The sequence below is a fragment of the Streptococcus sp. ALY_208 genome, assembly GCF_058314295.1.
This window is the reverse complement of record NZ_JBZFUI010000002.1, coordinates 1-230,686: the sequence shown is the minus strand read 5'-3', so window position 1 is coordinate 230,686 and position 230,686 is coordinate 1. Positions and strand designations below refer to the sequence as shown.

Sequence of the window (230,686 nt, the reverse complement as noted above, 5' to 3'; positions counted from 1 at the left end):
TGATATTGAGTTGCTCTCCAAGATCGCTCGCCCCAAAATAGGGCTTGTGACCTTGATTGGAGAAGCGCATCTAGAGTTTTTTGGCAGCCGTGATAAGATTGCCCAAGGGAAAATGCAGATCACAGCGGGTATGCCGACAGATGGTGTTTTGATTGCACCTGCAGATCCGATTATTAATCCCTATCTTCCAGATAATCAACGGATCGTCCGTTTCGGTCCAGATGAGGATATTTACTTATCTGAGCTTGATGAGGGTAAGAATAGTTTGAGTTTTACGCTTAATTTCATGGATGGGAAGATAAAGCTGCCTGTCACTGGTAAGTATAATGCGACCAATGCTATGCTGGCAGCCTATGTCGGCAGGCTAGAAGGAGTAGAGGATCGAGCGATCATAACAGCACTGGAGCATCTCGTCTTGACCAAGAATCGGACAGAGTGGAAAAAAGCTCAAAATGGTGCTGATATCCTAGCTGATGTCTATAACGCCAATCCAACAGCCATGCGCTTGATTTTAGAGACCTTCTTGTCCATTCCCGCCAATACTGGCGGCAAGAAGATAGCCGTCCTAGCTGACATGAAAGAGCTTGGTCCTGACTCGGTCAAGATGCACACAGATATGATCATGGCTATGAATCCTGATCAACTGGATTATCTCATTTGTTATGGAGAAGACATTGAAGAATTGAGTCAACTAGCCAGCCAAATGTTCCCTCTTGGCCATGTCTATTTCTTCAAAAAAACAACCAAGGAAGACCAATTTGCTCCAATGCTTGATAAGATCAAGGACCTCCTCAAACCTGAAGATCAAATCCTGCTTAAAGGCTCAAATTCCATGCACTTGGACAAGGTTGTCGATGGTTTGCTTGGCTAAAGGAGGGAAAGAAATATGCAAGAATTTCTAACGACCCACAAAACTCAGCCCCCTACCATTCCTATCTGGGTTTACCTGCTCATTTTAGCCGGCCTGGTCTTCAGTTTAGTGATCACCTATAGATACCACAGTAAAAAGTGGTTTTTGCAGCTTTTTAAAGCCGTTCAGCTTTTACAATTACTAGGGCTCTATGGCTGGTATCTAGTCTTTACTATTCCGGTATCCGACAGTTTGCCGCTTTACCACTGTCGCCTAGCTATGCTAGGCCTCGTCTTTCTTCCTGATAGTTGGAAATTGAAGCGCTATCTAGCTTATTTAGGCTTCGCTGGGGCTATCTTTGCCCTAGGCTATCCTGTCTTAGATCCCTACGATTTTCCTCATATTACAGGAGTCTCCTTTATTCTTGGACATTTTGCCCTTTTGATCAATAGTTTTGCCTATCTGCTCAATTACCGTAGCAAGGAGTCCCTGTCAATTGCGGGATTAGTGGCTAGGACTTTTCTACTAGATCTGATTTTACTTGGAGTTAATCATATCACAGGTGGAAATTATGGTATCATGCGATTCACCCCGATTATCAATAGCACCAATGTCTGGATCAATTATCTAGCGGTCTCCAGTGTTTATAGCCTAGCCTTGATTATTTGCTTGTGGGCGTTTCAATCTTATAAGAAAGCCTGATCAAGGCTTTTTTTACTACTTGAAAACCTGACTAAGCTCAGCAATTTGTGCTATAATACTAGAGACTGTAAATCGACTTAGTAACCTTCACCCTTGAGAGTAATCAGTGGGCAGGAGGACCTTAAGGACCGTTGGTAACCCGCAGTGATGAGCTGTAGGTATAATGGAGGATGTCCTCTGATAATCAAGTAATAAAAAATATATGGAGAAATAATCATGAGCAGTGATATTAAAATCATCGCCTTGGGCGGTGTCCGTGAAAACGGAAAAAACTTCTACATCGTAGAGGTTAACGATGCTATCTTTATCTTGGATGCTGGTCTTAAATATCCAGATAATGACCAACTCGGTGTTGACGTTGTAGTACCCAATATGGACTACCTGGTAGACAATAAAGACCGTGTACAAGGAGTTTTCCTGACTCATGGTCATGCGGATGCTATTGGAGCCCTTCCCTACCTTTTACAAGATGTGCCAGTACCAGTATTTGGTTCAGAATTGACTATAGAGTTGGCTAAATTAGTCGTTAAAAATAACTCTCAAGTTAAGAAGTTCAATAACTTTCACATCGTTGATGCACAGACGGAAATTGAATTCCAAAATGCTGTGGTATCCTTCTTTAGCACAACTCACTCGATTCCTGAGAGTCTTGGTATTGTCTTGAAGACTGACCGTGGTAATATCGTCTATACTGGTGATTTCAAGTTTGACCAAGCAGCCAGCAGTGGTTACCAGACCGACTTTGCTCGTCTAGCTGAGATTGGACGAGAAGGTGTTTTAGCCCTCCTTGCTGATTCTGCTAATGCAGATAGCAATGAGCAGATTGCCAGTGAGGCTGAGGTCGGCCTAGAGATGGACGAGGTGATAGGCGATGCCCAAGGACGTATTATCGTAGCGGCCGTTGCCAGCAACCTCTCTCGTATCCAGCAGGTCTTTGATGCTGCTGCCGAGCATGGCCGCCGTGTAGTTCTTACAGGTTTCGACGCTGAAAATATCGTTCGTACAGCCATTCGGCTCAATAAACTCAGTATTATTGACGAGAAGTTGATGATCAAGCCAAAAGAGATGGCTAAGTTTGAAGATGACGAATTGATCATTCTAGAAACAGGTCGCATGGGTGAGCCTCTTGAAGGATTACGAAAGATGTCTATCGGTCGTCATCGCTATGTTGAGATCAAGGATGGCGATTTAGTCTATATCGTCACAACGCCGAGTGTGGCTAAGGAAGCTGTCGTTGCCCGTGTAGAAAATATGATTTATATGGCTGGTGGTAGTGTCAAGCTGATCACACAAAACTTGCGTGTATCTGGTCATGCTAATGGTCGTGACCTGCAGCTCTTGATCAATTTGCTGCGTCCGCAATACCTCTTCCCTATTCAAGGGGAGTACCGTGAGTTGCAAGCTCATGCTGATCGTGCAGAAGAAGTTGGCATGCTGCCTGAAAATATCTACATAATGAAGCGTGGAGATATTATGACTTATAGCGATCAAGGCTTCTTACATGAAGGTGGTGTTTCAGCAAGTGATGTTATGATTGATGGGAATGCTATTGGCGATGTGGGTAACATTGTCCTGCGTGACCGTCGCATTTTATCTGAAGATGGTATTTTTATCGTTGTCATCACAGTCAATAAAAAGAAAAAGACCATTGTCTCCAAGGCTAAAGTCCATACTCGAGGTTTTGTCTATGTTCGCAAGAGCCGTGATATTCTGCGTGAAAGTGCGGACTTGGTAAATAAAACTGTCGAAAATTACTTAGCGACAGAAGGATTTGACTGGGGCGAGCTAAAAGGTCAAGTCCGTGATGAACTCAATAAATTCTTATTTGATCAGACTAAACGCCGGCCAGCTATCCTTCCGGTGATTATGGAAGTTAGATGAGATGGACTAATAATACAAAAAAGGTGGGGCAACCTGCCTTTTCAATTGAGTTTTTTTATCAGGACTGATATACTAAATGTCATTTAGTTTTGATAGATTGCGAGGTGATGATCAGATGATCTATATGGTTCGATTATTGTGGCGATTATTTAGAGCTGCATTGAGCTTTGTTTTACGCTTTTTCTTTGGTATGGTTAAGGCAGCCTTAGTGATAGCAGCCATTCTTGTCGGCTTATTTTTCTATTCTCAACACGCAAGCTCACCCTTTGCACGCTCTCTTCAAACTACCTTTGATACTGTGACCAGCCGGATCTCTATGGATGAAGATTTAGATCGTAATCTTCAAGAGCTCGGTCTACAAAATTTAACGACAGATGAGCACGATGCGAATCATTTTCACGGTTCACGCTGGGCTACCAATAAGGCTTCGGTCTACATCGTTTCAACAGACCAAACGATTGTCAATGCTTATGAGCAAGCCTTGCAATCTTGGAATTCTACGGGTGCCTTTACCTTTACTTTAGCAGCTAGTAAGGATCAAGCCGATATTGTTCTTATGGATAAGTCTGACCCTAGCAGTCAAGCAGCCGGAGAAGCTCAGTCGACCTCAGATGCTAGGACTAACCTCATCAAACATGTTGATGTCTATTTAAATAGCTACTATTTACTAAATCCTAGCTATGGTTATAGTAATGAACGAATCATCAATACAGCCAAGCATGAATTGGGACATGCCATTGGACTTGACCATAATGATGCTGAAATTTCGGTGATGCAGTCATCCGGTTCCTATTACGGCATCCAAAAACGTGATATTAAGGCCACAAAGGAACTTTATGAAAGAGACTAGGAGGTGATTATCTTGTTGAGGACGATCTTCAGACGCTATCCCTTGCAACTGTTTCTTCTTGGTTATAATACAGGTGTTTTCATCTGGCTAAAAGTGACCGGACTAGCGATTAGGAGTAAGCTCGGTCTAGCTTTAGGAAATCCTCCTATCCCAGATTGGCTAGAATCCCTGACTCAAGGTAATCTTAGCAATCTTCAAGGCTTTTTTACCCAGTTACCTTGGTTCTGGTTAGGATTATCAATGATAGCCCTGGTCATCTGGCAGCTGATCAAAGGGATCTTAAAAATTGTGATTTTCATAGCCATTTTATTACTAGGGATTTACCTAATCTACCGTCACCAGTCGCTCTTAAGCCAGCTACCTGGTTGATTGAACTGTAAGGAGCCGTGCAATCTTTCTTCATATTGAAGAGTGATTTCTCCAAGGCTCCTTTTTATTTTTGATATAATAAAGTTATGATTATTTTACAAGGAAATAAAATTGAGCGCTCTTTCTCAGGAGATGTGCTTTTTGATAACATTAATATTCAAGTAGATGAGCGTGACCGTATTGCCCTAGTGGGAAGAAATGGTGCTGGTAAATCTACCTTGCTTAAAATATTAGTCGGTGAAGAAGCCCCAACTACAGGTCAAATAAATACCAAACGTGATCTGCGCTTATCCTATCTAGCACAAGATAGTCGGTTTGAATCAGATGACACCATTTACGATGGCATGCGTCGTGTTTTTGAGGATTTAATCCAGCAGGAGAAGGTCCTTCGTCGTATGGAGCAAAGGATGTCGGAGGTGACAGGACAGGAACTGGATAAGCTCATGCGAGATTACGACCAGCTCTCCGAGGACTTTAGAGCTAGAGGTGGTTTTACCTACGAATCTGATATAAAGGCTATCTTAAATGGCTTCAAATTTGATGAATCTAGCTGGCAAACTCCGATTTCAGACCTATCAGGTGGTCAAAATACACGTTTAGCCCTCGCAAGAATGCTGTTAGAAAAACCTGAGCTTTTAGTGCTAGACGAGCCGACCAATCACTTGGATATCGAAACAATTGCCTGGCTTGAAAACTACTTGGTCAATTATCAGGGGGCTCTTATCATTGTTAGTCATGACCGTTATTTTTTGGACAAGGTTGCAACGATCACCTATGATCTGACGCCGCATGCGCTGGATCGCTATATGGGGAACTACTCTTTCTTTATGGATGCCAAGGCAGAGAAGCTAGCTTCCGAGGCCAAGGCTTTTGAAAAGCAGGCCAAGGAGATCGCTAAGCTAGAAGACTTTGTCCAGCGTAATATCGTGCGCGCTTCCACAACTAAGCGTGCTCAAGCTAGACGTAAGCAGTTGGAAAAAATTGAGCGTCTCGATAAGCCCCAAGCAGGTCAAAAATCTGCTAATATGACCTTTCATGCTGATAAGCCGTCTGGCAATGTTGTTTTAAGCCTAAGTGATGCAGCAGTGGGATACGGCAACCATATCTTATCTGAGCCTATTAATCTGGAAATTAAAAAATTTGATGCCATCGCCATTGTCGGTCCAAACGGTATCGGAAAATCTACCTTGGTCAAGTCCATCGTCAATCAAACCCCTTTTATCAAAGGAAAGGCGCAATTCGGAGCTAATGTTGATACTGGTTACTATGACCAAAATCAAAGTAACCTAACCAATACCAATACAGTCTTAGATGAATTATGGAATGATTTTAGTACCACTCCAGAAGTTGACATTAGAAATCGGCTAGGAGCCTTTCTATTTTCAGGAGACGATGTCAAGAAATCCGTTAGCATGCTATCGGGTGGAGAGCGTGCTCGACTGTTGTTGGCCAAGCTTTCTATGGAAAATAATAACTTCCTTATCCTAGATGAACCAACCAACCATCTGGACATTGATAGTAAAGAAGTCTTAGAAAATGCCCTGATTGATTTTGATGGAACCCTGCTCTTTGTCAGTCACGATCGTTATTTTATCAACCGTGTTGCTACCAAAGTCCTAGAAATATCTGAAGCTGGCTCAACCCTTTATTTGGGAGATTATGATTATTACTTGGAGAAAAAAGCAGAGTTAGAAGAGCTGGCCAAATTAGCTGAAACCAAAGTCGATTCTCTTACGCAAGAGAAAAAAGCACAGGTATCATCCTCTCCTCAGGACTACCAAGCACAAAAAGCCAATCAAAAGGAACTCCGAAAACTCAACCGTCGTATTGAGCAGATAGAGGCTGATCTAGAGTCTATAGAGAAAGAGATGGCATTGATCTCTCAGAATATGGGCCAAACAAATGATGCTCAATCGCTGATGGAACTTCAAGCAGATTGGGATAGCTTAGAAACAAAGCAGGACAGTCTCATGCAAGAGTGGGAGGAATTAAGTCAAAACCTGGAAGATATGTCCTAGAAAATGCAACCTCGTATGCAGGTTGTTTTTTTCTAAAAAAGGATAGAAAACACCACGTAAAAAAACATTGTGAAAACATTATCAAAAACCTGTATAAAAACCTTTTCATCCTTGAAATATCAAGGGTATTTTTGGTTGCAGTTTGTGAAATTTTCGGATAGAATAGATTTATAAAAGATTATGGGGAGGTTCTTATGGCACAACTATCCAAAGAGCAGCTATTAGAGTTATATTTAAAGATGGAGCGTATTCGTGAGTTTGATATGCGCATTAATAAATTAGTTCGTCGTGGCTTTGTCCAAGGTATGACGCATTTTTCAGTAGGTGAGGAAGCGGCCAGTGTAGGTGCCATTGCTCATCTGACTTACGATGATATTATCTTTTCAAATCATCGTGGTCACGGTCAGTCTATTGCTAAGGATATGGATCTCAATGCCATGATGGCTGAGTTGGCTGGCAAGGCTACCGGTGTTTCAAAAGGACGCGGTGGGTCTATGCACTTGGCTGATTTTGAAAAAGGAAACTACGGAACCAATGGTATCGTTGGTGGTGGCTACGCCCTCGCAGTTGGTGCCGCCCTCACTCAACAGTACAATGAGACTAAGAATATCGTCGTCGCCTTTTCTGGTGATGGAGCGACTAACGAGGGCTCTTTTCATGAGTCTGTCAATATGGCAGCAACATGGAAACTTCCAGTTATCTTCTTCATCATCAATAATCGCTACGGTATCTCGATGGATATTAACGAGGCGACCAACACCCCCCATCTCTACACAAGGGCAGAAGCTTACGGTATTCCTGGCTTTTATGTTGAAGACGGTAATGATGTTCTGGCAGTTTATGATAAGATGCAAGAGGTAGTGGACTATGTGCGTGCTGGCAATGGTCCAGCTATTATTGAAGTGGAGTCCTACCGCTGGTTCGGTCACTCGACAGCTGATGCTGGTAAGTACCGTAGCAAAGAAGAAGTGGATAGCTGGAAAGCTAAAGATCCTCTTCTTAAATTCCGAGATTTCGCAGCCAGCCAGACTGATATTACGGTAAAAGAGCTGGATACTATCCATGAGCAAGTCGTCAAAGAAATTGATGATGCCTATGAGTTTGCACAAAATAGTCCAGATCCAGATATTTCAGTTGCTTTTGAAGACATTTGGGTTGATTAATTATAATTATTTTTGAATGAATGCACAGATCAATGGAGAGCACAATGACAGAAACAAAAAAGATGGCCTTGCGTGAAGCCGTAAACCTCGCAATGACCGAGGAAATGCGTAAAGATGAAAAGATTTTCTTAATGGGAGAAGACGTCGGTGTGTATGGAGGAGATTTCGGTACCTCTGTTGGAATGTACGAGGAGTTTGGTCCCAAACGCATCAAAGATACGCCAATCTCAGAAGCCGCTATCGCTGGATCAGCTATCGGTGCTGCTATCACAGGCCTGCGTCCAATTGTCGATATTACCTTTATGGATTTCTTAACGATCGCCCTTGACGCTATCGTTAATAACGGTGCTAAAAATAACTATATGTTTGGAGGCGGTCTCAAGACGCCTGTTACTTTTCGTGTGGCATCGGGTTCTGGTATCGGGTCAGCAGCCCAGCACTCGCAATCTCTGGAGGCTTGGTTGACCCACATTCCAGGCATTAAGGTGGTTGCCCCTGGAAATGCCAACGAAGCCAAGGGTCTCCTCAAGTCAGCCATTCAAGACAATAACATTGTTGTCTTCATGGAACCCAAAGCCCTCTATGGTAAAAAAGAAGAGGTTGATCTCGATCCTGACTTTTATATTCCGCTAGGTAAGGGAGAGATCAAGCGCCAAGGAACTGACCTAACTGTTGTGACCTACGGTCGCATGCTTGAGAGAGTCCTTCAGGCTGCTGACGAAGTAGCAGCACAAGGTATCAATGTTGAAGTTGTTGACCCTCGCACTCTCGTGCCGCTTGATAAAGAACTGATTATTCATTCGGTTAAGAAAACGGGTAAGGTTATGCTGGTCAATGATGCCTACAAGACAGGCGGTTTTATCGGTGAAATTGCAGCTATGATTACTGAGAGTGAAGCCTTTGATTACCTTGATCATCCAATCGTACGTTTGGCCAGCGAAGATGTGCCAGTTCCTTATGCGCGTGTCCTAGAACAAGCGGTGCTTCCTGATGTTGAAAAAATAAAAACAGCTATTATTAAAATGGCCAATAAGGGTAACTAGAATGAAATAGATGGCGAGCAGATAACTTTCGCTTATTACAATATACAAAAGTCTTTGTTTGCCAGATTAGATCAATTCCTAAAGTGATTTTAGGAAAAAGAGAGCTGATTACTTCAAATAAAGGAGATGACCTTGTATACTATTGTCAGATCTCTTGTTGCTTACGGAGAATTTTGCAAAGTAAGCAGCTCTCTTATCTTTTAACAGAAAGGATAGAATAAGTGCAAAAGCCTGAATTATTGAGGCTTTTATCTGCTTATTTGTGATAAATTATGGCAGTTGAAATTATTATGCCCAAGCTCGGTGTTGATATGGCTGAAGGTGAAATCATCGAGTGGAAGAAACAAGAGGGTGATACAGTCTCTGAAGGGGACATCCTTCTTGAAATTATGTCGGATAAAACGAACATGGAAATCGAGGCAGAGGATTCAGGTGTTCTCCTTAAAATCACTCGATCAGCAGGAGATGTTGTGCCCGTAACTGAGGTGATCGGCTATATTGGTCAGGCCGGTGAAGTTGTCGAAGATGCTGGAAGTCAAACCCCATCATCGCAGGCCAAAGAGCCTACAAAAAGTTCCTCACTGGCTCCTAGCACTCAACCGCTAGTAGCAGCAGAAGGAAAAGATGAAAAGGTACGTGCGACACCAGCTGCTCGTAAGCTAGCATCAGAACAGGGAGTGGATTTACAACTGGTGCCTGGTACAGGACCTAATGGCCGTATCCACAAAGACGATGTCGAAAACTTTGATGGAAACCAGCCTAAGGTAACACCGCTGGCACGTAAGATTGCTGAGGATCTTAATGTAGACCTAACAGCAGTTTCAGGAACAGGTGTCTTTGGTAAGATCACCAAGAAAGATATCCTAGCAGCTAGTCAATCACCGGCTCAAGAAGCACAACCGGCTCCAACCTCTAACCCAGAACCAGTCCAAGCACAAAAATCAGCTGATCTAGCAGAAGGTGTTGAAATTAAACCAATGTCAGCGATGCGTAAAGCTATTGCAAAAGGTATGACAAATTCTTACCTGACAGCTCCAACCTTTACGCTTAATTATGATATTGATATGACTAATTTGATGGCCCTTCGTAAACAAGTCCTAGATCCAATCATGAACAAGACTGATCAAAAGGTAACCTTTACAGATTTAATTGGTTTGGCTGTTGTGCGTACCCTGATGAAGCCCGAGCATGAATATTTAAATGCTTCTCTCATCAATGATGCCAAGGATATCGAACTGCATCGATTTGTTAATTTAGGTATTGCTGTTGGCTTGGATGAAGGGCTCGTTGTTCCTGTCGTTCACGGTGCTGATAAGATGAGCCTATCTGATTTTGTAGTAGCATCTAAAGATGTGATCAAGAAGGCCCAGTCCGGTAAGCTAAAAGCGGCTGAAATGTCTGGTTCAACCTTCTCCATTACTAACCTTGGAATGTTTGGAACCAAGTCCTTTAATCCTATTATCAATCAACCCAACTCAGCTATCCTAGGAGTAGCAGCGACAGTACAGACACCAGTCGTCGTTGACGGTGAGATCCTTATTCGACCAATTATGCAACTGTGCTTGACTATTGACCACCGCATTGTCGATGGTATGAATGGTGCCAAATTCATGGTTGACCTCAAGCACATCCTTGAAAATCCGATGGAATTGTTGATTTGATGACGAAATAACAAGAGAAGTTATCAAGTAGTAAACCCTTTAAGCAAAATCAAAATAAAGAAAGGATATAGAGCAAGAGAAAGAGAAAACTGAAGCCGAGCACAATGCTTGGAGAAAGACAAATCGTTTAGAAATTAAAGATTTCCCATGATTTCCTAGACTCAGCCCCTTTCTTTTTGCTCTTGGTATCTTAAATATGGCAGTTGAAGTCATTATGCCAAAACTCGGCGTCGATATGGCCGAAGGCGAAATTATTGAATGGAAAAAGCAAGAAGGAGACCCCGTATCTGAAGGGGACATCCTGCTTGAGATCATGTCTGACAAGACCAATATGGAAATCGAGGCAGAAGATTCAGGCTATCTCCTCAAAATCGTCCATCCAGCTGGCGATACAGTACCGGTTACAGAGGTCATTGCCTATATAGGTGAGCAAGGGGAAGCTCTTGCGACTGAAGAGAGTCAAGATCAAGTCAAGGCGGCTACAGAAAACCTAGAAGCAGCAGGAATGCAGGTTCCAAAAACCTCACCGGCTGAAGTATCCTCAGAACCAAAAGAAGCTCTAGCAGAGGATGAATACGATCTTGTTGTATTAGGAGGCGGTCCTGCTGGCTATTATGCAGCTATTCGTGCAGCTCAGCTAGGTGCCAAGGTAGCCATTGTCGAAAAGACAGAATTTGGTGGAACCTGCTTGAATATCGGATGTATCCCAACCAAAACCTATCTTAAGAATGCTGAAATCCTTGATAACTTAAAGATAGCTGCTAATCGTGGTATTAATCTTGCATCGACCGACTATACCATTGATATGGATCAAACAGTTGCCTTTAAAAATTCCGTTGTTAAAACTCTGACTAGCGGAGTACGTGGCCTTCTTCGTGCCAATAAAGTAACTATTTTCAATGGTTTCGGTACAGCCTACCCTGATAAGACAGTGACCATCAACGATGAGACCATTAGAGGACATAAAATAATCCTAGCAACCGGTTCAAAAGTCTTTCGTCTAAATGTTCCTGGTATCGATTCTGACCTTGTACTAACCTCAGATGATATCTTGGATCTGCGTGAAATTCCGAAATCACTCGTTGTCATGGGAGGCGGAGTTGTCGGTGTCGAGCTAGGTCTAGTTTGGGCATCGTATGGAGTGGATGTGACTGTCGTTGAAATGGCTGATCGCATTATCCCAGCTATGGATCGCGAAGTTTCCCTTGAACTTCAAAAACTCCTTGAAAAGAAAGGCATGACCTTCAAAACATCTGTTGGGGTCAGCGAAATTATTGAGAACAATAACCAATTAACTCTCAAACTTAACAATGGTGAAGACTTGGTGGCTGATAAAGCCCTTCTTGCTATTGGCCGTGTACCGCAGATGAAAGGGCTAGAAAATCTAGATCTAGAACTAGATGATCGTGGACGTATTCTAGTCAATGAATTCCAAGAAACATCAATCCCCGGTATTTATGCCCCAGGAGACTTGAACGGAACCAAGATGCTGGCCCATTCAGCCTTCCGTATGGGTGAGGTAGCAGCTGATAATGCTATCAAGGGTAATCACCGCACAGCCCACCTAGAATTCACACCAGCAGCTGTTTATACTCATCCTGAGGTTGCCATGGTTGGGATCACAGAAGAAGCAGCACGTGAGAAGTATGGAGAGGTTCTTGTTGGTAAATCAAGCTTTACTGGGAATGGCCGTGCCATCGCTTCAAATGAAGCCCACGGCTTTGTCAAAGTCATCGCAGATGCTAAATATCACGAAATCCTTGGTGTTCACATTATCGGACCAGCAGCTGCTGAATTAATAAATGAAGCGGCTACTATCATGGAAAATGAATTGACAGTTGATGAATTGCTACAATCAATCCATGGACACCCAACCTTCTCAGAAAACATGTATGAAGCCTTTGCAGATGTCCTAGGAGAAGCCATTCATAACCCACCCAAGCGCAAATAGTCAATAGTTCTAGCAGTACTTGGGACTTAGGATAAGCGACTATTTATCGAATAATTTTTATCGCAAAGCAAATAACTAGAGGCAGGAGTCGATCCTAGCCTCTTTTGTAAATGATAATAGAGAAATTTTTTCTCTAAATCTAAAGTATCAGTTTGTTATAATGTGACTAGTAAGTCATAATAAGGAGAAATCTAGTGAAATATATCGTAAATAAATCTAATAATCCTGCTTATAATGTTGCTCTAGAGGCTTATGCCTTTCGTGAACTAGTGGATGAAGATGAACTCTTTATCCTCTGGATTAACGAGCCTGCCATCATTATTGGTAAGCATCAAAATGCCATTCAAGAAATCAATAAAGAATATACAGATACACATGGCATCCATGTTGTCCGCAGGCTGTCTGGTGGTGGTGCTGTTTATCATGATCTCAATAATCTTAACTACACCATCATCTCAAATAAATCTGATGAAGGAGCTTTCGACTTCAAAACTTTTTCAGAGCCTGTGATCAGTACCCTAGCCGATCTTGGTGCTAAGGCTGAGTTCTCAGGCCGTAATGACCTCGAAATCAATGGCAAAAAAATTTGTGGCAATGCTCAAGCCTATTACAAAGGGCGTATGATGCACCATGGCTGTCTGCTATTTGATGTTGATATGACAGTTCTTGGTGATGCCTTAAAAGTCAGCAAGGATAAAATTGAGTCTAAAGGCGTCAAGTCTGTCCGTTCTCGTGTTACGAATATTCTTAGCGAATTACCTGAAAAAATTACTGTCCAAGAGTTTTCAGATAAAATTTTAGATAAGATGAAGGAAATGTACCCAGATATGACGGAGTATGTCCTGAGTCAGGAGGAGTTGGACAAGATCCAAGAGTCCTATGACAATCAATTTAACACATGGGAATGGACATATGGCCAGTCACCAGAATATACAATAGAACGCAATGTTCGCTATCCTGCTGGAAAAATTAACACCTTTGCTAATGTTGAAAATTCTCTCATCAAGGGAATTAAGATCTATGGTGATTTCTTTGGAGTCCTAGATGTCGATGACATCGAAGAAATATTATTAGGGTGTCGCTATGAATTCAAAGATGTGTTGGAACGCTTGAGCCAGGTAGATATATCGCGTTACTTTTCTGGAATGTCTGCTGAGGACATCGCAAAAGCCATCGTTTCATAATGCAGAAAAATTACTCCAGATATACAAATGTTACAAAAATATTTTAAAATAATTAACGTTTATATAAAAAATAACTTAAAAAGCTTTACGGTTTGATTTTAGGTAACTTAAATGTTACTATCATTACATAGCAAATAACGTTATATTTTAATTTTCGATTAATATATAACGATGCTTAAAATTATAATTGTAGAGAAGGGTTATAACAATGGGGAAGAAAAAACTCACTCAATACTCACTTCTTAGTGGATTAGTTTTGACTACGCTCGCTGCTAGCCAAACTGTATTTGCCGAAGAAGCTACTAATGTAGCACCAACAACTGACAATCAATCTTCAGAAGTCGCAACTTCTGGACCACAAGTCAAGGTTATCTCTCAAACAACTGAAGGAAATAAAACAACAACAGTATCTTCAGTAACATCACCAGAATTGACTGAAGCTGTTAATAATGTTAATACTTTTAACAAATCAACATCACCAGCTTCAGCAAATTCAACATCAGATGCACAAGGTACAACTGCACCTGCAACATCATCTGTTGTTGTTCCTGAAGTTAAAGTAACTGAAGGCGAAACTAAGGTTTATAACACCGTTGAGGAAGCTGATGCTGCTAACAAAGCGCAAGCACAATCAATCAATGCTACCTTAGCAAACTACCAAAATGATGTAGACAACTATAAGACTGCCTTGGCTAATTACAGCCAAGAGCAAGAGGCTTACAACAAAGCAAAAGCAGCTTACGATCAAAGAGTTGCTGAAAAGAACGAAGTTCAAAATGTTGTAAACAATTTGGACAAACCAGAAGTTATTGAACAAGTTAAAGGTTTGCTTTATGTCAACGAACCAAACGCTGTAGTTTCAATTGATGGTGTTAATCAATACATTACCAAGGAAGCTCAAGGACGTCACGTCCAAGAAGAAATCCTTCAACAATTCAACACGGATAAATATCCAGCGTCAGAATTGACATCAGAAAATCCATATGCAGCTAATGAAGATGCTTGGTTCAAGATGAATGTTGGTGACACTGTTACAGCAACATACACTAATCTTGAAAATTCAGACTACCTTGGAACTAAAGTTTCTAAGATCGTAACAAGCTACACCTTGACTGGTACTACAAGCAATGACAATACTGCTATTGCTAAACTCTACCATGATCCAACTAAATCAATCTTCATCGGTGCTCAAACATCAGATGATCTATCCAAGTCAGTGGACATGGATATCCAAGTGAAGTTGTACGATGAAAATGGTCAAGAGATTAATCTTGCTGAAAATAATGCAGTTATGACTTTGGCAACATTGAACCACTGGACAACTGAATACGGAAACCACGTTGAAAAAGTTAAAAATATCGGCTCAAATAAATTTGTAGCCTTTGACAACTCAACTATTCGTCTTAATGAAGATGGAGACATCTATTCACCAACAGAAAACCAATACGTAGCTAATGGTTCAGCTCTTAACGGTGATGGTGAAGATGGTTGGGATAAGATCAACAAAGATGGTGAAGTTCGTACAGCATCTTCAATTCATGGTGCAGGTGCGATGACCTACAATGGTGATCCTATTACAGTATCTGTATCAGGTAACGATGCTGAAGTACCAACTGCTATCTGGTTTGCTTTCAATACTGTTGCTGCTCAAGAGCCAAATGAAGAACCAAAAGCTCCTGAAATGCCAACATTGGATAGTGTTGAAGTAAGATATGATGCTGCTGTAGTTGTTGCGCAAAACGAGATTCCAGCCCCTCAAACACCAGAGGAGCCAGGAGAACTAACACCTCCTACACCACCAACACCAGGGAAGCCAGGAGAACCAACACCACCAGCTCCAACAGCTGCTAAAACACCTGCTTCTGTATCTCAAGAGCAAGGACAAGGGCAAACACAACAAGCTCAAGCCTTACCAGAAACTGGTGACTCAAATGCTTATGGTATTGCAGCATTTGGTACTGGGGTAGTAGCCTTCTCAGCTTTGACACTTCTTGGTTCATTAAAACGTAAAGAAGACTAATAATTTATAAAATTCTCTCTAGAAATAGAGAGGATTTTTTGATTGTAAATTTTTATAAATAAGTTGAATTGTAGATGAACATAAGGTGCAATCTAATTGTAAATCATAACCCATTAGATGTTAGTAATAATTGACTTGAAATATTACCAAACGATTGGTAGTTATTTACAGAATTAAGGCATTATGCTATCATTGTTAGTGAGTTGGTTTTATGCCAAGCATAAGCCCATCCTAACATAGCTTAATATCTCAGGAGGATTAATGAGATGATTTCAAAGACATCAAAAACGGTAAAGAGTGCATTGGTAGGAAGTTTATTCTTCGCTAGTGTCCTTGCAACCACTACAACTTTTGCTGATGAAAACCAAGCAACTCCTGCCTCAGCAGGAGCTGTTGAAACGGCTACTCCACAAGTGCAAGAAACAGCTGAGCAGACATCTGCTGCAGAGGCGACAGCGGTACCTGAAACAGAAACACCTGCTACAGCTTCATCGGAGCCAGCAGCAAGCCAGTCTCCAAAAGAAGAATCTGCAGCAGTAGCTGAACTTCCTTCAGAGACTGCAGCAGATGACGTGACTAGTCCAGCAACAGCAGCAAGCACAGCTGAAGAAACGACTAGTGAAAATAATAGTGAACAGTCTGCAACAGAAGTAGAAAACTCTGGGATTGAACCACAAGAAGTTAAAGTCCAACCCAACGAAGTAATTGCTAGTGAAGATGACTTTATTAGAAAGGCATTTGGAGAAGGAGAACTACCTGATGGCGCTACTGCCTCTGTAGAGGATGACAAGGTGTCGTTCCCATTCACCCCTACTGAAGATACTACTGTTCATGTGGTAATCACTTACAAAGATAATTCTAAAAAAGATGTATTTGTTCCAGTTAAGTTGGAATCCATGCCAAATATGGAACCGCAAAATTCAGAGACTGGCTCATCTGAAGTAGATCCTAACACTCAAATTCCATCAAATCCAGGATCTGAAACCCCAGCTCCAAATCCAGGATCTGGGTCTGAATCTCCTGCTCCAGGAGAAGGTCCATCTACTTCAGAAACCCCAGCTCCAAATCCAGGACCTGGATCTGAATCTCCTGCTCCAGGAACTCCAGCTCCAAATCCAGGTTCTGAAGCACCATCAGGATCAGGAGATGAGCCTAAACCGAGTCAAAACAATGACCAGCCATCAACCAAGCCTTCTGTCGAGGATTCAAAACCAGATGACTCTATGCCAACAAGTCCATCTGCTATTGAAGGGAAATCTGCGACTGAGGGACGTGCAAGACGTCAAGACGATGTAGAGAAATCATTGCCACAAAGTCCAACAGCTCCATCATCAACTCGTGTTCAGGATGAAAAAGATGCGAAAGGTAGCTCATCATCAAGCAGTTCTTCTGAAAAACCCATTGCTTCTGGTAAGCAAAATGGAGAATCAGAAGTAGGTGTCAAAAAGAACTCTAACATTTTTGCTTATCTTCTTTCTGGTGCTGTTATTCTAGCTATTATTGCCTTCGTTGCTGGTAAATACTCCAAAAAAGAAGAAAAATAATCAGATTTAAGAAGCCAAAAAGAGACCCATCGGGTCTCTTTTTTTGAAAAATAAAAGCCCGATGAATTGGACTTTTGAAACTAGGCTGTAAAGTCTGCCTTGGATTTGATGTCAGCATATTCCTCTGGAATCTCTTGGCTGAGGATTTCATCATAACTGGCTAATGGAATCTCTTGCCCATATTTATTACGCAAGGCAGTCGTAACTAGGCGGTAAGCCAGATTAGCGTTTCGAGAAAGGATAGGACCGTGGAAATAGCTACCAAAGACATTCTTATAGTGGACGCCTTCGGTTGCGTCTTCTTTATTATTCCCACTGCCATAGACACAGACTCCTAGAGGCTTTTCATCCTCTGATAAAAAGGTACGACCTTGATGGTTTTCAAAACCATAATAGGTTTCATCAAATTCCTCATTGTGAATTTTGATATCACCGATATAGCGATTATCCTTTTGATTGAGTGTATAATGCCCCATCACACCAATACCATCGATACGTTGCCCATTGGCTTGGATATAGTATTGACCCAAGAGCTGAAATCCTCCGCAGATAGCGAGAAGGACACCGTTATTCTCAATATAGCGACCGATCGAGTCTTTGATCAGAGGAAGATTTTTGGCGACGATGCTTTGCTCATAATCCTGCCCTCCACCGAAAAAGACAAGATTGTAATGATTGTCATCAAAGTCATCCTCCAAAGAAACGATATCAACGGTCACACTAGCACCGAGCTTTTCTGCGACATACTTGAGCATAAGGATGTTGCCATTATCACCATAGGTATTCATAAGGTTACCGTAGAGATGAGCAATATTGAGTTGATAAGAGTAATCTTTATTTTGTGGGGATTGTAATGAAGTATAGACCATTAGTGCATCTCCTTTTCTACAGCTCGTCGATTGGCTAACAGTTCACGAAATTCCAGCATAGCCGTGTAAGTGGCTAAGATATAGGCATGATCAGCCTCCTGAGACTCAATCGCTGCCATAATGGCTTCTAGATTGTCATGCTGGGTAATCTTATCTTCAGGATAGCCTGTGACACGCAGGCGGCGTGCAATTTCAGAATGACGGACACCACCAGCATTTATTTCAGTGATAGGCATATGAGTGATAGCTTCAAAATCAGCATCCCATATCCAGCTAGTATCAATGCCATCGGCATATTTAGCATTGAGCAGGACCGACAGGCTAAAATCATAAGGTGCTAGTTTTATCATTTCCAAGGCTTGACTGGCGCCCACTGGATTTTTAATCAAGACCAAAGTGCATGATTTATCTCCGATGGCGAAGGTTTCTTGTCGCCCAAATACGGCCCGGCTCTTATTAAAGCCTTCTTTGATCTTGCTTGGGTCAATTCCGAAATGTTCAGCAACAGCAACAGCGGCTAGAGCGTTGTAAATATTGTATAAACCACCGACATTAATTTTATAATCTTGTCCGTCAATAACAAAAGATGATGAGGTATTGGTGATATCAGTTAACTCAGTTAATTGATAGTCTAACTCAGGACGCTTGAAATCGCAGTTTGGACAAGCATAATCACCGAGATTAGCATAAGTGTTTAGCCTATACTCTAAGATATGCTGACAGTTGGGACAGAGGATTCCTTCGGTATTATAGTGGGCTTGTTTGGCTGGAGTTTTCTCAGTATTAAAGCCATAGAATTTCCTAGGATTTTTAACCTCGCCAGAGTTAAAAATTGGGCTGTCTCCATTGGCTAAAATCGTAGCTTCTGGAGTCTTACTAGCTCCATCTAAAATAAATTGGTAGGTAGTGTAAATCTCTCCATAGCGATCCATTTGATCCCGGAAGATATTGGTGAAGACAAATAGACTAGGTTTGAGATAATCAGTAACCCGAGGTAGGCTGGCTTCGTCAATCTCTAGGACAGCGATCTTTTTACCAGATTTGCTCTTTTTTGCTGTCAAAAAGGTTGAGGCGATTCCTGAGATCATATTGGCTCCGCTAGGGTTAGTAACGATGGGGCCAAAGGCTTCCTCTAAAATCCCAACGATGAGAGCTGTCGTCAGTGTCTTGCCATTGGTACCGGTCACAACGACGATTTCATAATCCTTAGCTAATTTATCCAAAATAGTAGGATCAAATTTTAAGGCTAACTGTCCAGGGAGGGTCGATCCCCGCCCCATTTTACTCAAAACAGTGTGAGCGGTTTTGCCCGCTGTGATTCCTAATAATGTACGTAAATTCATACCACTATTCTATCACAAAAATAAGGGAGAAGGATAGCGAAAAAGATGGCAAAACATGCTATAATAGTAAGGATGATTTCACCAGTTTATTCTAATAAGAGAGGGAGTTATGAATAGTCTCATTAATGTTGATCCAGAGTTCTGGCAATCGGTCTTTTCCAGTCCATGGGCTCTAGTGGTCAATATCTTAGATGTTGCCATTGTTGCCTATTTGATTTATAAGTTTATCAATGCTTTAGCTGGAACCAAGGTCATGTCTTTAGTCCAGGGAGTTATCCTATTTGTCTTACTGCGCTTTCTGGCACAAGCGATTGGGCTGACAACTGTTAGTTACTTGATGAATCAAGTTATTACTTATGGAGTTATTGCAGCAGTAGTTATTTTCACTCCCGAGATCCGTACGGGGTTGGAAAAGTTTGGGCGTGCTCCTCAGACCTTTATCCAAACCTCTAATTTGACTGAGGAAGAACAGGTCATCGATGCCTTGATGAAGGCTGTTGCCTACATGAGTCCACGTAAGATCGGAGCCTTGATCGCTATTGAGGGAACTCAAACATTGCAGGAGTATATCTCAACGGGGATTCAATTGGATGCAGATATATCCAGCCAGCTCTTAATTAATATTTTTATTCCCAATACACCGTTACACGATGGAGCTGTGATTATTAGAGGCAATAAGATTGCGACAGCTTGCTCTTACCTACCATTGACAGAGTCAGCTAGCATCTCTAAAGAGTTTGGAACGCGCCATCGTGCCGCTATTGGCTTGTCGGAGAACTCAGATTCATTAACCTTGGTTGTTTCCGAAGAGACAGGTGGTCTTTCTGTGACCTACCGTGGAGAGTTCCTACATGATTTGTCTAAAGAAGAGCTTGAAAGCTTTTTACGTGACAATCTCATACAATCACAACCTCAACGTCCTTCTCTTCTTAAGCGTCTGAGAGGAGGGCACTCAGGTGATAAGTAAATGGTTTAAACATTACTCTCTCAGAAGAAAAATAAGAAGACGTTTGGTTACCGCTCTTTTTTCAGTATTTCTAGCTACGCTTGTCTTTTTAACGGTAACAACCGGCGAAGGAAATACAAGAGGAATCACAAATGGCAGTCGTTCCTCTACTTACAGTCATACCTTAAAAAATATTCCTATTAGCTTTGAATATGATAGTAAAAAATACTATATTTCTGGTTATGCTAGCAATGTTAGCGTGCAATTATCATCTTCAAACAGGATTAATTTAACCACTGAATTGGATGCTTCGACTAGAAATATTCAAGTGGTAGCCGATCTCAGCAATGTTGCAGAAGGGACTTCAAATGTAGAGCTGGATGTTCACAACCTACCTTCTGGTATGACAGCTAAGGTTATTCCAAGAACAGTGAATGTCACCATAGGTAAGCGCAAAACTAAGAATTTTAATGTTCAAGCTGATATTGAAACAAAACAGTTACAAAAGGGCTATAGCCTAGGATCTGCCACTGTGTCACTGGATAAGGTAGCAGTGACCAGTAACGAGGATACAATCACACGCATTGACCACATCAGAGCTAGTTTACCTGACGATATTTCCCCTTTAACGAAAGATTATCAAGGGGAGGTTAATTTAGAAGCTGTTGATAAAAAAGGCAATGTCCTGCCTGCAACGATTGAGAAACAAACAGCCAACCTTAAAGTGAACGTTACCTCATCAACTAAGAAGGTTCCAGTCAAGATCAAGTTCACTGGTCAGATGGATCCGTCTGTAGCTTCTATCGACTATAGTCTAGGTACCTCAAAGGTCACCCTTAGAGGAAAGAAGAAAGATCTGGATAAGATTAAGTCGGTGACGGCTACAATAGATATTGCACAAATTACTAAAAATACGACAAAAACAGTTTCACTATCTTCAGGTGATAATCTTGTCACTCCAGGTAGAGTAAAGGTCACCTTTAAAGTAAAAAAACATTAGTAGTATTTTGATAGAAGAATGGAGGAAAGTGCCCAGCACTAAGACTATTATGGGAAAATATTTTGGAACAGACGGCGTTCGTGGAGAAGCAAATGTAGAACTGACACCAGAATTGGCCTTTAAACTGGGGCGATTTGGCGGCTATGTCCTTAGCCAGCATGAGATAGAACGTCCTCGAGTATTTGTAGCCAGGGATACCCGTATTTCTGGTGAGATGCTGGAATTTGCTTTAGTAGCAGGCTTGCTCTCAGTAGGTATCGAAGTTTACAATCTTGGTGTCTTAGCAACTCCTGGCGTTTCTTACTTGGTTCGCACTGAAAAAGCTAGTGCGGGTGTCATGATTTCAGCTAGCCATAATCCTGCTCAGGATAATGGGATTAAGTTCTTTGGAAGTGATGGCTTTAAACTAGATGATGCGCGTGAAGAAGAGATAGAAGCTCTTTTGGAAGCTCCGGAAGATACCCTGCCACGTCCGTCAGCCCAAGGGATTGGGACTGTTGTTGATTATCCCGAAGGACTGCGCAAGTACGAGAAATTTTTAGTAGAGACTGGCACAGATCTTGAAGGAATGAAAATTGCTTTGGATACTGCTAATGGGGCTGCCTCCGTCTCAGCCAGAGATGTTTTTCTCGACTTGAACGCAGATATCACAGTGATCGGTGAAAGTCCCAATGGTCTCAACATTAATGATGGCTGTGGCTCTACCCATCCTGAGCAACTACAAGAGACGGTCAAAGAGGTTGGTGCCGATCTTGGTTTAGCTTTTGATGGTGATAGTGACCGTCTGATTGCTGTTGATGAAAATGGTGCTATCGTTGATGGTGATCGTATTATGTTTATCATTGGTAAGTATTTATCTGAGCAAGGGAAACTCGCCCACAATACAATCGTGACCACTGTCATGTCTAACTTGGCCTTCCATAAGGCTCTCGATCAGCAAAATATTAATAAAGTAGTGACAGCTGTTGGGGATCGCTACGTTGTTGAAGAAATGAGAAAGAACGGCTATAATTTGGGAGGAGAGCAGTCAGGACATGTAGTCATCATGGATTACAATACGACAGGTGACGGTCAGTTGACTGGAGTACAGCTTGCTAAAATACTTAAGGAAACTGGTAAAACCTTGTCAGAACTAGCATCTGAAGTGACTATCTACCCTCAAAAACTAGTTAATATCCGTGTGGATAACACTATGAAGTCTAAAGCTATGGATGTCCCTGAAATCGCTGCAATTATTGAAAAGATGGAAAAGGAAATGGCTGGTAACGGTCGTATCTTGGTTCGTCCAAGTGGAACAGAGCCCTTGCTTCGTGTAATGGCAGAGGCGCCTACCCAAGAATTGGTTGATTATTATGTGGACACTATTGCAGAAGTTGTCCGTCAAAAAATCGGTATAGAGCCATAAGTCGTCAAGAGAGTATATCCCAAAATAAGGATATCCAACCCCTGCGCCTAGTCAGTAAAATTGTCTAAATAAATAAGGCTGAGAACTTTTGTCTCAGCCTCTTTTATAAGCAAAAGATTCAAAAAGCTAGACCCCTATCTACAAAGAGTGACAGCTCTCAAAAAAAGGTCAAGTAATCCAGTCATATGACTACGATTGAAAGGAAATAGACGAAGGGATGATGACATGACAAACAAGCTATTCGAATTTCTCCTGTTTTTAAATATACTTCTCTACTTTCTAAAAATCTGCACCCCATACTCTATCTAGGTAAGTCTTGCGCATTCCCCTTAATCATGGTAATATAAGTTATAATATCACTAATTGAGAGGAAGAGATTATGGCATTTGGAGATAATGGGCCACGTAAGAAGACAGGTTTTGAACGTTTGACACGCTTAGTTGTACTGATCATGGTAATTATTACGATTTCAGCAGGAGTTCTCACTGCACTTTCTGCCATCTTCAATTAAGTCAAAAAGCGCTTTCGAGAGCGTTTTTTTAGAGTTTTAAAAGGAATTAATCATAATGAGTATGTTTTTGGATACAGCTAAGATCAGCGTCAAAGCTGGTCGTGGCGGAGATGGTATGGTGGCCTTTCGCCGTGAGAAATATGTCCCTAATGGTGGACCATGGGGCGGTGATGGCGGCAAGGGTGGCTCAGTCATCTTCAAGGTCGATGAGGGCTTGCGCACTCTGATGGATTTTCGTTATAATCGTAAGTTCAAGGCTAAAAATGGTGAGAAGGGGATGACTAAGGGCATGCACGGACGTGGGGCCGAAGACCTGATTGTCGCTATTCCACCCGGTACAACAGTGCGAGATGCTGAAACTGGCAAGATTCTAACTGATTTAGTTGAGAATGGTCAAGAATTCGTGGTCGCTAAAGGCGGTCGCGGTGGCCGTGGGAATATTCGCTTTGCAACACCACGCAATCCGGCACCGGAAATCTCTGAAAATGGGGAACCAGGCGAAGAACGTGAGTTGCAGTTAGAGCTGAAGATTTTAGCAGATGTAGGACTGGTTGGCTTCCCGTCAGTCGGGAAATCTACCTTGCTTAGTGTCGTAACCGCAGCTAAGCCCAAAATAGGAGCTTATCACTTTACAACCATTGTACCCAATCTTGGGATGGTACGTACCAAATCGGGTGAGAGCTTTGCTATGGCGGATCTGCCTGGTCTTATTGAGGGGGCCAGTCAAGGTGTTGGGCTTGGAACTCAGTTCCTCCGTCACATTGAGCGCACCCGTGTTATCCTGCATGTGATCGATATGTCTGCTTCTGAAGGACGTGATCCTTATGAAGATTACCTTTCTATCAATAATGAATTGGAAACCTATAATCTTCGTCTCATGGAGCGTCCGCAGATTATTGTGGCAAACAAGATGGATATGCCTGAGGCGCAGGACAATCTCAAGAGTTTTAAGGAAAAACTCGCCGCTAATTATGATGAATTTGAAGAGCTACCGATGATCTTCCCAATCTCAAGCTTGGCGCATCAGGGCTTGGAAAATTTATTAGAAGCGACGGCAGAGCTACTCGATCAAACGGATGAGTTCTTGCTCTACAGCGAAGAAGATATGGAACAAGAGGAAGCCTACTATGGCTTTGATGCTGACGAACAGCCATTTGAAATCTCACGTGACGATGATGCAACCTGGGTCTTGTCTGGGGCTAAACTGGAAAAACTCTTTGTCATGACTAACTTAGAGCGTGACGAATCTCTGATGAAATTCGCTCGCCAACTGCGGGGAATGGGAGTTGACCAGGCCCTACGTGATCGTGGTGCTAAAGATGGTGACCTCGTCCGTATTGGAAATTTTGAATTTGAGTTTGTAGATTAAACTTTTAATGATAGAGGTATGCTATGGGAGATAAACCAATATCCTTTAAAGACAAAGATGGTAACTTTGTGTCAGCAGCCGATGTTTGGAATGCTGAAAAGTTAGAAGAGCTTTTCAATACCCTCAATCCTAAGCGTAAAGAGCGTTTAGAAAGAGAGAAAAAGGAAGCTCAAGAAGCGACAAAAAATTGAGAGTGAGACGCAATCAGTAAATCGTGATGAAATCACGGTTTACTGATTTTTTTTGCTCTTTTATCTTTCTAGGCGATATCCCTGAAACACTCTGGTGGACTGTTTCAGGTACTTGTTAATCTAGTAAACCTACATAATACCAACGAAACTGGATTTTTGTATCAGATTCGTTTCTCATTGGCTAAAAAAATACCCTCGCTAACAACAAGTTAACGGAAGGGTATAGAAATGAGATTAGGCATTCAACACCTTGTCTAAAAATTCTTTAAGGCGGGGATGCTGAGGATTATCAAAGATTTGCTCTGGCGTCCCGTCTTCGAGGAACTGCCCACCATCGGTAAAGATAACTCGGTTGGCTACCTGACGGGCAAAGCCCATTTCGTGAGTAACGATCAACATGGTCATTCCCTGTTGAGCGAGATCCTTCATAACGTTGAGAACATCACCGACCATTTCAGGATCCAATGCTGATGTGGGTTCATCAAAGAGCATGATGTCAGGGTTCATAGCGAGGCTGCGAGCAATCGCAACACGCTGCTTTTGACCACCGGAGAGACTTTCAGGACTAACATCACGCTTGTCCGCTAACCCAACTTTCTCCAGCAGATCCATGCCTACTTGCTCTGCCTTTGATTTATCCATCTTACCTAACTCGATAGGTGCGAAGGTAATATTGTCTAGAACAGACATGTGTGGGAAAAGGTTGAAGTGCTGAAATACCATTCCGATATTTTCTCGTGCCTTATCCACATTGGTTTTAGGATCCGAAAGCTCATAGCCATCGACAATAACACGTCCACTCGTGATAGTTTCTAAGAGGTTCAGGGTGCGAAGGAAAGTTGATTTACCAGAGCCTGAAGGACCAATAATACAAATAACATCCCCTTCGTGAAATTGAGCGTCGATGCCTTTTAGGACTTCATTGTCACCGTAGGACTTATGAAGATCCTGAACATCAATTTTTAATTCTGCCATTATTTCAACTTCCTTTCTAAGCGCTTAGCCAAACGTGTTAATAGGGTGATAATCACTAGATAGATAATACCAAGAATGGCGTACATACGGAAGGATTGGTAGTTGCGGGCAATAATAATCTTACCAGTTTGGAAGAGTTCAACCAAGCCGATCGCAGAAACGATGGTTGTATCCTTAAGTGAAATGACAAATTGATTGATAAAGTTTGGCAACATCAGACGGATAGCCTGTGGAAGAATAACCCGACGCATAGACGTTCCATAGGAGATTCCCAAGCTTCGACTAGCCTCCATCTGTCCCTTAGGAACAGCTTCGATACCGCCCCGCACAATCTCAGCAATATAGGCACCACCATTGAGCGAGAGGGCGATAGTAGCTGCTAAGAAATCATTGATAGGTGATTGCTTACCGGTAATGGATTCAATCAGGTTAGGAATTCCCCAGTAGATGAAAGCTGCTACAATCATCAAAGGAATACCACGGACAACATCAACGAAGATTTGAGAGATTAATCTGAGAGTCTTACTTGGAGCAACTGCCATCATACCAAAGATAACCCCGATGACCATAGCAATAGCAAAGGAAAGTAGGGTCAGGGCAATAGTAATCCAGAGCCCTTGCAGTAATTGCTCGTGGTTGTTTTTGATCAGCCCCCAAATGCTTGTCTCATCTGCAGCATCAGTGTTGGCAGTCTTATTAGACCCTAAGTATTTGTTGATGATCTTGTCGTATTCACCAGTTTTGACCAAATGAGCAAGACCATTGTTGAACATTTGGATTAATTCAGGGTTGGAACCACGCTTAACAGCAAATCCAAGATCCCCAGATTTTTCACCTGCAATAGGTGTTTTAAATTTACGCCCCTGAGAGATGGCATATTTTAGGACTGCTTCATCATCCATAATAGCGTCCACAGTACCGCTGTTAAGGCTATCATACAGGGTAGAACCATCATCGAAAGCACGGACCTTAAAGCCGTATTTGTCGTCGTTAGCGCTCAACCATTCATAAGAAGAGGTTCCCTTCTTAGCACCGACAGTTTTATTCTTGAGGTCTTCATATTTGCTGACCTGAGAATTTGATGCAACAGCGACAATAATCTTTGAGGTGTAGTAAGCATCCGAAAAATCGAATTGCTTTTTACGTTCATCCGTTATGGACATACCAGCAATCATAGCATCTGCTTGACTGGTTTGAACAGCATTAAGTGCAGCATCAAAGCCAGGATATTGTAATTTAACCTTAAAGCCTTGTTGTTTAGCAATAGCTTGAATGAGTTCGACATCTATACCAGTGTAAGCATCATTGCCTTTTTGAAACTCAAACGGTGCAAAAGACGAATCTAATACGATAGTATAGGTATCTTTAACAGACTTAGCCTTGGCATCAGCCTTTCCGGTCAATTTTAGCTGGGCAGAAGGGGTTGTTGAATTTTCATTGACAGAATCTCCCAGCCATTTCTTCATGATCTTATCGTAAGTACCGTCTTTTTTCATAGCGGCTAGAGCCTTATTGAAATCATCGACTAAGTATTCTTTATCACTGCCTTTTTTGACCCCAAAGGCAAAGCTACCAACAGCTTCACCCTCCATATTCATTTCATAATTTTTACCTTGCTTGATAGCGTATTGGACGACAGGTTTATCATCCATAGCAGCATAGACATTACCCTGATCAAGGCTATTGTTCATCAAATCGCTGGTATCAAAGGTTTTGACGGTGTAACCGTATTCAGAAGCATGTTCGTTTAGCCAAGCCTGTGCGGCCGTTCCATTTTTGACCCCAACAGTCTTTCCTTTCAGCTGCTGATAATCACTGACACTGTCTTCTCCTTTTTTTGTATAGATGACGACAGCTGTGTCATAGTAGGTATCTGAGAAGGTCAATTCTTTTTTTCGAGCTTCTGTGACGGTCGTTCCTGCCATTAGACCGTCAGATTGCCCAGATAAGACCGCATTCATAGCAGCATCAAAGCCAGGGTAGGTTTGCTTATAGTCCCAGCCAGATCGCTTAGCAACTTCGGTGATAATATCGACATCAATCCCCTTATATTTGTGGTCAGTGTCCATAAATTCAAATGGGGCATAAGCGGTATCCGATACGATCGAAATCTTATCAGCTGCTTCAACCTTACCACTGAAAATAAAGAAGACTGATAAGACACTCGCTGTAAGTGCCAGCAGTTTGTTCTTCATATTTTTCTCCTTATAATAATGTAAGATATGACCCTATTTTACCAAAAAAAGGTAGCAGGTTCAAATTTTTTAGAGATCTATGTAAGAAAATATAACATGGACTTCTAAAAAATAATGTTGCAAGTAGAATGTGATGACAAACGAAGCATTTGAATTGTGATAAAATAGATAAAAGGAACAGTGGGAGAATGTGATGACAATAAGATATAGCTTATGGAAGACCCTAACGGTCATAGTGTTATGTGGACCATTCGGCCTTTTCTGGTTAATGCTGTTTTTAAGCGGGTTCTTTTTGCCTGATTTTGATTGGTTAGAAAGACTGATTTATCTAGTATTTAATGGCGTTTTTGCTCTCGTAGCACTTTTACCTGCTATTCACTTCGGGATTGGTCTCTTTCAAGGACGAATTGTATTTCGTTTCGATGAGACGGCAGTCACCCGTTATTATGGTCTGTTTAGGAATAAGCGCTTGGTGATACCTTATGACCTGATTGAAACGATCGGTCGACGAAATAAGACACTATCTCAAGAGTTCAGCGAAGGGTATGGAAACAGTGCCAACCGGATTTTCAAAAATACCCTAAAGGTGGCACAAGTGGTAGATAATGAGTCACACTTATCTGCAGGCAGTGTGATGGAAAGTACCTATGCATATTTTTACCTTGTATTCAAGGAAGGAAATCAGGCAGTTTCTTATGCCAAACAATTTGGTTACAGGGGTAAGGGAAAGTTGGAAACAATCCAAAATACACGTATTGTGGATTTTAGGATCATTTTTGTAACCAAGTTTTCTACAGTTGAAATTATAGATTATATGAAAAAAATAAGGAGTAAAGATGATTGAGCGTGTAACAGATAATCAATTTAAATTAGTCTCTAAGTATGAACCATCAGGAGACCAACCGCAAGCTATTGAACAATTAGTCGATAACATTGAGGGTGGTGAGAAGGCTCAAATCTTGCTAGGTGCAACAGGGACAGGTAAGACCTATACCATGAGCCAAGTCATCAGCAAGGTCAACAAGCCGACACTGGTCATCGCTCATAACAAGACCTTAGCGGGTCAGCTCTATGGAGAATTTAAGGAGTTTTTCCCTGACAATGCTGTCGAGTACTTCGTCTCATATTATGATTACTATCAGCCAGAAGCCTATGTCCCTTCGTCTGATACCTATATCGAGAAGGATAGCTCGGTCAATGATGAAATTGATAAGCTTCGTCACTCAGCGACTTCAGCACTGTTGGAGCGCAACGATGTTATCGTTGTAGCCTCTGTCAGCTGTATCTACGGTTTGGGGTCGCCAAAAGAATATTCGGATAGTGTGGTTAGCCTGCGTCCCGGTCAAGAAATCTCCCGTGACCAGCTTCTCAACGATTTAGTTGATATTCAATTTGAACGCAATGACATCGATTTCCAACGGGGGCGCTTCCGGGTTCGAGGTGACGTGGTTGAGGTCTTTCCAGCCAGCCGTGACCAGCACGCCTTCAGAATTGAATTTTTTGGAGATGAGATCGACCGTATCCGTGAGATTGATGCCCTAACAGGTCATCATTTAGGTGAAGTGGATCATCTGGCAATTTTCCCAGCGACCCACTTTATGACCAATGAAGAACACATGGAAGTGGCTATCAGTAAAATTCAAGCTGAGCTTGAAGACCAGCTGCAGCTCTTTGAATCCGAAGGCAAGCTTCTGGAAGCTCAGCGTCTCAAACAGCGGACAGACTATGATATTGAGATGCTGCGTGAGATGGGTTACACCAATGGTGTCGAAAACTATTCCCGTCACATGGATGGGCGCAGTGAAGGGGAGCCGCCTTATACCTTGCTGGATTTCTTTCCGGAAGATTTTCTCATCATGATTGATGAAAGCCACATGACTATGGGACAGATCAAGGGAATGTACAATGGTGACCGCTCCCGCAAGGAGATGCTGGTTAATTATGGTTTCCGACTGCCTAGTGCATTGGACAATCGTCCCTTACGTCGTGAAGAGTTTGAAAGCCATGTCCATCAGATTGTCTACGTGTCTGCCACTCCAGGTGACTATGAGATGGAGCAGACTGACACAGTAATTGAGCAGATTATTCGTCCGACCGGCTTGCTTGATCCAGAAGTCGAAGTGCGTCCTACTATGGGGCAGATGGATGATTTGTTAGGTGAAATCAATGACCGTGTCGAAAAGGGCGAGCGCACTTTCATCACAACTCTCACAAAGAAAATGGCAGAGGACTTGACCGACTATCTTAAAGAGATGGGAATTAAGGTTAAGTATATGCACAGCGACATTAAGACTCTGGAGCGAACGGAGATTATTCGTGATTTGCGCCTAGGAGTCTTTGATGTGCTCATTGGGATCAATCTCCTGCGTGAAGGAATCGATGTGCCTGAGGTCAGTTTGATTGCTATTTTGGACGCTGACAAGGAAGGCTTCTTGCGCAATGAACGCGGCCTCATCCAGACCATCGGTCGTGCTGCCCGTAATAGCCAGGGTCATGTTATCATGTATGCCGATACGGTGACAGAGTCTATGCAAAAAGCAATGGATGAAACCGCCCGTCGCCGACAAATTCAAATGGCCTACAATGAAGAGCACGGTATTGTTCCGCAAACGATCAAAAAGGAAATTAGGGACCTTATTGCTATTACTAAGACCAATGAAGAAACACAAGTAGCAGATGAGATGGATGTATCGACCATGTCCAAGAAAGAACGTCAAGAGGCCATCAAGAAGCTCCAAAAAGAGATGCAAGAAGCTGCTGAGCTGCTTGACTTTGAACTGGCCGCTCAGATTCGTGATATGGTGTTAGAGCTGAAGGCCATGGATTAAGTAAGGAGATTGTCTGCTTTCCTATTGTCTATCTTTAAAAAGTAAAAAAACAGGGCTAATGCATAAGGCTAGCTCTGTTTTTTCTGGCAAATAAAACCGATATAAGATGGGGTATCTTTGACCGTAATTTCGGAAAAGCCCTGTTGGTTTAGTAGAGCAACAAAATCGTTTGGATCACTGTATGCGGGTAAATGATAATTGATTTTGTCCTTTTCGCTGCTGATAAGGAGTTGCCCGTCTTTTCTTAAAACGCGTGCGCATTCTGCCAGACCTTCGGCGAGTTCATCCCAATAGATGTGGGTTTGTGTTGCCACAATGAGATCAAAACTTTGATCTGAAAAAGGGAGTTGAGCGACATCTGCTAGGCTGAGGTGGACCTGTCCATTTTGGATGAGTTGGCGATTCAGTTTGCTCGCTTGTTTATAGGCTTCATTAGACACATCAATACCATAAATATAGGCCTCTTTAGCTATCGATACAAGGGACTTGATATTACTCCCACCGCCAAAGCCGATATCAAGAATTCTAGCGCTTTGTGGTATAGTCGTTAAGTTCAGTGTCCAAAGACTCAGCTTTTGAAAATAAGTTGACCAGATTTTAGTGAGGAGACGACCGACCAGACCACTTGGCTGTTTCGACTGCCTAATCAAATAGGTGATAAGATAATTCATATAACTATTATATACTAAAATAATACCTCTTTCGCTAATTCAATGTAGCCAACATGTTAAATAATGAGAAAGATAGCTATCCAACTAAATTTTTTGCATGACCTATGTGTTATAATAAAGCCTAAATAGATCACTGTGATGGAAAGGAAGCACTCTACCATGCCTCGTGCGTCTCAAGTTATTTTAACCAATATGTGTCTGATTGAAGATGAGCATGACAATATTGTTATGCAAATTCGTGATCCCAAGCGTTATGCTTGGTCAGGAGCAGCATTACCGGGCGGCCATATTGAAACAGGTGAAGCGCTGAATGATGCTGTCATTCGGGAAGTTTTAGAAGAAACTGGGCTCACTATCCATCGACCAAAACTAGTAGGAATGAAGGATTGGCACACAGATGAAGGGATGCGCTATCTCGTCTTTTTGTATAAAGCGCGTGGGTATGAAGGTGAGCTCAGATCCTCCCAAGAAGGAGAAGTCCTTTGGGTTAATCGAAAGGACCTCACTCGTATGACCCTAGCCTATGATATGCTAGAGCTCCTTCGAGTCTTTGATGACGAAGAACTTTCTGAGTATTTTTACGACGAGAAAGTCAATGGTGAGTGGAAGAGTAAGTTCTTTTACTGAGGGATGAAAACTTGACAGGTGTATTTTTATAAGCTAAAATAGTATAAAAATAAAGGATAGGCCAGCTAAACAGCTTAATGGTGGATAACAATGTCTTTAAGAAAAAATTTTATAGTGCTAGTCGCTCTTGCCGTTTTACTGATCCTGGGTGCCTACGGTGTCTTTAATGGGTCTGATAAGAAAGCTGATAACTCTTTGAAGGATGTTCAATCTCGAGGGACCCTCATTATAGCAACTAGCCCAGATTTTGCTCCCTTTGAATACAAACAGCTGGTGGATGGCAAGGATCAAATTGCTGGTATCGATGTTGAAATTTCCAAAGAAATTGCTAAAGAACTTGGTGTTAAGCCCCATTTTCTCGGGGTCTCTTTCTCAAATGTACTGGGTAGTGTTGCTATCGGCAAAGCGGATTACGGCATTTCAGGTATTTCAATTACAGAAGATCGTAAAGACTCGTTTGAGTTTACAGAACCTTATTTTGAATCCAAAAATGTAGTAGTGGTTAGAAAAGCTGATCTTGGAAAATATACATCTGTAGATTCATTTGATGGGGTATCTGTTTCAGCCCAAAAAGGAACCATTCAAGAGGGCGTCCTTCAAGACCAGATCCCAAAAGCCTCTGCGGTATCATTGACACAAAATAGTGAAGGAATCAATGAGCTTGAGCATGGTCAGATCGAAGGGATCGTTATGGAGAACGCTATCGCAGAAGGATACGTTGCTAAGCACCCCGATTTAGCTGTTGCTAATATCACCTTGAAAAAAGTAGATGGCAGCTCTTATGCCATTGCGCTACCAAAGGGGTCTATTGCCTTACGTGATCGCATCAACACCATTATTACAAAATTGAAAAAAGACGGTAAGATTGATTACTTTGTCCAAAAAGTGAATGAAGAATCAGAAAAATAACCGTCGGATAGCTGAAAAAAGCAGCCTCAATCAACTACTAATCAGTGCTGTATCAAGCACTGAAACTCTCTGTAGTATATAAGGGCTACTAAGATTTCCTAGCAAATAAGTCTAGCTTTCACCCTTTACCATTTTGAAATTATCGAACAATACTAACGAGACTGGACATTTGTCACGATTCTTTTTAGCAACAATAGTCAAAAATGGTTGACAAGCAAATGAAAATTAGCTATTCTAGTCTAGAACGTATTATCGTTACATTGATCTTGAGGAGGTGAAATCCATGTCTAAAACAGTTGTACGTAAGAACGAATCACTTGACGATGCTCTTCGTCGTTTCAAACGTTCGGTTACTAAAGCGGGTACTCTTCAAGAAGCTCGTAAACGTGAACACTATGAAAAGCCTTCTGTAAAGCGTAAACGCAAATCAGAAGCAGCTCGTAAACGTAAAAAATTCTAATGCAGATTAAAAAAGACCTAGGCAACGGACCTAGGTCTTTTGATTGATGACACGTTTTTGTATAATAAAAAGCAGTTGGGAGAAAGCCCAACTGCTTTTATCAGAATAAGAATTATTTTTTAGCCAAAAGATCACGGATCTCAGCAAGCAGGTCTTCCTGAGTAGGAGCAGCTTCTTCATTAGCCGCTGCTTCAGCCTCGGCCTTCTTGGAAGCAGCCATGGCTTTTTCGGCAGCTTTTACAACAAAGAAGAGAGTGATACCAACGATCAAGAAGTTGATGACAGCGCTCAAGAAACTACCATAAGCAACACCGTTCCATGACAGAGCAGCCAAGTTTTCAACATTAGCCGCTTCAACAACCGGATTAAGGACTAGTGGTGTAATCACGTCAGAAACGAGTGAGGTAATGATGGCATTAAAAGCGGCCCCCATTACAACGGCAACAGCAAGATCAAGGACGTTACCCTTGAACAAAAAATCTTTAAGTTCTTTAATCACGATAAAATGATTCCTTTCAAAATAATACCAGTCTAGTATAACGAAACATAAATGACAAGGTCAAGCTAATTGCTCACAAATCTGAATACATTTAGCCGGATTAGAAAAATCAGTTAGAAAACGAGAAATGAGTCTTTAATTTCAAGAGTAAAATAATGAACAAAATAAGCGTTGCCAAACCTCCTTTTACAAGGGTTATAATTGACTCTTCCAAGGGTGAAATGCTATAATAAGAGGTAAAACTTTAAAAGATTTTCAAGGTCTGGAGGTGATAGTGTGGCACTTAGTAAAGAGCAAATTGCTGAAATCAAGTCTAGCGTGAACATCGTAGACATTGTCGGTGAGGTTGTTAGTTTGACTAAGGCTGGTCGTAACTATTTGGGCTTGTGTCCTTTCCACAAGGAAAGCACACCATCTTTTAATGTTATTGAGGATAGACAGTTTTTTCACTGCTTTGGTTGTGGTAGATCAGGTGATGTTTTCAAGTTCTTAGAGGAGTATCGCCAGATCACTTTTATAGAGAGTGTCCGAATTTTGGCTGAGCGTATCGGTATGGCGATTGCAGTGGATGCCCCAAGCCAATCCAAGATTCAGCACCCTCAGCAAAAGATTTTTACGATCAATCAAGATGCTAGTAAGTTTTATCAGGCTGTCTTAAAGACGACAAGAGTCGGTGAGCAGGCTAAACACTACCTGCATGAGCGAGGATTGACAGATGAGGTGATTGAGTATTTCGGCATCGGTTTGGCGCCAGAAGAGACCAATTACCTTTATCAGCGTCTGTCATCTCAATACGACGAAGAGACTGTTATCAATTCAGGACTTTTCAATCTATCAGAATCCGGTGAGATTTACGATGCCTTCCGCAATCGTATTATGTTCCCTTTGACAGATGATCAAGGCCATGTGATTGGTTTTTCTGGAAGGATTTGGACAGAGCAAGACGAATTAGCCAAGCAAGCCAAGTATAAGAACACTAGAGCGACTGCTGCTTTCAATAAATCTTATGAACTTTACCATCTGGACCAAGCCAGACCTGTAATTCAAAAAAGCCATGAAGTCTACCTCATGGAGGGCTTTATGGACGTGATTGCAGCCTATCGAGCTGGTATTGAAAATGCTGTTGCTTCTATGGGAACGTCACTGACTAAAGAGCACGTGACACACCTGAAAAAGTATACAAAAAAAGTGGTTTTAACCTATGACGGTGATAGTGCTGGCCAAAGCGCTATAGCCAAGTCCTTGGAGATCTTGGATGATCTGACGATTGAGATCGTTCGCCTACCGAATCAGATGGACCCGGATGAATACATAAAAGCTAATTCTGAGCAAGCTCTAGCTGACCTATTGACTAAATCAAGGATTTCGAGCACAGAATTTTGGATCCATTATCTTAAGCCAGAAAATATTGATAATCTTCAAGCTGAAATTTCTTATGTTGAGCAAATCGCTAAGATTATCGCCAGAGTGCAGTCGATCACGGCTCAAAATACCTATATCAATATGGTTGCTGAGGAGATGCCCCATTTTGACTATATGCAGGTGGAGCAATCTGTCAATAACGAGCGTCTAAATCTTAGGGCCAGCCGCAGTGACACTGCCGCTAAGCAGGAAATTATGAGCCGGCCACCAGTGATCACTGAGGTCTTGACGACCAAGTCCTTAACGGCATTTCAAAGGGCTGAAAACCAACTGTTCCACAGAATCATGCACCATGACTATATCTTTAATGATTTTCGAAATAGAGAGGACTTTACCTTTGAATCGCCCCAGCTCAAAGGCCTCTATGAACTGCTTTGTCAGCACGGTGAAATAAGTGATCTTGACCTAGCTGAGATGCCTGATGATTGGCGCCAGGCCTATTACCAGGTTTTGGAGGAGCCTCTCCCAGACACTGTGGGTGAAAACGAAATTGCTTTGCTAGAAGAGAGAATCGAAAAGCTTCACCAAGAGCAGATAATGAGAGAACGGGGAAAACTGATCCGTGAATCAAGTAACCATGGGGATACAGACCTTGCAATGATGGAATTTCAGGCCCTCATTGCCCAAAAAAGAAATATGGAATAGAGGCAAATATGGCAACAAAAAAAACAAATGCAACATTTAATGTTCAAGTCGCTGATTTTATCCGCAATCACAAAAAAGAAGGAACAGCGATTGATGATGAAGTAACTGAAAAATTGGTTGTTCCATTTACTTTGGATGCTGATCAAATTGATGATTTGCTTGAGCGTCTGACAGATGGTGGGATTTCTATTACAGATAAGGAAGGAAATCCCTCATCGAAATATGTAGTGGAAGCTCCACAGCCGGAAGATTTGACAGATGAAGAACTGATAGGAAGTAATTCAGCCAAGGTCAATGACCCTGTTCGTATGTATTTAAAAGAAATCGGTGTTGTTCCGCTCTTGAATTCTGAAGAGGAAAAAGAACTAGCTATTGCAGCAGCCCAAGGTGACCTCCAAGCTAAGCAACGTTTGGCAGAAGCTAACCTACGTCTGGTTGTTTCTATTGCCAAACGCTATGTTGGTCGTGGCATGCAGTTCCTTGACCTTATTCAAGAGGGAAACATGGGACTGATGAAAGCAGTTGATAAATTTGACTACTCAAAAGGATTCAAATTTTCGACTTATGCGACGTGGTGGATTCGCCAAGCCATTACACGTGCGATTGCTGACCAAGCACGCACCATACGTATTCCGGTCCATATGGTTGAGACGATCAATAAATTGGTTCGTGAACAGCGCAATCTTTTGCAGGAGCTAGGACAAGATCCGACACCGGAACAAATTGCTGAGCGTATGGATATGACACCTGATAAGGTTAGGGAAATTCTTAAAATTGCTCAAGAACCAGTATCTTTGGAAACACCTATCGGTGAAGAAGATGACAGTCATTTAGGTGACTTTATTGAGGATGAAGTAATTGAAAATCCTGTAGACTATACAACACGTATTGTCTTACGTGAGCAGCTCAACGATGTCCTGGATACCTTAACAGATCGCGAAGAAAATGTCCTGCGTCTGCGTTTTGGACTAGATGATGGTAAGATGCGCACCTTAGAAGATGTTGGTAAGGTCTTTAATGTTACTCGTGAACGTATTCGCCAAATTGAAGCCAAAGCCTTGCGTAAACTTCGCCACCCAAGTCGCAGCAAACAACTCAAAGACTTTATGGAGGATTAAAAACCTCCAGTGGAGGTTTTTAACCGTTGCTGAGAAATTAAAGAGCGACGCAGATCCAGTGGATCAAATCAATCACCGCCTAAAAATGAGAAAGTAGCGCAAGTCCAGTAGAATAGGTCAAACCGTTATCTAGAAACAAAGTGGGTTACATCATCTATCGAAAGATCAAGAGATAGAAGGTTAGCTAAGCGTCTGAGAGATGAAGGATCCCACATCTAGATGATAATCACGTAAAGAATCAAAATGAGTCAAGGAGGAACTGCAATGGCAGAACAAAAGTATACCGCTCAGGAAGTGGAGAAGATTAAAGATCATATACTTGAAGTGTTAGAGATGGTTATTGATCCCGAGTTGGGGATCGATATCGTCAACCTAGGCTTGGTATATGCTATCCGTTTTCAAGATGATGGCTATACAGAAATTGATATGACATTGACAACCATGGGTTGTCCCTTGGCAGACTTACTGACTGATCAGATTTATGACGTGATTAAAGAAGTAAAGGAAGTGACTAAAGTTGAGGTTAAATTAGTCTGGACACCAGCTTGGACGATTGAGCGCATGAGTCGCTATGCTCGTATAGCGCTGGGAATTCGATAAGGAGTAGAGCAAAAGATGAAGCAACTTAGTATTGTCGTACCTTGTTACAACGAAGAAGCGACTATTCAACCGTTTTTGGTAGAGACCAAAAAAGTTGAAGAGAAGATGTCTCAGGAAGTCGCTTTCACCTATATCTTTGTCAATGATGGCTCAAAGGATAAGACGCTATCAGTTCTTAGAGAAGTGTCTCAGCAATATGATAATGTCCACTACCTGTCATTTTCTCGTAATTTTGGCAAGGAGGCTGCTCTGCTGGCTGGGCTTGAAGCTGCGCAAGGGGATTTTATCACCGTCATGGATGCTGACCTGCAGGACCCACCAGAGCTGCTGATTGAGATGTACCAAAAAATTCAAGAAGGCTTTGATGTCGTCGGAACACGCCGTGCCGATCGAAAAGGAGAGCCTTTCTTACGCTCTATGTTTGCTCGCCTGTTTTATTGGCTGGTTAATAAAATTTCGGATACAGAAATGGTTGATGGTGCACGAGATTTCCGACTGATGACCCGTCAGGTGGTTGACAGCATTTTGGAACTAAACGAGGTCAACCGCTTTTCAAAAGGCTTATTCTCATGGGTAGGTTACGATGTCACCTATCTTCCATATGAAAATCGAGAGCGTGTAGCGGGTGACACATCATGGAATTTCTGGTCACTGCTTAAATACTCTATCGATGGATTTATCAATTTCTCAGAAGCACCTCTTAATCTGGCAACTTGGATTGGATTATTGAGTTTTCTTGTGGCGGGCTGCTCTATTATCTTTGTTGTTGTCCGCAACCTTCTCTTTGGTAATCCAGTAGTAGGGTGGGCATCGACAGTATCTGTCATCATGTTCTTTGGTGGTTTACAGTTGCTGGCACTTGGTATTATTGGGAAATATATTGCAAAAATTTTCCTTGAGACTAAAAAACGCCCCGTCTACATTGTAAAAGAAAAAGGATAGCCCATTTTTTAGAAGGCTTATGGAACAATTCTAGGAGACAATTATGATTTTAATTACAGGTGCAAATGGACAGCTTGGTACAGAACTCCATTACTTACTTGATGAGCGTGACGAAGAATATGTAGCTGTAGATGTGGCAGAAATGGATATCACAGATAAAGAGGCCGTTCAGCGTGTCTTTGATCAAGTGAAGCCAAGTTTAGTCTATCACTGTGCTGCTTATACAGCAGTAGATGCTGCAGAAGAAGAGGGCAAAGAACTAGATTATGCCATTAATGTAACTGGTACTGAGAATATTGCTGAAGCTGCAAAAGCTTTTGGTGCCACTCTGGTTTATATTTCTACTGACTATGTATTTGATGGAGAAAAACCGATTGGCCAAGAATGGGTAGAAACAGATCTCCCCTCTCCTCAAACTGAATATGGCCGGACCAAACGTCTAGGAGAAGAGGCTGTGGAAAGAATTCTGGATAATTTCTACATCATTCGGACAGCCTGGGTTTTTGGAAATTATGGCAAGAACTTCGTTTTTACCATGCAAAGTTTAGCAGATAAGCACCCTCGCTTGACAGTTGTCAATGACCAACACGGTCGCCCGACTTGGACACGTACTCTGGCAGAATTTATGACGTATTTGACAGAAAATCAAAAAGATTTTGGATATTACCACCTCTCAAATGATGCTCATGAAGATACGACATGGTATGATTTTGCTAAAGAGATTCTAAAGGATCGTGATGTGGAAGTGGTTCCAGTAGATTCGAGCCAGTTTCCTGCCAAGGCTAAACGTCCCAAAAACTCAACACTTAGTCTAGACAAAGCCAAGGCTACAGGGTTTGTCATTCCCACCTGGCAGGATGCTCTTAAAGAATTTTATCGCCAGGGTACTAAATTATAAAATAATTAGTACTTAGTTGCAGAAATAGAACCAAGCATTGGTGCTTCACTGTAATGAGGATTGGTACTTGATAACCATGAAAGAGTGAGGATCAAATTGATAGTCGATTTAGTCTGACTGTCAGCTGCTATCTTAATTTGACAAATTTAGATGATGACAAAAGGGGTCGGGAATGTGATAGCTTCCCAGCCTCTTTTTTGGTTTCAGTCAGTCATTTTTAGGGATAAAGCGCATAAGACAGCCTAAAATATGCTATAATAAAGTGATTGTATGGTTAAAATGGAGGTCTTCTACATGCAGCACGTTTTTATCATTGGAAGCAGAGGTTTACCTGCTCAATACGGCGGCTTTGAAACCTTTGTGGAAGAGTTGGTAAAACACCGCCAATCAGCTCAAATAACCTACCATGTTGCTTGCTTGAGCGATGAGGTAACTGGCCGACATTTTGACTATTTAGGAGTGGATTGTTTTACAATAAATCCACCCAAATTGGGACCGGCACGTGTCATTGCCTATGATTGGCAGGCTATCACTTATGCGCTCAAATGGATCAGAGAGCAGCAGATTAAAAAGCCTATTTTCTACATTTTAGGTAACACAGTTGGTGCCTTCATTGCCCCCCTAGCTCGAAAGATTCATAGACTGGAAGGACAGCTCTATGTTAATCCAGACGGTTTAGAGTGGAAACGTTCCAAGTGGTCACGACCCGTTCAGTCTTATCTCAAGTACGCTGAAAAGATCATGACCAAAAAAGCAGACTTAGTAATCTCAGACAATCTGGGGATAGAATCCTATATCAAATCATCCTATCCCTGGGCAAAAACGCAGTTCATCGCTTATGGCACCGACTTATCTCCCTCACCCCTAAGGCAGGAATCAAAAGAAGTTAGGGAATTCTACCAAAAATGGCAGACTCAAGAAAAGGACTATTATCTGATTGTGGGGCGCTTTGTCCCAGAGAATAACTATGAAACAGCTATTCGAGAGTTTATGGCCAGTCAGACTCAACGTGATCTTATCATTATTTGTAATCATGAAGGCAGTGCTTACTTTAAAGAACTCCAGCAAAAGACACATTTTGACCAAGATCACCGTGTGAAATTTGTAGGGACTGTCTATAATCGTGACCTTTTGACCTATATCCGCCAAGCTGCCTTTGCTTATATTCATGGACACGAGGTCGGTGGGACTAATCCGGGTCTTTTAGAGGCCTTGGCCCATACAGATTTAAACCTGGTTTTAGACGTAGCTTTTAATAAAAGTGTCGCCCAAGATACTGCTGTATTTTGGAGCAAGGAAAAGGGGAGTCTGAGTCAATTAATCAATCGCTATGATGCTAAGAAAGACTACACTTCGCTAGGGCAAAAAGCAAGAGCGCATATGGCTGAGCATTATTCTTGGGAAAAAATCGTTAGAGAGTATGAGGAGCTGTTTTTACATGAAGGTTAATATCTTACTATCAACCTACAATGGTGAGCGCTTTTTAGCCGAACAGATCGATAGTATCTTAGATCAAACCTATCAAGATTGGACGCTTTTAATACGTGATGATGGCTCTAGCGATAGTACTCCAGATATCATTTCCAGCTACGTTAATCGAGATTCTCGTATCCAGTTTATCAATGCTGATCATCGGGAAAATATGGGGGTAATAGAAAGCTTCTATACCTTGGTTAAGGAAGAGATTGCAGATTTTTACTTTTTTTGCGACCAAGACGATGTGTGGTTACCTGAAAAGCTTGAGCGCTGTCTAAAAGAAGGGAAGACCTTTTCAAAAGACCTCCCCCTGCTAGTTTATACAGACTTAAAAGTAGTCGATCAAAATCTAGCAATTATCCATGAGAGTATGATCAAAGTCCAATCTGATCATGCCAACACCAGTCTTTTACAGGAATTGACAGAAAATACAGTAACAGGTGGAACGACTATGATCAATCGTAGTCTGGCAGATCTCTGGCTAGCTAGGAGCTTAGAGCATGTCGTGATGCATGACTGGTTTTTAGCCTTGATTGCAGCAAGCAAAGGTAAGTTGATCTATCTGGATCTCCCAACCCAGCTCTACCGCCAACATGATGCTAATGTCCTCGGGGCCAGAACCTTATCCAAACGTCTCAGGAATTGGTTGCGTCCCCACAAGCTCTTAGCTAAGTATTGGTGGCTGATCGATTCTAGTCAAGAGCAAGCTCAGCAGCTCTTGCAATTGGATCTAAGTCCAGAACAAAGACAGTTAATTGAGGATTACCTATCCCTGACAGAAGTTTCTTTTAAGGAGAGAAGGCGCCTGCTCAAAGATCGGTGTTTTAGAAAAAATAGAGCCTTTCATACCTTAGTTTTTAGAACCCTTATCTTAACAAAATTGGGCTATAAAACCTATAAGACTCATGGCTATACCCCTTAGAGATTGAATAGATCCTCGCTTTCTATATTTTGAACAGAGAATTAAGAAAGTAGGCTACCATCTCAAATTATACCCTGCCTATGCTTTTAGCGCTCGTATGAATAATAGTGATACTATTTTCTAGCGCTATAAAAAGTTTTTCACCATTTCTTATGCAAGCCTGGATATAAGGGCTCTGGATCTTTAACAAAATTTTCGCTAGGGCGAATGATTCTTTTCATCTTAGTTTAGGAGTTTATTATGAATCTGTTTAGTAAGAAAAATCGTATTTTACTAAAAGAACTGATTAAAACGGATTTTAAATTGCGCTATCAAGGGAGTGTGGTTGGCTATCTCTGGTCAATTTTGAAACCCTTGATGCTATTTCTAATCATGTATACCGTCTTTATTCGCTTCTTGCGTTTAGGAGGCGATGTGCCACATTTTGCGGTTGCCCTCCTCTTGGCCAATGTGATTTGGTCTTTCTTTACAGAGGCGACGAGCATGGGGATGGTTTCCATTGTAACGCGAGGCGATCTTCTTAGAAAGCTGAACTTTTCTAAGTCTATCATAGTTCTGTCGTCAGTTTGCGGCGCCTTGATCAACTTTATCATCAACTTGTTAGTAGTCCTCGTCTTTGCCTTGATTAATGGTGTTCAGCTCGGTTGGCAAGTGATTTTTGCCCTTCCCCTCTTTTTAGAACTCTTCATTATGGCTTGGGGTGTGGCCTTGTTGTTAGCGACACTGTATGTCAAGTTCCGTGATATTGGGCAGATCTGGGATGTCGTCCTGCAGGCGGGGATGTATGCCACTCCTATCATCTATCCCCTAACCTTTATTACCAACCAAGGTCCAAAGGGCATATTAGCAGGTAAGATAATGATGATGAATCCTCTGGCTCAGATGATTCAGGATTTTCGCTATATCTTGATTGACAAGGCTAATCTAACGATTTGGAACTTAATCAATCACTGGTATTATTATGCGATTCCCTACCTTTTGCCCCTGATCATTTTTGCCATCGGTTTTGCTATATTCACCAAAAGTTCTAAGAGATTTGCGGAGATTCTATAATGACAAATGATAATAATATTGCTGTTAAAGTAGATCATGTTAGTAAATTTTTCAAACTGCCTGTAGAGTCCTCTAACAGCTTAAGGACAACCATGGTCAACCGGTTTAAGGGAATCAAGGGCTATAAGGAGCAGCATGTCCTTAAGGATATTAATTTTGAAGTCAACAAGGGAGACTTTTTTGGAATTGTGGGCCGCAATGGCTCAGGTAAGTCAACCTTGCTCAAGATCATCTCTCAAATTTACGTGCCAGAACAAGGTACTGTTACGATTGATGGCAAGCTAGTTTCCTTTATCGAGCTCGGTGTTGGCTTTAATCCAGAATTGACAGGACGGGAAAACGTCTATATGAATGGCGCTCTTCTCGGATTTTCAACCGAGGAAGTCGATGCCATGTACGACGATATCGTAGCCTTTGCAGAGCTTGAAGAGTTTATGAACCAAAAACTAAAAAACTATTCCAGCGGTATGCAGGTGCGTCTAGCCTTCTCAGTGGCTATCAAGGCTCAGGGAGATATCCTTATTCTGGATGAGGTGTTAGCAGTAGGTGATGAAGCTTTTCAGCGTAAATGTAATGACTATTTCATGGAACGTAAAGAAAGCGGTAAGACCACTATTCTTGTGACCCATGATATGGCTGCGGTGAAGAAGTATTGTAACCGAGCAGTACTGATTGAAGATGGCTTGGTTAAGGCCTATGGAGAGCCTTTTAATGTGGCCAATCAATACAGCTTTGACAATACTGAAGCTCTGCCAGAAGATGATACCGTGCAAGAGCAGATAGATCCAGATGCTATAGTAGACCAGCTCAAGGTCAAACTCCTATCACCAAATCCGACCACTCCTAAAGAAAAAATCACTTTTGAAATCTCCTATGTGGTCCGCCAAGACCAACCGACCTATATTGCGCTATCCTTAACAGATGTGGATCGCAACATATGGGTTTACAATGATAATTCAATGGATCATCAGACATCGGGGAGTGGTCCTAAGCGCGTGATCTATGAGTGTGATCTGGCTCACCTAAATGATATCAAGCTAAAATTAGAAGTGACCGTGCGTGATCGTGATGGTCAAATGCTAGCCTATGCTGATTCTAGTCGTACACCAGTGATTGCCCTCCACCGTGATGACTTAAAGGCTGAGGACCGCTCAGGATTGGATTCGGCAACAGGACTCTACCAAAGAAATGGTCGCTGGACTTTTAAGTAAAAGATGAGAAAAGATCGGATGAAAGAAGGCTATGAAAGTTTCTGTTATTTGTACCAATTATAATAAGGGGGAATGGCTCAGCGACGCTATCGATAGTTTTTTAGCCCAAGAAACTGATTTCCCTTTTGAGATTATTCTGGTTGATGACTGCTCAAGTGATCAGTCGCCTCGTATCATAGCGCAGTATGCCGAGAAGTATCCAGACATCATTCGCCCCTTTTATCACCAGACCAACCTAGGTATCACCAAGACTTGGATTGAAATTTGTCAGGAAGCCAGAGGTGATTATATTGCCAGATGTGATGGCGACGACTACTGGATTGATCCTAAGAAATTACAAAAACAGGTAGCTCTTTTAGAAAGCCGATCAGACTCTTCTTGGTCCAATACTGATTTTAATATGGTCGAAGCAGATGGAAGACTGATTCATGAGCATGTCTTAGCCAATCGTGTTATTCCCTTCATGGATTCCTATGAGAAACTTTTAGCACTGAAAGGCATGACCATGGCATCGACCTGGCTGGTTGAGACTTCTTTGATGTTGGAGGTTAATCAGACGATCGATACTGAAGCCATCGATGACACCTTCAACATTCAGCTAGAACTCTTTAAGCGGACCAATTTGGCCTTTTTGGATGAAGCTACGACGGTCTATCGAATGGATGCAGAATCTGACTCAAGGACCAAGAATGCCAAAAAAATAGCCCATCGCTTTGATCGCTTGCTGCAAACACAACTGGACTATCTAGAAAAATATCCAGATAGTGATTTTAAGCAAGTACTTGCCTATCTCCTGCCTGAACATACTGCTTTTGAAAAGAATCTAGCCCTGGTCAATGCTTCTAAATGGGACGATCAGATGGTCAGTATCTACTTTAGCCGACAGACTCCCTTATCCTTCAGTGAAGAGGACAAGGTGGAGTTTTCCTTTCAGCTGTCCGATCGTATCCAGTTGGAGCTAGATAGTGATGTGACAGGGATTCGTGTCGATCTCTCTGAATTACCAAGTTTTTATCAGTTTGTTAAATTGATCAATACTGCTTCACAGGAGGCGGTTCTACCAGCTTGGACCAATGGTCAGATAATTGATGGAGAATTTTATTTTTTACAGCCAGATCCCCAGATTATCTATGATTTGACAGAAAAATCCTCAGCTTCCTTTGAGCTGACCTATCAGCATTACAAGCAAGATAGCTCGCAAGACCAAGATGACATAGCAGCCCATCTGGTGGATAAGATAGCTGACCTAAACCAACGCTATCAGGCTGTAACCCAGTCACACCGCTGGCGACTGACAACGAAATTAATCAATGCCTTTAGGAGAAACTAATAATGAAGCGCCTGCTTTTATATGTTCACTTTAATAAATACGATCAGTTGAGTTCCCATGTGATCTATCAACTGGAAAAAATGAATCCCCTTTTTGACAAGGTGGTAGTCATTTCAAATAGTCAATTAGACTCAGAAAATCTCAGCTTCCTCAAAGAAAAAGGGCTTTTAGACCAGTTTATCCAGCGTGAAAACAAGGGCTTTGATTTTGCAGCCTGGAAGGACGGCATGGCTGCAGTAGGATGGGAATCTCTTAACATGTATGATTCCATTACCCTGATGAATGATACCTGCTTTGGCCCTATCTGGGATATGGCCCCTATCTATGAAAAGTTTGAGGAAGATGCAGAAGTAGACTTTTGGGGCTTGACCAACCATCGCCCTTACCGTGGCCTATCAGAGCATCTTCAGAGCTACTATTTGAGCTTTAAAAAGCCAGTTTTGGCGTCCAGTGCTTTTCAGGAATTCTGGCAGGGGATTCAAAGTTTCTCAGATGTTCAAGAAGTCATTGATAACTACGAAACCCAAGTTACAACCAGCCTTCAAAAAGCAGGATTTAAGTATGGTGTTGTTTTTGATACGGTAACAGCTGAGACAGGACTCATGCTCCATCCAGATTTTACCTATTATAATATCGCTGAAATCTTGCGTCGCAAGATCCCCTTTGTCAAGATCAAACCCCTTCAAGGCAACCAAGACACCTCGGCTTTTATTATTAAAGAAATTGCAGAGACAACTGACTACCCTATTGAGCTGATCATCGAGCATCTGTCCAAAATTTATTCCTCCACTCAAAATTACCTCCTGCCCTTTAAGTATCTAGCCGATCAAGAGCAGGATTTATCTCACTTATCCAAGACGGTTGCTATCCATCTGCATGCCTACTATATTGATCTTCTACCTGATTTTTTCCAGATCTTTGTAGACTATCCCTTTAAGTTTGATCTCTTTATCACGACAGACAAGGACTCCAAGCGTCCAGAGATCCAGCAAGCCTTAAAAGATTTTGACCTAGAGGCTCAAGTTTTTGTGACAGGCAATATCGGTCGTGATGTCCTGCCCATGCTGAAGCTCAAAGAGCAGCTGTCCGCTTATGATTACATTGGGCATTTCCATACCAAAAAATCAAAAGAAGCAGAGTTTTGGGCCGGTGAAAGCTGGCGACGTGAACTGATTGAGATGTTAGTCAAGCCAGCCCATAAAATTCTCAGCAATTTTGAAGCCCAGCCAGATCTTGGTATCGTCATTGCAGATGTTCCGACTTATTTCAGATTTGTCCGCATGGATCCATGGCATGAACTTGGCTTGACCAAATATATGGAAGATCTTTGGGACAAGCTTGATGTTCCTAAAGACCCCAATTTTTATGAGGCTGATACCTACGTGATGAGTTACGGAACCTATGCCTGGTTTAAATATGATGCCCTTAAGCCCTTATTTGACGTTGGTCTAACAGATAAGGATGTGCCAGGAGAACCTCTGCCTCAAGGAACCATTCTTCATGCGATTGAACGTATGTTGGTTTATATCGCTTGGGCTCAAGGCTACGACTTTAGGATTTCGCAAAATCCTTGGCCAGTTCCTCCCTTCTTGGACAACCGTATCTTGAACCGACGTCGCTTAGAGCAGTTTAGCCCATATTCTTACATTGATTTTACCTATTTTGGAGGTATCAAGGGGGCCTTCAAATATATGAGAGTGTCCTTTATCAATTCTTGGAAATACATTCTAAGACGGGTCACGCGCAAAGTTAAAAGAAAGTAGAAGGAACTTATCATGACACGTATAAAATCATTTTTGGGGAAATATCCCTATACGCTGACATTATTGAAATATGCCTTCTCAATTATGATTACCCTGCTGACGTATGTTTCAATGAAAAATAAATTCATTGTCATCGTTGGTCTTTTAGAATTAGCGGCTATTGCCTTGATTTCTAATTACTTGGTTTCAACCAAGACAAATATAGGTCGTATCTTCAACAGCATTGCCCTACTTTTTTACAATATCCAAGTCCTGGTCCTGTTTTTTGGAGGTAACTTTCTAACCTTGGTTATGATCCTAAACTTAGGCAGTCTGGATGCACTCAGAGGAAATTTTGTAAGCTATGCCATCGGGATAGTGTCCCTGCTGATTTTCACCTTCCTACCGATTGCACCGATACGCTTTAAAAGAGTCAGCAATGCCGGCCTTTTATCAGTCGTCCTGATGCTCGAGCTGGGACTGACTATGCTGATTTCAGGAGCCTATTCGCCTAGCTTTGCCTATGTCAGTCTCATCAGCCAAGCCAAGGACTACTATGAAACTAGTAAGGAAGTAGCTGTTGATAAGAAACTTTTTTACAAAAAAGATATTCCTAATTATATCGACAAACCTAGCACCTTGACCAAACAACCCAATGTCGTTGTCATTTTTACAGAAGGACTGTCGCAAAACATTGTCGATGATTCAAGACAGATCATGCCTAATGTTAAAAAGTATCAGGACAAATCACTCAGCTTTTCAAACTATTATAACCACACCTTTGCCACTTACAGCGGGATCGTTGGGCAACTTTATTCTGGCTACAATCAGGATATCGGAGATAGCAATGCGCTAATTTCCCTACAAAGCATCCTGAAGGACCAAGGCTATCAGACGTCGATGATTAATACAGAGCCGTCCAATAAAGAGTTTACCAAATACCTGACCAACATGAAGTTTGACCAAGTCCTCGGTAAGCCAAGTGCCAGCTATGAAGGATCTGATCACACCATGACAGATGGTCAAGCCTATGATTACCTCTATAAGACCATCAAAAAAGAGCATGCGACTGGCAAACCCTTCTTCACCAGTATCTATACCTTTGGGACCCATATGTCCTTAGATACGACGGATAAGGTTTATAAGAATAGCAATGATGCTATGATCAATAAATTCTATAATGCAGATGCGCATTTTGGTGAGTTTATGAGTCGCTTTGAAAAGAGCGATATGGCCAAGGATACGATCATTGTCTTTACGACCGATCACTCGACCTTCGCCGACTCTGCCTTCAAAAAGACCTATGCCGATCACTCTAGAGCAAATCCTGATCTCGATAAGATTCCTCTCTTTATCTACCATAAGGGTGTTCAAGCTCAAACTATTGATGTCGGTGGCCGCAATAGCTTGGGAATGGCACCGGGACTTCTGGACTACCTTGATATCAGTGCCCCAAACTATTTCTTAGGAACCTCACTCTTTGCGCCTAAGGAAAAGGCGACTCAGCTTGATACAACCTTTTATGATGTGGTCTACTTAGCCAATACAGGTAACAATAGCGTAGAAACCTACGATGATGCAACGGCTCAGGGCTTGACCAAGCAAATACAGCAGTACTTATCTGCTAAAAAATAAAGACAGACGCAGCACAAATCTAGTGAATTTAAAACGATAAAAGTTTGGGTACTAGCCCAGACTTTTTTACTAGAAATATAGCTTGATCAGATAGATGGACAGTCTAATTGCGGTATAATGAAAATAAGACTAAGAAGGAGGGTTGGTTATGAAGATTTTAGTGGCACCGGATTCTTTCAAGGAAAGCTTGTCAGCTAAAGAGGTTGCAGCTAGCATGGCTCAGGGTTTAAACGATAGTCGTCTCGACTGTCAAATCGATCAATTACCTATCGGTGACGGTGGTGAGGGGACTGTTGCAGCCCTAGTAGCTAGCTTAAAAATGAGCTACCAAGAGATGAGCGTAACAGGTCCTTTTGGACAAGCAGTCAGTCTTCGCTATGCCCAAAAGGATCGGCAAGCTGTCGTTGAGATGGCGGAGTTAGTTGGTCTCGCTAAGATTCCCCAAGAACAGAGAGATCCTTTAGAAATCAGTACAGTTGGGCTAGGAGAGCTGATAGCCAGACTAGCTGAGCAAGGCGTCAAAGATTTCTTCATAGGTGTCGGTGGTTCTGCCAGTCAAGATGGAGGGATCGGCATGGCAGCTGGACTAGGCTATCGTTTCTATGATAAGGAAGGACGGGAGCTAGAACCTTTGGGGATCAATCTTGGCAAGGTCGCACGTGTTTGCGATGCCGATGTACCTGAACGATTAAAGGACATCTCTGTCACAGTTCTAACAGATGTCACTAATCCCTTATGTGGACCCAAGGGAGCAACCTATGTCTTTGCCAAGCAAAAAGGTCTCCCAGATCAAAAGTTAGCAGCAGCAGATCAAGATATGCACGCTTTTTACCAATTAGTGGATCCCACTCTGCTGGAGCTTCCGGGTGCAGGGGCTGGTGGAGCTATGGCTGCAGGCTTAGTAGCTTTTGCCCAGGGCCGGCTGGTCTCTGGTATTGATACCATCTTGGATTTGGTCAGTTTCGATCATCGCATTGAAGCCTATGATCTAGTAATAGTAGGTGAAGGACGCATGGATCGACAATCGCTGGAGGGAGGAAAAGCACCGGTGGGTATTGCTAGACGGACGCCTAGTCAAGTGCCTGTCATAGCCATTTGTGGCAGTTTATCTGAGGATTTACCTGCCTTTCCCACAGCTGGTATCCAGGCAGCTTTTGCAAGTATTCCACGATTAGCCAGTCTAGAAGAAACTCTGAGCCAAGCCAAAACCAACCTTTATCTGACAGCAAGACAGATCGGCAATCTTCTAGCCATAAAACAACACTAGCAACCTTGGATAAAGGACTCTAGCTAGTCATCACAAAAAAGTCTAGATCTTCCACGCTCTGAATCCCCCTTACTAGGACCTGATGAGAAAAACACTTCTATGAAGCCGATTTGCTGTGTCGAATAGGAGATTAGTTTGTTGTCGAATTCTAGTTTCATTATAAAATGTAATGCAGTTTTTGGTAGTATGCAAGCTAATTTTGTCTCTAAAGAATAAGTATTTTGACTATATTAAAACACTCCTGTTTTTAGTTTACTAAATTTCAACAGAAGTGTTTTTCTTATGTCTCAATTGTAGAGTACAGTACACAGCGATATATGTAGTTTTTAGTACAGCTTAAATAGAATAATAATTAGATGCAATAAAAATTTATTGTTTTGGTTTTTAACACAATTCTATTAGTTGTCTATTTTATTTTGCTCTTGTGTAATAAATTCCTTAAAGTATTTTTTAAAGCACTTTATCGCTTCTGAATCTTTTCTATGCATTAAATATGTAAATGATACAGGTGTTGTAATATGTTCAGATATTCTATAACTAATTTTATTATTGAAGCTAGTTCTTAAGTAAATAGGTAGATAAGAGATACCTTGTTCCATTTCAATTAGTTTTTCTGTAACAGTAATATCTTGTATAGCAGTGAACTGTGATTCAGGAACAATATTTGATACTTCTTTTTTGACCAAGTCCCAGTAAACAGGATGGTTATCAGATAAGATTTTATAATTTTGATAAAGTGCAATCTCTGATAAATTGTCGTCTTTTTTAGGATAAAATAAAGCAATCTTTCCTTCGCAAATTTTTTCAGAAATAATTCTATTACTATAAGGTTTTTCACGATCAATGCCAATATCAAAGTGATTGTTTTCAACGTTATTTGCAATGTGACTTTGCAATACAGAAATAGAAACATTTATAGTTGGATTATCTAAAAAGAAAGAAGGTAAAAATTTAGGGAGTAAATAAGTGGCGATGTAGGGAGATACAGCTACACTTAGGTGAGTCTCTAGCTGTTTATCTTTTAGTTGAATATCTTCAATACTTTCTTCATAAGTTGATATTATTCTTTTTGCCATGGGAATAAATTCACGACCAGCTGGAGTTAAAGTTAAATTTCGCCCCACAGTTTCAAATAGTTTTACTTGAATATGCTTTTCTAGTTTTTTGATTTGCTGATGTAGGGTGGGTTCGGTTAGAAAAAGTTCTTCACTGGCCTTATGATAATTAAGATGCTTAGCCAAAATCAAAAATGTATAATACCAATCTAGGTTCATCTTTGTATCTCCATTCTATAAATAAAAAGTTAATAAATTATAAATTTTTTCCAAATTCAAAAATTCAGCCAAGTAGTATATTATAAAGCGTAAGAATAATTATTCTAATTTTATGAAAGGGGAAATGTATTTAATTATGATTTATTTTCAAGATAACACTATTCGAGATGGAATGCAACAAAGAGCAATTCCTAAGAGTTTCATGGTAAAGAAACAAGTAGTCGAAGAGATTAGTAAAACTAAAATAGAGTCTGTGGAAATTGGAATGTGTGATACTTACCAGGATTTGATGATTTTATCAGAATATATGGAGATTTTGCGCAAAGATCAAAGAGGGGTTGTGTTAACAAGACTAATAGAAAATAGTATTGATCTAGGAGCGATTCTTTTTAATAGATTCCCTAATACTGTGTTGAAACTTTTGGTACCAATATCAAAAATGCATATTGAGGAAAAGTTAAAGACAGAGTATTCAGTTTATATAAAAAGAATTGAGCGAATACTGGATTATGCTCAAAATAAAGAATTAAAAATTGATATTGTCTTAGAAGATGCAACACGGGCAAGCGAAAAGTATCTAATGGGTGCTTTAAAAGTAATATCTAAATTTAATGTAGGTTATGTTACGCTGGCTGATACTGTGGGATGTGCAACTCCTACAGAATATGGAGCGCTTTTTCATAGAGTAAAGGAGATGTTTCCTAATTTAGAATTATCAGCTCACTGTCATGATGACTTAGGTCTCGCTACAGCAAATACTGTAGAAGCTGTTTACAGAGGTGCTACTCAAGTTGAAACTACGTTTTTAGGTATTGGTGAACGAGCAGGAAATACATCAATTGAAGAAGTTGTTGCAGTCTTGAAGAAGAAAAAAATTGGAGATACTGAATTGATCTTACCATCAATATTTAAAACTAGTAAACGAATTCGTGAAATTTTAAGTTACGATGTTTCCCCAAATCAACCAATAGTTGGCGATAATATTTTTGTACACGAATCTGGGATACATCAAGATGGTACCATGAAAAATATTGAAATGTACCAGTATTTATTACCAAGCGAATTAGGAATTCCTAATTCCACTAACTATACAATTAGTGGAATTAGGAATTCCTAATTCCACTAACTATACAATTAGTGGAATATCTAGCAAGAAAGTTCTTTATCAACATTTTAAGAATATTGCTAGCGAAGATGAAGATATTGAGCGTTTAATTAAGTTCTATCGGACAATTAGCAAAGTAACGGATAATCTTACTCCTGAAGATTGTTTAGAGTTATACCGGTTAAGAGAAAGGGAAAAAAATGGAAATATTGAAAGCAAATAAAGAAAATTATTCTTTACTGGAAAACACATTGAGATCAGGTAACCCTATTATTGTCCCTACGGACACTAATTATAATTTCTGTTGTTTACCAAATGATAAGGAAGCAATTGATAAAATTTTTGAATATAAAATTAGACCCAAAAATAAACCGTTATCTATATTTATTTCTAAGCCAAACTACTGGAGAAAATTCGGCAAGACTAAACATGAAAATTTAATGGAATTACTCATACAAGCATTTTGGCCTGGAGCTTTGAATATTGTTATAGATAATAAGTCAACTTTTGATTATGCTCTAAATGGGAGTGATACCATATCACTTGGTTGTGTCAGTAATAAAGTGTTTAAAGAATTTGTAGAATACATGGGAGGCGTAGTAGCCATTACCTCTGCGAATATTTCAGGAACTGCTGATGATATGCTTATTACTGAAGAAGTAGCTGAAAAGCAGATGGGGAGTAAGGTTAAGTATTTATTGCAAACTCGAGATGCAATTACCAATACTAAGTCAAGTACAATTGTAAAGATTAATAGGAGTGGGAAAGTATCAATTCTACGTGAAGGTGATTTAAGTCGTGAAGAACTTGATAAAACTCTTAAGAAGGGAGGATATAGTATTGAAGATTAAATTAGGTATTTCTCTATATAGAATATTTTCAAGAGCATATTTTTATTTACCATTTTTGCTTATTTATCTTTATGAGCTTGGTTATTCAATTATTGAACTTGAATATTTAATGGCATGCTATGGAATAGGATCATTTATTACTAATAAGTTCATTAAAAATAGATTAAGATTTCTTTCTTCTAAAAAATTGATAATAATTAGTGAGATTTTAAAGATAATTGGATTATTGTCACTAGCAATTTCTAGTTCTACAGTGCTTATAGTTTTTGCACAACTGATTTTAGGTGCAAGTTATGCTATTGGTGCTGGTGAGGATACTCAACTTATTAATCAATTAATTCATGAAAATTCATCTAATTTTCAAAATCAGTCAAATAGTTACATGTTCTTATCATTATTAGTGTCTGGTATTATTGGAGGATTTCTATATAATTTGAATAATTTATTGCCTATTTTATTAACGGCAACAGCATCTTTCTTTGGTCTTATCTTAGTAATGATTTTGGTACCGGATGTAATTGATAAGCAAAAAATGTCTGTTGTAGAGACAAGTAGTAGATATAAATTTTCATCACAGGAGAAAATGTGGATAGTTCATTATTCATTGATGAGAGGTATTATTCTTAGTATATTTACTGGATTTTTGCCTTATTATTTTTTTACTGAACTGGGTATCTCAACACAAAAATTTATTTTTATTTTAGCAGCATATACACTGACCGGGACAATTGCTTCCAAACGATTAGTGAATCTATCTAATTTAACATCTTCTTTAACTTTATTAGTATCTATTAGTTTGTTATTATACCGTAATATTATTTTGATTATCATAGCTATGATATTCTTAGGTCTATCTTCAGGTCTTACAAGACCTCAGACAATTAATTACTTAAAGAAAGGGGGAGGTTTAGTTCAAGGATTAAATAAAGCAGAATTGGTTTATTCTATAATTAATTTTATTTTCTTAATAATTGGTGGTTATGTTTACCAGTATATAAAATTTAAGGGAATATTACTAATGGCATTTATATTATTATGCATTTACTATATTATTCAATTATACTTAAGGAGAAAAAATAATGAAAATTCAATTACCGTTTGACAATAATATACTTCCAAAATATTTTGGGAAAGAAGCTGATATACAGGATATTAAGCAAGAAAATCCCGTACGTTCATTTCCGTTTGAAATTCAAGATATACCGGAGGGGACACGATTCCTAGCATTTTCATTAATTGATTATGATGCAGTACCGGTTTGTTCATTTCCATGGATCCATTGGTTAGTTACGGATATTAATGTTAATGGTAACTCAATTAGTATTCCTGATAACTTTAGCTTAGATAATAAGGAATCAATTGTACAGGGAAAAAATAGTTTTTCAAGTCCATTATTAGGTGGAGATTTCTCAGAAATAGAGACTATGTTTGTCGGACCAACACCACCTGATAAAAATCATAGATATACATTGAGAATTTATGCACTTTCAGATAAAACAAATTTAGAAAATGGTTTTTTCTATAATGAATTTCTAGATGCTATCAATCCTTTTATTTTAGATGAAGAAAAGATTGATGTCATTGGACTATATTAATACAAATATTTGACCATATTAAAACACTCCTGTTGAAATTTAGTAAACTAAAAACAGGAGTGTTTTTCTTGTATCTCAATTTTTGGAAAGGCAAGTCTCTTTATACTTCTAAACTTTTTTGTGCTTGATACTATAGAGACTATGATGTGATTTTCATAGCTAAAATTTTAGCTTCATCTGGCGTAACCCGAAGGGTCTTTTGACCGGTATAGGTAACAAAACCAGGTTTAGCGCCTGTTGGTTTATGAAGTTTTTTATTATCAATCATATCGACCTGTACCAGATTAGATAGACGAGCTTTGGAGTAGTAGGCAGCTAGTTCGGCAGCATCTGTCTTAACCTCATCACTTGGGTCAAGATTATCCTTGATAATCACATGACTACCAGGAATATCTTTGGCGTGGAACCAGAGCTCCCCCTTTTTAGCCAGTTTAAAGGTGAGTTCTTCATTTTGTAGATTATTGCGCCCAACCATGATAATCGTCTTACCATCGCTAGCCAGATATTGCTCAGGTTTTTTACGCTTTTGACGCTTATCGGTTGAACGGCGTCTCATAAAGCCAGTTTCGACCAGCTCTTCACGGATCTCTGCTACTTCATCTAATGAAGCCTGAGACAGAGCCAGCTCAACACTTTCAAAGTAGGCAATAGTTTGCTTGGTGTCTTCAATCAGGCCATTGAGATGTTTGACAGCCTCTTTTAATTTTTGATATTTCTTAAAGTAGCGCTGTGCATTCTGGCTAGGCGTTAGACTGACATCCAAGCTGATAGTCAGTGGATCACCAGTGTAATAATTATCTAGCGTGACACTGGGCTGGTTATTTGGCACCATGCTGAGATAGGTCGTGAGGAGTTCACCTTTCTGCCGAAAATCTTCCGCCTTTTCAGTAGCCGCCAATTCCTTTTCTTGCTTAACCAGCTTTTTTTTATTTTTTTCCAGTTCATTTTGCACACGGTGGATCAAGTCACTGGCTTGCTGAGCCACCCTATCACGCTCCGCCTTGTCTTGAAAATAGTGATCGAGAAGTTCAGACAGACTAGCAAAACTCTGGTGACTGTCTGAAAAACCGACGGCTGAAAAGCTCTTTTGAGTCAAGCTGGGTGCTGTCTTCTGGGCAAAGAAATGCCGAAAATTTTTAAACCGTTCATCACCCAGTTGCTTGAGCAATTCTTGAGCCGTATCACGCCCTAACCCTTGAAAGAGCCCTTGAAAAGTCTTTACCTCAAGCTCTTGAGTCTGTAAGATATCAAAGAGTTTCTCATCAGCGATGGTAAAGGGATCCTGAGCCTGAGTCTTAGGTGGACTGACATAAGTGGAGCCAGGGAGGATAGTCCGATAGCTATTTTGTGAAAAACCGACATGCTTGATCGATTCGATAATCCGTGATTCATTCTTATCGATCAGGATGATATTGCTATGTTTCCCCATGATTTCAATGATGAGGGCAACCTTGATATGATCTCCTATTTCATTTTTATTAGAAATGGTCATCTCCAGAATGCGGTCATTTTCAACCTGCTGAATGTCTTCAATAACAGCTCCTTGTAGATACTTCCGCATGATCATGGTATAGGTATTAGGGTTTTGCGGATTGACAAAGTTTGCTTGTGTCACCTGAATGCGACCAAAAACAGGGTGGGCAGATAGCAACAGCTTGTAGCTCTGCCGGTTATTACGAATGGTCAAGACAAGCTCGTGTTCAAAAGGTTGGTTGACCTTTTGAATGCGGCCATAAAGCACCTGATCACGGAGCTCTTGAGTCAAATGGTGTAGGAAAAAGCCATCGAATGACATGATATCCCCTTTCTAATCGAGAGAGAGATCCAATCAGTCAATCCTGTTAAAACACGATTGTGATTGGTTATCCCGCTCCCCACAGTTGATTGGCGATCCTTATTATATCACACTATAAGACGATAAGTGGGGAATGATGAATGAAAAGTCAGCGGATTATAGCAGTTGGTTAAGTTACAAACTAACAAAATCGTGCTATACTATAATAAAAGTCAGCAAATGAGGAGTCTTATGAAATTATTACACACTGCGGATTGGCACATAGGCAGTCAGCTCAATCAAAATGGTAGCAGTCTGATCCAGGATCAAGCCCATATCCTAGCTGAGATGATGACCCTAGCCAAGCACCAAGAAGTAGATGGGATCATCATTGCAGGAGACCTCTATGATCGTGGTCTTCCACCTGTTGAAGCGGTCAAGCTCTTTGACGAGACCATCAGTCATCTGCTCTTTGACTTAGATATTCCTGTCTATGCTATCACAGGAAATCATGACAGCGCTAAGCGTATGACCTTTGGTCAGAGTTTCTTTAAGCGTCAGGGATTTCACCTGGTCTCCCAGCTCCAAGATGCCTTTATACCTGTAGAAACACCGGAAGCCCAGATCTTTCTGCTTCCCTTTATAGATCCGATCGATGCAAGACTCTACTATCAAGATGCTGAGATTAGAGAGATTGATCAGGCGGTGAAGCGAGTGATCGAGGATATGAAGTCACACTTTGATCCTGACAAGGCCCATGTCCTGGTTAGTCATTTTGCAGTGGCAAAAGGTGAAAGCGACGAGGATCAAGAAGCCTTACGCCAGCAGATGCTCTCTGAGACGACGAGAACTGTTGGCGGACTTGCGACGCTGACGAGTGACCTATTTCATGATTTTGACTATGTCGCTCTGGGGCATATTCATACCCGCCTTGCCAGTCCTAGTGAGACTGTCGTTTACAGTGGCAGTCCTTTGATCTTTAATAGAGATGAGGCTAAGCATCAAGATATCAAGGGAGTTTATCTCCTTGATATTGAGGGGCACCAAGTGACCAAGACCTTTTATCCACTGAAACCCTACAAGGAATTTTATGTTCTTGAAGGCAGTTTCGAGCAGCTCACAGATAAGAGCTTCTATCAAGCCTACCCCTGCCACCAAGCTCGCTTTGCATTTGAGATCCAAATCGAGGATAGAAAAGCCTTAGAAGGTGTCAACATCCGTGCCCAACTTGAGGAGATCTATGGCAGGGAGATTGTTGACTTACGGATCGTAGAGACCAAGCCGCATCGGCGCTTGACCAGAAGCAAGATAGATTCTAGAGGACTGGGCAAGCGACCTTCTGACGAGGACATGCTGGCCCAGTTTTATAAGGATATGACAGGTGGTCAGTCCCTGTCTGCCTATCAAGAACAAGTGGTCACCGATATCTTTGCTAGCTTGAAGGAGGATTAAGATGAGACCCCTTAAAATAGAAATGACCAATTTTGGCCCCTTTCGTAAGGAAGTGGTAGATTTTAGGGCTTTTGATGACAGCTCCCTTTTTCTGATCAGTGGTCGGACTGGTGCTGGAAAATCGATTATCTTCGATGCCATGACCTACGCTCTTTTTAATACCACATCGGGTGAGCGTGATGTCAGTGAGCTGCGCTCGACCTTCGCTAGTCTTAAGGATTCTAGGACGCGCGTGGTCTTCTACTTTGAACACCACAACAATACCTACCGTGTAGAGCGTGAACTGGACCTCAAGCCCCGTAAAGGGATGGATAGGGGACCAGGGATTGGGACCAAAGAAGCTAGTTTAACAGTTGTAGATGATGTCGATGGTCTAGAGCTAGACAAGTTGGCCACGAAATCAAAACCGACAACCCAAGCAGTAGAAGACCTCCTCCAGCTCAATGGTGATCAGTTCAAGCAGATTATCCTGCTCCCCCAGTATCAGTTCAGCAAGTTTCTCAAGGCACCGACCAATGATAAGATTCCCATGCTCAGACAGATCTTTGGTACTCAGATTTTTGAGCGTTTTGAAAAAGCTCTCAATCAAACCTGGTCTAAAGCCAATCAAGAGCAAGGTCAGCTGACAGATCAACTGGACAGCCTTTACAAGAGTCAGATTTGGAGCCAAGAGGAGCGCTCCAGTTTTGAAGGACAGTCGGCTCAAGAGCGCTGGCGTTTAGCCCAAGACTACCTCAAGCTAGCCTCTGAGCGATTAAAAAGCAGCCAAGACCATCAGCAAGTCCAAGCCCAGTTGGTCCAACAAGCCCAAGACCACCTGGCTAGCGCCCAAACCTTATCGAATAAATTTGACGAATTGACGCAAAAACAGGCTCAATACCAAACAGATATTATCGATCAAGAGGATCTCTATCAGTCTCATCGCTCCTACAAAACCCAGCTAGATTTTGCAGCTGGCCTGGCAGACCTCCTTCAGGCAGAAACTCAAAAAAAACGAAGCCTGACAAACTTAGACCAGGATATCACCTGCCTTAACCACCAGATCCAGCAAAAAGAAGCGGCTTTGCTACCGCTGGAGCAAGACCTAGCTCAGCTAAACGAGCAAAAAGAGAGCAAAGAAGCAGCTCAAGACTCCCTTAACACCCTTCATCAAGCCCTCATCAATGCCAGAGAGCTAGCCAATCAAAAAGCGCTCCTAGATGATCTCAAAAAGCAAGAAAAAGAAGTCCGAGAACGTCTCAATCTGCTCTCAAAGCATGAGGAGGATCTCCTTGTCGAGCAGCAAAAGCAAGAAGCCAATCAGATCCAGCCTGAAAGCCTTGAGCTAGCCAGAGAGCACGTGGACTGGGTCACTAAGCACCAAGCCCAGCAGCTAAGTCCTAGACTAGATCAGCAGGCGCAATTACAAGAAGAAGCCCAGTCCCTAACTCAGCAACAAGAAAACCTCGAAACGACCATCAGCACTTTGACTGAGGAGCGAGATCAGCTGAGCATCAGCCTGACAGAAAAGCGCAAAGATCAGACCCAGCTGATGATTGCCCAGTTGCAGAGTCAGTTGGCTGACGGTCAGCCCTGTCCTGTCTGTGGGGCCTTGGATCATCCAGCTGTCCACACTCCTACGGACACTAGCCATCTCCTGACCCTTATGACAGAAGTGCAGGCTCTTGAGCAATCTTATCAGCAAGTGACCCAGCGCCTGCAAGCCCAAGAAATACAGCTGGAGCAAATCCAATCATCTCTGACCAAGAATCAAAAGCAACAGAAACAAGTCCTATCAGCCCTGACTCAAGCCCAGCAAGACCTAGAGGACTATCTCTCTGCCAATCAGATCGACTGGACTTCACCAGACATCTACAGCAAAGAAGAGGGTCAAGCCTTGCTAGAGATACTCTCCAAGGTCTACCAAGCCCTGCTGACCCAGCAGGAACAGCACAATAAAGAACAGAACACGCTCACGAAAAAACTCCAAGACCTCTCAAGCGATAAGCAAGCCATCAGTTTGGAATTATCAGGCATTCACGGTCAAGTAGAACTGGCAGCAACTGCCGTCCAGACGCTGACCGAGACCTACCCTGAGCTTAAAGCCCCTGATGTTTATGATCAGGAAATCAAGACCATCCAGGCTGATTATCAAGCCTTTCGTCAACAGCTAGACAGCAAGCAAACAGCCCTTAGTCAAGGTAAGGAGGAGCTATCAGCCCTGCAGGGACGTTTGGCTAGTCAGCAGGAGTATCAACAGACTGAGACAGACTCCCTCAAGAGCTTGATGGATCAGATTGATCAGGCGCTTTCACAGCCCCAAGCCCAAACAGATGACCGTGAGACGCTGAATCAATGGCTCCAGGCTATTCAACAAGGGCAGCTAGACCAGATCAATCACTGGCTAACAGCCTATCAAGAAAAAGCCCAGCTCCTCAAATCTAATATCGACCAGCTTCAAGTCCAGTTGGCTGATAAAGAAAGACCGGACCTGACCGACTACCAAGAAGCCCTTGAGCAAGCCCAAGCCCAGCTCCATCAGTCCCTAGAAGACTTGACTAATGCCAGACGGCAGCAAGAACAGCTCCATGACCTGCTCACTGCTATAGAAAGCCTCATGGCAAAGACGGACCAAAAACAAGAGCAGTTCAATCAGCTGACCAGCCTTAAAAATATCATCAGCGGGGGTGAGAAGGGCCAGCAGCGTCTCAAGCTAGAGACCTATATCATCCAAGAGCACTTAGAGGAGATACTAGACTATGCCAATGCCCACTACATTGGTCTCCTCAGTGATCAGCAATTTGAGTTTGTCCTCTCTGACCGTCAGATTGGTAACAGTCAGTCTGGTCTTGACATCAATATCTACAACCGCCTGACCAATAAGGAGATCCCTGCCAACTCCCTATCTGGTGGGGAGACCTTCATCGCCTCTCTAGCCATCGCCCTATCCCTGTCAGAAGTGGTACAAAATGCCAGCAATGGTGCTTTGATAGAAGCGCTCTTTATTGACGAAGGCTTTGGTTCACTGGATGAAGAAACGCTGGATAAAGCGATTGCAGTACTGGAGCAAATCGGTCAAAATCGTATGGTCGGTGTCATCAGCCATGTCAAGGAAATGAAAGATACCATCCAACAAAAGCTCCTCATCACCAAACACAGCGACGCCAGCAGCCATATCGAAATTGAGGTGTGATAGAAAAATATAAACAATTGAGACAAAAATCTCTTGCTTAAGAAAAATATAAGCGTTAGAATAAGAGTGTTTAAGTCGTATAACAGCTTTGATATGGAGATGTTATCCTCAGACTCAGTCTGGACAAAGCGATGATTTTTTAAGAAGAGTTGGTATAGATCAGATGAATAAGTCTCAGTTTAAAAGATGGAATCGCTTACTACTTTATTTATTCCTAGCATTTTTAGCTGCTAAGTCTCTATGGGATAAGAATAGAGTACTTGCATTGATATTCTCTATTAGTCTTGCAGCTGGCAACCTTTATCAATTTTTTACGACAAAAGATGATAAAGAGTAGTAAGGAAGATAGCCTGATAACATGAAGGAGGAGCGATTGTTACGAACAATAGTTGATTGTATAACTAGGTGCTATCTTTGCACTACTTGGCTATTTCCTAAAAAATCCGAAAGCAAAGATACTTTTTTCATCTCTCACCCTATTATTACTCCTATATCTATTAGTATACACGCTATACTTAGTGTTTTATCACTAGAAATAGATTTATCTCTATAAATTAGATCAGGCTGGGAACTATTTCTCAGCCTTTTTGAGTGACCAGATTTCTTAGCCTACTCTAATCAAAAGTTGGGGTAGTTTAAAGAATAAAATTCTAATATTTAACGTAAATTTCCAGAATCTTTTTTTTTTTTTGAATTTTCGCATCAAACCTGTTAAATAATATTAAGTTAGCCTAAATCCCCTTGCTTAAGAAGACCTTAAGCGTTAGAATAAGAACGTAAATTTTCATAAAGTTTTTCAAGTCGTGGCCACGCTGTAAAAATAGGATGAAGGTTTATTACGAAACTATCACAAGATGAAACGTAATTTAGGAGGAATTCTTATGAATACAATGACTTTAGATTCAATGGCTTTTGATAATTTTGAAGTAGCAAGCAATGACTATCTTTCACATGTCGAAGGTGAAGGATGGGGAGGAGCACTCATTGGTGCAGCAGGAGGTGCAGCAACAGGGCTTGTCACGGGAGCTGGCTCTATCGGCTCGCTGGGCGCTACTATTGGTGCAGTAGGTGGGCCAGAAGGAGCAGCGGCTGGTGCTATAGTTGGTGGCGTTATTGGAGGAACAGTTGGAGCTTTTGGAGGAGCAATAACTGGTGGGATTGTTGGATATAACGCGCTACCATTCTAATTTTGAAAGAGTAACAGGTAAATCTAAAATGGAAGATACTAGGGAAAAACTTAACATTTCTAAAATATCTATAACATTGAGCTATATTTACTTAATAAGTATTTTCGTGATTTTAATACTATCAATGTTCTCATTAAATCCAACGATGAAAGAACTAATCTCCTTATATTTTTTGATAATTAGTATTATTATTCCTCTAATAATCTGGAAGGATATACGAAAAATTATTAAAATTTATTTTGAATTAATATTCCATAAAAAATAAAGATTTAAGTATCTAAACCTTTATTTCTAACAGATCAATGAGAGAAAATGATGTATGTCTATATCCCCTGCCACTACTCTGATGCAGGGGATTTTTACTGAAAAATTTATCCATGAAAGTGAGACTATGAACCAAGCTATTTTTATTATTGCGATTGTCATAGGGGTTAATATCCTGCTGGAGCTCATCAAGCGTTTGAGTCGCTCGGGTGGGGGCTCCCAGTCCAATCAAGGAGCGCCCCCTCTCTTTTGGCGTCGGCGCTACAAGCTGGTCCCTCAGGTCGACACCAGGGACTGCGGCCCAGCGGCTCTAGCCTCGGTCGCTAGGCACTATGGCTCCGATTATTCCCTAGCTCACCTGCGTGAGCTCTCCCAGACTGATAAGCAGGGAACAACCGCCCTAGGGCTTGTCGAAGCAGCCAAGAAGATGGGCTTTGAGACCCGCTCTATCAAGGCAGACATGACCCTCTTTGACTATGATGACCTGACCTATCCCTTTATCGTCCATGTCGTCAAGGGTAAGCGTCTCCAGCACTACTATGTCGTCTATGCCGCAGAGAAAGACCACCTCATCATCGGAGATCCAGACCCTAGTGTCAAGGTCACCCGTATGACTAAGGCAGACTTCCAGCAGCAGTGGACAGGGCTAGCCATCTTTCTAGCACCCCAGCCTAGCTACAAGCCCCAAAAAGACAAGAAAACAGGTCTATCCAGTTTTTTCCCACTGATCTTCAAGCAGCGGATCCTGGTGACCTATATCGTCCTTGCCAGTTTTCTCGTGACGCTGATCGATATCGTAGGTTCTTACTACCTGCAAGGGATCCTGGATACCTATATCCCGGATCAGCTTATCTCGACCCTGGGTATCATCACCATAGGTCTCGTCATCACCTATATCATCCAACAGATGATGAACTTTGCTAAGGAGTACCTCCTAGCAGTGCTGAGTATCCGTCTGGTGATTGATGTTATCCTGTCCTATATCAAGCACATTTTTACCTTGCCCATGTCCTTTTTTGCGACTAGACGGACCGGTGAGATTACTTCCCGCTTCTCGGATGCCAATCAGATCATCGATGCGGTCGCATCGACTATTTTTTCAGTCATCTTGGATTTGACCATGATTATTATCGTAGGAGCGGTTTTACTCCTGCAAAACCCCAATCTCTTTTACCTCAATCTGGTATCTATTCCTGTCTATGCGGTCATCATCTTTGCTTTCTTGAAACCCTTTGAAAAGATGAACCACGAAATGATGGAAAGCAACGCTGTTGTCAATTCCTCCATCATCGAAGACATTAATGGGATGGAGACCATCAAGTCTCTAACCAGTGAGAAAGCTCGCTATAATAGTGTGGACGGTGAGTTTGTGGACTATCTGGAAAAGAGCTTCAAGCTCCACAAATACACCGCCATTCAAAACGCTCTGAGAGCAGGCTCCAAGCTGATTTTAAACGTCCTCATCCTCTGGTATGGTGCTATTTTGGTCATGGATGGTAAGATTTCTGTCGGTCAGCTGATCACCTTTAATGCCCTTTTGTCTTACTTTTCTAGCCCGATTGAGCGCATTATCGGCTTACAGACCAAGCTGCAATCAGCCCGAGTAGCCAATACCCGTCTCAATGAGGTCTACCTGGTCAATTCAGAGTTTGAAGGAGACGGTGATCTAAGCGATCCTTCCTTCCTCGATGGGGATATTAGCTTTGAAAATCTTTATTACAAATATGGCTTTGGCCGTGACACCCTTTCCAACGTCAACCTGACTATTAAAAAGGGAGACAAGGTCAGTCTAGTAGGTCCTAGTGGTTCTGGTAAGACCACATTAGCCAAGATGATCGTCAACTTTTATGAACCCAATCGAGGGATCGTCCGTGTCAATGGTAATGACCTCAAGGTCATCAATAAGACAGCCCTGCGTCGTCATATCAACTACTTGCCTCAGCAGGCCTATATCTTTAGTGGTACAGTCATGGAAAATCTGACTCTAGGGATCAAGGAGGGTACCAGCCAAGAAGCTATCATCCGTGCTTGTGAGATCGCAGAGATTCGCTCAGACATTGAGCAGATGCCTCTAGGCTACCAGACTGAGCTATCTGATGGTGCCGGTGTCTCAGGTGGTCAAAAGCAGCGGATAGCCCTAGCTAGAGCACTTTTGACAGATGCCCCAGTCCTCATCCTAGATGAGGCTACTAGCGGTCTAGACGTGGTCACTGAGCGCAAGATTATGGATAATCTCTTACAGATGACAGACAAGACGATTATTTTTGTCGCCCATCGCCTCAGTATCTCTAAACGAACCAACAAGGTTATCGTCATGGATCAAGGAAAGGTCGTCCAAGAGGGCTCTCCTAGAGAACTTTTGAACAAAGACGGCCTCTATGCTGAGCTATTTAACGACTGAGATGAGGTGATGTCATGTATACAGAATTATTAAAAAGTGCAGAGTTTTATAAGAGGCGCTACCACAATTTTGCAACGGTCCTGATTATTCCCTTCGTCCTTTTAGTCCTATTTATCGCCGTATTTTTGACCTTTGCCAAAAAGGAGATAACAGTTAAGACAACAGGAGAAGTAGCACCGACCAGAGTGGTGGCGACCGTCCAATCGATTAGCGACAGTCCCGTGACAAAGAATAACTTGAAAAATAATCAAGCTGTTCATGAGGGAGATGTGCTCCTCCAGTATCAAGCAGATACGGATAATCTTCAAAAGGAAGCTCAAAGAAAAATCGTCGATAAAAGAGACAAAGAAAAGGATAAAAAAGATAAGGAAAAAGACGGCAAGGATAAGAAAAAGTCTGATAAAAAGGACAAGGAAAAATCAGATAAGGATTCCGATAAAGATAAGAAAGACAAGAAAAAATCATCAGATGATAAGGAAAAAAATGATGATGATATCAATAAGGTCACAGCTTTCGCCCCTGAAGATGGAGTCATCAGCATGAATCCTAAATATGAGTCGACCAATCTTATCCCCCAATGGCAGGAAGTCGCTCAGATCTATCCTAGCATTGAGAAGAAACGTCATATCCTGATCTCCTACTATGTTTCATCTGATGATGTTTCCCTGATGAAAAAAGGCAAGGAAACCCGCTTTTCTTTGGAGAAGAAGGGAAATGAAAAGGTCATGATCAAAGGAAAAATTGATCAAATCGCCTCAGCAGCTACCGCGACAAAAAAGGGCAACCTCTTTAAAGTAACAGCCAAGGTCAAACTTTCCAAAGCTAATAGTAAATGGATCAAATACGGGATGACTGGCAATGTCGTAACAGTAGTCGATAAGAAAACTTACTTTGAATTTTACAGAGATAAGTTACTCAACCATCTATCAAAATAGCTAAAATATCCTTTAGCTAATGGGATGAACTTTATTATATAAAAAGGAGTCAATGATGTATCCACAACCAAAGAAATCTGTAGCCCCAATGGTTCTAGGAATCCTATCACTATTTTTTGCTATTTTTCCACCTATTTTAGGGCTTATACTAGGTGTTATTGGACTAGCTATTGGTGCGAGTAAAAATAGCAATGAACCCAACAATAACTATAAATTGCCTATCATTTTAAGCAGTATAGGGATCATAGCCTCCCTGATCAATATGGTGGCGGGTGTCATTATTAATCTTAAATAATAGGATCTACCAGCCATAGCAGGTGATAAGCCAAAGTTATATAACGTCTAAACCATCAGTGTGAACTGGTGGTTATTTTAGGTCAATTAGTCAAAATATTTGACTAATTGAATCTGCTAGTATAAACTAATCTAAAAATAGTTATCCAGAAAGAGGTGAGCTGATGAAAGCTGTTCAAGTTAGGAAGCCAGGAGGACCAGAGGTTCTAGAACTGATAGATTTACCCAAGCCCGAGATCAAACCAGGCTGGTCTTTGATTAAGGTCAAGGGGTTTGGCATTAATCGTTCTGAGATTTTTACACGTCAGGGTCACTCCCCAAGTGTGAGCTTTCCAAGAATTTTAGGCATTGAGTGCGTAGGAGTTATCCATGAGACGACAGATCAATCAAGATTACCAGTCGGACAAACAGTGCTCTCAACGATGGGAGAGATGGGACGTGCTTTTGATGGATCTTATGCCCAGTATGTCCTAGTTCCCAACCATCAGATTTTTCCAGTCAGCACTAACTTATCCTGGGAAGAGTTTGCGGCAGTTCCAGAGACTTATTATACAGCCTACGGATCGCTCAAGCAGCTTCAAATCAAGGATGGTGAAAGAGTACTGGTTCGTGCGGCATCGTCAGGTGTTGGCCTAGCCTTTGCTAGACTGGCAAAAGCAGCCTATCCACATATTCAGCTCTACGGCTCTATCCGTCGTCTAACTCAGTCAGACCAACTGAGGCATGAAGGATTTGATCAGATTATTTTGGATCAGGAGGGGACACTGGAGACTAATGAGCGTTTTGATAAAATTCTTGAGCTTGTCGGTCCAAAAACGATCAAAGATAGCCTATCTCATATCCGTCCTCAAGGGATCATTGCAAGTACTGGTCTACTGGGAGGTCAGTGGTTTCTGGAAAATTTTGATCCGACTTATGATCTACGCCAAAATGCTTATTTGACAACCTTCTACTCAGGCAATGTCTCTGAGAGAGAGTGGCAGGAGCTCTTTGACTTTATTGAGCGATACCAGGTAGCAGTAGCTCCACAAGCCATTTTTAGTCTAGAGCAAATCCAAGACGCCCACCGCTATTTGGATAATCCCCAAACTTATGGCAAGGTCATTGTAAAAGTGGAGGATGAGAGTTATGCAGGCCACTAAACAGTTCAACCGTGCCTTTGATGAGCTCATGTCCATTAATGAGAACTATGCTAGAAAGCATGGCCTCAATGGCAAGGCCCTCCTCATTCTTCTCTGGCTCTACCGAGTACCGACAGGTCTGACCCAACGTTTTTTGGCTGATCGTACCCAGTCGACCAAGCAGGTGGTACATGCCCTGATTAAAAATTGGCGAGAAAAGGGTTATGTCATACTTGCTGAAAACACAGAAGACAAGCGCCACAAGCTGGTCTTGCTAAGCGATCAAGGTCTCTCTTATGCTGCAGGGATTATCGATCCCTTAGATGCAGCAGAAAAGCGGGCTATGGCAAGCCTAACGCAGGAAGAGCAAGCCAGCTTATCCAGACTGACTGCCAAGTACAGTCAATCCCTCTATAAAGAATTGGAGCACTTATGATTAGATTTGATAAAGTCACCAAGACCTTTGGTGATAAGACCGTGCTGAGAGAGCAGAGCTTTGAAGTTAAAAAGGGAGAGTTCTTAGTCTTGGTCGGTCCGTCTGGCTCTGGTAAGACTACCCTGCTTAAGATGATCAATCGTCTGATTGAGCCAACTGCCGGTCAGATTGAGATTGATGGGCAAGCACAAGACGGACTGGATCTCAGGGAGATGCGCCTATCTATGGGCTATGTCCTCCAGCAGATTGCCCTCTTTCCTAACCTCACCGTCTTAGAGAATGTCCTACTTATCCCTGAGATGAAGCAGTGGCCCAAGGACAAGGCCCGAGAAAAAGCGCAAGAACTGCTGGATAAGGTTGGCTTGCCAGCTAGTGAGTATGGCAACCGCTATCCTAAGGATCTCTCTGGCGGTGAGCAGCAGCGAGTCGGCATCATCCGTGCTATAGTCGCTGATCCCAATATTCTTTTGATGGATGAACCCTTCTCTGCCCTGGATGCCATCTCACGCAAGCAGCTACAAGACCTGACCAAGGACTTGCATCATGAGTTTGGTATAACCGTCGTCTTTGTCACCCATGATACAGATGAGGCACTGAAATTGGCTGATCGTATTGCTGTGCTGCACGAGGGAGAGATCATCCAGATAGGTGCGCCTAAGGAGATCTTAGAGCAGCCAGCAAGTGACTTTGTAGCAGATTTATTCGGAGGTGACCGCTATGACCGAACTCATTAATACCTTTCAGGAGCGCTACAGTGACTGGGTGAGTGCCCTAATCGAGCACTTACAATTATCCCTCTTATCCCTCTTAATTGCTATCTTGATCGCGCTACCTCTGGGCATGATACTCTGCCGTAAGGATAGGGCCAGTGAGCTAGCCCTCCAGGGAACAGGTGTTCTACAGACTATTCCGTCCTTAGCCTTGCTGGGACTCTTGATTCCCTTGGTTGGGATCGGGACGCTTCCTGCCATCATTGCCCTAGTACTCTATGCCGTTTTTCCTATTTTGCAAGCGACTATTACAGGACTTCGTGGTGTCGATCCTAGCTTGATTGAGGCTGGGACAGCCTTTGGGATGACCCGCTGGGAGCGCCTCAAAATCTTTGAGCTGTCGCTAGCCATGCCAGTAATCGTCTCTGGTATTAGGACATCTGCTGTCATGATCATCGGGACAGCAACCCTAGCTGCCCTCATTGGTGCAGGCGGTCTTGGAACCTTTATCACTCTGGGGATTGACCGCAGCAATAGTGCCCTTATTCTGATTGGAGCGATCTCAGCTGCCCTCTTGGCTATTGCTTTCAATATTGGTCTCAAGCTCTTGGAGCGCTCCAAGATCAAGACGGTACTCATCAGCCTAGCTGTACTTTTTCTAGGTGCCTTTATCCCTAGCGTCTGGCCTATGTCGAGCCAGCAGGATACCATCGTCATTGCTGGAAAGCTGGGAGCAGAACCAGATATTCTCATTCACATGTACCAAGAGCTCATCGAGCAAGATACAGACATGTCTGTGGAGCTCAAGTCCAATTTTGGTAAGACAGATTTCCTTTATCAGGCGCTGAAATCTGGTAATATTGACATCTATCCTGAATTTACGGGAACAGTGACCTCAAGTCTGCTGCAATCGCCACCTTCATCATCGACAGATGCTAAGAAGGTTTACCAGCAAGCCCGAGATGGAATCAAGCAGCAAGATGGCCTCGATTACCTCAAGCCGATGGCCTATCAAAACACCTATGCGCTAGCGGTCCGCAAGGACTTTGCCAAGGAGCAACACCTCAGTCAGATCTCTGATTTAGCCAAGGTTCAAAATCAGCTGACTGCCGGATTTTCACCAGAATTTACTGACCGTAGTGACGGCTATCCTGGGCTTGAAAAGCTCTATCAACTCTCTTTTAATTACAAGAGTATGGAGCCTAGCTTACGCTATCAGGCGATCAAGCATAAGGAAGTAAATCTCATCGATGTGTATTCAACCGACAGCCAGATCAAACAGTATAGGCTAAAAGTCTTAGAGGACGACAAGCACCTCTTTCCTCCCTATCAGGGAGCACCGCTTCTGAGAAAGGGCTTATTAAAAGAACACCCTGAGCTAAAGCCGACCCTCAATAAACTCTCTGGTAAAATCACAGCTGAAGAGATGACAGAGATGAACTATCAGGTTGATGTCAAGGGCAAGTCAGCCAAGGCTGTCGCCCACGACTACCTGATAAAAGAAGGATTAATAAAGGAGAAAGATTAGTATGACAACCCTAGCTATAACAGGTGTAACAGGCTATCTCGGTGGCCGTCTTGCTCAAAAATTGGCCCATAACCATATTCCCGCTCGATTGCTAGCTCGCTCCCCCGAGCGGGCACCGCAGTTAGCAGGGATGACCGTCCATGAAGCCTACTATGATCAAAGTCCAGCTACCCTAGCGGCACTGGATGGTGTCGATGTCCTCTTTATGGTATCAGCCAGAGAGGACAAAAATCGTATTCAGGTTCATAAAGGATTGATCGATGCTGCTAAGAATGCTGGCGTTAAGCATATCATCTATACCAGCTTTTTAGAAGCCAGTGAAGATGCTACCTTCACCTATGCTCGTGACCATGCTTGGACGGAGGACTATATCAAAGACCTAGGTTTCACCTATACCTTTATTCGGGATAATTTTTACATGGACTTTTTCGTGGAACTCTGCCAAGAGTACGGAGAAATCAAAGGGCCTGCTGGGCAAGGTCGTGTCTCAGCAGTCGTACGTGAGGACGTGGTAGCTGTCCTAGCTAAGGTCTTAGAAGAGCCAGCAGCCTACCACAATCAAATCTTGGATATGACAGGCCCAGAAAGTCTGAGCATGGCAGAGATCGCTGCCATAGTTGGTAAGGAGCTGGATAAACCCGTCTCCTACATGGAAGAAACGATTGAGGAAGCCTATGCCTCTCGTAAGGCTTGGCCAGCGCAGGACTGGGAATACGATGGCTGGGTCAGCACCTATACCGCCATTGCCAATGGCGAGCTAGCGGCCATAAGCCCAGACATCCAGCGTGTGCTAGGCAGACCAGCAACCAGCTTGAAAGACTATTTAGATAAAAAATAAGCTCATGAAAATAAAAAGGACTGAAACGGTATTATAGACATTCAGTCCTTTATTAATACTCTTTACTAGTGATAAGCCTTGATCGTATATAGCCACGGGTAAAGGCATAATTGAGCTGAGCAATAATTTAGAAGGATCTATGTTGTAGAATCCCAACTTGTTGTATTGGTGGAGAATATGGTTATTCAGTTTTAGGTGATAGTATTAATAATCACTATTGTTCCGCAAAAGGCTAAATGTTATTCCGCAAATAGACCTAGTGTTCCGAAAATGCTACAATTTAGATTATGTTGTTATACGTTATCTTACATATACACTATAGCATATCAAAAATCATGAGATCTTATTATTATCGCTTCTATACCTTAAATAACTGACACGATGTTGAAATGTTACCTTTGTAAAGTTCAGATAGAATAGGTTTAATTTATTCTGAATTTTTAAATTTTACAAAATTCCTGTTGACTCTTCTTTTAATTTGTGTATAATAATGTCAACAGAAATAGTAAGCTGTACTTGCTTTCAGGGAGCCTGTGGGGACTGTGAACAGGTAGTGGGGCAGCTGAAGATTGGGCTGTTTGGCTTCACAGACGTGAGCTAGAGATTGAGGATAAGACATAGTCCTTCAGGTTTAGCAGACCTTACCCTGCTTGATCGTTGTTAGACGATCATGAGATGGAAAACTTGAGATTGGTTTTCTAATTGAGGTGGCACCGCGTGGACTAGACGCCCTCACATTCCTAAGTGAATGTGAGGGCTTTTATAGTGATTAAAGACCTATCATTGTCTGACTCTGGATTAGCCCAATACTTTCTTGTTAGCAATTTATGTGTGGAGGTTTTCTATGAAAAACAAGCGCTTATGGGGTGTTCTGACCCTTTTGATTCTCTTTACTATAGCCTTGGTAGTCCATGACGAGACCGGTCTTGGCCGTCCTAGCCAAAAAGACAAGGTTGTCAAGGTCGGTATCCTACAGCTGGTGACTCACGATGCTTTGGATCAGATCAATAAAGGGATCGTAGATGAGCTAAAAAAAGAGGGCTATTCTGGTGACAAGATCAAGATCCAATACCTCAATGCAGAAGGCGATCAGTCCAAAATCTCTACCATGAGTAAGCAGCTGGCAGACAATGATAACGATGTCCTCGTTGGGATTGCAACTCCCGCAGCCCAAGGTCTAGCCAATGCTAGCAAGGATACACCAGTCGTCATGGCAGGTATCAGCGATCCACTCGGTGCCAAGTTGGTCTCAGATATGAAACACCCCGGTGGCAACGTCTCAGGGACGTCCAACCAAATCCCTGTCAAAGATACCGTTGATCTGATTAAAACCTTGACACCCGAGGTCAAAACGATCGGTGTCCTCTATGCCAGTGGTGAGGATAATTCTGTCTCTCAAGTCAAGGGATTTGAACAAACAGCTAAATCTGCTGGCTATCGTATCAAAAAGTATGCGGTACCCTCTACCAATGAAATCACGACGACTATGAATGTCATGGCCAAGGAAGTCGATGCCCTCTGGATTCCTCAAGATAATACTATTGCCAGTGCTTTTACAACGGTTGTCTCCATCGCAGATAGCCATAAACTGCCGATTTATCCAAGTGTTGATACCATGCTAGAGCAAGGAGGACTTGGCTCTATCTATCAAAGCCAGTACGATATCGGTGTCGAGACTGGTAAGATGACCGCTCAAGTCCTAAAGGGGAAAACAATCGGTGACCTACCTGTCAAAGTCATTGACACCGGCAGCCCCTCCATCAACCTCAAAACGGCTAAAAAGCTCAACATCACTGTCCCAGATAAAACACTTAAAGAAGCAGAAAAATCAGGCGTAGTGATTAAATAACAAGATACAAAGCCGTTAAGCGATGCCAAGAAAAATAGGGAGCCGCCTGATAAAACCTGAGATTTGAGGAAGGCGATTCTTTTTTCCCAGCATCGTAGGCGTGTTCAATTCTAACAAGATACAAAGCCGTTAAGCGATGCCAGGAAAAATAGGGAGCTGCCTGCAAATAGGGCAGTTCCCATCTAGGTATGACAGATAACAACATCAATAAAATGAGTATCAGGAGATAATATTATGATAGCTGTAATTTCTCAAGGCCTGCTATGGGCTGTGTTGGGAATAGGGATTTATCTGACGTTTAGGATCCTAGATTTCCCAGATATGACGACAGAAGGGAGCTTTCCACTGGGGGGAGCTGTCGCTGTGACCCTTATGGTCAATGGCGTGAACCCCCTCCTTGCAACGCTGGCAGCCGTTTTGGCTGGGTGCCTAGCAGGGTTAGCAACAGGGCTCCTCTATACACGTGGTAAGATTCCGACCTTGTTAGCAGGGATCTTGGTCATGACCTCTTGTAATTCGATCATGCTCATGATCATGAAGCGCTCCAATATCGGTCTGCTCAATCATAAGCGTCTGCAAGATGCTCTCCCTTTTAGCAGTAATCTTAACCTCCTTGTCATGGGAGTCCTAGTAGTGGTTTTCGTGATTGCAGCTAGTATCTTTTTCCTCAATACCCGCCTCGGTCAAGCCTATATCGCCACTGGGGATAACCGTGAGATGGCTCGCTCCTTTGGCATCCATACGGACAATATGGAACTGATGGGCTTGGTTGTCTCAAACGGTATTATCGCCCTCGCCGGTGCCTTAGTCAGCCAGCAGGACGGCTATGCTGATGTTTCCAAAGGGATCGGTGTTATCGTCATTGGGCTTGCCAGCATCATCATCGGTGAAGTCATGTTTAGCAACCTGACCATGCTAGAGCGTATGGTAGCCATTGTCATTGGCTCCATTTTCTATCAAATTTTGATCTGGGCGGTTGTGGCACTGGGCTTCAATACCAACTACCTCAAGCTCTTTAGCGCAGTCATCTTGGCAGTCTTTCTCATGGTGCCAAGACTCAAGGAAAAGTTCTTTAAGGGGGTGAGCTTATCACGATGACAAAAGTAGTAGAATTAAAGCATGCCACTGTGGCAATTAATAACGGCTATGATGAGGAAAAAATCATCTTAGATGATGTCAGTCTCACAATCTATGAGCATGATTTCTTGACCATCCTTGGTGGCAATGGAGCTGGGAAATCGACCCTTTTCAATGTTATTGCTGGTACCTTACCCTTGAGCAAAGGCAGTATTGAGATTATGGGAGAGGACGTCACCCACCTTCCTGCCCAAAAACGGGCCAAGTATGTCGCTCGTGTCTTCCAGGATCCAAAGATGGGAACAGCACCACGTATGACCGTGGCTGAGAACCTCCTCGTTGCCAAGTACCGTGGGGAAAGCCGAGGTCTAGTGCCACGAAAGATTCAGGCTCACAAGGCTGAGTTTCAAACCCTAATCGAGCAGATCGGTAATGGTCTTGAAAAGCACTTAGAAACACCGACAGGCTCGCTCTCAGGCGGACAGCGCCAAGCTCTGAGCTTGCTCATGGCTACTGTCAAGCGTCCAGACCTCTTACTTTTAGACGAGCACACAGCTGCCCTTGATCCCAAGACCAGTCAGGCTCTTATGACCCTGACAGATAAGATGATGACCAAGGACCAGCTGACAGGCCTCATGATCACCCACCATATGGAGGATGCTCTCAAATACGGTAACCGCCTCATTGTCATGAAGGAGGGCAAGATCATCCAAGACCTCAATAAAGACGAAAAAGAAGGCATGACCCTAGCCGATTATTATGCTGTGTTTGAGTAAATAGGATCACTCAGCTGTAACGGATATAAAAAGAAAGGTCTGATTTGAACCGCACTCCAAAAGTTAGCCAAAAAATCTAACGATTGGGGTGTTTTTGATACTATCTTGCGTCCTCTACGTGATCGTTGTAGAATAGGGGGCAGAGTGATCTTAGCGATACCCCGTATAGGTTTTAAATGGATCATAAGTTGGAATATCTTGTTTGTTGTAAATGATTGAAGAAAATTCATACAGACTAAATATAGTTGTAAAAATTTTATAAATGAATAGTGAGGATCGAGATATGAATAGACGACGTATAGCCGCTATACTCCTAATATTATTTTTTGCATTAGGCATAATTGATGATATTATGCAAAAATCAGCAAATAACATGATGCAAACAGTTGGCCAGGTCATTTCAATTATAAGGATTGTTATCGTATTGTGTGCCCTATATTTCTTTATAGACAAGCATAAAAATCATAAGCATTAAGTAGAAAGTAGGATGAGTGATTATGAAAAGAAATAACTTAAAGACTATTAAGGCCATGTCTCCCCTTGCCTTGATTTTAGGCTTCTCGCTTGCTTATTAATCTTAGAGAGAATCTTTGGCATTCTCTCTTTTTTGCTTGATTGAGATAGACAATATATTATAATGGAAACCATAATATGGAATATAAAGCAGCCAAAATTTAGGATGTTTTGATACGCTCCTCTAATATTTAGTTTTATGGGGTTAGTATCTTGGCAAAAGGAGATTGATATGATTGAATTTCAGCATGTATCAAAAGTATACGGCGATAAGGAAGCTTTGAAGGATTTGAATGTAACTATAGAAGATGGTGAAATTTTTGGACTGATCGGCCATAATGGTGCAGGAAAAACGACAACCATTAGTATTTTAACCTCTATCATTGAAGCCAGTCAGGGAGATGTATTAGTAGATGGTGATCTTTTGTCGCAAAATCGTGACGCTATCAAGCGTAAAATAGCCTATGTCCCAGATTCGCCAGATATCTTTCTCAACCTTTCTGCAAAGGAATATTGGCATTTTTTAGGCAAGATCTATGGATTGACCCCTGCTCAGATAGAGGATCGGATTGCGGAATTAGCGCAGTTATTTGATTTGACTGAGCAACAAGATGATATTATCGACAGCTTTTCACATGGGATGCGTCAGAAGGTCATTGTTATAGGAGCGCTGGTTGTTCGTCCAGATATTTGGATTTTGGACGAACCTCTGACGGGGCTTGATCCCCAAGCTTCCTTTGACCTTAAGGAGATGATGAAAAAGCATGCTGCTAGCGGTAAAACAGTACTTTTTTCAACGCATGTACTCCAAGTCGCTGAGCAGCTGTGCGACCGCATCGGTATTCTTAAACAAGGCGAGCTGATCTTTGTAGGGACCCTAGCAGAGCTTAGAGCGAATTATCCAAATAAGGATCTAGAGACTATTTATCTAGAAATAGCTGGTCGTCATATGGAAGAGGAGGAGTAGATGATGTCTTGGTCAACGATATGGGAATTGACGAAAATCAATATTCTCTATTCTAATCCGCAGTCGATGACACAGATCAAAAAGAGGCGAGAAAAGCGTCCAGATAAGAGCTATACGTCTTATAAGCTGATGCTTAGGCAGCAGTTGCTTTTGATCGGTGGCTTTACACTTATTTTCCTTCTCAATTTTTCCAGAGTCAACTTTCAGAGGTACCCAGGAGTTTTTAACCAATACCTAGCCTCTTTCTTTATCATGGCTCTTTTCTATGTTTTTTCGGCCATGTATTCTATTTTTTATGACAGTAGGGATTTGGCTCTTTATGCGCCCCTACCTATTAAGCAGTCAGAAATTTATATGGCTAAGGTCATCTCATCATTGGGAATGGGCAGCATGTTTTTAGTGCCCGTGCTGGCTTTGCTCAGCATTGCCTACTGGGAAATAATAGGTCCCTTAGGGCTGATTCTAGCCTTGCTGAATTTTTCGCTCATATTTGTTAGTTGTATTACCCTTGCTTTGGTTCTCAACCATCTCATAGGGAGTCTAGCTGTTAGAAGTTCTCGCCGCAAGTTGTTTTCGAGCCTCCTGATGATTATTACAACAGTCGGTTGGCTGGCGGTCTGGTTCTTTTTAAATTTTAAATCAAGCGACTATCAGGAAAATGCTGTCAGTGACAGCCCTCTCTTACCCTATTTTAGAGGCTTTTATGATATTGCCGTGCAACCGTTTGGCCTCAACAGTCTTTTACATTTCTATCTTCCTCTTTTGACAGTCTTATTATTGCTGATCTGCCTTGTGAAGGCAATGGTCCCAAGGTTCTATCAAGAAACCATATATAGTGGGACTGCTCAGGCTTCCAGACGCAAGAAAAAAACCTATCAGGATAGTACACTCACCAAACTGATGATTCGTCATCATGTAGCGACCTTGCAAAATGGTACCTTGATCATCCAGACCTACTTGTCCCCCTTGCTCTATCCTCTTTTGATATTAGTTCCATCCTTGACTAGTGGAAAAGGAGGATTAGATCGTATTCCTTTGGTATATTTTGGTATAGTTTGGCTGATTGGGATCATCGTAGGCTTGATGGCAGCAATGCCGACAAGCTTTATAGGGGTTGCTCTCTCCTTGGAAAAGGAAGACTATCCAATGCTTAAGGCCCTGCCTATTAATTTCAAGGCCTTTCTGAGACAAAAATATTTAGTCTTGGCACTGGCTCAGTTTTGCTTGCCAGCTCTTGTCCTTTTAGCTGTTGGTTTGTTGGCTGGTCTATCACTGGGCTTATCACTCAGTTTCCTTGTGGCCTATCTTTTGACCTCTTTTGTGGTCGGGCAAATTTATTACAGCCGTGATTATAGACTGTTAGTGCTTAACTGGCAAGATGTTACCCAGCTTTTCAATCGTGGAGGTGGCCAGTGGTTAGTGGCTGGAATCATTTTTGGAGATATACTGATTGGTGCTATGCTAGTTCTTCTTGCATTTCTATTGTCAGAGTTCATCAATCCTTTAGCTGTCAGTTTGATTTTGGTCATTCTCAGCTTACTAGCATTAGCTCTACTTCAAACAATGATTTACCGTAAATTCTGGAAAAAACTAAACTGATTGATGATCAGGAAGTTATATAAGGCAGGGATAGAATCCCTGCCTTTTGTTGTTAGATTGACCAGATCGGTTATTAGCTATTAGCAAGGACGACTTAGCCTCACTACTTCATAGTTAAATGACCTATTTCTGGTAATTTTTGAGCAGAATAATGCTTACCTTAAAAGCATGTCTCCCCTATAACTACTAGCCATGCTAATCGTTAAGTCAGTAAACCTATCTTGCTTTGCTCTCCAGCGATAAAGGCTGTGAACTGTTCTGTGTTATAATAATAGCAATGATACAAGAGAAAGTAGGCTTTGTATGAGACTTGTCTATACAGATATTCGTCAACGCTTGACTGATCAGTTGGCAGATATGGCGCGTGACTATGCTTTAGCGGGAAAGCGTGTCTTTTATATTGCGCCCAACTCCTTATCCTTTGAAAAGGAGCGCAGGGTTTTATCTCGTCTGCCTGAAGGCGCATCCTTTGCGATCACCATTACCCGCTTTGCCCAGCTGGCACGCTATTTTGTCCTCAATCGAACCGACAGTAAAAAGCCCATCACTGACACCGGACTCAGTATGCTTTTTTATCGACTGCTGTCACAGCTGGACGATGGTCAACTCAAGATCTACGGCAGTCTCAAAAAGGACAGCAGCTTTATGGCGCAGCTAGTCGATCTTTACAAGGAACTGCAGCGCTCAAATCTGACCATCATGGATTTAGAAGGGCTATCTTCTAACCTTAAATATCAAGATCTCTTGACCATTTTTACTGCCCTCTATGAGATCTTAAACCAAGAAGGTTTCGAGTCGCAGACCAAACTAGCCCAATTTCTCACGCATGTAGAGGCAGGGGATCTCGATGGAGAAGTGAGCAACTTAGTTCTAGTCATCGATGGTTTCAGTCGCTTTTCAGCAGAAGAAGAAGCCCTGATCACCGCCCTACACGAGCGTGGTGCTGAGGTGATTATTGGGACCTATGCCAGCCAAAAAGCCTATCGCTCAAATTTTTTAAATGGAAATCTCTATCAAGCTAATGTTGAGTTTTTGCTGGAGCTGCAAGCTAAATTTGGGATAAGAGCCCACTATCTAGGACAGCCCGAAAATGACAACCTAGCCCATCTCTCCCAAGCATTGGAAGCCAGATATGATTTTTCAGCTGAGCAGCCATCGCTGAGCAAGGAGGATAAGTCTGCCATCACCATTTGGGATACTGTCAGCCAAAAAGAGGAAATTGAGCAGGTAGCTAGAAATATTCGCCAGAAACTCAATCAAGGGGTGCGTTATAAGGATATTTTAGTACTGCTAGGAGATGTGGAATCCTACCAACTCCAGATTGAAAAAGTCTTTGACCAGTATGAGATTCCCTACTATCTAGGCCAGTCAGAACCGATGAACCATCACCCCTTAGTCTTGTTTGTAGAAAGCTTGGAACGTCTCAAACGCTATAACTTTCGTGCCGAAGACCTGATCAATTTGCTCAAGAGCGGTCTCTATCAGGATCTTTCCGACTATGAGATCGATAAGTTTGAGCAGTATATCACTTATGCTGACATCAAGGGCTTGACTCAGTTCAGCACCCCCTTTAGCGCTAACAGCCAGTATGGTGCAAGTGAGGATGGGACTCCCCTCTATAAGTATGACCTTGAGCATCTCAATGCCCTGCGTCAAGCTATCATCACACCGCTCAGCCAACTCTTTAAAACTCGCCAGCAGCAAGGAAAAAATCTGCTCAGCCATAAGTTTATCCCCTTTTTAGAAGAGATTCATCTGCCAGCCAACATGGCTAAACTCGCTCAAGGAAAATCAGAGGCTGAGCTTGAAAAAGAGAACCAGGTTTGGAAGACCTTCAGCGACCTATTGGAGGAATTCCATGATATTTTTGCAAAGACCAGCCTAAAACTAGATGACTTCCTAGCCATTCTTCAATCAGGTATGCAGGCCAGCCACTATCGCACAGTTCCCGCCACTGTAGATGTCGTCACGATCAAGGACTATGAGCTGATTGAACCTCATACAGCTCCCTATGTCTATGCTATTGGTCTAACAGCAGGGAATTTCCCTAGGCTATCCCGTGCTCAAAGTCTGATTACAGATGAGGAGCGTCTGGAGCTCAATGAGAAATTAAAGACCAGCTCGGGGAGACTAGAGCAGCCCAGTCAAGACAATGTCAAGAAAAACCATTCTGTCATGATCTCCCTGCTAAATGCAGCGACTGAGCATCTGGTATTATCAGCTCCGCAGATCTTTAAGGAAGCAAAAGACCAATTCTCTCCTTATTTGCAGGATCTGATCAACCTAGGAATCGAGCCTCAAGTCAAAAAGAGTATCAGATTCACAGATACTCCAGAGGATCTCGGCTCCTACAAGGCCCTCTTATCTCAAGTCATCGAAGCTAATCAGCTCTATCAGGGTGAGGATATCGACAAAGCTAGCCAGACCTTCTGGTCCGTCATGGTCCGTCGTCTGCGCAAGCGCCTAGCTGAAAAAGATATGATTATCCCTAGTATCACAAATAGCTTGAAGGTTGAGCCGATTTCTCCGCAAGCCCTCGAGGTTCTCTACCCAGAGGACCAGCCCCTATCCCTCTCGGCTTCTAGCTTGACAACTTTTTATAATAACCAGTACGCTTATTTTCTCCGACACGTCTTACGACTCGAGGAGGAGGAGTCTATTCATCCAGACTTCCGACATCATGGCGTTTACCTCCACAAGATTTTTGAGAAGGCTATGGCCAAGGCCAGCGACTCCGAGCATTTTGATCAAGGCTTAGAAGAGGCCATTCAACAGGTCAATCAAGAAGAGGTCTACCAGCAGCTCTATGCTAGTGACCAGGAAGGGCGCTTTAGTCAAGCGATTCTGCTGGATATTGCCCGCAGTATGAGTCAGATTTTGGCTAAAAACGAAGCTGTCCAAGTCTTAGATAAAAAGACAGCCAAGCATTATCTAGGAGATCACGATTGGCAAGAGACACCAGACTATCTCAAGGCGCTGGAGCTTAATTTCCACTATCAGTTACCCATAGATGATAAGCATCATATTTTGATCAAGGGACAGATTGACCGTGTAGACCAGCTGCGTTTTGCAGATGGCATTGGAATCGTGGACTACAAATCTGGAGATAAGACCTTTAACTTAGTCGATTTTTACAATGGCTTAACGCCTCAGCTTTTGACCTATATTCTAGCTTTAAAGGACCAAATGCCAGCTGATTTCCAACAGGAGGTCTTCGGTGCTATGTACCTTCATATGCAAGATCCAGAGCTCAAGTGGTCGGCTATCAACCAGATTGATGAGACGCTAGAGATCTGGGATCGATCATTTAAGTATCAGGGGATTTTTGAAGCCGCAGCCACCGATCATTTAGGGAAATATTACAATACCAAGCAAAAGGATAAAAAATTCACCCCAGATGAGATGATTGCCCTGCTCAATCATACCAAACAGCTCTACCGAGAGGCTGCCAAAACCATCCTCTCCGGTCGCTTTGCCATCAATCCTTATACCACAGATGGTCGCAGCGTCCAAGGTGAGCAGCTCAACAACATTACCGGCTTTGAGGCTGATCGCCACCTGTCCTATGCCCGCCATCTATGGACAGGTAAGCGTGATGAGACGATGGCTAAACTATCTCACGAGAAAGGAGACAACCGTCATGACTGAGTCCCTGATGACTGACTTTTTGAGCGACCAAGAGATCGCCCACCTAAAGACCAGTGAGGAGAAGCTAGCCAAGGACCAAGGGCGCCTGCCTAGAACCCCTGAGCAGATCGATGCCATCTATCGCAATGGCACCAATATCCTGGTATCGGCATCGGCTGGTTCAGGAAAGACCTTTGTCATGGTCGAGCGCATTATCGACATGATCAAGCGTGGTGTAGGGATCAATCAGCTTTTCATCTCGACCTTTACCGTCAAAGCAGCTGGTGAACTAAGAGACCGCCTAGAAGAAAAGCTGACAGCAGAGCTGACTGAAACCAAGAGTCAGGCTCTCAAACAGCACCTGTCCCAACAGCTCAATGATCTGCCTAATGCTGATATCGGAACCATGGATGCCTTCACCCAGCGTCTGGTTGCGACCTATGGCTATGTCCTCGGCATCTCGCCTAAATTTCGTATCATGACCGATCCAAGTGAGCAGGCAAGCCTCAAAGAAGAGGTCTATCAAGATCTCTTTGCCAGCTATATGCAAGGAGCCGATGCTCAATTATTCCAGCAAACAGTACGCAACTTTACTGGCAACCGCAAAGATTCCTCAGGCTTTCGTGAGGTAGTCTATGCCTTGTACAGCTTTAGCCAATCGACGGCTCATCCGCAAAAATGGCTCCAAGAAACCATGCTGTCCAGCTATCATCATGATTTCGACCAGCAGGTCCAAGACTTTTTAGTCCCGCATTTTAAAGAGCAAGACCTGAATCGTCTCGTGGAGGATGCGATCCAGTTTTTCCGTGAGCATCTCACGACGGTTAGACAGGAGTTCCAAAAGACCTATAAATATCTGGACAAGGTTGATAATCTGGTCGACCTGCTAGAGGGCATTGATCTCACCGCAGATCTTTCTCAGCTGAGCAAGCAGCTAAACCCTATATCAGAACTCAGTTCTCACGTGACCATGCGCATCGGTGCTAACAAGGATCCCCTGCTAAAAGAGTTTGCCTCAGCCTATAATAGTGAGCGAAAAAAACATCTAGAGCCTCTCTTGAGCCTAGCCTCAGATCTAAGAACGGTTGCCCTCTTGAAGACCTACCAAGCTCAAGCTCTACCGATCTTAGAGGTTCTCCAGCAATTCCTACTGGACTTCTCTGAGCAATACTTGGAGCGTAAGAAGCAAGAGAGTGCTTTTGAGTTTACAGACATTGCCCATCTAGCTATTGAAATCTTGGAGGGAGATGCACAGATCCGTCAGCTCTATGTGTCTAGATACCATGAGGTCATGGTCGATGAATACCAGGATAACAACCAGATGCAAGAGCGTCTGCTGGATCTTCTATCCAATGGTCACAATCGCTTTATGGTAGGTGATATCAAGCAGTCGATCTATCGCTTCCGCCAGGCTGATCCTATGATCTTTAGAGGCAAGCTTGAAGCCTTCGATCAGGTAGCGACCTTTGATCCTGAAAAATCTCAGGGCCTTCTGATTTTGCTCAAGGAGAATTTTCGCAGTCATATCGAAGTTTTAGAGGCTACTAATGCGGTCTTTACCCGCCTCATGGATCGAGAGATGGGGGAGATCGACTATGATGAAATACATCTATTGCTGGCTGGTAACGCCCAAAAACGTCAGCCCCAGCCTGACAATCGCATGCAGGTCTGGCTCTATGATGAGGACAGCCAAGCAGACTTAGAAGAGGGGGATCAAGCCGATCTTAGTGCAGGCGAGGTACTAATTGTCGTCAAGGAAATACTGAGACTGCACAAAGAAGAAGGAGTGCCCTTTGATGAGATGACCTTGCTTGTCGAGACACGGACCCGAAATGACATTATCTTGGATGCTTTTGCCAAGTACGGGATTCCTATTGCAACAGAGGACACCCAAGGGCACTATCTCAAGTCTTTAGAGATTATGATTATGATGGATACCTTACGAGCCATCAATAATCCCCTTCGTGATGAATCCTTGATTGCACTGATGAAATCTCCCATGTTTCATTTTGGCGAAGATGCTCTGACCAGGATTTCCCTCCAGCAGCAGCATGGAAATTTTTATGATAAGCTGCTCTTAGCCCTAGAGGGCTCTGGTCAACACCCAGAGCTGATAACAACTGAGCTCCACCAGAGTCTGACCAGTTTCCAGACCTTTCTGAACAACTGGCGCACCATGGCAAAGACCAGCAGTCTCCATGATCTGATCTGGCAGATCTATCGTGATCGCTTTTACTATGACTATGCTGGCAGCCTGATCAATGGTCAGCAGCGTCAGGCCAATCTCTACGCTCTTACCCTTCGGGCGCATCAGTTTGAACAGACAGGCTTTAAGGGCTTACCACGTTTTATCCGTATGATCGACCGTATGATCGCTACCGATAATGATCTAGCTGATGTTGATGTCACCCTACCTAAGGATGCCGTCCAGCTCATGACCATCCACCAGAGTAAGGGACTAGAGTTCCCCTATGTCTTTATTCTTAATCTGGACAAGACTTTTAACAAGGCTGATGAATCTGCTCGTCTAATCCTAGACCGCCAGTCCGGTATCGGTATCAAATACACAGCCGATGTGGCTGATCGCTTTCCTCAGGCTGACCTCCCTCACGTCAGACTCAGTATGGATACCCTCCCCTATCTCATCAATAAGCGTCGCCTCCACCGAGCGGCCCTTTCTGAGGAGATGCGCCTCCTCTACGTAGCCATGACCAGGGCTGAGACCAAGCTGTATCTGATCGGCAAAGGCAGTCAAGTAAGCCTAACAGACAAATATAAAGGCAATCGTAGTCAAGAGCGATTGGCGACAGCAGGACGGGAAAGCTGGACTAGCTTCCAAGATTGGATTTTAGCCCTGTCTCAAAACTTCCCAGAAGATGACCTAGCCTTTGATGTCACCTTTATCAGTGCAACCGAGCTGACAGATCTAGGAGAAGTGAGCGAGACACTTGCTATTCAGGCTGATGTCCTTGAGGACAATCGCCAGTCCGATCGTATCAGTCAAGCCCTCGCAGCCCTAGAAGCAGTTGAGACTCTCAACCAGAGCTATCAAGCAGCCATTACATTGCCAACCGTTCGGACACCCAGCCAGATCAAAAAATTTCACCAGCCCATTTTAGAGGACGATGGCTTGGATATTATGGAGAAGCGAGTGACCCAGACAGATTTTGCCCTGCCTAGCTTTGAGAAGGCAGATAAGGTTTCAGCCTCCGCCATAGGATCAGCCACCCATGAGCTCATGCAACGCCTGCCCTTGAGAGAAGACCTTGATCTCTCAGATCTAGAGCAAGCTCTGGATCAGGTCGATGCTGATCCAAGTGTGAAAGCCAAGATCGATCTGCCAAAGATCCTGAGCTTCTTTGCCGATCAGGCGCTGGGACGAGAGATGATCAGTCAGGCTGACCAGCTTGTCAGAGAGGCACCCTTTGCTATGCTGTATACGGATCCAGAGTCCGGTGAGCAGACGGTCATCCGGGGGATTGTTGATGGTTTCATTCTTTACCAAGATCGTATTGTCCTTTTTGACTACAAGACTGATCGCTACCAAGACCCCCAAGATCTCCTCAATCGCTATCAAGATCAAATGGCGCTTTACGCGAAAGCGCTCCAGCAATCCTATGCCATCACAAAAATTGATAAGTACCTGATTTTACTAGGACAGACGGACGTTAGAGTAGTGCAAGTCCCATAAGGAAAATAAATAAGTCCGAAGATGATTAGTCTTCGGACTTATTTTTATAAACTAGCCTAAAATGAGTGCATCATCATTGAGTACTTGTCCACTATTTTTATGGAAGAGATCGAGAAGTTCTTGGACAGTGAGATTTTTCTTGTCTTCCCCTTTAATATCGACAACGATCTTCCCTTGATAGAGCATGACGAGACGATTGCCGTACTGGATGGCATGCTCCATATTGTGGGTGATCATGAGGGTGGTGAGTTGATGCTCTTCGACGATTTTACGGGTCAGGGTCATGACCATATCACTGGTTTTAGGATCCAGAGCCGCCGTGTGCTCATCCAGCAGCAGAACCTTAGGTCTCACCAAAGTCGCCATGGCAAGGGTGAGTGCTTGACGTTGCCCCCCTGAGAGAAAGTTAGCATCGGTCTTCATTCGCTCCTCTAATCCTAATCCCAGATCCTTGAGAGCCTCTGTAAAAATCTGCCGTTCACTCTCAGTGATAGAGGGTTTGAAGAAGCTACGCTTTTTACCACGGCGGTAGGCAACAGCCATATTTTCCTCGATGCTAAGGTTGGTCGCTGTTCCCATACGAGGATCCTGAAAGACGCGGCTGATATGCTTAGCCCGTTCATCGACAGACTGCTTCTTGATGGATTGTCCCTCGAGGAGAATGTCTCCTTCATCGACACTGAGGACACCAGCGATAGAGTTCATGAGCGTTGATTTACCTGCTCCATTACCCCCGATGACAGAGATAAAGTCTCCCTGATCGATAGCCAAGTCCAGCCCCTTGAGGACATGATTTTCATTGACGGTACCTTTTTCAAAGGTCTTATGAATGCCTTGTAGACTAAGTAGAGCCATTAGTGTTTACCTCCTGTCAATGTTTTATTAGGTTTGATAGCTAATTTTGAGCGGATTTCTGGGACATACAGAATCACGGCTAGGAAGATAGCAGAAGCTAGCTTCAATAGCTGGGCATCGACATTCATAGCTAAAATGATAACCAAGACCAAGCGATAGATAATAGAACCAGCGATAATAGAGCCCAAACGCTTACCAAGTGGCAAGTATTTGACGATCACCTCAGCCAGAATAATGGCAGCCAGACCATTGACGATAGTACCAGTCCCCATATTCATATCAGCATAGCCATTGTTTTGAGCAAGTAGAGATCCTGAAAGGGCAATGAGTCCGTTAGAAATCATATAACCCAAGATCTTCATACGATCGACCTTGATACCATTAGCTTCCCCCATAGCTAGGTTGTCACCCGTAGCACGCAGGGCCAGTCCGATCTGCGTATTCATCATGACGACTAAGAGTCCGATAACTAAAGCGACAAAGATCAAGCCCAGTAAGATGACACCAACCACCTTAGACAGACCAAGACCAGTCACCATAGTGACTAAGGTCGTTTTACCAGAAAGAGAGAGGTTGGCAGTACCACCCAACACCAGGAGATTGATCGAGTAAAGCCCCGTCAGGGTGATAATTCCAGCTAGCAAGGCAGGAATCTTCATCTTCGTATGGAGGAAACCAGATACAGCTCCAGCAACCATCCCTGCTATGAAACCACCTAGTGTTGCAAGGAAAGGATCAGCACCTTTAACGATGAGAATAGCCGTAGCAGCAGCACCAAGAGGGAAAGACCCTTCTGCTGTCAAGTCAGCAATATCAAGGATGCGGAAGGTAATGAAGACCCCAATAGCCATGATAGCCCAGAGGAGTCCTTGAGCCATAGCAGAAAGGATAACATTGCTCAGGCCATTGCTTCCTGATTTTTGCTTAGATGCTGGTGCCTTTAAGGCTGTCTTACCAGCTTTTTTATGCTGGGCGATGATTTTATCAGATGCTGACTTCCCTTGCTTGCTAGCCTGGTTTTCAATAGCGGATAGATCAATATCCAATGTTTTTGCCATATCCTTGTTGACAACAACATCTAGGGTTTCTGGATACTCAGCTGCAACGCCAGAGACCTTTTCCCCTTGTAAGATGCGGATAGCCTGCTTAGCTGTTTGCTGACCGAGTGCTTGGTAGTTAGCCCCATAGGTGAAGAGCACACCTTTATCAACAATATCAGCAGATCCTCCAACCACTGGAACGCCCGTTTCTTTTGAAAGATCCGTTACTAGGGAAATGGAGCTGACGATAGTATTATCGGTTGGAATAAAGACCGCCTCAGTCTGACTCATCAGGCTCTTAGTCGTATCTTGGACATCATTTGTTGAGGAGATACCCTTGACGACCGTCTGGATACCTTCTCTTTTGAAGACTTTCTTAGCCTGATCGACTTGAACTTCTGAGTTACGCTCATTGGTTGTATACATGATACCGACTTTTTTGACGTCGGGCATGACCTTTTTGAGGAGCTTGACTTGTTCATCGATCGGCGATAGATCGCTAGTCCCTGTAGCGATGCCCCCCACCTTGTCCATGGACTTGACTAGCTTGGCTGAGACAGGATCAGTCACCGCTGTAAAGAGGATCGGTGTGTCCTTAGAGGTATTGGCTAGTGATTGGGCAGCTGGTGTCGCAATCCCAAGGACAATATCATTATCATCAATCAGCGATTGCGATAAAGTCTGTAGATTGGATTGATCGCCCTGAGCATTTTCAAAATCAATGACATAGTCCCTACCTTCACGATAGCCTTGATCTTTGAGCTCTTTGACAAATCCCTTACGGGTAGCACTCAAAGATGGGTGCTCGACATACTGCAGGATCCCGATATGGACCGCTTCCTTAGATTTATCCTGCTTGCCACAGGCAGCCAGTGTTAGCAAACCAAGTGCGAGGATAAACATGATAGCACTGAATTTCTTCATGTGAGACTCCTTTTAAGATGTTGATGGACTTAGTTGATCCCTCTCCTAAATCAAGTAAACAAAAAACCAGTTAGACAAGCTCATCTAACTGGCTCTTTTTATCAGCTTTCCCCTTAGGTATCAGCCTCCAACAGCGAAGTTAGATAAGTGTTATCTACTCAGCTGTTCGACAGAAAAAACCTCTAGCTTCATAGATACAAACATGTGTCAGGACGTTTGCATCTCAAGAGCTACAAACGTCTATCTAAAGAAACTAAAGTAATAAAAGTTATGCACTCTATGATTCCCAAAAGACGTATGGATCATGTCTTCTCTGTCCCCCTTCGTTTACATTACCCTTATTCTATGTTTATTTGTCTCATTTGTCAAGCTATTTTCAGAAAATTCAGGTAAGCTATGCGGCTTACTCACCAAAAGACAATCACAAAGATAAATTTCAAATAGTTTTATAAAAGAGGTGAGAACTTATCTCAACCCCTAGACTTCCTCTCCATTAAAAGTGAAGTGGATCTGTGCGTAATCCTTATCGATCGACTTACCTTCCATAAAGGCTTGGGCCTCTTTTTTGATCTGCACTAGATCGATCCCTTGAGCCTTGGCAGCAAAGACACAGCCACAGTAGCATTGTCGGTAGATATCGTATTCCTTGCACATCTCTACAGAGCGTTGGTAGCCCTGGTTTTTCTTGAAATCGCTTGGAAGATACTGGGTATCATAAATCTTTTGCACATCAAGTCCAACAGCGTTGATGGTTTGGGAGTTCTTGTGAGGGCTGATGGTTAGGGCACTGCCAAAATAATCAAACCCCAGCTCCACAGCCTTTTCAGCCGTTTTATCCAAACGGTAGTCGTAGCAGACGCGGCAGCGATCTCCGCCTTCGGGCTCATTTTCTAACCCGTGAACAGTCCGGAAAAACTCATTAGGAACATAGGGAGCCCCCAGAAATTGGACAGCCTGCCCAGTGTTTTCGTTGAAATCATGAATAAATTTCTCAACCACATATTGGCGCCTTTGGTATTCTGCCTTGGGATGAATATTGGAATTGGCAAAATAAACCGTGATGTCTGCCCATTGGCTCAGATACTCCAAGGTATAGGTGCTGCAAGGAGCGCAGCAGACGTGCATGAGTATCTTTGGCCTCAATCCTTGATCCTGCCAGTTGGTAACCATTTTTTGCATAACACGATCATAATTGATTTTTTGATTGGGATTCATTTTTGCTAAGATGTCTTGACTATCAATCATAAGGTAATCCTCAGCCTTTCTTGCTTACAGTTTATCATAAATTGCTAGAGACGACTAGTCTAGGAGAGCGAGCTAGCCAATCGCAAATATCCTAATTTTTCTCTTGAAAGCTCTAAAACTAAAGCGAGCTAGGTAAGAAAAATAACGGGCAAATAGCTTCTCTCTGACAACTCCTTTAATTTGCTAGTTGGTCCTAGCCCTTAAGGTCGTTTTTATGGTATGATGAGAAGTGGAAAATTGGGTCATCTCTAGACAGATTGGGCTCAATGATTAGAAAAACAACACACTAGAAAGAAAGAACCATGACAGTTTATAATATCAATTTGGGACTGGGTTGGGCCTCCAGTGGGGTAGAGTATGCTCAGGCTTATCGTTCCCGTGTATTCAGAAATCTTGGGATTCACTCCAAGTTTATCTTTGTGGACTTCTTCAGTCAGGATAATATCATTGATATGGCCAGAAATATTGGCTTTGATGATGATCAGATTATTTGGCTCTACATGGCTTTCACAGACCAAAAGCCCTCACCGACAACCTTTACGGTAGATGACTTAAAAGCTCAGTTTACTCGAGACATCACCAATATCGATTACGAAGAGCGCTTGATTCGTTTTTATTTTAGCGACCGTGACTTTGCGACTGCCTATTACTGCCGTTATGACAGAGGGCATATCCACCGTATTGAGTTTGTCTCAAATGGTAATCTAGTTCGCAAAGACTTCTACAATAATGGCAAAACACTGACCTTTACAGAGTTCTATGCGCCTAAGGATAATGCGGCTAAGCTCTACAAGAGAACCTTTTATAATAGTGATGGCAGTGTTGCCTATGACGAGATCACTGATGGCGACCAGCCCTTTTATCGCTTTCCGCACAAGATTCTCTTTTCTAGAGAAGAGCTGATCGGCTATTATATGGAATTGCTGGCGCTCAAAGAAGAAGATGTCGTTATTCTGGACCGCTCGACCGGTGTGGGGCCAGCAGTCTTTCGCCATGTCAAGCCAGCCAAGTTAGCCGTGGTTGTCCATGCTGAGCACTTCAGCGCCAACAGCACCACAGCTCAAAATATCCTCTGGAATAACTACTATGATTTCCAATTTACCAATGCTGATAGCGTAGATGCCTTTATCGTTGCGACAGATACACAGAGAAATATCTTAGCTGAACAGTTTATGACCTACAAGCATATTCAGCCCCGCATTGTGACTATCCCGGTGGGGAGCCTAGACACCTTGAAAAGGCCCATGAGCAATCGGATTCCCTTCTCTGTCATGACAGCTTCCCGCCTGGCAACTGAAAAGCACGTCGATTGGTTGGTACAGGCTGTTGTAGAAGCCCGCAAAGAAATTCCACAGCTCAACTTTGACATCTATGGGTCTGGTAGCGAAGAAGAAAAAATCAGAGCATTGATCGATGAGCAGGGTGCTTCTGGCTATATCCAACTGCTGGGCCACCAGGATCTGACAGATACTTACATGCACCACCAAGTCTATCTCTCAGCCTCTAAAAGTGAGGGCTTTGGCCTGACACTTATGGAAGCAGTAGGATCTGGTCTGCCCCTGATAGGATTTGATGTCCGCTACGGCAATCAAAACTTTATCCATGATGGAGAAAACGGCTACCTTGTCTCCCTCAATGATTTTGATACTGACCAGGATATCGTCAAGCATTTGAGTCAGAAGATTGTCCAAATTTTCTCCAGTGATGACTTAGAGAGCATGCATCGAAGCTCCTATAGCATTGCAGAGAATTATTTAGCGGAAAATGTTGAGGACAGATGGCGGCAGTTGATTAAGGAGTTGCGCAATGATTAATTTATTTGACAATTACACGCAAGATAGCTGGGATTTGCACTATTCGCTCATCTTATCAGGCTATCAAAATGTTACGATTTCTATCAATGATGACGGTTTTTTACCAGATGATGTTACCTCTCCCTTCCTCTTTTTCACAGGATTTATCCAAGTGCAGGGCAAGCCGCTTCACTTCAATGAAGTGCCCATTCCCAAATTTTGGGAAATCAAAGGAAGCAACAGTAACGCTGAGATCTTTGACCTTGATAAAAAGCGAGCAACCATTCACTACGCCAAAAATAAGCATAACCGCTTTGTCCAGACTGTTGATTGGCTAGATAATCAAGGCAAGGTACGCAGTACAGATCACTATAATAAATATGGCTATCGCTTTGCACAAACGATATTTGATGCCCAGGAACATCCTGTGCAAAAATCCTACTATAACAAAGAAGGTAGGGAAGTCTTGGTTGAGAATTATGTGACGGGTGATCTGGTCTTAGACCATGACGGACGGATTTACATTTTCAAATCTAGGGCTGATTTTGTGGCTTACTATATTCAGGCTTCAGGCTACGATTTGGATCGTATCTTGTTCAACTCTTTGGGGCTAGCTTTTCAGGTCAAGCGTCAGCTCAGTTTACCAGGAAGCGATGTACTCTTTTGGCAGGAACCAATCGGTGATCAGATCCCTGATAATATGCGCTTGCTCCTTGAGGAAGAAGGCCTTCGCCCAACTAAAATTATCGTGCAAAATCGTCAAACCTATAAGCGTATCGTCAGCTTGATAGAGCCACAATATCGTGATCTCTTTAGCTATGTAGGACTCTTATATCCATTCCGCAAGGAAAATCAATCCCATAAGGAAGCCTTGATTTTGACCAATTCGGATCAGCTATCTTATGTGGAAAATATCATTGAAGATTTTCCTGAGATGACCCTACATATCGCAGCTATTACAGAGATGTCCAGCAAATTGACCAGTCTTGGACGTTACGAAAATGTCCACCTCTATCCAAATGTAACCAACCAGACGGTTCTACAGCTCTATGGCCGTTGTGATATTTACTTGGATATCAATCAAGGCAATGAAATCCTCAATGCTATCCGCACAGCTTTTGAGAGTCGTCAGCTAATCTTAGGGTTTAAAGAACGCATGCACAATCCTCGCTACTGTGCACCAGAGCATTTCTTTGACCTGAAAGATTACGCAGGACTACATGATAAGCTCAAGAATGTCCTGGGTAATCCAGCAGCGACAACCCTAGATTTAACTGCTCAAGATAAGGCTGCCAATCTAGCGCAAGCTATAGATTATCAAAGAGAATTGGGCTAAAAGCTAAGGAAGAGGAATAAAATCGCTTACTCTTTTACTTTATGTAGGATCAAGCTAGGAAACAGTTGTGATAGCAGAGCTTATTTAAATGTAAATTGAAAAGACCTGAAAATTATGTTATCCTAAAAGAAATCTTAATTATTGAGGAGATTTATTATGTTTAGTGCCTATAAAGATTATTGGCAAAACTTTTCTAATTTTAAAGGAAAATCAGATCGAAAGCAGTACTGGTATGTCATCATGTTTAACGCCTTGGTTTGGGTATCCTGGCTCTTTTTGATCCAGTTGGTCAAGGTGATGTCAGCCATGTCAGGTGATGCTGGGGGCAGTGACTTTTCTATCACCATCTTTAGCCGTATTGTCTTATTGATCTGGGTTCTGGTGAACTTCTGGCCTTATTTTGCCTTAACCGCTAGACGTTTGCGCGATGCCCATCTGGAGTGGGGATTGATTGTGATCACCGCTATGCCGACTTTGCTGCTCATTATTTACAATATTTTTGGGATTGTCCTAGCCGTCTCCACTAGCAAGCTGGCACCTTTTGATGGGACGGAAATCGGTATCCAGACAGGGATCTTTCGTTTCTCGCTGTGGTTCTTTGCCTTTCTGACGAATCTCATCATGATCATTCTTTGCTGCCAACCTTCAAAGGATGAAGACGGTAATTTGATTAATCCGCCTCAACCTGTTATCCCACCTTATGCTCAAGGAATGTATGGGCCAGGCCCTTATCCGGGAGGCTATCCAGCCGGTCCAGCCCCACAAATGCCTTATCCTAATCAAGCAGGTGCGCCAGTACCGCCAGAAGCACAAGGACAAGCAGGCTTTACCAATCCAGGGCAACCTCAACAGCAAGTCTATCCTGATCAAGGAAGGACTCAGCCACCATATCCACCGTTTAATCAGGGAATGCCTCAGTCCTACCCACCTCAGCAAGGGCAACAGCCAGCTCCGACTCAAATGCCTGGTGCACAAGGACAAGGCGCCCCTGTTCCCCCATCTCAGCCACCGCAAGCATAATAGTGCTTAGCCCTTACCTTGGCTGATCGCTCTTATATTAATAATAATTTGACAAAGGAATTTTAAAATGATCGAAGCTTATAAAAAATTTTGGAGAAACTATGCTGACTTCACAGGACGTTCAAGCCGCTCGGATTACTGGTGGGTTGTACTTGCTAATGTTATTATCCACATTCTATTCGTTGTGTTAATATTTATACCTGGTTTATTGTTTTCTGGACTGGGATCAGAGTCTGGACTAGGTTCACCTAGTACCACTGCATTATCTTGGATGTTGATTACTGGTCTTTTATACCTCATTTACATATTTGCCACTTTTATTCCAAATATTGCTATCCAAGTTCGTCGCCTTCGTGATGCTGGTTATCACTGGGCATTCATATTCTTGGAAGTTATTCCATATGTGAATTACATTGGATCTATAGTCCTTTTGGTCTTATACTGTATGCCATCAAAGTATCCAACCTATGGTCAGTACCCAGGCTATCCTTATCCAGGAGCGCCTATGCCAGGTCAACCTGGTGTTGCTCCAGGGCAAGCACCGCAGCAAGGATTTGCTAATCCAGGACAGCCCCAGCAGCCAGTTTACTCTAATCCAGCTCAGGCAACAAATGTTTCACAAGCCTCACCTGAACCAGCCTCACAAGCTCCAGAATTTTCGGAGACTCCTTGGCAATAATATTAGTGGGACTCAATCAGTAAACCGTGAGAAAATCACGGTTTTGATTTACCTCGCTTTTCTATTTTTAAGTGGAATGCTTTGGCAATCTATCCGCAGACTGCCAAAGATCCAGTGGTTCATTGGTGCTAAAGCACCTAATAACTGTGCAGGGGCAAGACTAAGCCGGAAAGCCAGCGAGTTTTACTCCCAACCACTGCGTTAATCTGGTAAATTTAGAATAATATTCACAAGTCTGGACTTTTGTCCAGGCTCTTTTTATCTGATAAGAAAACAATTAGAAAAATAGAATGATCAGGAGAGTCTCCTTTATAGGCTATTTTACGCTTCCTATTAACAAATCTTAATTTTGTTATCAAGTAGGGGAACTTTGCTTCCCTTTTCCCTTAAACTCCATCTGTGAAAGTGCTATAATAATCCTATGTCAAACAAACCAACATCTGCCTATGTGCACATTCCTTTTTGCACACAAATTTGCTATTATTGCGATTTTTCCAAGGTCTTCATCAAGAATCAACCTGTCGACGATTACCTGGCTAGCTTGATCGAAGAGTATAAGAGCTATGACATCCATAACCTTCGGACCTTATATATCGGCGGTGGTACTCCGACTGCCATCGCAGCTGACCAGCTGGATTATCTCCTGACTCATTTGGAAAATGAGCTCGATTTAGAGCAGCTCGAGGAGTTTACCATCGAAGCCAACCCGGGTGATTTGACACCTGATAAGATTGCTGTTCTTGAAAAGTCAGCGGTCAATCGAGTTTCCCTCGGTGTACAGACCTTTGATGATAAAGAGCTCAAGCGTATCGGCCGCAGTCATAATGAAGCGCAGATCTACACGACTATACGTGATCTCAAGGCTGCAGGCTTCGACAATATCTCAATCGATCTGATCTATGCCCTGCCCGGTCAGACCATGGAGCAGGTCAAAACGAATGTAGAAAAAGCCCTATCTTTAGAGATTCCCCATATGAGCCTCTATAGTCTCATTTTGGAAAACCACACAGTCTTTATGAACAAGATGCGTCGTGGCCGTCTCAATCTTCCGACGGAGGATTTGGAGGCAGATATGTTCCACTACATTATCGATGAGTTGGAGAAAAATGGATTTGAGCATTATGAGATTTCTAACTTCTCCAAGCCTGGCTATGAGAGTCGCCACAATCTTGTCTACTGGGATAACGTGGAGTATTACGGTGTCGGTGCAGGAGCATCGGGGTATTTAAACGGCGTTCGCTATCGCAACCGCGGGCCTATCCAGCATTACCTCAAGGCTATCGCAGAAGAAGGACATTCTCGTTTGCACGAGGAGATTCTAAGCAAAGCCGAAATGATGGAGGAGGAGTTTTTTCTGGGCCTGCGCAAAAAATCTGGTCTATCCATCTCAAGATTTGAAGAGAAATTTCAGGAAAATTTCCAGAAGCGCTACGGACAGATTGTAGAAGACTTGATTAGAGATGGCCTTTTGCAAGTGACTGGAGATCGCTTACGCATGACCAAGAGAGGCCTCTTTTTAGGAGATACTGTCGCAGAAGCCTTTATACTAGATGATGAATGAGTGAGCATTATGGGAAAAAAATTTAAAGTAGATTATCAAATTCCATTTTTTGAAAGTGATGTCAACCATCAGGTTAAATTGCCCCACCTGCTGTCCTATGCCTTACAGGTTTCTGGCTTGCAGTCCGAAAGCTTGGGTAATACAGATGATTGGCTACTGGAACAATTCAACCTGGTTTGGGTTATTACAGATTACCAGCTAGATATTGAGCGTCTGCCTCGCTATGCGGAGACTATCACAGTAGAGACAGAAGCCATCGCCTATAACAAACTCTTTTGCTACCGAAATTTTTATATCTATGGAGAAGATGGCCAGAAGATCATCGAGATTGCATCGACCTTTGTTCTAATGGATTACGATACTCGCAAGGTCGTATCGGTCAAAGATGAGATCGTTGCACCCTATGGTTCACAGAAGATTAAAAAGATCATCCGTGGTCCCAAGTACAGTAAGCTAGATCAAGCAGATGAGACCCTTTTTCATGTGCGCTACCTAGACTTAGACATGAATGGCCATGTCAACAACAGCAAGTACTTAGAGTGGATGTACGAAGCGCTGGATGTGGACTTTCTTAAACACCATGTCCCTAAAGCTGTCCATCTTAAGTATGTCAAAGAAATCCATTACGGCAGCGATATTTTATCAGCAGTCGAGCAGACAGACCTAAAGACCAAACACGAAATCCGTACCAGTGACGGTCTGCATGCTCAAGCTGTGATTGAATGGCGAGAGAAAGACTAAAAAGAAAGGTGAGACAATGACCTACCAAGGCTATTTGATTGATTTAGATGGGACTATTTACCGTGGCAAGGAGCGTATCCCTGCTGGAGAGCGCTTTATTGCTAGGCTGCAAAAAGAGCAAATTCCCTACATGCTGGTGACCAATAATACCATGCGAACACCTGAGATGGTACAGGATATGCTGGCGCAGCAGTTTCATGTAGAAACACCGCTAGAGACGATTTATACAGCTACCCTAGCGACAGTGGATTATATGAATGATATGGCGCGTGGTAAGACGGCCTATGTCATCGGGGAAGTCGGTCTGAAGTCAGCCATCACTCAAGCGGGTTATAGGGAAGACACGGAAAATCCTGCCTATGTTGTTGTTGGTTTAGACCGTGAAATCACTTATGAAAAATTAACCATCGCTACCCTAGCTATTCAGCGTGGAGCCCTTTTTATTGGGACTAATCCTGATCTAAATATCCCTACAGAGCGTGGTCAGCTACCAGGAGCGGGCTCTCTATTAGCACTGATTGAAGCAGCGACAAGGGTCAAACCGGTCATCATCGGTAAGCCAGAAGCTGTTATTATCAATAAGGCCTTAGAGCGTTTAGGTGTTGCCCGAAATCAAGCTGTTATGGTCGGTGACAACTATATGACCGATATCATGGCAGGGATAAAAAATGATCTAGCAACCATCTTAGTAACCACAGGCTTTACCAAGGCTGAAGAAGTGGCTGATCTGCCTGTACAGCCCAGCCATGTCTTATCGAGCTTAGATGAGTGGAAAGTTTGATGAAAGCAAAAGTAGAACCCATTATCACAGTTTTTTGGCTGCTTAGCCTTGCTATTTTGGAAACGATTTACCTAGCTTGGGCGATCTACCCATTAGAGAATCACTGGCTGGGTCTTGCAGATACGGTCTACATGAGCGATAAAACGCTCTATTACAATATCAATCACCTCATGAAGTATTTGACCCTGCCTTGGATGACCGAGCTTAGGATGCCAGATTTCCCTTCCTCTAAAGATGCTCTAGCCCATTTTAGAGATGTCAAGCACCTCTTTCATTTAGCCCAAGCCATCTTCCTACTAGGGCTCTGGCCGGCTGTCCATTTTCTAAGACAGCAGTGGCGTTCTCGTTCCCTCTGGCTTTTTAAACGCCTTTGGCTGATCTTGATTGCTCTGCCTCTTGTACTTGGAGCTCTAGGTTACCTGATAGGATTCCAAGCCTTTTTTACTCTCTTTCATCAGTTACTTTTTCCTGGTGCTAGCAACTGGCTCTTTAATCCCTATACGGATCCCGTTATCTGGGTCCTACCAGAAGCCTTTTTTCTGCATGCCTTCATCATCTTCTTTGTGAGTTATGAAGGGATCATGCTATCCTTACTAGCCCTATCCAGATTAAGCTACAAGCGCTATCAAAAAGAGAGATCATCTGATCAAAATCGTGCTTTCTTCTTAGAATAACCTGTTATTAAGCTCATTTGGGAAATAGACAGAGCTTTTATCTATACCTCTTTAGATTTGGCTTCCTTTCTTTAGTTGGGACTAAGTCCCTTAATTACTTAAAAAAAGATGAAATCAGTTAGGAAAAGGGACTGCTATTTTCTGAAAAGATTGCTATAATGAAAGAAAGATTTTTAAAGAGGAGATTATCATGGAAGAAACATTTTTTATCTTAAAGCCGGATGCCCTTAGGCGTGGACTGGTTGGTGAAGTCTTGCACCGCATTGAGCGTCGTGGTTTTCGTATCACACGCTTAGAGCATCGTCTGATTGATCCTGAGATCTTAAAGCAGCACTATTCAGCCTTGGTCGACAAGCCTTTCTTTGCTTCCATTTCGGATTTTATGATGAGCGGCCCTGTCATCGTAGGAACCCTGACTGGTGTTGGGGCTATTCAGGCTTGGCGTGATATGCTTGGAGCTACAGATCCTGCTAAAGCCCTTCCCGGTACGATTCGTGGTGATTTTGCTCTTGGTGCTGAGCCCGATCAGGCAATTCAAAATATTGCCCACGGCTCAGACTCTCCAGAGTCTGCCCAACGAGAAATCAGAATCTGGTTCCCTCAGGGATAATTTTTAATACGAAATTCAGATAGATGATTAGGCTCTAAGTTTATAATATTCTTTATACAAACGAATATGTATGAAAAGTTAATATTTCTTTTGTCCGACCTTTGGTAGGGCAAAATATCTAGATTTCTTTTTTATCATCAAAACCCCTGCATCATTGCTATAAAGTATGGAGAGCAATGTTGCAGGGGTTTAGCTATTTGTTAACTATTACATGAACCATCTAGTTGGAGTCATTTATCTATGATGAGCCTTTAATATTTGTTGGAAAATATCAAAATATACTTGTTTTTGTTCGTCACTTAAGCCTTCAAATTCTAATTCAAGTTTGCTGAAAAAATGAGTGTGTGAGTGCTCTTCCTCAATTTCACTAAAAAATTCAGATGGTAAAAGATTAAGTCCATTTAAAATTTTTTCCAGAGTATTTATTTTAATATTGGAACGCTCACCACGTTCGATTTTTGCATAAGAAGAAACATCTAGCTCAGAATATTCAGCTAGCTCTTCTTGGGTCATTCCTAAATCTCTGCGAATTTGAGAAATTTTCTTTGCAATTTTTTGATCTAAATCCATTTATTACACTCCAAAAGATACTACGTAGTAGGATATAGATTCAAAAGAAAAGTTAACAGTCTATAAAAGGATAGATTGACTGGACAAAAATTCCGTATATGATAAAATGAAAATAATAGCTTATACGGTGTAACTACTGATAACATAAAGGTTTATAACATTAGATAAGCTATACGTAAGAGAAATTGTTAAGTTAATAGGAGAATTAATATGTCAGAGATAAAAAGTGTCCTGTCCTTGGCTCAAGAACACGCAACAGCTTTTGCTCAGTTTTCCTCAGGGCGTTTAGGAACTCCCGGTCTGGATGAACAGACGACAGTCGCTGGAAATGAAAAAGGCCATCAGGTCGTCGAAAAAGCTATTGCCTCTATTGATGACCTGACACAAATGATCACACAGATGAGTGGCAATATCCATAGTGTAGCGTCAGATTTTGAAGCCTTCGATCAGGGAGCTGCAAGAGCTGTGACATCAATGATGGAGGGCTTATGAGATCGTTTGAACAGGTTGATTATTCATCGGGTATGAGACTGCCAACTAAGGAAGAGATGGATCGCTGGAACCAGGCTATGTTGAAAGCCTTTGATGAGCAGGATAGGCGAATGGCAGTTCGAGCTAGGCAGCAGAGACAGCCTGACGCCAATCAGAATAGTCGTCCTTCAGATAAAGCGAAGCGCAGTTTTCAAGAGATCAAAAAAGAGGAAGCAGCCCTCGATGACGCTGCTTATAACCTCTCTGCTCAGAAGATCAGATTAGAGGCTCAAGAGGAAGCCTGTTTTGATTATCATCGGCATTTAGGTGGTTTGTTAGACAATAGTGATAGTCATTACCGCTTTTTTCAGCTCAATTTGGAAGATTATAGTCAGAAAAAATTTAGACTTTATGATAGGCTAGAGTCAGATAAACAAGCCTATTACGAGGAAGGATACCGTCTTGATCGCAAGCGTGACCAGTTAGACAAAGAGAAAAGAGAAGCCTTATAGGAGGAGATAGGTGAGTATTGATATGTATTTAGGAGCGTCCCGGGCACAGGCTGCCAGTGTGGCTAGTATGGTAGAGCAGGGCTTGCAGTCTTTGGATCAGCTGGAGCGTGCTGCCAATGCTTTTATAGACAGCGGTAGTGATCTCAAGGGCAAGGCTTATGATTCTGCCCGTGAGTTTGTTTCTTCAGTTGTGATGCCTTTGAAAAGTTTGGCGAGGCAATATCTAGAGCAGGTCAAGGAAAAGATGCAGGCATTTCCTGATGCTTATGAGGCAGAGGTGGCTTCAGAGGATCTCAAGCAGTCGGAGCTAGAGGAGGAGATCGCCCAATTTGATGCGGTTATTGCAGAGGGTGAAGCGATTGTCTCTGAGATGAGGGCTCATCCTGTGGGTAAGAGCCATGCCGAGCGGCTGTCTTTGATGATGGATAGTCTGGCGACGGCTAGGGAGGGGCGAGCGCAACTGCAGGACAAGCTGGATAGGCTGCTAGCCTTTAATGCTCGGTCTCCTCAGATTTTTGACGGGCTGGACGAGTTGGCGTCTGCCTTAGAGCAGGGCTTTAAGGAGGCCAACAGCTCCTGGGACAGCAAGACTGGTATCTTTATCATTCCTAAGAACAGGGACTGGATGCAGCTGGTCAGCACCTCTGTGGACAATGCCTCAGCCAAGCTGACACTGTCGGCAGAGGAAAAGCAGTTTGTCGAGAACCTCAAAGCACAGTATGGCTTTGACGACACGACAGCCCGCCAGATTATCCAAGTCAGAAGAGGACTGGAGGAGAAGTTTCCTGATAAAAGTCAGGAAGAGATTGACTATCTGTTTCTCAGGATTCTTGGAGGAACTAGATATAGTGGTGTAACTTGGGAGGCTACAGCGGGATCGTTAAAGGGCGATTTTGGAACAACAGATATTATTGAAATTTTGAGTCAATTAGGATTAAATAAACAAGAAGCTAAACAGCTGAATTATAATATCCGATTGCAGCATGAGATGTCTGGTGATGATGGAAATGGAAATCCTGATAAGAGAGAATATGAGTTTGATAATTTAACTGAAGAATCAAAAAAAGATTATAGAGAAGCTTATAATGAAGCTAATGGTACAAATCTATCAGAAAGTGAGTTCGAGAAAGTTTGGAAAGAGAAATATAATTCCTTTACAGACAATCAAAAATACACCAATGCCGACTTTGCCCATCAATCTATCACTATGGCTTCTATCATTAACAATCCTAATAAAACTATTCAGCAAAATGCGGGGTGGCGAGGAGATGCAACTAAAGATGCTTTTAGAGCCCCCTCACTAGGAAATGATGATTACAGAGCAGATCTTGATGCGGTGAATACAGCTCAAAGAATGAAAGACTCTGGGAAAAGTTATATGGAGGTCAGCAATGACTACTATAGCGACATTGATTCTGGTAAGACTAATCGTGCTGAGGAATTTAAGGACAATGAAAGTATGAAGATGGTTGAAGACACCATTTATGAATCTCTTGTCCCAGGTGAAACCATGATACCTAGTGATGGAAATAGCGCTCCCAAAACCGTTGAATGGACCGATGAAGAGAAAGCTAGATATCTTCGTGAAAACTACTCTGATTCTTATAATTTTAATGAAAGTGTTAAAAATGGGGACAATAACTTAAGGGACTATGCTAACGATAAAGACTATAAGTCTGATAAGGAGAAGTAGAAGATGAGAAAGATTTTTAGGATAATCTTCCCCTTTCTGTTTGTTATTACGTTTATTGGTATGACGGTTTATGTTAATTTAGATGCTTCACAGCGTATTGATTTGAGGCATTATGACAATGTCTTTGATGAGATGTCTCAAGGGTTAAGGAAAAATACAAATTCTAAATTTGCTAAGAATATTGGAGGGGAAGATATTTCTAATCAATTTTATACTATGCAGGATAAACCGGATGATGAGTATTTTTATGTATCAGATAATAAAAATGGAGAGAATAAGAAAATTCCAAGAAAGATTAATAATTTAGGAGTAAGAATAAGTAAAGTATCCAAAAAAGAGCCAATATTTATCTATTACTATTACCAGCTAACCGACAAATTGGAAACAAAGATTATTTTTGAGTATTTCAAAAATACTAAAACCTTATCACAGACTCTTACGATAATGGATGGTGGTACAAAGAGCGACTTTCAACAAGCACTTACAGACAAAGGACTGACAGTAAAAGACTTTCAAAGGCAGACTGGAGATATTCTAGGGCGTACGGTTATCCGATCATGGATAGGTGCAAAAGACAGTAAAAGTCATTTTTCGGAAAAAAACTGGGGTGATGTTAAGATTAGCTCCATGACCGTGAAAGAAGATTGAGCTTTTTAGCAGACAGTCCACAGGCAGTTGTTTAATTTTATCTGTTATCATAGGCGTATTATTCATGATTGATTCTCGGTATCCCTATAGTGTAGTAGCTTTTGTTACTTGAAATCCACTTTGGTGATAGGTGGATTTTTTGCTATAATAGTCTTACTAAGAATCTGATTTAAAGGAAAAACTATGGACATTCAAGAACTAAAAAGACGCCAAGAGAAAATTCGTAACTTCTCCATCATTGCCCATATTGATCACGGGAAGTCAACTTTGGCTGACCGTATCTTAGAAAAAACCGAAACAGTGTCAGACCGTGAGATGCAGGCTCAGCTTCTTGATAGCATGGATCTAGAGCGAGAGCGTGGGATTACTATCAAGCTCAATGCTGTTCAGCTCAATTACACGGCAAAAGACGGAGAGACTTACATCTTTCACCTGATCGATACACCAGGGCATGTAGACTTCACCTATGAAGTGTCCCGTTCTCTGGCTGCTTGCGAAGGGGCAGTCTTAGTGGTCGATGCAGCTCAAGGGATCGAAGCGCAGACCTTAGCCAATGTTTACTTGGCTCTGGATAACGATTTGGAAATCCTCCCCGTCATCAATAAGATTGACTTACCTGCGGCAGACCCAGAGCGTGTTCGCCAGGAAATCGAAGATGTCATTGGGCTAGATGCTAGTGAGGCTGTGCTGGCCTCTGCCAAGGCTGGTATCGGTATTGAAGAGATTCTTGAGCAAGTTGTTGAGCAGGTTCCTGCTCCGACAGGAGATGTTGAAGCCCCCCTACAAGCCCTCATTTTTGATTCCGTTTACGATGCCTACCGTGGTGTCATCCTCCAGATCCGTATTCAAAATGGAATCGTTAAACCAGGTGATAAGATACAGCTCATGAGTAATGGCAAGACCTTTGATGTGACCGAGGTTGGTATTTTCACCCCTAAGGCTGTCAGTCGTGACTACCTTGCGACTGGCGATGTAGGCTACATCGCAGCCTCGATTAAGACGGTAGCAGATACACGGGTCGGTGATACTATTACTCTGGCGGATAATCCAGCTGCTGAGCCGCTCCACGGCTACAAGCAGATGAATCCTATGGTCTTTGCGGGGCTCTACCCTATTGAGTCAAACAAGTACAACGATCTACGTGAAGCACTTGAAAAGCTTCAGCTCAACGATGCTAGCCTTCAGTTTGAACCTGAGACCTCTCAGGCCCTTGGTTTTGGCTTTCGCTGTGGCTTCTTAGGACTTCTTCACATGGATGTTATCCAGGAGCGACTGGAGCGAGAATTTAATATTGATTTGATCATGACGGCGCCATCGGTCGTTTACCATGTCAATATGACAGATGGAGAACTATTAGAAGTTTCCAACCCATCAGAATTTCCTGAGCCTACTCGTGTTGACAGTATTGAAGAGCCTTTTGTTAAGGCACAGATTATGGTGCCACAGGAGTTTGTTGGCTCAGTCATGGAACTTTGCCAGCGCAAGCGTGGTGATTTTGTGACGATGGAATATATTGATAATAACCGTGTCAATGTCATCTACCAAATCCCTCTAGCTGAAATTGTCTTTGATTTCTTTGATAAGTTAAAATCCTCTACCCGTGGCTATGCCAGCTTTGACTATGAAATCTCTGAGTACCGCAATTCCAAGCTGGTTAAGATGGATATCCTCCTTAATGGTGAGAAAGTTGATGCGCTCAGCTTCATTGTTCACAGTGAATTTGCCTATGAGCGTGGAAAACTTATCGTTGAAAAACTCAAGAAAATCATCCCACGTCAACAATTTGAAGTGCCTATTCAGGCAGCCATTGGCCAAAAGATCGTAGCACGGTCTGATATTAAAGCCTTACGCAAAAACGTCCTTGCCAAATGTTATGGTGGTGACGTTTCTCGGAAACGCAAACTCTTAGAAAAACAAAAGGCTGGTAAGAAACGCATGAAAGCCATCGGATCAGTAGAGGTGCCACAAGAGGCCTTCCTTTCAGTCCTATCCATGGACGAAGATGAGAAAAAATAAGTCTACAAGGCTAGGAAAATCAAATGCCTAATAGACAGTGACAATAAAAAATAGAAAATTCCTTAGAATTTTCTATTTTTTTACGGATAAATAGGTGTAGGACGTTTGATTTTGTCTATTTTCGGGCAGTATGATAAACTAATCCTAATTTTAATCTACAATACTGAGGAAAGGTATATAATGATGAGAAAACGAATGTACAAGGCGAAGAAACACTGGATTGTTGCAAGTGCAGTCTCGGTCGCTATTTTAGGGGCGGGCACAAGGGTTCAAGCTCAAGAACAACCAAGTAGCCAGACAGAAGGCCAGATAGTAGAGGTTGCACAAAGAGATCAAGCAAGCACTCCTGAGTTAGATCCTGCTGCTAGTCAGACCACTCCAGATGAGCCTTCTTCTAGCTCATCTGTTCCCCAAAATCCTCAATCTAGTCAAGTAGTAGAGGAAGGGGCGACAGTAGAGGCGGAAACTACTCCTAAAACACAGTCAGCTCCCCAATCTACTGAACATAAGGCAACACAGAGTACCTTTTCTCTTCCAGAGACCAATCTTTCTCATCCTGCTAGCACGAGCAAGATTGTAACAGCTCCAAAGCCTGCCAGTGTAGCGACTATCGCTAAGGCAAAAGATAAATCAAGCTTTACTGATGTTTCTCTAAACAATCAAAAGCTAGTCCTTCGATACAAGAAAAAGATCAGCAAAGGTGAATTGATTAAATTTGCCCTCTGGTCAGATAGAAAAGGTCAGGACGACCTGGTCTGGTACCAAGCTGATAAGACCGGTGCTGCTTATATTGATCTAAGTAAGCATAAGGATTCTGGGAAATATCATATCCACACATATTCTCTAATCAAGGGGAAAATGCTTGGCCGACAGGCGCAAACTATCAGCGTATCGTTGCCAAAAGATACTGGACAAACTAAAGCGACTAAACCAACAGCAAAGACTACAGTCAAGCTGGGCAGTAAAGGTATCGAAATAGCCTCACAAACTAAGGGAATTAAAGAGCTGAAGCAATTACGTTATGCCGTTTGGTCTGAGACCAAGGGACAAGATGACATCAAATGGTACTCAGCTGACCAAAATGGAAAAGCCATAGCTCCTTATAAAGAACACTCCGGATATGGAAAATATAATGTCCACACTTATTTAGAGCAAGCAGGTAAAATGATAGGTCTGGGAAAAACCAGCCTAACGATAGCTAAACCCAATGTTAAAGCTAAAGCAACTCGCAAGTCCGATTTTAGTTATATGGTAACCCTCACTAGCCTCCCAGCTTATATCACAGCTGTTAAGATCCCTGTTTGGACTAAGAAAAATGGGCAAGATGAGTTGACCTACTATACAGCCAAGAAGGATAGCAAAGGGAATTATTCAGCAGAAGTTTTACTTAAAAATCACAAGTTTGAAAAGGGACAATATATCGCCCACATTTATGGAAATTCTGCTTTAGACAATGGAAAGTCAAAGCTGATTGGTAGCACAGGCTTTACGGTTAGCAAAGCACCAAAACCAACCAAGCCCTCTGTAAAAGTGACCCAGCATAATCCAAAAGCTGGTACTCTCGTTGTTGCGATCAAAGAGACATCAAGCTCCAAAAAGCTAGCCAAGCTAGAAGTAGCCGCTTGGTCTCAAAAAAATCAAGCCAATCTCAAATGGTATCAGGCATCGGTAGTCAATGGCAAGGCAAGTCTCACTATCGATCAAAAGTTACATGACTTTATCAAGGGAAATTATCATGTTCATGCTTATCTAACAGATGTAGATGGAGTCAAAACGGGTTACAATCTAGGCCAATACCAGCTCACTAGTGAGAAAAAAATAGGCTATTTTGTTGATATTAGCAGTCACAATGGGGATATTTCTGTTGCCGATTTCAATAAACTAAAAGGTCAAGGTATCACAGGTGTTGTGGTCAAATTAACAGAAGGAACAGGCTATATTAATCCTTATGCAAGTAGCCAAATACAAAATGCCAAGGCAGCTGGCATGAAGGTGTCAGCCTATCATTTCTCACGGTATTCTAATCCTGATCAGGCTAGGGCGGAGGCAAGTTATTTTGCGAACACAGCTCGCTCATTAGGCCTGGGGACAGATGTGCTCATGGTTAATGACATGGAAAGCAACGATATGCTAACAGATGTTAATGGCAATACGCAAGTGTGGACTCAAACCCTAAAGTCTTTGGGGTTCAATAATCTAGCCTATTACACTATGGCCAGCTGGTTGGATAGCCGTGGCGGTAGTCTGAACACCTCTGCATTAGGTCTGCAAAATCTTTGGATAGCCCACTATGTAAATGGCTATACCTATTTATCCCAAAAAGAGGCTCAAGAGTATAGTTACTATTCCGATGCTGCAGCTTGGCAGTATACGAGTGTGTCTACTAAACTAGGGAATTATCTAGACGAAAATATTGATTATACTGGTCGATTTAGTTAAAGCAATAGGCTAGAGACAGCCCGAAAATAAGCTATAAACAGATAGTAAGACAGAAAAAAGTGAAATTATTTAAGATTCCTGCTCCTGGCTCTCTGATCTCCTTAAGGCTTGGGAAATATGATACTGCTAGAGTACCTAATGAGTTGTACAAGGCTACTAGGTAAGTTTAGCTACTGTCTCTCATTTCCCACCACAAGGTGGTCCATAACATTGATGAAATACAAAAGGCTGAGAACGTTTATCTCAGTCTTTTGTATCTAGAAATTTCTCACTCAGGTAGGATTTGTCATGGGAAAAAGTATAGGATTGTGGTAAAATAATTTAGAATGGAGGAGGCCTATGATTAAGTTATTTGGAAAGGTTCGCTACCATTGGCAGCCGGAGTTAACCTGGTCCATCATTTATTGGTCCATCACCTTTATCCCAGTGTTTATTGCCATGTCAATGTTCTATGAGCGTCTTAATGTATCCATATCTGGACTATTGATGCTTGCCATTTTTATCATGACTTTAGTTGGTTTGGGATTTCATCGCTATTTTGTCATCAGTGAGAATCATAAGTTGTGGATTAATTCTTTCAATTTTTTTAGCCCATTTGAGGTTGATATCGCAGATATTGCCCGTGTCGAAGTGACGAAAGGGTCATTGACATTAGTTTTTGAGAATGATTCCCAAAAAAGATTTTATATGAGAAAGTGGCCTAAAAAATATTTTTTGGACAATTTAGTGTTAGATGAAGCTTTTAGAGGTGAAGTAGAACTTTTAGACCACTCAGACACTCTAGATTATTTTGAGCTCTATCAAAATGATAAAAAAGAAAAGCCCTCGCTTAGGAATCAATCCTGAGAGCTTTAGTTGGACAAGACTTGACAGCGAGCCTATTGTCCTGAGAGTCATCTAAATCAGCAGTCAGTGCATCCGTTTGACTAAACTTGACGATACCGTCATCGTGATAATCAAAGCTGTCAGAATAGGTTTGACACAGACCGCAAGCAATACACTTTTCTGGAATAATTGAAATTTTCATAGTATTATTTTAGTACGGATTTATATATTTTACAAGGGAGGAACATATGTCAAAAAAGCCATGGGAAACACGTATCAATGAGGTTGATGAGCAGGATCTTGATGATGAAGAAATTGTAGAAGAAACAGATCAAGATGACGATACGGATGAAACACGATCTAGTAAGTCATCTAAAAAGCAGAAAAGTCATAGACAGAAGAAAGATCGAATGGCCAGCACTCCTATTTTAACCATTCTCTTGAGCATTTTCTTCTTTATCGTAGTGACGATCCTATTTTTTGTATTTTGGACCTCAAATGGGGGAGGAGCACAGACTTCCAAGAGCGGTCAGTTTTATCAGGCAGCCAAGTCCAGCTCTTCCTCAAGCCAGAAGTCATCAAAAAAATCATCTAGTCAAACTAAAGAAAGTGCCGAGTCTTCTTCAAAACCTTCTTCTACTAGTAAAAGTAGTTCCTCATCTTCAAGTTCATCATCGTCTTCAACGTCATCGTCAGAAGCAGCTGGTGAAACCATCACGGTTCAAGAAGGTGAAGGTGAAGCATCCATTGCTGCCCGGGCAGGGATTTCAGTTGAGGAATTGCGTGCTCTAAATCCAGACCATGTTCAAAATGGTACTTGGTTTGCCTTGCCAGGAGATGAGGTAGTCGTTAAATAAGATGAAACAGATTAAAATTGCTATCGATGGCCCAGCTTCTAGTGGTAAAAGTACGGTTGCAAAAATTATTGCTAAAAATTTAGGCTACACCTACCTTGATACAGGAGCTATGTACCGTTGTGCTACTTACTTAGCCATGACTCACGATCTTTCTGAGGATCAGGTGGATGACCTACTAGCTTTGATTACTCGCCACCCAATTTCATTTGGTGTTGCAGCTGATGGCAGTCAAACAGTATTGCTAGGCGATGAGGATGTGACGTTAGCCATCCGTCAAAATGATGTGACCAATCACGTTTCAGCTATCTCAGCCCTTCCTGAGGTGCGTGAAAGATTAGTTGACGAGCAGCGCAGAATTGCTGCAAAAGGTGGGATTATCATGGATGGACGTGATATTGGTACGGTAGTCCTTCCGAATGCTGAGCTCAAAATTTTCCTAATTGCTTCTGTCGAAGAACGTGCAGAACGTCGCTACAAGGAAAATCAGGAAAAAGGGATTCCCACTGATTTTGAACAGCTAAAAAAAGAAATTGCAGAACGTGACTACAAAGATAGTCATCGTAAGGTATCACCTCTCAAGGCGGCAGAAGATGCCATTACCTTTGATACGACTGGTATAAGTATTGATGGGGTGGTCGATTTTATTACAGAAAAAGCAAAGAAATTAATTGACATGAACTGATAGTTATGATAGACTATCATCAATGAGAAAAGCAGAAGTGAGAGCTTCTCGCCTTGCGACTAACGTTGTCTGGCTCTACATGTCAAAGTTCAAAAAGATGAACTATTATGTAGTGCGGGCTTGGTTTGTCAAGTCCGCTTTCGTTTTTCTCAAAAAATGAAGAGGTGAAAATCATCGCAAAAAAAGATTTATTCATAAATGATGAAATTCGCGTTCGGGAAGTTCGCCTTGTGGGACTCGATGGGGAGCAGTTAGGCATCAAGCCTCTGTCTGAAGCACAGGCAGCAGCTGACGAAGCTAATGTTGACCTTGTCTTGATTCAACCACAAGCAACTCCACCAGTTGCAAAAATTATGGACTATGGCAAGTTCAAATTTGAGTATCAAAAGAAACAAAAGGAGCAGCGCAAAAAGCAAAGCACTGTTACTATTAAAGAAGTGCGTCTCAGTCCGGTTATTGATAAGGGTGATTTTGAGACTAAACTTCGCAATGGCCGTAAATTTCTTGAAAAAGGCAACAAGGTCAAAGTTTCTATCCGCTTCCGCGGTCGTATGATTACTCACAAGGACATCGGAGCTAAGGTTTTAGCCGACTTTGCTGAAGCGACTCAAGATATCGCTATCATTGAGCAACGTGCTAAGATGGATGGTCGTCAGATGTTTATGCAATTGGCGCCAATCCCTGATAAGAAAAAGTAAGGGATACCAAGAAAACGACATAAGGAGAATTTAAAATGCCAAAACAAAAAACACATCGTGCATCAGCTAAACGTTTTAAACGTACAGGTTCAGGCGGTTTGAAACGCTTCCGTGCCTACACATCTCACCGTTTCCACGGTAAAACTAAAAAACAACGTCGTCATCTTCGTAAAGCATCTATGGTGCATTCAGGAGACTTCAAACGTATTAAATCAATGCTGACACGCATGAAATAAGCGTTAGCATACAGGAACTTAAGAAATTCGGAGGAAATATTAAATGGCTCGTGTTAAAGGTGGCGTTGTTTCACGTAAACGCCGTAAACGTGTACTGAAATTAGCTAAAGGTTACTATGGTGCTAAACACATCTTGTTCCGTACTGCAAAAGAACAAGTGATGAACTCTTACTACTATGCTTACCGTGACCGTCGTCAACGTAAGCGTGATTTCCGCAAATTGTGGATCACTCGTATTAATGCAGCTGCACGTATGAACGGTTTGTCATATTCACAGCTTATGCATGGCTTGAAGTTAGCTGAAATCGAAGTGAACCGCAAGATGCTTGCTGACTTGGCTGTCAATGATTCTGCAGCATTTACAGCATTGGCTGATGCGGCAAAAGCAAAACTGGGTAAATAAGATTCAAGATTTAAAAAAACAAGTTCAATGTGAGCTTGTTTTTTAGTATCTGAAACTATTGAAAAAGCCAACAGCTGCTGTGCTAAGTTAGTGAAAATAGATAAGAATAAAGTAAGATACATGTTGTCTGATATGCGGATAAATTATTTTGGCCCCGCTTGATAATAGCTATAGGAAATACAGAGAGGGACAGTAAGTAGATGATTTAAACAAGTTCTTGATACATCAATGTTTTTCCTCTATAATAAAGGTGATTGAGTTAAAGGGGAATATCGTGAAAAAATATATCTACTTTCTGTATGCTGCTATTTTTGTCTCAGCTGCTCTGCTAGGCTTGCTCATCTACCAGCATGCTGTCGTCCAAGATGATCTACATGCAGTAACAAAAATGGAGATCAATAAAAGCCGTCAAAATGGTCCGATTAGAGTGATTAGAGAAGGGACGACCTATTACCATTTCCCAGCTGATTCTGATGGTAAGATTAATGGTCCACTAAAGAAAGAGATAAAACAATTAGGGACTAAGCGCTCTGAGGGCAGCTATCGCTTTATTGGATTGTCTTACTCCCAAGTCCAGCTCAGCGGTATCCGTCAGGCAGACATTTATATGGATACCTATCAGTCCAAGGATAAAAAGCTAAGACGCCAGAAGACTAAAATCTTACAATCGATTATCGTCAATTCTGATAATTCACGTGTTACCTTGGCAGACTTTTTATCTCGCTCACCCAAGGCCAAAGATGACCTGAAGCCTCTAGTGGAAAATAGCTTGAAATCTATCGCTCTTAGCAATAAAGATAGAAAGCAACTGATGGCCACCTTCCAAAAAACAAGCCTAAAATCACAAGACTATGATTATCGTAATGGGGAGCTAAGACTGTTGATCCAAGACAAGTCCATCCCATTAGAGATAGACCAGCTCTACTCTATTTTAAACCCTATTTATTTAAAAAATGAAGACCTGAAGGCCTATCAAACCTACAAACATAGTAGCAATGCCTACCATCAAAAGATGTCTGGTCGTTATGTTGCTTTGACTTTTGATGACGGACCAGATGCAACAACGACGCCTCAAGTGCTGGAAATTCTCAAAAAATACCGTGCAAAGGCCACCTTCTTTGTGGTTGGCCAAAATATTGAGGGAAATGAGTCTATCATGAAAGATCTCGTGGATGACGGCCAAGAAATTGGGAATCACTCATGGAGCCATTCCATGCTAAGCAGTTTGCCGATGGACGCCTTAGATATTGAAATAAATCAAACAAGTAAGGCGATTCAAGATGCCACTGGCCTACCACCAGCTGTTCTGAGACCACCTTACGGTCAAACAAATGAAACAGTCCGCAATGCATCAAACCTTTATGAAGTTCTCTGGGATGTTGATACTCTTGATTGGCAGAGCAAGGATCCAGATGCTATTCTTGAACAGGTTAAGCAACAGACCAAGGAGGGGAGTGTGATCTTGATGCATGATATTCATCCAACAACAGTTCAAGCCCTTCCAAAAGTTCTCGACTACCTTAAGTCTCAAGGCTACACCTTTGTGACGGCTAGTCAACTCTACGGCTATGCTTGATAGCCACAAGAGAGCAAGACAAGGGACAGGGGGCAACCGTTGTACTTGTCTGATAAATCTATAACAATGCTTAAAAGTCTGGACTTTGCCTCCAGGCTTTTTAGTTAGTGAGAAGACATAAAATAGTGATTCGACTTAAAATCATCCAAAAGTCCCAAAGAATTTTCGGATCAGCTCTGAATATTTGAAGGCTTTGTGGTAAAATATTGATAATCATTTGCATATTGGAGCCTATTTATGAAACTTGAAACAGCTGTTGATCACCTGCGTGGTCACCTACGTATTCCTGGGGATAAATCAATTAGTCATCGTTCTATCATGTTCGGTAGCCTAGCTAAGGGCGTGACGACGGTACATGATATCTTGAGAGGAGAGGATGTCCTCTCAACTATACAGGCTTTTCGTGATATGGGAGTCACTATCGAAGATGATGGCAAGCTAGTGAAAATTCACGGTGTAGGTTTTGATGGTCTCAAGGCACCAGAGCAAGCATTAGATATGGGGAATTCGGGTACCTCTATTCGGTTGCTTTCAGGTCTTCTTTCAGGTCAAGACTTTGCTGTTGAGATGGTGGGAGATGACTCCTTATCTAAGCGTCCTATGGACCGTGTATCAATTCCCTTGAGAAAGATGGGCGTAGAGATAGCCGGTCGCACTGATCGTGATTTACCCCCCCTTAAAATGCATGGCTCCAAATCCCTCGCGCCTATCCATTATGAGCTTCCCGTTGCATCTGCTCAGGTTAAATCCGCTCTTATTTTTGCAGCCTTGCAAGCTGATGGGGAATCTATCATCATTGAAAAAGAGAAAACACGTAATCATACGGAAGATATGATCACTCAATTTGGGGGTCACTTAGAAATTGAAGGCAAGGAAATTCGTGTACGGGGTTCTCAAACCTTCACAGCTCAGGATATCCATGTACCTGGGGATATCTCCAGTGCAGCATTCTGGTTGGTCGCAGGTCTCGTACTACCAGATAGTAAGATTGTGCTCGAAAACGTTGGGATCAATGAAACACGAACGGGTATTCTGGACGTCATTAAATCGATGGGAGGTAAACTGGCTCTAAGTGAGATCGATCCAGTCGCTAAGTCAGCAACGATTACAGTGGAAACATCAGAGCTCCACGGTACAGAAATATCAGGAGAGATTATCCCCCGTTTGATTGATGAACTGCCTATTATTGCGCTCTTAGCTACTCAGGCTAAGGGGCAGACAGTTATCCGTGATGCTCAAGAACTCAAGGTAAAGGAAACGGATCGTATTCAGGTTGTAGCCGATGCCTTAAATAGTATGGGGGCAGAGATTCATCCGACTGCTGATGGTATGATTATTAATGGAAGAACCCTCCTGCATGGAGCTCATATCAATACCCAAGGGGATCATCGCATTGGAATGATGGTAGCTATTGCTGCCCTTTTAGTCAAGACTGGTGAGGTTGAGCTTGATCGAGCAGAAGCGATTAATACCAGCTACCCAACATTCTTTGACCACTTGAAAGAGTTGATCAATGGCTAAGATTTTAATTGGCTTCATGGGATCAGGTAAATCCTCTGTAGCATCTTTGGTAGATCCTGATTTTATTGATATGGATCAGGTGATAGCAGACAAGATTGGAATGACTATTGCTGATTTTTTTGAGCAGCACGGAGAAGCAGCCTTTCGTCAACTTGAAAGACAGACCCTTTCTGATTTGTCAGAAAGTCACCACCTTATCTCAACAGGAGGCGGAGTAGTTTTGAGCCCAGAAAGTCGCCAGCTCCTAGCGGCTAATGGACAGACTATTTATCTACAGGCTGATTTTGATACCTTATATGATCGTATCCAAGCTGATAAAGCCAATATTAGGCCCCTCTTCGTCCATAATGACAAGGACAACTTTAAGGCTATCTTTGATAGCCGTCAGAAGCTTTATCAAGCCTCAGCCAACTATACTATTGATGTGACAGACAAATCACCAGAAGCGATTGCGGAGATAATTAAATGTTTGTAGGTTATTTGGGCCCTAGTGGGTCTTTTACACATAATGCAGCCTTGAGGATCTTTGCTGATGCTGAGCTTAAGCCTTATAAAACGATAACAGAAGTTATCAAGGCCTATGAGAAGCAGGAAGTGGATTATGCCATCGTTCCTGTTGAAAATTCTATTGAAGGCTCAGTTCATGAGAGCCTAGATTATCTCTTTCACCGTGCAGAGATCAGGGCTACGGCTGAGATTGTTCAGCCCATTAAACAGCAGTTAATGGCAAGCCGGACAGACAGAGCTATTGCTAAGATTTTTTCCCATCCTCAAGCTATTGCTCAAGCCAAACAATATCTCCAAGATCACTTTGCACATGTGGCCATAGAGCCTACAGCTAGTACCGCCTATGCAGCACGCTTTGTGGCTGATCATCCTGATAAGCCCTATGCAGCGATTGCTCCTACAGTAGCGGCTGAAGAGTACGGTTTAACCATCATTGGAAGAGATATCCAAGAAATAGATGAGAATTTTACACGATTCTGGCTCTTAGGTCACGATAAGCCTCAAATCGATCTGAAAGCATCAGCCCATAAGTTAAGTTTAGCCCTGACCTTACCAGACAATCTGCCGGGCGCTTTATACAAAGCCCTATCGGTATTTGCCTGGCGTGGCATTGATTTGACTAAAATTGAAAGCCGCCCCCTAAGAACAGTCCTGGGAGAATATTTCTTTATTTTGGATATCGATAACCAAGATCCAGAGCGGGTCGGCTTTGCTTTAGAAGAGCTGGCTAGCCTAGAAATTACCTATAAAATACTGGGAGACTACTCGGTCTTCACGATATAAGTAAAAGGAACGACAATATGGCAAACCCTAGATTGACTCATCATGAGGAATTACGCTATAACTATTTGATGAGTAACTTCCACTATCTAACACCCAAAGAGATGGCGGAGTACGACTACTTAAGGCAAAAAGTGGCTGGATCCAATCCAGAGCTTACTGAGGGTCGTTTTGCAGAGCAGATACAAGAAAATCCAGAGGTTCGTTTAGAGGATTACTCTGAAGAAAACGCTGACTTAACACCACAGGGGCTTCCTTTATATCCGGAAGGAAAAGCTAGGACGAGCAGACAACGTTCTAATAAGGACAAGCGCAAGCGCCGGGACAAGAAGTCGTCTGCACCTAAGGCTTATAAACCTTGGGGACGTCGTCTTAAGCGAGTCTTCTGGGTGGCTGTTATGGCTCTCCTTTTAGTAGGTGGTTTGATGGGCTACCGCTTTTACAAAGGAATCCATGATCTCTCTAATGATCCTAATTATCACGCAGCCTTAGTTGAAGAATTCAACGGTGAAGATACATCTGACGGCACTAATATTTTGATTCTAGGAAGTGACAAACGTGTCACTCAGAACGATACAGATGCCAGGACTGATACCATTATGGTAGCCAATGTGGGAAATTCCGATAAAAAGGTAAAGACTGTCAGTTTTATGAGGGATACACTGGTTAATATCTCAGGGGTCAGTGCTTATGAGGGAGCTAAGGATCAAAAGCTCAATGTTGCCTTCAATTTAGGTGAGCAAGATGACCACCACGGTGCTGAGTATATGCGGCAGGTTCTAAAGGATAATTTTGACATCAAGATAAAATATTATGCCATGCTGGATTTTGAAACCTTTGCCAAAGCTGTTGATACCCTATTTCCAGATGGTGTTGAAATTGATGCCCAGTTTGCCACTATAGATGGTGAAGATGTGACTGAAGTTGAGGTGCCAGACGACCTTAATGCTAAAAATGGTGTGACACCAGAACAGACCATCAAAGAAGGTAAACAAAAAATGGATGGGCGAACCTTACTCAATTACGCACGTTTTCGTAAGGATGATGAAGGCGATTACGGTCGCACCAAGCGTCAGCAACAAGTGATGTCAGAAGTCATTAGTCAGACTAAAAATATCTCCAAGCTCTTATCAGGATCAGAGGCGGCAGGAAAAATCTTTGGCATGACATCGACCAATATTCCTTATACCTTTCTTCTTCAAAATAGTGTGGGCTTAATGTCAGACATGTCTAGGGGGGTTGAGCAGCGAACCATGCCTGAGCATAGCGACTGGACTGATGCGACAGATATGTATGGAGGCTCAGGCTTGTCTATTGACTTTGATTATTATCAAAACGAACTCTCAGAAATGGGACTACGCTAGGCTGTAATCAAGTATGATATAATGAGACTGAGACAAAAGTTCTCAGCCTTATTTATTTAGTCAATTTCACTGACTAGGCGCAGTGGTTGGGAGTAAGACTTGTTGGCTATGCCAACTTTAATCTTACCCCTGCACAGTTCATTAAGTGCTTTAGTACCAATGAACCACTGCTGATTGACGGTCCTTATCTTGGGGCGCATTCTTATTTTCAGGCACCCCCTTAAACAGTCCACTGGACTGTTTAACTACCATGCAAGCGATAGCTCCAACAGTTTGGGGAACTGTTGGAGGTTATCTAATCTCATGAACTTACTGTTCATTTCATTTTCAACTTCAAAAGATCTCCCAGACCTTTTGAGCTATGCGGAGGTGGGTTAAAAAGCTCTAGTAGAGCTTTTTAATCGGGAAATAGAGCTTGTAAAGCAAGTGTCAAAATGCTCCAGTGGACTTTGGCAGTCTGGGAATAGCCTGTCAAAGCCTGCCACCTAAAAATAAGAAAGTGGCAGAACTCCGAGTCTAAAAATGGGAAAGCGAGGTAAATCAAAACCGTGATTTTTTCACGGTTTACTGATTGAGTCCAACATTCTTTTGTAGTCTGAGTTTGAATCGACAGTCAATCAGGGCGCCAGGAAGAGATCCAATACTAGTAAACGAGAAATGAGAGAGTATGTTAGAAAAAAATACTATCATAGATGTAACGATTATAGACTTGACCCACGAGGGAGCAGGTGTAGCTAAGGTCGACGGCCTTGTCTTTTTTGTGGACAATGCCTTGCCGGGTGAGCGTATTTCGATGCGGGTCTTAAAAGTCAAAAAGAAAATCGGCTATGGCAAAGTCGAGGAGTACTTGGAGTTTTCCCCTTTTCGTAACCAGGATCTAGATGCTACCTATCTGCGGACAGGAATAGCTGATCTAGGACATCTGGATTATGCTGAGCAGCTCAAATTTAAGCGCCAGCAAGTCATTACTAATCTAGCGAAGACAGCCGGAATTACTGACATTGAGGTGGCTGAAACCATTGGCATGGATGAACCTTATGCCTACCGTAATAAGGCGCAAGTTCCTGTACGTCGGGTCAAGGGACAACTAGAAACTGGTTTTTTCAGAAAGAACTCTCATGATTTGCTTCCTATAGAGGATTTTTACATTCAAGACAAGGAAATCGACCGCTTGATTGCTTACACTAGGGATTTATTGCGTCGCTATGACCTTAAGCCTTATGATGAGGACAATCAGACAGGTCTCATTCGCAATCTAGTCGTTCGTCGAGGGCATTACACGGGGCAGATGATGCTGGTGATTGTTAGCACACGTCTGAAACTATTTCGTATTGACCAGTTGATAAACGAACTGACGCAAGCCTTTCCGAACCTGGTTTCTATCATCCAAAATGTCAATGATCAAAATACCAATGTGATTTTTGGAAAGTCGTTTCGGACCCTTTACGGTAAAACAACGATCGAGGATCAGATGTTGGGAAATCGCTATGACATCTCAGCTCAATCCTTCTATCAAGTCAATACAGTTATGGCAGAAAAGCTTTATCAGACAGCTATTGATTTTTCTGATCTAGGACCCGATGATGTAGTTATTGATGCCTATTCTGGTATCGGAACGATTGGCCTCTCTTTTGCCAAGCAGGTTAAGGCAGTATATGGAGTCGAAGTGGTGGAAGCAGCTGTAGAAGATGCCAAGGCGAATGCACGAAAAAATGGGATCACCAATGCCCACTATGTGGCTTCTAGTGCAGAAGCAGCTATGGATCAATGGATAAAAGAGGGCATCAAACCAAGCCTTATCCTAGTGGATCCCCCTCGTAAAGGCCTGACGGAAAGCTTCATCACAGCAAGTGCTGCCATGTCACCACACAAAATCACCTACATTTCATGTAACCCAGCCACTATGGCACGTGACATCAAACGCTACCAAGAGCTGGGCTACCAACTAAAGAAAGTCCAGCCGGTGGACCTTTTCCCAAACACACATCACATCGAATGTGTCGCTTTACTCGAACAATGCAATTAGATTGTCCGCCTTGCTTACTATTTTAAGGCAAGGCGCTCAAAAGATTCACTGAATCTTTTGACTTCGACAGACGCATCATGTGGAGGTGGTTGCACTGCTTGTACGAGCGAAGTAAAATATAAGATAGCTGTCGAAGAATCAAGTGATGCGGTAAAACTGAACCTCTGAGGGCGTGCTTATTTTTAGGGAGATTAATTTATGGAATGTGATAACTCTTTTAAAAAATCTGAAAGAAACTTTTGGGGAAGTTACCATAGAACTTGTAAAAATGGTTGATGGTGAAACGACAAGGAATCTATCCATTTAAAAATGGCTGCCAGTCACAAAAATATTTAGAGGAACTTTTCATGCATACGGCGTGGCTATATTGAGTTTTTAGTTGAATGATACATTAACTATATGCTACAATGTAAATACATATAGTATATACAAGAGGTGCTTCATATGGCTACTACACAACCTGTTAATTTTCGTGCAGATTCTGCTTTTTATCAACAAACTAAGGACATTTTAGCAGATGAGCAAATCAGTCTTACAGATGTTTTTAATGCCGCATTAAGGAAGATTGCGACTGGCGCTGTCGATGCCAAAGAATTTGTTTCGAGTGACTTGCCAGAGTCACAGTATCAAATTGCTTTTGAAGATTTAAAGAAAGAGATTTTGCTAGGCCATCAAGATATTGCTCAAGGTAAGGTCACAGTGCTTGCAGACGTCAGAAAGGAATTTGGTCTTGACTAATCGTAAACCTTACATCGTTTCCTTATCTGATGCGGCTAAGCAGGATTTGAAAGCTATTCATGAGTACATTGTTCTCAACTTTTATAGCCAACAATCTGCCGATAGTAAAATTGATTTAATTTTATCTGCCTTAGAAACTTTAGAAATCTTCCCTGAAGCTTGTCCCCGTGTGGCGAGCCGAGGTTATGGTGAATTAACTGATGATGGCAAAAGCTACCGCTACATGCCTATTGAGAATTATTTAGCTTTTTATTATATTGAGGAGTACAATGTCTATATTTCTCGTATCATGAATGCAAAGCAAAACTGGGCAAAATTATTTAATAAGTAATTAGGAAATAGTTTTGGAAACTGTGTAGGAAAACGTTATGTTAAAAAGATCAAATAAGTCCATTTGAAGAAAATAATCTTCCTACTTATTTTAAAAAGGACGATTCAAGCTTAGACAATTTAAGAGATGGTTAGGTATTAGTTTTTTAGAAAATGAAGAACATAAAGTTCTCCTTGAATGGATAGGAAATGGAATGATAAAGAAAAAAGAACTGTCATTACAGTAAAATACACTGTAGTAACAGTCTTTTTGTATTTTCGCAGTATAATAAATAGTATAGTGAAAAATTAGCTGAACATCTTGTTGATGAAGTCAGCAAGCAGGAATAGCATTTGCTAATTAGGGAAGCTTGAGAAGGGTAGAAGTCCCACGAATAACAGAAATGGAGAGAACCCATGAAAATAGTAGAAGATGGAGAACAAAACAAGGATATTATCATACTGCCTCATGGTGGTGGACTTTCTTGGTGGAATTACTTTATGAAATGCTTCCTAGAAGTTATTTAGAAATCAAGGACAACCTGTATCATGGAGAGTATTCTATCAATCACTCAGATATATATGCTAAAGAAATCCTAGAAATGTTTATGTAATAATAACCTCTCCATATTGAAGTCACGCTCACCATCACAAAAGCTCTTCCACAAGACACTTGACAGGTTTGCTTAAAGCTAGACCTTCTTTCCATTTCATGTTAGGATGGTACAAGTGTTATAGTTAGTGTTAAGGAATGCCAAAAATGATGAGAGTTTCTTAATGACGATGTATGGAGGGAGGAAGCCATGATGCCAACAAAAAAGAAGCCCAGGGATGCTAATATTGAACTGCTAAGAGTGGTCGCTCTGTTTCTGATCATCATGTATCATATCGTGCGCCATTGTGTCAAAGTCCAGCTGGTTGATCCAGAAAGCTTGGGACGTGAGGTTGTTGATGCCTTCAATCATCCTGTCTTTTATCCTCGCTTGTTGATATTAAATATTATCATGACTTTCGGCAGTATTGGCAATGCGATTTTTATCCTTATATCAGGCTATTTCATGGCCAATAGGGAGGCAAAAGCTATTAAGATCGGCCATATTTCTAAGAAGTTGATCAGCCAGCTTGTCTTTGTGGCGGTAGTTTTGACTTGCTTGCCCCCTTTTATTCAACAGTGGCGACCAGATTTTGCGCTGACTCTGCAGCGCTTCATGCGGATCAACGATGAATTCTGGTTTGTGGGTTATTATTTTGCCGTTATTCTCTTTGCCAAGTTTTATTTAAATCAATTTTTACAAAAGCTGGATCAAAAAGGCTATACCAACTTTCTCTTGATCCTTTTTGCTCTTTTGACCTTCTCTTGGACCAATCATATGTTTCGGTCTCTAGCTAGCGGCTTAGATATCTTGGTGACAGGCATTTTTCTCTATTCACTAGCGGGCTTTATCCGCCGTTTTGATGTTTTCGAAAAGATTCGCCTAACCACCTTTATAGGAGTCGCTGGTTTAAGCTACGTCCTGATCTATATATCTGGCATTAATCAGGTCAACACCAATATTAGAAATTATATGATCAGCGACGAGAAGGAAGAGTTTCTGCAAAGAGTGCCTGATTTTAATAATAGCAGCCTAGTTATTATTATCATTGCTGTCTGCCTATTTGAGATTTTTAGGCGCTTATGCTTGCCCAATAGCCGTGTTTTATCATTCTTAGGCCAATCGACCTTCATGGTTTATTTGATTCATGATAATAGCTTCTTTTACAGTTTGTGGAATTTGAGAGATTGGGTAACAACCTTGGAACGAAGTCCCCAGCTTTTTCTAATGCAGATAGTCAAGTGGTCTCTCTATACGTTTGCAGCAGGCGTTGCCGTTTATGCGGCTTATCTCTTAGTCAGATGGCTGTTGAGATACAACAAGTGGCTGTTTGTGAAAACTGATCCAGATCCTAATGGATAGCTCCATGATAAAAGGCGACGATGATACCAGTAAAATCAAGCGGCTCGCCTTGAAGGCCAAGGGGAGCCGTTTTTAGTATCCTTAATCAAAAGATGAGATCAAAGAGATAACAAATCACTGACAATCTTATGACAAACAAGCCCCAAGGCTAGCAGGCAATAGGTGAAAATGATATAATACCAAAGATTTTGACCGAGGACGGGACAAGGATTGATATAATCGCAGAAATGTGACAGTTCAATGTTCCCAGACCTTTTCAAAGGAGATTGTTATGACAGAGATTTTTATTTCACTAACCATTATTACCTTTATATCAGCAGTAACCCCCTTAGTAGCTAGACTAATTCCCAGACAGGTCGTTCCTGAGCCAGTCCTCTTGATTGCAGCGGGAGCCCTTCTTGGACCTCATAGTTTAAATATGATTCATGCGCATAGTGAAGCCTTGGAACTGCTATCAGAGTTAGGCTGTGCCTTCTTATTCTTACTGGCAGGGTATGAAATTGACCCTAAAGTCATTGTCGGAAAAGAAGGAAAGAAAGGGTTTTGGACTTGGGGTGTAACCTTTGTGATTGGTCTAGCAGTCGCAGTCATCATGCCCAATATTGCCTCAGGTAGCCAAGGGGTGATTGCAACCGCCCTACTCTTTACCACAACAGCTCTGGGAACTCTTATGCCCATCCTTGAAGAAAGAGGGCTCATTGGAACAAAAATGGGTGATACCATACTAGCCTACGGGACCTGGGGAGAGGTATCGACAGTCATTGCCATGGCTATCTTATTATCAGCTCGATCTACCTGGCAAACAGCAACGATCTTGGGCTTGCTGCTGATTCTTTGTATTTGGCTGGGATTTTTGGGAAATAAAGCGGTTCAAGGTGGAGGGAGTCTCTACAATTTCTTGAAAGCAAAGGCAGATACCAATTCTCAGATGACCGTTCGTATCACTATTTTATTGATGATTGTCTTGGTTGCCTTTTCATCGCTATTTAAGTTGGATATTGTCCTAGGAGCCTTTGCGGCAGGATTTGTTCTTCGCTTTGTCATGCCAGAAAACTCTCACCTCTTGGAGAAAAAGCTCAATGGATTGGCTCATGGTTTTTTGATTCCCCTCTTCTTTGTTATGTCTGGATCTAGTATCAACATGAGTGCTGTTGGTAAACGCCCAGGCTTATTGCTAGCCTTTATCGCAGCCTTGATTATGATTCGTGCCATTCCTATTGTGATTTCCCTTTCGTTAGAGAAAAATCCCAAAGAACGTCTCAGTCTCCACAATCGTTTTTCCGTTGCTTTTTATTGCAGTACAGCCCTTCCTTTGATTGTTGGTATTACAGGAATAGCAGTGAAGGACAATTTTATGTCCAGTGACATTGCTTCGACTTTAATTGCAGCAGGAGCGATTACAATCTTTTTGATGCCCTACCTTGGAGCTCTGACTTACACCGTAGTAGATGCTGATCCTATCACAGCTGTCAGGGAGTTCATTCATTCTCCTAAGGAACTCACTACCATTATCAATCGCCACAGGGAGTTGGAGCGCTCAAGAATTCACGATTATCAGGACTATGCCGCTAAGAAAGTTGCCTGGGGACTAAACCAAATCAAAAACCAAGATGAGCAAGAAGAGTTACGAGTCCTCTTGAGGCAAAATAAGTCAGAGATCGATCGTTTCCATCACCAACAATTAGAAAAACGAAAAGAACTCTATGATAAGCACAGAGAATCTTTGACAGAGCTCTATCGTAAATATCATAATGGTGAAGTGCCGAGTGACCATTTCTTGCGCATTTTAGAAAATAAAGAACTAGACCGAAACTATGACTAAGCAAGAACGAGAGTGGGACTCAGTCAGTAAACCGTGAGAAAATCACCGTTTTGATTTACCTCGCTTTCCTATTTTTAGGTAGAATGCTTTGGCAGTCTATCCCCAGACTGCCAAAGCCCATTGGAGCTTTTGACCATTGCTTTGCAGGCTTTATTTCCCGATTAAAAAGTTCTACATAGCTCAAAAGGTCTCCCAGACCTTTTGAGGTTGAAAATGAGATGAACAGTAAGTTCATGAGATTAGGTGGCTTCCAACAGTTCCCCAAACCGTTGGAGTTATCACTTGCATGGTCGTTAAACAGTCCAGTGGCCTGTTTAAGGGAGCGCCTGAAAATAAGAATGGCCCCAAGATAAGGACTGCCAATCAGCAGTGGTTCATTGGTACTAAAGCACCTAATGAACTGTGCAGGGGTAAGACTAAGCCGGCAAGTCAGCGAGTCTTGCTCCCAACCACTGCGCAAATCTAATAAATAATGCTACGAGTCTGGGCTTTTGTCCCAGACTCGTTCTTTGGTAAAGTGCCAGTAAGGGCGATCCTACTTACAGGGCATATGTCTATTTAGTTGCCTTGGAGTTAACTCCAAGGTGTATAATGACGGCATGAATAAAGGAGGAATAAGTGATGTTAGAAAAGATTCAATCACCTGCTGATTTAAAAAATCTATCGGCAACCCAACTCCAAGAAGTTGTAGATGATGCCCGTCAAGCTCTTTTAGAAAAATTGAGTCACCATGGTGGTCATAACGGGCCCAACCTTGGTGTGGTTGAGATGACAGTAGCTATGCATTATGTCTTCCAATCGCCTATCGATAAGTTTATCTTTGATGTATCGCATCAGACCTACATCCATAAAATGCTAACTGGCCGTGCCCAAGCCTTCACAGATCCAGCTCATTATGATGATGTGTCTGGCTACACCAACCCTAGAGAAAGCGAGCACGACCAATTCATTGCTGGTCACACCTCCACCTCTTTGTCCTTGGCATCAGGTGTAGCGCGTGCGCGTGATTTAAAGGGAGAATCTTACAATGTTGTGGCTCTAATTGGAGATGGCTCTCTATCAGGGGGGATGGCTTTTGAAGGCCTGAATCAGATTGCGACATCAGGGACTAATACCATAGTGATCGTCAATGATAATGACCAGTCAATTGCTCCTAATCCACAAGGGGGGCTTTACACAGCTCTGCGTACCTTGCGTGAAAGTAAGGGAGAAGCGGCAAATAATCTTTTCAAGGCACTTGGCTTTGATTATCGTTATCTAGAAGAGGGCAATGACCTTCAGTCCTTGATCCAACTTTTTGAAGATGTCAAAGACAGCGATCATCCTGTCATTTTACACATTCATACGATCAAGGGTAAGGGATTTAAACCAGCCGAAGATAATCGTAACAATTTCCATGCTGGTGGACCATTTAGTCTAGAGACAGGGCAGTATCTAGATCAAGGAAATAGTCAAGAAACCTACAACAGTCTGACGACAGAATTAATCGTCAACAAGATTAAGCAAGATCCAACCGTTATTGTTCTCAATGCTGGTACACCTGGGATTATTCTATCTATGGATCAACGGCAAGAGGCAGGACGACAATTTGTAGATGTGGGGATTGCTGAAGAGCAAGCAGCTACTATGGCAACAGGACTAGCACAAAATGGTGCTAAGCCAGTCTGGGCAGTGACAGCAACCTTTATGCAGAGGGCTTATGACCAGCTATCACATGATATGGCTCTCAATAAAGAACCAGCAACTGTCTTAGTTTACGGAGCTTCCAGCCAAGCCATGAATGTGGAGAGCCACCTGGGCATTTTTGACATGACCTATGCTTCTCATATTCCTAATATAGTCTACCTAGCACCGACCAGCAAGGAAGAACATTTGGCCATGGTGGATTGGGCTGTTGATCAAACAGACTATCCAGTTATTATTCGTGTCCCATTTGGAGAAGTTAAGGAAACTGGTCAGGCTGTACCAGCTGATTTTTCAGCTATCAATAAAAATTTGGTGACACAAGAAGGTAAAGGCGTAGCCCTCTTTGGTCTCGGCAACTTCTACCACCTCGCCAAGGAAGTTGCAGATGTCTTAGCAAAAGACCATGCTATAACAGCTACCTTGGTCAATCCTCGGTTTGCTTCTGGATTGGATAAAGAATTATTGGACTCTCTTGAACCTAACCATGAAGTTGTAGTGACCCTTGAGGATGGCCAGCTCGATGGTGGTTATGGACAGACAGTAGCTAGCTACTTGGGTGATACAAACTTGAAAGTTCAAAATTATGGTATCAGCAAAGCCTTCCACGATCGATACGACCGCTCTGAACTCTTACAAGCCAATGGATTGACAGTTGAAAACATTGTAGCTAAGGTGTTGGCTAGTTTAGAAAAGTAGTCTTGATAAAAGAAAAGAGGAAAAATCATGAAAACTTATGATATTGTTAACGGCCCTAAAAATGTTGCAGCCATCGTCCAAGGTTGTATGCGTATGACAGATTTATCAAATGGGGAAGCAGCAGACGTTATCAGAGCTGCCTATGAATCAGGAATTACTTTTTTTGATCATGCCACTAGTTATGGTAACGGAGCAGCTGAGAGCCGTTTTGGCCAAGCCTTCAAGCTGACCGATATTAAGCGTGAAGATATTTTTATTCAAACCAAACTCGGCTTACGCTTTGAACGTCACGAGTTTGATTGGACCAAAGAAAATATTTTGACCAGTGTCGATGAAAGTTTGGAACGCTTGCAAACCAATTATATTGACTCACTCTTGCTCCATCGCCCTGATGTTTTATTCGATCCAGCAGAAGTTGCAGAAGCTTTTGATGAATTAGAAAAAAGTGGTAAGGTCCGCTATTTTGGAGTCAGCAACCTTATGCCCTTACAAATTGAGCTGCTTAAGAAATATGTTAAGCAACCTCTAGTATTTAACCAGCTTCAGCTTTCTATGGAGCAGTCCCAACTGATTGACCAACCGCTGTACATGAATAACAAGGAGACAGATATGTCAATCAATCGTGATGGTGATACACTGGATTATTGTCGTCTTAATGACATCACCATTCAAGCCTGGTCTCCTCTACAATATGGCTTCTTCCAAGGAACTTTTGTCGATAACCCAGATTTTCCAGAGCTAAATGCCGCTCTTGATAAATTTGCCAAACGTGAAGGAGTTACCAAAGCAGCCATTGCCTTGGCTTGGATTTTACGCCATCCAGCTCATATGCAAGTGATTATCGGAAGCATGAATCCACAGCACATTAGAGAAGCGGCTCAAGCTAGCAAAGTAAGCCTGTCACACCATGACTGGTATGAACTCTACCTAGCATCCGGCAAATACCTTCCTTAAAAATCAGAAGAAAAGTCAATTTTATACAGACAAATCAGCCCTTCTAGGACTGATTTTTTCTATGCTAGGGTTTATGGAAATTTTAGAATTTAACCTGTATAATTGACATAAAAACTCGATGAGCTATTGGGTAAATAATGTTAGGAAAGGAATCTGCCGGAAAGCTAATATCCAGCAGAAATTGTGAGAATTATGGCCATTATGGTTTTAGGTGGAGCAGGTTATATTGGATCTCATATGGTTGATCGTTTGGTCGAAAAAGGAGAAGAAGTAGTTGTTGTCGATAATCTTACAACAGGGCACCGTGCTGCGGTCCATCCAGACGCTCATTTTTACCAAGGCGATTTAGCAGATCAGGAATTTATGCGCAAAGTCTTTGCAGAAAACCCTACAGTAGATGCCGTTATTCACTTTGCTGCCTATTCTCTGGTGGCAGAGTCAATGGAAAAGCCACTCAAGTATTTTGATAACAATACAGTCGGCATGGTTAAACTTCTGGAAGTTATGTACGAGTGCCAGATCAAGTACATTGTCTTTTCCTCAACAGCAGCCACTTATGGTGTTCCAAAAGAAGTTCCAATCAAGGAAACGACGCCTCAACACCCCATCAATCCCTATGGTGAAAGTAAGCTGATGATGGAAACTATCATGAAATGGGCTGATCAGGCTTACGGTATTAAATTTGTTCCTTTACGCTATTTTAATGTTGCTGGCGCAAAACCAGATGGCTCAATCGGTGAAGACCACGGACCTGAAACCCATCTCTTACCCATCATCCTACAAGTGGCTCAAGGAGTTAGAGAAAAAATTATGATCTTTGGAGATGATTATGATACGCTGGATGGCACAAATGTCCGTGATTACGTGCATCCTTTTGACTTGGCAGATGCCCATCTTCTAGCTCTTAACTATCTTCGTCAAGGAAATCCCTCAACTGCCTTTAACCTTGGATCTGCTACTGGATTTTCAAATCTTCAAATTCTAGAAGCCGCTCGTAGGGTGACAGGTCAAGAGATCCCAGCCGAAAAAGCTGATCGCCGCCCAGGAGATCCTGATATTTTGATTGCAGATTCCCAGAAAGCTCGCAGTATCCTTGGCTGGACACCAGAATTTGATGATATTGAAACCATTATCGAAACGGCTTGGTCTTGGCATTCAAAACATCCAAATGGTTATGGAGATAAGAAATAATAGAAAAGTTTTCAAGGATAGATCCAGAAGGCTAATAATGGTTCGGCATTGCTCAAGCTAAAAGAGTCTGTTATAATGACACTTAAGAATAAATGGAGGAAACTATGAATCAACAAGAATGGATTGAATATTTCACACTGGTTTACGGACGAAAGCCTAGTATCCCAGAAATGGCACAGGCCGCTAAAAACGGTGAATTTACCATGGTTGCAAAATCTGAACCGTCTCAGACGCAACAACCTTTATCACAAGATAAGACGATAGAGCAGCCCCAAGTTCAGCCTGAGCCTATAGAGAAGCAAGATCCTGTAGTTGAGCCTGTTAGTCCAGTACAAGCTGAAGCAAACTCAGTGGCAAATGAGCCTCCAGCAACACCTGCGCAGCCGCTATCGGAGACTACATCTATGCCAGCTGATCATTTATCAGAGAGCAGTGTGGAAGAGACAATGCCTGCACAAGAGCAGGAAGCTGTTTTTGAAGAGTCACCAGTAGCTCCGCAAGTGAGCCAAGATTCCTCAGCAGAAGTTGCCTATGCTGATGTGACAGAAGCTTACCAGCCTCAGCCATCAGCTGAAGCTTTCCAACCTAGTCAACCTCAGCCAGAGCGGGTTGCTCAAAGCTTTGCTCAACCTGTATCAGCTGAGCCTTCTCAAGCTGCTACCAATACCTTCCAAACACCAGCACAAGCAACCACCTCTCAGCCTGAGGAAACGGGATCCGGGCAGACGTTGGCATCGACAATCGCAATGATGGTGCTAGCCTATATTCCAATCTTTTTCTTAACATGGTATGAGATCGGTCTAGTCTTTCCAACACTCAATTTATTGATACAAGGTATCTTAGTGTTCTTCCTTGCGATCATTAGTTCAGTCGTCTACTTCCTACCGACAATTCTAAGTACCGCCAAAAATAAGTGGACCCTGTTTATTGTCAATTTCCTCACAGCTTGGTCCTTGATTGGTTGGATTGTTCTACTAGTGTTAGCTATTAGGAATAATAATCCTCAACCAGCCCAGCCAGTTTCTGCTAAGACTGCACCTGGCTATACCCAGGAAAGCCCATCAGCTGCCTTAAATATTAGCCAAGCAGCTGTTGACGCCACCAATTCGGTTGCTCAAGAATTGATGAAATTGCAAGCGCTCAAAAACCAGGGTGTCTTGACAGAAGAAGAATTTCAAGCACAAAAAGCTAAAATTCTAGGAAATTAGAGATATAATCTTGATAAAAAATAAGACAAAAGGCTGAGAGCTTTGCTCTCAGCCTTTTTACGTGGCAAGATAATAATAATATAGTCAAAAAATGAATTCTAATCCCCCTAAAGAAGATTAGGAAAATAAGCGTCTCCAAAAGGATTTCTTTGGCTTATCATCTGAGTACTGTTGTTCGGTTAGTAAAGAAGCATAGAGTTGACGAATATCAGTTTCATCAAGATCAACAGCCTTATCGGTATGAATCAAGAGATCAAAAGGTTTCTCCCCACTATCTTCAGTGATATTCGTAAAGCTGATACCTGCTTCTTGTGCTAACTTCATATAATACAGTTGGTTGCTTTGAGATAAGTTAGGGCAGGTTTTAACTTTTAAATGCTCATAATGCTGAGCCAAATCCTCTAAAATTTTCGGAAAGGCTGCCTTGATATCTGGTTGGTTACCCTCCCCCTTATTAATCGTGAGAACGACCCGTTCCCGATAGGTGCCTAGGTAACGTCGCATTTCATCAGGTTTAAGCCGTGTCTCACCAGAAGCCTTGCTAAGAATTTGTTTATCTAAATCTGTCATATATCATACCTCTCTTTTACCATTGTATCATAACTTGCAAGGAGTTATTTATAAGGAAACAGTCTAGCGCAAGAGCAGGAGTTCTACAGCGACTGTGAGAAAAACTCAGAGTAATTACAGCCTTTGTTTGATTATTAACAGGGTTTGTGATATGATGAAACTGTAAAAAAATTAACTCATAAGGAGAGTATTGTAATGTCAATTATTACTGATGTTTACGCACGCGAAGTCCTTGACTCACGCGGTAACCCAACACTTGAAGTCGAAGTTTATACTGAGTCAGGTGCATTCGGTCGTGGTATGGTTCCTTCAGGAGCTTCTACTGGTGAACACGAAGCAGTTGAACTTCGTGACGGCGACAAATCTCGCTACAACGGACTTGGAACTCAAAAAGCTGTTGACAATGTAAACAAAGTTATCGCAGAAGCTATCATCGGTTTCGATGTACGCGACCAACAAGCAATCGACCGTGCTATGATCGCTCTTGATGGTACTCCAAACAAAGGTAAATTGGGTGCAAACGCAATTCTTGGTGTGTCTATCGCTGTAGCTCGTGCTGCTGCTGACTACCTTGAAGTGCCACTTTACAGCTACCTTGGTGGTTTCAACACTAAAGTATTGCCAACTCCAATGATGAACATCATCAACGGTGGTTCTCACTCAGACGCTCCGATCGCTTTCCAAGAATTCATGATCATGCCTGTTGGTGCGCCAACATTCAAAGAAGGTCTTCGTTGGGGTTCTGAAGTATTCCACGCTTTGAAGAAAATCCTTAAAGAACGTGGTCTTGAAACAGCTGTTGGTGACGAAGGTGGATTTGCTCCTCGTTTCGACGGCATCGAAGATGGTGTAGAAACTATCCTTAAAGCTATCGAAGCTGCTGGTTATGAAGCTGGTGAAAATGGAATCATGCTTGGTTTGGACTGTGCTTCTTCAGAATTCTACGAAGATGGCGTTTATGACTACACTAAATTCGAAGGTGAAACTGGTGCAAAACGTACTTCAGCTGAACAAATCGACTACATCGAAAGCTTGGTAAACAAATACCCAATCATCACTGTCGAAGATGGTATGGATGAAAACGACTGGGACGGTTGGAAAGCTCTTACTGAACGTCTTGGTAACAAAGTTCAATTGGTTGGTGACGACTTCTTCGTTACAAACACTGACTACCTTGCACGTGGTATTAAAGAAGGTGCTGCTAACTCAATCCTTATCAAGGTTAACCAAATCGGTACTTTGACTGAAACATTCGAAGCTATCGAAATGGCTAAAGAAGCTGGATATACAGCAGTAGTTTCTCACCGTTCAGGTGAAACTGAAGACTCAACAATCGCTGACATCGCAGTTGCAACAAATGCTGGTCAAATCAAGACAGGTTCATTGTCACGTACTGACCGTATGGCTAAATACAACCAATTACTTCGTATCGAAGATCAATTGGGTGAAGTTGCACAATACAAAGGACTTCAATCATTCTACAACCTTAAAAAATAATCGAATCACTTGGTAGTAGATGAATACCTATGAAAACACTCTAGTTGATCTAGAGTGTTTTTTTGAATCAAAGACCGATAATGAAGTTGCTTCAAGTTCCCTTATATTTTTATAGTTTTTCTAGGTTCTTTCTGCTATAATAGCGAGAGTAAGGAGCTAAATATGAGATTTATTTTTGATCTGGATGGCACACTCACATTTGATGGGAAATCTATTGATAATGATATCAAGGCTATTCTGCTAAAAGCCAAAGACCATGGGCACGATATCGGCTTTGTTACGGCTCGTGCTTACCGGGCAACTGTCAAGTTATTAGGGGATGTTTTATCTAAAGAGCTAGTCATTGGATTAAATGGTGGTATGGCTTACAATCAAGGTAATCTAGTTCTTCAACACAAACTTGATCGTAAAGCTTATGAGGAAGTTCTGAAATATGCTGAAACCTATAACCTTCCTTATTTCGTGGATAATTATATTAACTATGCCACAGCTAATGAAGAGCACCTCGGTTTTATTGATTTAGTAGATCCACTTCATATTGGAAAGAAACTACCAGCCAAAAATCTCGAGGACCCCTTAAAGATGGTTTGCTATATGGGCAATCACGAGGATATCTTAGCGGATATTTCTTACCAGCTAACTAGTATTGACGATGTTGATGTTTTTTATAATGATCAGACAAAATATCTGCATATCGGACCAAGTGATGTTTCTAAAGTATCGACTCTAGAAGAGCTGAGTGAGGAGCCTTATATCGCATTTGGCGATGATAAGAGTGATATTGCTGTCTTCAAAGAGGCGATTTATAGTGTCCAAGTTGGGCAATATCGGTATTTAACGACTTATTCAGATGAGCAAATCCCTGCACAAGCTGAAGCGGTCGCTCAAAAAATTAAAGAACTGTTTGAGACTTTTAAAGGTAAATAGCTATAACTAAGGCGGGCTTCAAATAGGGCATGAAAATGAAAGATAAAGGAAGGTGATTGATATGACAACATTCCGTGGAGAACCTGTTACCCTTGAAGAAGGTAAGCAACTACAGGTTGGCGATAGAGCTCTAGAATTTACTCTGATCGCTTCAGACCTGACCCGCAAGAGTCTGTCCGATTACAATGGGAAAAAGGTGATTAGCATAGTGCCTTCTATTGATACCGGCTTGTGTTCAACGCAGACCAGGACCTTTAACCAGGAACTGTCCAATATGGATGATACAGTTGTGCTGACTATTTCAGCAGATCTGCCTTTTGCCCAGCAGAAGTGGTGCGGTGCAGAAGGTTTAGAAAATGCCATTATGCTATCGGATTACTTTGATAATAGCTTTGGAAAGAGCTATGGCGTTTTGATGAAGGAGTGGCATTTATTAGCAAGGGCTGTTTTGGTCTTGGATGAAAATAATACAGTGACCTATACAGAGTACTTGGAAAATGTAAATTCAGAGCCTGATTATCAAGCAGCTATTGCAGCTGTTAAGAGTCTCTAGAAATAAGATATTGAAAGCTAGGAAAGACTGAAAATCCTTCCTAGCTTTTTTCATGAAGTTAAGACTTTCGATAAGATAGACTCAGAACAGGTAGTAAATTATTTTGATTTTTATAGGAAAATAGGGTATGATAAGCGGGTACATTCGTTAATCGTTCTAGAATCAAAAGGAGAGGGAGTGATCCATAGTGATGATAGAAGACTATCTTGAAACAGCTGTCCCCAAGATTCCTCTGGGGCATATGGCCAGAGCATTTAAAGGAAAGGCTGTATCAAGTAAAGCTGAGCCGGGAGAAATCAGCTACGTTAGTTTAGCAAATATATCGGAATTTGGTATTGATTATCCTAATCTTAAGACATTTCAAGCGATACCTGAAAAAATTTCAAAATACCTTTTAGAAACGGGGGATGTCCTTGTCGCATCTAAGGGGACAGTAAAAAAAGTGGCAGTATTTGAAGATCAGGGGCGTCCAATTGTCGCATCTGCCAACATTACTGTACTAAGAGCCGGAGAGCAGCTAAATGGCCATTATTTGAAATTATTTTTAGAATCCGAGCTAGGCATGGCCTATCTAGCAAGAGCTGACCATGGTAAGTCGGTTCTCAATATTTCAACAGAAGAATTACTTGAAATTCCAATCCCTCAGATTCCTTTAGTTAAGCAAGACTATCTCGTCCAGTATGCATCTACAGGATTGGCGGATTACCACCGTAAGCTACAGCGTGCACAAAAAGAATGGCAACGCATTAAAGAAGAAGTTGAGAAAAATTTATTTTAAAGAAAAATCTAGATCTAGATGGATCTAGATTTTTTTGATGGAAATATCAGAAAAAGATGTGATATTTTTTCTGAAAAATAGATGGATTTTGCATGCAAAATCCATCTCAAAAAATGTCATCTAAATGAAATCAACAATAAAACTAAATGACATCTTAAATATTGAATTGACGTCATAAAAATGTTAAGATACTTGCAAGTTAGGGAACTTTAAGTATTCCTAACTAAAAAATACACTTCATTAAGGAGCGTCATAATGGAAAGAAAATTACGCTACAAACTGCACAAAGTTAAAAAGCAATGGGTAACCATTGCAGTAGCTAGTGCAGGTTTGTTAACAGTTGTAGGTGGAGCTACAACTCAAGCCAATCAGGTTTCAGCAGAAGAGGTAGCAGTAACAACACAGCAAGATGCTGCTGATCCATCTGGTCAAGCACAAGATGAACAGTCTTCTGCTGCAACTGAGGCTAATCAGACATCTGAACAAGCTCAGACAGATGACACTGCAAATAATCAAACTACTACTAATGATGCTGGTGCGGCTGCTACAACAACCCCTGCACCAGAAGCTGTAGAACAACAACCTGCAAATGATGTACAAGAAGTACAAACACCTGCAGCAGAGCCTACAGAACAAGAAACTAAAGCAGCTCTATCACTGGATAATATTAAGAAAGTTGATGGAAAATATTACTATGTTCAAGAAGATGGTAGTTACAAGAAAAACTTTGCAGTTACTGTTGATGGGCAAATCTTATACTTTAATGGAGAAACTGGTGAGTTAAGCAGTACCTCTACTCACTCTTACTCAGTTGGTTTAACGCCTATTGTGGATGAGTTTTCTGTCAACAACCGTGCTTACGACTCAACTCAAGATAGCTTTGAGCTTGTAGATGGTTATTTGACAGCTAATAGCTGGTATCGTCCAGCCAAAATTCTCCGCAATGGCCAAACATGGGAAAATTCAAAACAAGACGATTATCGTCCAGTCTTGATGGGATGGTGGCCTGATAAGGATACTCAAGTTGCCTACCTAAATTACATGTCTAAAGTGTTTGGAGGATCTGACCAATCATTCACAACAGAGACTTCTCAGGTTGCCTTGAATGCTGCAGCTCAACAAATTCAGACGAAGATTGAGCAACGTATCACAGCTGAAAATAATACACAATGGTTGCGTGAAACAATGGCGTCCTTCGTGACAACACGTTCAAGATGGAATGTTGATTCTGAAAATCTCAATCGCAAGGATCACCTACAACATGGAGCGCTTCTCTATGAAAATAGTGAGTTGACACCTTGGGCTAATTCCGACTATCGTTTGATTAACCGCACACCAACTACGCAAACAGGTGAGCAACGTTACTTTGCTGATAGTAATCCTATCGGTGGTTATGAACTCTTGCTATCAAATGATGTGGATAATTCTAACCCAGTTGTTCAAGCAGAGATGCTCAACCAACTGCACTATCTCATGAACTGGGGTTCGATCGTCATGGGAGATGATGAGGCTAATTTTGATGGTGTGCGTGTTGATGCGGTAGATAACGTCAATGCCGATCTCCTTCAAATTTACACTAATTATTTCGAACAGTATTATGGTGTCAATAAATCAGAAGCAGATGCCCTAGCTCATCTTTCAATCTTGGAAGCTTGGAGCTTCAACGATAATTACTATAACGTTGATACCAACGGTGCAGCCATTTCTATTGATAACTATTCTCGTTTGGCAGCGCTTGGGACCCTAGCACGTCCTTTGGAACAGCGTCAAGGACTGTCTCACCTCATAGATGATTCTTACAACAAAGAACGTCGCAATAACTATGCTTATGGCGACACTATTCCAACCTACTCCTTTGTTCGTGCCCATGACTCTGAAGTTCAAACAATCATTGCGCAAATCATTGCAGAAAAAATTGATAGCACGACAGATGGTTTCACCTTCACCCTTGATCAGTTGAAACAAGCTTTCGATATCTATAATGAGGATATGAACAAGGTTGAAAAAACTTATACACACTATAATATTCCTGCTGCGTACGCTCTCTTACTGACAAACATGGAATCTATTCCACGTGTCTACTATGGAGATTTGTATACAGATAACGGGCAATATATGGCTGTGAAATCTCCATATTTCGATGCGATCGATACCATGATGCGAGGTCGCATTGCCTATGTTGCTGGTGGTCAGCAAATGAATGTGGCTAAGACTGAGTCTGGTGCAGAAGTAATGACTTCTGTCCGTTTCGGTCAAGACATCATGAGACCAGATGACACTCAAGGAACAGACCTGAGCCATACGTCTGGTATGGCTGTCTTGGTTAGTAACGATCCTAATCTCAAATTAGCAGCAGATGATAGCTTCACTGTTAATATGGGTGCAGTACATGCTAACCAAGCTTATCGCCCAATGCTCCTTGGTACCAAAGATGGAGTTAAATCTTACCTTAAAGATAGCGATACTAACCTAGTTAAATATACAGATGCAGAGGGAAATCTGACCTTCACAGCTGAAGATGTTCAAGGCTATTCAACCGTTGATATGAGCGGTTATGTAGCCGTTTGGGTACCAGTTGGAGCCAAAGATGGTCAAGATATTCGTGTTGAAGCTAGCAAGTCTACGACTGGTGATTTGACTTATAACACATCAGCTGCTTATGATTCGCAATTAATCTATGAAGGCTTCTCGAACTTCCAAGATTTTGTAGAAAATGATTCTCAATACACCAACAAAGTAATTGCTGAAAATGTTGATCTTTTCAAGGATTGGGGAATTACTTCCTTTGAGATGGCACCACAGTATGTTTCTACAAATGATGGTACCTTTATCGACTCTATTATCGAAAACGGTTATGCCTTCGATGACCGTTACGATCTTGCAATGAGTAAGAACAATAAATACGGTTCTAAGGAAGATTTGGCCAATGCTCTTAAAGCACTTCACTCAGCAGGAATTCAAGCCATTGCTGACTGGGTTCCAGATCAAGTCTACGATCTTCCTGGTGAAGAAGTTGTAACAGCGACTCGTGTGAACAACTACGGTAATCCAACGCCAGATGCCTTTATTGATAAGAGCCTCTACGCAGCCAATACTCGCGGTAGTGGTCAAGATTATCAAGCTGTCTATGGCGGAGAGTTTCTGGATGAACTCAAGGCAAAATACCCAAGTATGTTTGATGTTGAAATGATTTCTAATGGTCAAAAATTAGATACCTCAACTAAAATTAAGGCTTGGGAAGCTAAGTACCTCAATGGGACAAATATCCTTAAGAAAGGTGCTGATTACGTATTGAGCGATGATGCAACAGGACGTTACTTTACAGTAGCATCTGATGGTACTTTCTTGCCAGCTGCTTTAACAGGAGATACCAAGGCTAATACTGGTTTCTATCATGATGGTAAGGGAATGACTTATTATTCTACATCTGGTGAAAAGGCAGTATCACAAGCCATATTTGAAGGTGGAAACTATTACTTCTTTGATGAAAATGGCTATCTAGCAACAGGTAGTTACAAGGTTGATGGTAAGGAGTACTACTCATTGCCAAATGGTGTCCAACTCCGAGATGCTATTCGTGAAGACCAAAACGGTAACCGCTATTACTACGGTAAAACTGGTGTGAAATTCACTGGACCAAACTGGTATCAGTTTGTTTCACCAACAGATCCAAACACATTGTTGGCACGGTACTTTGATGCCGATGGTGTCATGGCATCGGGACTTGAGACAATTGATGGAGTAACTTATTACTTTGATAAAGATGGTTATCAAGTCAAGGGTCAATTAGTAACTGTTGATGGTGCTACACGCTTCTTTGCTAAAGATGCTGGAAATATGATCAAAGACGCTTACCAAGAAATTGAAGAAGGTAAATGGGCATACTTTGATGCCAATGGTCGTATGCTCAAAGGAGAGCAAACAGTCTATGGTCAAAAAGTTTACTTTGATGAAAATACAGGTATCCAACTCAAAGGCTTCCGTCAAGATGCACAAGGAAATAATATTGCCTTTTATGATTTGAATTCTGGTGCTAAGATTGTAAACGACTACTTCACAGATAATGGTGATGACTGGTATTTATCTGATCGTGATGGTAATGTTGTTCGTGGTTTCTATCTAGAAGATGGTAACTGGCGCTACTTTGATGCTAAGACTGGTAAACAAGCCAAAGGACAGGTCGTAGTAGATGGTACAACTTATTACTTCCATCCTGATTCTGGTATTCAAGCTAAAGGCGATTTTGTTACTGTAGATGGCCAAACACGCTATTATGATGCACAATCTGGTGCACTTAAGACAGGTTTCTTCACTACTGGTGACAATAATTGGTACTATGCTGACCAAAATGGCTACTTAGCCAAGGGAAGTTTAACGGTTAATAATCAAACGCTTTACTTTGATCCAGAAACCGGTAAACAAGCTAAAGGTATTAGTGTTACTATTGATGGTCAACGCCATTTCTACGATGCTAACTCTGGAGACATGATTACTGGTCGTTTCGTAGAAGAGCCAGCAGGATCCAATGAATGGTATTACTATGATGCAACAGGTGCTGCTGTTAAAGGATTGCAAGTCATTGATGGTAAGACAATGTACTTTGATCCAGAAACCGGACGTCAATTCAAGGGACAAATGGCTTTTGTAGATGGTCGTCGTTACTATTTCGATGAAAATAGCGGTGCTAGCGTAACTGGACGCTATGTCGTTGAAAATGGTCAAGTCATCTATATCTAAGAAGATTTGAAGTTTTCAATTTTGCTGATATCTTTTACAGGGTATTGGTATTACCAGTATCAATAGTCAGCTAGCCTAAGAGTCAGAGCAATTTGCTCTGGCTTTTTTTAGTTATTTGAGCGTCTTTGTTTGCTGCCAATCAACAAGGTTAAGAGTAGCTGAAAGTAAATGAAGTGAGAGGGTCTTTCTAAATTCTGGGTTGAAAGTCTGAAATATTTAGCCTATCATAAGATAATGACTGATAACAAATTATCAGTTATTATTCATACGGCAGCTAAATAGCTGCCATAAAAACTATTTAGGAGATATCTATGACAAACATCCATCAATCAACCAAAGTACTTAGGAATACCTATGGGACTGGACAACTAGCTGACTCTACTAAGAAGACTCCCAAGCGTTTTCTTAAAAGCTCAATATTAGCTAGTTTACTCTTGGGAGGAGCAATACTTAATGGTTATGCTTGGGCCGATGAGGCTGCTCCGTCACCCTCAAGTACATCAGCAGTAACCATCTCAGGGCAAGAAAGTCAACTGACTATTGATGAAGTCACAACGACACCTGAAAATTTGACAGATAAAGCAACTGTGCTCCATCCAGATGATCTGTCTCAACCAATCCAGACTAAAGAAGAAGCAGGCGTAAACTCACCGAAGTCCTCAGTGACTTATATAGCTTCTAATGCAGGTACTGAATCAGACCAGGGACCTAAGACTATATCAAGCACGAATAGTTCAACACCCTCTAAGGAGGCTCTCGATGCTATTATGAGTCCTGAACTTAAGCAACCACTTTTTATTAATTTAAAACGTTACAGTTTACCAGATCCAGCAGATACGACAAAGACTGATGCCCAAAAATATATTCCAATCGTCAGTCCCCTAGTTGTGCAACAAGGCACTAAGCTAACGGCTGCAGCCATCGAGAAGCGTGTCTTCAATCTCTACGCACCCAAAGAAACAACCTACAAACTAGAAAATGCCAAAGCCATTCCAAAGACAAATACTATTGGAGTGCTGCCATTGGTACCTGTTATAGTCACCTACCCTGATGGAACTAAAGACCGTGTAGGTGTCAGAATAAAAGTAGTAGAACCCGTAAAGAAATCATCAAAGACAACAAAGAAATCTTCAACTAAAAAGTCCTGATACCACTAAGATTTTTTAGCTCAATACTAATTGTCACATCATAAGACTGGTGTGACATTAGCTACTGTGAGAGGAACATAAAGAACAGCCTGAGTAATTCTCAGGCTGTTTTGATAATACCCAGTTTTAGACAATGACCCAGAAAATAGGGTGTTATAGATAAGACATTTAATAGAATGATTAAAAAGTTTTTTGACTAAAATAGCAAGAAATGATATCAAAATAGCGAAAAAACTCCTGATGATATCTAGTGTCAGTGCGTTTCATCCCTATAAAAGTTTGCCGATATTACAAATAGGTATCATTCATTAATAAAAGCTTTTATTTTAGTTATTTAATGTTAGAATAATTAAGATAATTAAATCTTAAACTGGGAGTTATAATTATCGAATAAATATCAAGTCATAAGGAGAATCTTGACAATGGAAAAACAAACACGCTATAAGCTGCACAAGGTAAAGAAAAAGTGGGTAGCCATTAGTGTTGCGTCGTTTATCGTTGCACTTGCCGGAGGGCCAGCAGTCTATGCTGAAGATACGGCTGCTATAGCTAATGGAGATGCAGTGGTATCTGATCAAAATAGTCTTGCTAATGTATCTGATCAAGTGCAAGTAGCTACCCAACCTCAAGCGATAGCTGATACTGCTCGAGCAACAGACACTGCAGACCAAGCTGCAACAGGAAATCCGGCAGATGCTCAAGCACTGGATCAATCTGCTGATCAACCTGCGCAATTACAAACAGTAGATGATAAGACTTACTATGTAGATCCTAATGGCGAGCGCTTGAAAAACTACGCTGCTGTTATTGATGGAAAAACTTACTATTTTGATGAAGAAACTGGAGAAGCCCAAACTGAGCTCCCAGCAACTACTCAAATCAATACAAATCCAAATAATCAAGTAGCTGATTCATTTGTTGCCAATAATCAGGCTTATTCCAATGAGGCAGCCAACTTTGAAGCGGTTGATGGCTATTTGACAGCTGATTCTTGGTATCGTCCACGTAAAATCTTAAAAGAAGGGACAACTTGGACAGCTGCTACATCAGAAGATCTGCGTCCAATTTTGATGACGTGGTGGCCAGATACTGCTACAAAGCAAGCTTATGTTGATTTCTGGGTCAATGAAGGTCTGATTCAAAATGCAAGAAATCTTGATACAGCAGTTCAGGAGATCCAGACAGGCATTGAGCGTCGTATCAGCAGTGAGGGGAATACAACATGGCTGCGCAACAAGATGAGCGAGTTTGTCAAAAGCCAATCACAATGGAATATAGAGTCTGAAGACTATACAAGTTATGGAAATCAGGACCATCTCCAGGGAGGTGCTCTCCTTTATACCAATAGTGATGCGACACCGCATGCCAATTCAGACTACCGCTTGATCAATCGCAACCCAACCTTCCAAACAGGACGTCAAAAATACTTTAAATCTAGTTATGCTGGATATGAATTGCTTCTGGCTAATGATGTGGATAATTCTAATCCAATCGTCCAAGCAGAGGATCTTAATCATTTCCATTACCTCATGAATTGGGGGGAGATTGTTATGGGTGATGCCGATGCTAATTTTGATGGTGTTCGTGTGGATGCTGTTGATAATGTTGATGCTGACCTCTTGCAAATCCAAGAACAATATTACAAGGCTAAATACGGTGTCCATCAATCAGAGAAAAATGCTATTGATCATCTATCCATTCTTGAAGCTTGGTCTGGCAACGACAATGATTATGTCAGAGATAATAACAACTTTTCATTATCTATTGACAATGACCAACGCACACAATTACTGGCTGCCTTAACAGCACCGGCTAATTCACGCTCCAATATCTTAGGATTGGCTACTGCAGGTCTCAAAAATCGTAATTCATCGTCGACTGCCGATCCAATTCCTAACTATGTCTTCATCCGTGCACATGACTCAGAAGTACAAACACGTATCGCCCGTATTATTCGTGAGCGCTTAGGGAAGTCAGATACAGATGGCTTGACCAATATCACCTTAGAAGATCTCAATAAGGCCTTTGAAATCTATAACGATGATATGTACGCCACTGATAAGCAATACTACACCAACAACCTTCCAATGGCTTATGCATGGATGTTACAAAATAAAGATACCGTGACCCGTGTCTACTATGGCGATATGTATACTGATGATGGTCAGTATATGGCTACAAAAACACCCTTCCATGATGCTATAGCAACCATGCTCAAAGGCCGTATCAAATATGTAGCGGGTGGTCAATCTATTCAAACGAGCCAACTTAGAAATGGGAATATTTTAGCCTCTGTTCGTTTTGGTAAAGGGGCAGATAGCCTTAATGATGCAGGGACAGCTGAAACTCGTACATCAGGGATGGCTCTACTGATGAACAACAATCCCAACTTCCGTTCAACATCTGGTCTGACATTAAACATGGGAGCAGCTCACCGTAATCAAGCCTATCGTCCATTATTATTATCAAATTCAACTGGTATTGCAACTTACCTCAATGATAGTGATGTGTCGTCGAATCAGTATAAATATACCGATAGCCAAGGACGTTTGAGCTTTAGCAGTTCTGAGCTTAATAGCTATGCCAATGTCCAAGTATCGGGGATGCTCCAAGTCTGGGTACCAGTAGGCGCAGCAGATAATCAGGATGTTCGCACAGCACCAAGTACGGCTCAAAATAATACGACTAATATCTACACACAATCAGACGCTCTCGATTCCCAAGTTATCTACGAAGGATTTTCAAACTTCCAAGCTTTTGTCCAAACACCGGAACAATATACAAATAAGGTCATTGCACAAAATGGTGATCTCTTCAAATCATGGGGAATCACACACTTTGAAATGGCTCCGCAATACGTATCGACCGAAGATGGGAGCTTCCTTGATTCTATAGTATTGAATGGTTACGCCTTCAAAGACCGTTATGATATGGCCATGAGTAAAGATAACAAGTATGGATCAAAAGAAGATCTAGCAGCAGCCATCAAAGGATTGCATGCGGCTGGTATTAAGGTTTTGTCTGACTGGGTGCCAGACCAAATTTATGATCTTCCAGGTCAAGAAGTTGTTACCGCTACACGTGTAGACCAATATGGTAATACCCGCAGAAATGCTCAGATCAACCGGACACCTTATGTCGTTAATACGCGTTCTTATGGTGACTACCAAGAGCAATATGGCGGTGAGTTTTTAGATGAGCTGCAAAGCCTGTATCCAGAACTCTTTACTACCCGTCAAATTTCGACAGGAAAGCCAATCGATGCTTCTGTCAAACTTAAAAATTGGTCAGCTAAATACATGAATGGTACCAACATCCTAGGACGTGGTGCTAAGTATGTCTTGAGTGACAATAGCCGTTACTTCAATCTTGAGACAGATAAATTCTACTTGCCAAGTGCTTTAAATAATACGAATGGTAGTCCTGAGACAAGCGGCTTGATCAACAAAGATGGGGCGGTTTACTTCCAAGATGCTGATGGAACTACCCTTAAAAACCAATTTAAAGAGCTCAATGGTAGTTGGTATTATTTTGGTGAGGATGGTAAGATGGCAGTCGGTCAAACCCGCATTGGCAACGATACCTATCTCTTTATGCCAAATGGTAAGCAACTACGCAACGGCGTATGGTCTGAAAACGGCAAGTCCTACTACTACGATAACAGTGGTAAACGGGTCAACCAAACTGGTTTTGTCGCTTACAATGCAGCTGGTCAAACTAAATATCGTTACTATAATAGCGATGCCTCTCTAGCTATTGGTCTTGTGAGCATCAATGGACGTACCCTCTACTTTGATGCCTATGGCTTCCAAGCCAAAGGAACTAGTATTATTCTTGATGGAAAAAGATACTACTTTGATGCACGAAGTGGTGATCTGATTGATAGTCCTGATGTGAGCGGTAGTTGGGAAGTTCTTGGCAATAATCAATATGGTTACCGCCTATCTGATGGTACCTTGCTAACCGGTTTACAAACCGTTGAAGGATACCAAGTTTACTTCCAATCTGATGGTGTTCAGCTAAAAGGAGGAGTCGCTAAAGACAATAACGGTCGCTTGCATTTCTTTGAGCGCGATAAAGGTCGCATGGTGACTCGTTCTGGCTGGTACTCAACATCTCAGGATAAATGGGTATATGTTGAAAATGACGGTAATGTCGCTGTTGGTTTCAAGACTATAGGTGAGCAGACAGTTTATTTTGATCAAAATGGTATTCAAGCTAAAGGTAGCCTCGTAACAATTGATGGCAAACAGTATTATTTTGATCCCAACTCTGGAAGCATGCTAGTATCTAGTGAGCTGGTCATCGATGGTAAAAACTATAAGTTCAACGATCAAGGTGTAGCGACTGAGACAGTAGTATCAGGTTTCACCAGAGATAATACAGGTCTTCATTATTATTTTGATAATGGCAGTCTAGCTAAAAGCACCTATATTCAGGATCAGTCAAACCATAACTGGTATTATTTCAATAATAGCGGTGTGGCTGTAACTGGATGGCAAACCATTAATAATATCCGTCAGTATTTCTTTGAGGATGGTCATCAAGCCAAAGGTGAGTTTGCCACAATTAATAATCGTCTGTATTACTTTACGACCAACTGGGGTCAGCTCGTTACTAACCGATATGTTCAAAATAAGCAGACTGGTAACTGGTACTACATGGGCCGTGACGGTGCTGCCGTAACTGGATGGCAAACTATTAATCGTGTCCGTCAATATTTCCACGCAGACGGCCGTCAGGCTAAGGGAGAGTTTGTCACGATCAATAGACGTGTTTACTACTTTGATGCTAATGGTAAAATGGCGACCTATCAAACCATTCGTTACGGAGGCCGTAATGTTTGGGTAGGTGGCAACGGTATTGTAGCTTACGCTTAATCCCCACATCTGCCGTCTGTCCTAAATAAATTAAAACTTAGCGATTTCTGAGATCTTATCATTAGATATCCCCCACCTAATTAAGTTACAATCAGACCCCCTTGGACACTTTAAATGAGAGTCTAAGGGGTGTTTGATTGAAATTTGTCAGAAAAATTTTAAGAGCATAAGTTTATAATAGGAGAGACAGCACCCAATACAGTGATAAGGTATCAGCAGCAGTTCTCATTCCCTCTGGAGATGTCCAAAAAGGGAGTGAGAGCTGTTTTTTAATCTCTAAAATAACTTTTAATATCTTTCTATTATTAAAGAACTACTCATTGATTTGAAATAATTCTATAAATAGTGGCAATAATTGTCATTTAATGTTAAGATAAGAATAGCCGTTAAAAAAGTCTTAATTGGGAGATTATTTTAACTGTGAGTATCATAAGGAGAGAATGATTTTCATGGAGAGAAAATTACATTACAAATTGCACAAAGTTAAAAAGCAATGGGTAACCATTGCTGTAGCTTCAGCAGGTTTAGCCAGCGCAGTGGGTGGCGCAGCAGCTACTCAAAGCGTATCGGCTGACCAGGTGACCCCTGATGATCAAGCGGCAGCAAATCATCAAGTGGCTCAAAACAGAGTTAGCAAACCTGCTGCTGAAGTTAAGCCGACATCAACGACTGAAGGTGCTAAATCAGTAGTGCCAGCCCCTAGACAGGCTGAAACAGCCGAAACCAACCAGTCCGTGGCTAGCCAAAGTTCTGCACAGCCACAAAAGGTTAGTCAAACAGGGACACAAACGCCACAAACGAAGGCCAAAACTTTAGCAACTAGTGAAACTGAAGCAGCACCATCTAGCCAGCAGGCAACAGCGCCTGGATTGTCTAGTCAGGAGAAAGCAGCAGCCTTATCGTTGGAACAAATCAAGCAAGTGGATGGCAAATATTACTATGTCCTTGAAGACGGTAGCTATAAGAAGAATTTTGCTATTACAGTTGACGGACAAATGCTTTACTTTGACGGTGAGACAGGTGCCCTAAGCAGCACCTCGACTTTCTCATTTAGCCAAGGATTGACACCTATTGTCAGTGACTTCACTGTCAATAATAAGGCCTATGATTCTTCGGAAAGTAGCTTTGAATTAGTCGATGGCTATCTAACAGCAGATTCTTGGTACCGCCCTGCTAAAATCCTTGAAAATGGTAAAAAATGGGTTAATTCTCAAGCATCTGATCTTCGTCCAGTTTTGATGTCTTGGTGGCCAAACAAGGACATGCAAGTTGCCTATCTCAATTTCATGGCAGACTATCTTGGAGCCAATCAACAAGAATTTACAACTGAAACATCACAAGTTGCTTTGAATACCGCAGCAGAGTTGATCCAGCGTCAAATTGAGCAACGTATCACAGCTCAACAAAGTACAGCTTGGTTGCGTGAAGCTATGGCCGCTTTTGTCTCTAAGCAATCACAGTGGAATAGTGAGAGTGAAGACTACAATAAAAAAGACCATCTTCAAGGTGGAGCTCTCCTTTATACTAATAACAAATTGACTAAGTGGGCAGATTCTCGCTACCGCTTACTCAATCGCACCCCAACCTATCAAACTGGTCAAACCAAGTATTTCCGTGCAGACACTTACGGAGGCTATGAGTTCCTACTCGCTAACGATGTAGATACCTCGAATCCAGTTGTTCAAGCAGAGATGCTAAACCAGATTCATTACTTGATGAACTGGGGAAGTATTGTTATGGGAGATGATCAGGCTAACTTTGACGGTATTCGTGTAGATGCAGTGGATAACGTCAACGCTGACTTGCTCCAGCTCTATACCAATTATTTCAATTCCGTCTACGGTGTCAATGAAAGTGAAGCCAAGGCCCTAGCCCATATTTCTATTCTGGAAGCTTGGTCCTATAATGACAATTACTATAACCAAGATACCAAGGGAGCTGCGCTTGCCATGGACAACGGCTTGCGCCTATCCTTACTCTACAGCCTGACACGTCCCCTAAATGAACGTTCTGGCGGAATGGATAACCTGCTCAAGTCAGAATTCGGTTTAACTGACCGAACTAAGAATGACACCTATGGAGACACCCAAGCTTCTTATGTTTTTGTGCGTGCCCATGACTCAGAAGTTCAAACAGTCATTGCCAAAATCATACAAGAACGCATTGATTCGACAACTGATGGCTTTACCTTTACCTTAGATCAACTGTCTCAAGCCTTTGATATCTATAACAAAGATATGAATAGTGTTGATAAGGTTTATACGCACTATAATATTCCTGCAGCCTACGCCTTGATGTTGTCTAATATGGAATCTGTAACACGTGTCTATTACGGTGACCTTTATACAGATGATGGGCAGTATATGGAAACCAAGTCGCCTTACTATGATGCTATTGATACTCTCATGCGGGCTCGTATTCGCTATGCGACTGGTGGACAGACAATGGATCTGAAGTCCTATAAGGCCGCAGCAGAGATGAAGACTGATCAGACTAATGATGTGCTCAATAGTACGCAAGTCTTAGCTTCTGTGCGCTATGGTCAAGATGTCATGTCAGCAGATGATATGACTGGCGGTAAATTGGCAAAAACTTCAGGTATGGTGACACTGGTTTCTAACAATCCTGAGTTGCAGCTTGATGCTAATGAAACCATTCGGGTTAATGTCGGTAAAATCCATGCTGGTCAAGCCTATCGTCCTTTGTTGCTAACAACCGATAAGGGACTAGAAAAGTATCTTAACGATACAGATACTAACCTGACAAAAATTGCTGATAAGGATGGTTTTCTCACCTTTACAGGTAGTGAAATTAAAGGCTATAAACAAGTTGAAGTCAATGGATATCTAGCTGTATGGGTGCCAGTTGGTGCTGATGCTACTCAAGATATTCGCGTTCAAGCTTCAACAAAAGCCTATGGAGCAGATGACCAGACATTCCAAGCGACTCAAGCCTTAGAATCGCAACTGATCTATGAAGGCTTCTCAAACTTCCAAGACTTTGTCAAAACAGATAGTCAATATACTAATAAGCTGATTGCACAGAATGCTAATCTCTTCAAAGAGTGGGGAGTAACGTCGTTTGAAATGGCCCCTCAATATGTTTCAGCAGATGATGGAACGTTCTTGGATTCCATCATTGAAAATGGTTATGCCTTCAAGGATCGTTACGACCTTGCTATGAGCAAGAATAATAAATATGGTTCTAAGGAAGACTTGGCTAATGCGCTTAAAGCTCTGCATGCCGTAGGCATTCAAGCTATTGCTGACTGGGTGCCAGATCAGATTTATCAATTACCTGGAAAAGAGGTAGTGACCGCTACTCGTGTGGATAATTATGGACGCGCCAAGTCTGACCAAGCTCTATTTAAAAAACTTTATGTTGCCAATACTAAGAGCAGTGGTAAGGACTTCCAAGCTCAATACGGTGGTGAATTCCTCCAAGAATTGCGAGCTAAGTATCCTGAAATGTTTGACGTTGCTATGATCTCAACTGGTAAGCCAATCGATGATAGTGTGAAACTCAAGCAGTGGTCAGCTCAATACTTCAATGGAACTAATGTTTTGGGACGGGGTTCGGACTATGTTCTTAGTGATAATGGTACTGGTCAGTACTTTACTGTCAACCAGACAGGGAACTTTTTACCAGCTGCCCTGACTGGTGATCGTCAGGCTAAGACAGGCTTCTACAAAGAAGCTAAAGGCATGACCTACTACACGACATCCGGAAAACGTGCTAAGCTATCCTTTGTTTCAGAGGGAGGCCATCTCTATTACTTTGATAGAGATGGTTATATGGTAGCAGGAAGGAAGTTCTATCTTGATGGGAAGACCTATCAAGCCTTAGACAATGGAATTGTCCTCCAAGATACCATCGTTGAAGAAGATGGGAAATCATACTACTACGGTAAAACAGGCGTTATGTATGACGGTGATCGTTGGTTTGAAGTAACTGATGCATCTGGTAAGACTCGCTACCGCTATGTTGACCGTAAGGGCGTCCTCGCTATTGGATTGACTCAAGTTCACGGAATGACACAATACTACGACGAAAATGGTTTCCAAGTTAAAGGTGATTTTGTGACAGATAGTAAGGGACAGACCCGTTACTTCGATGAGAACAATGGTAGTCTTGTAGCTGATCAATTCTTCCTAGTTGGAGGTTCTTGGTACTATGCTGATAATCAAGGAATTCTAGCCAAGGGAGAAGTCAAAATCCAGGATCAAATCCTCCTCTTTGATGAAAAAACGGGACAACAGATCAAGGGACGTTTTGTCACGAATAAATCGGGACAAATGAGCTATTATGATGCGCATACAGGTGCTAAGCAAGTGTCTCGTTTCTTCACCCTGGGAAATAATACTTGGTATTACGCTGATGATCAAGGCCATCTTGCAACAGGGGAACAGACTATCAATGGTCAGAAACTCTATTTTGATCCTAAAACTGCTCAACAAGTCAAAGGGCACTTTGTCATAGATCAAAAAGGTAGACGTTACTACGATGCTGATACTGGTGAGTTAGTGACTAATGCTTTTGTCGCAAAGGATGCTACTAATAATGAGTGGTACTACTTGGGCAGTGACGGCTATGCTGTCAAAGGAAGTCAAACCATCAACAAGCAGCACTATTACTTTGATGAAAAGACTGGCCTGCAAAGCAAAGGTATTATAGTTGCTAATGCCTCAGGTAAGAAGTCCTTCTATGATCTTGATACAGGTGAAAAGGTCAGCAAGCGCTTTGTTATGGTCGGTAGTGACTGGTATTACTTTGGCCGCAATGGTTTGGCACTTACTGGATTCCATGATATCAATGGTCAGCAACTCTATTTCCATCCAGATGGACGTCAAGCCAAGGGTGAGACAGTCAAAATTGGTCGTCACACCTATACCTTCGATAAGGATTCTGGAGAAATTCTATCAGTTATTTATGGCTAATCCTTAATTTCAAATAGACTAAAACGAATGTGTATCTTATATAGAACACATTCGTTTTTTGTACAGGTTTACCTTTTCTGAAACTATTTCACTTGGAATGCGCCCAAGGTAAGAACTGCCAATCAGCAGGGTTCATTGGTATTAAAGCACCTAATGAGCTGTTCAGGGGTAAGACTGCTTGGCAGAGCCAACAGTCTCACTCTCAACCACTGCGCCTAACAAATAAATAAGTCTGAGAACTTTTGTCTCAGCCTCACTATGGTATAATAATTGGTATGATTTCAGGAATTATCAATCTAAAAAAAGAAGCTGGAATGACCAGCCACGATGCTGTTGCTCGGTTACGTAAGATCCTACAGGAAAAGAAAATAGGCCACGCAGGAACGCTGGATCCAGATGTCATCGGGGTTTTACCGATTGCAGTTGGTAAGGCAACTCGGATCATCGAATATATGACTGAGTCAGGTAAGGTCTATGAAGGAGAAGTTACCCTAGGCTATAGCACAATGACAGAAGATGCAAGCGGTGAAGTCTTAGAAAAGACTCCTGTTCCAGATAATCTCACGGCAGATGAGATTGATTTAGCTATGGCGGAATTTCTTGGTCAGATCACCCAGGTGCCTCCTATGTATTCAGCGGTCAAGGTTAATGGCCGCAGGCTATATGAATATGCGCGTGCTGGCGAGACGGTGGTCCGTCCCGAACGTAAGGTTTGGATCAAGAGCTTCGAGCGAACATCAGAGCCAATCTTTGAAGAAGGTATCTGCCGTTTTCGCTTTCGAGTGGCCTGCAGTAAGGGTACCTATGTACGCACCTTGTCTGTAGACTTAGGAGCGAAGCTAGGTCTGGCGAGTCATATGTCAGATCTTAGCCGTACCGCTTCAGCAGGATTATCTTTGGATCAGGCCTTAACACTAGAGGAAGTTGCGGCATGTGTCGCCCAAAATGACTACAGCTTTCTGCTCCCTATAGAATATGGCGTCAGTGACCTTCCTAAAGTGACGCTGAGTGATGTCCAGTATCAGGATGTGACGGCAGGTCGTTTTATTGAGCTAGACAGCCAAGAACCTCTTCTAGCAGCTTTTTATAAAGACAAACTAGCAGCTATTCTAGAGCCACGAGGGGATGCCTATAAGCCTCGAAAGGTATTAATGAAAAACCATGAAAATCACACACATAACAAGAGCTAACGATATCAAGCAAACGGCGGACACCGTTTTAGTTTTAGGCTATTTTGATGGTCTTCACAAGGGGCATCAGGTTTTATTTGAAGAAGCCAAGGCGATCGCAGATAGAGATGGTCTGAAAATAGCAGTACTCACCTTTAATGAAAGTCCCAAATTAGTCTTTGCCCGCTTTGAGCCAGATCTACTCAATCATATCACCTACCCTGAGAAGCGTTACCAGCGTTTTCAGGAGTTTGGAGTTGATGAACTGTACCTTATTGATTTTACAGCAAGTTTTGCCAAGCTAGATGCAGACAGCTTCCTTACCAGCTATATTAATCATTTACGAGCCAAAGCAGTCGTCGTTGGCTTTGACTATAAATTTGGGAATGATCGCAAAGATGCCAGCTACTTGGTTGAGAAGTTTAACGGTCAGGTCCTCAGTGTTCCAGAAGTTAGGCAGGCCGGATCAAAAATTTCTTCAACGCGTATCCGTCGGCTCATCGCCCAAGGAGCTGTGGCAGAAGCTAATCAGCTATTAGGCTTTTCTTTTTCTACTAGAGGAATGGTCGTACATGGTGATGCCAGAGGTCGGACTATAGGGTTTCCAACGGCCAATTTAGCTCCGATTGATCGAACCTATCTACCAGCAGATGGTGTCTATGTTACTGATGTATTAGTCGGTTCAAAAACCTACAGGGCAATGACCAGTATTGGAAAAAATGTGACATTCGGTGGCAGTGACCTACGTTTAGAAGCAAATATTTTTGAGTTTGACCAAGAGATCTATGGAGAAACAGTAGAGGTTTTTTGGCTGGCCAAGATACGTGATATGGTAAAATTTAGTGGGGTAGACGAACTGGTGGATCAGCTCCATAAAGATCGAAAACAGGCCCTCAGCTGGCTTCCAGATTCCTAATCTCTTTAGGGGGACCGTATAGAACAATCCCTAGAAATGTCTAGCAATTTCTAGGGAATTTTTGTATAATGTCAAAATGAAAGGGGTAAGACTGATAATTTTATGATTACATTATTTTTATCACCAAGCTGTACGAGCTGTCGTAAGGCACGTGCATGGTTGGCAGACCATGAGGTCGAGTTTCAAGAACATAATATCATTACCAGTCCCTTGTCACCCGAGGAGTTGAAGGCTATTTTAGCGCTAACAGAAAACGGAACCGAAGATATTATTTCAACCCGATCAAAAGTCTTTCAAAAATTAGACCTTGATGTTGAAGAGTTGTCTATTTCAGAATTGATTGATTTGATTGCCCAAAATCCTAGTCTCTTGCGCAGACCGATTATATTGGATGATAAGCGCATGCAAATCGGATTCAATGAAGATGAAATTCGTGCCTTCTTACCAAGGCACTATAGGCAGCAAGAGCTCCGCCAAGCAACTATTCGAGCAGAATTAGAGGGAAAACATGAATAAAAACTATAACTATCCTCTCGATTCCAGTTGGAGCACTGATGAAATCTCTTCAGTGCTTTATTTTTTGAATCAAGTCGAGGATGCCTATGAGGCAAAAGTAGATGTCCAAAAATTCTTGCAATCCTATCAGGAGTTTAAGAAAGTAGTCCCAAGTAAGATGCAAGAAAAACAGATTGATCGTGCCTTTGAAAAAACTAGTGGCTATTCGACTTATAAAGCTGTTCAAGCTGCAAAGGAACAGGAGAAAGGATGGCTCACTCTTGAAGGCTAGATTTGAACTGGCAAAAGCAATGATTTATGAAGCTGGGACCTTCATCAAATCGCATATGTCTGACAACCTGATAATCGAGGAAAAATCAAGCGCTGACGATTTGGTGACTAATCTTGATAAAGAAACCCAGGATCTCCTAGTGAATCGGATCAAAGCCGCCTATCCAGGGGATGCCATCTTTGGCGAGGAAAACGATCTTTATCATGATATAAAAGATGGTCATGTCTGGGTTTTGGATCCGATTGATGGTACGGTGAATTTTATCGCACAAGGGCGTGATTTTGCGGTAATGATTGCCTATTATGAGCATGGTGTTGGTCAGTTTGGTTTGATCTACGATGTTATGGAGGACCGCTTGTACAGCGGTGGAGGCGAGTTTCCAGTAACCTGCAATGGTAGGGAACTTTCTCCTTATCAACCTAAACCGCTCAAGCGTCAACTATTAGCTGCAAATGGTAGTATGTATGCCCACAATTACTTTGGTCTTGCTGATTTGGCTAAATCACTCTTAGGAATCCGTGTTTTAGGGAGCGCTGGCATTAGCATGAGCCGCGTTTTAGAAGGGCAGTTACTGGGCTATGCCTCAGCTATCTCACCTTGGGACTATGCAGCAGCTAGTATCATGGGAAAGTCTCTGGGTTATACTGTCCATACCCTAACGGGTGATAGATTAGATTATCAGACGAGACAGGCGGTGATCTTTCTTCCGGATACGGAGGCAAAGACCCTCAAAGGATTGCTAAGATTGGACTGAGTGAAGGACTGCTCACGCCAGTCTTTTTTTGTTATAATGGCAATATGAATCTACCAAAAGAATTTATTGATAAATATAAACAGCTTCTCGGACCCGAGAGTCAAGATTTTTTGGACAGTTTTGAGCAGCCGCCGCAATCTGCTTATCGTACGAACCCTTTAAAGAAGGTTCAGCAGAGTTTTGATCAAGCTATCCCTAACACCAACTGGGGGCACTATGGCAAGGTATCAGGAAAATCTGTGCCCCATACAACTGGTCTTGTCTATTCACAGGAACCGGCTGCTCAAATGGTGGCTCAAGTTGCTGCTCCCCAAAAAGGCATGCGGGTTCTTGACTTAGCAGCTGCCCCGGGTGGCAAGACAACTCATCTTCTCAGTTACTTAGATAACACAGGTGTTTTAGTCTCCAATGAAATTTCTAAGAAGCGAAGCAAGATTTTAACTGAAAATGTTGAACGCTTCGGGGCTAGAAATGTCATCGTGACAAATGAAACTCCTCAAGGCTTGGCTAGGGTATTTACAGATTATTTTGATGTCATTGTATTGGACGCCCCTTGTTCAGGAGAAGGAATGTTCCGTAAAGACCCTGATGCTATCCAATATTGGTCTGCAGACTATCCAAAAGAGTGTGCTAAACTACAAAAAGAAATTCTTGAAGAAGCCATTAAGATGTTACGACCAGGCGGTCGTCTGATCTACTCTACCTGCACTTGGTCCCCTGAGGAAAATGAAGATATTATCAGATGGCTCTTGGAGGAATTTCCACACTTTTCTCTACTGCCTATAGACCTAGTCAATGGCATGCTGCCAGGGATCCACATGCCGGAGGCTGCAAGGATGTACCCCCACCATTTCAAGGGGGAGGGACAGTTTGTAGCCCAACTCCTAGATAAGCGTCCTCCTCTCCCAGCAAGGACTAGAAAAAAAGGATACAAAGGTAAACATCATCCGCACACGAATTTATCCAGAGAACAGATTGATTTGTGGCAATCCTTTGCAGAAGAGCAGCTCTCTACCAGTTTATCAGGGATCTTGCAGGCTTTTGGAACGGAGCTTTATCTGTTGCCAGAGGACCTTCCAAATCTTGAGAAAATCAGGATTGCAAGGAATGGACTTCATCTAGGAACCTTTAAAAAAAGGCGTTTTGAACCATCTTTTGCTCTCGGTCTCGCCCTCACTAGTGATGAGACCAAGCAGACATTAGAGCTAACCGAGGAGCAGTACTGGACTTATGTTTCTGGTAATACGGTAGCCTTACCAACTAGCCTCCCCAACGGCTGGTACCATCTACTCGTTCAGGGAAACGGTCTAGGATTTGCCAAAGTTGTGGGGCAAACACTTAAGAATTTTTACCCCAAGGGACTGCGTTTTAATAGGTAATTTTTGTATAAGAATTCTAAAAAATAGCTATTCAAAAAAAGACCGATGTGTTATTATTAGAAGTGGAGGCTATTGGCTTTCAAATACACTTTTTGCAAGCAGTTATTACAGTAAAAAACGGGATTAAAAAATGAAAAAATTGAATAAGAAACGCTTGGTATTTCTTGCTTTTATGGGAATTGCTCTACTGACCTTGTCAGCATGTGCTTCTTGGATTGATCGTGGAGAAAATATCACAAGCGTTGGCTCAACCGCACTTCAGCCCTTAGTAGAAGGGGCAGCAGATGGTTTCCAAGAAAAAAACAGCGATAAGATTATCAATGTTCAAGGTGGTGGATCAGGAACAGGTCTATCCCAAGTCCAATCTGGAGCTGTTCAGATTGGTAATAGTGATGTCTTCGCTGAGGAAAAGAGTGGTATAGATGCTAGTAAGCTAGTCGATCACCAAGTAGCTGTTGCCGGTATCGCCGTTATTGTCAATAAGAAAGTTGGCATGAAGAGCATTACAAGTGATCAGCTCCAAAAGATTTTCACAGGTGAATACACCAACTGGAAACAGTTAGGTGGCAAAAATATGGAAATCACTATAGTCAATCGTGCGACTGGTTCAGGAACGCGGGCGACATTTGACAGTGTCATTATGAAGGATAAGCCCAGTAAGCAGAGTCAAGAGCAAGACTCAAACGGAATGGTTCGCTCCATTGTCTCACAGACACCGGGTGCTATATCCTACTTAGCCTTCCCATATGTCGATGATACAGTTGATACGATTCAGATCAATGGCTATGAGCCGACGACTGAAAATGTTGCTACTAATAAATGGACACTATGGTCGTACGAACACATGTATACCAAGGGTAAAGCCACTGGTCTGACCAAGGAATTTTTGGACTATGTCCTCAGTGATGAGGTCCAAGAGGGCGTCGTCAAAGAGATGGGATACATCTCTATCAATGACATGAAAGTGGTCAAAGATGCCCAAGGTAAGGTAAGGGAAAAATAAGAGGAGCATTCATGAAACAACAAGATTTGGCGAAAAAATTAACATCGCCATCAAAAAATTCTCGTCTTGAAAAATTTGGTCGGACACTGACCTTTATGTGTTTAGTCTTGATTGCCTTCATTGTGGCCATGATCTTAATCTTTGTGGCACAAAAAGGACTATCGACATTCTTTGTAGATGGAATCAATATTTTTGATTTTCTATTTGGGAGAGTGTGGAAGCCTTCTGTCAAGGACGCCAATGGTTTACCGATCATGGGTGCGCTTCCTATGATTACAGGTTCATTTATCGTAACCATTTTATCCGCCCTCATTGCAACACCATTCGCTATTGGGGCAGCTATCTTTATGACAGAGATTTCTCCAAAGCGTGGAGCTAAACTACTGCAGCCAGCTATTGAATTGTTGACAGGGATCCCGTCTGTTGTCTATGGTTTTATTGGTCTTCAGGTTGTTGTTCCCGTCGTACGTACTATTTTTGGTGGTACTGGTTTTGGTATTTTATCGGGAGTTTTTGTCCTTTTTGTTATGATTTTACCGACTGTTACCTTTATGACAGTAGACAGCCTGCGTTCAGTACCAAGACACTATCGTGAAGCCAGTTTGGCGATGGGAGCCACACGTTGGCAAACCATTTGGCGCGTCATCCTCAATTCCGCTAAACCTGGAATTTTTACAGCAGTCATTTTCGGAATGGCTCGTGCCTTTGGTGAAGCTCTGGCGATTCAGATGGTTGTTGGGAACTCTCCAGTTATGCCGGAGTCATTGACTACACCTGCCTCAACACTGACCTCAGTATTGACTATGGGAATTGGAAATACCGTCATGGGAACAGTCCAAAACAACGTTCTTTGGTCATTGGCCTTGGTACTCTTAATCATGAGTTTGGCCTTCAATATGTTGATGCGATTCATTACTAGGGAGCAAAAGGTAAATTATGAACGCTAAGAAATTTGATAAATTGATGACTGCGATTCTCTACACTATCGCAGGGATTATTGTAACCATTTTGGCCTCCTTGATTCTATACATCCTATTGAGGGGCTTACCACATGTTAGCTGGCAGTTCTTAACAGGAAAATCTTCAGCCTATAAGGCTGGAGGCGGTATCGGAATTCAACTTTATAATTCCCTCTTTCTTCTGGTAGTAACATTGATTATCTCAGTCCCTCTATCAATGGGAGCAGGAATATATCTATCAGAATACGCTAAAAAAGGTCGTTTGACCGACTTTATTCGTATCTGTATTGAAATCTTATCTTCCTTACCATCAGTTGTTGTTGGTCTATTCGGTTATTTGATTTTTGTAGTACAGTTCCAGTATGGCTTTTCAATCCTGTCCGGTGCTTTAGCCCTAACTGTATTCAACCTACCGCAGATGACTCGCACTGTAGAAGACAGTTTGCGAAATGTTCATCACACCCAGCGTGAGGCAGGTCTTGCTTTGGGGATTTCTCGCTGGGAGACAGTCCTTCATGTCGTGATTCCTGAGGCGATTCCTAGTATTGTTACTGGTATTGTTCTCGCTTCAGGACGTATCTTTGGAGAAGCAGCTGCCTTGATTTATACAGCGGGGCAATCAGCGCCAGCCCTCAACTGGAGCAATTGGAATCCCTTAAGTGTAACCAGTCCAATCTCTATTTTCCGCCAATCAGAAACATTAGCGGTGCATATTTGGAAGGTTAACAGCGAAGGAACTATTCCAGACGCAACAATGGTATCGGCAGGAAGTGCCGCCATTCTCTTGATTTTCATTTTGATTTTCAATCTCTCTGCACGCTTTATCGGTAAGAAATTGCATGCACGATTGACATCAGCAAAATAAGGAATAACTATGGCAGAATATAATTGGAATGAACGTCATATCATGACCTTTGATAACAAGGAAGAATTGGCCCTCGAGACCAAGGATCTCCATGTTTATTACGGGCAAAATGAAGCCATCAAAGGCATTGACATGCAGTTCGAAAAGAATAAAATTACGGCGTTTATTGGACCGTCTGGATGTGGGAAGTCGACATTTTTACGCAGCCTTAACCGCATGAATGATACGATCGATATTGCAAAAGTAACTGGAGAAATCTGGTATGAAGGCATCGATATTAATCGTCCAGAGATCAATGTCTTTGAAATGCGAAAGCAAATCGGAATGGTCTTTCAAAGACCCAATCCATTTGCCAAGTCTATCTACAAAAATATTACGTTTGCGCATGAGCGTGCAGGCATCAAAGATAAAAAGGTACTTGATGAGATTGTCGAAACTTCACTAAAGCAAGCAGCACTTTGGGATCAAGTCAAAGACGATCTTCATAAGTCAGCTTTCACCTTGTCAGGTGGTCAGCAGCAGCGCTTATGTATCGCACGTGCGATCTCAGTCAAGCCTGATATTTTATTGATGGACGAGCCTGCCTCAGCCCTGGATCCTATTGCTACTATGCAACTAGAAGAGACAATGGCAGATTTGAAGGAAGACTACTCCATCATCATTGTAACTCACAATATGCAACAAGCAGCACGTGTGAGTGATTATACAGCATTCTTTTACCTTGGTGACTTGATCGAATATGATAAAACGGCAAAAGTCTTTCAGAATGCCGCTTGTCAATCTACCAGTGATTATGTATCCGGTCGCTTTGGCTAGAGAGGAGTTCTATGTCTAAACCAATCTTACAGGTCAATGATCTGTCTGTTTATTATAATAAAAAGAAGGCCCTAAACAGCATTACGATGGATTTTATGCCCAATGAGATTACAACCCTCATTGGACCGTCAGGGTCTGGGAAATCGACTCTATTACGTGCTATCAATCGTATGGGAGACCTCAATCCTGAAGTGACCTTGACAGGATCAATTACCTATAATGATCATAATATCTATGGACCTAGAACAGATACTGTTGAGCTTCGTAAGGAGATTGGAATGGTTTTTCAACAGCCTAATCCATTTCCTATGAGTATTTATGAAAATGTCGTCTATGGTCTTCGTATCAAGGGAATCAAGGATAAGTCAGTTCTCGATGAGGCTGTTGAAAAATCTTTGACGGGAGCTTCCATATGGGATGAAGTAAAAGATCGTCTTCATGATTCAGCCCTTGGCTTATCAGGTGGTCAGCAACAACGGGTTTGTGTGGCACGGGTTCTTGCAACCAGTCCCAAGATTATTTTGATGGATGAGCCAACATCAGCTCTGGATCCTATATCATCTGGTAAAATTGAAGAGACGCTGTACAATTTAAAAGATCAGTATACGATGCTGATTGTGACGAGGTCCATGCAGCAAGCCTCCCGTATTTCAGACAAGACAGGGTTTTTCTTGGATGGTAATTTAGTAGAATTTAATGCAACTAAAGACATGTTCCTAAACCCAGCTAATAAAGAAACTGAAGATTATATTACAGGTAAATTTGGATAGTATAATCTATTCCATAGACAGGAAGTAAAATGATGTTACGTACACAATTTGAAGAAGAATTAGAAAAACTACATAATCAGTTTTATGCGATGGGAACTGAAGTCAGCTCCCAAATCAGTAAAACAGTTCGTGCTTTCGTCAGTCATGATCGTGAGCTGGCAAAAGAAGTGGTCGATGCTGATATCGTAGTGAATAATTATGAAACTAAGCTTGAGAAAAAATCTCTTGAAATCATTGCGCTCCAACAACCGGTATCAGCTGACCTTCGTACAGTGATCACCGTACTCAAGGCGTCAAGTGATGTTGAAAGAATGGGAGACCATGCTACAGCTATCGCTAAGGCTACCTTGCGTATGAAGGGAGAAGAACGCATTATTGCCGTTGAAGAAGCCATTAGCAAGATGGGACGTCAGGTCAGAGATATGGTTGAGGATGCTTTGACGGTATATATCAAGGCGGATGAAGACAGTGCTTACGAAGTAGCTGCACGTGATGAAATCATCGACAACCTTTTTGTCGATATTCAAAATATGACGGTGGAAGCGATTCGTGAAAAGCCAGAAGCTGCCTTTGCCGCCAAAGAGTATTTCCAAGTATTGATGTATTTGGAGCGTATCGGTGACTATGCCTGCAACCTCTGTGAGTGGGTGGTTTACCTCAAAACTGGAAAAATCATCGAACTTTAAGGCAGCTTATGTTATAATTGGCTAGACACTTGTGCTCTAGCTTTTTTGCGTATTTGGCTAGAGTCTAACCTATGTAAAGAGTGAAGGAGTTTTATGAATTCTGTAGAACACTTGATTGAAAAATTTGTCCCTGAAAATTATAATCTTTTCCTTGATATCAATCGTAAGGATAAGGTCTTTTCGGGTAATGTTGCCATATCTGGAGAAGCACTCAGTAGTGAGATTGCACTCCATCAAAAAGGATTAGCTATTAATTCAGTTTTATTGGATAATCAACCGGTTGCTTACACGATGGATGATGAGCACGAAGCTGTCCGCCTAAGTCTACCTGACTATGGTAGCATGACCATTGTGGTTGAGTTCTCAGGTAAGATTACAGATAACATGACCGGTATGTATCCTTCCTACTACACCGTAGATGGTATCCAAAAAGAAGTGATTGCGACACAGTTTGAAAGTCACTTTGCCCGTGAAGTCTTTCCCTCTATTGATGAGCCTGAAGCTAAGGCGACATTTGATTTAGCAATTAAATTTGACCAGATGGATGGTGAAATTGTCCTGTCAAATATGCCTGAGATCAATCAGGAGCTCCGTCAGGAAACAGGAGTTTGGATTTTCGATACCACCCCTCGTATGTCATCTTATTTGCTGGCCTTTGCCCTAGGTGATTTACAAGGAAAGACAGCTGAAACTAAAAATGGCACTCAGGTCGGTGTCTATTCTACCAAGGCACATCAATTATCATCCTTGGATTTTGCCTTAGACGTGGCCGTCCGTGTCATCGACTTCTATGAAGATTACTATGGTGTTGCTTATCCAATTCCTCATTCTTACCATATCGCTTTGCCAGATTTTTCGGCGGGCGCAATGGAAAATTGGGGACTAGTTACCTACCGTGAAGTCTATCTTGTTGTTGATGAGAATTCAACTGCTAGCAGCCGTCAGCAAGTGGCGCTGGTCGTAGCTCACGAGCTCGCCCACCAATGGTTTGGAAATTTAGTGACTATGAAATGGTGGGAAGATTTATGGCTCAATGAATCGTTTGCCAATATGATGGAATATGTTTCCATTGATACTATTGAGCCTAGCTGGAACATATTTGAGGATTTTCAAACAACAGGTGTCCCACTGGCCCTCAAGCGCGATGCTACTGATGGTGTTCAGTCAGTCCATGTAGATGTCAATCATCCAGATGAGATCAATACTTTGTTTGATCCAGCTATTGTCTATGCCAAGGGTAGCCGTCTGATGCACATGCTACGCCGTTGGCTAGGTGATGAGGCTTTCCGAGCAGGTCTTAAGATCTATTTTGAAAAGCATCAGTATGGCAATACTGTTGGACGGGATTTGTGGAATGCCCTTGCTCAAGCCTCAGACAAAGATGTAGCAAGCTTTATGAACGGTTGGCTGGAACAACCGGGCTATCCAGTGGTCGATCTTCAAGTTCAAAACGACCAATTAATCATCAGTCAAAAGCAATTTTTCATCGGTGAGCATGAAGATCAAAACCGTCTATGGACAATTCCACTCAATGCCAACTGGACTGGTCTGCCTGATACACTCTCAGAACAATGTCTTATCATTCCAAATTTTTCAGAGTTGGCGGCTGCTAATGCTCAACCTTTGCGTTTGAATACAGATAACACCGCCCATTATATCAGCCATTATCATGGTGAACTCTGGGATAATCTGCTCACAAAGTTTTCAAGCCAGGACAAGACAACCAAGCTCCAACTGTTACAAGAGCGTCGCTTGCTGGCTGAAAGTGGCGAGATTTCCTACGCTGATTTAGTCCCTCTATTAGATAAGCTTCCTGAAGAATCCTCCTTTATGCTAGCAGCAGCAGGAGAGCAAATACTTTCAGGATTGGAGCGTTTTATTGATGAAGGTAGCCCAGCAGAACGAGCTCTTAAAGCCTTAATAAAGACTGTTGCAGGTCAAAATTTCTTGCACCTTGGTTTTGACAAGAAAGCTGGCGAAAGTGATGAAGATGAAATGCTTCGCCAGTCTGCCATCGCTCTCATGCTCAAGGCTGATGACGATGAGGCTATCGCTAAGGCTCACGATATTTATCTCTCTTTCAAAGATCATTTAGAACAAATACCTGCTGGCATCAGAGGCTCTGTCCTCGCTAGTGAGATGAAGCATGCCGAGACAGATGAATTAGTTGATCAGTATTTAGAAGCCTATCAAAATACTACTGATGGTAATTTCAAACGCCAATTAGCCAATGCTTTATCCAATACTAAAAATAGCACCACACTCAAGTACCTGCTTAATCAATGGAAAGATAAGACGGTTGTTAAACCACAAGACCTAGCCAGTTGGTATGCTGCCTTTTTAGCTAAGCCATTTACGCAAGAAATCGTGTGGAAATGGGCCAAAGAAAACTGGGACTGGATAAAAGCTACCTTGGGTGGTGATATGAGCTTTGATCGCTTTGTCATTTATCCCGCTAACCATTTTAAAACCCAAAAACTATTGAATGATTACCGCAAATTCTTTGAACCACAGCTTGATGATAAAGCCATCTCTCGCAATATCTCCATGGGTATTAAAGAAATCACAGCTAGAATTGAATTATTAGATCGTGATAAATCTGCTGTTGAAAAGGCACTGCGAGAAGCTGCTGGTCAGATGATTTAGCAACCATAGTTTTCCAATTACCTAGTGTTCAAACTCTAGGTAATTTTTCTTAAAAAGTTTAAGGTTTTTAGCGTCCAATTAGTAATTCCTTACCCTTTTTTAAGGTTTCTTTGCTAGAATGTATGACATAGCTAAGACAAGATATTAAGTCAAGTCATGACAAGCTAGCTCTAATAAGAATCTTTAAACATGATAGTGATAGAGCTTATGACGATCTTACTTGTCATAGGATAGGGATGCTTGAATTCCCATATAGTTAGAGTGATCACAAGGGCGGTTGATCTTGCCCAAATTCTTTGCTTAAGAGGAGTCGGTTATGAAAAAAACAAACCTAATAAAAATATTGTTAGTTGAGGATGATCTAAGCTTATCAAATTCAGTTTATGACTTCCTGGATGACTTTGCAGAAGTAACGCAGGTCTTTGATGGAGGAGAAGGGCTTTTTGAAGCTGAAACTGGTGTATACGACTTGATCATCCTGGACCTTATGTTACCTGAAAAAGATGGCTTGTCAGTCTTGAAAGAAATGCGTGAAAAGGGAGTCAAAACACCTGTTTTGATTACAACAGCCAAAGATTCCTTGGATGATAAGGGACATGGTTTTGACTTGGGTGCAGATGACTACTTGACAAAGCCATTCTATCTCGAAGAGTTGAAAATGCGTATTCAAGCACTCTTGAAACGTTCGGGCAAGTTAAATGAGAATATTCTCACCTACGGAGACCTTACTTGTGATACATCTACAAAAGCTGTCACAGTCAATGGTAGAGAAGTTGAACTGCTTGGAAAAGAATTTGACCTCTTAGTCTACTTCCTACAAAACCAGAATGTTATCTTGCCAAAAAATCAAATCTTCGATCGTATCTGGGGATTTGATAGTGATACCACAGTATCAGTCGTTGAAGTGTATATCTCTAAAGTACGTAAGAAATTAAAGGGCACTGATTTCGAAAGACAATTACATACACTACGCAGTGTGGGGTATATTCTAAAGGATGCTGCCTAATCTCAAAAAACACTTAGCTTCTGAGGGATTCAAAACCTTTTTACAGTATTCATCTGTATTCACAGTTATTTTCTTGGTTATGGCCCTGTTGATTTTGCAGATTATGCAAATTGGTATTTATTCATCGGTTGATGATAATATTAATAAAGCTGCAAACAGGATCGAAGCCTATGTTTATCGTACTATGTATCGGGCTAACTTCTTTTCAACCATTGAAGGAAGTGATGACTCCGATATTTCTGTATTTACGGATGGTAATGATTTTCTAGGATCAAAAACCTTGTTTGACAATGACGGTCAGACAGATGATGAAGACAATACAAATAGTCTATATGTTGCCCCTAGTTCGATTGTAGACATTATTGTGTATGACAAGAATGGTAAAATCCTTAATAGCAAGGACATCTTTACGGGACTGAATCAGTTAAAATTAGATAAGAACCACCTCAATGAATATCGAGCCATCAGTGTTGCAGGAAACTTTAATGATGTTGAGCACTATCGCTACAAGACCATTTCTGTATCAGATGACCGTTTTCCAGATGCAGCCTATGCAACCATAGCAATCAGTGTTAATCAGTTAGATGGTTTAAAATCTCAATATCAATTTATTATTATCACGGTGATGGTGATCTTTTGGTTGCTCTCTGTTTTTGCCAGTCTTTACTTGGCTTATACATCACGTAAACCCATTCTAGAAAGTTACGAGCGTCAGAAAAACTTTGTAGAAGATGCTAGCCATGAGTTACGGACACCTTTGGCTGTACTTCAAAATCGCTTGGAAACGCTCTTTAGAAAACCCGATGAAACAATTCTCGATAATTTTGAGACCATTGCCTCTAGTTTAGATGAAGTACGCAATATGCGGATTCTCACTACCAATCTCCTAAATCTTGCTCGCCGTGATGAAAGTTTCACTCCAGAGATCAGTCAGATTCAACCCACATTTTTTGATAAGATCTTTGAAAATTACAGCATGATCGCAGAAGAAAATGGAAAGCAATTTACCTTTACTAATCAAGTGAATCGCCCTATCAATTCAGATGCAACCTTGATCAAGCAATTAATGACAATCTTTTTTGATAATGCTGTTAAATATACAGAAGAAGATGGTGCCATTGATGTCATGGTAAGCACTAGTGATCGCCGATTGACGATCAGAGTAGCAGATAATGGCTCTGGGATTAGTGATGAGGATAAGATAAAAATCTTTGATCGTTTCTATCGTATCGACAAGGCAAGAACTCGTCAAACAGGTGGATTCGGACTGGGACTTTCTTTAGCCCAACAAATTGTAACTGCTCTTGATGGGACAATTACTGTCAGTGATAATACACCCGTTGGGACTGTCTTTGAGATTAAGATGACAGCTTAAAATGATGGATAATCATCATAGGCGCTAGACGAACAGATCTTTATGAGCACTTAAAGATAAGCATATGCCCATAAAGTTCTTTTAACGATAGTAGTTCATTGGTGGACTATCATAATAACTCTGCCCTAAATCACTGTGCTTAATAGGTAAAATTGACTAAATAAAAAAGGCTGAGAACTTTTGTCTCAGCCTTTTTTACTCCTCAAATCAACATCGGTCCAACAAATAAAAAAACCTCCAGATTATGGAGGTGACAAGACTTAGCCAAGTTTAGTCGCAAGACGAGCTTTATCGCGGCTAGCTTTATTTTTATGAATCAATCCCTTGCTTGCAGCTTTATCGATGCTTGAAGAAGCAGCACGGTAGAGCTCTTCAGAAGGGTCAGCTTCAAAAGCTTTGATAGCAGTACGCAAAGCTGATTTTTGCGCTGAATTTTTTTCATTTTGCTTAACGTTCTTTTCAGCACGTTTGATAGCAGATTTAATATTTGCCAAAGTTTTCACCTCCATTTTTACTAACCACTCCATTATATAGGAAATAGCAGGGTTTGACAAGTCCTATTCACTTTTTCAAATAAATTTTATCGATGTTATGATGACTAGATTTGTGAAGAATCAATTCTGCTCGATTTCTCGTAGGCTTGATATAATCCTGTAAGTTGATCAGATTGATAGATTGCCAAGTTTCTTTGGCGATAGCGATAGCTTCCTCTATAGGCATTTGCGATAGATAGTGATAATAATTATCAGGATCAGTTTTTGCCAGTTCAAGCAGGCTCCTAAAACGCTCTAGGTACCAAGTTTCGATCTGATCAGCCTCAGCATCGATATAGATAGAAAAATCATAGTAATCATTGATGTAGAGATGATGATTCTGCTGGTTTTGAAAGACATTAATCCCCTCGACAATGAGAAAATCAGGAGACTGTATAGACTGAACCTCTCCGGGAATGATATCATAACTGGAATGTGAATAGACTGGAATATCCATGTCTTGACCATTTTTCATAGCATCCAAAAAGGTAACCAAAAGCTCCATATCATAACTCTCAGGGAAGCCCTTGCGATTTAGCAGCTGATGTTCGATCAAAACTTCATTAGGATAAAGAAAGCCATCTGTGGTCACAAGATCAACCTTGCTGTTCTTAAATTTCCGAGTCAGCAATAATTGCAACAGTCGACTGGTAGTAGATTTACCGACAGCGACAGACCCAGAGATGCCGATGATAAAAGGACCTTGGCTGACATTCTTTTTTAAAAAGATCCCCTTGGAAAAGCGGAGATTTTCTTGAGCGTTTTTGTAAATTTGAATAAGACTGATCAAGGGAAGGTAGACATCACGAACATCCTGGATATCAATCTTATCATTTAGACTTTTAATAGAGTCAAGCTCTTCTTGCGTCAACTCCAACTGTTCATTTTGGTGCAAGGATTGCCAGAGAGAGCGATCGATCTTTTCAAAATTTTTTAATTCTTGAGACATGGCTCTATTGTAGCATAAAATATGATAAAATAACGGCAGGAATAGCCCCTCAAAAAGATCTTGCAAGAAGCAGATTTTAAGAGAGCCAAGCACTTATGCAATGAGAATAGAAAGAAATCAACAATGGCAAAAATGTACTACGCAGAAAATCCAGATGCAGCACATGACATTCATGACTTATCGGTTCGCCTGCTGGGAGAGACCTTTCACTTTTATACAGATGCTGGTGTCTTTTCAAAGAAAAGAATCGACTATGGCAGCGAAGTTCTGTTGAAACAGCTAAATTTCCAGCAAGGTGAGCGTTTACTGGACTTAGGTTGTGGTTACGGCCCTCTAGGAATTAGTTTGGCTAAAGTACAGGGTTTAGAAGTGACCATGATTGATATCAATAACCGAGCGATTGACCTAGCTAAGAAAAATGCTGAGCGCAACGGCGTTATCGTAAGCGCTTATCAATCCTCAGTCTATGATAAGGTAGAAGGAAGTTTTGACCATATCATCAGTAATCCACCGATCCGAGCAGGTAAGCAAATTGTGCATCAAATTTTAGAGGAAGCTCCGGATCATCTTAAAAAAGGTGGGACCCTCACTATTGTCATTCAGAAAAAACAAGGAGCACCGAGTGCAAAAGCTAAAATGCAAGAGGTATTTAGCAATGTTAGTGTCCTAAAAAAGGATAAAGGTTATTATATTTTAAGGAGTGAAAAGATATGAGAGCAGTTGATCTAATTCAAAAAAAGCGTGATGGTCATAGTTTATCGACGCAGGAAATTAACTGGTTGGTGACAAACTATGCTTCTGGCCAGATCCCAGATTATCAGATGTCCGCTTTTGCGATGGCTACCTATTTTAAGGGAATGACCATGCAGGAAACCCGTGATCTAACCATGGCCATGGTTAAGACAGGAGATGAGCTGGATCTGACTGCTATTCCAGGTATTAAAGTAGATAAACACTCGACAGGAGGGGTCGGTGATAAGGTTACCCTCATACTAGCTCCTTTAGTAGCCAGCTTTGGTGTCCCCGTTGCTAAGATGAGTGGCCGAGGACTTGGGCATACCGGTGGAACCTTAGATAAATTAGAATCAATCGATGGTTACAAAATAGAGCAGAGCGAAGCTGATTTTATCGCACAAGTTCAAGACATTGGAATCGCTATTATTGGTCAGTCAGAGCACATGGTCAAAGCCGATAAATTACTCTATGCTTTGCGTGATGTAACTGCGACTGTTGATATTATGCCCTTGATTGCCAGCTCTGTTATGTCTAAAAAAATTGCAGCAGGAGCTGACGCCATCCTTCTTGACGTCACTGTTGGGGATGGTGCTTTTATGAAGACACAGAAAGAGGCTCAAGAGTTATCGGAAACGATGGTACAGCTTGGCAAGGAAGTTGGGCGCCAGACTGTTGCTGTCATGACTGATATGAGCCAACCCCTCGGAAAAGCCATTGGTAATCGTCTAGAAGTTTTGGAAGCCATAGATATCATGAAGGGACAAGGCCGTGACGATATCACAAACTTTATCTGTGACTTAGCCAAGCTCCTCCTCAAGCTCGGTGGTGTCACTGCAAAGCCATCAGAGGTAAGAGAGCATTTAGTAAATGGCAAAGCCTTGAAAAAATTTGAAGAATTCGTCCAAGCTCAAGGAGGAGATGTCACAGACATCTATCGTCCGGTTAAAACCAACTTTGTCTATGATATAAAGGCTCAAAAATCAGGGTATATTACAGAAATTCCTGCTTTATACTATGGACATTTTGCCATGGAAATTGGAGCCGGGAGAGCCGTAAAAACCGACCGATTGGATTACGATGCGGGCATTATGTTCGAGAAAAAGGTTGGAGATGAGGTCAATGAGGGAGATTTAATCGCAAAAATTTACACAAATCGAAAAATTACTCAAAAAAAGATTACAGAATTTACAAAAAATGTTACAATAGAGGACAATAAGATAATCCCTCACGAGATTATTGCTATCATCGAATAGGAGAAAAAAGTGTCTATCAATAGTTATATCGACCATACTTTGTTAAAGCCTGAAGCTAGTCAGGCGCAAATTGATGCCTTATTGACTGAAGCTAAGGAGTATACCTTTGCAAGCGTTTGTGTCAATCCTACTTGGGTAGCTTATGCAGCACAGGCTCTTAAAGAGTCACCTGTTAAAGTATGTACCGTGATCGGCTTTCCTCTTGGAGCAAACACTACGGCCGTCAAAGTCTTTGAAGCCAAGGATGCCCTCGCCAATGGTGCAGATGAAATTGATATGGTCATCAACATTGGTGAGTTAAAATCAGGGCATTTCGATAAAGTTCAGGATGATATTCAAGCCGTTGTTCAGGCTAGTGGTGATAAGTTAGTCAAGGTTATCATCGAGACCTGTCTACTCACTGATGATGAAAAGGTCAAAGCCTGTCAGTTAGCTGTAGCAGCTGGAGCTGACTATGTCAAGACTTCAACAGGTTTCTCAACCGGTGGGGCAACTGTTGCTGATGTTGCGCTTATGCGCCAAACAGTCGGTGATACAGTTGGTGTCAAGGCCTCTGGTGGTGCACGCTCTTATGCAGATGCACAAGCCTTTATTGAGGCGGGTGCTACCCGTATCGGAGCGTCGGCGGGAGTTGCTATTGTAAATGGAGAAATCGCAGATAATGACTACTAATCTGGAGCAGTTGGCTATAGATGCTAGTCGTCAGGCTTATACGCCCTATTCTAATTTTCCAGTGGGAGCAGCCTTGCTGACAAAATCAGGAGAGATTTATCAGGGGTGCAATGTTGAAAATGCCAGTTATGGTTTGACCAATTGTGCTGAACGAACTGCAATTTTTAAGGCAGTATCAGAAGGCCATAGGGACTTGGAACGCATTGCGATTTATGGACACACCAAGTCTCCCATATCACCCTGTGGTGCCTGCCGTCAGGTCATGGCTGAGTTCTTTGAGCTATCAGCCCCTGTGACCTTGATCTCTAAAGAAGGTGAGACAGTCGAGATGACAGTCGGTGAGTTACTTCCATACTCATTTAGGAACTTTGAATAAGGTCCTTTAGTTGTTTTTTTGCATTAAACCTTTGGGTTTAAGATATATTTGCAACCTTGTTGCGACTTTTTTATAGGAGGGTTCATTCATGAAAATGAACAAAAAATTTGTCGGTCTTGGTTTGGCTGCTGTAGCTTTGCTTTCGCTGGCTGCATGTAACCGTTCTTCCCAATCGAAGTCAGATAGCTCTGTCCGTGCAGCTATTGTCACAGATACTGGTGGTGTTGATGATAGATCATTTAACCAATCAGCTTGGGAAGGGTTAGAAGCTTGGGGTAAGGATAATAAATTCAATAAAGACAGTGAATATACTTACTTCCAATCGAAATCAGAATCTGATTATTCCAATAATCTTGATTCTGCCAATGATAAGGGCTATAACCTTGTCTTTGGAATAGGCTATGCCCTTCATGATGCCGTTGAAGAAGCAGCAGATACCTATACGGATACCAACTATGTCATTATTGATGATGTCGTCAAAGACAAGGATAACGTGACAAGTGTCTTGTTTGCAGATAATGAAGGTGCTTACTTAGCCGGTATTGCCGCCGCTAAACAGACTAAGACCAATAAAGTTGGCTTTATCGGTGGGGTTGAATCAGATACCATCACACGCTTTGAAACAGGATTCAAAGAAGGAGTTGCCTCTGTTAATAAGAATATCAAAGTAGATGTTCAGTACGTTGGAAGCTACGATGATGCGGCTAAGGGACAAACGAAAGCAGCAACTATGCGTGCAGGTGGTGCTGATGTGATCTATCATGCTGCTGGAGGATCAGGTAAGGGAGTCTTCTCAGAAGCTAAGGAACACAATGAAGGTCTTGCCGCAGATAGTGATAAAAAGCTTTGGGTCATCGGTGTGGACCGTGACCAATCTGCAGAAGGAGATTACACCGCTTCGGATGGCAAAAAATCTAACTTTGTTTTAACGTCAACCATAAAAGAAGTGGGCACTGTTGTTAAAGACATTTCAAATGCACAATTAAAGGGTGAAAAATTCCAAGGTAATACAACCAAAACGTATGGTCTCAAAGATAAAGGGGTTGACCTTGTAACGAAAAACCTCCCAGAGGATATTAAAAAGGCTGTAGAACAAGCCAAACAAGATATTATTGATGGCAAATTAACAGTTAAAGATGGTCTTAAAAAATAATGACTTCTCATCGCAGCTGTTCTTAAAAGGGCGACCTTAAGGGTCGCTTTTTAAAGGGACTGAGATAAAAATTTTTATCTCAGTAAAACCTATAATCCTATGCAGTTATAGGTTTTACTGACCTAAAAAAGTTAGTTGAAAGGAAAGACTATGGCACAAGAAACTGTCATTGAGATGCGAAATATTACCAAAAAGTTTGGTGATTTTGTAGCCAACGATCATATCAACTTTGATGTCAAAGCTGGTGAAATTCATGCCCTTCTAGGAGAGAATGGAGCTGGTAAGTCCACTTTGATGAATATGCTCTCAGGCTTGCTAGAGCCTACAGAGGGTTCTATTCTGCTAAGGGGAAAGGATGTGAAATTAGATTCCCCCTCTAAAGCTTCCAAACTAGGTATCGGAATGGTCCATCAGCATTTTATGCTGGTCGATGCCTTTACAGTTGCTGAGAATATTATCCTAGGTAGTGAAGTGACACGCAAGGGTAAGATCGATATCAAAAGAGCGACAGATGAGATCAAAACTCTTTCAGAGAAATATGGCTTAGTTGTTGATCCATCAGCTAAGGTCGCAGATATTTCTGTGGGTGCTCAGCAGCGTGTCGAAATTTTAAAGACACTCTACCGAGGGGCAGATATTCTTATTTTTGATGAGCCAACGGCAGTGCTGACACCATCTGAAATATCAGAACTGCTTGATATTATGCGCAACTTAGTAAAAGAGGGTAAATCTATTATCCTTATCACGCATAAGCTAGATGAAATTCGTGCGGTTGCTGATCGTGTGACCGTCATCCGCCGAGGTCAGTCCATCGATACTGTCTCAGTGGCAGGAGCCAGCAGTCAAGACCTAGCAGAGATGATGGTAGGGCGTGCCGTTTCCTTCAAAACGGATAAACAACCTGCAAATCCCAAAGAAAATGTTCTTGAGATCAAGGACCTCTTTGTCAATGAAAACCGTGGTGTTGCAGCGGTCAAAGGGCTGTCTTTGGAGGTAAAAGCAGGAGAAATTGTTGGGATTGCTGGTATTGATGGTAACGGCCAAACAGAATTGGTCGAAGCGATTACTGGTCTACGCAAGATTGCTAAGGGAAAGATCTCAATTAAAGGAAAAGCCATTAACAATCTACGTCCTCGCCAGATTACTGAATTAAGTGTCGGACATATCCCTGAGGATCGTCACCGTGATGGTATGGTTCTGGAAATGACCGTCGCTGAGAACTTAGCCCTGCAGTCCTACTACAAAGAACCTTATAGTAAGTATGGTATCTTGGACTATAACTATATTAATAGCCATGCTAAGCAGCTGATGGAAGAGTTTGATGTGCGTGGTGCTGGTGAGCAAGTCAGCGCAGGATCACTATCAGGTGGTAACCAGCAGAAGGCTGTTATCGCACGTGAGGTCGACCGTGACCCAGATTTATTGATTGTTAGCCAGCCGACCCGAGGTCTGGATGTTGGTGCGATTGAGTATATCCGCAAGCGTTTGATTGCTGAGCGTGACAAGGGAAAAGCCGTCCTTGTCGTCAGCTTTGAGTTAGATGAGATTTTAGATGTTTCCGATCGTATTGCGGTTATCCATGATGGTAAAATTCAGGGAATTCTCGATCCAGAAGAAACCAACAAGCAAGAGCTTGGTGTCTTGATGGCTGGTGGAGACTTTACTAAGGAGGCTACAAATGACTAAGAAAACACAAAGTTGGGCAGTCCCATTGATTGCTGTACTTTTAGGCTTGCTGGCTGGAGCAGTTTTGATGCTGATTTTTGGCTACAATCCAATCTTTGCTTACAATGACCTACTTTATAAAGACTTTGGTTCTGTCAAAGGAATCGGTGAGATCTTTGCTACAATGTCACCACTGATTTTAATTGGTCTAGGGTTTGCTGTTTCTTCAAAGGCAGGTTTCTTTAATGTTGGTCTACCTGGTCAAGCCTTAGCAGGATGGGTATTTTCAGCTTGGTTTGCTTTAGCTCACCCTGAAATGCCACGTCCTTTATCTATATTATGCACGGTAATTATTGGACTACTAGCGGGTGCCATTATCGGAGCTGTTCCTGGTATTTTACGGGCTTATCTGGGGACCAGTGAGGTCATTGTCACCATCATGATGAACTATATTGTTCTCTATCTGAGTCAGCATTTACTAGCCAATGTCTTTTCTAAGGAGTTTATGCGTAACTCAACTCAAACGATCAAGTTCTCAGAATCGGCAACCTATCGGACCGAATTCTTTAAAGAGTTAACTAATAATTCTCATCTAGGTATCGGCTTTATTTTTGCCCTTATTGCCATTGTCATTATTTGGTTTGTTCTCAAAAAGACTCGGACCGGTTTTGAAATTAATGCTGTTGGATTAAATCCTAATGCTGCAGAATACGCTGGGATGTCTTCTAAGCAAATCATTATTTTATCGATGATCATTTCAGGTGCCTTAGCTGGTCTAGGTGGTACGGTTCATGGTTTCTCAGTAGCTGAAAACTTTAATAATCAGACCTCTTCATTGCAGATCGGCTGGGATGGTATGGCGGTGGCTCTCTTAGCTGCCAACAATCCAGTCGGTGTACCATTTGCCGCCTTCTTGTTTGCTGTGTTATCGGTCGGTAAGACAGGTATGACATCTGTTGCTCCATCAGAAATTATCGATGTAGTATCTGCCTTAATTATTTTCTTTGTAGGTAGTGATTATATGATCCGCCGCTACCTCAAGCCTCGTAAACAAATTTCCAAAAAAGGAGGTCAGTAATATTGGGTATTTTAGCAATTATTGTACTGGTTGTTGCTCAAACACTTAAGTACTCCGCACCCTTGATTTTCACAAGTATCGGTGGGACATTTTCCGAACGTGGTGGTGTTGTTAATGTCGGCTTAGAAGGTATTATGGTAATCGGTGCCTTTTCAGGAATTGTATTCAACTTGACCTATGCAGATAGTCTGGGACAAGCCACTCCTTGGATTGCCTGTCTGGTAGCTGGAGTAGTAGGGATCATCTATTCACTGATTCATGCAGTAGCTACTATCAATCTACGGGCAGACCACGTTGTATCAGGTACCGTTCTTAATCTGATTGCCCCAGCCTTTGCAGTTTTCCTCTGCCGTGTTTTATATGGGAAAGGGGAAACGGCTAACATTGCACAATCCTTTAAACGCTTCTCATTTCCGATTTTAAAGGACATTCCAATTATTGGTGATATTTTCTTCAATAATATCTCTTTAATTGCTTATGTAGCCATCTTGGTATCTTTCCTCGCCTACTTTATCATTTTCAAGACTCGCTTTGGTCTGCGTTTACGCTCAGTAGGTGAGCATCCTCAAGCTGCAGATACCCTAGGGATTAACGTCTATTTAATGCGCTATTATGGGGTTATGCTTTCAGGATTGTTAGGAGGTGTAGGAGGAGCGATCTATGCACAATCTATTTCAAATAACTTTTCGATCACGACCATTGCTGGTCCTGGATTTATCGCGCTAGCTGCTATGATCTTTGGCCGTTGGAATCCGATCGGTGCTATGCTATCGAGCCTCTTCTTTGGTTTCTCACAATCACTAGCTATTGTCAGCCAAAGTATTTCTTTCTTGAAAGATATTCCGGTTGTTTATTTTCAAATTGCCCCTTATCTATTGACTATCATCGTGCTTGCCGCCTTCTTTGGAAAAGCAGTAGCGCCTAAAGCTGATGGTGTGAACTATATTAAGTCTAAATAATTCAAAAAAAACTTGAGGATAACGACTCCTCAAGTTTTTTCATCATGTGATTTTGTGAATTTTTAGTTGAAATCGTTTTCAGACTATGCTAAACTTATTAGGTAATCTATAAAGAAAGTTGGATTCCTTATGTCTAAAATCGTTGTAGTAGGTGCTAACCACGCTGGCACATCTGCCATTAAAACGATGTTAACAAATTATGGTGAAGCAAACGAAATCGTTGTCTTTGACCAAAATTCAAATATTTCATTCTTAGGGTGCGGGATGGCACTCTGGATTGGTGAGCAGATTTCAGGACCAGAAGGTCTCTTTTATTCTGATAAAGAGGAATTAGAGTCACTGGGAGCTAGAGTCTACATGGAGTCACCGGTTGAATTCATCGACTATGACAAAAAAGAAGTGACTGCTTTGGTCAATGGTCAAAAGCACACTGAGAGCTATGATAAGCTGATTTTGGCAACAGGATCACAGCCAATCCTGCCCCCTATCAAGGGCGCAGAGATTAAAGAAGGATCTCGTGAATTTGAAGCAACATTGGAAAATCTGCAGTTTGTTAAACTCTATCAAAACTCTGCTGATGTGATTGAAAAGTTAAAGCATAAAGATATTAACCGTGTTGCTGTAGTGGGTGCTGGTTACATAGGTGTTGAGCTAGCTGAAGCCTTCCAACGTAAGGGGAAAGAAGTTGTCTTAATTGATGTTGTAGACACCTGCTTAGCAGGGTATTATGACCGTGACTTGACAGACAAAATGGCTAAGAATCTCGAAGATCACGGTATTCAATTAGCCTTTGGTGAAACTGTTAAGGAAGTTGCCGGCAATGGCAAAGTTGAAAAGATTATCACCGATAAGCAGGAATATGATGTTGATATGGTCATCTTAGCGGTTGGATTTAAGCCTAATACAGCTCTTGGTAATGGTAAGCTAGAACTCTACAAGAACGGCGCCTTCTTAGTAGATAAACATCAAAGAACCTCTCTACCAGATGTCTATGCTATTGGTGATTGTGCGACTATCTATGACAATGCTACAGGAGAAACAGGCTACATTGCCCTAGCTTCCAATGCCGTGCGTACAGCTATTGTTGCAGCTCATAATGCCTGTGGCAAGGAACTTGAAGGAATTGGTGTCCAAGGCTCTAATGGTATCTCTATCTATGGACTGAATATGGTATCGACGGGATTGACTCTGGAGAAGGCTAAGAATCTTGGCTTTAATGCAGCTGTGACAGAATACACCGATAATCAAAAACCTGAGTTCATTGAGCATGGGAACTTTCCGGTCACACTAAAGATTGTTTATGACAAAGGTTCTCGTCGCTTACTGGGAGCACAGATGATGGCAAACTCAGACATTTCCATGGGGATTCATATGTTCTCCTTAGCTATTCAAGAGGGCGTTACGATTGACAAACTAGCTTTGACAGACATTTTCTTCCTGCCTCATTTTAATAAACCTTATAACTATATTACTATGGCAGCGCTTGGAGCTGAGTAAACTAAAAGAGGATGGTAGCATCCTCTTTTTTTAGTTATAAAAAAATCAGACATTTGTCTGATTTTAGATCAATTAGTTTTTAGATGCTTCTTGGAACTCTGGGTTCTTCCATGCTTCTTCAATGATGGCTTTCAATTCATCAGCAGAAGCTTTCATTTTTTGTTGTTCAGCATCGTTCAATGGAATGTTGATTGGACGAACGATACCATGTGCACCAACAAGGGCAGGTTGACCAATGAAGACACCTTCAACGCCATCGTATTGACCATCTTGGAATACAGAAAGTGGCAATACTGCATTTTCATCGTCAAGGATAGCCTTAGTAATACGAGCAAGTGCTACAGCGATACCGTAGAAAGTTGCTCCCTTTTTATTAATGATAGTATAAGCAGCGTCACGTACGCCTTCAAAGAGTTCAACCAACTCTTCTTCTTTGAAGTTGCGTGCATCTTTGAGGAATTCTTCAAGGTTGACACCAGCAACATTAGCGTGTGACCATACAGCAAACTCTGAGTCACCGTGTTCACCCATGATGTAGGCATGGACTGAGCGAGCATCCACACCGATTTTTTCAGCGAGAGCTTGACGGAAACGTGCTGAGTCAAGTGATGTACCTGAACCAATAACGCGTTCTTTAGGGAAACCTGAGAATTTCCATGTTGAGTATGTCAAGACATCCACTGGGTTAGCAGCAACGAGGAAGATACCGTTGAATCCTGATTCAACAACTTGTGTAACGATAGTTTTGTTGATAGCAAGGTTTTTACCAACCAAGTCAAGACGAGTTTCACCTGGTTTTTGAGGAGCACCTGCAGTAATGACAACCAAATCAGCATCTGCACAGTCAGAGTATTGAGCTGCATAGATTTTCTTAGGTGATGTAAAAGCAAGTGCGTGAGAAAGGTCAAGTGCATCCCCAACAGCTTTTTCGTGAAGCTGAGGAATTTCAATAATACCAAGCTCTTGAGCGATACCTTGGTTAACGAGTGAGAATGCGTAAGATGAACCTACGGCACCGTCACCGACGAGGATGACTTTTTTATGTTGTTTAGTTGCAGTCATGTCTAAACATCTCCTTAATTTTTTTAGGCTTAAGCCCATACCATCTTATCTTACCACCTTTTAGAGAAAATGTCACTAGCTAATCCCAGTTCTTCTTTTTTTAAGCGCCATGACTGGTTTATTTAGATATTAGAATACCTGAAAAAATGCTGCTTTTATGCTATAATAATAGGGATTAAATGCAAAGAAAGAGTAGATAAATGCAAGATAGAAATCTAGTAGATGTCAATCTAACCAGTGAGATGAAAACCAGTTTCATCGACTATGCCATGAGTGTCATCGTAGCACGTGCTCTGCCAGATGTTAGAGATGGGTTGAAGCCAGTCCACCGTCGTATTCTCTATGGGATGAATGAGCTTGGTGTAACTCCAGATAAGCCTCATAAGAAGTCTGCCCGTATCACCGGGGACGTTATGGGGAAATATCATCCTCACGGAGATTCCTCTATTTATGAAGCCATGGTACGTATGGCCCAATGGTGGTCTTATCGCCATATGCTGGTAGATGGACATGGAAACTTCGGTTCTATGGATGGCGATGGCGCAGCAGCACAGCGGTACACAGAAGCGCGTATGAGTAAGATTGCGCTAGAGATGCTGCGTGATATTAATAAAAATACTGTAGATTTTCAAGATAACTATGATGGTAGCGAGCGTGAACCCTTGGTGTTACCGTCTCGTTTCCCTAATCTGCTCGTTAATGGTGCTACAGGGATTGCTGTCGGTATGGCAACCAATATTCCGCCGCATAATCTAGGCGAAGCGATTGATGCAGTCAAGTTAGTCATGGATAAGCCTGATGCAACTACACGTGAGATCATGGAAGTGATGCCAGGGCCTGATTTTCCAACAGGAGCTTTGGTCATGGGGAAATCTGGTATCCATAAGGCCTACGAAACCGGGAAGGGCTCTATTGTGCTTCGTTCTCGCACAGAAATTGAGACAACAAAATCTGGTCGTGAACGGATCGTGGTAACCGAATTTCCTTATGGTGTTAATAAAACTAAGGTGCACGAACATATTGTCCGTCTAGCTCAAGAAAAGCGTATCGAAGGGATCACAGCTGTACGTGATGAGTCTAGCCGTGAGGGTGTTCGCTTTATTATCGAGGTGAGACGTGATGCTTCTGCCAATGTCATCCTGAATAATTTATTCAAGCTGACCAGCTTACAAACTAACTTTAGTTTCAATATGTTAGCTATTGAAAAGGGTGTTCCTAAGATCCTTTCTTTGCGTCAGATTATCGAAAACTACATTGAACACCAAAAAGAAGTTATCGTTCGTCGGACACGTTTTGATAAGGAAAAAGCAGAAGCGCGTGCCCATATTTTAGAAGGCTTGCTGATTGCGCTTGATCATCTTGATGAAGTCATTGCAATTATTCGTGGCAGTCAGACAGATGCTGAAGCTCAAGCCGAGTTGATGAGCCGCTTTGACTTATCTGAGCGTCAAAGTCAGGCTATTCTGGATATGCGTTTGCGCCGTTTGACCGGTTTGGAACGTGATAAGATTCAAAATGAGTACAATGATCTCTTGGCTCTCATTGCTGATCTAGCTGATATTTTGGCAAAACCAGAGCGTGTAGTGACCATTATCAAAGATGAGATGGATGAGATCAAGCGCAAATTTGCAGATCAACGTCGGACAGAACTTATGATCGGGGAAGTGCTATCACTTGAAGATGAAGACTTGATCGAGGAAGAAAATGTTCTCATTACCCTGTCTAACAAGGGCTACATCAAGCGGTTAGCTCAAGATGAATTCCGTGCTCAAAAACGTGGGGGACGTGGTGTTCAAGGAACCGGTGTGAATGACGATGATTTTGTGAAAGATCTCGTATCCACAAGTACCCATGATGCTGTGCTTTTCTTTACTAATCATGGTCGTGTTTATCGTCTCAAAGGTTATGAAATCCCTGAATATGGACGCACAGCTAAAGGATTACCGATTGTTAATTTATTGAAATTAGCAGAAGGTGAAACGATTCAAACCATTATAAGTTTAGATCAAACAGTTCTTGCTGAAAAATCATTCTTTTTCACGACACGAAAGGGCCTGGTCAAGCGTACCGATGTATCTGAGTTTGCTAATATTCGTCAAAATGGACTTAAAGCACTGAATCTTAGAGATGATGATGAACTGATCAATGTGCTACTAACCGATGGTGCTAATGATATTATTATCGGTAGTCAGTTTGGGTATTCTGTGCGCTTCAATGAATCCATTGTTCGTAATATGGGACGCAGTGCCACGGGAGTCAAAGGAATGACACTTCGAGATGGTGACTGTGTGGTTGGAGCCTCTGTGATTACAGATGAGCAAGAAGTTCTCGTTATCACTGAAAAAGGCTATGGAAAACGGACATCAGCCAGTGAATACCCAACCAAAGGCCGTGGTGGTAAAGGGATCAAGACTGCGAATGTCACTGAGAAAAATGGCCAGTTGGCAGGACTAGTAACAGTTGATGGTGATGAAGACATCATGATTATGACAGATACAGGTGTTATCATTAGAACAGGTGTTGCTGATATTTCTGAGACTGGTCGCTCAACTATGGGAGTTAAGCTCATGCGACTAGATGAATCAGCCAAGATTGTTACCTTTGCCCTAGTAGCTAATGAAGCCTCTAAAGAAGGAGATGAGCAAGATGTCGAAAGCTAAATCCAAGTCATCTAAAAAGCGTGGAAGATTTTTTTCAATCCTGCGCATCAGCTTAGCTCTAATTTTACTTCTGGTTGGCCTTGCCTTGATTTTTAATCGCCCAATTCGTAATTATTTTATTGCCAGAAGCAGCAACCAGTATCAGGTATCCAAGGTGGATAGAAAGACTATCCAAAAGAATGAAAAAGCTAAAGTGACTTATGATTTTGACTCGGTAGATGCTGTATCGGCTCAGTCAGTCATTGGTTCACAAATGGATGACCAAGATTTACCTGTGATTGGTGGGATCGCTGTACCAGATCTTGAGATTAACCTTCCAATCTTTAAAGGCCTTGGTAATACAGAGCTTTCTTATGGCGCCGGGACAATGAAACAAGACCAAGTCATGGGGGGAGATAATAACTATGCCTTGGCCAGTCATCATGTCTATGGTTTAACGGGTGCTTCCAAGATGCTTTTCTCACCATTGGAGCGTGCCAAGAAGGGGATGAAAATCTATCTGACAGATAAGGAAAAAGTCTATACTTATACCATCGATGAGGTTAAGACGGTAGCCCCAAGTCATGTTGAAGTGATCAATGATGTGCCGGGACAAAAGCGATTGACCTTAGTCACTTGTGATGATGCAGAGGCAACGAATCGTATCATTGTTGGTGCTACATTTGTAGAAGCAACAGATTACGATTCAGCACCAAATGATATACTAAAATCCTTTAGTACCTCCTATAATCAAATGGACTTAAACTAAAGTTTGTTGCACTTGTTGACAATATAAGGCTGGAGCAGATGTGCTCAGCCTTTTTCTTTATTTACTTAATGATTGCTTAGATTATTAAAAAATCCTCATTTCGTAGAAATGGGGATTTTTAAGGATTACTTATTGGATGAAATCATTAATTTCTTTGTCAATAGCAGTGATTTTTTCTTGAGCTTGGGTTTCAGATTGACCAACAGTAGCAATATAGAACTTGATTTTAGGCTCGGTTCCTGAAGGACGAACAGCAAACCAAGAGCCGTCAGCCAAATGATATTTTAGGACATTGCTTGGCGGTGTTGTCAATGATTCTACCTTGCCATCTTGACTGGTAGAGGTTAATTGAAGGAAGTCTTCGGTTTTTGTTATAGCAGCGTGATTAAAGGTTTGAGGGACATGATGGCGGAATTTATCCATAATTTTTTGAATCTCAGCGGCACCATCAATACCAGAAAGTGTGACTGAAATAGTCTTTTCAGCAAAGAAACCATATTGATTGTAAATCTCAGCAATACCATCAGCTAAAGTCATGCCACGAGAGCGATAATAAGCTGCAATCTCAGCGACAATAAGGACAGCCTGTATAGCATCCTTATCTCGGACAAAAGGCTTGATGAGATAGCCGAAGCTCTCTTCAAAACCAAATAAGTAGGTGTAGTTTCCCTTATCTTCAAATTCTTGAATTTTCTCACCGATGAACTTGAAGCCTGTTAAGACATTGAACATGGTTGCCCCGTAACTTTCAGCGATCTTTGTGACCAGTTCAGTAGAAACAATCGATTTTGCCAGAGCTGCATTAGCTGGCAATGTACCAAGAGTTTTATGAGCTTCGAGGATATATTTAGCAATAAGGGCACCGATTTGGTTACCAGAAAGATTGAGATAAGAGCCATCAGCCTGACGGATTTCCACCCCGAGACGATCGGCATCAGGATCGGTAGCTACTAAAACATCGGCATCTACCTGACGTCCCAATTCTTCAGCCATAGCAAAGGCTGCTTTATTCTCAGGGTTTGGTGATGCAACCGTACTAAATTCAGGGTCAGCTGTAGCCTGAGCTTCGACAACTTGTACGGATTCAAAACCGGCTTGTGCCAAGGCACGTCGAGCCAACATTTCTCCAGTTCCATGAAGCGGAGTGTAGACGATCTTCATATCCTTACCATACTGATTGATAAGGTCTTGGTTAATGGTCACAGTCCTAACTTCCTTGAGATAGGCAGTATCAACAGCGTCACCGATCACAGTGATAAGTCCTTGAGACTTTGCCTGATCCAAATCGGCAAGAGGGATAGAAAAAGGATTGCTAATAGCACGAATATAATCAGTCAGAGCATCGGCATCTGCAGGAGGAAGCTGTCCACCATCCTCACCGTAAACCTTATAACCATTAAATTGTTTTGGATTGTGACTAGCTGTAATCATGATTCCAGCAAATGTCTTGAGATGACGTACTGCAAACGAGAGCTCAGGAGTAGGTCTGAGACTTTCAAAGACATAGGATTTGATACCATGCTGGGCTAAAACCTGAGCAGATTCATAGGCAAATTCTTGGGAGAAATGGCGGGAATCATAAGCGATAGCAACACCACGCTCTTTTTGCTCCTGTCCTTTGGAGTCGATAAGCTGGGCCAGTCCCTCTGTTGCTTGACGTACCACATAGATATTGATACGGTTGGTTCCAGCCCCGATTACTCCTCTCATCCCAGCGGTTCCAAACTCAAGATTAGTATAAAAGGCATCCTGCCTTGTTTTATCATCCATTGCTACTAACTCACTGCGAAGATAATCAGGAAGTTCACTAAAATCCAACCATTTTTGGTAATTTTCTGCATAAGTCATACTATTAACCTCCTCTTAATCTAAAACTGCCTAAATTATAGCATGAAAATAAATAAAAAGCCATGTCATAAACATGACTCATCAACTCTTTTTTAGTCGCTGTAGACGGGGAATTATTATACCAGTTGTGATAGTAGCAACCACAATTTCAACGAGAGTATTACTACTGATAATGGCAAGTAGCAGGGACTGCCCTGTGACATCAAAGTAGTTAAAGAAAAATGCAAAACCTGCTAGGACAAACAGCGTATTAACTAAGGCACCAGATGCTCCAGCTAGGTATAAGCCAAAAGGATTGTGAAACAAACGATAGACTAGATAGGGGAGGATACCGATCAATAGGCGAGGAACGATAGCCACAATCAGCGATTTCCAATTCCCATCGGGTACTAAGGGGGAAAATAAGTAACTGGTCGGTGTTAAGATGATAGTATTGCGGATAACACTCATAATTCCCATAGCAAGCCCTAAGCTGCTCCCAACTTTTGGTCCAAAGAGGATGCCAGCAATGATAACAGGAACAAGAGTTAAAGTGGGTTTAACAGGGAGTGGCAAGATTTGAAAAATGACTTGACTGATGATTTCAATGACCAGCATAGTCGCAAAGAATAAAGCAATAGTAGCAATTTGCGATGAGCGTTGATGTCTCATATTAAAGCCTCCTCAATAGCAGCAATAATCGTTGGAATATCAGCCAAAGCCCCCCGACCAACATCTCCACAAGCTAGCAAGCTAGCACGCGGTTGGATCTCCTGATATCCGACATCTCGTAAGATAGTCAAATTTCGCTGAGTCAAAGGATTGTCGTACATCTTTGTATTCATAGCTGGGGCAAGCAGTTTTGGTGTTTCTCTCGGCAAGGCTAGAGCAGTGGTGGTTACCATATTATCTGCCATCCCCTGCGCCATTTTTGCAATAGTATTAGCAGAAGCAGGAGCAAGCAGGAAAAGATCTGCTTGCTTAGCGAGATCAATATGGTTAATGCCTTTTGGTCTATCTTCTACCATGACATCTAGATAGACAGAGTTTTTGGACAAAACTTGAAGAGTCAAAGGAGTGATAAATTTTGTAGCCGCTTCTGACATGATGATATGGATATCATAGCCGAGCTTTTTGAGCTGGCTGGTAAGGTCGGCTGCTTTATAGGCTGAGACACTACCCGTAACAGCCAATAAGATAGTCTTAGTCATAGAGAGCTATCCTTTCATAGAGTTGTGCAGCAATCTCTTGCTTTGTAGTAGCCAGGGATTGGCTGGTTTTATCCACCAAGTAGGCCATATGCTGATCGCTAGTTATTTGGGTCAAATCATTGGCAATAACGAGCTCAGCTTCATTTTTTGTCAGGCTGTCTCTAGCCACGTCAATCAATTCGTCTTTAGCGACATCTACCAAAAGTTTGAAGCCGACCAGTCGAATTTCTGGATTCCAGTGCTTGACCAAAGAAATCAGTTTAGGATTTTTCTTTAAAAAAAGCACTTGATAATCGGCCTGAGAAGAAATCTTATTCTCAGCATTTGTCTTACTTAAGAGGCTGGTTATATCAGAAGTTTGGCTGACCTCCGCTATGTCAGTCATATAGATAGGGCTATAATCAGAGACAGCCATACTGTGAATAAGAACATCATGAGTTTTGGTCAGTGGCTCCAGTGTCTTGAGTAGACTAGCAACATCACTGACGAGATGAGTAGTTAGGTCTTGATGGGGAGCTGGCTTTAGAGCATTTTTTGTTGTCACCAAGGTGACTTGATGTTGCCCAGTCAAAAAGGCTTCTGCTATAGCTTTTCCCAGTGCCCCTGAAGAATGGTTGGTTATACCACGAACCCGATCAATTGGTTCGGTTGTGCCTCCTGATGTAATTAGAATTTTCATAGCTGTATTGTACAAAATTCCCTAATATTTGTAAATTAAACGCTCTAGTAAGAAAGCGCCAGAGCACCACTCCTATCATAGCAACAAAAAGCTCCAGGCAATGAAGACTGGAGCTTTGCATATAGTATTTATAAATTTTTCTTCTTTTTAGCCATTTTAGTAATTGTGATATCTAGATGATCGATACCTTCTAGAAGTGTCTGGGTGAGTTTGAAATCGTCAATGCCCACTTTCAGATCCACCTCATAGACAAGCGTCATTTCGCTTCCCTGCTTAGTGCTGGCAATGGAAATGAGATCGTGTCTGGAGCAAAGGTTTTCTAAAATGTCTATCAATTTTGTTTCTATATGCTCTGAATATTCAGCTGTCAATGTTAGAAGACGGCGAGTCTGACCGTGGGTGAGGGCTTTCGTGTTTTCCAAAATCAGCCAGACCAGCAGCAGTATCACTGTAAATACAGCCGACAGGACTAAAAATCCCATTCCTGAGGCTAGGCCAATAATCATTGATAAAAAAATAGCAAGCAACTCACGTGACCCACTGGTCGCTGAGCGAAAGCGGATGAGACTGAAAGTCCCTGCCACAGCAACACTGGTCCCAAGATTACCATTGACTAAAAAAATAACCAAGGTGATAAGACTGGGTAACATCGTCAAGGTGACAACAAACTCACGTGTATACAGTGTACGATACTTATAAACCCAAGACAAACAGAGCCCCAGTCCTAAACTCGTTAAAATCGATAAGGCTAGCATACCAGCGTCAACAGTTGGTACCTTGCTTGAAAAAACAGAATCAAATAATGCTGAAGTCATAAGTCATAGGCTTCCTTTCTTAGTTATGAATGAGACTGTGTTCAATAGGCAGCCCTTGGGATTTATGGTAGGCAGTACTGTACTTAGAGAAATGACTCTCTTCGATATGGTATTTGTCAAGAATCTCTTGGAGCCATTGAGGCTTGTCACCAGGTGCCTTGATTTCCATGATAACATGGTTAGGATCTAAAAGTGGCAGTCCGTCATGACCATCAAATAAGGTAATATTATTATCTCTATATCTGAGATTTTGATCAATCGTCACACGCACCTTGCACTTAGAATGATTTAGAGGGTTATATTTTTCCTTAAGAGAGTAGCGTTCGTAGTAGATAAACATCCGAGGGCGAAGATTTTTATAACGCTTGGTGAGCGTGCCGATCTCTCTAACCAAAGCATCGTCTTGAATATCATCATCACTGATTCCTTGAGTGACAAGCCTAGTAATAGATATAGGATTGGACAAGAGGCGAAATTTATGACCGATACCTTGTGCGTCTTTTTTCTTTAATTCTAAAAAGACTCGGCTATTAGGCTCTGGGTTAGGTAAATAGGTCCGCATACGAATTTTTTCACGCCCATTTTTATGAGCAACAGAGTCCTTGATCATCTCAAAGTCATCATTGTCAAAGTAAATGTTAGTAATAGTAGAGGTCGGATAGTCATCCTCTACCAAGAAGACTTTTAAATCTTGTAAGAGCTCTGCTAATTGCTTTTTATCGACAATATACTTTGTTTCAATGCGTTTAAAGTTAGTTTCAAATGTAGTTTCCATAATTACTAATCCTCCTTATTGTTAGTGATACTTTGTCTCTTGTAAATTTTTTTATCTTTGACAGAAGTATTCCGACAGAATAACAGGGATATATTGCAGTACAATTAATCTTTATTGTGGATTTTGCTACGACTTTAAAGTTTTGTTTGCGATTAAGAATATACGGTATCGTCCTTTAAAAAATGATGACTCGCTTTTCATGCTAAAAAATAAGAGAAAGATGATTGCAATAGTCTAGATCGCTGTATACTGAGGAAGTGCTCGTGTTATGATCTTGTTAAAAAACTGAATGATTAATTTTTATGGATATAGAGGGTGATAAATAGGCTAAAGACACCAATAATTTCCGAATGTTTGATATATATTTGCAAGAAATGGTACGTTTTTTTAGTGGAGTTTGTTATAATGAGGAAGCCTAAGTTTTAAAAAAGGAGTGTTCCATGAAATCTGATATCGAAATTGCTCAAAGCGTTGAATTAAAACCTATTACAGACATAGCTGAAACCATTGGTATTAGCCTGGATGATCTGGAGCTGTATGGAAAATACAAGGCAAAATTATCTTTTGATACTATTGAGAAAGTCCAAGAAAATACTCCAGGAAAATTAATATTGGTGACAGCCATTAATCCGACAGCTGCCGGAGAAGGTAAGTCAACAGTAACGATCGGATTGGCAGACGCTCTCAATCAAAGTGGAAAATCGACCATGATTGCCTTGCGTGAGCCATCGTTAGGTCCTGTTATGGGCATTAAAGGTGGTGCTGCCGGTGGTGGTTATGCTCAGGTATTGCCTATGGAAGACATCAATCTTCACTTCACGGGTGACATGCATGCGATTACGACGGCTAATAATGCTCTTTCAGCCTTTATAGATAATCATATGCATCAAGGTAATGAGCTAGGAATTGATCAGCGCCGTATCATCTGGAAGCGTGTGCTTGATCTCAACGATCGTGCGCTTCGCCAAGTCACGGTTGGTCTAGGTAGTCCGATCAATGGGATTCCTCGTGAGGATGGTTTTGATATTACAGTGGCTTCTGAAATCATGGCCATCTTGTGCTTAGCCACAGACATCAAGGACTTAAAAGACCGTTTGTCTGCCATTGTCATCGGCTATCGCTATGACCGTACACCTGTATACGTTAAAGATTTGAAGGTTGAAGGCGCCTTAGCTCTTATACTTAAGGATGCTATTAAGCCTAATTTAGTACAAACTATTTATGGAACCCCAGCCCTGGTTCATGGTGGGCCTTTTGCCAACATTGCTCATGGATGTAACTCAGTCTTAGCGACTAAAACGGCTTTGGGTTTGGCGGAGTATACCATCACTGAGGCCGGATTTGGAGCGGACTTAGGAGCTGAAAAATTCCTAGACATCAAGACACCCAATCTTCCCAAATCTCCTGACGCTGTTGTCATCGTTGCGACTATTCGTGCCCTCAAGATGCACGGCGGTGTGGACAAATTAGCTTTAGGAGAAGAAAATATTGAAGCACTTAAAGCAGGTTTTGCCAATTTAAAACGCCATGTTGCTAATATTCGTAAGTTCGGTTTGCCTGCAGTTGTAGCTATTAATGAATTTAGCACGGACACCCCAGCAGAAATCGCCGCTCTTAAAGATCTCTGTGCCAGTATTGACCTACCAGTAGCCCTGACCAGTGTCTGGTCTAAAGGAGCAGAAGGCGGTCAAGAATTGGCTAAAGCTGTTGTTGAGACCGTGGAGAAGGGACAGGCAAATTACCACCGTCTTTATAACGATAAGGCTACCCTAGAAGATAAGATAAAGAAAATTGTCACTGAGATTTATGGTGGCCGTAGAGTTGTGTTTGAAAAGAAGGCTAAGACACAACTGAAACAATTTGCTGAGTTTGGCTGGGATAAATTGCCTGTTTGTATGGCCAAAACCCAGTACAGCTTCTCTGATGATTCTAATTTACTAGGAGCTCCTACAGACTTTGATATTTCCATTCGAGAATTTGTTCCCAAAACTGGTGCTGGTTTTATCGTTGCCCTAACGGGTGATGTGATGACGATGCCAGGACTTCCTAAACAGCCAGCCGCTCTCAATATGGATGTTGCAGAAGATGGAACAGCCATTGGCCTATTTTAGAGTTGTTGGCAGAAATTTCGGACACAGCAGCTATGGTATGAAAGCTAGTCCTCTCTATAAGGTTATTAGAATTAGTAATGACGAAAAAAGGAATACGCCCCAAGATAAGGGCGGCCAACCACTGCGCCTAGCAAATAAAATTGATCAAATAAATAAGGCTGAGAACTTCTGTCTCAGCCTTTTCTTTTCAACCTAGCAATCCCGTAGTGGAAATAAGACAATAGGTCATGCCCTTTGCTAAAATGAGAATATAAAGAAAGGAAACAATAATACAATATGAAAACATATGACATGATTGTAATCGGTTTTGGTAAAGCCGGAAAAACCTTAGCAGCAAAAACAGCTGCCCAAGGTAAGAGCGTCGCTATGATTGAAAAGGATGCCACCATGTATGGAGGGACTTGTATCAATATCGGTTGTATTCCGACCAAAGTTCTGATTACAGCAACGGAAAAAGGCTACGATTTCACAGATGCGATGGCTGAGAAGACAGCTGTAGTAGAGCGTCTTCGGGCCAAAAATTTTGGCATGCTTGATAATGCTGCGACGGCTGATGTTTATAATGCCAGTGCTCGCTTTGTGGGCGATAAGATCCTTGAGATTACAAGTGACCAAGAGACGGAGCAGCTAACCGCAGACGTGATTATTATTAATATCGGTGCCGTATCCAATGTTCTTCCTATCCCTGGCTTGACGGAATCAAAGCACGTTTATGATAGTACTGGCATTCAGAATCTACCTGAGCAACCTAAGCGTCTTGGTATTATCGGTGGTGGTAATATCGGTCTTGAGTTTGCCAACTTGTATGCTAAGTTGGGTACGGAAGTAACAGTTTTTGATCCGATCGAACGCATTTTTGCGCGTGAAGAAGAAGAAATTTCTGGCCTTGCGCAAACCTACATGGAAGAAGATGGTGTTACCTTCAAATTAGGGACTAACATCACCCGGGTCAGCAACCAAGGAGAAGAGGTTGTCATTACAACTGATAATGGTGATTTTAACTTTGATGCTGTCCTTTATGCCACTGGCCGTAAGCCCAATACACAAGGACTGGGGCTGGAAAATACTGCTATCAATTTAACAGACCGTGGTGCTATTGAGGTTGATGAATACTGCCAGACAGCAGTCCCTAACGTTTTTGCCGTAGGAGATGTCAATGGAGGCCCTCAATTCACCTATGTCTCTTTGGATGATTTCCGAATTGTCTTTAATTATCTAAATGGTAATAAAGACTACTCACACAAGAATCGTCATCATGTTCCTTATTCGACCTTTGTTAATCCGCCTTTGGCACGAGTTGGGATTGATGAAAAGACTGCCAAAGCGCAAGGGTTAAACTATAAGGCAAATAGCTTACCTGTAGCTGGAATGCCTCGTGCCCATGTCAATGGCGATCTACGTGGAATCTTCAAGGTGGTTGTCGATGCAGATAGTCAACAGATTTTAGGAGCAACTTTATTTGGAAAAGAAGCCCATGAGCTGATTAATCTCATCACTCTTGCCATGGATAATGGTATTCCCTACACTTATTTCCAAAAGCAAATTTTCACTCATCCTACCATGGCTGAGAATCTCAATGATGTCTTTAATTTTTGAATTTACTCGTAAAAAAGGGGTTGAGAAAATTTTTTCTCAACCGTTTTTAGAGTGAATTCTGTGGTATAATGAATAGCATCTATTTTAAGTGAAAGGGGAGATTATTATAGACGATACAAATAAGGTTAGACGCCTGTTAAGTAAGGGAAGAAGAAGTCTGTTACGTGGTATTTTTAGCCGAACGACAGTCATTGTCCTGCTTTTGCTCTTGCAGATTTTCGTGATCGTATCTAGCTATATGTGGTTGGACAACTACCGTCTGCACATTCAAGTTCTGGATGGTATAATTGCTAGTATTTCCGTACTCTATTTATTTAATAGCCGAATGGACTCTACTGCAAAATTAACCTGGATGCTTGTTGTTATACCGTTTCCAATTTTAGGGGGCCTCTTTCTCTTGTACACCAAGATTGATTGGGGTTATAATGGCATGAAGCGCCAGCTGCAAAGTAATATCAATCAGACAACCCACTATCTGCAGCAAGATGATGCTGTCTTGAATGAGTTAAAGGCATCTCACAGCACCTTTTATAATCTAGCTAACTACCTTAACTTTGACGATAATCATTTTCCCGTTTATCGCCATAGTCAGGTGACTTATTTCCCTTCGGGTGAGGAGAAGTTTGCTGAACTCAAGAAACAGCTCAGACAGGCTAAGAAATATATTTTCATGGAATACTTCATCATAGATGAAGGTATTATGTGGGGGGAAATTTTAAGTATTTTAGAAGAGAAAGTGCAAGAAGGTGTTGAGGTTCGTGTCTTATATGATGGCATGATTGAGATGACCACACTCAGCTATGGCTACAGTAAGCGCCTAGAAAAGTTAGGAATCAAATCAAAAGCTTTTGCTCCCCTATCTCCGTTTTTGTCAACCTACTACAATTATCGTGATCACCGAAAGATTGTTGTCATTGATGGAGAAGTAGCTTTTACCGGTGGTATCAACTTGGCAGATGAGTACATTAATGCTATCGAGCGTTTCGGTCACTGGAAAGACACTGCAATCATGATTCAGGGACAGGCCGTAGATACCTTCACCATTCTCTTCTTACAAATGTGGGGACCTATCACAGAAAATTCGCAAGTACGCTCTTATCTGGGACAGCATCATCACCCTACTGTCAATGATGGCTATGTCGTTCCCTATGCGGATTCTCCGTTAGATGACGATAAGGTAGGAGAAAATGTCTACATTGATATTTTGAATCATGCTAGAGATTATGTACACATCATGACCCCTTACTTAATTCTAGACAGTGAGATGGAACATGCCCTCAAGTTTGCGGCAGAACGTGGGGTTGATGTTAAGATTATTATGCCAGGTATTCCAGATAAGCCGATCGCTTACTACCTTGCCAAAACTTATTACAAAACGTTAATCGAGTCTGGTGTCAAGATCTATGAATACACTCCAGGCTTTGTGCACGCAAAAGTCTTCGTTTCCGATGACCAGCGAGCAACGGTTGGCACGATCAATTTAGACTATCGCAGTCTCTATCATCATTTTGAATGTGCAGCCTACCTCTACCAATCTTCAGAAATTAGAAAAATTGAAAGAGATTTCCAAAAGACACTGGAAGACTCTAAAGAAGTCACTGAGGAAATACTCAAAGAGCTGCCATTTGCAGAAAAAGCCATTGGGGCAGTGGTTAAGACTGTCGCTCCCTTGTTATAAATCTCAAGCTATGCTATAATACTGACATGCGATGAGTCGATTTGGTCGTAAGACCATATTGCGCTAGGGAGGTCATAAACGCAGGAGCGGACCTTGATAGTTTGTGTGAACCATTCTATCTCATTCTCAAGAATGCCCTTGAGCCTCTACCTAGTAGGTAGGGGCTTTTTACATGGCATGAAACGTAAAAAAAGCGTGGGATAACCCAGCTCGACCGGTTAGATTTTCTCATCAATGATTGGACTAAACTTTATTTTTTGAAAGAGCTAGGTTGACTATGATGATTTTCACCCTAAATCCCTTTTCTTTCCCTTGCAAAAAGTGTATAATAAGGGCACTATAAGTTTTTAGAATATTATGAAGGTTGTTCTCAAAGAAAGGGCTAAATTATGGGATATACAGTAGCAGTTGTTGGTGCCACTGGTGCCGTTGGGACACGAATGATTCAACAGTTGGAGCAATCAACGCTTCCTATTGACCGCGTTCGTTTATTATCTTCCAGTCGTTCTGCTGGGAAAGTACTCCAGTATAAGGGACAAGAGGTCACAGTAGAAGAAACAACAGAAAAGTCATTTGAAGGAGTCGATATTGCTCTTTTCTCTGCCGGAGGATCTGTTTCTGCTAAATACGCTCCTTATGCGGTTAAGGCTGGTGCTGTTGTGGTCGATAATACATCCTATTTCCGCCAAAATCCCGATGTCCCCTTGGTTGTTCCTGAGGTCAATGCTCATGCACTTGAGGGGCATAATGGTATCGTAGCTTGTCCTAACTGTTCAACCATCCAAATGATGGTGGCTCTTGAGCCAGTTCGTCAGAAGTGGGGATTGAGTCGTATCATCGTCTCAACCTATCAGGCTGTGTCGGGAGCAGGTCAGTCTGCCATCAATGAAACGCAACGTGAGTTGAAAGAAGTTTTAAATGATGGAAAGAGTGCTAGAGAGGTTGAAGCACATCTCCTTCCGACTGGTGGGGATAAAAAGCATTATCCTATCGCCTTTAATGCTCTCCCTCAAATTGATGTTTTTACCGACAATGACTATACTTACGAAGAAATGAAGATGACCAATGAGACCAAGAAAATCATGGAAGATGATGCTATTGCAGTCTCTGCAACCTGCGTGCGTATTCCGGTCTTGATGGCTCATTCAGAATCTATCTATATTGAAACAAAAGAAGAAGCGCCAATCGAAGAGGTTAAAGCTGCCATTGCGGCTTTCCCTGGTGCTGTTTTGGAAGATGATGTGGCTAACCAAGTCTATCCACAGGCAGTTAATGCTGTAGGCTCACGTGAGACCTTCGTCGGTCGTATTCGTAAAGATTTAGATACTCCCAAAGGTATTCATATGTGGGTGGTTTCAGATAACCTTCTCAAGGGTGCAGCCTGGAATTCTGTCCAAATCGCAGAAACGCTGCACGAAAAAAGTTTGGTTCGTCCAACATCTCAACTTAAATTTGAATTGAAATAAAAGAGAATGCCAGTCCAGAATTAGGACTGGTTTACCTATATGGCTTAAGGAGAAGCAGCCTTATGAATCGACAGCTCTATTATGCTAAGCTATTAGTATTCTTTCTAACTACCTATGCATTGGTACTGCTAATCATTATGAACGGTTGGATGCATAGTCATTTTACTTTCAAAGATGTTGCTCTATTGACAGTGACGTCAGGAGCTATATGCATTGCTATAGACAAGAAAAATAGAAAGGACTAGTCCCCTATGTCTTATCAAGACTTAAAAGATATTTCCTTAATAACAGCCTTTATCACTCCTTTTCATAAGGATGGCTCGATTAATTTTGAGGCTATTCCATCTCTGATTGAGCACTTACTGGATCATCATACAGAGGCTCTTTTGCTGGCAGGAACTACTGCAGAAAGCCCTACACTGACCCATGATGAAGAGCTACAGATTTTTAAAACAGTACAAGAGGTCGTAGCTGGTCGTGTCCCTTTGATCGCAGGTGTGGGAACAAATGACACCCGTGATTCGATTGAATTTGCAAAAGAAGTTGCGGAGTTTGGTGGCTTTGCTGCAGGTCTGGCAATTGTCCCTTACTACAATAAACCGTCTCAAGAGGGCATGTACCAACATTTTAAAGCTATCGCAGATGCTTCTGATCTTCCTATTATTATCTATAATATCCCAGGCCGTGTCGTTGTTGAAATGACTCCGGAGACCTTGTTGCGTTTGGCAGAGCATCCTAATATTATCGGTGTTAAAGAGTGCACCAGCCTGGCCAATATGGCCTACCTTATCGAGAATAAGCCGCAAGAATTTTTAGTCTATACAGGTGAGGATGCGGATGCTTTCCATGCCATGAACCTTGGTGCTGATGGTGTTATTTCAGTTGCTTCCCATACAAATGGTGATGAGATGTTTGAGATGATTCAGGCTATTGCCAACAATGATATCAAGTCAGCAGCTGCTATCCAACGTCGCTTTGTTCCCAAAGTCCATGCCCTCTTTTCATATCCAAGTCCAGCCCCTGTCAAGGCCGTTCTCAACTATATGGGCTTTGCAGCTGGACCAACACGCTTACCTCTCGTCGCTTGCCCGGATGCAGATGCTAAGCGCATCATTAAGGTTGTCATAGATGGTGACTACCAAGCGACCAAGGAAACAGTTACAGGTGTCGTCAGACCTGACTACTAGTCAGGCGATTCCCAGGATTTTTTACAAAAAGTCCCTAATAAGCGGCTATCTAAATAGAAAATAGTGAGAGCACTTGAGGAAAAACTTGACAAATATAGCTATCCTGTCATAATGGTTTTTAAATAATAACGAAAGAGGCCAAGTATGCAAATTACCAAACGCAATGGACAAGTGGTTGAATTTGATCCAGAAAAAATCTATCAGGCTATTTTAAAGGCGGCTCAAGCTGTTTATGTTCTGGATGATAACCTGCGTCAAGAATTAGCAGAAGTGACCAAAAAAGTTGTCATCGATCTTGAAGAGGCCCATGCCGATCGTCCAACCATTAGCATGGTTCAGTCGCAAGTCGAAAATCGTCTCATGGATGCGGGCTACATTAGTATTGCCGAGCACTATATTGCTTACCGCTTGCAGCGTGACTTAGAGCGTAATGGTTATGGAGAAAAAATCGCAGTTCACCTACGATTTGAAAAATTAAAATAACAAAAAGAGAATCCCAGGATTCTCTTTTTATTATCTGATTTCTGCAATAGTTAAAAGTAAGATGGGATAGCTGAACCAGATTCAATCCTAGTCTCTCTGCATCTTTTTACCCAACTCTTTATCTAGTTTGATTAGGGTTGCAACCACTGATGCCAGTTTATGATCATTTTCAAGGTAGATAATGGGGAAGCTTTGAGCATGGAGAAAGGATTTTTTTGATAAGAGTGGAATATCTCTGTCTTGCAGTTGACCAATAGTTAGCTCTTTTGGAGGATAGAGACTGATGAATTTTGGGCCGACCTGATAGTCCCAATGTTCACCCAGTTGCGACAGCAAGGCTAGTGCCTGATCTTGACGATTGGCAAAGCTATTTTTAAGTCTATCCAGATGACGCTGAAACATGCCATTTTCCAGATAGAGGGATAAGGCTTTTTGCATAATCAAACTAGTATCGTAGTCCATCAGATGCTTATAGGCTAAAAAATCATCTAAAATTTGTGAAGGAAGGACAGACATTCCAAGTCGCAATGCTGGAAATACAGTTGTACTAAAGGACTTGAGATAGATGACCCTATTATGCGTATCATAGTAGTGTAAGGGAAGGTTGTCAGATCGTGTAAAGTCTCCCATGTAGTCATCCTCTACAATATAGACCTGATAGCGGTGGGCGAGCCTGACCAAGGTTTCTTTTTCTTGTCTACTGTAGGAGAGCCCAAGCGGATTAGATAGTCTTGGAATCGTATAGAAAAACTTGATGGGCTGGCTAGCAAAGAGCTGCTCTAATTGGGTAAAATCAAGCCCCTCTCTACCACGATCAATCGTCAGATAAGGTAGCCCTTGTTGTTTAATTAAATGATTGAAGCGGTGATAAGTTGGTTGTTCGATCAAGATGCGATCTTTCTGATTGGGAAAGGTCATTTGTGACAGAATATAGAGGGCCTGCTGGGTACCTGAGGTAACGACCAGATTGTCAGGACTAGTATAGATAGCCCGATCTAGCAAGTGTTTTTGAAGGGCTTGGCGCAATTCTGGTAAGCCATGTCCCTGCTGGCTGGCATTAAAGAGGTAATTTTCTCTCCCCACTAACGTTTCTGATAAACAGCTGGTAAAGTCTTGGTAGGCCAGTTGGTGATAGTCTTGGATGCTAATATCTAGATCATCGTCAGTTTCCTGTTCTTCCTGCCCTTCCAAGACATAATATCCACTCTTAGGAACGGCATAGATAAGGTGTTGGTAGCGAAGCTCTATCAGAGCCTTTTCAACTGTGTCTTTATTGCAGTTAAAGCTTTGACTAAGCTGACGAATAGATGGCAATTTATCACCCTTTTTGAGGTGGCCACTAGTAATAGCAGTGCGAAGATAGCTGATGATTTGTTGGTGCTTGGTTGCCATAATCCTCCCCTTGCTTTCAGATGATAGTTGTCTCTATTGTACACTGCCCACCCAATAAAGACAATAAAATCTTAGGATAAGCGCTAGCGCAAATATGGTAAAATAGGAGAAAAATGTGTAGCAAAGGAATAGTGATGGAAAAAGCAATTATCCGAGATGAGTTTTTCTTGTCTCAACCTTCTAAATCTGCCACCCCAGCAGATCTTCCTCTAGCTAAGGATTTACAGGATACACTAGCTGCCCACCGAAAAGATTGTCTTGGGCTAGCAGCCAATATGATCGGTAGCAATAGGCGCGTGATTATCATCAATATGGGCCCATTTGATCTCGTTATGTTCAATCCTATCCTGATCACAAGAGCAGACCCCTATGAAACCAAGGAATCCTGCTTATCTTTATCTGGTGAGCGGTCAACCCAGCGTTATCGCAGTATTAACGTTTCCTACATGGACCAAAACTGGCAGACCAAAACTATTGTTCTAAAAGATCTCCCTGCCCAGATCTGTCAGCATGAGATGGATCACCTAGATGGTATTCTCATTTAAAAGCCCCTATTAGATAAGCTAAATGATCTATCTTAATACGTCCAACTAAACTGGATAGGATTATGGGATTAGAGAGCATAAAACTTAGAGATTTCATGCTATAATAGTTAAGATTAGCTAATATGATGAAAATAAGAGTCAGGCTACTGAAACCTGATTAGTACGAAAGGAGTAACATGGCTACTATTCAATGGTTCCCAGGACATATGTCCAAAGCACGTCGTCAGGTGCAGGAGAATATAAAACACGTTGATTTTGTAACGATCCTTGTGGATGCCCGTCTGCCACTATCGAGTCAAAATCCCATGTTAACAAAAATTGTCGGGGATAAGCCCAAGCTCCTTGTCCTAAATAAGGCGGATCTAGCTGATCCAGTCATCATCAAGGATTGGCAAGATTATTATGAAAATCAGGGCATTAAGACGCTTTTGATCAATGCCAAAGAGTCTGCCACTGTCAAAAAAATCACGGCTTCTGCCAAAGAACTGATGGCAGACAAGTTGGAGCGTCTGCGCCAGAGAGGTATCAAAAAGGAAACGCTAAGGACGATGATTATCGGTATTCCAAATGCAGGTAAGTCTACTCTGATGAATCGCCTAGCAGGTAAAAAGATTGCAGTAGTGGGGAATCGTCCTGGTGTGACTAAGGGGCAGCAGTGGCTTAAATCTAATAAAGATTTGGAAATCTTGGATACTCCTGGTATCCTATGGCCAAAATTTGAAGATCAGACGGTTGGATTAAAGTTAGCTCTGACAGGAGCTATCAAGGATAATCTTTTGCCTATGGATGATGTGACTATTTTTGGTTTGGATTATTTTAAAGCGCATTACCCAGAGCGCCTGCAAGAGCACTTCAAAGACATCGATCTTAGCTTACCTTCACCTGAAATCATCATGCTGCTAACAGAAAAACTAGGCTTTAGAGATGATTACGATCGCTTCTATAGCCTCTTTGTCAAAGAGGTCAGAGATGGTAAGCTAGGGCGCTATACACTGGATAGGGTGAGTGATTTAGATGGCGACCATTAAGGAAATAACAGAGCGTTTGGCAGGGATTACACAGCTAAATGATCCCTTATTTGAAGAGTTGTCTAAAGATGAGCGCACAGGTGTCCAAAAAGCTATCCAAAAAAAGATCAAGGAGATCAAAGCCAATCAGCTAGAGGATGAGCGTCTAGAGAAGATGTTAGCTTATGAGCGAGGACTTTATGATCAAGGGATCGAGCTGATCGCTGGAATCGATGAAGTAGGACGTGGTCCCCTAGCTGGTCCGGTCGTAGCAGCAGCCGTCATTTTACCTAAAGGCTGTAAAATCAAAGGATTGAATGATAGTAAGAAAATTCCTAAAAAAGATCATGAAACTCTCTATCAAGCCGTTAAAGATCAAGCCCTGTCAGTCGGTATTGGTATCATGTCTAATCAGGTGATTGATGAGGTTAATATTTATCAAGCGACGAAACTAGCTATGATAGAGGCCGTGAAGCAATTGGACCAAGCCCCCAAGCACCTCCTGATAGATGCCATGAACTTGGAACTAGATATAGAGCAGACAGCCATTATTAAGGGAGATGCCAATAGCTTATCTATTGCTGCAGCTTCGATTGTGGCAAAAGTAACCAGAGATAGAATGATGAGGGAGCTCGACGAGTGTTATCCAGGCTATGGCTTTTCGTCCAATGCTGGCTATGGCACCAAGGATCATCTGCGTGGTTTAAAGGAAAAAGGGATCACGCCTATCCATCGCAAGACCTTTGAGCCTATTAAATCAATGTTATGACTTGAGGAGATAAGAGCTATTATAGGAAATAGAAATGAATAAAGGAATAGAGAAAAGGATAACGACCGAGCGTGAAAAGATGTTAGCTGGACGCCTCTATAATGCGTCAGATCCAGAGCTGGTCGATCTTCGAGAAAGGGCGCGTATTATGACGCGCATGATCAATACAGAGGAACACCCAGATCAGGCAGATGTACTGATCAAGACCTTTCTTGGTCAGACGGGGCAATCAGTTAGCCTTGGTCCAGGTTTTGAGTGTGACTATGGTAGTCATATCTATCTGGGAGAAAACTTCCAAGCAGGGGCCAATACAACCTTTGTTGATGTCTGTGAAATTCATATCGGCAACAATGCTGAGATTGGTGATAATTGCCAGATTTTGACCTCTCTTCATGCCGCCAGTGATGCAGAAAAAGTATCTGGGAAGGAATTTGGAAGGCCTGTAGTCATTGGCGATAATTTACAATTAGGGAGTGGAGCCATGATTTTACCGGGCGTTACACTAGGCCACAATGTCAGAGTAGAGCCCAGCACCGTTATCACTAGAAGTTTTGGAAGTAACGTCCTAGTTGGCGGTAATCCCGCACGGGTACTTAGAGATTATTCCTATCCTTACTTTTTAACCATCGCTGTCCGAGGAACTGACATCAGGCATGCCCTTTTAGATGCCAGTCTAGATTTCTACGATCAAACGACAGTGCCAACTCCGGACAATCTCGAAGAGTTTTTAGAAACCTTGAGAGTGATTATAGCGCCTTACCGTCATCATATCCAAGGGATCGCCGTCTCCTTTCCTGGGGAAGTCAGCAAGGGAGGACGTATATTCCACAGTCATGTCCTTCCCTACCTCAAGGATTATCCCTTGGCCCAGCATCTATCAGAAGCCTTTGAATTACCAGTATCAGTGATCAACCAGACGAATGCCGTGGCACTAGCAGAGACGGCAAATGGCCCCTTAAAAGAGGTTGATAGTGGGGCTGTCCTAATGTTAGAGACAAAGGCAACACTAAGTTTGATGGTCGATAAGCATCTTGTCAGTTTTCCTTTGAGCCAACATCAGTCTAGCTATGCCAGCAAGGCTAAAAAAGATTCTCAATCCAATCGACTCGGTGCTCTTAAAGACGCCCTTGATCTCAATAAAGAGACCTTAGAAAAGCTGCTGGAGCAGACAGATCCAGCTGATCATTTTATCCAGCAGGCTGGTGAGCTGTTACAGCTAGATCAGCCAGATATACAGTCTGTTTTTGATCGTTTGAAGGATGGATCTTCTCGAGAGCTCCTAGCCTTATTTGAAGATTATTGTCGCAGAATTGCCCACCTTGTACTGACGCTTCAGATCCATACGCAGATTGATCTGGTGGTTATAGGAGGGGCGATCAGCAGCCAGCCTCTCTTGCTTGACACAGTCAAAAAAGAGTACCAAAAACTGTTTGACAGTGTTCTTGGCTCCCAGCACTTTAAGACCTTGACCATCAAGACTGCTCATTACCAAAGTGATGCCGATTTAATCGGAGCTCTTCTCAATTACCAAAAAGTATGATGAAAATGAGACGGCCGTCACCGATTTGATGGCTGATTTCTTATTATATAGACAAAAGAGTGCTAACTAATCTCAATGCTCTTTTACAGACACACAGTCAACTTATCCTGATTTTCATGAGATTGTAGTAGCAAGCACAGAAGTAAATAGTTCTAATTATAAGTCCAGTTGTTATGATGAGAAGATATTTGCGATACTTAGCAAAACAATAGTTGCTCTATTTGTCAGATTAGGGGAGTTTTAAGTTTGTTAGTGCAGTTATTGTCAATATATTGGCAACAACCTATTACTAAGAGGATAATCTCTCATACCAATAATTAAATAAGGAGTCAGCAGGATATTAACGAATCAGAAGGACAAATACCAGCAAGAATTACAGGACTTTGCCCACTATCGCTTGAAAAGGGTTTGGACAGCCATGGGAGTTTTTCCCATAGCGGCACTTTATATCATCTTTCTTATCATGATGAATACATCAAACATTGATGAGTCGAACATCAGAAAATTTAACTATATCTGCATTAGTTCCTTGCTAGCCTTTCAGATGATCTTTCTGGCTCCTCATCTTAAGAATCTGTCCCAAAAGACCAAAGCTCATCCGAACTGGCAGCAGGAATTACAAGCTAAAGTGTCTCTGACACTATCAGAGAAGTTAGTGAGTTTGTTACCAAGCTTTGGGGTCATGCTGATCGTGGTGGTAGCTTTTACCAGTTTTTATCACCCTAATAGCCGACCAGATACCACCGATGAGTACAAGGAACCTCCTTATTCTGTTCCTTCAAGCTCCAGTGAGTCTGAGATAAGGGAGGAAATGGATAATTTTAACAGTTATAAGGAGTCAAAAGACAACAAATAACAAGAGCTTAAGAGCCTAATATAAAAAAGAAGACCTGAAAATAGCCAGTATCAGCGTAAAGGTTGGGATGAAATTCCCAGCCTTTTTTACAGTTGAAAATATAATTTTACATAAATTTATTTCTAAAAATTCATAAAACAAATACACTTTTTAAAATTTTTTACGGAGAAATAGATAGAGGTGTATTTATGAATAATTTTGAACTCTTCAAGCTCAAGCAGGCTGGATTGAGTAATCTACAAGTCAATCATATTATCCATTACCAAAAGACCAGTCAACGCTCCCTATCCCTAAGAGACATGGCAGTCATCTCAGAGACTAGCAAGCCGGTTCTATTCATGGAGCGTTATAAAGCGTTAGATATCAAGGAGCTTAAGCAGACATTTAAGAAGTTCCCATCTTTTTCGATTCTGGACGAGATCTACCCAATGGCTTTGGCAGAAATGTACAACCCACCTGTCCTCCTGTTTTACCAAGGAGATTTGACACTTTTAGAGAGGATGAAGTTATCTATTGTAGGATCTCGTGATTGTTCTAAAGTTGGAGTAGCTTCTGTCCAAAAAATTATTTCAGGCCTAAAAAATAATCTTGTGATTGTCAGTGGTTTAGCCAGAGGGATTGACACAGCTGCCCACATGGCTAGTTTAAAAAATGGCGGTCAATCGATAGCAGTGGTCGGAGCAGGTTTAGACCAATACTATCCCAAAGAAAATCGGGATCTGCAAGATTACATGGCCAAGCATCATTTGATTTTATCTGAGTACGAAGCCGGTCAACGGCCACTTAAGTTCCATTTTCCAGAGCGTAATCGTATCATTGCAGGACTCTCGCAGGGGACCTTAGTTGTGGAAGCCAAGCGCCGATCGGGTAGTCTGATCACATGCGAGCGAGCCATGGAGGAAGGACGGGATGTCTATGCTGTACCCGGCAATATCATCGATGGCAAATCGGATGGCTGCCTTCATCTGATTCAAGAAGGATGTAAATGTATCACTAGTGGTCAGGATATTTTAGAAGAATATCAGCTATTATAATGAGCCTTTGCTTTTTGAACTTTATACCTTCTAAACCCTATGGCAATAGTTGATTTTACCAAATTTTAGGTGTAATTCATTATTAAGTTTTCCTATAGGAAAAACGTTTTTGATTGACAGTCCCTGAAAAGTGGGTTATCATGCTAGGAGTTTATCAAGATGAGAGGGAGGGATACTCATGGCAGTAGCAACTCAAGCTAAGACGGCAAAGAAAACCGTCAAAAAATCAGGGGCTAAAAAAACGACTAAACGATCCACACCCAAGAAAAACTTGGTCATCGTAGAGTCCCCTGCCAAGGCCAAGACGATTGAGAAGTATCTAGGACGCAATTATAAGGTTGTTGCCTCAGTGGGGCATATCCGAGACCTGAAAAAGTCCTCGATGTCTATTGATTTTGAAAATAATTATGAGCCACAGTATATCAATATCCGAGGTAAGGGTCCCTTGATTAATGATTTGAAAAAAGAGGCAAAAAAAGCCAAGCAAGTCTATCTGGCCAGTGACCCGGACCGTGAAGGAGAAGCTATTTCCTGGCATTTAGCTCATATTTTAGACCTAAATCCCCAGGAAAAAAACAGGGTTGTCTTCAATGAGATCACAAAAGATGCGGTCAAAAATGCTTTTGTTGAGCCACGAACGATTGACATGGATCTAGTAGATGCTCAGCAGGCACGTCGTGTCTTGGACCGAATTGTGGGCTATTCGATTTCACCCTTACTCTGGAAGAAGGTCAAAAAGGGTCTATCAGCCGGGCGTGTACAATCTGTTGCTCTTAAGATGATTATTGATCGAGAAAATGAGATAAAAAACTTTAAACCAGAAGAATACTGGACCATTGATGGTGCTTTTAAAAAAGGAAATAAAAAGTTCCAAGCCAGTTTTTATGGTCTCGATGGTAAAAAGTTCAAGTTGAAAACTAAAGATGACGTCCAACAGGTTCTAGCCCGTCTGACTAGTGATGATTTTAGTGTGGATAAGGTTGAAAAAAAGGAGCGCCGCCGTAATGCTCCTCTCCCTTATACAACCTCATCACTCCAGCAGGATGCGGCTAATAAGATTAATTTTAGAACCCGTAAGACCATGATGGTTGCTCAGCAACTCTACGAAGGGATTAGTCTTGGTCGTGGCGGTCAGCAGGGATTGATCACCTATATGCGGACGGACTCGACTCGCATCAGTCCAGTAGCGCAAAATGACGCCGCAAACTTTATTACCGATCGCTTTGGGCTTAAGTATTCTAAGCATGGTAATCGCGTGAAAAATGCTTCCGGTGCTCAGGATGCCCACGAAGCCATTCGCCCTTCCAGCGTGTTCAATACGCCCGAATCTATCGCCAAATACCTCAATAAGGATCAGCTTAAACTATACACTCTTATCTGGAATCGCTTTGTAGCTAGTCAGATGACAGCAGCTATTTTTGACACGATGAAGGTGACCTTGGGTCAAAATGGTGTGATTTTTAATGCTAATGGTAGTCAAGTCAAATTTGATGGTTATCTAGCTGTCTATAATGACTCTGATAAGAACAAAATGCTCCCAGAGATGGCAGAAGGCGATAAGGTCAAAAAGGTCACAACCACACCTGAGCAGCACTTTACTCAGCCGCCAGCCCGCTATTCTGAGGCTACACTTATCAAGACCTTGGAGGAAAATGGGGTTGGCCGTCCTTCTACCTATGCACCGACTCTTGAAACGATTCAAAAGCGTTACTACGTCCGTCTGGCAGCCAAACGTTTTGAGCCTACTGAGCTGGGAGAGATTGTCAACAACCTCATCATAGAGTTTTTCCCAGATATCGTTGATGTCGCCTTCACAGCCGAGATGGAAGATAAGCTCGACGGTGTGGGTGAAGGAAAGCAGAAGTGGCAAAAAGTTATTGACGAATTTTACAAACCGTTTGAAAAAGAGTTGGAAAAAGCAGAAGATGGTATCGAAAAGATTCAGATCAAGGATGAGCCAGCAGGTTTTGACTGTGATCTTTGTGGTCATCCGATGGTCATAAAATTAGGGCGATACGGTAAATTTTATGCCTGCAGCAACTTTCCAGACTGCCATAATACCAAGGCCATCACCAAAGAAATCGGTGTGACCTGCCCAACCTGTGGTAAAGGACAAGTGATCGAGCGAAAAACTAAACGTAATCGTATCTTCTATGGCTGTGATCGCTATCCTGAGTGTGACTTTACCTCTTGGGATCTCCCGGTAGGCCGTAACTGTCCCAAATGCCAACATTATTTAGTTGAAAAGAAAGTCCGTGGTGGCGGCAAGCAGGTCGTCTGCAGTAATGACGCTTGCGATTATCAGGAAGAGAAAGTAAAATGAGAGTGGATAATTTATAATTAACATGGGAGGAGACGAATTTGTTCTTCTCTTTTTTTGCTTAGTCAAAGAGGTAAAAGAGAACTTTACGGATGTTAATGAGAAACTACTTACTAAAAATTTACAAAACATAATTTTTTCTTTATAATCATTATCAGTGCTGAGCTAGTAAAACTATTTTAAATCCTGTAGCTACTACCTAGCATTTTAATTTTTAAACTTAGAAAGAGATATTTTTATGACACAGCAAGAATGGTCAGAACAATTTTTAAACCTAAACGGTCGTTATCCAACAACCGATGAGTTAGCTAAAGGATTGGCGCAAGGACTCTATACTCTTGGAGATTCAGCTGCTGCCCAAAATTCGACAGCAGCAAATGCAAGCAATCCACCAGAGCAACAGACAACAACGAATTCGCCTATGGGTTCAAATAATCAACAAGAAGCAGCTCCTTTTCAAGGGATAAATGCTCAGTCTACGCAGTCTGCTCAGCAAGCTATTAGTCCAGATTCTCCAACTTTTGGTCCAACTCCTGTAGCTAATCAGACTGCTCATCTTTTGAGTGCACAAGGATGGTTAGATCAGTTTGTTGCTTTAAATGGTCGTCAACCTAGCCAAGAAGAGTATCAAGATGCTTATAATCGAGGGCAGTTTAGGATTGAGCAAGTTCAGAATGTGCCGGCTAAAAAGCCTTTAAACATGAAATTGGTCTATCAAGTGATCCCAGTTATTGTCCTTATCAGCTTAGTGATTTTTGCTCTGTACAAGGGATTTAGCTTTGATAAAGATGACGTAGATAATAATCATCATACTTATGGACAAATCTACTGGTTTCTGATCCAAGGAGGGCTTTTTGCGACTTTTTGGAATGCTATTATTTTCTATAAAAATCATGGATTCAGTCAAACTTATGATGAAAGGACACAGGATTTCATCAAGAAGGCGCGTCAAAAATGGTTGATGGCGACTGGGCTTATCCTTAGCTTTGTTTACTTTATCACTCAGTTGATCTCGTCCTACATAGATGTGACAACTTCTATATCAGCTTATGACAGTAAATTCTATCAGTTTTACGACAATCTCTTTTCAGGGCAGTTGATGCTGACGATTGCTATGTCAGTCTTTATGATCGTCATGATGGCTATCCTATCACCGAGATGGGAACAGATAAGGATCGCCAAGTCACAGTCAGACTCTTCAAAATTCAGTTTTTTCAAGAAGATCAATCTAGTTTGGTCGCTGGGCATAGCTGCAACAGTAGCTCTACTCTTTATACTTACTGTTAATATTTACAATTATACGAGTCTTAATGGTCAATGGGAACTGACAAATACAAACCTCAATGACCATCTTAGCGGCGATAAGAACTTAGAGATTGCTGGCAAGAAAGTAGCTGGTTATGCAGTTGATGATGAGTATGAGGAAGATGATGAATATGATGAGTATGAATATATTGATCATTATGAGTTTATTTATGGTGAATTGAACTCTGAAACAAATCGTATCAAATCAACACCTACTTCCTCTGATGACGAAGATGACTCATATGTAACAGAGCGTCTCCACCAAAAAATTACCTATCGTAAAGTTGGAGGAAAGCTCAAAATAAAGGTGGATGGTAAATTTACAGCTACCTATACCAAAAAGCATGACCTATTTCATTTATTTTAGAATACGACCTTACCAGCTATCGGAGCTCCCTAAATTTAACTCGAGAGGATCTTAGTGATCTTCTCTTTTTTAACCAATTAATGGAAATTAGCATGACTTGGTAGCTAATGTTTGCTTAAATGATGTTTACATTTGAAGGCAATCTATGGTAAAATAAGAAAACATTTAGGTGCTTAAGCCGAGATACAAGTAAGATATGTAAAGGAGTTTGATATGAACACGAGAGAAGAATGGGTGAAGCAGTTTGAAGCCCTTACTGGTCGTAAGCCAACAGCTACCGAATTTACCACTGGTAAAAATACTAATTTTGACCTTAGCCAAATTTATGCCATTGCAGGCCTGCCAGAAAATCCATTTCCAAATGATCAGGCCTCTAATCAAGAAGAAGTAGTGGCAGACTCAGTAACTAGTGACTTTTCTCAAGAAACAGTAGCTCAAGATCCAGTTACTGCTACGTCAGCTCAAGATCCTTTGTCTGAGCAAATAACTCAAGTACAAGAGCAACTAGATCAACAAGCCTTGGTATCTGATCCAACTCCTAACGCTTTTGATCAAGGATCAATGACTCATTTTCCAGCAAATGATAAATCTGCTATAAGTATGCCGGGACAGGAGTCTCCATTTGCTGAACCAGCAACCCTAGGGGGACAAGACCAAGTCTCTCAGCAAGGTTCAAGTTTTGCTCAGCCTCAAATACCTCAGGGGTTCCCTCAGCAAGGCGCTTTTCAACAGTCTGGTTTCCAACAACCAGGATTTGCTCAACCTGGAATGGCGCAGCCGAGTATGACGACTAGCAGTGGTAAAGGATTGAGCCTTGTTGCTCCTATTATCTCCATTGTGCTCTCTATTCTTTTTGCCGCTTTGTCCTTTACGAAGTTATCGTTTGCCTTTTTAGGACTTGCTGTTCTTGGTCTGATTGTGGCTGTTATCTTGATTATTTTGAACAAACCAGGTACTAAACTCCTGTCTATTATAGCAGCAGTTGTTGCTGGCCTTGCGGTCATTGTCAGCATAGGTGGTGTCGTTGTCAATACTTCAAACTCTGCCGCTCAGGCTGATAAAGCCGAGCAAAAAGAAAATGCCAAAGAAAAAACGACGGTCAAAGATGACAGTACAGATAGTTCCGAGTATAGTGATGGTAGCTATAATTTTGATTGGACGATGGATCAAGTAGAAGGCCTCAAAGTTGGTAAAGATTCCGTTGCTGATATTGTGGGGGATCATGGTAAAGCAGAAACGGCTGAGATTTCTGGTGATACGCTCAGTTTAACCTATGAAAAGAGTGACTTCGATCTTCAAAATAATATTCAGCTAATATTTACTAAACAGTACGATGGTACTTGGATCCTTGAGTCTTATGATGGCGCCTTTGAAGCTGATGATGTTGATACTCAAGGGGACAGCTATCAGTCTGATTGGACAAAGGCTGATTTTGACGCTCTGAAAGAAGGCGATTCTTCCACAGGTAAAGGTGGCACATCATGGAGTTCTATCAAGGATAAACACGGTGCTCCTAGCGAAGCCTACTATACCATTGAAAGTGGAATTGACAGTGAATCCAAACCTGAAAAAGGTCTTAAGGTCACATATGAGGACAGTTCTGCCACAGGAAATAAAGCAGAAAGTGTGTCTTTGAGTTTTGTGTCAACGGATGATGGGGACACTTATAAACTCTGGTACAAATCTGGTACTGGTGCCGGTATTGATGAGTAAGCTAGCCTGATGAAAAGAACTTTATTTAATTTTTTATCGGGGCTATAGATTTCGTTAGCATTATAAGCTATTGCTTATAGTTGTAAAATTTAAATAGGAAGCAGATGGTATTCATCTGCTTTTTCGAATCTCTTAGGTCAGTTTTCTGTCTAAAGCTATATCAAAAAAACTTGGTATGTATCACTTTATCAGTTGATATGACACGTCTTGATGAGGTTCAGGTAGAGTTTAAGCATAATCCAAACCATGACGAAATGGAGTTTTCTCGCCAGTTAGCCAATCAGGAAAAAGGTATGAATGAACTGACGGTTCAGGAATACCTTGATAACCGTAAGAAGTATATAGCAGAGGGACGTTCTATAGAGGGGAAAGCAGCTCAGAAGGCCGCCCGCGAGGAAGTATTAACTGATAAAATTGATGAACTAGTTGATTCAGGATTATCACAATCAGAAGCAAAGGCCCAAGCAGAAGAATGGTTGGATACTCAGGCAGCTCTTCATAATCCTGATTAAATTGCAAAACACTTATTTAAATGTTAAACTAACTTATTAGGAGGGACATATGCTTAAAGACTTTCATAAGGTGGCAAATATGCCTCAAGAAGTAATTGAAAAATAGTGCCTACTGAATTGCTTGAGATTTGGCAGGAAGATGGTTTAGGAACTTTCCTTAATGGCTATCTCAAGGTCATTAATCCAGAAGAATACCTTGAGTTGGTGGAGAAAACTTACTTTAGAGGAATTTCATCTGTTCCTATATTTGTTACTCCTTTTGGAGATTTAATTGTTTTAGAAAAACATGGCTACATTGACATTATTAAATATAAGGATGGTAATTTTCATGTTATGACAAAAAAATGTCTCATTTTTTAATGTTTATACATGATAAAAGCTTCACAGATGACTATTTTGAGCTCCCTCTTTACCAAGAAGCCGTTGAAAAGTATGGTCAACTGGATTATGACCAATGCTTTGGATTTGTACCTTTGCTAGCTTTAGGTGGTTTTAAAGATGTCGATCATCTGGATAAAGTTAAAATTTTTGAACATATTTTACTAATTACGCAACTAGCTGGTAATTTTGGCATGTGATAAGCTATCGAGATGCTCCTGATAGTCTTGACGCCAAGCTAGAAAAAGGAATTGACGGGATCTACATCAATGATAGTGGTCACCCAAAAGTTGTCATTGATGAAGCAAAATTTGGGAAATCTTGCCTGAATCCTAAAACAGCTGATGGTAAACAGATGAGCCAAGAGTGGATAAAGAATAGGATACATAAAGATAATTTTGCAAGCTTAGACGACTATAGATCTGTTCGTGATGCTATAAGAAATGGTGACTACGAATCTGTGTTAAGTAAAATTGATGGGAACGGTAAGATTATGCGTTTCCGCTTAGATGATGACGGCAATATTATTGGCAGATGGTCATAAGAAGAGGTGTAACTATGGAAGTCAGAGATCATTTAAATACGCTAGATAATTATCAGCAGTTGCTAAAATATAATGAAGAAGATAATGAATACCTTCTGGAAGATATTGAATCTTTGGAAGATAGTGAACAAAGAGGAATTCAGAAACATAAACTTTCAAATAGAGAAGTTATACGAAATACACAATTTTTTATTTCAAAAAATTTTTATGAAATTTTTAAAGCTAAGTACTCTGCTGGTTACCCAATTTCTGATGTCAGAAAAGCTTTTATGGATTACCTCGAAGTTAAAGCTCCGGTTCTCAATGGCAAAATTCACTACTTAGATGACTTAGACGTTATTTCTGTGGGAATTCTCTTAGAAGTCGACGCTGATACTATGGCACCTTTTATAGAGAATATCGCTCAGGTCAACTATGAAGATGCTCTTTTGGATTTTCTGATTCGCTATTATCGTCCTGACTGGCCACAACATGAGGAGATTCAATTTAAGCGCCCCTATGCTCATGCGCAAAAGATCATTGAAGCACCTGACAAAGAAAAAGCGGTAGTAGCACTGCGTAACTATATTTTTAGTAAGTGGTACGCAGGGTCTAATGATGCGCCGTGGTACAATAGTCACAAGTCCAAAAATCCAGCCTTTCATGCAGGGTACTGGAGTTTTGAAGCAGGTGCTATTGCTAAGATTTTAGGTTTAGATGATAGCAGTCTTAAAGATCAGCAATACTACCCTTATGACTTAGTACATTGGGAGGATTAGATAAAGATTAGACCAAAAGAGGGGGACATGGGTTCCCTCTTTTGATATAATCAAAGTTAAAAAATGATCTAGTGTCATAAATTTCCACTTAATACCCTATCCCTCCTTAGACAAGCGGTAAGCGCTTGGAAATAAGTGGGAAAAATCTCGTTCAATTAAGGAGATAGAACAACATCATTTGTTATTATCTCAATGATGCGAGAAGATTGCAACTTATGTCTAGTATTATAAATAGTTAATTTAGTCACCTGGTGGAGCCTTTGAAATTAAAAAATTAATAGTAAAATGAACTAAAATATAGTAGAATACAATATAAGAGGTATATTGTTGTAGTTGAAAACTATTGATTTATTATCAGTTTCTGCAAGCAATTTACCATGACTTAGAATAGGAAGGAAATGAACTATGAGTGTTGGACGTGTTCTTTGGTTAATTTTAGGTATTTTATTGACATTTGTTGTCTTAACAAGACCCTTATCTCCCGGTCCTTTAGGGTATGTGATGGGTCAACTATTTAGCCGAGTAGGTTTACCAGCTTTATGTTACTACTTAGCATTTCGTCGGAAAAAATAATGTCATTCGAGAGAGGAGATTGAGTGACATCATTTTTAATCTTTTAATTCATTGCTGTCTATATTAGCCTCGACCCTAAAATGAATTGTTTTTGTTAGTGTAGCTACTTAATTCATTTTTAATTTTGTATAGAAATGTGATACACTACTTAGTGAGTGGTTTGTAAAATTATAACTACGTTGATAAGTATCTATTTACAAAAGATAAAGGAGCCAATATGGATAACAAACAAGATTGGGTTGTTCAGTTTGAGAAAGTGATGGGACGGAAGCCAACGGCAGATGAGTTTGCTAAGGGAAAAAACAGTAACTTTGACAGTTCTCTAATCCCTCATTTATTTGTAGGAAAACAGCCTGAGTTCTCAGGAAAAACAGACAATCCTTCAGTACAAGATCAATCAGTAGCTTTTGGAATGCCTAAACTACAAAGTAATAAATCTCGATTCGTCAGCCTCATTCTATTAGTTGGGATTATAGTCTTGTCTTTGATTAGTGCTGGCTTAGGTTTTACTAAAGTTGGTATTTTCTTTGCTGGATTTGCTTTCGTCTTGATGTTGGCTTCCATCATTTTGCTGATATTAAATTTTCAAGGTAAACGACTTGCCTTCACAGTTGCTACTGTAGTGGCCTTACTGGCTTTTCTTATCAGTGTCGGTGAGGTCTTTACAAGAATAACTCTTGATGCAAAAGCAAGGGAAGAAAAGCTCCAGAGTCATATCTACCATGGTATCAAAGATAATAGTGAAGATACCAGCATTTACTTAGATGGTGATTATCAATTTGACTGGAAGCAAAAAGATATTGAGGAATTGACATTTGGAAAAATGACTGTTGCTCAGATTGTTGATAAATACGGCAAGGCCACCAAAGTTAAGAAAGCTAAAAAGGAATTAGAGCTGACTTACAACCTTAATAAGGATGAAGAATATAGTATTTATGTGACAACAACATTTAAAAAATCAAAAGAAGGTCGTTGGGTCTTGACTCATGTTAGCAGTTCTTTCAAAGGTGATTTTAGCGAAATGACCCCGGTAAGTGAGTATAATTCTGATTGGACAACATCGGAAGTAAATGATTTTAATGTGGTTGAAATTGATGGAAATAATAAAGATTATAAGGGTGGGACAACTTGGTCCAGTATAAAAAATAGGCATGCAAAGCCAACAAAAATTTACCATCAAACTGCTAGGTCAAGGAATCCTAAGGATGATCGAAGATATATCAGAGTTGAATATCAGGATAATACACCTTCAAAAGGTAAAGCTACTATGGTTCTCTTAGACTTTATATCTAAGGATGATGGAAAAAACTACTATCTTTGGAATAAAGCAGCTGCTTGATAATAATGTATAGTTGGATCTAGCTCAATCTATCAAAACGGCAGGAAGTATAATTTCCTGCCGTTTTGATATGACAAATGGTTCCCTAAAAAGTGGAAAACATAGAATAATTCTGCTAGACTAATCGTATGACTATGGAATCTGCACATGATCCTGCCTTAGCACAGCATCGCAAAGAGCGCTGCCAGATATTTGCGACTGAGTCTGCTAAGACAGGTGTTATATTATTTTTAGGGAGCTCGCTGGTAGAGTTCTTTTCTTTGAAGAAGTTTTTAGGGCACGACTTACCTCTGGTTAATCATGGGATTGCTGGCCTAACGGCTCATTGGATGGCAGGGCATATCCCTGATCTTCTGGGACAGGTTCAGGCAGAGAAGATATTTTTGCTGATTGGCACTAATGATTTGGGAATGGGCTACAGTGCAGCAGATACGGCTATCAGCATTGAGGAGGTTCTGGCCGACTTGAGAGAGTTGGCGCCGTGGAGTCGTGTCTATCTCATATCTGTTTTACCTGTCAACGAATCTGAGGCTTATAAAGAACGTGTTAAGATCAGGAAAAATGACATGATCCAGTCTTTGAATAAACAGCTTGCCAATTTACCTGGTGTTGAGTTTATCGATATTTTTGATTCCTTACTGGATCCCTCAGGACAGTTAGCTGAGTCTTGGACGACAGACGGACTCCATCTAAGCCAAGCAGGCTATGCTAGGTTAGCTGAGGGGCTGTCAGCCTATCTTGATGAACCTCGCTAATCCTAAGACTTCAGTCGTATGGATGCAATAAAACCTTGGGCAGGCAGGAGTTGAAATGGTTTGAAGGAGAGACAATGAAAGTTGGATTAGTATTAGAAGGCGGCGGTATGAGAGGTCTCTATACTGCAGGTGTCTTAGATGCATTTTTAGAGACTGGGATTGAAGTCGATGGGATTGTTGCTGTTTCAGCGGGCGCTTTGTTTGGTGTCAATCTACCATCTAAGCAAAGAGGACGCGGGCTGCGCTACAATAAAAAATATATCGGCCATAAAAACTATATGAGTTTGTGGTCTTGGCTTCGCACCGGAAATTTTGTTAATAAAGAGTTTGCCTATTACCAAGTTCCTTTAGCTTTAGATGTTTTTGATCAGAAGACCTTTGAAGAATCAGGAACGGATTTTTATGCTGTGGCAACAGAGGTTGAGACAGGAAAGCCAGCTTATTTAAAGGTGAGAGATGTCTTTAAAGACATGGAGATTTTGCGGGCCAGTTCAGCTTTGCCCCTAGCTTCTAAGATGGTTGAATGGCAGGGCAAGCACTATCTCGATGGTGGCTTGTCAGACTCGATTCCAGTAGATTTTGCACGGCAACAAGGCTATGATAAGCTCATCGTCGTTCAAACACGACCGCTGGCCTATCGCAAAAAACCGTCGAATGGATTCCTTTATAAAATGGCCTATCGCAAGTATCCTAAGTTTATCAAGGTAGCCAGTCAGCGATGGAAAACCTATAACCAGACGATAGAGGAAATTTTACACCTAGAGGAAGAAGGGGAGCTCTTTAGTATTCGGCCAGGATCAGATCTAAAGATTGGACGCTTAGAGACAGATCCTGACAAACTAGATGAGATCTATCAGCAGGGACTAGAAGATGGTCGGAAATATATGCCTCAGCTGATCACTTACCTCAAGGAGTCGTGATGAAGGATTATGCACAGTTCTACAAATGGCTAAGTGCCCCCTTTCGTCATTATCCAAGTGCTTTGATCCTTCTTAAAGGGTTCAATCAAGTCTTAACAGTCTATATGTACCTGCTTTACCCTTTTATTCTCGGTCACCTATTAGTAAACAGACAATGGCAGGATTTGTTCTTAAATCTGTCTCTACCAGCTCTTAGCTTCCTTGCTGTCAGTTTTTTTAGGCACTATTATAATCGTCCAAGACCCTATGAGAGTTGGGAAATAGAGCCTCTTTTACAAAAAGAAACAAAGGGGCACAGTCTGCCTAGCCGTCATATTTTTTCTGCCTGCTTGATCAGCTGTCTTAGTCTCCAACTGAGTCCAGGACTGGCTGCATTAAATCTTTTCCTATCCGCCATTCTTGGTCTCATTAGAGTAATTGGTGGCGTTCATTATCCCCGTGATATCTTTTGGGGCTACGGCTTAGGGATCGCTGTAGGACTCTCTCAGGTCTGCTTACTGATCTTATAGGACTGCACTGCTAGGTGCGGTCTTTTTTTCTGTCGCTAAAATGGCTGATTAACATAAAATCAAGCATTAAAAACAGCACTTCATGATAAAAAATTAACAATTCATGATATTAGTCTTTGAAATAATCATCAAATGAGTATAATAATAATTGTTGTTAACTCCTAACAGCGATACAAAAAGGGAAGAATAAAATTTTATCAAGTAGAGGTTCACGTGATGTTAATAAAACGTAATTTAGTAACGATACTTTTTGCTCTATTTTTCTTCTTAGCCTTTAAGCTGATTGCTAATCAGTGTCAGATCTGGAGTTATTTTTACAACGGCTTAGCTTATGGTATTCCAGCCACAATCATTGTGCACAGCTTGCTCAACATTGAAGAGCAGTGATATAGCTACAGTTGGTCGTATTTTAAGGGATTATGAAAAGAAAGTTTATTGAGACCGATTTAATATCATAAAGCTATTTAGAGGTGGCTAGTCCTGGATTGGAGAGGGACTAGCCATTTTTTGTTTAAGTCAATAGACTGAGCAAAACGCCCTTTAAATGAGTTATAGCTTCTAGGCTCCTGACTGCAACACTTTTACCAGCTAATGATGTTATTACCATAGGATAGTATGACTTTTTCCAATCATTAGCATAGACGAAGAAACTTCGGTCGTCTTATAATGCTCTTATGAAAGCTAGGAAAGGAGTGCCTATGAAAAGAATTTATTTGATGAGACATGGTGAGACCCTTTTTAACACTCAACATCGAGTACAAGGTTGGTGTGATTCTCCCTTGACGGCGCTTGGGATTGAGCAAGCTCAAATGGCGGCAAAATGGTTTAATAGGAGGGAGATTGCCTGTGATGCTCTCTATGCCTCTACTCAGGAGCGAGCACGAGACACGGCTGCTATAGTAGGCCAGAGGGAGGATGTGATTCTCCTGAAAGGTTTGAAAGAGATGAATTTCGGCCAATTCGAGGCCCAGCCTGAGATCTTATTACCCAAGTTCCGAGCAGGAGCCAAGTCTTTTGAGGATTTATTGGTTCCATATGGTGGAGAGGATATTCTATCCGTTGGCAAACGTGTTTTTGAGGCCCTACAAGAAATACTTAATAATGATGGTCATACGGTCTTAGCAGTGAGTCACGGGGCTGCGATGTGGGGATTGATGCAGTACCTAGAGATTTCTTTGCCAGATGGGATATGGTTTGGTAATTGTGCCATTACTGACTTTGTAGTAGAGGGGGACCGTTTTCAGCTGCAAGCCATTATAGATCCGATTTCTGATAAGGAGGTAATCATTTGAAGATATTATATCTAATGCGGCATGGGCAAACACGCTTTAACGTGCAAAAGAGAATACAAGGAGCGTCTGACTCTCCCTTGACGGAATTAGGAATAGAGCAGGCAAAGACAGCAAGACGGTATTTTCAAGGAGCAGGCATGACCTTCGATATGGTATTCTCATCTACCCAAGAGAGAGCCAGCGATACAGCAGAGCTTGTTTCAGGACAGCCCAATATCATTCGTCTAAAGGGACTCAAAGAGATGGATTTTGGTGTTATGGAAGCGCAGCCAGAATACCTTAATCCCCCTCTACATAAGGATGGAACAGGCTATCGTGATGCATTTGTTCATTATGGTGGAGAAGATACTATGGCTGTGCGCAAGCGCATGGTTACGACAGTGACAGAACTCATGGAAGCGCAAGAAGATGGATCAACCATTTTATGTGTCAGCCATGGAGCGGCTATCTCTCAATTCTTTAGAGGGGTTCTGGATGCCCCTCCCTCAATCAAGGGAATGAAAAATTGTGCCATTCTCAAGTTTACCTATGAAAAGGCTAAGTTTGATATGGACTATGTTTATAATCCGGTAGAGGACCAGTTTCTTTACCGAAAGCCCTAGTATCGGTTAGTAGACTGGAGGAGATACTGATCGCTAACCTTCTCTACCTGAATTAGTAATCAATAGAAGGCAGGATTTTTGTCCTAGTCTTTTTTAATAGTCTCAGATCATTTAGAAAACGAACAGAGCTTTCACTTGTATTTAATACTAACTAGTGATATTATAAGTCTAATTAGGAATAAAAAGTTAGTGAAAGCAGCAGTAGCCACTATTTTTTATAGAAAGAGGTAGTCAGATGGGATTATTAAAAAATGGCCATTGGATTGATCAATGGTATGATACGGAGTCTACAGGTGGTCAATTTGTACGTACTAAAACTCAGTTTAGGAATTGGGTGACGGTAGATGGTAGAGCTGGCGTCACAGGTCAATCAGGCTTTAAGGCAGAGTCTGGACGTTATCACCTCTATGTATCTCTGGCTTGCCCGTGGGCCAGTCGAACCCTCATTATGCGTAAGCTAAAAGGATTGGAGCAACATATCAGCCTTTCGGTTGTCCATCCTTTGATGTTGGAAAAGGGCTGGACTTTTCAGGAAGGAGAAGGGGTGATTGCTGATAGTATCAACCATGCTGATTTTCTTTATCAGGTCTACTTGGCTGCTAAACCTGATTATTCAGGGCGCGTGACAGTACCAGTTTTATGGGATAAGAAGACTGAGACAATTGTCAGCAATGAATCAGCAGATATTATCCGCATGTTTAATAGTGCCTTTGATCACATCACTGGTAATACGGAGAATTATTATCCAGCTGACTTGCAGGATCAAATTGATGACATGAATCAATTTATTTATCCTAATATCAATAATGGCGTTTATAAAGCTGGTTTTGCGACGGCTCAGGAAGTTTACGTCTCAGAGGTAGCCAAGCTCTTTGACGCTCTTGATAAGTTGGAGCTCTTACTGGATGAGCAGGACTATCTAGTTGGTAATCAATTCACTGAAGCCGATATTCGTCTCTTTACGACCTTGGTTCGCTTTGACTCAGTTTACTACGGCCATTTCAAGTGTAATCTCAAGCGTCTAGTAGATTATCCTAATCTATGGGATTATACCAAGCGTATCTACCACCTTCCAGGTATCGCTGAGACAGTAAATTTCGATCATATCAAGAAGCATTATTATGGTAGTCACAAAACTATCAATCCAACTGGTATCGTACCATTGGGGCCTGTGATTGATTGGGAAGCCTAGGCTGTTTTATTGACTTTTACTGACCTATACTTTATCATGGGAATATGAAAAGTATTATTCCCAAAAAAGTGTCCAACTACGAGCTCTTCTATGATCTCGTATTTGTTTTTGCGGTGTCAGTTTTGACAGGAATGATGCATGGTGAGGGTGTTCATATAACTCTCCTTAGTTATTTACAGTTTATCATTGCCTTTATCATGTTGATTAAGCTGTGGTTCCATGAAACCATGTACCTTAATAAATATGGGGAACGCGATCTCATGGACATTGTCACCATCATTCTCAATATGTTTGTCATTGGTTATATGGCTAGAGAATTGACGCTGGAATGGCAAAAGACCTATATATCCTTCAATGTTCTCTTTCTCCTGAGCAATGTCTCGGTTCTCATGCAGTATATCCTGAGAGCCAAGCGGATAGGTGGTTTTAGCAAAACCATGATCTATCACATGAAAGACATTGGAGTAGATATGCTCGTTCAGACGATTTGGTTTATCTGGCTGAGCAGGGATTCTCAGATGAGCATTTTATGGTCCTATCTTTTCTATGGCTTGAGTTTCTTATATGTGTATCTGACACGGTCTAAAAAAGAGGAAGACAAGGCTAATTTTCCCCATTTAGTAGAGCGGCTTCAGCTGATTAGTATCATTTACTTTGGCGAAGCTATTATCGCTAGTATCAAGACCTTTGATCTTGATACTCATATGCTGGAAGCTATCCTGAGCTTTGCCATGATTGGGCTGATGTTCATCGCTTATATCACTCAAACAGCCGTCATCATAAATCATCATCAACAGCGCACAGGTCTGAGAATGGTCTATGTCCATATGGTCTTACTTCTCAGTGTCCTCTTTACCACATTGATGATTGAAATGGCAGAACTGCCGCATCATTTCCATGATGCTAAAAATCTAGCTATCTTAGGCTTAGCGATTTTCTACAGTACCTTACAATTCTTATCCTCCTATAATCGTCAGGCAATTTTACTAACACCTAGATGGCTAGGTATTCATCTATTTGTCCTGGGGTTAGCACTGCTTCCCATGATCATTTTTGCACATGCACCGGAGCAACTGTTAATGTTTGGAGTTCTAGCAGGACTAGGACAATTTGCAGTCGTCTGGTATCGCCTTCCATCTTGATAAAAGCTTGAGCTGTTTACTAGTTGTAATAAAAAAATAAGATTCGTTAGAATCTTATTTTTTTATTGATTAAAGCGGTCGGATTGATCCTGACGATAGCTAATCCAGAAATAGATTGGAGTAAAAATCAGCATCAGTCCAAGAAAGAGTGGCAGGGTATGCTGAGTCATAGGGGCTACCTGAATCAATCCATGTAAATAGTAAGAACTAATGAAAAAGCCAAAGATAGAATAGATAATCAGAGCGATCCGAGGCCAGCTCAGAGGCAGGCAGGCCTTAATAACCACCAATAACCCTGTAGCACCAAGAATGTAATAAGAGAGACTAGCCATTTCGCTAGGACTGATCACTCCTGCTAGGCGTAGGCTATGGAAGAGTAGAACACTGATCACCACCAAGAGTGCATTGGGTAACGATAGCCACAGTGATCGCTTGAGGAAATGTTTTTTAACTGGCTGAATATTGCGCTCAAAAGTCAGAACAAAGGGAGGTAAGCCCTCAATAAATTGCCCTTGCAATGTCATCTGTACTTGAATAAATGGAAAAATCAAAAAATATTCTGGTTTTCCGAGCAACATACTTGCGATACAAAATAGACCGATTAAAAAAGAATAGACAGCCTTAATGAGGAAAATAGGTGCGATATGTGCAATGTTATTGACCACACGACGCCCTTCAAAGAGGATTTCTGGGATGTCGTTGAAGTCAGAATCCAGCAGAACCAGATTGGCAATCTGGCGAGTCGCAGGATCCCCTTCAGCCATAACGATAGAGCAGTCAGCTTCTCTCAGAGCCAAAATATCATTAACCCCATCACCAGTCATAGCAGTCGTGTGTCCTTTAGACTTGAGCGTCTCGATTAAGAGCTTCTTTTGATGGGGAGAGACACGGCCAAAGATAGCAGTGTCCTCAGCTAGAGCAACCAAAGTATCATCGCTAATCTTAGAGCAATCAACATAGCTGTCATAATCAACAAAACCAGCCTCCTGAGCGATATGAGAGACGGTGATAGGATTATCTCCAGAGATGATCTTGAGTAGTACATCTTGGGAGCGTAGGTAGTCAAGAGTTTCTGCAGCACCCTCCCGAATAGGATCGGTGATCTCAAGCAAGGCTAGGGGTTGGATATCTTCTGGAAGTCCCATATGAGTTTTGTCCAGTTGGTAGGGGCTGTGTGACAAAATGAGGACTCGAGAACCACGGGCCTGAGCTTCCTCGATGGCTGGCAGACTGTGATCCAGCAGCATCTCAGGAGCCCCTAGAAAAAGTGAGCCTATACGATCAATCTGGACAGCTCCCCATTTACGGGCACTTGAAAAGGGAATAGAATCCTTTGCTTCATAGTCGTGTGAGATATCTCCGTAGAGATCACGGATGGCACGAGCTGTTGAATTATGATCGTCACTGGTCTGGGTATAAATAGCTAGTAGTTGCTCAAGAGTTTCTTGATCAAACCGATCTGTCAGGGGTTGCATAGCTTCGACAGTCATCCGTCCTTGCGTGATGGTACCAGTCTTATCCAAGCAGAGGACATCCACCCGAGCTAGGGTCTCAACAGAATACATTTCTTGTACCAGAATATGGTTGAGTCCCAGTTTAATAACAGCAGTCAGTAAGGAAGTGATCGTCAAGAGGGCAATGCCTTTTGGAAGCATTCCTAGCAGAGCTGTTGATGTCGTGACTACTGAGTCCTGTAAAGGCAGCTTGGCCAGTACAAAAGTTTCGACAAAGAGCGCTAAACTAAAGGGAACAATAATCTTACCGGTGAAACCTGCAAGGCGATCCATATTGTAGAGAATGCGTGAAGTAATAGGCTTGTGAGTCTTAGCTTCCAGCATAAGCTGGCTAGCATAGTTCTCCGAGCCGACATGGGTGACCCTAGCATAGACTTGGCCGCTGACCAGATAGCTACCAGAAAGTAGCTGGCTATCCACATCCTTTAAAATAAGATCGCTTTCCCCTGTCAGCATAGCTTCGTTGACCTCAGCAAAGCCAGAGACAACAGTTGCATCACTTGGCACCTGCTCTCCAGCAGATAGGAGTAAAAGATCATCCACCACGATAGCTTCTGGATCAATAGACTGACTCTCACCATCTCTCACCACCTGTACCTGGTCTTTATTCATAAGATTGAGCTTATCAATAGTGCGTCTAGCCCGCCACTCTGTCAGGATACCCGAAGCGCTATTAAGGACGATAATAGCAAAGAAAAAAGTATTAGACCAAGCACCGACAACTGCCAAGGCCAAAAAAATAAGCAAATTGAGGAGATTAAAAGGGGTAAACACATTACGAATAAAAATCTCCCAGTTGCTGGAACTCGTTTTGACTTTGAAAGCGTTCACTTTCTGCTGATCGATACGTTGGTTGACCTCTTGTGTTGTCAGGCCTGAAAGTCTGTTTGTCATGTTTCCATACTAGCATAGTTTTGCCTTTCTTTCAAAATATTACTAAAACTTTTCAGTATTTTGTCCTAGACTATTTTTAGAGAGAAAAAAGTGGCTTTTCCATGAAATTATTAGACTGGTGAGGTTGATAGGGTAAGCCATTGACAAATCCTCTCAATTTCCCCATAATAAGAAGACTGATCAGGTCCCCAAGAGCTTGATAGGCAAAGAAAAAATCAGGAAGTTATCATGTCAATTTTAGAAGTAAAAAATCTTAGTCACGGTTTTGGTGACCGTGCGATCTTTGAAAATGTTTCCTTTCGTCTCCTAAAGGGAGAGTATATCGGTTTAGTCGGAGCCAATGGTGAAGGTAAGTCGACATTTATGAATATTGTGACAGGTCACTTGCAGCCAGATGAAGGCAAGGTTGAATGGTCCAAGTATGTTACTGTCGGTTATCTAGACCAGCATACCGTTCTTGAAGCGGGCGTGACTGTTCGTGATGTCTTGCGAAGGGCTTTTGATGACCTATTTAAGACTGAGGAGCGGATTAATGCTATCTACATGACCATGGCAGAAGATGGTGCAGATATTGATGGCCTGATGATGGAAGTCGGAGAGCTTCAGGATCGTCTTGAAAGCCGTGACTTCTATACACTCGATGCTAAGATTGATGAAGTGGCCCGTGCCTTAGGAGTTATGGACTTTGGCATGGATAGGGATGTGACGGAGCTATCAGGTGGTCAAAGAACCAAGGTGCTATTAGCCAAACTCCTCCTAGAAAAGCCAGATATCTTGCTGCTGGATGAACCAACCAACTATCTGGATGCTGAGCATATCGAGTGGCTCAAGCGCTATCTACAAAATTATGACAATGCTTTTGTGCTCATCAGCCACGATATTCCTTTCTTAAATGATGTCATCAACCTTGTCTACCATGTCGAAAATTTAGATCTGGTACGTTATGCTGGCGATTATGATAATTTTCAGTCGGTTTATGCCATGAAAAAGGCTCAGTTAGAAGCAGCCTATGAGCGTCAGCAAAAGGAAATTGCTGAGCTTCAGGACTTTGTCAATCGTAATAAAGCCCGTGTCGCTACCCGCAATATGGCTATGTCTCGTCAAAAGAAACTAGAGAAGATGGAAAAGATCGAACTCAAGGCTGAGAAACCAAAACCAAGTTTTGAGTTTAAAAATGCTCGCACGCCCAGTCGGTTTATCTTTCAAACCAAGGAGCTGCAGATCGGTTATGATCGTCCACTGACCAAGCCCCTTAGCCTTAGTTTTGAGCGCTCTCAAAAAGTGGCTATCACTGGTGCCAATGGTATTGGAAAGACCACCCTCCTGAAGAGTTTGTTGGGAATCATTCAGCCCATCAGCGGCTCTGTAGAGACAGGTGAGTATATTGAGTTAGGCTATTTTGAGCAAGAAGTCCCAGGGGGCAATCGTCAAACCCCGCTGGAGGCAGTTTGGGATGCCTTTCCTGCTATGAATCAGGCGGAAGTCCGTGCGGCCTTAGCCAGATGTGGGCTGACCTCTAAGCATATCGAAAGCCAAATTCAGGTTTTGTCAGGTGGAGAACAGGCCAAGGTGCGCTTTTGCCTGCTCATGAACCGTGAGCATAATGTGCTTGTCCTAGATGAACCAACCAATCACTTAGACAAGGATGCTAAAGAAGAGCTCAAGCGTGCCCTTAAAGATTATAAGGGCTCTGTCCTTATGGTCTGTCATGAGCCAGACTTTTATGAGGGTTGGACCCAGGTCTGGGACTTTAATGAATTGCTGTAGTTAATAGAATAAGGCTGAGACAAACATTCTCAGCCTTATTTATTTGGTCAGTTTTACTTTCTAGGACAAGTGATTAATCGTGTTTGTTTTCGTCAAATTTTGCACCACGCACGCTCACTTGCATGTTGTTAAGAGTAGCACGTGAGTAAGGGCAGATCGTATGCGCTTTTTCAGCTAATTCTTGTGCTTGAATCGTCGTTTGTCCCTCGATAGCAACCGTGATAGCACCTTGAAGTTTGACATCCAGAGCTGTTCCCTTATTATTGAGCAGTTGGATAGTGACGCTTACTTGTGAACGCCCCTTGATCCCTTCTTGAGCCATAACGCCTTCTAGGGCACTGTTAAAGCAAGCACTGTAACCAAGTGCAAAGAGTTGCTCAGGATTTGTAGCATTTTCAGGCTTATTAGCAGCAGTTGGTGAAGCTACTTTAACCTTATAAGAACCGTCATCAATGTAACTCACACCGTTACGACCACCAGTATTGATTGCAGTTGTTGTATAGATCGTTTGATAATCAGACATCGTCATCCTCCATTTCTATGATAATTGAGACAGAGGTCTCAACGCTTGACAGTCTAAGATTTTAAAGACATTTTAGCAAGTATTTTGTCTGGAAATTGTTCTTGAATCTAAAAGTGCTGGACTAGCAATCTGACGCTGCAAAATTGTCCCATAGTCATATTTTTAGCAAGTATTTATTAGAGATTATTAAACAATAGCAAAGAATTTTGTATTCCTAACTATTAGGTGAGTTCTCTGGTTTTAAATTCTGATATAATAAGCATAATGGAAATAGAAGGCCTGGAGAGTAGCTATGCAGAATAAATTGACTATCAATGATATCGCTAAACTGGCAGGGGTCGCTAAGAGTACCGTATCTAGATATTTAAACGGTGGTAGTGTCAAAGAGTCAACGGCACAGCGCATCCAAAAAATAATGGATGAGTATGATTATGAACCGAACGTCTTTGCACGCTTGAGTGCTAAAAATAGTCATATTATTGGCTTAGTGGTACCCGGTTTTAATTCGGTGACAACGCCACGAATTGTTGAAGTGATTGTGGCTTATCTTAAGAAAAGTGACTATACACCTTTGATGATGCACACGGACCAATCTACTGATGAAGAAATTAAGAGTATTGTTCGTCTCAGTAAAATGAATGTCGATGGCATCATTGTTCTGTCAACTGGGATTACACCACTACATGAGGAGATTGTTAAAACCATTGCTCAACCTGTCTTATTTGTAGGGCAGAGTAATGCCCATCTTCATACGGTTATCAATGATGATTACGCAGCTGGCAGAGCAGTAGGTGAGCTGGTTGGGAAATCAGGAGCCAAGGCTGTTCTTTGTCTATGGGTTGACCCTCATGATATAGCCGTTGGGCAGGTGCGTAAGCAGGGAGTGATAGATGGCTTAAGTGCAAGAGGGGTTTCAGATGTGACATTTGTCTATACAACATTTGACTATGAGGAGGCGATAGACTCCTTGAAGAACTCCCTTGATCCCAAGTGTTTTCCGGATGCTATCATCTGTGCGACAGACCGTCTAGCTCAAGCGGCCTACAAGGTATTACCGGATTACCATATGACCATTGGTCAGGATATTTCCGTCCTAGGTTTTGGAGAGTACGAAACAAGCGCTCTGCTAAATCCGCCTCTAACCTCTGTTAAATTTGACTGGTATAGTACAGGCATTATCAGCGGTGAAAGTATTCTTCAAATGATTCAAGGAAAACCAGTGAGCAATATTCAAGTGATTCCCTTTGAACTATTTGAACGAGCCAGTCTTGTCCAAAAGGAAGGAGGGTGGGACTAAAAGTCCACTACTAATAATATTAACGGGTTTAGGCTTTTGTCTCAAACTCCTTAATTTTAACCACAAACAAAACCGGTTCCAAAAAAATCTAAAAATCTATTGCATTATTTTTATTTGATGGTATAATGAAAGCGTAAACAAAATGGAACCGGTTCCTAAAGTGAAATGGAGGCAATTATGGCTGATTACAAAAAGATGTGTCAAGATATTGAAAAATATGTCGGCGGTCGTCAAAACATTGTGGGTGTCGCCCACTGTGCCACACGTTTGCGTATTGTGCTAAAGGACAATAGCCTGGCGCAAATAGATAAGCTTGAAACAGTGGATCTCGTCAAAGGGGCCTTTGTTGCAGGTGATCAAATTCAGTTGATCATTGGACCTGGTTTGGTCAATGATGTCTATGAAGCTTTTTCTGACTATGTCGGCATCAAGGATATGAATATTTACGATCTAAAGGAAGAGAGTGCTAAGAAAAGTAATATCTTCCAATCGATTATTAAATCCCTTTCCGATGTCTTTGTTGCTATTATCCCTGCTATCTTAGCGGCAGCCTTATTGATGGGAATCACAGGTGTGCTTGGCAATTTTGATATGGTTAAAGAGAATGATACCCTCTATGCCATCAATAGACTGGCCAGCCTAGCAGCCAATGGTATCTTTGCGATTTTACCCATGGTTGTCTGTTATTCAGCCGTTAAACGCTTTGGTGGGAATCCTGTACTTGGTATGGTGGTCGGTGCTATTATGCTGGATTCAACGCTGGCAAATGCCTACTCAGCAGCACAGGGAACGGTTAAGGTGGAAACCATTCACTTATTTGGCCTTCCTATCAATATGATTGGTTTTCAAGGCGGTATTCTAGTCGCTTTGATGATTGGATTTGTGGTGGCTAAGCTCGATATTTTCTTTAATAAGAAAGTTCCAAACTCTATCAAGCTCTTGGTTGCCCCCTTGCTCACTGTCTTTATCTCAACGGTCTTGCTCTTTACCATCGTTGGCCCAGTAGGGCGCCTTTTATCGACTGGTTTGACGAGTGGATTGGTATGGGCAACGTCCCACCTAGGATTTGTAGGCTTTGCCTTGTTTGCAGGTGTTCAACAGCTCCTTGTTATCACTGGTCTGCATCATATCATCGGTGCAGTAGAAGCGCAGTTACTGGCTGACACTGGCCATAACTTTATCAATCCCTTGATGTCTGTGGCTCTGATCGGTCAATCTGGTGCGGTGATCGGCTATCTAGTAACCCATTGGAAAGATACCAAGGTTCGTGAATTAACCTTGCCAAGTTTTGCTTCTACCTTGTTTGGTATTAGTGAACCGGCAATCTTTGGGGTCAATCTTAGATACCGTTATCCACTAATCGGGGGCTGTATTGGAGGAGCGCTAGCAGGTGTCTATGTTTACTTCTCCAAATTGACAGCCCTAGGATTCGGGACAACAGCTGTACCAGGAATTGCCATTGCAGATCCTGCACATAATGGCTATATTAATTATATTATTGCCCACCTGATCGGCTTCGTGGCTGGTTTAGTAGCAACCCTATTGCTCAGTACCATTCACAAAGGCAAGGCGCAAGAAAATCATTAATTAGACTCAAAGACAATCAAAAATAAACTGGCATAAGGCAAGATAAGTCAAGGCCCAATAGTTTTGCTTGTCAAAGCCTATTAACTGAAATGACCAAAGGAATCTGACACTGCTTGTCTCAGATTCTTTGTGTCTATTTGGGAGAAAGACATGTATACCAAACAAGATTATCTAAACGAGTGCAAAGAGTATTCCTATATGAGGGAAAAGGTTAAGAAAGATCCTAATCGGCTTGCCTTCCATCTCATGCCACCAACTGGCTGGCTCAATGACCCCAATGGTTTATTTCAGCATCAAGGAAGAAACCATATCTATTTTCAATACACGCCTTTTAAGGCGAGCTGGGGGATCAAATCGTGGGGGCATTATACGACCAAGGATTGGATTCATTACGTAGAAGAAGAACCCTTCTTGTTTCCTAATACTGAGGATGACCGTGATGGTGCTTACAGTGGCTCAGCCTTCAAAAAAGATGATCAGGTGCATTTTTTCTACACGGGGAATGTCAAACTGCTTGATCAAGAGTATGACTACATCACCAATGGTCGTGAGCAAAATACTATTCATATTCAGAGCCCAGATGGCTATCAGATTGATGTCAAGGAGACAGTACTGAAAAATGAAGACTATCCTACTGATCTTAGTAAGCACGTGAGAGATCCTAAAATTTACCCAGTTGATGACAGCTATGTCATGGTACTCGGAGCAAGGACCCTAGCAGATACCGGCTGTGTGATCTGCTTTAAATCTCATAATTTAAGGGAGTGGTCTTATATTGGCCGCATTGAATCAGATAGCCCCTTGGGTTACATGTGGGAATGCCCTGATTTATTCGAACTGAGCGGTCAAAAGATCCTATCCTTCTGCCCCCAAGGTCTCCCTGCTCAGGAGGAAAAATTTCAAAACGTTTTTCAAAATGGCTATGTCCTGCTGGATGGCTGGCTAGGGGATTATGACTTGTCAGCCTTCAAAGAATTTGATTATGGCTTTGATTTCTATGCCCCTCAGACATTTTTAGATGATAAGGGACGACGTATTTTAATAGCTTGGATGGGAATGCCTGAGGAGTCAGGCTATAGCAACCAACCGACAGTAGAATACGGTTGGATCCATGCCCTAACCATGCCAAGAGAGTTGGTCTACAAGGATCATCATATCTACCAAAAACCTCTAGATGAGTTTAAGCAGCTTAGGCTGGATGAGCATCATTGGGAATTGACATCATTTTCAGGATGGCAGACAGAAGAATCTATTTTTGAAATGCAAGTAACATTTACTGAGAATCCTAAAAGTTTTTCCGTCCAACTGAGAGAAGATGTCAAACTATCTTACAAGGATAATCTTTTGCGGTTAAGTCTTGGCCAGTCTGGATATGGTCGAAATGAGAGAGTTGCAAGAATAGACAATCTGTCTGATTTGGTCATTTATTCAGATACATCCGCTATAGAGATCTTTGTGAATGAAGGATTGCTGACAATGACCAGCCGCCTTTACACGCAATCTTTGCAACACAGCATTGCTCTGGAGAGTGACAGCGATGGCCAAGTGAGTATCTATCCACTAGGCAATTTTAGTTATCAGTAGAGCTTATCCACAGTAAAATAAGAGCTTAGGAATGGTTATCCTAAGCTCTTATTGATTTAAAAGTAGCATAGTTTAGTCTGGAATATATTCAATAATATCCTCTACAGGTGCCTCCAGTGCGAGGCAAAGCGTATCTAGCGTTTTGGTGGTAATGGCCTCTCCCTTTTTCATTCGGTGAATAGTATTAGAGCTGATACCATATTTCACAATGAGTTCATATTCGGTCATTGATTTTTTGAACAAGGTCTTATAAAAAGGCCGATATGAAATCATGTGAATACCTCCCAACTATTGTGATAGGAGTAAGATAACACACTTAATATGTTGACTATAGTCAATTATTTGACTATAATTAAACTTAAAATCCAAACTTAATGATAGTAGAAAAGAGTTTGAGTGGTAGCATACTATACATAAGGAAGTTTATTTATGACGAACAAGGCTAAAAAAGAAAGGTTTAAACAGGAGCTTCTTTCTCATATGAAACGGGAGCGCCTGATACGAAGTTATCAGAAAAAAGCTGAAGAAGGAACCGACTTTATAGGGAGAACAGAGGAGATGTCCCTCAAATTTTTAGAGTTCGTGCGGAGTTTTTCACTCCATATCCTCCCAGAAATGAAAGCCCATAATGACATTGATTTGGCTAAGGAGTTACAGGGATCCTGGCAATCCCTAAAAGAGACTTATATCCTAGCCCATGAGGAAAGGCTAAAGGCGATCGCTTTTGAGGAAAGGGTAGCCACTGACCTAGCAGAAAATGCTCAAAAACAGGTTGATCTGATTAAGAATGCAGGGGTTAACCCCACAGAACTCGAGGAAATCTATCAAGAGCTGACTCAAGCTATCGAAGCTGAGCAAGGAGATACTTACGACGCACAAGGAGAGTCTGTTTGATAGGAAAGCCATTAATCAGGTTACTCACTAGACTTGCTTTGTGGTTCTAGTGAGCACTGGCATGCTGTGGCGAGTCATTAGGATAAAAATAATAAGGAGGTTTTATGGGGAAAAAGTCTAAAATGATATCATCAAGTTTAATAGTAGCAGCTGTTTTGGGAGGAATAGGAGGTACGTTTATAATAGCTAATGCCATTAATAATCATATCCAACTTTCTATCAGAGAGAAAATAGATCAGGAAATTAAAAAAGATGAGACAAGGCAAGCGGAAGAAGAAAAGGCTATAAGGAAAAAACAGTTGTCTTATCTTAAAGATCATGAGCAGGAAATTATAGATTTTGTGAAATTACAGAGCTCTAAAGTAGAGTCGGTTCAAGTAGATTGGACGGATGTACGATGGAGTGAAGGTGGGCTTTTTGAGTCAGAATATTATATTAATGTATATGGTCGTGTCAATAATATTGAGGATTCTGGCTGGGGAGTAGATATTCCGCTTAATGACGATGGAACCGTCAATATGGATGAAATGTTTCTCGGTAATCAAGTTAGAATAGGAGGTAATCCCATTTGAGTAATTGGAAATTAGAGAGGTTTGACAAAAGGGCAATAATGATGTTGTCTTTACCGGTGGTGACAGTTCACACCTAACGTTTTATAAGGAGGCTTTATGAGGAAAAGTGCTAAGGTTACATTAATCAGTTTAGCTACTATAGGAGTTTTAGGAATAGGAGGAGTGATAATGAGTTTAGATAAATATGATGAAGTCAAACGTTTTTTCAACAGTGATGAGCTAGTAGCATCTTCATCACAACAAGAACAAAATGATGAAGAAGCAGTTAAGCAGAAGCAAGTTGCTTATCTAAAGGAACATGAGCAGGAAATTATAGATTTTGTGAAATTACAGAGCTCTAAAGTAGAGTCGGTTCAAGTAGATTGGACGGATGTACGATGGAGTGAAGGTGGGCTTTTTGAGTCAGAATATTATATTAATGTATATGGTCGTGTCAATAATATTGAGGATTCTGGCTGGGGAGTAGATATTCCGCTTAATGACGATGGAACGGTAAATATGGATGAAATGTTTTTAGGCAGTCAAATAAGCATAGGAGGTACCCCCATTTGAGTAATTGGAATTTGGAAAGTTTCGATAACATTTATGCCTCATTAGCTCAATCAGCCTACATGTAGAATACTGTAATTAGCGCTAAGGGCAATAATGGTGTTGTCTTTACCAGTGGTGGCAATTCACACCTAACGTTAATGAAGGAGGTTTTATGAAAAGAAGTACCAAAGTGATATTGGTGAGTTTAGCAACGCTAAGCATTTTAGGAATAGGAGGAATAATCATGGGATTAGATAAATATGATGAAGTCAAACGTTTCTTCAAGAATGATGAGCTAGTAGCATCTTCATCACAAAAAGAAGCCAAGCAAGAACAAAATGATGAAGAAGCAGTTAAGAAGAAGCAGGTTGCTTATCTCAAGGAACACGAGCAGGAAATTGTGGATTTTGTGAAATCGCAGAGCTCTAAAGTAGAGTCGGTTCAAGTGGATTGGACGGATGTACGATGGACTGATGGTGGACTTTTCGAATCTGAATATTATATTGGTGTTTATGGAACATTTAATAATATTGAGGATTCAGGTTGGGCAGTAGATATTCCATTAAAAGAAGACGGATCTATTGATATGAATAGTATGTTTATGCTTCATAATGTAGAAGTGGGAGGTGAGTCTATTTGAGTAACTGGAATTTAGAAAGTTTTGATAATATTTATGCTTCTTTAGCAGAATCGGCTTATAAGGATAGACCAGGAAACTTTACCTACGAACAGCTTACAGGGGCCCAGAAAAAAGCTCTTGATTCAGGTCAGTCAGTAAGATTTAATTTTTCTCAAGACGCTAGAGATAAAGATGGCAATCTTACAGAAGGCGGTCAGTACTACGACTCTAACGATCCTGACAAAGATGGGATTGTCTATCTCCAGCCTGATCAAGATCGTTTGTTGGAGGATGAGGACACGGGCTACAATGCCTATTACCTGTCTGAAAATGAAACCATCAATCAGGATACGCATCACACCTACTTTGTGGTGCGGGGGAATATAGATTATTGTGACCAGCGCTAAGGGCAATGGTGGTATTGTCTTTACCGGTGGTGACAGCACAGCACCTAATATGAGTAAGGAGGTTTTATGAGGAAAAGTACTAAGGTTACATTAATCAGTTTAGCTGCTATAGGAGTTTTAGGAATAGGAGGAGTAGTAATGAGTTTAGATAAATATGATGAGGTCAGGCGCATTTTTAACGGGGATGAGCCAGTAGCGTCTTCATCGCAAAAGGAAACCAAGCAAGAACAAGATGACGAGGAAACGGTTAAGAAAAAGCAGTTAACTTATCTTAAAGAGCATGAGCAGGAAATTATAGATTTTGTGAAATCACAAAGTCCTAAAGTTGAGAGTGTACAGATTGATTGGGATGATACACAGTGGACTGAAGCAGGAAATGGAACCCCGCAAGGTGGAGGAGAAGTTATTCTAGTTTTTGGACGAGTTAATAATATTGAGGACTCAGGTTGGCGAGTAGATGTCCCTATAAATGATGATAAATCGGTTGATTTGGACGGCATGTATTTGGGATTATATGTAAAAGTAGGGGAGGATCATCTTGAGTGAAAGTTGGAATTTGGAAAGTTTCGATAATATTTATGCCTCATTAGCCCAGTCAGCATATAAGAAAAGACCGATTGTTTTTGATTACGATAGCTTAAGTAAAGAAGATAGAAGAAAGCTTGATTCGGGTGAATCTATTGGGTTTAACTTTCCTCAAGACGCTAGAGATAAAGATGGCAATCTTACAGAAGGCGGTCAGTACTATGACCCGAACGATCCCAACGACGATGGAATTGTTTATCTCCAGCCCGATCCAGACGGCTTGCTGGAAGATAAAGATACCGGCTACAATGCCTATTACCTGCCCGAAAATGAAACCATCAATCAGGATACCCACCACACTTACTTTGTGGTTAGAGATAATATGAATTACTGTGACCAGCGATAAGAGCAATAAATGGTATTGTCTTTATCGGTGGTGACAGTTCACACCCAACGTTATTGAAGGAGGTTTTATGAAAAGAAGTACCAAAGTGACATTGGTGAGTTTAGCGACAGTAAGTATTTTAGGAATAGGAGGAATAATTATGGGATTAGATAAATATGATGAGGTCAGGCGTATTTTTAATGGAGATGAGCCAGTAGCGTCTTCATCGCAAAAGGAAACCAAGCAAGAACAAGATGATGAAGAAGCAGTTAAGAAAAAGCAACTGGCTTACCTCAAGGATCATAAGCAGGAAATTATAGATTTTGTGAAATCACAGAATTCTAAAATCGAATCGATTCAGATTGATTGGGATAGCATGATGGTTGAGCAATCTGGTAATGGAACACCACAAGGTGGAGGATATAATTTATCTTTGAGTGGTAAGTTTAACGAGTTGCCAAACACCAAATTTACGGTTGATTTCTATTTAGAGCACGAAGACGATATGCCAGATATAGAATTAATTGGCATGCTAAATCCCCCTATGATTGATAAAGGTAATATCTGGGATATATACGGAGAGTAGTAAAAGAAAGGATTTATTTTGAGTTGGAATTTAGAAAATTTTGATAATATTCTTGCTTCATTAGCGCAATCTGCCTACACAGAAAGACCAATTAGTCTCCCTAAAAAGAGTAAAACGAAGGTAGAGAAAATAGATTTTTCCCAAGATGTGACTTACAATGGTCAAGTCACCCAAGGCGGTGGGACAGACCTACCTAATGAGGGGGTTGTCTACCTTCAGCCCGATCAAGAAGGGATGTTGGATAATGAGAAGACGGGCTACAATGCCTACTATGTCTCTGATACTGAGGCTATTAATCAGGATACCCACCAGACCTACTTTGTTGTACGAGGCAGTGA

Annotated in this window: 194 protein-coding genes, 6 pseudogenes and 1 other annotated feature (1 of these 201 cut by a window edge); of the genes and pseudogenes, 173 read left to right on the top strand and 27 right to left on the bottom strand. The window is 41.8% G+C overall.

Annotated features, from left to right (window positions below; translation table 11 throughout):
• The 14 genes and pseudogenes from AC4HAI_RS03350 to AC4HAI_RS03285 all read left to right on the top strand — a co-directional run.
• Positions 1-871, top strand: partial view of a UDP-N-acetylmuramoyl-tripeptide--D-alanyl-D-alanine ligase gene (locus tag AC4HAI_RS03350; RefSeq protein ID WP_491078934.1) — the 3' portion only. It extends 494 nt beyond the left edge of the window; only the last 871 of its 1,365 coding nucleotides appear in the window; its start codon lies beyond the left edge, outside the window; the stop codon is at positions 869-871.
• A 15-nt stretch (positions 872-886) separates the two neighbouring features.
• Positions 887-1,552, top strand: a complete 666-nt coding sequence (locus tag AC4HAI_RS03345; RefSeq protein ID WP_491110442.1) for a YwaF family protein — start codon at positions 887-889, stop codon at positions 1,550-1,552.
• Between the two features lie 216 nt (positions 1,553-1,768).
• The gene (locus AC4HAI_RS03340; RefSeq protein ID WP_491078936.1) at positions 1,769-3,433 is read left to right on the top strand and encodes a ribonuclease J; all 1,665 of its coding nucleotides are present in this window, start codon (positions 1,769-1,771) and stop codon (positions 3,431-3,433) included.
• A 76-nt stretch (positions 3,434-3,509) separates the two neighbouring features.
• Positions 3,510-4,283, top strand: a complete 774-nt coding sequence (locus AC4HAI_RS03335) for a matrixin family metalloprotease (protein ID WP_491078937.1) — start codon at positions 3,510-3,512, stop codon at positions 4,281-4,283.
• A 12-nt stretch (positions 4,284-4,295) separates the two neighbouring features.
• Entirely contained in the window at positions 4,296-4,652 is a 357-nt protein-coding gene (locus tag AC4HAI_RS03330) for a hypothetical protein (protein ID WP_491078938.1), read from the top strand.
• Between the two features lie 86 nt (positions 4,653-4,738).
• Positions 4,739-6,670, top strand: coding sequence for an ABC-F family ATP-binding cassette domain-containing protein (locus tag AC4HAI_RS03325; RefSeq protein WP_491078939.1), 1,932 nt, complete (start codon positions 4,739-4,741; stop codon positions 6,668-6,670).
• Positions 6,671-6,864: 194 nt separating this feature from the next.
• Positions 6,865-7,833, top strand: a complete 969-nt coding sequence (locus AC4HAI_RS03320) for a thiamine pyrophosphate-dependent dehydrogenase E1 component subunit alpha (protein ID WP_491078940.1) — start codon at positions 6,865-6,867, stop codon at positions 7,831-7,833.
• Between the two features lie 44 nt (positions 7,834-7,877).
• Positions 7,878-8,876, top strand: coding sequence for an alpha-ketoacid dehydrogenase subunit beta (locus AC4HAI_RS03315; protein WP_491078941.1), 999 nt, complete (start codon positions 7,878-7,880; stop codon positions 8,874-8,876).
• 272 nt (positions 8,877-9,148) lie between these two features.
• A pseudogene (locus AC4HAI_RS03310) lies at positions 9,149-9,316 on the top strand (biotin/lipoyl-containing protein); the annotation flags it as partial.
• Positions 9,317-9,499: 183 nt separating this feature from the next.
• A pseudogene (locus AC4HAI_RS03305) lies at positions 9,500-10,537 on the top strand (dihydrolipoamide acetyltransferase); the annotation flags it as partial.
• Between the two features lie 196 nt (positions 10,538-10,733).
• A complete protein-coding gene (lpdA, locus tag AC4HAI_RS03300; protein ID WP_491078942.1) occupies positions 10,734-12,488 on the top strand; it encodes a dihydrolipoyl dehydrogenase in 1,755 nt (584 codons plus the stop codon).
• Positions 12,489-12,682: 194 nt separating this feature from the next.
• Positions 12,683-13,672 carry a lipoate--protein ligase gene (lplA, locus tag AC4HAI_RS03295; protein ID WP_491078943.1) on the top strand — a complete coding sequence of 330 codons (990 nt, stop codon included), beginning with the start codon at positions 12,683-12,685 and terminating at the stop codon, positions 13,670-13,672.
• A gap of 208 nt (positions 13,673-13,880) precedes the next feature.
• Positions 13,881-15,692, top strand: coding sequence for a GbpC/Spa domain-containing protein (locus AC4HAI_RS03290; protein WP_491110440.1), 1,812 nt, complete (start codon positions 13,881-13,883; stop codon positions 15,690-15,692).
• A 266-nt stretch (positions 15,693-15,958) separates the two neighbouring features.
• Positions 15,959-17,236: a hypothetical protein gene (locus AC4HAI_RS03285; RefSeq protein WP_491110439.1), complete on the top strand. Its 1,278-nt coding sequence runs from the start codon at positions 15,959-15,961 to the stop codon at positions 17,234-17,236.
• Between the two features lie 80 nt (positions 17,237-17,316).
• Here AC4HAI_RS03285 and gatD read toward each other — a convergent pair whose 3' ends face one another.
• Entirely contained in the window at positions 17,317-18,105 is a 789-nt protein-coding gene (gene gatD, locus AC4HAI_RS03280) for a lipid II isoglutaminyl synthase subunit GatD (protein ID WP_491078946.1), read from the bottom strand.
• Positions 18,105-19,448, bottom strand: a complete 1,344-nt coding sequence (gene murT / locus AC4HAI_RS03275; protein ID WP_491078947.1) for a lipid II isoglutaminyl synthase subunit MurT — start codon at positions 19,446-19,448, stop codon at positions 18,105-18,107. The genes gatD and murT overlap by 1 nt, the downstream gene beginning before the upstream one ends.
• A 109-nt stretch (positions 19,449-19,557) precedes the next feature.
• Between murT and cdaA the strand changes: the two genes are divergently transcribed.
• From cdaA to AC4HAI_RS03245, 6 genes are all read left to right on the top strand, one after another.
• Positions 19,558-20,415 carry a diadenylate cyclase CdaA gene (gene cdaA / locus AC4HAI_RS03270; protein WP_491078948.1) on the top strand — a complete coding sequence of 286 codons (858 nt, stop codon included), beginning with the start codon at positions 19,558-19,560 and terminating at the stop codon, positions 20,413-20,415.
• A complete protein-coding gene (locus AC4HAI_RS03265; protein WP_491110437.1) occupies positions 20,405-21,394 on the top strand; it encodes a CdaR family protein in 990 nt (329 codons plus the stop codon). Before cdaA ends, AC4HAI_RS03265 begins: the two co-directional genes overlap by 11 nt.
• Before the next feature lie 49 nt (positions 21,395-21,443).
• A complete protein-coding gene (gene glmM, locus AC4HAI_RS03260; RefSeq protein WP_491110435.1) occupies positions 21,444-22,799 on the top strand; it encodes a phosphoglucosamine mutase in 1,356 nt (451 codons plus the stop codon).
• A gap of 379 nt (positions 22,800-23,178) precedes the next feature.
• On the top strand, positions 23,179-23,310 hold the full coding sequence (locus AC4HAI_RS03255) for a DUF4044 domain-containing protein (protein ID WP_491110434.1): 132 nt from the start codon (positions 23,179-23,181) through the stop codon (positions 23,308-23,310).
• Positions 23,311-23,365: 55 nt separating this feature from the next.
• A complete protein-coding gene (gene obgE / locus AC4HAI_RS03250) occupies positions 23,366-24,679 on the top strand; it encodes a GTPase ObgE (protein ID WP_491078952.1) in 1,314 nt (437 codons plus the stop codon).
• Between the two features lie 23 nt (positions 24,680-24,702).
• Entirely contained in the window at positions 24,703-24,870 is a 168-nt protein-coding gene (locus tag AC4HAI_RS03245) for a hypothetical protein (RefSeq protein ID WP_491078953.1), read from the top strand.
• 234 nt (positions 24,871-25,104) lie between these two features.
• On the opposite strand, the gene AC4HAI_RS03240 is transcribed toward AC4HAI_RS03245, so the two are convergent.
• On the bottom strand, positions 25,105-25,845 hold the full coding sequence (locus AC4HAI_RS03240; protein WP_491110433.1) for an amino acid ABC transporter ATP-binding protein: 741 nt from the start codon (positions 25,843-25,845) through the stop codon (positions 25,105-25,107).
• Positions 25,845-28,040, bottom strand: coding sequence for an ABC transporter substrate-binding protein/permease (locus AC4HAI_RS03235; RefSeq protein ID WP_491078955.1), 2,196 nt, complete (start codon positions 28,038-28,040; stop codon positions 25,845-25,847). The genes AC4HAI_RS03240 and AC4HAI_RS03235 overlap by 1 nt, the downstream gene beginning before the upstream one ends.
• A 193-nt stretch (positions 28,041-28,233) precedes the next feature.
• On the opposite strand from AC4HAI_RS03235, the gene AC4HAI_RS03230 reads away from it, so the two are divergent.
• Positions 28,234-28,884, top strand: a complete 651-nt coding sequence (locus tag AC4HAI_RS03230) for a hypothetical protein (RefSeq protein WP_491110431.1) — start codon at positions 28,234-28,236, stop codon at positions 28,882-28,884.
• Positions 28,877-30,868: an excinuclease ABC subunit UvrB gene (gene uvrB, locus AC4HAI_RS03225; RefSeq protein ID WP_491078957.1), complete on the top strand. Its 1,992-nt coding sequence runs from the start codon at positions 28,877-28,879 to the stop codon at positions 30,866-30,868. The genes AC4HAI_RS03230 and uvrB overlap by 8 nt, the downstream gene beginning before the upstream one ends.
• Positions 30,869-30,936: 68 nt before the next feature.
• On the opposite strand, the gene AC4HAI_RS03220 is transcribed toward uvrB, so the two are convergent.
• Positions 30,937-31,539 (bottom strand): class I SAM-dependent methyltransferase, encoded by a 603-nt coding sequence (locus AC4HAI_RS03220; RefSeq protein WP_491110430.1) that lies wholly within the window; start codon positions 31,537-31,539, stop codon positions 30,937-30,939.
• 159 nt (positions 31,540-31,698) lie between these two features.
• Here AC4HAI_RS03220 and AC4HAI_RS03215 point away from each other — a divergent pair, with 159 nt between their 5' ends.
• The 3 genes from AC4HAI_RS03215 (at position 31,699) to rpsU (ending at position 33,535) form a co-directional block, all read left to right on the top strand.
• Positions 31,699-32,166 carry an 8-oxo-dGTP diphosphatase gene (locus tag AC4HAI_RS03215; protein ID WP_491110459.1) on the top strand — a complete coding sequence of 156 codons (468 nt, stop codon included), beginning with the start codon at positions 31,699-31,701 and terminating at the stop codon, positions 32,164-32,166.
• A gap of 90 nt (positions 32,167-32,256) precedes the next feature.
• Positions 32,257-33,075: a transporter substrate-binding domain-containing protein gene (locus AC4HAI_RS03210; RefSeq protein WP_491110428.1), complete on the top strand. Its 819-nt coding sequence runs from the start codon at positions 32,257-32,259 to the stop codon at positions 33,073-33,075.
• Positions 33,076-33,358: 283 nt separating this feature from the next.
• Complete coding sequence (gene rpsU, locus AC4HAI_RS03205; RefSeq protein WP_002884573.1) at positions 33,359-33,535, top strand: 30S ribosomal protein S21; 177 nt, start codon at positions 33,359-33,361, stop codon at positions 33,533-33,535.
• A gap of 112 nt (positions 33,536-33,647) precedes the next feature.
• Here rpsU and mscL read toward each other — a convergent pair whose 3' ends face one another.
• Complete coding sequence (mscL, locus tag AC4HAI_RS03200) at positions 33,648-34,034, bottom strand: large conductance mechanosensitive channel protein MscL (protein ID WP_491079493.1); 387 nt, start codon at positions 34,032-34,034, stop codon at positions 33,648-33,650.
• A 276-nt stretch (positions 34,035-34,310) separates the two neighbouring features.
• Here mscL and dnaG point away from each other — a divergent pair, with 276 nt between their 5' ends.
• From dnaG to AC4HAI_RS03135, 13 genes are all read left to right on the top strand, one after another.
• Positions 34,311-36,101: a DNA primase gene (gene dnaG, locus AC4HAI_RS03195; RefSeq protein ID WP_491110427.1), complete on the top strand. Its 1,791-nt coding sequence runs from the start codon at positions 34,311-34,313 to the stop codon at positions 36,099-36,101.
• 8 nt (positions 36,102-36,109) lie between these two features.
• On the top strand, positions 36,110-37,219 hold the full coding sequence (rpoD, locus tag AC4HAI_RS03190) for an RNA polymerase sigma factor RpoD (protein WP_491079491.1): 1,110 nt from the start codon (positions 36,110-36,112) through the stop codon (positions 37,217-37,219).
• Between the two features lie 264 nt (positions 37,220-37,483).
• Entirely contained in the window at positions 37,484-37,819 is a 336-nt protein-coding gene (locus tag AC4HAI_RS03185; RefSeq protein ID WP_491079490.1) for a metal-sulfur cluster assembly factor, read from the top strand.
• 15 nt (positions 37,820-37,834) lie between these two features.
• Positions 37,835-38,761 (top strand): glycosyltransferase family 2 protein, encoded by a 927-nt coding sequence (locus AC4HAI_RS03180; RefSeq protein WP_491079489.1) that lies wholly within the window; start codon positions 37,835-37,837, stop codon positions 38,759-38,761.
• Between the two features lie 43 nt (positions 38,762-38,804).
• Entirely contained in the window at positions 38,805-39,659 is an 855-nt protein-coding gene (gene rfbD / locus AC4HAI_RS03175; RefSeq protein WP_491079488.1) for a dTDP-4-dehydrorhamnose reductase, read from the top strand.
• Between the two features lie 294 nt (positions 39,660-39,953).
• Positions 39,954-41,108, top strand: coding sequence for a beta 1-4 rhamnosyltransferase Cps2T (gene cps2T, locus AC4HAI_RS03170; RefSeq protein WP_491079498.1), 1,155 nt, complete (start codon positions 39,954-39,956; stop codon positions 41,106-41,108).
• Positions 41,098-42,057, top strand: a complete 960-nt coding sequence (locus AC4HAI_RS03165) for a glycosyltransferase family 2 protein (protein WP_491079487.1) — start codon at positions 41,098-41,100, stop codon at positions 42,055-42,057. The genes cps2T and AC4HAI_RS03165 overlap by 11 nt, the downstream gene beginning before the upstream one ends.
• 240 nt (positions 42,058-42,297) lie before the next feature.
• Positions 42,298-43,110, top strand: a complete 813-nt coding sequence (locus tag AC4HAI_RS03160; protein ID WP_491079486.1) for an ABC transporter permease — start codon at positions 42,298-42,300, stop codon at positions 43,108-43,110.
• A complete protein-coding gene (locus AC4HAI_RS03155) occupies positions 43,110-44,321 on the top strand; it encodes an ABC transporter ATP-binding protein (RefSeq protein WP_491079485.1) in 1,212 nt (403 codons plus the stop codon). Before AC4HAI_RS03160 ends, AC4HAI_RS03155 begins: the two co-directional genes overlap by 1 nt.
• A gap of 31 nt (positions 44,322-44,352) precedes the next feature.
• Entirely contained in the window at positions 44,353-45,651 is a 1,299-nt protein-coding gene (locus AC4HAI_RS03150) for a glycosyltransferase family 2 protein (RefSeq protein ID WP_491079484.1), read from the top strand.
• A gap of 2 nt (positions 45,652-45,653) precedes the next feature.
• The gene (locus tag AC4HAI_RS03145; protein ID WP_491110425.1) at positions 45,654-47,414 is read left to right on the top strand and encodes a rhamnan synthesis F family protein; all 1,761 of its coding nucleotides are present in this window, start codon (positions 45,654-45,656) and stop codon (positions 47,412-47,414) included.
• Between the two features lie 12 nt (positions 47,415-47,426).
• A complete protein-coding gene (locus tag AC4HAI_RS03140) occupies positions 47,427-49,028 on the top strand; it encodes an LTA synthase family protein (RefSeq protein WP_491110424.1) in 1,602 nt (533 codons plus the stop codon).
• A gap of 148 nt (positions 49,029-49,176) precedes the next feature.
• Entirely contained in the window at positions 49,177-50,295 is a 1,119-nt protein-coding gene (locus tag AC4HAI_RS03135; protein WP_491110423.1) for a glycerate kinase, read from the top strand.
• A gap of 398 nt (positions 50,296-50,693) precedes the next feature.
• Here AC4HAI_RS03135 and AC4HAI_RS03130 read toward each other — a convergent pair whose 3' ends face one another.
• Entirely contained in the window at positions 50,694-51,569 is an 876-nt protein-coding gene (locus AC4HAI_RS03130) for a LysR family transcriptional regulator (RefSeq protein WP_491110422.1), read from the bottom strand.
• A 112-nt stretch (positions 51,570-51,681) separates the two neighbouring features.
• On the opposite strand from AC4HAI_RS03130, the gene AC4HAI_RS03125 reads away from it, so the two are divergent.
• The 4 genes from AC4HAI_RS03125 to AC4HAI_RS03110 all read left to right on the top strand — a co-directional run bounded on the left by AC4HAI_RS03125 (position 51,682) and on the right by AC4HAI_RS03110 (position 55,120).
• Positions 51,682-52,686, top strand: a complete 1,005-nt coding sequence (locus AC4HAI_RS03125) for a LeuA family protein (RefSeq protein WP_491110421.1) — start codon at positions 51,682-51,684, stop codon at positions 52,684-52,686.
• A 188-nt stretch (positions 52,687-52,874) separates the two neighbouring features.
• Entirely contained in the window at positions 52,875-53,525 is a 651-nt protein-coding gene (locus AC4HAI_RS03120) for an L-threonylcarbamoyladenylate synthase (RefSeq protein ID WP_491110420.1), read from the top strand.
• Positions 53,515-54,627, top strand: a complete 1,113-nt coding sequence (locus tag AC4HAI_RS03115) for an MFS transporter (RefSeq protein WP_491110419.1) — start codon at positions 53,515-53,517, stop codon at positions 54,625-54,627. Before AC4HAI_RS03120 ends, AC4HAI_RS03115 begins: the two co-directional genes overlap by 11 nt.
• Positions 54,605-55,120 (top strand): YbhB/YbcL family Raf kinase inhibitor-like protein, encoded by a 516-nt coding sequence (locus AC4HAI_RS03110; RefSeq protein ID WP_491110418.1) that lies wholly within the window; start codon positions 54,605-54,607, stop codon positions 55,118-55,120. Before AC4HAI_RS03115 ends, AC4HAI_RS03110 begins: the two co-directional genes overlap by 23 nt.
• Positions 55,121-55,259: 139 nt before the next feature.
• Here AC4HAI_RS03110 and AC4HAI_RS03105 read toward each other — a convergent pair whose 3' ends face one another.
• The gene (locus tag AC4HAI_RS03105) at positions 55,260-56,915 is read right to left on the bottom strand and encodes an Rqc2 family fibronectin-binding protein (RefSeq protein WP_491110417.1); all 1,656 of its coding nucleotides are present in this window, start codon (positions 56,913-56,915) and stop codon (positions 55,260-55,262) included.
• Positions 56,916-57,146: 231 nt separating this feature from the next.
• Between AC4HAI_RS03105 and AC4HAI_RS03100 the strand changes: the two genes are divergently transcribed.
• The 18 genes from AC4HAI_RS03100 to addA all read left to right on the top strand — a co-directional run bounded on the left by AC4HAI_RS03100 (position 57,147) and on the right by addA (position 85,331).
• Positions 57,147-58,346: an exonuclease SbcCD subunit D gene (locus tag AC4HAI_RS03100; protein WP_491110415.1), complete on the top strand. Its 1,200-nt coding sequence runs from the start codon at positions 57,147-57,149 to the stop codon at positions 58,344-58,346.
• A gap of 1 nt (position 58,347) precedes the next feature.
• On the top strand, positions 58,348-61,518 hold the full coding sequence (locus tag AC4HAI_RS03095) for an SbcC/MukB-like Walker B domain-containing protein (protein ID WP_491110414.1): 3,171 nt from the start codon (positions 58,348-58,350) through the stop codon (positions 61,516-61,518).
• A gap of 881 nt (positions 61,519-62,399) precedes the next feature.
• Positions 62,400-62,705: a hypothetical protein gene (locus AC4HAI_RS03090; RefSeq protein ID WP_491110412.1), complete on the top strand. Its 306-nt coding sequence runs from the start codon at positions 62,400-62,402 to the stop codon at positions 62,703-62,705.
• A gap of 391 nt (positions 62,706-63,096) precedes the next feature.
• On the top strand, positions 63,097-65,370 hold the full coding sequence (locus AC4HAI_RS03085; RefSeq protein ID WP_491110457.1) for a peptide cleavage/export ABC transporter: 2,274 nt from the start codon (positions 63,097-63,099) through the stop codon (positions 65,368-65,370).
• A gap of 14 nt (positions 65,371-65,384) precedes the next feature.
• Positions 65,385-66,305, top strand: a complete 921-nt coding sequence (locus AC4HAI_RS03080; RefSeq protein ID WP_491110411.1) for an HlyD family efflux transporter periplasmic adaptor subunit — start codon at positions 65,385-65,387, stop codon at positions 66,303-66,305.
• Between the two features lie 55 nt (positions 66,306-66,360).
• The gene (locus AC4HAI_RS03075) at positions 66,361-66,600 is read left to right on the top strand and encodes a DUF4190 domain-containing protein (RefSeq protein ID WP_491110410.1); all 240 of its coding nucleotides are present in this window, start codon (positions 66,361-66,363) and stop codon (positions 66,598-66,600) included.
• 163 nt (positions 66,601-66,763) lie between these two features.
• The gene (locus tag AC4HAI_RS03070; RefSeq protein WP_491110408.1) at positions 66,764-67,741 is read left to right on the top strand and encodes a zinc-binding dehydrogenase; all 978 of its coding nucleotides are present in this window, start codon (positions 66,764-66,766) and stop codon (positions 67,739-67,741) included.
• Positions 67,728-68,156, top strand: a complete 429-nt coding sequence (locus AC4HAI_RS03065) for a MarR family winged helix-turn-helix transcriptional regulator (protein ID WP_491110407.1) — start codon at positions 67,728-67,730, stop codon at positions 68,154-68,156. Before AC4HAI_RS03070 ends, AC4HAI_RS03065 begins: the two co-directional genes overlap by 14 nt.
• Entirely contained in the window at positions 68,153-68,890 is a 738-nt protein-coding gene (locus AC4HAI_RS03060) for an ABC transporter ATP-binding protein (protein WP_491110406.1), read from the top strand. Before AC4HAI_RS03065 ends, AC4HAI_RS03060 begins: the two co-directional genes overlap by 4 nt.
• Entirely contained in the window at positions 68,874-70,394 is a 1,521-nt protein-coding gene (locus AC4HAI_RS03055) for an ABC transporter permease/substrate-binding protein (RefSeq protein WP_491110405.1), read from the top strand. The genes AC4HAI_RS03060 and AC4HAI_RS03055 overlap by 17 nt, the downstream gene beginning before the upstream one ends.
• Before the next feature lies 1 nt (position 70,395).
• Positions 70,396-71,232: an SDR family oxidoreductase gene (locus AC4HAI_RS03050; protein ID WP_491110404.1), complete on the top strand. Its 837-nt coding sequence runs from the start codon at positions 70,396-70,398 to the stop codon at positions 71,230-71,232.
• 844 nt (positions 71,233-72,076) lie between these two features.
• Positions 72,077-73,081: a tryptophan ABC transporter substrate-binding protein gene (gene trpX, locus AC4HAI_RS03045; protein WP_491079471.1), complete on the top strand. Its 1,005-nt coding sequence runs from the start codon at positions 72,077-72,079 to the stop codon at positions 73,079-73,081.
• A 234-nt stretch (positions 73,082-73,315) separates the two neighbouring features.
• Positions 73,316-74,179 (top strand): ABC transporter permease, encoded by an 864-nt coding sequence (locus AC4HAI_RS03040; protein ID WP_491079470.1) that lies wholly within the window; start codon positions 73,316-73,318, stop codon positions 74,177-74,179.
• A complete protein-coding gene (locus tag AC4HAI_RS03035) occupies positions 74,176-74,934 on the top strand; it encodes an ABC transporter ATP-binding protein (RefSeq protein WP_491079469.1) in 759 nt (252 codons plus the stop codon). The genes AC4HAI_RS03040 and AC4HAI_RS03035 overlap by 4 nt, the downstream gene beginning before the upstream one ends.
• A 745-nt stretch (positions 74,935-75,679) precedes the next feature.
• Positions 75,680-76,414 (top strand): ABC transporter ATP-binding protein, encoded by a 735-nt coding sequence (locus tag AC4HAI_RS03030; protein WP_491110402.1) that lies wholly within the window; start codon positions 75,680-75,682, stop codon positions 76,412-76,414.
• Complete coding sequence (locus AC4HAI_RS03025; protein ID WP_491110400.1) at positions 76,415-78,013, top strand: hypothetical protein; 1,599 nt, start codon at positions 76,415-76,417, stop codon at positions 78,011-78,013.
• A 303-nt stretch (positions 78,014-78,316) separates the two neighbouring features.
• On the top strand, positions 78,317-81,661 hold the full coding sequence (rexB, locus tag AC4HAI_RS03020) for an ATP-dependent nuclease subunit B (RefSeq protein WP_491110399.1): 3,345 nt from the start codon (positions 78,317-78,319) through the stop codon (positions 81,659-81,661).
• Entirely contained in the window at positions 81,654-85,331 is a 3,678-nt protein-coding gene (gene addA / locus AC4HAI_RS03015; RefSeq protein ID WP_491110398.1) for a helicase-exonuclease AddAB subunit AddA, read from the top strand. The genes rexB and addA overlap by 8 nt, the downstream gene beginning before the upstream one ends.
• Positions 85,332-85,382: 51 nt before the next feature.
• Here the strand turns inward: addA and AC4HAI_RS03010 are convergent, their stop codons facing one another.
• The 3 genes from AC4HAI_RS03010 to AC4HAI_RS03000 form a co-directional block, all read right to left on the bottom strand.
• Positions 85,383-86,186, bottom strand: a complete 804-nt coding sequence (locus AC4HAI_RS03010; protein WP_491079463.1) for an ABC transporter ATP-binding protein — start codon at positions 86,184-86,186, stop codon at positions 85,383-85,385.
• Positions 86,186-88,150: an ABC transporter substrate binding protein gene (locus tag AC4HAI_RS03005; protein WP_491110397.1), complete on the bottom strand. Its 1,965-nt coding sequence runs from the start codon at positions 88,148-88,150 to the stop codon at positions 86,186-86,188. Before AC4HAI_RS03005 ends, AC4HAI_RS03010 begins: the two co-directional genes overlap by 1 nt.
• Positions 88,151-88,627: 477 nt before the next feature.
• Complete coding sequence (locus tag AC4HAI_RS03000; RefSeq protein WP_491110395.1) at positions 88,628-89,395, bottom strand: epoxyqueuosine reductase QueH; 768 nt, start codon at positions 89,393-89,395, stop codon at positions 88,628-88,630.
• Positions 89,396-89,697: 302 nt separating this feature from the next.
• On the opposite strand from AC4HAI_RS03000, the gene gtfA reads away from it, so the two are divergent.
• The 9 genes and pseudogenes from gtfA (at position 89,698) to ndk (ending at position 98,590) form a co-directional block, all read left to right on the top strand.
• Complete coding sequence (gene gtfA / locus AC4HAI_RS02995) at positions 89,698-91,209, top strand: accessory Sec system glycosyltransferase GtfA (RefSeq protein WP_491110393.1); 1,512 nt, start codon at positions 89,698-89,700, stop codon at positions 91,207-91,209.
• Positions 91,202-92,521 (top strand): annotated as a pseudogene (gtfB, locus tag AC4HAI_RS02990) (accessory Sec system glycosylation chaperone GtfB); the annotation flags it as partial. The gene gtfA and the pseudogene gtfB, both read left to right, overlap by 8 nt.
• Before the next feature lie 159 nt (positions 92,522-92,680).
• Positions 92,681-93,544, top strand: coding sequence for a DUF805 domain-containing protein (locus AC4HAI_RS02985; RefSeq protein ID WP_491110392.1), 864 nt, complete (start codon positions 92,681-92,683; stop codon positions 93,542-93,544).
• Positions 93,545-93,611: 67 nt separating this feature from the next.
• Positions 93,612-94,223 (top strand): DUF805 domain-containing protein, encoded by a 612-nt coding sequence (locus AC4HAI_RS02980; RefSeq protein WP_491110391.1) that lies wholly within the window; start codon positions 93,612-93,614, stop codon positions 94,221-94,223.
• Between the two features lie 421 nt (positions 94,224-94,644).
• The gene (gene hemW / locus AC4HAI_RS02975) at positions 94,645-95,784 is read left to right on the top strand and encodes a radical SAM family heme chaperone HemW (protein WP_491110389.1); all 1,140 of its coding nucleotides are present in this window, start codon (positions 94,645-94,647) and stop codon (positions 95,782-95,784) included.
• A 9-nt stretch (positions 95,785-95,793) separates the two neighbouring features.
• A complete protein-coding gene (locus AC4HAI_RS02970) occupies positions 95,794-96,525 on the top strand; it encodes an acyl-ACP thioesterase domain-containing protein (protein WP_491110387.1) in 732 nt (243 codons plus the stop codon).
• 16 nt (positions 96,526-96,541) lie between these two features.
• Positions 96,542-97,306 (top strand): TIGR01457 family HAD-type hydrolase, encoded by a 765-nt coding sequence (locus AC4HAI_RS02965; RefSeq protein WP_491079451.1) that lies wholly within the window; start codon positions 96,542-96,544, stop codon positions 97,304-97,306.
• Positions 97,306-97,980 (top strand): TIGR01906 family membrane protein, encoded by a 675-nt coding sequence (locus AC4HAI_RS02960; RefSeq protein WP_491079450.1) that lies wholly within the window; start codon positions 97,306-97,308, stop codon positions 97,978-97,980. Before AC4HAI_RS02965 ends, AC4HAI_RS02960 begins: the two co-directional genes overlap by 1 nt.
• Before the next feature lie 190 nt (positions 97,981-98,170).
• Positions 98,171-98,590 carry a nucleoside-diphosphate kinase gene (ndk, locus tag AC4HAI_RS02955; RefSeq protein WP_491110385.1) on the top strand — a complete coding sequence of 140 codons (420 nt, stop codon included), beginning with the start codon at positions 98,171-98,173 and terminating at the stop codon, positions 98,588-98,590.
• A 234-nt stretch (positions 98,591-98,824) separates the two neighbouring features.
• On the opposite strand, the gene AC4HAI_RS02950 is transcribed toward ndk, so the two are convergent.
• On the bottom strand, positions 98,825-99,160 hold the full coding sequence (locus tag AC4HAI_RS02950; protein WP_491110383.1) for a helix-turn-helix domain-containing protein: 336 nt from the start codon (positions 99,158-99,160) through the stop codon (positions 98,825-98,827).
• A gap of 210 nt (positions 99,161-99,370) precedes the next feature.
• Between AC4HAI_RS02950 and AC4HAI_RS02945 the strand changes: the two genes are divergently transcribed.
• The 7 genes from AC4HAI_RS02945 (at position 99,371) to AC4HAI_RS02915 (ending at position 107,785) form a co-directional block, all read left to right on the top strand.
• The gene (locus AC4HAI_RS02945; RefSeq protein WP_491110382.1) at positions 99,371-99,652 is read left to right on the top strand and encodes a TIGR04197 family type VII secretion effector; all 282 of its coding nucleotides are present in this window, start codon (positions 99,371-99,373) and stop codon (positions 99,650-99,652) included.
• Positions 99,649-100,143: a hypothetical protein gene (locus AC4HAI_RS02940; protein WP_491110380.1), complete on the top strand. Its 495-nt coding sequence runs from the start codon at positions 99,649-99,651 to the stop codon at positions 100,141-100,143. The genes AC4HAI_RS02945 and AC4HAI_RS02940 overlap by 4 nt, the downstream gene beginning before the upstream one ends.
• Positions 100,144-100,153: 10 nt before the next feature.
• Positions 100,154-101,836, top strand: a complete 1,683-nt coding sequence (locus AC4HAI_RS02935; protein ID WP_491110379.1) for a T7SS effector LXG polymorphic toxin — start codon at positions 100,154-100,156, stop codon at positions 101,834-101,836.
• A 3-nt stretch (positions 101,837-101,839) separates the two neighbouring features.
• Positions 101,840-102,484 (top strand): TipC family immunity protein, encoded by a 645-nt coding sequence (locus AC4HAI_RS02930; RefSeq protein WP_491110377.1) that lies wholly within the window; start codon positions 101,840-101,842, stop codon positions 102,482-102,484.
• A gap of 183 nt (positions 102,485-102,667) precedes the next feature.
• Positions 102,668-104,500 carry a translation elongation factor 4 gene (lepA, locus tag AC4HAI_RS02925; protein ID WP_491110376.1) on the top strand — a complete coding sequence of 611 codons (1,833 nt, stop codon included), beginning with the start codon at positions 102,668-102,670 and terminating at the stop codon, positions 104,498-104,500.
• 180 nt (positions 104,501-104,680) lie between these two features.
• Entirely contained in the window at positions 104,681-106,939 is a 2,259-nt protein-coding gene (locus AC4HAI_RS02920) for a GBS Bsp-like repeat-containing protein (RefSeq protein WP_491110374.1), read from the top strand.
• A 339-nt stretch (positions 106,940-107,278) separates the two neighbouring features.
• Entirely contained in the window at positions 107,279-107,785 is a 507-nt protein-coding gene (locus tag AC4HAI_RS02915; protein WP_491110372.1) for an EbsA family protein, read from the top strand.
• Here the strand turns inward: AC4HAI_RS02915 and AC4HAI_RS02910 are convergent.
• Entirely contained in the window at positions 107,769-107,966 is a 198-nt protein-coding gene (locus tag AC4HAI_RS02910; RefSeq protein ID WP_491079445.1) for a ferredoxin, read from the bottom strand. The genes AC4HAI_RS02915 and AC4HAI_RS02910 overlap by 17 nt on opposite strands.
• 46 nt (positions 107,967-108,012) lie before the next feature.
• Here AC4HAI_RS02910 and AC4HAI_RS02905 point away from each other — a divergent pair, with 46 nt between their 5' ends.
• The 21 genes from AC4HAI_RS02905 (at position 108,013) to AC4HAI_RS02805 (ending at position 128,973) form a co-directional block, all read left to right on the top strand.
• Complete coding sequence (locus AC4HAI_RS02905) at positions 108,013-108,621, top strand: SAG1386/EF1546 family surface-associated protein (protein ID WP_491079444.1); 609 nt, start codon at positions 108,013-108,015, stop codon at positions 108,619-108,621.
• A 1-nt stretch (position 108,622) separates the two neighbouring features.
• Positions 108,623-109,303: a (d)CMP kinase gene (gene cmk, locus AC4HAI_RS02900; RefSeq protein ID WP_491110370.1), complete on the top strand. Its 681-nt coding sequence runs from the start codon at positions 108,623-108,625 to the stop codon at positions 109,301-109,303.
• 22 nt (positions 109,304-109,325) lie between these two features.
• A complete protein-coding gene (locus tag AC4HAI_RS02895) occupies positions 109,326-109,463 on the top strand; it encodes a hypothetical protein (protein WP_491079713.1) in 138 nt (45 codons plus the stop codon).
• Positions 109,327-109,455, top strand: a sequence feature (ribosomal protein L20 leader region). Its footprint overlaps the gene before it by 129 nt.
• Before the next feature lie 4 nt (positions 109,464-109,467).
• Positions 109,468-110,001 (top strand): translation initiation factor IF-3, encoded by a 534-nt coding sequence (infC, locus tag AC4HAI_RS02890; RefSeq protein ID WP_491079712.1) that lies wholly within the window; start codon positions 109,468-109,470, stop codon positions 109,999-110,001.
• 35 nt (positions 110,002-110,036) lie between these two features.
• Positions 110,037-110,237 (top strand): 50S ribosomal protein L35, encoded by a 201-nt coding sequence (gene rpmI / locus AC4HAI_RS02885; protein ID WP_075346980.1) that lies wholly within the window; start codon positions 110,037-110,039, stop codon positions 110,235-110,237.
• 43 nt (positions 110,238-110,280) lie between these two features.
• Positions 110,281-110,640 carry a 50S ribosomal protein L20 gene (gene rplT / locus AC4HAI_RS02880; RefSeq protein WP_491079711.1) on the top strand — a complete coding sequence of 120 codons (360 nt, stop codon included), beginning with the start codon at positions 110,281-110,283 and terminating at the stop codon, positions 110,638-110,640.
• A gap of 274 nt (positions 110,641-110,914) precedes the next feature.
• A complete protein-coding gene (locus tag AC4HAI_RS02875; RefSeq protein WP_491079710.1) occupies positions 110,915-112,216 on the top strand; it encodes a polysaccharide deacetylase family protein in 1,302 nt (433 codons plus the stop codon).
• Positions 112,217-112,453: 237 nt separating this feature from the next.
• Positions 112,454-113,737 carry a 3-phosphoshikimate 1-carboxyvinyltransferase gene (aroA, locus tag AC4HAI_RS02870; protein ID WP_491110368.1) on the top strand — a complete coding sequence of 428 codons (1,284 nt, stop codon included), beginning with the start codon at positions 112,454-112,456 and terminating at the stop codon, positions 113,735-113,737.
• Complete coding sequence (locus AC4HAI_RS02865; protein WP_491079708.1) at positions 113,730-114,212, top strand: shikimate kinase; 483 nt, start codon at positions 113,730-113,732, stop codon at positions 114,210-114,212. The genes aroA and AC4HAI_RS02865 overlap by 8 nt, the downstream gene beginning before the upstream one ends.
• On the top strand, positions 114,203-115,027 hold the full coding sequence (gene pheA / locus AC4HAI_RS02860) for a prephenate dehydratase (protein WP_491079707.1): 825 nt from the start codon (positions 114,203-114,205) through the stop codon (positions 115,025-115,027). Before AC4HAI_RS02865 ends, pheA begins: the two co-directional genes overlap by 10 nt.
• A 17-nt stretch (positions 115,028-115,044) precedes the next feature.
• Entirely contained in the window at positions 115,045-116,388 is a 1,344-nt protein-coding gene (locus AC4HAI_RS02855; protein ID WP_491079706.1) for an LCP family protein, read from the top strand.
• Positions 116,389-117,055: 667 nt separating this feature from the next.
• Positions 117,056-118,414 (top strand): 23S rRNA (uracil(1939)-C(5))-methyltransferase RlmD, encoded by a 1,359-nt coding sequence (gene rlmD, locus AC4HAI_RS02850; RefSeq protein WP_491079705.1) that lies wholly within the window; start codon positions 117,056-117,058, stop codon positions 118,412-118,414.
• Between the two features lie 444 nt (positions 118,415-118,858).
• Positions 118,859-119,152, top strand: coding sequence for a type II toxin-antitoxin system RelB/ParD family antitoxin (gene relB, locus AC4HAI_RS02845; RefSeq protein WP_491079704.1), 294 nt, complete (start codon positions 118,859-118,861; stop codon positions 119,150-119,152).
• Complete coding sequence (locus tag AC4HAI_RS02840; protein WP_491079703.1) at positions 119,145-119,483, top strand: type II toxin-antitoxin system RelE/ParE family toxin; 339 nt, start codon at positions 119,145-119,147, stop codon at positions 119,481-119,483. Before relB ends, AC4HAI_RS02840 begins: the two co-directional genes overlap by 8 nt.
• Before the next feature lie 781 nt (positions 119,484-120,264).
• The gene (locus AC4HAI_RS02835) at positions 120,265-121,416 is read left to right on the top strand and encodes an acyltransferase family protein (protein WP_491079702.1); all 1,152 of its coding nucleotides are present in this window, start codon (positions 120,265-120,267) and stop codon (positions 121,414-121,416) included.
• A 271-nt stretch (positions 121,417-121,687) separates the two neighbouring features.
• Entirely contained in the window at positions 121,688-123,238 is a 1,551-nt protein-coding gene (locus tag AC4HAI_RS02830; protein WP_491110366.1) for a cation:proton antiporter, read from the top strand.
• A 286-nt stretch (positions 123,239-123,524) separates the two neighbouring features.
• Entirely contained in the window at positions 123,525-123,704 is a 180-nt protein-coding gene (locus AC4HAI_RS02825; protein ID WP_491079700.1) for a hypothetical protein, read from the top strand.
• Between the two features lie 155 nt (positions 123,705-123,859).
• Positions 123,860-125,620: a 1-deoxy-D-xylulose-5-phosphate synthase gene (locus AC4HAI_RS02820; protein WP_491079699.1), complete on the top strand. Its 1,761-nt coding sequence runs from the start codon at positions 123,860-123,862 to the stop codon at positions 125,618-125,620.
• A 27-nt stretch (positions 125,621-125,647) separates the two neighbouring features.
• Positions 125,648-126,574: an aldo/keto reductase gene (locus AC4HAI_RS02815; RefSeq protein ID WP_491110364.1), complete on the top strand. Its 927-nt coding sequence runs from the start codon at positions 125,648-125,650 to the stop codon at positions 126,572-126,574.
• A 192-nt stretch (positions 126,575-126,766) separates the two neighbouring features.
• A complete protein-coding gene (galE, locus tag AC4HAI_RS02810) occupies positions 126,767-127,765 on the top strand; it encodes a UDP-glucose 4-epimerase GalE (protein ID WP_491110362.1) in 999 nt (332 codons plus the stop codon).
• A gap of 104 nt (positions 127,766-127,869) precedes the next feature.
• Positions 127,870-128,973 (top strand): superinfection immunity protein, encoded by a 1,104-nt coding sequence (locus tag AC4HAI_RS02805; RefSeq protein WP_491110360.1) that lies wholly within the window; start codon positions 127,870-127,872, stop codon positions 128,971-128,973.
• 117 nt (positions 128,974-129,090) lie between these two features.
• Here the strand turns inward: AC4HAI_RS02805 and AC4HAI_RS02800 are convergent, their stop codons facing one another.
• Complete coding sequence (locus AC4HAI_RS02800) at positions 129,091-129,543, bottom strand: DUF1694 domain-containing protein (protein ID WP_491110358.1); 453 nt, start codon at positions 129,541-129,543, stop codon at positions 129,091-129,093.
• Positions 129,544-129,738: 195 nt separating this feature from the next.
• Between AC4HAI_RS02800 and eno the strand changes: the two genes are divergently transcribed.
• The 23 genes from eno (at position 129,739) to AC4HAI_RS02685 (ending at position 164,131) form a co-directional block, all read left to right on the top strand.
• Positions 129,739-131,040 (top strand): surface-displayed alpha-enolase, encoded by a 1,302-nt coding sequence (gene eno / locus AC4HAI_RS02795; protein WP_491110356.1) that lies wholly within the window; start codon positions 129,739-129,741, stop codon positions 131,038-131,040.
• Positions 131,041-131,202: 162 nt separating this feature from the next.
• On the top strand, positions 131,203-131,967 hold the full coding sequence (locus tag AC4HAI_RS02790) for an HAD-IIB family hydrolase (RefSeq protein WP_491110354.1): 765 nt from the start codon (positions 131,203-131,205) through the stop codon (positions 131,965-131,967).
• 61 nt (positions 131,968-132,028) lie between these two features.
• A complete protein-coding gene (gene tpx / locus AC4HAI_RS02785) occupies positions 132,029-132,520 on the top strand; it encodes a thiol peroxidase (RefSeq protein ID WP_491110353.1) in 492 nt (163 codons plus the stop codon).
• A gap of 184 nt (positions 132,521-132,704) precedes the next feature.
• A complete protein-coding gene (locus tag AC4HAI_RS02780; protein ID WP_491110456.1) occupies positions 132,705-133,298 on the top strand; it encodes a restriction endonuclease subunit S in 594 nt (197 codons plus the stop codon).
• Between the two features lie 255 nt (positions 133,299-133,553).
• On the top strand, positions 133,554-138,035 hold the full coding sequence (locus tag AC4HAI_RS02775; protein WP_491110351.1) for a glycoside hydrolase family 70 protein: 4,482 nt from the start codon (positions 133,554-133,556) through the stop codon (positions 138,033-138,035).
• Between the two features lie 311 nt (positions 138,036-138,346).
• The gene (locus AC4HAI_RS02770) at positions 138,347-139,183 is read left to right on the top strand and encodes a Rib/alpha-like domain-containing protein (RefSeq protein WP_491079431.1); all 837 of its coding nucleotides are present in this window, start codon (positions 138,347-138,349) and stop codon (positions 139,181-139,183) included.
• Between the two features lie 422 nt (positions 139,184-139,605).
• Entirely contained in the window at positions 139,606-144,063 is a 4,458-nt protein-coding gene (locus AC4HAI_RS02765) for a glycoside hydrolase family 70 protein (protein ID WP_491079430.1), read from the top strand.
• 449 nt (positions 144,064-144,512) lie between these two features.
• On the top strand, positions 144,513-149,000 hold the full coding sequence (locus tag AC4HAI_RS02760) for a glycoside hydrolase family 70 protein (RefSeq protein ID WP_491110349.1): 4,488 nt from the start codon (positions 144,513-144,515) through the stop codon (positions 148,998-149,000).
• A 275-nt stretch (positions 149,001-149,275) separates the two neighbouring features.
• Entirely contained in the window at positions 149,276-150,190 is a 915-nt protein-coding gene (gene truB, locus AC4HAI_RS02755) for a tRNA pseudouridine(55) synthase TruB (RefSeq protein ID WP_491110347.1), read from the top strand.
• A complete protein-coding gene (locus AC4HAI_RS02750) occupies positions 150,162-151,085 on the top strand; it encodes a bifunctional riboflavin kinase/FAD synthetase (RefSeq protein WP_491110345.1) in 924 nt (307 codons plus the stop codon). Before truB ends, AC4HAI_RS02750 begins: the two co-directional genes overlap by 29 nt.
• Positions 151,086-151,187: 102 nt before the next feature.
• Complete coding sequence (locus AC4HAI_RS02745; RefSeq protein ID WP_491079426.1) at positions 151,188-151,601, top strand: Spx/MgsR family RNA polymerase-binding regulatory protein; 414 nt, start codon at positions 151,188-151,190, stop codon at positions 151,599-151,601.
• Complete coding sequence (locus AC4HAI_RS02740; protein WP_491110343.1) at positions 151,594-151,872, top strand: UPF0223 family protein; 279 nt, start codon at positions 151,594-151,596, stop codon at positions 151,870-151,872. Before AC4HAI_RS02745 ends, AC4HAI_RS02740 begins: the two co-directional genes overlap by 8 nt.
• Positions 151,862-152,626: an inositol monophosphatase family protein gene (locus AC4HAI_RS02735; RefSeq protein WP_491110341.1), complete on the top strand. Its 765-nt coding sequence runs from the start codon at positions 151,862-151,864 to the stop codon at positions 152,624-152,626. The genes AC4HAI_RS02740 and AC4HAI_RS02735 overlap by 11 nt, the downstream gene beginning before the upstream one ends.
• Before the next feature lie 44 nt (positions 152,627-152,670).
• Entirely contained in the window at positions 152,671-154,005 is a 1,335-nt protein-coding gene (locus AC4HAI_RS02730) for an RsmF rRNA methyltransferase first C-terminal domain-containing protein (protein ID WP_491110339.1), read from the top strand.
• A 130-nt stretch (positions 154,006-154,135) separates the two neighbouring features.
• A complete protein-coding gene (locus tag AC4HAI_RS02725) occupies positions 154,136-155,008 on the top strand; it encodes a phosphate ABC transporter substrate-binding protein PstS family protein (protein WP_491110337.1) in 873 nt (290 codons plus the stop codon).
• 11 nt (positions 155,009-155,019) lie between these two features.
• Complete coding sequence (pstC, locus tag AC4HAI_RS02720; protein ID WP_491079421.1) at positions 155,020-155,955, top strand: phosphate ABC transporter permease subunit PstC; 936 nt, start codon at positions 155,020-155,022, stop codon at positions 155,953-155,955.
• Positions 155,945-156,832, top strand: a complete 888-nt coding sequence (pstA, locus tag AC4HAI_RS02715; RefSeq protein WP_491079420.1) for a phosphate ABC transporter permease PstA — start codon at positions 155,945-155,947, stop codon at positions 156,830-156,832. Before pstC ends, pstA begins: the two co-directional genes overlap by 11 nt.
• 9 nt (positions 156,833-156,841) lie before the next feature.
• On the top strand, positions 156,842-157,648 hold the full coding sequence (gene pstB, locus AC4HAI_RS02710; protein WP_491079419.1) for a phosphate ABC transporter ATP-binding protein PstB: 807 nt from the start codon (positions 156,842-156,844) through the stop codon (positions 157,646-157,648).
• A gap of 11 nt (positions 157,649-157,659) precedes the next feature.
• Positions 157,660-158,418, top strand: coding sequence for a phosphate ABC transporter ATP-binding protein PstB (gene pstB / locus AC4HAI_RS02705; RefSeq protein ID WP_491079417.1), 759 nt, complete (start codon positions 157,660-157,662; stop codon positions 158,416-158,418).
• A 32-nt stretch (positions 158,419-158,450) separates the two neighbouring features.
• Positions 158,451-159,104, top strand: a complete 654-nt coding sequence (gene phoU, locus AC4HAI_RS02700; RefSeq protein ID WP_491079441.1) for a phosphate signaling complex protein PhoU — start codon at positions 158,451-158,453, stop codon at positions 159,102-159,104.
• A 93-nt stretch (positions 159,105-159,197) separates the two neighbouring features.
• The gene (locus tag AC4HAI_RS02695; RefSeq protein ID WP_491110335.1) at positions 159,198-161,750 is read left to right on the top strand and encodes a M1 family metallopeptidase; all 2,553 of its coding nucleotides are present in this window, start codon (positions 159,198-159,200) and stop codon (positions 161,748-161,750) included.
• Between the two features lie 316 nt (positions 161,751-162,066).
• Entirely contained in the window at positions 162,067-162,756 is a 690-nt protein-coding gene (locus tag AC4HAI_RS02690; RefSeq protein ID WP_491079415.1) for a response regulator transcription factor, read from the top strand.
• Positions 162,746-164,131: a sensor histidine kinase gene (locus AC4HAI_RS02685; RefSeq protein ID WP_491079414.1), complete on the top strand. Its 1,386-nt coding sequence runs from the start codon at positions 162,746-162,748 to the stop codon at positions 164,129-164,131. Before AC4HAI_RS02690 ends, AC4HAI_RS02685 begins: the two co-directional genes overlap by 11 nt.
• Before the next feature lie 260 nt (positions 164,132-164,391).
• On the opposite strand, the gene rpsT is transcribed toward AC4HAI_RS02685, so the two are convergent.
• Positions 164,392-164,640: a 30S ribosomal protein S20 gene (rpsT, locus tag AC4HAI_RS02680; RefSeq protein WP_491079440.1), complete on the bottom strand. Its 249-nt coding sequence runs from the start codon at positions 164,638-164,640 to the stop codon at positions 164,392-164,394.
• A 52-nt stretch (positions 164,641-164,692) separates the two neighbouring features.
• Positions 164,693-165,613, bottom strand: a complete 921-nt coding sequence (gene coaA, locus AC4HAI_RS02675; RefSeq protein ID WP_491110333.1) for a type I pantothenate kinase — start codon at positions 165,611-165,613, stop codon at positions 164,693-164,695.
• Positions 165,614-165,736: 123 nt separating this feature from the next.
• On the opposite strand from coaA, the gene AC4HAI_RS02670 reads away from it, so the two are divergent.
• The 9 genes from AC4HAI_RS02670 (at position 165,737) to nox (ending at position 175,001) form a co-directional block, all read left to right on the top strand.
• On the top strand, positions 165,737-166,327 hold the full coding sequence (locus tag AC4HAI_RS02670) for a class I SAM-dependent methyltransferase (protein ID WP_491110331.1): 591 nt from the start codon (positions 165,737-165,739) through the stop codon (positions 166,325-166,327).
• Positions 166,324-167,601: a pyrimidine-nucleoside phosphorylase gene (locus tag AC4HAI_RS02665; protein ID WP_491110329.1), complete on the top strand. Its 1,278-nt coding sequence runs from the start codon at positions 166,324-166,326 to the stop codon at positions 167,599-167,601. The genes AC4HAI_RS02670 and AC4HAI_RS02665 overlap by 4 nt, the downstream gene beginning before the upstream one ends.
• Positions 167,602-167,610: 9 nt before the next feature.
• Positions 167,611-168,273 carry a deoxyribose-phosphate aldolase gene (gene deoC / locus AC4HAI_RS02660; protein WP_491079410.1) on the top strand — a complete coding sequence of 221 codons (663 nt, stop codon included), beginning with the start codon at positions 167,611-167,613 and terminating at the stop codon, positions 168,271-168,273.
• Complete coding sequence (locus tag AC4HAI_RS02655) at positions 168,263-168,649, top strand: cytidine deaminase (protein ID WP_491079409.1); 387 nt, start codon at positions 168,263-168,265, stop codon at positions 168,647-168,649. Before deoC ends, AC4HAI_RS02655 begins: the two co-directional genes overlap by 11 nt.
• A gap of 94 nt (positions 168,650-168,743) precedes the next feature.
• Positions 168,744-169,802, top strand: coding sequence for a BMP family lipoprotein (locus AC4HAI_RS02650; RefSeq protein WP_491079439.1), 1,059 nt, complete (start codon positions 168,744-168,746; stop codon positions 169,800-169,802).
• Positions 169,803-169,952: 150 nt separating this feature from the next.
• On the top strand, positions 169,953-171,488 hold the full coding sequence (locus AC4HAI_RS02645; RefSeq protein WP_491079408.1) for an ABC transporter ATP-binding protein: 1,536 nt from the start codon (positions 169,953-169,955) through the stop codon (positions 171,486-171,488).
• Complete coding sequence (locus tag AC4HAI_RS02640; protein WP_491079407.1) at positions 171,481-172,545, top strand: ABC transporter permease; 1,065 nt, start codon at positions 171,481-171,483, stop codon at positions 172,543-172,545. Before AC4HAI_RS02645 ends, AC4HAI_RS02640 begins: the two co-directional genes overlap by 8 nt.
• 2 nt (positions 172,546-172,547) lie before the next feature.
• Entirely contained in the window at positions 172,548-173,504 is a 957-nt protein-coding gene (locus tag AC4HAI_RS02635; RefSeq protein ID WP_491079406.1) for an ABC transporter permease, read from the top strand.
• A 129-nt stretch (positions 173,505-173,633) separates the two neighbouring features.
• On the top strand, positions 173,634-175,001 hold the full coding sequence (gene nox / locus AC4HAI_RS02630; protein ID WP_491110327.1) for a H2O-forming NADH oxidase: 1,368 nt from the start codon (positions 173,634-173,636) through the stop codon (positions 174,999-175,001).
• A 72-nt stretch (positions 175,002-175,073) separates the two neighbouring features.
• Here nox and AC4HAI_RS02625 read toward each other — a convergent pair whose 3' ends face one another.
• A complete protein-coding gene (locus tag AC4HAI_RS02625; RefSeq protein WP_491079404.1) occupies positions 175,074-176,063 on the bottom strand; it encodes an L-lactate dehydrogenase in 990 nt (329 codons plus the stop codon).
• A gap of 200 nt (positions 176,064-176,263) precedes the next feature.
• Between AC4HAI_RS02625 and gyrA the strand changes: the two genes are divergently transcribed.
• Positions 176,264-178,723, top strand: coding sequence for a DNA gyrase subunit A (gyrA, locus tag AC4HAI_RS02620; protein WP_491110325.1), 2,460 nt, complete (start codon positions 176,264-176,266; stop codon positions 178,721-178,723).
• Complete coding sequence (locus tag AC4HAI_RS02615; RefSeq protein WP_491079402.1) at positions 178,710-179,471, top strand: class A sortase; 762 nt, start codon at positions 178,710-178,712, stop codon at positions 179,469-179,471. The genes gyrA and AC4HAI_RS02615 overlap by 14 nt, the downstream gene beginning before the upstream one ends.
• Before the next feature lie 129 nt (positions 179,472-179,600).
• Here the strand turns inward: AC4HAI_RS02615 and AC4HAI_RS02610 are convergent, their stop codons facing one another.
• From AC4HAI_RS02610 to AC4HAI_RS02585, 6 genes are all read right to left on the bottom strand, one after another.
• Positions 179,601-181,319: a phospho-sugar mutase gene (locus AC4HAI_RS02610; protein ID WP_491110323.1), complete on the bottom strand. Its 1,719-nt coding sequence runs from the start codon at positions 181,317-181,319 to the stop codon at positions 179,601-179,603.
• An 81-nt stretch (positions 181,320-181,400) separates the two neighbouring features.
• Entirely contained in the window at positions 181,401-181,970 is a 570-nt protein-coding gene (locus AC4HAI_RS02605) for an ECF transporter S component (protein ID WP_491110321.1), read from the bottom strand.
• Positions 181,967-182,509 (bottom strand): phosphopantothenoylcysteine decarboxylase, encoded by a 543-nt coding sequence (gene coaC / locus AC4HAI_RS02600; protein WP_491110319.1) that lies wholly within the window; start codon positions 182,507-182,509, stop codon positions 181,967-181,969. The genes AC4HAI_RS02605 and coaC overlap by 4 nt, the downstream gene beginning before the upstream one ends.
• Positions 182,502-183,188, bottom strand: a complete 687-nt coding sequence (locus AC4HAI_RS02595) for a phosphopantothenate--cysteine ligase (RefSeq protein WP_491110318.1) — start codon at positions 183,186-183,188, stop codon at positions 182,502-182,504. The genes coaC and AC4HAI_RS02595 overlap by 8 nt, the downstream gene beginning before the upstream one ends.
• A gap of 128 nt (positions 183,189-183,316) precedes the next feature.
• Positions 183,317-184,003, bottom strand: coding sequence for a DUF4956 domain-containing protein (locus AC4HAI_RS02590; RefSeq protein WP_491110316.1), 687 nt, complete (start codon positions 184,001-184,003; stop codon positions 183,317-183,319).
• Between the two features lie 19 nt (positions 184,004-184,022).
• Positions 184,023-184,778, bottom strand: a complete 756-nt coding sequence (locus tag AC4HAI_RS02585; protein WP_491110314.1) for a polyphosphate polymerase domain-containing protein — start codon at positions 184,776-184,778, stop codon at positions 184,023-184,025.
• 440 nt (positions 184,779-185,218) lie between these two features.
• On the opposite strand from AC4HAI_RS02585, the gene AC4HAI_RS02580 reads away from it, so the two are divergent.
• From AC4HAI_RS02580 to AC4HAI_RS02555, 6 genes are all read left to right on the top strand, one after another.
• Positions 185,219-186,889, top strand: coding sequence for a formate--tetrahydrofolate ligase (locus AC4HAI_RS02580; RefSeq protein WP_491110312.1), 1,671 nt, complete (start codon positions 185,219-185,221; stop codon positions 186,887-186,889).
• 276 nt (positions 186,890-187,165) lie between these two features.
• Positions 187,166-188,485, top strand: a complete 1,320-nt coding sequence (locus AC4HAI_RS02575; protein WP_491079394.1) for an FAD-containing oxidoreductase — start codon at positions 187,166-187,168, stop codon at positions 188,483-188,485.
• A gap of 100 nt (positions 188,486-188,585) precedes the next feature.
• Positions 188,586-190,163, top strand: coding sequence for a cardiolipin synthase (gene cls / locus AC4HAI_RS02570; protein ID WP_491079438.1), 1,578 nt, complete (start codon positions 188,586-188,588; stop codon positions 190,161-190,163).
• Between the two features lie 389 nt (positions 190,164-190,552).
• Positions 190,553-191,629 (top strand): aspartate-semialdehyde dehydrogenase, encoded by a 1,077-nt coding sequence (locus AC4HAI_RS02565; RefSeq protein WP_491079393.1) that lies wholly within the window; start codon positions 190,553-190,555, stop codon positions 191,627-191,629.
• Between the two features lie 251 nt (positions 191,630-191,880).
• Positions 191,881-192,816, top strand: coding sequence for a 4-hydroxy-tetrahydrodipicolinate synthase (dapA, locus tag AC4HAI_RS02560; protein WP_491079392.1), 936 nt, complete (start codon positions 191,881-191,883; stop codon positions 192,814-192,816).
• Positions 192,817-192,960: 144 nt separating this feature from the next.
• A complete protein-coding gene (locus tag AC4HAI_RS02555; protein ID WP_491079391.1) occupies positions 192,961-193,299 on the top strand; it encodes an ATP cone domain-containing protein in 339 nt (112 codons plus the stop codon).
• An 87-nt stretch (positions 193,300-193,386) separates the two neighbouring features.
• Here the strand turns inward: AC4HAI_RS02555 and AC4HAI_RS02550 are convergent, their stop codons facing one another.
• A complete protein-coding gene (locus AC4HAI_RS02550) occupies positions 193,387-194,691 on the bottom strand; it encodes an aminotransferase-like domain-containing protein (protein ID WP_491079390.1) in 1,305 nt (434 codons plus the stop codon).
• 134 nt (positions 194,692-194,825) lie between these two features.
• Between AC4HAI_RS02550 and AC4HAI_RS02545 the strand changes: the two genes are divergently transcribed.
• The 22 genes and pseudogenes from AC4HAI_RS02545 (at position 194,826) to AC4HAI_RS02440 (ending at position 216,663) form a co-directional block, all read left to right on the top strand.
• Entirely contained in the window at positions 194,826-195,236 is a 411-nt protein-coding gene (locus AC4HAI_RS02545) for a peptide deformylase (RefSeq protein ID WP_491079389.1), read from the top strand.
• Between the two features lie 176 nt (positions 195,237-195,412).
• On the top strand, positions 195,413-196,264 hold the full coding sequence (ylqF, locus tag AC4HAI_RS02540) for a ribosome biogenesis GTPase YlqF (protein ID WP_491110311.1): 852 nt from the start codon (positions 195,413-195,415) through the stop codon (positions 196,262-196,264).
• Complete coding sequence (rnhB, locus tag AC4HAI_RS02535) at positions 196,251-197,012, top strand: ribonuclease HII (RefSeq protein WP_491110310.1); 762 nt, start codon at positions 196,251-196,253, stop codon at positions 197,010-197,012. Before ylqF ends, rnhB begins: the two co-directional genes overlap by 14 nt.
• A gap of 34 nt (positions 197,013-197,046) precedes the next feature.
• The gene (locus tag AC4HAI_RS02530) at positions 197,047-198,552 is read left to right on the top strand and encodes an ROK family protein (protein WP_491110308.1); all 1,506 of its coding nucleotides are present in this window, start codon (positions 197,047-197,049) and stop codon (positions 198,550-198,552) included.
• Between the two features lie 463 nt (positions 198,553-199,015).
• The gene (locus AC4HAI_RS02525) at positions 199,016-199,408 is read left to right on the top strand and encodes a hypothetical protein (RefSeq protein ID WP_491079385.1); all 393 of its coding nucleotides are present in this window, start codon (positions 199,016-199,018) and stop codon (positions 199,406-199,408) included.
• Positions 199,409-199,596: 188 nt separating this feature from the next.
• The gene (gene dprA / locus AC4HAI_RS02520) at positions 199,597-200,442 is read left to right on the top strand and encodes a DNA-processing protein DprA (RefSeq protein WP_491110306.1); all 846 of its coding nucleotides are present in this window, start codon (positions 199,597-199,599) and stop codon (positions 200,440-200,442) included.
• 178 nt (positions 200,443-200,620) lie between these two features.
• On the top strand, positions 200,621-202,765 hold the full coding sequence (gene topA, locus AC4HAI_RS02515) for a type I DNA topoisomerase (protein ID WP_491110304.1): 2,145 nt from the start codon (positions 200,621-200,623) through the stop codon (positions 202,763-202,765).
• Positions 202,766-203,000: 235 nt separating this feature from the next.
• Positions 203,001-204,434 (top strand): hypothetical protein, encoded by a 1,434-nt coding sequence (locus tag AC4HAI_RS02510; protein WP_491110303.1) that lies wholly within the window; start codon positions 203,001-203,003, stop codon positions 204,432-204,434.
• A 213-nt stretch (positions 204,435-204,647) separates the two neighbouring features.
• Positions 204,648-206,147 (top strand): hypothetical protein, encoded by a 1,500-nt coding sequence (locus tag AC4HAI_RS02505; RefSeq protein ID WP_491110301.1) that lies wholly within the window; start codon positions 204,648-204,650, stop codon positions 206,145-206,147.
• Between the two features lie 170 nt (positions 206,148-206,317).
• Positions 206,318-206,659, top strand: a complete 342-nt coding sequence (locus AC4HAI_RS02500; RefSeq protein ID WP_491110300.1) for a polymorphic toxin type 15 domain-containing protein — start codon at positions 206,318-206,320, stop codon at positions 206,657-206,659.
• A 49-nt stretch (positions 206,660-206,708) separates the two neighbouring features.
• Positions 206,709-207,237: pseudogene (locus AC4HAI_RS02495) on the top strand (T6SS immunity protein Tdi1 domain-containing protein).
• Positions 207,234-207,581, top strand: a complete 348-nt coding sequence (locus AC4HAI_RS02490; protein WP_491110298.1) for a hypothetical protein — start codon at positions 207,234-207,236, stop codon at positions 207,579-207,581. The pseudogene AC4HAI_RS02495 and the gene AC4HAI_RS02490 overlap by 4 nt, the downstream one beginning before the upstream one ends.
• A gap of 14 nt (positions 207,582-207,595) precedes the next feature.
• Positions 207,596-208,339, top strand: coding sequence for a PoNe immunity protein domain-containing protein (locus AC4HAI_RS02485; RefSeq protein ID WP_491110297.1), 744 nt, complete (start codon positions 207,596-207,598; stop codon positions 208,337-208,339).
• Positions 208,340-209,129: 790 nt separating this feature from the next.
• On the top strand, positions 209,130-210,251 hold the full coding sequence (locus tag AC4HAI_RS02480; protein WP_491110296.1) for a VanZ family protein: 1,122 nt from the start codon (positions 209,130-209,132) through the stop codon (positions 210,249-210,251).
• A 128-nt stretch (positions 210,252-210,379) separates the two neighbouring features.
• Positions 210,380-211,006 (top strand): SGNH/GDSL hydrolase family protein, encoded by a 627-nt coding sequence (locus AC4HAI_RS02475; protein ID WP_491110295.1) that lies wholly within the window; start codon positions 210,380-210,382, stop codon positions 211,004-211,006.
• A gap of 74 nt (positions 211,007-211,080) precedes the next feature.
• Positions 211,081-211,926 carry a patatin-like phospholipase family protein gene (locus tag AC4HAI_RS02470; RefSeq protein WP_491110294.1) on the top strand — a complete coding sequence of 282 codons (846 nt, stop codon included), beginning with the start codon at positions 211,081-211,083 and terminating at the stop codon, positions 211,924-211,926.
• Positions 211,926-212,435, top strand: a complete 510-nt coding sequence (locus tag AC4HAI_RS02465) for a phosphatase PAP2 family protein (protein ID WP_491079379.1) — start codon at positions 211,926-211,928, stop codon at positions 212,433-212,435. The genes AC4HAI_RS02470 and AC4HAI_RS02465 overlap by 1 nt, the downstream gene beginning before the upstream one ends.
• 216 nt (positions 212,436-212,651) lie before the next feature.
• On the top strand, positions 212,652-212,822 hold the full coding sequence (locus AC4HAI_RS02460) for a hypothetical protein (protein WP_491079378.1): 171 nt from the start codon (positions 212,652-212,654) through the stop codon (positions 212,820-212,822).
• A 311-nt stretch (positions 212,823-213,133) separates the two neighbouring features.
• Positions 213,134-213,727, top strand: a complete 594-nt coding sequence (locus AC4HAI_RS02455; protein ID WP_491079285.1) for a histidine phosphatase family protein — start codon at positions 213,134-213,136, stop codon at positions 213,725-213,727.
• Positions 213,728-213,741: 14 nt separating this feature from the next.
• The gene (locus AC4HAI_RS02450) at positions 213,742-214,329 is read left to right on the top strand and encodes a histidine phosphatase family protein (RefSeq protein ID WP_491079290.1); all 588 of its coding nucleotides are present in this window, start codon (positions 213,742-213,744) and stop codon (positions 214,327-214,329) included.
• A 235-nt stretch (positions 214,330-214,564) separates the two neighbouring features.
• The gene (locus AC4HAI_RS02445) at positions 214,565-215,521 is read left to right on the top strand and encodes a glutathione S-transferase family protein (protein ID WP_491079284.1); all 957 of its coding nucleotides are present in this window, start codon (positions 214,565-214,567) and stop codon (positions 215,519-215,521) included.
• A gap of 44 nt (positions 215,522-215,565) precedes the next feature.
• A complete protein-coding gene (locus AC4HAI_RS02440) occupies positions 215,566-216,663 on the top strand; it encodes a low temperature requirement protein A (RefSeq protein ID WP_491079283.1) in 1,098 nt (365 codons plus the stop codon).
• 62 nt (positions 216,664-216,725) lie between these two features.
• Here the strand turns inward: AC4HAI_RS02440 and AC4HAI_RS02435 are convergent, their stop codons facing one another.
• Positions 216,726-219,071 carry an HAD-IC family P-type ATPase gene (locus AC4HAI_RS02435; protein ID WP_491110293.1) on the bottom strand — a complete coding sequence of 782 codons (2,346 nt, stop codon included), beginning with the start codon at positions 219,069-219,071 and terminating at the stop codon, positions 216,726-216,728.
• Positions 219,072-219,299: 228 nt separating this feature from the next.
• Between AC4HAI_RS02435 and AC4HAI_RS02430 the strand changes: the two genes are divergently transcribed.
• Positions 219,300-220,838 (top strand): ABC-F family ATP-binding cassette domain-containing protein, encoded by a 1,539-nt coding sequence (locus AC4HAI_RS02430; RefSeq protein ID WP_491110291.1) that lies wholly within the window; start codon positions 219,300-219,302, stop codon positions 220,836-220,838.
• 73 nt (positions 220,839-220,911) lie between these two features.
• On the opposite strand, the gene AC4HAI_RS02425 is transcribed toward AC4HAI_RS02430, so the two are convergent.
• Complete coding sequence (locus AC4HAI_RS02425; protein WP_491079280.1) at positions 220,912-221,361, bottom strand: Ohr family peroxiredoxin; 450 nt, start codon at positions 221,359-221,361, stop codon at positions 220,912-220,914.
• 289 nt (positions 221,362-221,650) lie between these two features.
• On the opposite strand from AC4HAI_RS02425, the pseudogene AC4HAI_RS02420 reads away from it, so the two are divergent.
• The 4 genes and pseudogenes from AC4HAI_RS02420 to AC4HAI_RS02405 form a co-directional block, all read left to right on the top strand.
• A pseudogene (locus tag AC4HAI_RS02420) lies at positions 221,651-221,791 on the top strand (LacI family DNA-binding transcriptional regulator); the annotation flags it as partial.
• Positions 221,777-222,658: a trehalose repressor gene (locus tag AC4HAI_RS02415; RefSeq protein ID WP_491079289.1), complete on the top strand. Its 882-nt coding sequence runs from the start codon at positions 221,777-221,779 to the stop codon at positions 222,656-222,658. The pseudogene AC4HAI_RS02420 and the gene AC4HAI_RS02415, both read left to right, overlap by 15 nt.
• A gap of 177 nt (positions 222,659-222,835) precedes the next feature.
• Positions 222,836-224,245 carry a PTS transporter subunit EIIC gene (locus tag AC4HAI_RS02410; protein WP_491079279.1) on the top strand — a complete coding sequence of 470 codons (1,410 nt, stop codon included), beginning with the start codon at positions 222,836-222,838 and terminating at the stop codon, positions 224,243-224,245.
• Between the two features lie 150 nt (positions 224,246-224,395).
• A complete protein-coding gene (locus AC4HAI_RS02405) occupies positions 224,396-225,829 on the top strand; it encodes a glycoside hydrolase family 32 protein (protein WP_491079278.1) in 1,434 nt (477 codons plus the stop codon).
• A 72-nt stretch (positions 225,830-225,901) separates the two neighbouring features.
• Here the strand turns inward: AC4HAI_RS02405 and AC4HAI_RS02400 are convergent, their stop codons facing one another.
• Positions 225,902-226,102, bottom strand: coding sequence for a helix-turn-helix domain-containing protein (locus AC4HAI_RS02400; RefSeq protein ID WP_491079277.1), 201 nt, complete (start codon positions 226,100-226,102; stop codon positions 225,902-225,904).
• A 156-nt stretch (positions 226,103-226,258) separates the two neighbouring features.
• Here AC4HAI_RS02400 and AC4HAI_RS02395 point away from each other — a divergent pair, with 156 nt between their 5' ends.
• From AC4HAI_RS02395 to AC4HAI_RS02355, 9 genes and pseudogenes are all read left to right on the top strand, one after another.
• Positions 226,259-226,723, top strand: a complete 465-nt coding sequence (locus tag AC4HAI_RS02395; protein ID WP_491079276.1) for a hypothetical protein — start codon at positions 226,259-226,261, stop codon at positions 226,721-226,723.
• A gap of 104 nt (positions 226,724-226,827) precedes the next feature.
• Positions 226,828-227,295, top strand: a complete 468-nt coding sequence (locus AC4HAI_RS02390) for a hypothetical protein (RefSeq protein ID WP_491079275.1) — start codon at positions 226,828-226,830, stop codon at positions 227,293-227,295.
• A gap of 96 nt (positions 227,296-227,391) precedes the next feature.
• Positions 227,392-227,847, top strand: a complete 456-nt coding sequence (locus tag AC4HAI_RS02385) for a hypothetical protein (protein WP_491110290.1) — start codon at positions 227,392-227,394, stop codon at positions 227,845-227,847.
• Between the two features lie 223 nt (positions 227,848-228,070).
• Positions 228,071-228,466 (top strand): hypothetical protein, encoded by a 396-nt coding sequence (locus AC4HAI_RS02380; RefSeq protein ID WP_491110289.1) that lies wholly within the window; start codon positions 228,071-228,073, stop codon positions 228,464-228,466.
• On the top strand, positions 228,463-228,852 hold the full coding sequence (locus AC4HAI_RS02375) for a hypothetical protein (protein ID WP_491110287.1): 390 nt from the start codon (positions 228,463-228,465) through the stop codon (positions 228,850-228,852). Before AC4HAI_RS02380 ends, AC4HAI_RS02375 begins: the two co-directional genes overlap by 4 nt.
• Before the next feature lie 66 nt (positions 228,853-228,918).
• The gene (locus tag AC4HAI_RS02370; protein ID WP_491110285.1) at positions 228,919-229,398 is read left to right on the top strand and encodes a hypothetical protein; all 480 of its coding nucleotides are present in this window, start codon (positions 228,919-228,921) and stop codon (positions 229,396-229,398) included.
• Positions 229,391-229,783, top strand: coding sequence for a hypothetical protein (locus tag AC4HAI_RS02365; RefSeq protein WP_491110284.1), 393 nt, complete (start codon positions 229,391-229,393; stop codon positions 229,781-229,783). The genes AC4HAI_RS02370 and AC4HAI_RS02365 overlap by 8 nt, the downstream gene beginning before the upstream one ends.
• A gap of 67 nt (positions 229,784-229,850) precedes the next feature.
• Positions 229,851-230,348, top strand: a complete 498-nt coding sequence (locus AC4HAI_RS02360; RefSeq protein ID WP_491110282.1) for a hypothetical protein — start codon at positions 229,851-229,853, stop codon at positions 230,346-230,348.
• 18 nt (positions 230,349-230,366) lie between these two features.
• Positions 230,367-230,686: pseudogene (locus AC4HAI_RS02355) on the top strand (triacylglycerol lipase); the annotation flags it as partial.

Bases quoted from the DNA above. Each gene is read 5' to 3' on its own strand.
- AC4HAI_RS03345 (WP_491110442.1), top strand. From the start codon at position 887: ATGCAAGAATTTCTAACGACCCACAAAACTCAGCCCCCTACCATTCCT.
- AC4HAI_RS03340 (WP_491078936.1), top strand. From the start codon at position 1,769: ATGAGCAGTGATATTAAAATCATCGCCTTGGGCGGTGTCCGTGAAAAC.
- AC4HAI_RS03335 (WP_491078937.1), top strand. From the start codon at position 3,510: ATGTCATTTAGTTTTGATAGATTGCGAGGTGATGATCAGATGATCTAT.
- AC4HAI_RS03325 (WP_491078939.1), top strand. From the start codon at position 4,739: ATGATTATTTTACAAGGAAATAAAATTGAGCGCTCTTTCTCAGGAGAT.
- AC4HAI_RS03320 (WP_491078940.1), top strand. From the start codon at position 6,865: ATGGCACAACTATCCAAAGAGCAGCTATTAGAGTTATATTTAAAGATG.
- AC4HAI_RS03315 (WP_491078941.1), top strand. From the start codon at position 7,878: ATGACAGAAACAAAAAAGATGGCCTTGCGTGAAGCCGTAAACCTCGCA.
- lpdA (WP_491078942.1), top strand. From the start codon at position 10,734: ATGGCAGTTGAAGTCATTATGCCAAAACTCGGCGTCGATATGGCCGAA.
- AC4HAI_RS03290 (WP_491110440.1), top strand. From the start codon at position 13,881: ATGGGGAAGAAAAAACTCACTCAATACTCACTTCTTAGTGGATTAGTT.
- AC4HAI_RS03285 (WP_491110439.1), top strand. From the start codon at position 15,959: ATGATTTCAAAGACATCAAAAACGGTAAAGAGTGCATTGGTAGGAAGT.
- gatD (WP_491078946.1), bottom strand. From the start codon at position 18,105: ATGGTCTATACTTCATTACAATCCCCACAAAATAAAGATTACTCTTAT.
- murT (WP_491078947.1), bottom strand. From the start codon at position 19,448: ATGAATTTACGTACATTATTAGGAATCACAGCGGGCAAAACCGCTCAC.
- cdaA (WP_491078948.1), top strand. From the start codon at position 19,558: ATGAATAGTCTCATTAATGTTGATCCAGAGTTCTGGCAATCGGTCTTT.
- glmM (WP_491110435.1), top strand. From the start codon at position 21,444: ATGGGAAAATATTTTGGAACAGACGGCGTTCGTGGAGAAGCAAATGTA.
- AC4HAI_RS03255 (WP_491110434.1), top strand. From the start codon at position 23,179: ATGGCATTTGGAGATAATGGGCCACGTAAGAAGACAGGTTTTGAACGT.
- obgE (WP_491078952.1), top strand. From the start codon at position 23,366: ATGAGTATGTTTTTGGATACAGCTAAGATCAGCGTCAAAGCTGGTCGT.
- AC4HAI_RS03245 (WP_491078953.1), top strand. From the start codon at position 24,703: ATGGGAGATAAACCAATATCCTTTAAAGACAAAGATGGTAACTTTGTG.
- AC4HAI_RS03240 (WP_491110433.1), bottom strand. From the start codon at position 25,845: ATGGCAGAATTAAAAATTGATGTTCAGGATCTTCATAAGTCCTACGGT.
- AC4HAI_RS03235 (WP_491078955.1), bottom strand. From the start codon at position 28,040: ATGAAGAACAAACTGCTGGCACTTACAGCGAGTGTCTTATCAGTCTTC.
- AC4HAI_RS03230 (WP_491110431.1), top strand. From the start codon at position 28,234: ATGACAATAAGATATAGCTTATGGAAGACCCTAACGGTCATAGTGTTA.
- uvrB (WP_491078957.1), top strand. From the start codon at position 28,877: ATGATTGAGCGTGTAACAGATAATCAATTTAAATTAGTCTCTAAGTAT.
- AC4HAI_RS03220 (WP_491110430.1), bottom strand. From the start codon at position 31,539: ATGAATTATCTTATCACCTATTTGATTAGGCAGTCGAAACAGCCAAGT.
- AC4HAI_RS03215 (WP_491110459.1), top strand. From the start codon at position 31,699: ATGCCTCGTGCGTCTCAAGTTATTTTAACCAATATGTGTCTGATTGAA.
- AC4HAI_RS03210 (WP_491110428.1), top strand. From the start codon at position 32,257: ATGTCTTTAAGAAAAAATTTTATAGTGCTAGTCGCTCTTGCCGTTTTA.
- rpsU (WP_002884573.1), top strand. From the start codon at position 33,359: ATGTCTAAAACAGTTGTACGTAAGAACGAATCACTTGACGATGCTCTT.
- rpoD (WP_491079491.1), top strand. From the start codon at position 36,110: ATGGCAACAAAAAAAACAAATGCAACATTTAATGTTCAAGTCGCTGAT.
- AC4HAI_RS03185 (WP_491079490.1), top strand. From the start codon at position 37,484: ATGGCAGAACAAAAGTATACCGCTCAGGAAGTGGAGAAGATTAAAGAT.
- AC4HAI_RS03180 (WP_491079489.1), top strand. From the start codon at position 37,835: ATGAAGCAACTTAGTATTGTCGTACCTTGTTACAACGAAGAAGCGACT.
- rfbD (WP_491079488.1), top strand. From the start codon at position 38,805: ATGATTTTAATTACAGGTGCAAATGGACAGCTTGGTACAGAACTCCAT.
- cps2T (WP_491079498.1), top strand. From the start codon at position 39,954: ATGCAGCACGTTTTTATCATTGGAAGCAGAGGTTTACCTGCTCAATAC.
- AC4HAI_RS03165 (WP_491079487.1), top strand. From the start codon at position 41,098: ATGAAGGTTAATATCTTACTATCAACCTACAATGGTGAGCGCTTTTTA.
- AC4HAI_RS03160 (WP_491079486.1), top strand. From the start codon at position 42,298: ATGAATCTGTTTAGTAAGAAAAATCGTATTTTACTAAAAGAACTGATT.
- AC4HAI_RS03155 (WP_491079485.1), top strand. From the start codon at position 43,110: ATGACAAATGATAATAATATTGCTGTTAAAGTAGATCATGTTAGTAAA.
- AC4HAI_RS03150 (WP_491079484.1), top strand. From the start codon at position 44,353: ATGAAAGTTTCTGTTATTTGTACCAATTATAATAAGGGGGAATGGCTC.
- AC4HAI_RS03145 (WP_491110425.1), top strand. From the start codon at position 45,654: ATGAAGCGCCTGCTTTTATATGTTCACTTTAATAAATACGATCAGTTG.
- AC4HAI_RS03140 (WP_491110424.1), top strand. From the start codon at position 47,427: ATGACACGTATAAAATCATTTTTGGGGAAATATCCCTATACGCTGACA.
- AC4HAI_RS03135 (WP_491110423.1), top strand. From the start codon at position 49,177: ATGAAGATTTTAGTGGCACCGGATTCTTTCAAGGAAAGCTTGTCAGCT.
- AC4HAI_RS03130 (WP_491110422.1), bottom strand. From the start codon at position 51,569: ATGAACCTAGATTGGTATTATACATTTTTGATTTTGGCTAAGCATCTT.
- AC4HAI_RS03125 (WP_491110421.1), top strand. From the start codon at position 51,682: ATGAAAGGGGAAATGTATTTAATTATGATTTATTTTCAAGATAACACT.
- AC4HAI_RS03120 (WP_491110420.1), top strand. From the start codon at position 52,875: ATGGAAATATTGAAAGCAAATAAAGAAAATTATTCTTTACTGGAAAAC.
- AC4HAI_RS03110 (WP_491110418.1), top strand. From the start codon at position 54,605: ATGAAAATTCAATTACCGTTTGACAATAATATACTTCCAAAATATTTT.
- AC4HAI_RS03105 (WP_491110417.1), bottom strand. From the start codon at position 56,915: ATGTCATTCGATGGCTTTTTCCTACACCATTTGACTCAAGAGCTCCGT.
- AC4HAI_RS03100 (WP_491110415.1), top strand. From the start codon at position 57,147: ATGAAATTATTACACACTGCGGATTGGCACATAGGCAGTCAGCTCAAT.
- AC4HAI_RS03095 (WP_491110414.1), top strand. From the start codon at position 58,348: ATGAGACCCCTTAAAATAGAAATGACCAATTTTGGCCCCTTTCGTAAG.
- AC4HAI_RS03090 (WP_491110412.1), top strand. From the start codon at position 62,400: ATGAATACAATGACTTTAGATTCAATGGCTTTTGATAATTTTGAAGTA.
- AC4HAI_RS03085 (WP_491110457.1), top strand. From the start codon at position 63,097: ATGAACCAAGCTATTTTTATTATTGCGATTGTCATAGGGGTTAATATC.
- AC4HAI_RS03080 (WP_491110411.1), top strand. From the start codon at position 65,385: ATGTATACAGAATTATTAAAAAGTGCAGAGTTTTATAAGAGGCGCTAC.
- AC4HAI_RS03075 (WP_491110410.1), top strand. From the start codon at position 66,361: ATGTATCCACAACCAAAGAAATCTGTAGCCCCAATGGTTCTAGGAATC.
- AC4HAI_RS03070 (WP_491110408.1), top strand. From the start codon at position 66,764: ATGAAAGCTGTTCAAGTTAGGAAGCCAGGAGGACCAGAGGTTCTAGAA.
- AC4HAI_RS03065 (WP_491110407.1), top strand. From the start codon at position 67,728: ATGCAGGCCACTAAACAGTTCAACCGTGCCTTTGATGAGCTCATGTCC.
- AC4HAI_RS03060 (WP_491110406.1), top strand. From the start codon at position 68,153: ATGATTAGATTTGATAAAGTCACCAAGACCTTTGGTGATAAGACCGTG.
- AC4HAI_RS03055 (WP_491110405.1), top strand. From the start codon at position 68,874: ATGACCGAACTCATTAATACCTTTCAGGAGCGCTACAGTGACTGGGTG.
- AC4HAI_RS03050 (WP_491110404.1), top strand. From the start codon at position 70,396: ATGACAACCCTAGCTATAACAGGTGTAACAGGCTATCTCGGTGGCCGT.
- trpX (WP_491079471.1), top strand. From the start codon at position 72,077: ATGAAAAACAAGCGCTTATGGGGTGTTCTGACCCTTTTGATTCTCTTT.
- AC4HAI_RS03040 (WP_491079470.1), top strand. From the start codon at position 73,316: ATGATAGCTGTAATTTCTCAAGGCCTGCTATGGGCTGTGTTGGGAATA.
- AC4HAI_RS03035 (WP_491079469.1), top strand. From the start codon at position 74,176: ATGACAAAAGTAGTAGAATTAAAGCATGCCACTGTGGCAATTAATAAC.
- AC4HAI_RS03030 (WP_491110402.1), top strand. From the start codon at position 75,680: ATGATTGAATTTCAGCATGTATCAAAAGTATACGGCGATAAGGAAGCT.
- AC4HAI_RS03025 (WP_491110400.1), top strand. From the start codon at position 76,415: ATGATGTCTTGGTCAACGATATGGGAATTGACGAAAATCAATATTCTC.
- rexB (WP_491110399.1), top strand. From the start codon at position 78,317: ATGAGACTTGTCTATACAGATATTCGTCAACGCTTGACTGATCAGTTG.
- addA (WP_491110398.1), top strand. From the start codon at position 81,654: ATGACTGAGTCCCTGATGACTGACTTTTTGAGCGACCAAGAGATCGCC.
- AC4HAI_RS03010 (WP_491079463.1), bottom strand. From the start codon at position 86,186: ATGGCTCTACTTAGTCTACAAGGCATTCATAAGACCTTTGAAAAAGGT.
- AC4HAI_RS03005 (WP_491110397.1), bottom strand. From the start codon at position 88,150: ATGAAGAAATTCAGTGCTATCATGTTTATCCTCGCACTTGGTTTGCTA.
- AC4HAI_RS03000 (WP_491110395.1), bottom strand. From the start codon at position 89,395: ATGATTGATAGTCAAGACATCTTAGCAAAAATGAATCCCAATCAAAAA.
- gtfA (WP_491110393.1), top strand. From the start codon at position 89,698: ATGACAGTTTATAATATCAATTTGGGACTGGGTTGGGCCTCCAGTGGG.
- AC4HAI_RS02985 (WP_491110392.1), top strand. From the start codon at position 92,681: ATGTTTAGTGCCTATAAAGATTATTGGCAAAACTTTTCTAATTTTAAA.
- AC4HAI_RS02980 (WP_491110391.1), top strand. From the start codon at position 93,612: ATGATCGAAGCTTATAAAAAATTTTGGAGAAACTATGCTGACTTCACA.
- hemW (WP_491110389.1), top strand. From the start codon at position 94,645: ATGTCAAACAAACCAACATCTGCCTATGTGCACATTCCTTTTTGCACA.
- AC4HAI_RS02970 (WP_491110387.1), top strand. From the start codon at position 95,794: ATGGGAAAAAAATTTAAAGTAGATTATCAAATTCCATTTTTTGAAAGT.
- AC4HAI_RS02965 (WP_491079451.1), top strand. From the start codon at position 96,542: ATGACCTACCAAGGCTATTTGATTGATTTAGATGGGACTATTTACCGT.
- AC4HAI_RS02960 (WP_491079450.1), top strand. From the start codon at position 97,306: ATGAAAGCAAAAGTAGAACCCATTATCACAGTTTTTTGGCTGCTTAGC.
- ndk (WP_491110385.1), top strand. From the start codon at position 98,171: ATGGAAGAAACATTTTTTATCTTAAAGCCGGATGCCCTTAGGCGTGGA.
- AC4HAI_RS02950 (WP_491110383.1), bottom strand. From the start codon at position 99,160: ATGGATTTAGATCAAAAAATTGCAAAGAAAATTTCTCAAATTCGCAGA.
- AC4HAI_RS02945 (WP_491110382.1), top strand. From the start codon at position 99,371: ATGTCAGAGATAAAAAGTGTCCTGTCCTTGGCTCAAGAACACGCAACA.
- AC4HAI_RS02940 (WP_491110380.1), top strand. From the start codon at position 99,649: ATGAGATCGTTTGAACAGGTTGATTATTCATCGGGTATGAGACTGCCA.
- AC4HAI_RS02930 (WP_491110377.1), top strand. From the start codon at position 101,840: ATGAGAAAGATTTTTAGGATAATCTTCCCCTTTCTGTTTGTTATTACG.
- lepA (WP_491110376.1), top strand. From the start codon at position 102,668: ATGGACATTCAAGAACTAAAAAGACGCCAAGAGAAAATTCGTAACTTC.
- AC4HAI_RS02920 (WP_491110374.1), top strand. From the start codon at position 104,681: ATGATGAGAAAACGAATGTACAAGGCGAAGAAACACTGGATTGTTGCA.
- AC4HAI_RS02915 (WP_491110372.1), top strand. From the start codon at position 107,279: ATGATTAAGTTATTTGGAAAGGTTCGCTACCATTGGCAGCCGGAGTTA.
- AC4HAI_RS02910 (WP_491079445.1), bottom strand. From the start codon at position 107,966: ATGAAAATTTCAATTATTCCAGAAAAGTGTATTGCTTGCGGTCTGTGT.
- AC4HAI_RS02905 (WP_491079444.1), top strand. From the start codon at position 108,013: ATGTCAAAAAAGCCATGGGAAACACGTATCAATGAGGTTGATGAGCAG.
- cmk (WP_491110370.1), top strand. From the start codon at position 108,623: ATGAAACAGATTAAAATTGCTATCGATGGCCCAGCTTCTAGTGGTAAA.
- AC4HAI_RS02895 (WP_491079713.1), top strand. From the start codon at position 109,326: ATGAGAAAAGCAGAAGTGAGAGCTTCTCGCCTTGCGACTAACGTTGTC.
- rpmI (WP_075346980.1), top strand. From the start codon at position 110,037: ATGCCAAAACAAAAAACACATCGTGCATCAGCTAAACGTTTTAAACGT.
- rplT (WP_491079711.1), top strand. From the start codon at position 110,281: ATGGCTCGTGTTAAAGGTGGCGTTGTTTCACGTAAACGCCGTAAACGT.
- aroA (WP_491110368.1), top strand. From the start codon at position 112,454: ATGAAACTTGAAACAGCTGTTGATCACCTGCGTGGTCACCTACGTATT.
- AC4HAI_RS02865 (WP_491079708.1), top strand. From the start codon at position 113,730: ATGGCTAAGATTTTAATTGGCTTCATGGGATCAGGTAAATCCTCTGTA.
- pheA (WP_491079707.1), top strand. From the start codon at position 114,203: ATGTTTGTAGGTTATTTGGGCCCTAGTGGGTCTTTTACACATAATGCA.
- AC4HAI_RS02855 (WP_491079706.1), top strand. From the start codon at position 115,045: ATGGCAAACCCTAGATTGACTCATCATGAGGAATTACGCTATAACTAT.
- rlmD (WP_491079705.1), top strand. From the start codon at position 117,056: ATGTTAGAAAAAAATACTATCATAGATGTAACGATTATAGACTTGACC.
- relB (WP_491079704.1), top strand. From the start codon at position 118,859: ATGGCTACTACACAACCTGTTAATTTTCGTGCAGATTCTGCTTTTTAT.
- AC4HAI_RS02835 (WP_491079702.1), top strand. From the start codon at position 120,265: ATGATGCCAACAAAAAAGAAGCCCAGGGATGCTAATATTGAACTGCTA.
- AC4HAI_RS02830 (WP_491110366.1), top strand. From the start codon at position 121,688: ATGACAGAGATTTTTATTTCACTAACCATTATTACCTTTATATCAGCA.
- AC4HAI_RS02825 (WP_491079700.1), top strand. From the start codon at position 123,525: ATGGTCGTTAAACAGTCCAGTGGCCTGTTTAAGGGAGCGCCTGAAAAT.
- AC4HAI_RS02820 (WP_491079699.1), top strand. From the start codon at position 123,860: ATGTTAGAAAAGATTCAATCACCTGCTGATTTAAAAAATCTATCGGCA.
- AC4HAI_RS02815 (WP_491110364.1), top strand. From the start codon at position 125,648: ATGAAAACTTATGATATTGTTAACGGCCCTAAAAATGTTGCAGCCATC.
- galE (WP_491110362.1), top strand. From the start codon at position 126,767: ATGGCCATTATGGTTTTAGGTGGAGCAGGTTATATTGGATCTCATATG.
- AC4HAI_RS02805 (WP_491110360.1), top strand. From the start codon at position 127,870: ATGAATCAACAAGAATGGATTGAATATTTCACACTGGTTTACGGACGA.
- AC4HAI_RS02800 (WP_491110358.1), bottom strand. From the start codon at position 129,543: ATGACAGATTTAGATAAACAAATTCTTAGCAAGGCTTCTGGTGAGACA.
- eno (WP_491110356.1), top strand. From the start codon at position 129,739: ATGTCAATTATTACTGATGTTTACGCACGCGAAGTCCTTGACTCACGC.
- AC4HAI_RS02790 (WP_491110354.1), top strand. From the start codon at position 131,203: ATGAGATTTATTTTTGATCTGGATGGCACACTCACATTTGATGGGAAA.
- tpx (WP_491110353.1), top strand. From the start codon at position 132,029: ATGACAACATTCCGTGGAGAACCTGTTACCCTTGAAGAAGGTAAGCAA.
- AC4HAI_RS02775 (WP_491110351.1), top strand. From the start codon at position 133,554: ATGGAAAGAAAATTACGCTACAAACTGCACAAAGTTAAAAAGCAATGG.
- AC4HAI_RS02770 (WP_491079431.1), top strand. From the start codon at position 138,347: ATGACAAACATCCATCAATCAACCAAAGTACTTAGGAATACCTATGGG.
- AC4HAI_RS02765 (WP_491079430.1), top strand. From the start codon at position 139,606: ATGGAAAAACAAACACGCTATAAGCTGCACAAGGTAAAGAAAAAGTGG.
- AC4HAI_RS02760 (WP_491110349.1), top strand. From the start codon at position 144,513: ATGGAGAGAAAATTACATTACAAATTGCACAAAGTTAAAAAGCAATGG.
- truB (WP_491110347.1), top strand. From the start codon at position 149,276: ATGATTTCAGGAATTATCAATCTAAAAAAAGAAGCTGGAATGACCAGC.
- AC4HAI_RS02750 (WP_491110345.1), top strand. From the start codon at position 150,162: ATGAAAATCACACACATAACAAGAGCTAACGATATCAAGCAAACGGCG.
- AC4HAI_RS02745 (WP_491079426.1), top strand. From the start codon at position 151,188: ATGATTACATTATTTTTATCACCAAGCTGTACGAGCTGTCGTAAGGCA.
- AC4HAI_RS02740 (WP_491110343.1), top strand. From the start codon at position 151,594: ATGAATAAAAACTATAACTATCCTCTCGATTCCAGTTGGAGCACTGAT.
- AC4HAI_RS02730 (WP_491110339.1), top strand. From the start codon at position 152,671: ATGAATCTACCAAAAGAATTTATTGATAAATATAAACAGCTTCTCGGA.
- AC4HAI_RS02725 (WP_491110337.1), top strand. From the start codon at position 154,136: ATGAAAAAATTGAATAAGAAACGCTTGGTATTTCTTGCTTTTATGGGA.
- pstC (WP_491079421.1), top strand. From the start codon at position 155,020: ATGAAACAACAAGATTTGGCGAAAAAATTAACATCGCCATCAAAAAAT.
- pstA (WP_491079420.1), top strand. From the start codon at position 155,945: ATGAACGCTAAGAAATTTGATAAATTGATGACTGCGATTCTCTACACT.
- pstB (WP_491079419.1), top strand. From the start codon at position 156,842: ATGGCAGAATATAATTGGAATGAACGTCATATCATGACCTTTGATAAC.
- pstB (WP_491079417.1), top strand. From the start codon at position 157,660: ATGTCTAAACCAATCTTACAGGTCAATGATCTGTCTGTTTATTATAAT.
- phoU (WP_491079441.1), top strand. From the start codon at position 158,451: ATGTTACGTACACAATTTGAAGAAGAATTAGAAAAACTACATAATCAG.
- AC4HAI_RS02695 (WP_491110335.1), top strand. From the start codon at position 159,198: ATGAATTCTGTAGAACACTTGATTGAAAAATTTGTCCCTGAAAATTAT.
- AC4HAI_RS02690 (WP_491079415.1), top strand. From the start codon at position 162,067: ATGAAAAAAACAAACCTAATAAAAATATTGTTAGTTGAGGATGATCTA.
- AC4HAI_RS02685 (WP_491079414.1), top strand. From the start codon at position 162,746: ATGCTGCCTAATCTCAAAAAACACTTAGCTTCTGAGGGATTCAAAACC.
- rpsT (WP_491079440.1), bottom strand. From the start codon at position 164,640: ATGGAGGTGAAAACTTTGGCAAATATTAAATCTGCTATCAAACGTGCT.
- coaA (WP_491110333.1), bottom strand. From the start codon at position 165,613: ATGTCTCAAGAATTAAAAAATTTTGAAAAGATCGATCGCTCTCTCTGG.
- AC4HAI_RS02670 (WP_491110331.1), top strand. From the start codon at position 165,737: ATGGCAAAAATGTACTACGCAGAAAATCCAGATGCAGCACATGACATT.
- AC4HAI_RS02665 (WP_491110329.1), top strand. From the start codon at position 166,324: ATGAGAGCAGTTGATCTAATTCAAAAAAAGCGTGATGGTCATAGTTTA.
- AC4HAI_RS02655 (WP_491079409.1), top strand. From the start codon at position 168,263: ATGACTACTAATCTGGAGCAGTTGGCTATAGATGCTAGTCGTCAGGCT.
- AC4HAI_RS02650 (WP_491079439.1), top strand. From the start codon at position 168,744: ATGAACAAAAAATTTGTCGGTCTTGGTTTGGCTGCTGTAGCTTTGCTT.
- AC4HAI_RS02645 (WP_491079408.1), top strand. From the start codon at position 169,953: ATGGCACAAGAAACTGTCATTGAGATGCGAAATATTACCAAAAAGTTT.
- AC4HAI_RS02640 (WP_491079407.1), top strand. From the start codon at position 171,481: ATGACTAAGAAAACACAAAGTTGGGCAGTCCCATTGATTGCTGTACTT.
- nox (WP_491110327.1), top strand. From the start codon at position 173,634: ATGTCTAAAATCGTTGTAGTAGGTGCTAACCACGCTGGCACATCTGCC.
- AC4HAI_RS02625 (WP_491079404.1), bottom strand. From the start codon at position 176,063: ATGACTGCAACTAAACAACATAAAAAAGTCATCCTCGTCGGTGACGGT.
- gyrA (WP_491110325.1), top strand. From the start codon at position 176,264: ATGCAAGATAGAAATCTAGTAGATGTCAATCTAACCAGTGAGATGAAA.
- AC4HAI_RS02615 (WP_491079402.1), top strand. From the start codon at position 178,710: ATGTCGAAAGCTAAATCCAAGTCATCTAAAAAGCGTGGAAGATTTTTT.
- AC4HAI_RS02610 (WP_491110323.1), bottom strand. From the start codon at position 181,319: ATGACTTATGCAGAAAATTACCAAAAATGGTTGGATTTTAGTGAACTT.
- AC4HAI_RS02605 (WP_491110321.1), bottom strand. From the start codon at position 181,970: ATGAGACATCAACGCTCATCGCAAATTGCTACTATTGCTTTATTCTTT.
- coaC (WP_491110319.1), bottom strand. From the start codon at position 182,509: ATGACTAAGACTATCTTATTGGCTGTTACGGGTAGTGTCTCAGCCTAT.
- AC4HAI_RS02595 (WP_491110318.1), bottom strand. From the start codon at position 183,188: ATGAAAATTCTAATTACATCAGGAGGCACAACCGAACCAATTGATCGG.
- AC4HAI_RS02590 (WP_491110316.1), bottom strand. From the start codon at position 184,003: ATGACTTCAGCATTATTTGATTCTGTTTTTTCAAGCAAGGTACCAACT.
- AC4HAI_RS02585 (WP_491110314.1), bottom strand. From the start codon at position 184,778: ATGGAAACTACATTTGAAACTAACTTTAAACGCATTGAAACAAAGTAT.
- AC4HAI_RS02580 (WP_491110312.1), top strand. From the start codon at position 185,219: ATGAAATCTGATATCGAAATTGCTCAAAGCGTTGAATTAAAACCTATT.
- AC4HAI_RS02575 (WP_491079394.1), top strand. From the start codon at position 187,166: ATGAAAACATATGACATGATTGTAATCGGTTTTGGTAAAGCCGGAAAA.
- AC4HAI_RS02565 (WP_491079393.1), top strand. From the start codon at position 190,553: ATGGGATATACAGTAGCAGTTGTTGGTGCCACTGGTGCCGTTGGGACA.
- dapA (WP_491079392.1), top strand. From the start codon at position 191,881: ATGTCTTATCAAGACTTAAAAGATATTTCCTTAATAACAGCCTTTATC.
- AC4HAI_RS02555 (WP_491079391.1), top strand. From the start codon at position 192,961: ATGCAAATTACCAAACGCAATGGACAAGTGGTTGAATTTGATCCAGAA.
- AC4HAI_RS02550 (WP_491079390.1), bottom strand. From the start codon at position 194,691: ATGGCAACCAAGCACCAACAAATCATCAGCTATCTTCGCACTGCTATT.
- AC4HAI_RS02545 (WP_491079389.1), top strand. From the start codon at position 194,826: ATGGAAAAAGCAATTATCCGAGATGAGTTTTTCTTGTCTCAACCTTCT.
- ylqF (WP_491110311.1), top strand. From the start codon at position 195,413: ATGGCTACTATTCAATGGTTCCCAGGACATATGTCCAAAGCACGTCGT.
- rnhB (WP_491110310.1), top strand. From the start codon at position 196,251: ATGGCGACCATTAAGGAAATAACAGAGCGTTTGGCAGGGATTACACAG.
- AC4HAI_RS02530 (WP_491110308.1), top strand. From the start codon at position 197,047: ATGAATAAAGGAATAGAGAAAAGGATAACGACCGAGCGTGAAAAGATG.
- AC4HAI_RS02525 (WP_491079385.1), top strand. From the start codon at position 199,016: ATGATGAATACATCAAACATTGATGAGTCGAACATCAGAAAATTTAAC.
- dprA (WP_491110306.1), top strand. From the start codon at position 199,597: ATGAATAATTTTGAACTCTTCAAGCTCAAGCAGGCTGGATTGAGTAAT.
- topA (WP_491110304.1), top strand. From the start codon at position 200,621: ATGGCAGTAGCAACTCAAGCTAAGACGGCAAAGAAAACCGTCAAAAAA.
- AC4HAI_RS02510 (WP_491110303.1), top strand. From the start codon at position 203,001: ATGACACAGCAAGAATGGTCAGAACAATTTTTAAACCTAAACGGTCGT.
- AC4HAI_RS02505 (WP_491110301.1), top strand. From the start codon at position 204,648: ATGAACACGAGAGAAGAATGGGTGAAGCAGTTTGAAGCCCTTACTGGT.
- AC4HAI_RS02485 (WP_491110297.1), top strand. From the start codon at position 207,596: ATGGAAGTCAGAGATCATTTAAATACGCTAGATAATTATCAGCAGTTG.
- AC4HAI_RS02480 (WP_491110296.1), top strand. From the start codon at position 209,130: ATGGATAACAAACAAGATTGGGTTGTTCAGTTTGAGAAAGTGATGGGA.
- AC4HAI_RS02475 (WP_491110295.1), top strand. From the start codon at position 210,380: ATGACTATGGAATCTGCACATGATCCTGCCTTAGCACAGCATCGCAAA.
- AC4HAI_RS02470 (WP_491110294.1), top strand. From the start codon at position 211,081: ATGAAAGTTGGATTAGTATTAGAAGGCGGCGGTATGAGAGGTCTCTAT.
- AC4HAI_RS02465 (WP_491079379.1), top strand. From the start codon at position 211,926: ATGAAGGATTATGCACAGTTCTACAAATGGCTAAGTGCCCCCTTTCGT.
- AC4HAI_RS02460 (WP_491079378.1), top strand. From the start codon at position 212,652: ATGTTAATAAAACGTAATTTAGTAACGATACTTTTTGCTCTATTTTTC.
- AC4HAI_RS02455 (WP_491079285.1), top strand. From the start codon at position 213,134: ATGAAAAGAATTTATTTGATGAGACATGGTGAGACCCTTTTTAACACT.
- AC4HAI_RS02450 (WP_491079290.1), top strand. From the start codon at position 213,742: ATGCGGCATGGGCAAACACGCTTTAACGTGCAAAAGAGAATACAAGGA.
- AC4HAI_RS02445 (WP_491079284.1), top strand. From the start codon at position 214,565: ATGGGATTATTAAAAAATGGCCATTGGATTGATCAATGGTATGATACG.
- AC4HAI_RS02440 (WP_491079283.1), top strand. From the start codon at position 215,566: ATGAAAAGTATTATTCCCAAAAAAGTGTCCAACTACGAGCTCTTCTAT.
- AC4HAI_RS02435 (WP_491110293.1), bottom strand. From the start codon at position 219,071: ATGACAAACAGACTTTCAGGCCTGACAACACAAGAGGTCAACCAACGT.
- AC4HAI_RS02430 (WP_491110291.1), top strand. From the start codon at position 219,300: ATGTCAATTTTAGAAGTAAAAAATCTTAGTCACGGTTTTGGTGACCGT.
- AC4HAI_RS02425 (WP_491079280.1), bottom strand. From the start codon at position 221,361: ATGTCTGATTATCAAACGATCTATACAACAACTGCAATCAATACTGGT.
- AC4HAI_RS02415 (WP_491079289.1), top strand. From the start codon at position 221,777: ATGGATGAGTATGATTATGAACCGAACGTCTTTGCACGCTTGAGTGCT.
- AC4HAI_RS02410 (WP_491079279.1), top strand. From the start codon at position 222,836: ATGGCTGATTACAAAAAGATGTGTCAAGATATTGAAAAATATGTCGGC.
- AC4HAI_RS02405 (WP_491079278.1), top strand. From the start codon at position 224,396: ATGTATACCAAACAAGATTATCTAAACGAGTGCAAAGAGTATTCCTAT.
- AC4HAI_RS02400 (WP_491079277.1), bottom strand. From the start codon at position 226,102: ATGATTTCATATCGGCCTTTTTATAAGACCTTGTTCAAAAAATCAATG.
- AC4HAI_RS02395 (WP_491079276.1), top strand. From the start codon at position 226,259: ATGACGAACAAGGCTAAAAAAGAAAGGTTTAAACAGGAGCTTCTTTCT.
- AC4HAI_RS02390 (WP_491079275.1), top strand. From the start codon at position 226,828: ATGGGGAAAAAGTCTAAAATGATATCATCAAGTTTAATAGTAGCAGCT.
- AC4HAI_RS02385 (WP_491110290.1), top strand. From the start codon at position 227,392: ATGAGGAAAAGTGCTAAGGTTACATTAATCAGTTTAGCTACTATAGGA.
- AC4HAI_RS02380 (WP_491110289.1), top strand. From the start codon at position 228,071: ATGGGATTAGATAAATATGATGAAGTCAAACGTTTCTTCAAGAATGAT.
- AC4HAI_RS02370 (WP_491110285.1), top strand. From the start codon at position 228,919: ATGAGGAAAAGTACTAAGGTTACATTAATCAGTTTAGCTGCTATAGGA.
- AC4HAI_RS02360 (WP_491110282.1), top strand. From the start codon at position 229,851: ATGAAAAGAAGTACCAAAGTGACATTGGTGAGTTTAGCGACAGTAAGT.